At 55.9% G+C, this 163,932-nt stretch carries 147 protein-coding genes, 3 pseudogenes, 1 CRISPR repeat array and 1 riboswitch (1 of these 152 running past the window's edge); of the genes and pseudogenes, 71 read left to right on the top strand and 79 right to left on the bottom strand.

The genetic code is table 11. The features are described from left to right. Window positions 1–462 carry the beginning of a DNA translocase FtsK gene (locus ACOTX3_RS01435; protein WP_127869018.1) on the bottom strand. It extends 3,234 nt beyond the left edge of the window, so 462 of the gene's 3,696 nt are visible here — the first part of the coding sequence; the start codon lies at window positions 460–462; the stop codon falls past the left edge of the window. Between the two features lie 135 nt (window positions 463–597). Next, complete coding sequence (lrp, locus tag ACOTX3_RS01440; RefSeq protein ID WP_000228469.1) at window positions 598–1,092, bottom strand: leucine-responsive transcriptional regulator Lrp; 495 nt, start codon at window positions 1,090–1,092, stop codon at window positions 598–600. Between the two features lie 544 nt (window positions 1,093–1,636). Between lrp and trxB the strand changes: the two genes are divergently transcribed. The 7 genes from trxB to ACOTX3_RS01475 all read left to right on the top strand — a co-directional run bounded on the left by trxB (window position 1,637) and on the right by ACOTX3_RS01475 (window position 8,678). Further along, a complete protein-coding gene (gene trxB, locus ACOTX3_RS01445; RefSeq protein WP_013097321.1) occupies window positions 1,637–2,605 on the top strand; it encodes a thioredoxin-disulfide reductase in 969 nt (322 codons plus the stop codon). Window positions 2,606–2,719: 114 nt separating this feature from the next. Next, window positions 2,720–4,486 carry a heme ABC transporter permease/ATP-binding protein CydD gene (cydD, locus tag ACOTX3_RS01450; RefSeq protein ID WP_013097322.1) on the top strand — a complete coding sequence of 589 codons (1,767 nt, stop codon included), beginning with the start codon at window positions 2,720–2,722 and terminating at the stop codon, window positions 4,484–4,486. Further along, window positions 4,486–6,207, top strand: coding sequence for a heme ABC transporter ATP-binding protein/permease CydC (gene cydC, locus ACOTX3_RS01455; protein WP_058679275.1), 1,722 nt, complete (start codon window positions 4,486–4,488; stop codon window positions 6,205–6,207). Before cydD ends, cydC begins: the two co-directional genes overlap by 1 nt. A 45-nt stretch (window positions 6,208–6,252) precedes the next feature. Continuing rightward, complete coding sequence (gene aat / locus ACOTX3_RS01460) at window positions 6,253–6,957, top strand: leucyl/phenylalanyl-tRNA--protein transferase (protein WP_013097324.1); 705 nt, start codon at window positions 6,253–6,255, stop codon at window positions 6,955–6,957. Between the two features lie 284 nt (window positions 6,958–7,241). Beyond that, the gene (gene infA / locus ACOTX3_RS01465; RefSeq protein WP_002211347.1) at window positions 7,242–7,460 is read left to right on the top strand and encodes a translation initiation factor IF-1; all 219 of its coding nucleotides are present in this window, start codon (window positions 7,242–7,244) and stop codon (window positions 7,458–7,460) included. A 304-nt stretch (window positions 7,461–7,764) separates the two neighbouring features. Beyond that, window positions 7,765–8,208 (top strand): type II toxin-antitoxin system Xre/ParS family antitoxin, encoded by a 444-nt coding sequence (gene parS / locus ACOTX3_RS01470; protein ID WP_038981400.1) that lies wholly within the window; start codon window positions 7,765–7,767, stop codon window positions 8,206–8,208. Continuing rightward, window positions 8,205–8,678 carry an RES family NAD+ phosphorylase gene (locus ACOTX3_RS01475; protein WP_058679276.1) on the top strand — a complete coding sequence of 158 codons (474 nt, stop codon included), beginning with the start codon at window positions 8,205–8,207 and terminating at the stop codon, window positions 8,676–8,678. The genes parS and ACOTX3_RS01475 overlap by 4 nt, the downstream gene beginning before the upstream one ends. Before the next feature lie 22 nt (window positions 8,679–8,700). Here ACOTX3_RS01475 and cas6f read toward each other — a convergent pair whose 3' ends face one another. The 9 genes and pseudogenes from cas6f to clpS form a co-directional block, all read right to left on the bottom strand. Continuing rightward, window positions 8,701–9,255 carry a type I-F CRISPR-associated endoribonuclease Cas6/Csy4 gene (cas6f, locus tag ACOTX3_RS01480; protein WP_058679277.1) on the bottom strand — a complete coding sequence of 185 codons (555 nt, stop codon included), beginning with the start codon at window positions 9,253–9,255 and terminating at the stop codon, window positions 8,701–8,703. Between the two features lie 10 nt (window positions 9,256–9,265). Further along, complete coding sequence (csy3, locus tag ACOTX3_RS01485) at window positions 9,266–10,264, bottom strand: type I-F CRISPR-associated protein Csy3 (RefSeq protein WP_058679278.1); 999 nt, start codon at window positions 10,262–10,264, stop codon at window positions 9,266–9,268. Between the two features lie 13 nt (window positions 10,265–10,277). Further along, window positions 10,278–11,213, bottom strand: a complete 936-nt coding sequence (gene csy2 / locus ACOTX3_RS01490; RefSeq protein WP_127869017.1) for a type I-F CRISPR-associated protein Csy2 — start codon at window positions 11,211–11,213, stop codon at window positions 10,278–10,280. Then, a complete protein-coding gene (gene csy1, locus ACOTX3_RS01495) occupies window positions 11,210–12,520 on the bottom strand; it encodes a type I-F CRISPR-associated protein Csy1 (RefSeq protein ID WP_127869016.1) in 1,311 nt (436 codons plus the stop codon). The genes csy2 and csy1 overlap by 4 nt, the downstream gene beginning before the upstream one ends. Before the next feature lie 395 nt (window positions 12,521–12,915). After that, window positions 12,916–16,131, bottom strand: a complete 3,216-nt coding sequence (cas3f, locus tag ACOTX3_RS01500; RefSeq protein WP_127869015.1) for a type I-F CRISPR-associated helicase Cas3f — start codon at window positions 16,129–16,131, stop codon at window positions 12,916–12,918. Then, window positions 16,128–17,111, bottom strand: coding sequence for a type I-F CRISPR-associated endonuclease Cas1f (gene cas1f, locus ACOTX3_RS01505; RefSeq protein WP_058679281.1), 984 nt, complete (start codon window positions 17,109–17,111; stop codon window positions 16,128–16,130). The genes cas3f and cas1f overlap by 4 nt, the downstream gene beginning before the upstream one ends. A gap of 334 nt (window positions 17,112–17,445) precedes the next feature. Then, window positions 17,446–19,155: direct repeats of the CRISPR family, unit length 28 nt; unit sequence TTTCTAAGCTGCCTGTACGGCAGTGAAC. A gap of 175 nt (window positions 19,156–19,330) precedes the next feature. Further along, window positions 19,331–19,758: pseudogene (locus ACOTX3_RS01510) on the bottom strand (hypothetical protein). Between the two features lie 478 nt (window positions 19,759–20,236). Next, window positions 20,237–22,516, bottom strand: a complete 2,280-nt coding sequence (clpA, locus tag ACOTX3_RS01515; RefSeq protein WP_023622164.1) for an ATP-dependent Clp protease ATP-binding subunit ClpA — start codon at window positions 22,514–22,516, stop codon at window positions 20,237–20,239. Between the two features lie 27 nt (window positions 22,517–22,543). Further along, window positions 22,544–22,864 (bottom strand): ATP-dependent Clp protease adapter ClpS, encoded by a 321-nt coding sequence (gene clpS, locus ACOTX3_RS01520; RefSeq protein WP_006174393.1) that lies wholly within the window; start codon window positions 22,862–22,864, stop codon window positions 22,544–22,546. A 267-nt stretch (window positions 22,865–23,131) separates the two neighbouring features. Here clpS and cspD point away from each other — a divergent pair, with 267 nt between their 5' ends. Further along, window positions 23,132–23,353 carry a cold shock-like protein CspD gene (gene cspD, locus ACOTX3_RS01525; protein WP_008499993.1) on the top strand — a complete coding sequence of 74 codons (222 nt, stop codon included), beginning with the start codon at window positions 23,132–23,134 and terminating at the stop codon, window positions 23,351–23,353. A gap of 70 nt (window positions 23,354–23,423) precedes the next feature. On the opposite strand, the gene macB is transcribed toward cspD, so the two are convergent. Further along, entirely contained in the window at window positions 23,424–25,364 is a 1,941-nt protein-coding gene (gene macB / locus ACOTX3_RS01530) for a macrolide ABC transporter ATP-binding protein/permease MacB (protein WP_020689930.1), read from the bottom strand. Further along, complete coding sequence (macA, locus tag ACOTX3_RS01535) at window positions 25,361–26,476, bottom strand: macrolide transporter subunit MacA (protein ID WP_058679282.1); 1,116 nt, start codon at window positions 26,474–26,476, stop codon at window positions 25,361–25,363. The genes macB and macA overlap by 4 nt, the downstream gene beginning before the upstream one ends. Window positions 26,477–26,635: 159 nt before the next feature. Here macA and ACOTX3_RS01540 point away from each other — a divergent pair, with 159 nt between their 5' ends. Next, on the top strand, window positions 26,636–27,592 hold the full coding sequence (locus tag ACOTX3_RS01540; RefSeq protein WP_048971423.1) for a VirK/YbjX family protein: 957 nt from the start codon (window positions 26,636–26,638) through the stop codon (window positions 27,590–27,592). Here the strand turns inward: ACOTX3_RS01540 and ACOTX3_RS01545 are convergent. After that, the gene (locus ACOTX3_RS01545) at window positions 27,589–29,247 is read right to left on the bottom strand and encodes an ATP-dependent endonuclease (RefSeq protein ID WP_013097329.1); all 1,659 of its coding nucleotides are present in this window, start codon (window positions 29,245–29,247) and stop codon (window positions 27,589–27,591) included. The genes ACOTX3_RS01540 and ACOTX3_RS01545 overlap by 4 nt on opposite strands. 371 nt (window positions 29,248–29,618) lie before the next feature. Here ACOTX3_RS01545 and aqpZ point away from each other — a divergent pair, with 371 nt between their 5' ends. The 4 genes from aqpZ (at window position 29,619) to hcr (ending at window position 34,147) form a co-directional block, all read left to right on the top strand. After that, complete coding sequence (gene aqpZ, locus ACOTX3_RS01550) at window positions 29,619–30,314, top strand: aquaporin Z (protein ID WP_013097330.1); 696 nt, start codon at window positions 29,619–29,621, stop codon at window positions 30,312–30,314. A gap of 157 nt (window positions 30,315–30,471) precedes the next feature. Further along, window positions 30,472–31,371 carry a lysine exporter LysO family protein gene (locus ACOTX3_RS01555; protein WP_013097331.1) on the top strand — a complete coding sequence of 300 codons (900 nt, stop codon included), beginning with the start codon at window positions 30,472–30,474 and terminating at the stop codon, window positions 31,369–31,371. 144 nt (window positions 31,372–31,515) lie between these two features. Next, a complete protein-coding gene (gene hcp / locus ACOTX3_RS01560; protein WP_023622157.1) occupies window positions 31,516–33,168 on the top strand; it encodes a hydroxylamine reductase in 1,653 nt (550 codons plus the stop codon). A 10-nt stretch (window positions 33,169–33,178) separates the two neighbouring features. After that, complete coding sequence (hcr, locus tag ACOTX3_RS01565) at window positions 33,179–34,147, top strand: NADH oxidoreductase (protein ID WP_058679284.1); 969 nt, start codon at window positions 33,179–33,181, stop codon at window positions 34,145–34,147. A 58-nt stretch (window positions 34,148–34,205) separates the two neighbouring features. Here the strand turns inward: hcr and ACOTX3_RS01570 are convergent, their stop codons facing one another. Beyond that, complete coding sequence (locus ACOTX3_RS01570; RefSeq protein ID WP_058679285.1) at window positions 34,206–34,640, bottom strand: DoxX family protein; 435 nt, start codon at window positions 34,638–34,640, stop codon at window positions 34,206–34,208. Window positions 34,641–34,792: 152 nt separating this feature from the next. Here ACOTX3_RS01570 and poxB point away from each other — a divergent pair, with 152 nt between their 5' ends. From poxB to ACOTX3_RS01590, 4 genes are all read left to right on the top strand, one after another. Further along, window positions 34,793–36,511, top strand: coding sequence for a ubiquinone-dependent pyruvate dehydrogenase (gene poxB, locus ACOTX3_RS01575; protein ID WP_058679286.1), 1,719 nt, complete (start codon window positions 34,793–34,795; stop codon window positions 36,509–36,511). Between the two features lie 38 nt (window positions 36,512–36,549). Next, window positions 36,550–37,551 (top strand): low-specificity L-threonine aldolase, encoded by a 1,002-nt coding sequence (ltaE, locus tag ACOTX3_RS01580; protein WP_058679287.1) that lies wholly within the window; start codon window positions 36,550–36,552, stop codon window positions 37,549–37,551. A gap of 10 nt (window positions 37,552–37,561) precedes the next feature. After that, window positions 37,562–38,998, top strand: a complete 1,437-nt coding sequence (locus ACOTX3_RS01585; RefSeq protein ID WP_058679288.1) for an SDR family oxidoreductase — start codon at window positions 37,562–37,564, stop codon at window positions 38,996–38,998. A 92-nt stretch (window positions 38,999–39,090) separates the two neighbouring features. Then, on the top strand, window positions 39,091–40,104 hold the full coding sequence (locus ACOTX3_RS01590) for an NAD-dependent epimerase/dehydratase family protein (RefSeq protein WP_013097338.1): 1,014 nt from the start codon (window positions 39,091–39,093) through the stop codon (window positions 40,102–40,104). A 96-nt stretch (window positions 40,105–40,200) separates the two neighbouring features. Here the strand turns inward: ACOTX3_RS01590 and ACOTX3_RS01595 are convergent, their stop codons facing one another. The 15 genes from ACOTX3_RS01595 to gspC all read right to left on the bottom strand — a co-directional run bounded on the left by ACOTX3_RS01595 (window position 40,201) and on the right by gspC (window position 56,509). Then, a complete protein-coding gene (locus ACOTX3_RS01595; protein ID WP_013097339.1) occupies window positions 40,201–42,042 on the bottom strand; it encodes a glycoside hydrolase family 19 protein in 1,842 nt (613 codons plus the stop codon). 136 nt (window positions 42,043–42,178) lie between these two features. Next, on the bottom strand, window positions 42,179–42,631 hold the full coding sequence (gene iagB, locus ACOTX3_RS01600) for a type III secretion system invasion protein IagB (protein WP_058679289.1): 453 nt from the start codon (window positions 42,629–42,631) through the stop codon (window positions 42,179–42,181). 138 nt (window positions 42,632–42,769) lie between these two features. After that, window positions 42,770–45,472, bottom strand: coding sequence for a glycosyl hydrolase family 18 protein (locus tag ACOTX3_RS01605; RefSeq protein ID WP_127869014.1), 2,703 nt, complete (start codon window positions 45,470–45,472; stop codon window positions 42,770–42,772). Window positions 45,473–45,735: 263 nt separating this feature from the next. Further along, window positions 45,736–46,533: a prepilin peptidase gene (locus ACOTX3_RS01610; protein ID WP_013097342.1), complete on the bottom strand. Its 798-nt coding sequence runs from the start codon at window positions 46,531–46,533 to the stop codon at window positions 45,736–45,738. Further along, window positions 46,530–47,015 carry a type II secretion system protein M gene (locus ACOTX3_RS01615; RefSeq protein ID WP_023621352.1) on the bottom strand — a complete coding sequence of 162 codons (486 nt, stop codon included), beginning with the start codon at window positions 47,013–47,015 and terminating at the stop codon, window positions 46,530–46,532. The genes ACOTX3_RS01610 and ACOTX3_RS01615 overlap by 4 nt, the downstream gene beginning before the upstream one ends. Beyond that, a complete protein-coding gene (gspL, locus tag ACOTX3_RS01620) occupies window positions 47,012–48,142 on the bottom strand; it encodes a type II secretion system protein GspL (protein ID WP_127869013.1) in 1,131 nt (376 codons plus the stop codon). The genes ACOTX3_RS01615 and gspL overlap by 4 nt, the downstream gene beginning before the upstream one ends. A 15-nt stretch (window positions 48,143–48,157) precedes the next feature. Beyond that, window positions 48,158–49,174 (bottom strand): type II secretion system minor pseudopilin GspK, encoded by a 1,017-nt coding sequence (gene gspK, locus ACOTX3_RS01625; RefSeq protein WP_020689914.1) that lies wholly within the window; start codon window positions 49,172–49,174, stop codon window positions 48,158–48,160. After that, window positions 49,171–49,836, bottom strand: a complete 666-nt coding sequence (gene gspJ, locus ACOTX3_RS01630; RefSeq protein ID WP_058679290.1) for a type II secretion system minor pseudopilin GspJ — start codon at window positions 49,834–49,836, stop codon at window positions 49,171–49,173. The genes gspK and gspJ overlap by 4 nt, the downstream gene beginning before the upstream one ends. Next, window positions 49,833–50,207 (bottom strand): type II secretion system minor pseudopilin GspI, encoded by a 375-nt coding sequence (gene gspI, locus ACOTX3_RS01635; RefSeq protein WP_029883205.1) that lies wholly within the window; start codon window positions 50,205–50,207, stop codon window positions 49,833–49,835. The genes gspJ and gspI overlap by 4 nt, the downstream gene beginning before the upstream one ends. Then, window positions 50,200–50,685, bottom strand: a complete 486-nt coding sequence (gene gspH / locus ACOTX3_RS01640) for a type II secretion system minor pseudopilin GspH (protein ID WP_020689911.1) — start codon at window positions 50,683–50,685, stop codon at window positions 50,200–50,202. The genes gspI and gspH overlap by 8 nt, the downstream gene beginning before the upstream one ends. Further along, complete coding sequence (gspG, locus tag ACOTX3_RS01645) at window positions 50,685–51,134, bottom strand: type II secretion system major pseudopilin GspG (RefSeq protein ID WP_013097349.1); 450 nt, start codon at window positions 51,132–51,134, stop codon at window positions 50,685–50,687. Before gspG ends, gspH begins: the two co-directional genes overlap by 1 nt. 2 nt (window positions 51,135–51,136) lie before the next feature. Further along, on the bottom strand, window positions 51,137–52,345 hold the full coding sequence (gene gspF / locus ACOTX3_RS01650) for a type II secretion system inner membrane protein GspF (RefSeq protein ID WP_020689910.1): 1,209 nt from the start codon (window positions 52,343–52,345) through the stop codon (window positions 51,137–51,139). Then, on the bottom strand, window positions 52,345–53,823 hold the full coding sequence (gene gspE / locus ACOTX3_RS01655) for a type II secretion system ATPase GspE (RefSeq protein WP_013097351.1): 1,479 nt from the start codon (window positions 53,821–53,823) through the stop codon (window positions 52,345–52,347). Before gspE ends, gspF begins: the two co-directional genes overlap by 1 nt. A 13-nt stretch (window positions 53,824–53,836) precedes the next feature. Next, window positions 53,837–55,765, bottom strand: a complete 1,929-nt coding sequence (gene gspD / locus ACOTX3_RS01660) for a type II secretion system secretin GspD (protein WP_013097352.1) — start codon at window positions 55,763–55,765, stop codon at window positions 53,837–53,839. Between the two features lie 12 nt (window positions 55,766–55,777). Further along, the gene (gspC, locus tag ACOTX3_RS01665; RefSeq protein ID WP_058679292.1) at window positions 55,778–56,509 is read right to left on the bottom strand and encodes a type II secretion system protein GspC; all 732 of its coding nucleotides are present in this window, start codon (window positions 56,507–56,509) and stop codon (window positions 55,778–55,780) included. 299 nt (window positions 56,510–56,808) lie between these two features. Here gspC and ACOTX3_RS01670 point away from each other — a divergent pair, with 299 nt between their 5' ends. Both ACOTX3_RS01670 and ACOTX3_RS01675 read left to right on the top strand, forming a co-directional pair. After that, window positions 56,809–58,362, top strand: coding sequence for an ExeA family protein (locus ACOTX3_RS01670; RefSeq protein ID WP_058679293.1), 1,554 nt, complete (start codon window positions 56,809–56,811; stop codon window positions 58,360–58,362). Continuing rightward, a complete protein-coding gene (locus ACOTX3_RS01675) occupies window positions 58,362–58,988 on the top strand; it encodes a hypothetical protein (protein ID WP_013097356.1) in 627 nt (208 codons plus the stop codon). The genes ACOTX3_RS01670 and ACOTX3_RS01675 overlap by 1 nt, the downstream gene beginning before the upstream one ends. On the opposite strand, the gene ACOTX3_RS01680 is transcribed toward ACOTX3_RS01675, so the two are convergent. The 3 genes from ACOTX3_RS01680 to ACOTX3_RS01690 form a co-directional block, all read right to left on the bottom strand. After that, window positions 58,985–59,608 (bottom strand): helix-turn-helix domain-containing protein, encoded by a 624-nt coding sequence (locus ACOTX3_RS01680; protein ID WP_013097357.1) that lies wholly within the window; start codon window positions 59,606–59,608, stop codon window positions 58,985–58,987. The genes ACOTX3_RS01675 and ACOTX3_RS01680 overlap by 4 nt on opposite strands. A gap of 263 nt (window positions 59,609–59,871) precedes the next feature. After that, the gene (locus ACOTX3_RS01685; RefSeq protein WP_013097358.1) at window positions 59,872–60,702 is read right to left on the bottom strand and encodes an N-acetylmuramoyl-L-alanine amidase; all 831 of its coding nucleotides are present in this window, start codon (window positions 60,700–60,702) and stop codon (window positions 59,872–59,874) included. Then, window positions 60,699–61,022, bottom strand: coding sequence for a heavy metal-binding domain-containing protein (locus tag ACOTX3_RS01690; RefSeq protein ID WP_006174327.1), 324 nt, complete (start codon window positions 61,020–61,022; stop codon window positions 60,699–60,701). The genes ACOTX3_RS01685 and ACOTX3_RS01690 overlap by 4 nt, the downstream gene beginning before the upstream one ends. A 107-nt stretch (window positions 61,023–61,129) precedes the next feature. Between ACOTX3_RS01690 and ACOTX3_RS01695 the strand changes: the two genes are divergently transcribed. The 6 genes from ACOTX3_RS01695 (at window position 61,130) to artJ (ending at window position 65,633) form a co-directional block, all read left to right on the top strand. Further along, complete coding sequence (locus ACOTX3_RS01695; RefSeq protein WP_013097359.1) at window positions 61,130–61,648, top strand: lipoprotein; 519 nt, start codon at window positions 61,130–61,132, stop codon at window positions 61,646–61,648. Between the two features lie 226 nt (window positions 61,649–61,874). Continuing rightward, window positions 61,875–62,603: an arginine ABC transporter ATP-binding protein ArtP gene (gene artP, locus ACOTX3_RS01700; protein ID WP_013097360.1), complete on the top strand. Its 729-nt coding sequence runs from the start codon at window positions 61,875–61,877 to the stop codon at window positions 62,601–62,603. A 20-nt stretch (window positions 62,604–62,623) separates the two neighbouring features. After that, window positions 62,624–63,355 carry an arginine ABC transporter substrate-binding protein ArtI gene (gene artI / locus ACOTX3_RS01705; RefSeq protein ID WP_020689903.1) on the top strand — a complete coding sequence of 244 codons (732 nt, stop codon included), beginning with the start codon at window positions 62,624–62,626 and terminating at the stop codon, window positions 63,353–63,355. Between the two features lie 6 nt (window positions 63,356–63,361). Further along, window positions 63,362–64,078: an arginine ABC transporter permease ArtQ gene (artQ, locus tag ACOTX3_RS01710; RefSeq protein ID WP_013097362.1), complete on the top strand. Its 717-nt coding sequence runs from the start codon at window positions 63,362–63,364 to the stop codon at window positions 64,076–64,078. After that, window positions 64,078–64,746: an arginine ABC transporter permease ArtM gene (gene artM, locus ACOTX3_RS01715; protein WP_013097363.1), complete on the top strand. Its 669-nt coding sequence runs from the start codon at window positions 64,078–64,080 to the stop codon at window positions 64,744–64,746. The genes artQ and artM overlap by 1 nt, the downstream gene beginning before the upstream one ends. Window positions 64,747–64,901: 155 nt before the next feature. Further along, on the top strand, window positions 64,902–65,633 hold the full coding sequence (artJ, locus tag ACOTX3_RS01720; RefSeq protein ID WP_421631597.1) for an arginine ABC transporter substrate-binding protein ArtJ: 732 nt from the start codon (window positions 64,902–64,904) through the stop codon (window positions 65,631–65,633). Window positions 65,634–65,719: 86 nt separating this feature from the next. Here the strand turns inward: artJ and ACOTX3_RS01725 are convergent, their stop codons facing one another. From ACOTX3_RS01725 to nfsA, 11 genes are all read right to left on the bottom strand, one after another. Next, window positions 65,720–67,189, bottom strand: coding sequence for a sensor histidine kinase (locus tag ACOTX3_RS01725; RefSeq protein WP_058679294.1), 1,470 nt, complete (start codon window positions 67,187–67,189; stop codon window positions 65,720–65,722). After that, the gene (locus ACOTX3_RS01730; RefSeq protein WP_029883196.1) at window positions 67,173–67,880 is read right to left on the bottom strand and encodes a response regulator transcription factor; all 708 of its coding nucleotides are present in this window, start codon (window positions 67,878–67,880) and stop codon (window positions 67,173–67,175) included. Before ACOTX3_RS01730 ends, ACOTX3_RS01725 begins: the two co-directional genes overlap by 17 nt. Window positions 67,881–67,985: 105 nt before the next feature. Continuing rightward, window positions 67,986–69,125: a 23S rRNA (uracil(747)-C(5))-methyltransferase RlmC gene (rlmC, locus tag ACOTX3_RS01735; protein ID WP_058679295.1), complete on the bottom strand. Its 1,140-nt coding sequence runs from the start codon at window positions 69,123–69,125 to the stop codon at window positions 67,986–67,988. A 40-nt stretch (window positions 69,126–69,165) separates the two neighbouring features. Beyond that, complete coding sequence (locus tag ACOTX3_RS01740; RefSeq protein ID WP_020689898.1) at window positions 69,166–69,639, bottom strand: YbjO family protein; 474 nt, start codon at window positions 69,637–69,639, stop codon at window positions 69,166–69,168. Window positions 69,640–69,704: 65 nt separating this feature from the next. Further along, window positions 69,705–70,550, bottom strand: a complete 846-nt coding sequence (potI, locus tag ACOTX3_RS01745; protein WP_013097369.1) for a putrescine ABC transporter permease PotI — start codon at window positions 70,548–70,550, stop codon at window positions 69,705–69,707. Next, entirely contained in the window at window positions 70,547–71,500 is a 954-nt protein-coding gene (gene potH / locus ACOTX3_RS01750) for a putrescine ABC transporter permease PotH (protein WP_020689896.1), read from the bottom strand. The genes potI and potH overlap by 4 nt, the downstream gene beginning before the upstream one ends. A gap of 10 nt (window positions 71,501–71,510) precedes the next feature. Continuing rightward, window positions 71,511–72,644 (bottom strand): putrescine ABC transporter ATP-binding subunit PotG, encoded by a 1,134-nt coding sequence (potG, locus tag ACOTX3_RS01755; RefSeq protein ID WP_013097371.1) that lies wholly within the window; start codon window positions 72,642–72,644, stop codon window positions 71,511–71,513. A gap of 143 nt (window positions 72,645–72,787) precedes the next feature. Then, window positions 72,788–73,900 (bottom strand): spermidine/putrescine ABC transporter substrate-binding protein PotF, encoded by a 1,113-nt coding sequence (gene potF, locus ACOTX3_RS01760; RefSeq protein WP_013097372.1) that lies wholly within the window; start codon window positions 73,898–73,900, stop codon window positions 72,788–72,790. Between the two features lie 351 nt (window positions 73,901–74,251). Next, window positions 74,252–74,728, bottom strand: coding sequence for a YbjN domain-containing protein (locus ACOTX3_RS01765; protein ID WP_003858385.1), 477 nt, complete (start codon window positions 74,726–74,728; stop codon window positions 74,252–74,254). A 63-nt stretch (window positions 74,729–74,791) separates the two neighbouring features. Beyond that, entirely contained in the window at window positions 74,792–75,694 is a 903-nt protein-coding gene (gene rimK / locus ACOTX3_RS01770; protein ID WP_013097373.1) for a 30S ribosomal protein S6--L-glutamate ligase, read from the bottom strand. A 51-nt stretch (window positions 75,695–75,745) separates the two neighbouring features. Next, window positions 75,746–76,468, bottom strand: a complete 723-nt coding sequence (nfsA, locus tag ACOTX3_RS01775; RefSeq protein ID WP_127869012.1) for a nitroreductase NfsA — start codon at window positions 76,466–76,468, stop codon at window positions 75,746–75,748. Window positions 76,469–76,652: 184 nt separating this feature from the next. Here nfsA and ACOTX3_RS01780 point away from each other — a divergent pair, with 184 nt between their 5' ends. After that, window positions 76,653–76,922, top strand: a complete 270-nt coding sequence (locus ACOTX3_RS01780; protein WP_006809455.1) for a GrxA family glutaredoxin — start codon at window positions 76,653–76,655, stop codon at window positions 76,920–76,922. Between the two features lie 346 nt (window positions 76,923–77,268). On the opposite strand, the gene ACOTX3_RS01785 is transcribed toward ACOTX3_RS01780, so the two are convergent. Beyond that, the gene (locus ACOTX3_RS01785; RefSeq protein WP_013097375.1) at window positions 77,269–77,652 is read right to left on the bottom strand and encodes an inner membrane protein YbjM; all 384 of its coding nucleotides are present in this window, start codon (window positions 77,650–77,652) and stop codon (window positions 77,269–77,271) included. A gap of 270 nt (window positions 77,653–77,922) precedes the next feature. On the opposite strand from ACOTX3_RS01785, the gene ACOTX3_RS01790 reads away from it, so the two are divergent. The 4 genes from ACOTX3_RS01790 to arsC all read left to right on the top strand — a co-directional run bounded on the left by ACOTX3_RS01790 (window position 77,923) and on the right by arsC (window position 81,953). Beyond that, window positions 77,923–79,608, top strand: a complete 1,686-nt coding sequence (locus tag ACOTX3_RS01790; protein ID WP_014169303.1) for an aspartate:alanine antiporter — start codon at window positions 77,923–77,925, stop codon at window positions 79,606–79,608. Window positions 79,609–79,863: 255 nt separating this feature from the next. Beyond that, window positions 79,864–80,184: a metalloregulator ArsR/SmtB family transcription factor gene (locus ACOTX3_RS01795; RefSeq protein ID WP_038418999.1), complete on the top strand. Its 321-nt coding sequence runs from the start codon at window positions 79,864–79,866 to the stop codon at window positions 80,182–80,184. 35 nt (window positions 80,185–80,219) lie between these two features. Continuing rightward, complete coding sequence (locus tag ACOTX3_RS01800; RefSeq protein ID WP_058679296.1) at window positions 80,220–81,509, top strand: arsenic transporter; 1,290 nt, start codon at window positions 80,220–80,222, stop codon at window positions 81,507–81,509. Window positions 81,510–81,521: 12 nt separating this feature from the next. Beyond that, window positions 81,522–81,953 (top strand): glutaredoxin-dependent arsenate reductase, encoded by a 432-nt coding sequence (arsC, locus tag ACOTX3_RS01805; protein WP_058679297.1) that lies wholly within the window; start codon window positions 81,522–81,524, stop codon window positions 81,951–81,953. A gap of 15 nt (window positions 81,954–81,968) precedes the next feature. Here the strand turns inward: arsC and ACOTX3_RS01810 are convergent, their stop codons facing one another. Next, window positions 81,969–82,520 (bottom strand): TetR/AcrR family transcriptional regulator, encoded by a 552-nt coding sequence (locus ACOTX3_RS01810; RefSeq protein ID WP_014831216.1) that lies wholly within the window; start codon window positions 82,518–82,520, stop codon window positions 81,969–81,971. A gap of 82 nt (window positions 82,521–82,602) precedes the next feature. Here ACOTX3_RS01810 and ACOTX3_RS01815 point away from each other — a divergent pair, with 82 nt between their 5' ends. Together ACOTX3_RS01815 and ACOTX3_RS01820 are read left to right on the top strand one after the other, a co-directional pair. Continuing rightward, window positions 82,603–83,817 (top strand): MFS transporter, encoded by a 1,215-nt coding sequence (locus tag ACOTX3_RS01815; protein ID WP_023620242.1) that lies wholly within the window; start codon window positions 82,603–82,605, stop codon window positions 83,815–83,817. Further along, entirely contained in the window at window positions 83,807–84,619 is an 813-nt protein-coding gene (locus ACOTX3_RS01820) for a Cof-type HAD-IIB family hydrolase (RefSeq protein ID WP_023620241.1), read from the top strand. Before ACOTX3_RS01815 ends, ACOTX3_RS01820 begins: the two co-directional genes overlap by 11 nt. Window positions 84,620–84,676: 57 nt before the next feature. On the opposite strand, the gene ACOTX3_RS01825 is transcribed toward ACOTX3_RS01820, so the two are convergent. Further along, on the bottom strand, window positions 84,677–85,909 hold the full coding sequence (locus tag ACOTX3_RS01825; RefSeq protein WP_014831213.1) for an MFS transporter: 1,233 nt from the start codon (window positions 85,907–85,909) through the stop codon (window positions 84,677–84,679). Between the two features lie 167 nt (window positions 85,910–86,076). Between ACOTX3_RS01825 and ACOTX3_RS01830 the strand changes: the two genes are divergently transcribed. The 3 genes from ACOTX3_RS01830 (at window position 86,077) to deoR (ending at window position 88,247) form a co-directional block, all read left to right on the top strand. Next, window positions 86,077–86,805: a phosphatase PAP2 family protein gene (locus ACOTX3_RS01830; protein ID WP_029882876.1), complete on the top strand. Its 729-nt coding sequence runs from the start codon at window positions 86,077–86,079 to the stop codon at window positions 86,803–86,805. Window positions 86,806–86,812: 7 nt separating this feature from the next. Continuing rightward, the gene (gene ybjG, locus ACOTX3_RS01835; RefSeq protein ID WP_020689884.1) at window positions 86,813–87,421 is read left to right on the top strand and encodes an undecaprenyl-diphosphate phosphatase; all 609 of its coding nucleotides are present in this window, start codon (window positions 86,813–86,815) and stop codon (window positions 87,419–87,421) included. A gap of 67 nt (window positions 87,422–87,488) precedes the next feature. Then, a complete protein-coding gene (gene deoR / locus ACOTX3_RS01840; RefSeq protein WP_013097425.1) occupies window positions 87,489–88,247 on the top strand; it encodes a DNA-binding transcriptional repressor DeoR in 759 nt (252 codons plus the stop codon). A gap of 66 nt (window positions 88,248–88,313) precedes the next feature. Here deoR and dacC read toward each other — a convergent pair whose 3' ends face one another. Further along, window positions 88,314–89,519: a serine-type D-Ala-D-Ala carboxypeptidase gene (gene dacC, locus ACOTX3_RS01845; RefSeq protein ID WP_040020720.1), complete on the bottom strand. Its 1,206-nt coding sequence runs from the start codon at window positions 89,517–89,519 to the stop codon at window positions 88,314–88,316. 241 nt (window positions 89,520–89,760) lie between these two features. On the opposite strand from dacC, the gene ACOTX3_RS01850 reads away from it, so the two are divergent. Beyond that, on the top strand, window positions 89,761–90,387 hold the full coding sequence (locus tag ACOTX3_RS01850; protein WP_040020713.1) for a glutathione S-transferase family protein: 627 nt from the start codon (window positions 89,761–89,763) through the stop codon (window positions 90,385–90,387). Here ACOTX3_RS01850 and ACOTX3_RS01855 read toward each other — a convergent pair whose 3' ends face one another. Then, window positions 90,388–91,506, bottom strand: coding sequence for a PQQ-dependent sugar dehydrogenase (locus ACOTX3_RS01855; RefSeq protein WP_040020711.1), 1,119 nt, complete (start codon window positions 91,504–91,506; stop codon window positions 90,388–90,390). 106 nt (window positions 91,507–91,612) lie between these two features. Further along, window positions 91,613–91,996 carry a biofilm formation regulator BssR gene (gene bssR, locus ACOTX3_RS01860; RefSeq protein ID WP_013097430.1) on the bottom strand — a complete coding sequence of 128 codons (384 nt, stop codon included), beginning with the start codon at window positions 91,994–91,996 and terminating at the stop codon, window positions 91,613–91,615. 216 nt (window positions 91,997–92,212) lie between these two features. Between bssR and rimO the strand changes: the two genes are divergently transcribed. Beyond that, a complete protein-coding gene (gene rimO / locus ACOTX3_RS01865) occupies window positions 92,213–93,538 on the top strand; it encodes a 30S ribosomal protein S12 methylthiotransferase RimO (RefSeq protein WP_013097432.1) in 1,326 nt (441 codons plus the stop codon). A 63-nt stretch (window positions 93,539–93,601) separates the two neighbouring features. Here the strand turns inward: rimO and gsiD are convergent. From gsiD to iaaA, 5 genes and pseudogenes are all read right to left on the bottom strand, one after another. Further along, window positions 93,602–94,512 (bottom strand): annotated as a pseudogene (gene gsiD, locus ACOTX3_RS01870) (glutathione ABC transporter permease GsiD). Between the two features lies 1 nt (window position 94,513). Continuing rightward, entirely contained in the window at window positions 94,514–95,434 is a 921-nt protein-coding gene (gene gsiC, locus ACOTX3_RS01875) for a glutathione ABC transporter permease GsiC (RefSeq protein WP_038984941.1), read from the bottom strand. A gap of 5 nt (window positions 95,435–95,439) precedes the next feature. Next, window positions 95,440–96,978: a glutathione ABC transporter substrate-binding protein GsiB gene (gene gsiB, locus ACOTX3_RS01880; RefSeq protein ID WP_013097435.1), complete on the bottom strand. Its 1,539-nt coding sequence runs from the start codon at window positions 96,976–96,978 to the stop codon at window positions 95,440–95,442. Between the two features lie 23 nt (window positions 96,979–97,001). After that, the gene (gene gsiA, locus ACOTX3_RS01885; protein ID WP_040020707.1) at window positions 97,002–98,873 is read right to left on the bottom strand and encodes a glutathione ABC transporter ATP-binding protein GsiA; all 1,872 of its coding nucleotides are present in this window, start codon (window positions 98,871–98,873) and stop codon (window positions 97,002–97,004) included. Further along, a pseudogene (iaaA, locus tag ACOTX3_RS01890) lies at window positions 98,860–99,823 on the bottom strand (beta-aspartyl-peptidase). The gene gsiA and the pseudogene iaaA overlap by 14 nt, the downstream one beginning before the upstream one ends. A gap of 189 nt (window positions 99,824–100,012) precedes the next feature. Between iaaA and moeA the strand changes: the two are divergent. Continuing rightward, window positions 100,013–101,245, top strand: a complete 1,233-nt coding sequence (gene moeA, locus ACOTX3_RS01895) for a molybdopterin molybdotransferase MoeA (RefSeq protein WP_058679299.1) — start codon at window positions 100,013–100,015, stop codon at window positions 101,243–101,245. A 1-nt stretch (window position 101,246) separates the two neighbouring features. Further along, the gene (gene moeB / locus ACOTX3_RS01900; RefSeq protein ID WP_040020704.1) at window positions 101,247–101,999 is read left to right on the top strand and encodes a molybdopterin-synthase adenylyltransferase MoeB; all 753 of its coding nucleotides are present in this window, start codon (window positions 101,247–101,249) and stop codon (window positions 101,997–101,999) included. 62 nt (window positions 102,000–102,061) lie between these two features. On the opposite strand, the gene fsa is transcribed toward moeB, so the two are convergent. Continuing rightward, window positions 102,062–102,724, bottom strand: a complete 663-nt coding sequence (gene fsa / locus ACOTX3_RS01905) for a fructose-6-phosphate aldolase (RefSeq protein ID WP_040020717.1) — start codon at window positions 102,722–102,724, stop codon at window positions 102,062–102,064. Window positions 102,725–102,852: 128 nt separating this feature from the next. Between fsa and ACOTX3_RS01910 the strand changes: the two genes are divergently transcribed. The 4 genes from ACOTX3_RS01910 to ACOTX3_RS01925 all read left to right on the top strand — a co-directional run bounded on the left by ACOTX3_RS01910 (window position 102,853) and on the right by ACOTX3_RS01925 (window position 108,579). After that, window positions 102,853–103,752: a glycyl-radical enzyme activating protein gene (locus tag ACOTX3_RS01910; RefSeq protein WP_045295694.1), complete on the top strand. Its 900-nt coding sequence runs from the start codon at window positions 102,853–102,855 to the stop codon at window positions 103,750–103,752. A 4-nt stretch (window positions 103,753–103,756) separates the two neighbouring features. Next, complete coding sequence (locus tag ACOTX3_RS01915) at window positions 103,757–106,189, top strand: formate C-acetyltransferase/glycerol dehydratase family glycyl radical enzyme (protein ID WP_045901360.1); 2,433 nt, start codon at window positions 103,757–103,759, stop codon at window positions 106,187–106,189. A gap of 166 nt (window positions 106,190–106,355) precedes the next feature. Next, window positions 106,356–107,171 (top strand): Cof-type HAD-IIB family hydrolase, encoded by an 816-nt coding sequence (locus ACOTX3_RS01920; protein WP_058679300.1) that lies wholly within the window; start codon window positions 106,356–106,358, stop codon window positions 107,169–107,171. 151 nt (window positions 107,172–107,322) lie between these two features. Then, entirely contained in the window at window positions 107,323–108,579 is a 1,257-nt protein-coding gene (locus ACOTX3_RS01925; protein WP_013097444.1) for a DUF1479 domain-containing protein, read from the top strand. Here the strand turns inward: ACOTX3_RS01925 and ACOTX3_RS01930 are convergent. Beyond that, window positions 108,576–109,649: a LacI family DNA-binding transcriptional regulator gene (locus ACOTX3_RS01930; RefSeq protein WP_127869219.1), complete on the bottom strand. Its 1,074-nt coding sequence runs from the start codon at window positions 109,647–109,649 to the stop codon at window positions 108,576–108,578. The two genes, ACOTX3_RS01925 and ACOTX3_RS01930, sit on opposite strands and share 4 nt — an antisense overlap. Window positions 109,650–109,935: 286 nt before the next feature. Between ACOTX3_RS01930 and ACOTX3_RS01935 the strand changes: the two genes are divergently transcribed. Together ACOTX3_RS01935 and ACOTX3_RS01940 are read left to right on the top strand one after the other, a co-directional pair. Next, entirely contained in the window at window positions 109,936–111,237 is a 1,302-nt protein-coding gene (locus ACOTX3_RS01935) for an MFS transporter (RefSeq protein ID WP_023621974.1), read from the top strand. 17 nt (window positions 111,238–111,254) lie between these two features. Next, entirely contained in the window at window positions 111,255–113,618 is a 2,364-nt protein-coding gene (locus ACOTX3_RS01940; RefSeq protein WP_058679302.1) for a TIM-barrel domain-containing protein, read from the top strand. Window positions 113,619–113,710: 92 nt separating this feature from the next. Here the strand turns inward: ACOTX3_RS01940 and ACOTX3_RS01945 are convergent, their stop codons facing one another. Beyond that, window positions 113,711–115,306 (bottom strand): ABC-F family ATPase, encoded by a 1,596-nt coding sequence (locus tag ACOTX3_RS01945; protein ID WP_013097447.1) that lies wholly within the window; start codon window positions 115,304–115,306, stop codon window positions 113,711–113,713. 221 nt (window positions 115,307–115,527) lie between these two features. Here ACOTX3_RS01945 and ldtB point away from each other — a divergent pair, with 221 nt between their 5' ends. Beyond that, window positions 115,528–116,448, top strand: a complete 921-nt coding sequence (gene ldtB, locus ACOTX3_RS01950; protein ID WP_020689864.1) for a L,D-transpeptidase — start codon at window positions 115,528–115,530, stop codon at window positions 116,446–116,448. A 43-nt stretch (window positions 116,449–116,491) separates the two neighbouring features. Here the strand turns inward: ldtB and ACOTX3_RS01955 are convergent, their stop codons facing one another. From ACOTX3_RS01955 to mntR, 9 genes are all read right to left on the bottom strand, one after another. Beyond that, window positions 116,492–117,208 (bottom strand): GntR family transcriptional regulator, encoded by a 717-nt coding sequence (locus tag ACOTX3_RS01955; RefSeq protein ID WP_013097449.1) that lies wholly within the window; start codon window positions 117,206–117,208, stop codon window positions 116,492–116,494. 15 nt (window positions 117,209–117,223) lie between these two features. Then, on the bottom strand, window positions 117,224–118,546 hold the full coding sequence (locus tag ACOTX3_RS01960; protein WP_058679303.1) for a PTS sugar transporter subunit IIC: 1,323 nt from the start codon (window positions 118,544–118,546) through the stop codon (window positions 117,224–117,226). A 51-nt stretch (window positions 118,547–118,597) separates the two neighbouring features. Then, a complete protein-coding gene (locus ACOTX3_RS01965) occupies window positions 118,598–119,974 on the bottom strand; it encodes a glycoside hydrolase family 1 protein (RefSeq protein WP_058679304.1) in 1,377 nt (458 codons plus the stop codon). 147 nt (window positions 119,975–120,121) lie between these two features. Further along, a complete protein-coding gene (locus ACOTX3_RS01970) occupies window positions 120,122–121,162 on the bottom strand; it encodes an aldo/keto reductase (protein ID WP_013097452.1) in 1,041 nt (346 codons plus the stop codon). Window positions 121,163–121,268: 106 nt separating this feature from the next. After that, entirely contained in the window at window positions 121,269–122,792 is a 1,524-nt protein-coding gene (locus ACOTX3_RS01975; protein ID WP_038984969.1) for an efflux transporter outer membrane subunit, read from the bottom strand. Continuing rightward, window positions 122,792–124,363 carry a DHA2 family efflux MFS transporter permease subunit gene (locus ACOTX3_RS01980; RefSeq protein ID WP_029882858.1) on the bottom strand — a complete coding sequence of 524 codons (1,572 nt, stop codon included), beginning with the start codon at window positions 124,361–124,363 and terminating at the stop codon, window positions 122,792–122,794. Before ACOTX3_RS01980 ends, ACOTX3_RS01975 begins: the two co-directional genes overlap by 1 nt. Continuing rightward, window positions 124,360–125,454: an HlyD family secretion protein gene (locus tag ACOTX3_RS01985; RefSeq protein ID WP_038418967.1), complete on the bottom strand. Its 1,095-nt coding sequence runs from the start codon at window positions 125,452–125,454 to the stop codon at window positions 124,360–124,362. Before ACOTX3_RS01985 ends, ACOTX3_RS01980 begins: the two co-directional genes overlap by 4 nt. 101 nt (window positions 125,455–125,555) lie before the next feature. Then, entirely contained in the window at window positions 125,556–126,665 is a 1,110-nt protein-coding gene (locus ACOTX3_RS01990) for an anion transporter (RefSeq protein WP_038984972.1), read from the bottom strand. Then, window positions 126,662–127,135, bottom strand: a complete 474-nt coding sequence (gene mntR / locus ACOTX3_RS01995; protein WP_013097457.1) for a manganese-binding transcriptional regulator MntR — start codon at window positions 127,133–127,135, stop codon at window positions 126,662–126,664. Before mntR ends, ACOTX3_RS01990 begins: the two co-directional genes overlap by 4 nt. Before the next feature lie 183 nt (window positions 127,136–127,318). On the opposite strand from mntR, the gene mntS reads away from it, so the two are divergent. Both mntS and ACOTX3_RS02005 read left to right on the top strand, forming a co-directional pair. Continuing rightward, entirely contained in the window at window positions 127,319–127,447 is a 129-nt protein-coding gene (gene mntS / locus ACOTX3_RS02000; protein WP_058679305.1) for a manganase accumulation protein MntS, read from the top strand. Between the two features lie 283 nt (window positions 127,448–127,730). Continuing rightward, window positions 127,731–129,314 (top strand): phosphoethanolamine transferase, encoded by a 1,584-nt coding sequence (locus ACOTX3_RS02005; protein ID WP_038984974.1) that lies wholly within the window; start codon window positions 127,731–127,733, stop codon window positions 129,312–129,314. Window positions 129,315–129,464: 150 nt separating this feature from the next. Here ACOTX3_RS02005 and ompX read toward each other — a convergent pair whose 3' ends face one another. Next, a complete protein-coding gene (gene ompX, locus ACOTX3_RS02010) occupies window positions 129,465–129,983 on the bottom strand; it encodes an outer membrane protein OmpX (RefSeq protein WP_013097460.1) in 519 nt (172 codons plus the stop codon). Between the two features lie 354 nt (window positions 129,984–130,337). On the opposite strand from ompX, the gene rhtA reads away from it, so the two are divergent. The 6 genes from rhtA to ybiO all read left to right on the top strand — a co-directional run bounded on the left by rhtA (window position 130,338) and on the right by ybiO (window position 136,948). Beyond that, window positions 130,338–131,225, top strand: coding sequence for a threonine/homoserine exporter RhtA (rhtA, locus tag ACOTX3_RS02015; protein WP_013097462.1), 888 nt, complete (start codon window positions 130,338–130,340; stop codon window positions 131,223–131,225). Between the two features lie 299 nt (window positions 131,226–131,524). Beyond that, window positions 131,525–132,028: a DNA starvation/stationary phase protection protein Dps gene (gene dps, locus ACOTX3_RS02020; RefSeq protein WP_013097463.1), complete on the top strand. Its 504-nt coding sequence runs from the start codon at window positions 131,525–131,527 to the stop codon at window positions 132,026–132,028. Between the two features lie 361 nt (window positions 132,029–132,389). After that, window positions 132,390–133,133 (top strand): glutamine ABC transporter substrate-binding protein GlnH, encoded by a 744-nt coding sequence (glnH, locus tag ACOTX3_RS02025; protein WP_013097464.1) that lies wholly within the window; start codon window positions 132,390–132,392, stop codon window positions 133,131–133,133. Window positions 133,134–133,226: 93 nt separating this feature from the next. Further along, window positions 133,227–133,886: a glutamine ABC transporter permease GlnP gene (gene glnP, locus ACOTX3_RS02030; RefSeq protein ID WP_003858462.1), complete on the top strand. Its 660-nt coding sequence runs from the start codon at window positions 133,227–133,229 to the stop codon at window positions 133,884–133,886. Continuing rightward, entirely contained in the window at window positions 133,883–134,605 is a 723-nt protein-coding gene (gene glnQ, locus ACOTX3_RS02035) for a glutamine ABC transporter ATP-binding protein GlnQ (protein ID WP_013097465.1), read from the top strand. Before glnP ends, glnQ begins: the two co-directional genes overlap by 4 nt. Before the next feature lie 129 nt (window positions 134,606–134,734). Next, entirely contained in the window at window positions 134,735–136,948 is a 2,214-nt protein-coding gene (gene ybiO / locus ACOTX3_RS02040; RefSeq protein WP_058679306.1) for a mechanosensitive channel protein, read from the top strand. Between the two features lie 45 nt (window positions 136,949–136,993). On the opposite strand, the gene rlmF is transcribed toward ybiO, so the two are convergent. Further along, window positions 136,994–137,902, bottom strand: coding sequence for a 23S rRNA (adenine(1618)-N(6))-methyltransferase RlmF (gene rlmF / locus ACOTX3_RS02045; RefSeq protein ID WP_013097467.1), 909 nt, complete (start codon window positions 137,900–137,902; stop codon window positions 136,994–136,996). 243 nt (window positions 137,903–138,145) lie between these two features. On the opposite strand from rlmF, the gene mcbA reads away from it, so the two are divergent. From mcbA to ybiJ, 3 genes are all read left to right on the top strand, one after another. Next, a complete protein-coding gene (mcbA, locus tag ACOTX3_RS02050; protein ID WP_013097469.1) occupies window positions 138,146–138,412 on the top strand; it encodes a DUF1471 family periplasmic protein McbA in 267 nt (88 codons plus the stop codon). Between the two features lie 117 nt (window positions 138,413–138,529). Next, the gene (locus tag ACOTX3_RS02055) at window positions 138,530–138,796 is read left to right on the top strand and encodes a DksA/TraR family C4-type zinc finger protein (protein WP_058679307.1); all 267 of its coding nucleotides are present in this window, start codon (window positions 138,530–138,532) and stop codon (window positions 138,794–138,796) included. 285 nt (window positions 138,797–139,081) lie between these two features. After that, window positions 139,082–139,342 (top strand): DUF1471 family protein YbiJ, encoded by a 261-nt coding sequence (gene ybiJ / locus ACOTX3_RS02060; protein ID WP_013097471.1) that lies wholly within the window; start codon window positions 139,082–139,084, stop codon window positions 139,340–139,342. A 114-nt stretch (window positions 139,343–139,456) separates the two neighbouring features. On the opposite strand, the gene ybiB is transcribed toward ybiJ, so the two are convergent. After that, window positions 139,457–140,419 carry a DNA-binding protein YbiB gene (gene ybiB, locus ACOTX3_RS02065; RefSeq protein WP_058679308.1) on the bottom strand — a complete coding sequence of 321 codons (963 nt, stop codon included), beginning with the start codon at window positions 140,417–140,419 and terminating at the stop codon, window positions 139,457–139,459. A 225-nt stretch (window positions 140,420–140,644) separates the two neighbouring features. Here ybiB and ACOTX3_RS02070 point away from each other — a divergent pair, with 225 nt between their 5' ends. The 5 genes from ACOTX3_RS02070 (at window position 140,645) to ACOTX3_RS02090 (ending at window position 145,999) form a co-directional block, all read left to right on the top strand. Beyond that, window positions 140,645–141,178: a fimbrial protein gene (locus ACOTX3_RS02070; protein WP_029882477.1), complete on the top strand. Its 534-nt coding sequence runs from the start codon at window positions 140,645–140,647 to the stop codon at window positions 141,176–141,178. A gap of 61 nt (window positions 141,179–141,239) precedes the next feature. Next, on the top strand, window positions 141,240–141,914 hold the full coding sequence (locus ACOTX3_RS02075) for a fimbrial biogenesis chaperone (RefSeq protein ID WP_058679309.1): 675 nt from the start codon (window positions 141,240–141,242) through the stop codon (window positions 141,912–141,914). 71 nt (window positions 141,915–141,985) lie between these two features. After that, complete coding sequence (locus ACOTX3_RS02080) at window positions 141,986–144,481, top strand: fimbria/pilus outer membrane usher protein (RefSeq protein ID WP_058679346.1); 2,496 nt, start codon at window positions 141,986–141,988, stop codon at window positions 144,479–144,481. A gap of 17 nt (window positions 144,482–144,498) precedes the next feature. After that, the gene (locus tag ACOTX3_RS02085; protein ID WP_038420895.1) at window positions 144,499–145,488 is read left to right on the top strand and encodes a fimbrial protein; all 990 of its coding nucleotides are present in this window, start codon (window positions 144,499–144,501) and stop codon (window positions 145,486–145,488) included. Window positions 145,489–145,498: 10 nt separating this feature from the next. Continuing rightward, window positions 145,499–145,999: a fimbrial protein gene (locus ACOTX3_RS02090; RefSeq protein WP_038984985.1), complete on the top strand. Its 501-nt coding sequence runs from the start codon at window positions 145,499–145,501 to the stop codon at window positions 145,997–145,999. On the opposite strand, the gene dinG is transcribed toward ACOTX3_RS02090, so the two are convergent. Together dinG and rhlE are read right to left on the bottom strand one after the other, a co-directional pair. Further along, on the bottom strand, window positions 145,986–148,163 hold the full coding sequence (gene dinG, locus ACOTX3_RS02095; RefSeq protein WP_029882481.1) for an ATP-dependent DNA helicase DinG: 2,178 nt from the start codon (window positions 148,161–148,163) through the stop codon (window positions 145,986–145,988). The genes ACOTX3_RS02090 and dinG overlap by 14 nt on opposite strands. Window positions 148,164–148,260: 97 nt before the next feature. Further along, the gene (gene rhlE, locus ACOTX3_RS02100) at window positions 148,261–149,613 is read right to left on the bottom strand and encodes an ATP-dependent RNA helicase RhlE (RefSeq protein WP_058679310.1); all 1,353 of its coding nucleotides are present in this window, start codon (window positions 149,611–149,613) and stop codon (window positions 148,261–148,263) included. A 207-nt stretch (window positions 149,614–149,820) separates the two neighbouring features. On the opposite strand from rhlE, the gene cecR reads away from it, so the two are divergent. Genes cecR through ACOTX3_RS02125 form a run of 5 tightly spaced genes read left to right on the top strand, consistent with a single transcriptional unit; the run spans window position 149,821 to window position 155,461 of the window. Beyond that, window positions 149,821–150,498, top strand: coding sequence for a transcriptional regulator CecR (cecR, locus tag ACOTX3_RS02105; RefSeq protein ID WP_127869244.1), 678 nt, complete (start codon window positions 149,821–149,823; stop codon window positions 150,496–150,498). Next, window positions 150,495–151,490, top strand: a complete 996-nt coding sequence (gene hlyD / locus ACOTX3_RS02110) for a secretion protein HlyD (protein ID WP_013097481.1) — start codon at window positions 150,495–150,497, stop codon at window positions 151,488–151,490. The genes cecR and hlyD overlap by 4 nt, the downstream gene beginning before the upstream one ends. Further along, window positions 151,483–153,222 carry an ATP-binding cassette domain-containing protein gene (locus ACOTX3_RS02115; protein ID WP_013097482.1) on the top strand — a complete coding sequence of 580 codons (1,740 nt, stop codon included), beginning with the start codon at window positions 151,483–151,485 and terminating at the stop codon, window positions 153,220–153,222. Before hlyD ends, ACOTX3_RS02115 begins: the two co-directional genes overlap by 8 nt. After that, window positions 153,212–154,345, top strand: coding sequence for an ABC transporter permease (locus tag ACOTX3_RS02120; protein WP_038984990.1), 1,134 nt, complete (start codon window positions 153,212–153,214; stop codon window positions 154,343–154,345). The genes ACOTX3_RS02115 and ACOTX3_RS02120 overlap by 11 nt, the downstream gene beginning before the upstream one ends. 9 nt (window positions 154,346–154,354) lie before the next feature. Next, entirely contained in the window at window positions 154,355–155,461 is a 1,107-nt protein-coding gene (locus ACOTX3_RS02125) for an ABC transporter permease (protein ID WP_038984991.1), read from the top strand. Here ACOTX3_RS02125 and ACOTX3_RS02130 read toward each other — a convergent pair. Further along, window positions 155,423–155,833: a YbhQ family protein gene (locus ACOTX3_RS02130; RefSeq protein WP_014831155.1), complete on the bottom strand. Its 411-nt coding sequence runs from the start codon at window positions 155,831–155,833 to the stop codon at window positions 155,423–155,425. The genes ACOTX3_RS02125 and ACOTX3_RS02130 overlap by 39 nt on opposite strands. Window positions 155,834–155,966: 133 nt before the next feature. Here ACOTX3_RS02130 and ACOTX3_RS02135 point away from each other — a divergent pair, with 133 nt between their 5' ends. Genes ACOTX3_RS02135 through ACOTX3_RS02145 form a run of 3 tightly spaced genes read left to right on the top strand, consistent with a single transcriptional unit; the run spans window position 155,967 to window position 158,925 of the window. Further along, complete coding sequence (locus ACOTX3_RS02135) at window positions 155,967–156,728, top strand: endonuclease/exonuclease/phosphatase family protein (protein ID WP_013097486.1); 762 nt, start codon at window positions 155,967–155,969, stop codon at window positions 156,726–156,728. Beyond that, complete coding sequence (gene clsB / locus ACOTX3_RS02140) at window positions 156,725–157,963, top strand: cardiolipin synthase ClsB (RefSeq protein WP_013097487.1); 1,239 nt, start codon at window positions 156,725–156,727, stop codon at window positions 157,961–157,963. Before ACOTX3_RS02135 ends, clsB begins: the two co-directional genes overlap by 4 nt. Continuing rightward, complete coding sequence (locus tag ACOTX3_RS02145) at window positions 157,963–158,925, top strand: lysylphosphatidylglycerol synthase domain-containing protein (RefSeq protein WP_013097488.1); 963 nt, start codon at window positions 157,963–157,965, stop codon at window positions 158,923–158,925. The genes clsB and ACOTX3_RS02145 overlap by 1 nt, the downstream gene beginning before the upstream one ends. An 83-nt stretch (window positions 158,926–159,008) precedes the next feature. Here ACOTX3_RS02145 and ACOTX3_RS02150 read toward each other — a convergent pair whose 3' ends face one another. The 6 genes from ACOTX3_RS02150 to moaA all read right to left on the bottom strand — a co-directional run bounded on the left by ACOTX3_RS02150 (window position 159,009) and on the right by moaA (window position 162,482). Further along, window positions 159,009–159,716, bottom strand: coding sequence for a Bax inhibitor-1/YccA family protein (locus ACOTX3_RS02150; RefSeq protein WP_014831151.1), 708 nt, complete (start codon window positions 159,714–159,716; stop codon window positions 159,009–159,011). A gap of 58 nt (window positions 159,717–159,774) precedes the next feature. Then, window positions 159,775–160,227 (bottom strand): molybdopterin synthase catalytic subunit MoaE, encoded by a 453-nt coding sequence (gene moaE / locus ACOTX3_RS02155; RefSeq protein ID WP_013097490.1) that lies wholly within the window; start codon window positions 160,225–160,227, stop codon window positions 159,775–159,777. Window position 160,228: 1 nt separating this feature from the next. Beyond that, entirely contained in the window at window positions 160,229–160,474 is a 246-nt protein-coding gene (gene moaD, locus ACOTX3_RS02160; RefSeq protein ID WP_013097491.1) for a molybdopterin synthase sulfur carrier subunit, read from the bottom strand. After that, window positions 160,467–160,952: a cyclic pyranopterin monophosphate synthase MoaC gene (moaC, locus tag ACOTX3_RS02165; protein WP_013097492.1), complete on the bottom strand. Its 486-nt coding sequence runs from the start codon at window positions 160,950–160,952 to the stop codon at window positions 160,467–160,469. The genes moaD and moaC overlap by 8 nt, the downstream gene beginning before the upstream one ends. 3 nt (window positions 160,953–160,955) lie before the next feature. Then, window positions 160,956–161,468 carry a molybdenum cofactor biosynthesis protein B gene (moaB, locus tag ACOTX3_RS02170; protein WP_013097493.1) on the bottom strand — a complete coding sequence of 171 codons (513 nt, stop codon included), beginning with the start codon at window positions 161,466–161,468 and terminating at the stop codon, window positions 160,956–160,958. Window positions 161,469–161,492: 24 nt separating this feature from the next. Then, a complete protein-coding gene (gene moaA, locus ACOTX3_RS02175; protein WP_058679312.1) occupies window positions 161,493–162,482 on the bottom strand; it encodes a GTP 3',8-cyclase MoaA in 990 nt (329 codons plus the stop codon). Continuing rightward, window positions 162,470–162,604, bottom strand: a riboswitch (molybdenum cofactor riboswitch). It overlaps the preceding gene by 13 nt. A gap of 226 nt (window positions 162,605–162,830) precedes the next feature. On the opposite strand from moaA, the gene yvcK reads away from it, so the two are divergent. After that, window positions 162,831–163,739, top strand: a complete 909-nt coding sequence (gene yvcK, locus ACOTX3_RS02180) for a uridine diphosphate-N-acetylglucosamine-binding protein YvcK (protein WP_013097495.1) — start codon at window positions 162,831–162,833, stop codon at window positions 163,737–163,739. The last annotated feature ends 193 nt before the right edge of the window (window positions 163,740–163,932 follow it).

The following is a 163,932-nucleotide window of genomic DNA, read 5'->3' on the forward strand; positions in this document are numbered from 1 at the left end:
CAACGCAGAGCTCAGCAGGCTACCGATGACCCCGCCAGAGGCGAAATACCAGATGTCATCGGCGTTGATGGCTGCCAGCCCGCAGGAGGTGAGGATCAACGCCAGCGCGCCTATCAGGCGCAGCGAAACCGCGAAATAGTCGATGTAGTCGTCGTTCTGACGATGGCGCCAGGCAAACCAGCATCCGCCAATAATAATGACGGGAATGGTATAGGCCATCACACCGAAAATGAAAAACAGGGTGTCCGCAAGCCAGGCACCGGGAACGCCGCCTAAATTATGGATAGGCTCATGCCATGCAGTTTGTGACCAGCTGGGATCTGAGGGGTTGAAACTGAGTAAGGCTGCCATCAGCCAGACGGCAAAAAGGGCAATAACAATCAGCAACGCCTCAAGGAGCCGACGTCCGCTGCTTAGCTTCGATAATGTGACTTCTTTGTCTTCAGTGTATTCCTGGCTCAAGAAAGGCTCTCCAGGTATCAGGCATATCCTGCCTGTTTGCTAAAACGGACAACAGCGCCGGGACACCCCGGCACTGTTGCTGTATGGATTAACAGGAGTGTAATCAAACTACACTGATTTTGCACCTGTTCCGTGTTAGCGCGTCTTAATAACCAGACGATTGCTCTGTTTGACCTCTTCCATCACCACATAGGTACGGGTGTCGTTCACGCCTGGCAGACGCAGCAGGGTTTCACCCAGCAGCTTACGGTAGGCGGACATATCTGGTACGCGGGTTTTCAACAGGTAGTCGAAATCGCCAGAAACCAGATGACACTCTTGAATTTCTTCAAGTTTTTGTACAGCGGCGTTAAATTGCTCAAACACATCCGGTGCACCACGATTCAGAGTAATCTCAACAAATACCAGAAGTGAGGCATCCAGATAATGCGGGTTCAGCAGAGCCGTATAGCCCTGAATAAAACCCTGTCTTTCCAGTCGGCGCACACGCTCAAGGCACGGCGTCGGGGAAAGTCCCACACGTTTTGAAAGCTCGACGTTGGAAATACGCCCATCCTTTTGCAATTCATTAAGAATGTTACGATCGATACGGTCGAGATCTTTGCCAGGGCGCTTCTTGCTATCTACCATTATTATTGTCTCTCTGTATTCCTTCCCTACTCCTGCCTGGACCCTGTGCACATCACTGTTCAGAGCCTGTACCCGTTAGTCATCACATCGCCTGGTTATCTATTAGACGCGATGCGGATTCGGGTTCTGTTGGTAAGAAGACCGTTGCCCGAAGGCAGTCACCGACATCACGTATGGCGTCTGTCCACGCCATGCGTAGATTTCACTGACCCGGTAAAAATGGCATTTACATGCATGCCTATGCGGCACACGGTTAACGCGGTTTTTTTTCTTCCTTGAATGTTTTCGCAAAAGCGCAGGGGATTGTCAAAGCAAAACATCGATTTTTAGTACAACATGCCGGATATTCATTTCGGTGGGGTATTAATCCTCATTTTATTGCCTTATAAACAAGCGAATTTAAGAAGTAAGCCTGATGTTATAGCGCTCAATTTATCGTCATCGCCTATCGTACAGATTGAGATCAACATTGCTGTGCTCTTTTTTTACGGCAACAAATTCCCTACAATCCAGCCAACTGTCTGCCAACAACAATGGGGATCTCATGGGCACGGCCAAACACAGTAAGCTGCTAATTCTTGGTTCTGGACCTGCGGGATATACCGCGGCGGTCTATGCTGCACGCGCTAACCTGCAACCGGTTTTGATTACCGGTATGGAAAAAGGCGGTCAGCTGACCACCACCACTGAAGTGGAAAACTGGCCAGGCGACCCTAACGACCTGACCGGGCCGCTGCTGATGGAGCGTATGCACGAGCATGCGGCTAAATTCGAAACCGAAATTCTGTTCGACCATATTAACAAGGTCGATTTGCAGAACCGTCCGTTCCGCCTGACGGGCGACAGCGGCGAGTACACCTGCGATGCGCTGATCATCGCAACGGGCGCTTCTGCCCGCTACCTTGGCCTGCCGTCAGAAGAGGCGTTCAAAGGTCGCGGTGTTTCTGCCTGCGCAACCTGCGACGGTTTCTTCTATCGCAACCAGAAAGTCGCGGTCATCGGCGGCGGCAACACTGCCGTAGAAGAGGCGCTCTATCTGGCGAACATCGCTTCTGAAGTGCACCTGATCCACCGTCGCGACACCTTCCGCGCCGAGAAGATCCTGATCAAACGTCTGATGGATAAAGTGGCGAGCGGCAACATTGTGCTGCACACCAACCGTACGCTGGAAGAAGTGACGGGCGATCAGATGGGCGTTGCCGGTCTGCGTATTCGTGATACCCAGAACACCGATAACGTCGAAACGCTGGAAGTGGCGGGCCTGTTTGTGGCTATCGGTCACAGCCCGAACACGGCAATCTTCGAGGGGCAACTGGAGCTGGAAAACGGCTACATCAAAGTGCAGTCCGGTATTCACGGCAACGCGACCCAGACCAGCATCCCGGGTGTGTTCGCTGCTGGTGACGTCATGGACCACATTTACCGTCAGGCGATCACCTCCGCAGGCACCGGTTGCATGGCCGCGCTGGACGCTGAACGCTACCTTGATGGGCTGGCTGAACAAGGTAAATAATCTTTACAAGTCAGTAACAAACGTAAATAAAGGCGGCGATAAGTCGCCTTTATTGTCTCCTCGTTGTAACATTGCGCTGCCCACTTTCTAATAACATCACCTGCAAAGCACGCAATGGAAAAAACCCGTCAACAAGAGTTAACACGCTGGCTAAAACAGCAGAGCGTTCTTTCCCGCCGCTGGCTCATGATTTCCCGTCTTCTGGGACTGATCAGTGGTCTGTTGATTGTTGCCCAGGCATGGCTGCTGGCCCGCATTCTCAATCATATGATCATGGAGAACATTCCGCGTGAAGCGCTTCTGCTGCCCTTCATCGTCCTGATCCTGGTTTTCATTCTGCGCGCCTGGGTCGTCTGGCTGCGCGAACGCGTTGGTTTTCATGCGGGGCAGCATATTCGCTACGAAATTCGCCGACAGGTGCTTGATCGTCTTCAGGAAGCCGGGCCCGCATGGATCCAGGGAAAACCAGCCGGAAGCTGGGCAACGTTAATTCTTGAACAGATTGACGATATGCACGACTACTACGCCCGCTACCTTCCGCAGATGGCGCTGGCCGTCTGCGTCCCGCTGCTGATTGTGATAACCATTTTCCCTGTCAACTGGGTGGCAGCGCTGATCCTGCTGGGTACCGCCCCGCTGATCCCCCTGTTTATGGCGATGGTGGGGATGGGAGCAGCCGATGCTAACCGCCGTAACTTCCTTGCGTTGGGTCGCCTGAGTGGCCATTTCCTTGATCGTCTGCGCGGGATGGAGACGTTACGCATTTTTGGCCGGGGTGAAGCCGAAACGGAAAACATTCGCCTGGCGTCGCAGGATTTCCGTCAGCGCACGATGGAAGTGTTACGTCTGGCGTTTCTGTCGTCTGGCGTACTGGAATTCTTTACCTCGCTCTCTATCGCCCTCGTGGCGGTCTATTTTGGTTTCTCGTATCTCGGCGCGCTGGATTTTGGTCACTACGGCACGGCGGTAACGCTGTCGGCCGGTTTCCTGGCGCTTATTCTGGCTCCGGAATTTTTCCAGCCGCTTCGCGATCTTGGCACCTTCTACCATGCCAAAGCGCAGGCCGTTGGCGCGGCTGACAGCCTGAAAACGTTCCTGGAGACGCCGCTGGCGCATCCGGAGCGGGGAGAGGTAACGCTGAACGCCAATGAACCCGTGACCATTGAAGCACGTGATTTCTCTATCCTGTCACCGGAAGGGAAAGTGCTGGCTGGCCCACTGAACTTTACCTTACCCGCCGGGCAACGGGTGGTGCTGGTAGGGACCAGTGGTTCAGGGAAAAGCTCGCTGATTAATGCGTTATCCGGTTTTATGGCTTATACCGGCTCACTGCGCATCAACAAAACCGAACTGCGCGATCTCGATCCGAACGCCTGGCGAAAACAGCTCAGTTGGGTGGGGCAAAACCCGCAGCTGCCAGCCCCGACGCTGCGGGAAAACGTCCTGCTGGCTCGCCCGGATGCACGTGAAGACGAGTTGCAATCTGTTCTCGACCGCGCCTGGGTCAGCGAGTTTCTGCCGCTGCTTCCGCATGGCGTCGATACCGTTGTCGGCGATCAGTCTGCCGGGTTATCTGTGGGCCAGGCGCAACGCGTGGCGGTCGCCCGCGCGTTGCTTAATCCATGCCAGTTAATGCTGCTGGACGAGCCGGCGGCCAGCCTGGATGCGCACAGTGAACAGCGCGTGATGGCGGCCCTGAACGCCGCCTCGCGGCAGCAAACCACCCTGATGGTCACTCATCAGCTGGAAGGCATTGCCGACTGGGACCAGATCTGGGTCATGGAAAACGGTCGTATTGTTGAGCAAGGCGATTACGCCTCTCTCGTTACCGCGCAGGGCCCCTTCGCTGCCCTGCTGGCGAATCGTCAGGAGGACATCTGATGCGTGCCCTGCTTCCCTATCTCGCGCTCTATAAACGCCACAAATGGATGCTGACGCTGGGCATCGTGCTGGCCATTGTGACCCTGCTCGCCAGCATCGGCCTGCTTACGCTTTCCGGCTGGTTCTTGTCTGCCTCTGCCGTGGCGGGGGTTGCCGGGCTCTACAACTTCAACTACATGCTTCCGGCGGCGGGCGTCCGCGGCACTGCCATTACCCGTACGGCAGGAAGGTACTTCGAGCGACTGGTCAGCCATGACGCGACATTCCGCGTGCTGCAACATCTGCGCATTTACACCTTCAGTAAACTGCTGCCCCTCTCCCCTGCCGGACTGGCGCGTTTTCGTCAGGGGGAATTGCTCAACCGTGTGGTTGCGGATGTCGACACCCTGGATCACCTCTACCTGCGCGTGATTTCCCCGATAGTCGGCGCGTTTGTGGTGATTGTGGTGGTCACGCTGGGTCTGTCGGTGCTGGATGTCGCTGTTGCGCTGACGCTGGGCGGGATCATGCTTTTGACGCTCATTATCCTGCCGCCGCTATTTTACCGCGCGGGTAAATCCACCGGAGAGAACCTGACGCGTCTGCGCGGGGAGTACCGCCAGCAGCTCACCTCCTGGTTACAGGGGCAGGCCGAACTGACGATATTTGGCGCCAGCGAGCGCTACCGTGCGCGAATGGAGAATACAGAACTGAACTGGCATGAAGCCCAGCGCCGTCAGTCTGAGCTTACCGCGTTCTCTCAGGCGCTTATGATGTTAATCGGGGGTGTCGCAGTCATCGCCATGCTCTGGATGGCGTCCGGTGGCGTTGGCAATAACGCACAGCCGGGCCCTCTGATTGCCTTGTTCGTATTCTGTGCTCTGGCGGCCTTTGAAGCGCTGGCGCCGGTGACGGGTGCCTTCCAGCATCTCGGCCAGGTCATCGCCTCCGCCCTGCGCATCACGGAGATTGCGGAGCAGGATCCAGAGGTGAAGTTCACCGCAGAGCAAACGGCCACGCCTGAGCAGGTTGCCCTGACGCTCAATAACGTCACCTTCGCCTATGACAAGCAGGCACAGAATGCGCTGGAAGGCATCAGCCTCACTGTGGATGCGGGTCAGCGGATTGCGATCCTCGGCCGTACCGGCTGCGGCAAATCCACGCTTTTGCAGTTGTTAACGCGAGCCTGGGATCCACAGCAAGGTCAGATTCAGTTTAACGGAACTCCGCTGGCAGACTTCAGCGAACAGGCGCTGCGCAAAACCGTCAGCGTGGTTCCACAGCGCGTTCATCTCTTCAGCGCCACGCTGCGCGATAACCTGCTGCTGGCTGCACCGGAGGCCACTGATGACGTACTCCGCGCCATGCTGGAGCAGGTCGGGCTGCATAAGCTGCTTGAAGACGATGGCCTGAACAGCTGGCTGGGTGAAGGCGGTCGTCAACTCTCTGGCGGTGAGCTGCGTCGTCTGGCGATTGCGCGCGCGCTGCTGCATGATGCGCCGCTGATGTTGCTCGACGAGCCCACAGAAGGGCTTGATGCGACAACTGAAAGCCAGATCCTTGATTTACTTGCGAATGTTATGGCCGGTAAAACCGTCCTGATGGTGACACACCGCCTGCGTGGACTGGCAAATTTTGATCGGATAATTGTGATGGACAACGGACACATTATTGAGCAAGGTAGTCACGCAGAGCTGTTGACGAAACAGGGTCGCTACTACCAGTTTAAACAGCGTCTGTAGACTATATTTGTAGCGTCCTCACTCGCGTACTGGAGTTTTGCTGTCATGCGCCTGGTCCAGCTTTCTCGTCATAACATTGCGTTCCCGTCGCCAGAGGGAGCGCTGCGTGAACCCAATGGGCTGCTGGCACTTGGCGGCGATCTCAGCCCTGCCCGGCTGCTGATGGCCTACCAGCGCGGCATATTCCCGTGGTTTTCACCTGGCGACCCTATTTTATGGTGGTCTCCCGATCCGCGCGCCGTGCTCTGGCCCACGCAGTTTCACCTGAGCCGCAGCATGAAGCGTTTCCATGCAAAATCACCGTACCGGGTCACATTGAATCACGCCTTCGGTCAGGTGATAGAAGGGTGTGCGGAAGACCGTCATGAGGGGACATGGATCACCCGGGATATCATCACTGCCTATCATCAACTGCACGAGCTTGGCTACGCCCACTCCATTGAGGTGTGGGAGGGTGGCGAGCTTGTTGGCGGTATGTACGGCGTCGCGCAGGGGACGTTGTTCTGCGGTGAGTCGATGTTCTCCCGGGCGGTAAACGCCTCGAAAACGGCCCTGCTGGTTTTCTGCCAGGAGTTTGCTCAGCGCGGCGGGCAGCTGCTGGATTGTCAGGTTCTGAACGAGCATACCGCCTCCCTCGGTGCGGTTGAAATCTCCCGCCGCCACTACATTGAGCACCTGGATAACTGCCGTCAGGAGAAGCTGCCGCGCGATTTTTGGGTACCGCGGACACTCTTTATGCCCAATGTCTAAATGTTTTCCGCATATTTTTTATGAGGGTGTTATAATTATGCCGCAGAGTAGCTTCTGCCTGTTGCCCCGCCGCCGTTTGGGACCTTCGCTTCAGATAACGTCCTGACGTTTATCCTGTTGTATCCCCTTTACGAATGCGCTTTCCGTTCGGTTGTACCGTGACGCTTGGGCAATGCGCCGAAACTGTTTTGCTGCGTTTTAAACGCGCAATTCTTTACTTAATTGATGAATTTCGGCATTATCTTGCCGGTTCAAAACTTGGTAGTGATACCCCAGAGGATTAGATGGCCAAAGAAGACAATATTGAAATGCAGGGTACCGTACTTGATACGTTGCCTAACACCATGTTTCGCGTAGAGCTGGAAAACGGTCACGTGGTAACTGCGCACATCTCCGGTAAAATGCGCAAAAACTATATCCGCATTTTGACGGGCGACAAAGTGACTGTTGAACTGACCCCGTACGACCTGAGCAAAGGCCGCATTGTCTTCCGTAGTCGCTAATTGTTTTCGCCTGTAATGGCAGATGAATATTTAATAAGGCCGGGAGATTCCCGGCCTTAAATTTATGAAAAACCCTACCCTCTTTTATACAACCGCCTTTCCTGCCGGGTGGCGCTGCGCTTACCCAGCCTACGTCGATGTCAATAAATTACCTAACTCATTGTAGGCCTGTGCAAGCGTAGCGCCGCCAGTTAAGGTCAGAATCTGGCTGACCCTATCTTTCTTTGTGCAGAACATATTCATTTCGCATTACCAGACAACTGACTATACTAGATCATGACAAATGACATATCAGGAGGTCAAAATGAGAACATGGGTTCCTGCGCAGAAGCCTGCTGATAACGCACTTTGGCGCTATGCCGGTTTACCTGCAAATCGAGGTATGCAGCTGATTGAGCTTCTTAGTCAGGGTCTACCCGTTAGCGTACTCGACAACATTCATGAATGGACGGCGATGTCAAAAGCAGACATTTTGCGCGTCACCGGGATAAACGAGCGCAATGTCGCGCGTCGTAAAAGTGCGGGTCGTACATTGACCCCCGATGAAAGTGAGCGCGTGGCGCGCTTCGTACGCGTTCTGGATGCTGCCGTTGATTATTTTGGCAGTAAAGATGATGCATGGAACTGGCTACAATCACCAGTCCGTGGACTCGGAAATGTTGCGCCTGTCGATTTGATTGCAACAGAAACCGGTGCACTGGAAGTGACCGATTTGATTGGTCGCCTGGAACATGGAGTATTCGCATGATTTTTTATCGTCTGGTGACAGGACGATATGCCAGCGAAGCGTGGAGTGGAGGCGGCGCAAACCAGTATGGCGGCCGCTGGAATCACAAAGGACACCCGGCGGTATACGTCTCTACATCCATCTCGCTGGCATCACTTGAAATTCTGGTTCACGTTAAAAAAGATACCGTGTTAAACCAATACCAGCTTTTCAGCATTGATATCCCGGAAGAGCAAATTGAGTATCTGGATAAAGCATGGCTACCCGAAGACTGGCAGGAGGATCCTGCACCGATGTCGACAATGGATCTGGGAACCGGTTGGCTCCAGTCCAGCAGCGCGCTGGCGCTTATTCTACCGTCCTGCATCATTCCTTATGAAAATAACGCCATACTTAATCCACTGCATCCCGATTTTCATCAGAGACTGGAGACCGTCCAGCAACTCCCTTTTAGCTTTGATAACCGGCTAGCAGAAAAAACCGCATCCTGAGAACGAATGCGGTGGTCACGTTTCAAAACCAGGGGATCGTGGCTGTAGCGCTTAGCCCGTAGGTGGAAAATACTCCCGTAACGGGTGCGGAGAGCAAATCACCATGACGGATAAACAGCCTGAACGATTGACCCGTAGAGAGACTACGCAAATTAAGCCACGGCAAATCAGTCCTTGCCTCTGCCATCGTCAACATACGCTGCTGCGCTTCCTCTTCAGTTAACCATCCCTTCTTCACCGAACGTCGCATGAGCCGCTGCGCACTACTTTTGACCTGTACCCGGCTGACGCAACGCCAGTGATTTACCTCTGGCACATTCTTAATCTCCGTACAGTCGCAGTAATCACTCAGCCCTTTTCTCCAGGCCAGTCGCTCAAGCTCATTGAGTGCCTGCCGGTGGCCATGCAAACGCAGAATAGCGCCAGGTTTTACAGCATACGCAGGGAAACTAATACCAATATCGCCCTGCCCTCTCTGACCCAATGCGCGATGCAGTTTTGCCACCAGCGCGGCCATTAGCATCTCTTCACTGAATTCGGGATCTGGCAACACACGGATCTCAAGATAGTGATCCATAAACAGCTCCTTACTCGCTCTTCTCGCCGAAGACACCACCACGGATCAATACGGCCATCACGTAATGTTGCTGATCCACATCCGGCTTCTGGCCTTTGGTGACCCAATTATCGAGAAGCGTGTAGAAATCCATTTTCTCTTTCGGCTGACGACACGCCACCCCGCGGCTGGTGACAGATCCATAGGGTTCAACGGCTATCGCACCAAGTTCGTCCACTTTAGGATGCCAGGTATCGATAGTTCGAATCGCATTACCGATTTTCTGCGAGTGGATGCCAGCGACTTCATCCACCTGATAAAGCAGACGGCTCTTGCTGTTGTTGCTGTCCAGTACTAACTCCTGCGACGGGAAGATCTCCTGCCCTGCGCCAAGCAAAACCTGCGCCTCTACGTTGAGCAGAACAAATCCTTTTCCACTGAGCCCCTTTTCTATTTCCTGAGCGAGTTCTGTGAGGCTCTTGTCACGGGCGGTAAAATCACGCAGCGCATAACTGTACGCATCAAACGTCCACGACTGGCTGCCTGTCACTTTCACAACGATTTTTTCTGCACCAACGCGGTTACGCCATAAAAAACGACCATTCGCCAGGTTATTGGCGTAACGACGCGCCAGTTCGGCAAAACCATGTTCATGTATGTAGCCGTCGATAGCCTGCTGGAGTTCTTCCTGATAAGCGCGGTCATTACATACAGAAGGAGTCGATAAGTTTCCCAACACGCGCAGGGTAAATTTAACCTGTAAGGTATCCGCGTCCGCAGGCAGTGCCGCCACATCTACCCGCTGGAGATTGGCTTTCTGGATCTCAGCATCCAGTTTTGCCGGATCGTTGGTGAGCGCGTTTTTTAGACGGTTAGAGATAGTGCCGCGTACTGCTTTTTCCTGAATCCGAATCGGTTGCCAGGTTTCTCCTTCCCAGCATCCTGAATACATCACCGCATCCGAGGTCGCCAGTTTACGTTCAAATGCCAGTACAGATGCCGTTTTAACGGCAGTTGGAGCCTTTGCCATAAATAAGTCCTTTTTAATTTAGAGGTTCAGATGTCACCGGCGCGCTCGTACCCTGACAGTAGTAGCCTGTTTCCGTCGTGCGATAGCGCCAGAAGATGTCTTCTAATGACCGAATCCGGTGAAGACCGCACCACTCGCCCACGCCATATACGGCTTCGGTAAACGCGAACGGTGTTTCTGCATCCCGCGCATTTGCCACGACGCCGGGTGCGTAGAGTTCAGAGATGCGCTGGTAACCGGTCATTAATGGCACCAGATACCCGGGTTTAGGTTTGGGAACGTAATGCCAACTGGCCGGATCGCCTTCCTGGATATCGCCCTCGTCCGGCATTTCGGCCTGCATTTTCAGCGAAGCAAAATCGAGCCAGGCATCAAGTAGCGTGGCATCAGGATTGTTTTCAAGAAGCGTTTGATGATGTTCGCCCAGCCAGCTGCTGCGGTCGCGCAGGGCAAAGCCCGGCATCAATTGCCACTGTAATCGGCCCATTTCCCGAACGCTGGCAGGCATCGCCATAACCGAAATATTCTGGATATCGACGATGATTCCCCCCGCCAGTCGAAGCGTCGGGCATATCTGAGACAGAAACTCGGCGAGGTCGCGCTGCCCGTATTCACCGTTTGGGATTTCCCCATGACACTCCAGCAGCAATGAAACCGTCAAATGCATACGCCCCTCTTCATTAAAGGAGGCGGTTTTCGCTTCACGGGTAAGAGGATTGCGGGTCAGGGCGAACTGATAATCGCGGCCAGACGTATGCGCGTGGATCTGGTGTCCGTGGCTCACGACAGCACAGCCATCAATGTGCAGCCCATGCTTTTCTGTCAACCTGCGCGATAAAGCATGAGAAAATCCCATGAAATGGGTGATCGCTGGAAAACCCCATGTCAGGCCAGCAACCGCGTTGGCGTTTTCAACTCTCACACGGCGAAGCAAAATCAATGAACTCATTTCAGCGCCTCCTGGATAATTTTTTCCATCTCACGGAGGTTGGCCCGTAAGCGCTCGCGGGTTTCCCATTCACGTTTTTCCACAGCACCTAAATCCGGCATCGACTTGCGCAGACGTGCGTTCAGCCAAAGGGAAAAATCTTCTGCCACAGCGTCCTGCCAGTCGTCTTTTTCTCGCTCAAGACGAAAGGCTTCATCTGTTTTTGTACGCCAGGGATCGAGCCAGAGCTGTTGATGGGGTTTCAGATCGGGACAGTTGCGCGTCCAGTTCTGCGCGGTTTCACGTTGAAAGTCAGATGCGATCTCGAACAAGAGATCGATAATCATATTGATGTAGCCATCGCGGGCTTCGCGAATACGAAAATTGGTGTAATCACCCGCTTTCGTCAACAAGGAAACAAGCAGCTGAATGTGGCTCTTCGCACGACGATCAAATTCCCCACCCCAGGCGAAAACAGAACGTAAACTTGTTGGCGGCTTTTCTGCCCTTTTCCACTGCGGCGGCTGGCAGGAAAGTAGCCAGCTACGTCCGCCACGCACGCTGTTGAGATAGGAAATGTTTTGTGGTTTAGTGCCTCCGAAGTGTATTTCCGCTGAATCCGGGAATAACATCAGCGGAGTGGGATGCCAGGTTTTCTCGCGCCTGGCTTTCCAGATGGCTTTAACATCGTCTCCAAAACGGAAGGCAATCATTTTCTGATGCAGGGCGTGAACAAGTGAGGTGGCAAACAGCGGGCTTAACAGATGATAATCATCATCAACCGGAAAATAATTCTGTTTCGCCAGCTTGTGCGAAGCGGGTTCACCGGGCGTCAACGCACGGGAAAATCCGGCAATCCATTCGCTCAATTGACTGGCGTCATCGGTAAAAGCAGCCAACGCGGCGTGGTCGCCACGTTTCAGGCTTGCCAGTAGGGAGTCTCCGCCTTCAGCCCTTGTTTGCAGCAGTTTCGCGACATCCAGTGCAGCTGCGTTACCCACCGCATCCGTTTCCAGAACTGACAGCGTCGCTGTGCAGAGATACCCTTCCTTGGCCACTGCCTCGCTGTAGATACTGCTACTTTTTGAATCCCCGTGGGTAAACTTCGCCGCATGGGTCACGAGGTTAATTTGTCCGGCTCGCTTCGCGGCATCTGTCAGCCATGCTTTCGGCTCATAGCGAAGCTCCAGTTCCCGGCGTTCTGCCGCAAGCGTTGCGCTATCAATATCGCTGCGTTTTGCGGCCTCTTTATCAAATGCTTCCAGCTTGGTTTGCCGTCGTTCGGCAATGTACTCACTAATGAAAGCAGTAACAACGCTTCTTGACATAACACCTTCCTGACCTTGTTAATTTTCCATTTATCCGTTGTTAATAATGTTTTTGGATCGTTGGGGACATGGTAGTTGCGCTCCACATCAAAACAACGAGCCAGAGTAAGTAACTGCTGCAAAAACCCCGACCAGAAGCAAAAAACGCATCAGTTTGATAAGCATCACATTATTCCCTTGCAAATTGTATGGGTAGTGTATGCTTGGTTTTTAGTACTAACAATACAAAAAGTAAACCTACTTATATAAAGTTTCTCTTTAAATTTAACGAAGTTTATTTTTTCTAAATTCTTCTTTAAGCTTGTTGATATAACTGTCGTACTGACAGCTTAGAAGTACTTATAAAACGATTCGCTTCAAATGTTTACTGCTGTACAAGCAGTCCGCGCCCTCTTTCAGAGGGCGCGAAACACACCTAACACTGGGCGGTACAGCCATTTTTCTTCCTTTCCTGTTCTCAATGTGATCTCTCCATAACGACATGACACCGTCTCCAACTCCATCTGCTTTTCATCCGCCAGCGCCTGTAATACCTCGGCATAATCAATTGCTATCCACGGCTCTACGCCGTCTGCCATGTATAACGCCTGTTCGCAAAATCCTCCCGCAGGTTTTAACACCCCGTTTTCCTGCATCAGGCAAAACTCTGGTTCATCGCCTTCCTCTTCCATACTCAAAAAGAAAGTTTCCTGTGGTGAAGCACGGCGAAACGGCGTCCGCCGCTGTAATTCACCGTTCCACGTCAGCGGCAGCCGCCACCACGACGCGGCCACCACATCTGATTTATCGCCGTCGTCCAGCAGCGCGGCGCGCAACCGGGCATGCTCCAGCGTCGCCAGTGCATTGCCGGGCAGATTTTCAACGATGCGCGGTATTGCATTTAGTGTGCGATAGCCCTCTTCACTGAGCAGCTCATGGAGATCGTGATGAGGCAGAAGATGGTGTTCGGTTTCAAATCCTGGCTTACAATAAGCCACCTTTTCTCCACGGAGCGCGCGTACGTTGCGTTCCAGAATCACCAGGTTTTCAGTATCCGGAACGATCTGGCGATGGCGCTGAATACGCCCCGCAAACTGTATAAGAGAACGCATCGAACTCGGCTCGATAATTCCCCAGTCGGCATCAAAATCGCGCCCAACCTCCAGAACGGATGTGCCGAGCACGACAAAAAGATGGTGCTGTTCCGGTGACGTCAGCGCCTGCTTAACTTCCGGCAACTGCCAGACCAGCGCCGGTTTGTGCCGCGTGAACGCGGCATCGAGTCGTTTTTCAATTGCCGCACGCACAGCCAGCGGGTGCTGGCTGTGGTACACGCAATAATGAATGCGGTAATTGTCCGGAGAAGGTAATGCCATCAGCGCCTGCGCGACGGCAACCAGTGGGTTGATGTTCGCCATCCTCACCAGACCAAATGACACGGTTTTGCCGCTTTTATGCGTGCTGTGATGATCGCCGTGTAGCGCGATTGTTTGCTGGTGCAACGTCTGCGCCAGCGCAGAGACAACGTCGGCAGTACAGGACGAGTGAGGCTTCACGACGGCCAGTTTCCCCAGGCGAAGCCTGGGCTGGTCTGGCAGACGTTTAATCCGCTGCCTGACAAAATCGCCATGTGCCTGACGGAATTGAGCATCGTCGGCCACATCCTGCGGCTGCGCGCCATACTCATCAAACCAGGCGCAGCAGATACTCATCGGTCTGTCCGACTGACCGCACGCGGCCTGCCAGACTCTCCGCCCTTCCCGATAGGCTTCAAACAGCGCTTCCGTTAATGAAGGGGGCAGCGTTGCAGAGGAAAGCAGCACGCGGGAGCCGAGCATTCCCGCCCAGTTCACCAGCCGACAAAGGGCGTGCAAATCGTCAATCTCAAAATCATCAGGCTCATCAAGCACCAGATCGCTGGTAAGCAGGCGCAGCATAGCGGGGATCTGCTTGCCACCGCGCACCCCTTCCGTTGCAGGCATCAGGTGATCGAGGGTTGTCACCAGCACCGGAGCACTGACCAGGCGATTGAGCGCCGGTTCTTTCGCCAGCCACTGCTGAGCGATCCCGCTACTGGTTGCCCCTTCGTAATGCACGTAGTGATGGCTGGCGAAGAACGTTTCGTCGCTGGCACTACTGGTATCTTCGGCGTCATTCCCCTGATAGAGCTCCTTCACTGCTGCGGCACCGGTCACCACGGCCAGCGTGTCGTCATCCAGCCTCAGGCGCGACTGCAAAGCCTGACCCGTCTGCAGCGTCAGCGTGCGTAACCCCAGCGCCACGCTGAAACGACACCCTGCCTGCTCATCTGCCAGAGCGTACATAATTCGGGTATTGGCAAAGGTTTTACCGCATCCGGTCGAGGCCATATTGATGCCGAAAAAGCCCTGCTCAGCACTCTTCTCGCGTAGAGAAGAGGCAACGTCCCACGCGTCGTTTTGCCAGGAAAAGCGTTTTTCTTTCGCCCTTTCCCGAAACGTTTTATGCCGGGCGATGGCGGGTAATGAGCGTCGCAACGCCGGAAGAGAGCGCCCCATCAACAGCGCATGATGGGCGACACCAACATTGTGCTCATCAAGTTTTTGGTTAAGTTCGGTTCCGTGGTGAGTGTTAGCCCACGCCTGTATGGCATCATCCTGCCATCCGGAATAAGCTGGTTGAGAGGAGTAAACGTGATCGGCCAGCATTAGCGACAGGCGGGCGAGATGGAGGGTGAAGATATTATCCATCGTTCCCGCGTGAAGCAGCGCAGGCAGATTCCGGATACGTTTACCAATCTGTCGGGCCTTCTCGCGCCAGGTTTTACTTTTTAGCGGCGTACCGTAGGGGAATTTCCAGACATTATTAAAATCACGCTCTTTCCACTGATGTTGTTCGGTAGATTTATGATTAAGCGAGTTCCAGTCTGCGTTCAACTGTTTCTCAAACCAGCCTTCGCAGTAGATCATCTGAGGACGTGTCGAATATGACTGCGGCATACGGTGATGCGACAAAATCAACCATACCACCACTTTAGCCAGAGGCGGGAGCTCCCCCAAAAGGCTGCAGTTCTTGTCTGTGTCCATCTTCAACGCTTTCAACATGGCCTTTTCGTCAGCGGCTTTTAGCTGAGTGATGGAAGCCAGCCACTGTTCATCGGTTTGTTTTCCTACAAACGCCTCGAACAGACGAACCGAGATCCACTCATGACGATACGGCTGGCAAATGTGCTTACTTTCACCCTTAAGCGTCTGCTGGAAGCACATCCCCGCTTTACCAAAATCATGAAACAGCCCGGCAATCGCTGCCAGCAAGGCGATGCTTTCCGCGCTGTGCCAGCGGTGTTCACTGTCGTTCCGGATAATTTGCAGGGTTGTGCGGTTTGTTGGCACGCGCCCTTGCGCGTTAAAACGACGCAAATTCCCGACAATCCACAACAGTTCACTTTGACCGTTTTTTTTCAGCCAGTGGCAGGCCACGGCGGTGTTACGACGTGCCGTTTTACGCAGCAGCTTGCGCAGCGTAATGGCGCCTTCCATCGTCATCGTCGTCTGCCACGCCGCGTCACCCGTACGCTCAGCGAACTGATCGATAATCTGGCAGCTTTGCTCGCGCGCACGTTTGGTACACCGAGAGATAATCAGCACATTCATTTTGCGACGCCCGCCAGCGAGTGCGAGGTTTCCTGCAAGGTGGCGATCATCACATCCAACGCATCGGACTGCTGAAACGCGTTAATGCAGCGCTGACGAAACTGTTGATTATCCTCACCTTCCATAGCCGCAATAAATGCCTGCGGCATAACGAGGGCATCTTTTATTAAATCGGCAATATCAAAAACCAGCCCACCGCGACGGGTTTTACCGTGCATAACCGCCAGACCATGAGGAATGCCCGTCACCCATGCCGCAACCGCAGCCAGTCCGTATGCCAGATAATTGCCCTGATCGAGAAAACGGTTCGCCATATCTGCACCACCGCCCCGTTTGGCGCGGGTAAAACAGCCATAGCCCACCGTCTGGTTTACCAGTTTGTAGAGCGATTTTGTGAGCTGTGCTTCCTGGAGCATCAGCGACGTATGATCCTGCGCGTTTTCCATACCCCGCCTTGCACGCTCCAGAATAGTGTCCAGCGCGTCCCGACCGGGCTGAAATGACGTTTCTCGCTGCATCCGCAGCCCTGCCCACTGTTTTTCTATTTGCTGTAAACGAATAAACTGAAACTGCTTTGCCGCCAGCAGACGTTTTTCCTCATCAAACCAGAATGAGACCCAGTTTTGTAAATAGCCCGTCGGGCGGTATTCGCTTTGCGGGCTGAGCCATGAGACGTCAATATCCACCTCGTTCGCGGAATAAAGCGGCGTGCCGTCCGTTCCACAAAAACCAACCATCACGCCTGCTCGCGCGAACTCCCGCATTGCCATTTGCGTAACGGATGTTCCCATACCCAGCATCACTGCCGTGGTATTGGCGATGGGAATATTCCAGTAAAACGATTCTTTGCCTTCCTGAGTGACATATTCAACGCGCCCACCATTCACCTGAATACGACATTTTTCCAGGTAATAGATATTGGCGCGCTTAGAATGGAGAATAGTTTTTAAATCTGTTGGAGTAATGCTGTTGACGGACATGGCGAGGGCTTTTATTTCAATGTGTTGAATGTGCGGTATGTTATCGAAAATAAGCCACAAGCAAATGTGATGGATATCAAACGAATAGTAATTGCAGTGATAATTTAGCGAAGAATTACTTTTTTGCATTGAAATATTATTTTTACAAATAATATATTCGCCAGAATATAATTTGTTCGTGAATTATTTTTTATTTATTGTAAAAAAATAGAGAGTGTGGTGTTGATAGTATTAACTTTTTATAGGTGGGATGAATCTTTCAGAGGATTGGTTTTAATTGTACTGCCTGTGCGGCAGTGAACCGTGTAGCGCCTGTTTGTCGATGTTGTTCATTTTTCTAAGCTACTTGCACAGCAGTGAACTCCGCACAGAGCTAGCGCAGCTGTCTTTGCCCTTTCTAAGCTGCCTGTACGGCAGTGAACGCTGCGGCGCGTAAGCTTCGCTCTGCAATTAATTTCTAAGCTGCCTGTACGGCAGTGAACAGCTTGATTGCCAAAGTCTTGATAGTCCCTGATTTCTAAGCTGCCTGTACGGCAGTGAACAAGTGAACGTGGTATATGACTGGAACGAATCATTTCTAAGCTGCCTGTACGGCAGTGAACCCAATTATCGACTATCCCGACTGGCTTCCGCTTTTCTAAGCTGCCTGTACTGCAGTGAACACCGTCAGGCGCTGCACTCGCGCGGCGAGAACTTTCTAAGCTGCCTGTACGGCAGTGAACGTGAATCCGTACTTCGTGTCAGCGCGGGCGGTTTTCTAAGCTGCCTGTACGGCAGTGAACGCCACTCTTCCAGGCGGTTATGACGGCGTACATTTCTAAGCTGCCTGTACGGCAGTGAACGTCGGGTACCGCGGCGCGCAACCGGCGCATGTTTTCTAAGCTGCCTGTACGGCAGTGAACGCAACATGTAACCCCTCGCCGAATCCGCTAACTTTCTAAGCTGCCTGTACGGCAGTGAACCTCGTCGCGCAGCGGCTCGAAGCGGCGGCGATTTTCTAAGCTGCCTGTACGGCAGTGAACACCTTGAGCAGGTCGGTGCAATGTCAGGGCAGTTTCTAAGCTGCCTGTACGGCAGTGAACCGTAGGTGCTGGCAAGCATCTGGATATTGTCATTTCTAAGCTGCCTGTACGGCAGTGAACCTGCGCACACTTCCAGCGGTGCTTGTATTTGCTTTCTAAGCTGCCTGTACGGCAGTGAACTGTCGCTAAATCAAACTGGTGAGTGCGCTTCCTTTCTAAGCTGCCTGTACGGCAGTGAACGATGGCGCGGCGCCCGGTTGCCGGAGCTGCGCTTTCTAAGCTGCCTGTACGGCAGTGAACGGCACACAGCCACTTTCCGCCCAGGCTGACACTTTCTAAGCTGCCTGTACGGCAGTGAACAGCGGCGGTATTACTGACTCACCTCGCCGCGTGTTTCTAAGCTGCCTGTACGGCAGTGAACGTAGCCTCATAAGCAAGCTCTCCGGCATTGTTTTTCTAAGCTGCCTGTACGGCAGTGAACTCACCCGGCTACCGGTGCTCCATCTGTTTATCTTTCTAAGCTGCCTGTACGGCAGTGAACCAGCGTGCATACGCCAACGTGAACACCTCGCTTTTCTAAGCTGCCTGTACGGCAGTGAACTCATGTTCTCCCGAGAACTGAATCGCGACTCATTTCTAAGCTGCCTGTACGGCAGTGAACACTGCATTTCTGCCAGCCTTCCTTTCCAGCATTTTCTAAGCTGCCTGTACGGCAGTGAACTTTGGTGGGGGCTGAGGTAGATACGGTGCAGCTTTCTAAGCTGCCTGTACGGCAGTGAACGTTCTCCCGCCAGACGAAATATGATTTTTACTTTTCTAAGCTGCCTGTACGGCAGTGAACGGAGGGTCAAGGAGCGGCGCAGCGTGCGGGGTTTTCTAAGCTGCCTGTACGGCAGTGAACGCCTGGTCGTTCCCTGACGGGGTGAGGCTGTATTTCTAAGCTGCCTGTACGGCAGTGAACTCTCGGTGCCAAATCGCCTTGTTTGGGATAACTTTTCTAAGCTGCCTGTACGGCAGTGAACTGAAAGGAAACAACGCCATCTTATTGTTAGAAAAGAAAATAATCAACTTTTGCGCATAAAACCTTTTTTTCAGAAACGTAAATCCGAACCATATAAATCAATGAATTACGTGCACATCAAAAAAAGGGTTAAACCATTGGCGTCAGAGGAGCTTCCCCGATGCCTCAGAGCGCACTCAGGAAATAATGTGCATTATCTTTTCTGAATGTTGAGGTGCAAAGACATCTGCCGCCATTGAATGCGTAATGTCATGAAGCAGTCCCGTCAGGTGCGGCAACATATCGCGGTCAACATGCGACACCAGCAACACATGGTTTAACGCCCGGCAGTAGTCGCATTTCGTTTCGGTATCCTCCAGCAACCACTCTTTTTGTCGCGGTTGCTCCGCGTCGTCCTCAAATTCCACTACCTGAAAATCACGCATTGATTCTGTGAGGCCGGTTTTCACTTCCTCCAGATATGGCATACGGGCTGCGTTTGTGGGAGGGATTTGCAATCGAGGAGGATTTCGGTGAGCAGTTTGCAGCGTTTGGCGAGGGTTGGGAGATCGGGGCTGAGGGAGAGTTCACTGTATAAATGGGCGAAATTGTTTTCTGTATTCATTGGGTAATTCCTTCACACACTTTGAATTTACCACCGCAGGAAACGCCAATTCGCTGGCGGCGGACGAAAAGGAATTGGCGTACCAGTGTGTGTGCTACTGGCGCTTCAAAAGAAGCTTCCGATTCGCCCGCCAGATGCAGAATTATACCCTTTTCCTTAGGGCGAACGAAGCCTGCAGCATTACTGCTGCTCACACACTTTCAGGACGCCAATCCTGACACCTGATTTTGCAGGTGCGCCGCCATTTTATTACTGTGGATTTATCCAGCAACTGACTTCGAAAGAATCTGGAAAGCGCCTCGCAAAATTCCTCTGCGGCATGATGCCCTCACCCCAGCCCTCTCCCACAGGGAGAGGGAGAAAACACTAAAAACGACAACCCTGTTACCCTCACCCCGCCCCTCTCCCACTGGGAGAGGCAGAAAAGCAGGCATAAAAAAACCGGGCTATTGCCCGGTTTTTAGACCTACGTAAGAAATCAGTGAGCCGCTTCCGGCTTGTGCTTCGCCGCACTCTGGAAATCGTACGTCAGTTCGTTCTTCGCCTGATCCAGCGCCACTGTCACCTGGCCGCCGTCCACCAGCGAGCCAAACAGCAGTTCGTTCGCCAGCGGTTTCTTCAGGTTATCCTGAATCACACGCGCCATCGGACGGGCACCCATCGCACGGTCGTAGCCTTTCTCAGCCAGCCAGTTGCGGGCCTCCTGGCTCACTTCCAGCGACACGCCTTTCTGATCAAGCTGAACCTGCAGTTCGACGATGAACTTGTCTACCACCTGATGGATCACCTCGGTAGACAGGTGATCGAACCAGATAATGTTGTCCAGACGGTTGCGGAACTCCGGCGTAAAGATCTTCTTGATCTCTTCCATCGCATCGGTGCTGTTATCCTGGTGGATCAGGCCGATGGATTTGCGCTCGGTTTCACGGACACCGGCGTTAGTGGTCATCACCAGCACCACGTTACGGAAGTCCGCCTTGCGCCCGTTGTTGTCGGTCAGCGTCCCGTTGTCCATCACCTGCAGCAGGATGTTGAACACGTCCGGGTGTGCTTTCTCGATTTCATCGAGCAGCAGTACCGCATGTGGATGCTTGATCACCGCGTCGGTGAGCAGACCGCCCTGGTCAAAGCCCACGTATCCCGGAGGCGCACCAATCAGACGGCTGACGGTGTGACGCTCCATATACTCGGACATATCAAAGCGCAGCAGTTCAATGCCCAGCGCTTTGGAGAGCTGCACCGTTACTTCGGTTTTCCCGACACCGGTTGGACCGGCGAACAGGAACGAACCGACAGGCTTATGCTCATGCCCCAGTCCGGCACGGGCCATCTTGATCGCTTCGGTTAAGGCCTCAATGGCTTTATCCTGACCAAAGACCAGCATCTTCAGACGATTGCCAAGGGTACGCAGCGTGTCGCGATCGCTCTGAGAAACGCTCTTCTCAGGAATGCGCGCGATACGAGCCACTACGGACTCAATATCCGCCACGTTGACGGTTTTCTTACGCTTGCTGGCTGGCATCAGACGCGCACGCGCCCCTGCCTCGTCAATCACGTCAATCGCCTTATCCGGCAGATGACGATCGTTGATGTATTTCACCGCCAGCTCCACCGCCGCACGCACCGCTTTCGCGGTGTAACGCACGTCGTGGTGCGCTTCATACTTCGGTTTCAGGCCGTTGATGATCTGCACCGTTTCCTCGACGGACGGTTCAGTGACATCGATTTTCTGGAAGCGACGTGCCAGGGCACGATCCTTCTCAAAAATGTTGCTGAACTCCTGGTAAGTGGTCGAGCCAATCACCCGGATCTTGCCGCTGGAGAGCAGCGGTTTGATCAGGTTAGCGGCGTCCACCTGCCCACCCGAAGCGGCACCCGCACCGATGATGGTATGAATTTCATCGATAAACAGGATGCTGTTGGTATCCTGCTCCAGCTGTTTTAACAGCGCCTTGAAGCGTTTTTCAAAATCACCACGGTATTTGGTGCCCGCCAGCAAAGAGCCGATATCCAACGAGTAGATGGTGCAATCGGCAATCACTTCCGGTACGTCGCCCTGCACAATGCGCCAGGCGAGACCTTCGGCAATCGCGGTTTTACCCACGCCCGATTCCCCCACCAGCAGCGGGTTATTTTTGCGGCGACGGCACAGCACCTGAATCGCGCGCTCCAGCTCTTTATCGCGACCAATCAGCGGGTCGATACCGCCAACGCGAGCAAGCTGATTAAGGTTGGTGGTGAAGTTTTCCATACGATCCTCCCCGCCTGCTTGCTCTTCATTGTTATTGACCTGATTGCTGGGATCCGATGCCTGGTTAGGCTCGTCTTTGCGCGTGCCGTGGGAAATAAAGTTAACCACATCAAGTCGGCTGACTTCATGTTTGCGCAGCAGGTAGGCCGCCTGCGACTCCTGCTCGCTGAAGATGGCGACCAGGACATTTGCGCCCGTCACTTCGCTACGTCCGGAAGACTGGACGTGGAATACCGCGCGCTGCAGCACACGCTGGAAGCTGAGCGTCGGCTGTGTGTCGCGCTCTTCTTCACTGGCTGGCAGCACCGGTGTCGTTTGTTCGATGAAGGCTTCGAGTTCCTGACGTAGCGCCACCAGATCCACGGAGCAGGCTTCCAGCGCTTCGCGGGCAGATGGGTTGCTAAGCAGTGCGAGCAGTAAATGCTCGACGGTCATAAACTCATGTCGGTGCTCACGCGCTCTGGCGAAAGCCATATTTAAACTGAGTTCCAGTTCTTGATTGAGCATAGGCACCTCCCCCAATTTTATGCCTTATCAGGCCTTTTCCAGCGTACACAGCAACGGATGCTCGTTCTCCCTCGCATAGTCGTTCACCATCGCCACTTTGGTTTCTGCCACCTCGGCGGTAAAGATGCCGCAGATAGCTTTGCCACGATAATGAACGGTAAGCATCAGTTGCGTTGCACGTTCTACATCATAAGAAAAGAACTTTTGTAGCACGTCAATAACAAATTCCATCGGCGTGTAATCATCGTTCATTAACATAACTTTATACATAGATGGCGGTTTTAGCGCGTCACGCACTTTGTCTTCCGCCAGCTGGTCAAAATCCAGCCAGTCGTTGGTCTTACCCATTTTGCATAACCACTTTGAATCTACCTCAGATGTTAGATAACAATCATCTATTACTGTCATCCGCGATGTCTGTCACAAACTGTTGCAATAGCGTTAACTGCTTCAAACTTTGGTTGATTATTGTCCCATCTCCAGCGCCAAACGCTTGACGATGTCTTTCGATTCTCTAAATTGTACAAGCGTGAGATGGCGAGGTTTTGAACAGCCCCCACTCCACCACCGGTTCATTCCATCTTAACTTATAAGATTTACGAAGGATGTCGAAGCATGGAAATGGGTACTGTTAAGTGGTTCAACAACGCCAAAGGGTTTGGCTTCATCTGCCCCGAAGGCGGCGGCGAGGATATATTCGCTCACTATTCCACCATTCAGATGGATGGTTACAGAACGCTCAAAGCCGGGCAGTCCGTCCGGTTCGATGTACATCAGGGACCCAAAGGCAATCACGCAAGCCTTATCGTACCGATTGAAGCAGAAACGGTTGCTTAGCTCTCTGTTTTATTGTGTACATCCTGCAGTCAAAATGCCAGCCCGATCGGCTGGCATTTTTATTTTCGGGTTATTCCCGAGCCAGCGCATCCACCGGATCCAGCCGCGCCGCGTTGCGGGCCGGCAGCCAACCAAACAAGATGCCGGTAAAGGTCGAGCATAAAAATGCGGTAAGAATGGCCACCGGTGAAAACCCAATCTCCCAGCCGGGTAAGAAAATCTGCAGGGCAAAGGCGATCATCATCGACAGCGCAATCCCCATGGCGCCGCCCACCAGACACACCAGCACCGCTTCAATCAAAAATTGCTGCAGCACGTCGCTGGCTCTGGCCCCAACCGCCATGCGAATACCAATTTCCCGGGTACGTTCCGTCACCGAGACCAGCATGATATTCATTACCCCGATACCGCCAACGACCAGCGAAATCACCGCCACCAGCGTGAGGAACAGCTGAAGAGTACGTGTGGTCTTTTCCGCCGTTTTCAAGAGGCCGTCCATATTCCAGGTGAAGAAATCCTTCTTCCCGTGACGCAGGGTTAAGAGCCGCTCAAGCTGCTGTTCGGCCAGCGCGCTGTCGTAGCCCTCCTTCACGCGCACGGTGATGGAATTCAGCCACGACTGCCCCATAATCCGCCCGGAAATGGTGCTGTACGGTAGCCAGACCCGCAGGATCTTGCTGCTACCAAACATGGACTGCTTCTCTTCCGCCACGCCAATCACGGTGGCTGGCATGTTCCCTACAAGGATCACTTCGCCCACGACGTTGGTTTTATTGGGGAAGAGCTGTCTGCGCGAGTTCGCGTCCAGTACCACCACCTGCGCCCTGCCCGCCAGCTGTTCGGCGTTGAAGGTCGCCCCTTCGCTGAAGGTCATGCCGTAGACGTTAAAATAATCTCCGCTGACGCCGTTCGCGCTGGCGGCAACGTCCACGTTACCCACGCGCAGGCGAAGGTTTTGCGACACGGCAGGCGTCGCCGAATTGACCCACGGCTGTTTCTGAATGGCCGCCAGGTCGTCGTATTTCAACGCCTGCTGATACTGCGGTTCGTCATCACCAAAGTCTTTCCCGGGATAGACGTCAATGGTGTTGGTCCCGATAGCGCGGATATCCGCCAGCACCAGCTGTTTGGCTGCATCGCCCACCACCACAATCGACACCACCGATGCAATACCGATGATGATCCCAAGCATGGTCAGCAGGGTGCGCATTTTATTGGCCGCCATCGCCAGCCAGGCCATGGTCAGCGCCTCGCGAAAACCGCTGGAAAACTGTCCCCAGCCGGTTGCAGCAGGCAAGGCTTCTTTTGGCGCGGCCGCTCTGGACGCACGCGGCGGCGGGTTGCTCACCAGCTCGCCGTCGTGGATCTCGATAATGCGCTCAGCCTGCGCCGCCACCTGCGGATCGTGAGTCACGATAATGACCGTGTGCCCCTGATCGCGAAGCTGATGGAGGATCGCCATCACCTCTTCACCGGAATGGCTGTCGAGCGCTCCGGTGGGTTCATCGGCCAGGATCACCTGCCCGCCGTTCATCAGCGCACGGGCAATACTCACGCGCTGCTGCTGACCGCCAGAAAGCTGCGAGGGCTGATAATCTACCCGCTCCGCCAGGCCAAGACGCGTTAACAGCGCCTGCGCCCGCGCAAGGCGTTTCTTGCGCTCCACGCCTGCATAGACCGCCGGGACCTCCACGTTCTGCGCCGCACTCAGGTGAGAGAGCAGATGGTAACGCTGAAAGATAAAGCCGAAGTGTTCCCGACGCAGCTTTGCCAGCGCGTCGCCGTCCAGAGTGGAAACGTCCGTTCCGGCCACGCGGTAGGTACCGCTGGTCGGTTTATCCAGACAGCCAAGAATGTTCATCAGCGTCGATTTACCGGAACCCGACGCGCCAACAATCGCCACCATCTCGCCCGCTTCCACGCGCAGGGATATGCCCTTCAGCACCTCCACCGGACCATCGCCCGACGGATAGCTGCGACGAATATCAGTCAGCTCAAGCAACGCCGTCATTTCGCCGCTCCGGGCAGGGTTTCGCTGGTGACTACCTCGTCACCCTCTTCCAGCCCTTTCACCACCACCACGTCGGTATCGTTGCGTGCGCCAATCACCACTTCACGCTCGCGCGTTTCGCCATTGCGTAGCACCTTCACCTTATAGCGGTTATCCCCGGCGGATTCCCCCAGCGCAGAGAGCGGAACGGTCAGCACGTTTTTGACGCCGGTCAGCTGAATATGGACCTGCGCGGTCATATCCAGACGCAGCACGCCCTGCGGGTTGGGGACTTCAAAACGGGCATAGTAGAAGATCGCATCGTTCACTTTTTCCGGCGTGGGCAGAATGTCCTTCAGCACGCCTTCATAGCGCGTCTGCGGATCGCCCAGTACGGTAAACCAGGCGTTCTGCCCCGGCTTAAGATGGATAACATCCGCCTCGGAAACCTGCGCTTTCACCAGCATAGTGCTCATGTCCGCCAGCGTCAGAATGTTCGGCGCCTGTTGGGCGGCAATCACCGTCTGACCCTGAAGCGTGGTGATCTGGGTCACTTCCCCGGCCATGGGCGCCACAATCTTCGTATAATCGAGGTTGGTTTTCGCCGTATCCAGCGAGGCCTGGTTGCGCTTGATTTGCGCGTCAATGGTGCCAATCTGCGCCTGTTTCACCGCCAGTTCGGTGGCGGCCGTGTCGAGATCCTGTTTCGAGATCGCCTGCGTTTTGGCCAGCGCCTGCTGACGCGTCAGGGTCACCTGGGCAAGATTACGTTCCGCCAGCGCCTGCGCACGCTGCGCGCGCAGCTCCATCAGCGTGGCTTCCACTTCCCGGATCTGGTTTTCAGCCTGTTCCGGGTCGATAACGCCGAGCAGCTGCCCCTTTTTCACCTTATCGCCAATCTCAACGGACAGCGTTTTTAACTGCCCGCTAACCTGTGCGCCCACGTCAACCTTGCGCAGCGCATCAAGTTTGCCGGTCGCCAGCACGTTTTGCTGCAATTCACCCGGACGGACGATCAGCGTTTGATACTGCGGAACCGGCGCGTTGAGCACTTGCCATAACCAGTATGCGGCCGCTACCACCACTATCGCCAGCAGCAGAAACCACTTTCTGCGTTTTCCCTTAAGGTTCATAAATATTCCAAATAATTATTCTGGCTTACATCAACGTCGATTCTATCTAAACCACTCCTCAACGAAACCCCTGAATTCAGGAAATGCCTGGATTTGTTGACACAACGTTGACAAAGGGCCTGCTGAAATAACGCCATTCCATAAGAAGCAGGATCTCACATGTCTTCCATCGTCGATACACCGTATTCCACTCTGTCGCAGCCTAAATCCGGCTGGCAGCTGTTTAAAAGCCTGGTCACTGGCGCCATTACGCCGGGCCTGGCATGGCAAAATCCCGCCTATCGACGTAAGTTTGCGCTTCGCACGCTGGCGACGCCGCTCAGCACCGCACGTCTGCTCTCAAGCCTGGCAAAGCAGCCCCGTTTGATGCAAATGCTGCAGGTCCAGCCTGGCCTGCCCTGTCGCCTGCATCGCCCTTGGCTGACCGTGAATATGGATCGCCCGCATGCGCTGGAAGCCCTGAACTGGCACTACCAGACCATGAGTCACCACCTGCCGGCCGCGCTGCTCAAAGGCTATCTTTCTAAGCAGGGCGTGACGCTCCTGACCTTAACCGGTAAGGATGAACAGCAGTTTACCGTTCGGTTGTGCGCCGATGCGTTCCTGGATAAAGAGGGAGAAGCTACCCTCTTTTTCAGTGACCATCAGGATACCGTGCTGGCGGAAATAACGTTTACGCTGTGCCCGTTTGAAGGCAAAAGCACACTCTTTATCGGCGGTCTGCAGGGGGCGAAAGCCCACGTTCCGCATGAGCTGATCCAGAAGGCAACCAAGGCGTGCCATGGCCTTTTCCCGAAACGACTGCTGGTTGAAGCTGTCATGACGCTTGGCAGCGCCTTCCCGGTGGAGCAGATTGTGGCGGTGAGTAATGCCACCCACATCTATCGCAGCTGGCGATATCGCAAGAAAAAAGAGGGGAAACTGCTGGCGGATTACGACAGCTTCTGGATCTCCCTCGGCGGACACAAACAGGATAACGGTAACTTTGAACTGCCGCTTGCCATGCCGCGTAAGTCCATGGAAGAGATTGCCAGTAAAAAACGCGCGGAATATCGTCGCCGCTATGAGCTGCTGGATAGCCTGACGGAGCAGGTCACCCAGGCAACCCGGCGTTAATCGGCTTTCCCGCGTGCCAGCCACAGGACGCGGGAGAACATTTTACGCAGCAGCGTAGGCACCGATTCGATCCCTCTCCGCCCTGCTTCTGTTGCCACTTCAATGGCTAAATCCGGTTTTGAAGAGCGGTGGATCGCTTTGGCGATCACGCGCCGCATGTTCATCGGCACATCAACCGGCACCATCGCTATCCTGTGGAACACGTCATCGAACCCCTGGCGGTACATAAAGTGCTCCATGTCCATGGCGGGCAGCATGGTTAAATGATCCCGCTCTTCTTCTCGCTCATCGTTCAACAGGCTGCGCACGGTGGATGCGTATTTTTTACCCGCCTCATCGCCGTCGACCAGCACGTGCCATTCTATGCCCATCCGCCGGGCGAATTTGATCAGCGGCTTTAACCCTGACTGCGCAAACTCGATGACCTTAATCCCCTCCGCATCAAAATGGTGGCCGCACTGGCGCGCCAGCTCGTTGATGACCCAGGTCTCGGTTTCCCCCTCCACCAGAAGCCAGCAGCGGGCAAAAAGCGACGAGGCGCGATTAAAGCGGATATGAAACGCAATACGGCGACCATCCTCGGCATTCATCCCTCCCGGCCCCAGCCGGTAAGCAGAAACGCGCGATGATTCACGCACCAGGCGGCAAACATACTCGACCGGCGTCAGCGACAACAACTCGCCGGAATTGGTGGTGGTAATGCGCTGAAGCGGCAGCAGATTCAGCAGGTGCCAGGCAACGGAGAGCATGATGGGGTGCAGACGTGTTTCCGGATCTTCCACCAGCAGCAGCGGACGCGCATCGCGATCCAGACGGACGGTTCCCTTGGCCTGCAGAAGGGTGGAAAATAGCCCCAGCAAAATCACCCGATGAGTGCGTCCGCCGGGCCGGTCGATCATCCGGTTAATGATATCGAGATAGCGCCAGCTTCGTTGCTCATCATGGGACCGACGGCGCATCAGACGATGGCGCGACTGCGAGGTTCCCTGCTCGGAAAAATAGTGCTCCAGCAGTTGTACCATGGCAGAGAGCCCCTGGCGGATTTGCCCATCGGTGAGATTTTGCGGACGCGAAACCAGCTCGCGTGCCAGGAAATCAAGCTCGCGGGCGGTGACTTCTACTTCCGGCATATGCGGCACGGTACCGTTACGGATACGCCGCATAAAACGCGCATCGCGCAAGCGTAGCACCGGCATCAAACGAATCAGATGCCGGGCCAGCTCGTCGATATTGTCCAGCGGGATGGGGTTGCCTTTCTGGTCGAGAAATTCACGCAGGGTCAGCACCCCTTCATTCTCTGACATCTCGCCTTCCAGACGATAAAAAATACGGTGGAAGCCATCGTCGCTCTGAACCCAGCACGGTGACATCGGGCGGAAGCGACGCACCCGGTGACGCCCCGGCTCGGATTCGCGGAACGTCAGAATGATATGGAGATGCTTCTCGCGGCCGTTGACATCGCCGGGCGGAAACCAGAAATCATCATGAACGAAGTGATACAAATCGCCTTCGGGCGAAAGCAGCAGCGTCAGCGCGTCCAGCAGGCTGGACTTACCCCAGGCGTTCTCGCCGATGAGGACGTTATTCTGCTCCAGCTGGAGTGACAGACGGTTTATACCGCGAAACCCGACAATTTCCACACGTTCGAGAAGCATACATCCCCCGAGAAATGATCACTTTTTCCTTTAAGTTATCAGCAGTATAGCGGGAGGATGCCGCACAGAACACTGTCAGGCCTCCTGATTATTTTGTCTCAGCACGAAAAATTCAGAATTTACGTGCAAGGTTTCATTTGAAATAGTCTCAATAGCACCACAAACTATCGCCCGCAAATTGGACTATGATCTATTCACCTCCAGTTTGAACAAGGATTGACATCACATTGCCTTAAATCAAATTATCCGAATTTATTTAAGTGGCGAAGGGGTGTTGTTGGTTTCTAAAATAATGGCTCTTTGAGTCGTCATCCCTTTATGACGATATATCCCGCGCGCGGGAAAGCGTGCGGTAGTTAATTGAGGTGGTTATGTTCAGAAAATTAGCAGCAGAATGCTTTGGTACATTCTGGCTGGTGTTTGGTGGCTGCGGTAGTGCCGTTCTGGCAGCAGCATTTCCGGAACTCGGCATTGGTTTTGTCGGCGTCGCGCTGGCATTTGGTTTAACGGTATTAACCATGGCCTTCGCCGTAGGACATATTTCCGGTGGTCATTTTAACCCGGCCGTGACATTAGGCTTATGGGCTGGTGGTCGCTTCCCGGCCAAAGAGGTCATTGGCTATATTGTCGCTCAGGTTGTGGGCGGTATTATTGCTGCCGCGGTGCTGTACGTGATTGCCAGCGGTAAAGCCGGCTTTGACGCCGCAGCCAGCGGTTTTGCTTCCAACGGCTTCGGTGAGCACTCGCCTGGCGGCTACTCTATGCTCTCTGCCATTGTGATTGAAATTGTGCTGACCGCCGGCTTCCTGCTGGTGATCCACGGCGCGACCGACAAATACGCCCCTGCGGGCTTCGCGCCTATCGCCATTGGTCTGGCACTGACGCTTATTCACCTGATCTCCATTCCGGTGACCAACACCTCGGTGAACCCGGCGCGCAGCACCGCCGTCGCCATCTTCCAGGGCGGTTGGGCACTTGAGCAGCTGTGGCTGTTCTGGGTAATGCCGATCGTCGGCGGTATTCTGGGCGGCGTGCTGTATCGCACCCTGCTGGAAAAACGCGATTAATCTTTCCCTCCCTCTCCCTGTGGGAGAGGGCCACGGTGAGGGCAACAGGCCGGGTAAGGCGCAGCCGCCACCCGGCTTTCTTTTGCCGCTTTACTGAACAGCCTTTATTGGGTAGTGTCTCTGGCGCTCAACAGCTACTCACAAGGACCGGTTGTTCATGTTCTCAGGACTCCTCATTATTCTGCTGCCCCTGATTGTGGGCTATCTTATCCCGCTGCATCAGGCATCGGCATTACGGCTTATCAACCGTTTTCTCAGCTGGATTGTTTACGTCATTCTGTTCTTTATGGGGATTAGCCTGGCCTTTCTGGATAACCTGGCGACCAATCTGCTTTCCATCCTGCATTATTCTGCGGTCACTGTTGTGGTTATTTTGCTCTGCAATATCGCCGCCTTATTCTGGCTTGAACGCACTATTCCGTGGAAAAACCATCACCATCAGGAAAAACTGCCTTCCCGAATTGCGATGGCGCTGGAATCATTAAAACTGTGCGGCGTCGTGGTGCTCGGTTTTGTCCTTGGGCTCACCGGATGGCCTTTTTTGCAGCACGCCACAGAAGCCAGCGAATATACCCTGATCTTCCTGCTGTTCCTTATTGGTATCCAGTTACGCAATAATGGCATGACCCTGAAACAGATTGTCCTGAATCGTCGGGGAATGATTGTTGCCGTTATTGTGGTCGCCAGTTCAATGGTAGCAGGCGTCATTAACGCCTTGATTCTCGACCTGCCGCTCAAAACCGGCCTGGCCATGGCCTCCGGATTTGGCTGGTATTCCCTCTCCGGTATTCTGCTAACCGAGTCGTTTGGCCCTGTTATTGGCAGCGCCGCCTTCTTTAACGACCTGGCGCGGGAGTTAATCGCCATCATGCTGATCCCGGGTCTGGTTCGCCGCAGCCGCTCTACCGCGCTGGGTCTGAGCGGGGCGACGTCGATGGACTTTACCCTGCCGGTATTACAACGCTCTGGCGGGCTGGAAATGGTGCCCGCCGCCATCGTACACGGCTTTATTCTGAGCCTGCTGGTGCCTGTTCTGATGGCCTTTTTCTCCGCCTGATACCTCTCTGGCGGTAGGGTTCCTGCCGCCAAAATTGCGCTAAATCAATCTCCCTCTACTTTGTCAAAAAAAGCCCTTTTCACCGCCCGGACACAGGCATAACCTTAAACATGTATATCAAATATAACTTTAACAGGTGTGATTATGTTTTGTGTGCAATGTGAACAAACTATCCGTACCCCGGCAGGCAATGGCTGTTCTTACGCGCAGGGTATGTGCGGTAAAACCGCAGAAACATCAGACCTGCAGGATCTGCTGATTGCTGCCCTGCAGGGGCTTTCCGCCTGGGCATTCAAAGCCCGCGAGTACGGTATTGTCGACCACTACGTAGACAGCTTTGCGCCGCGCGCCTTTTTCTCCACGCTGACTAACGTTAACTTTGATTCGCCGCGCATTGTCGGGTACGCCCGTGAAGCGATTGCCCTGCGCGAAGCGCTGAAAGCGCAGTGCCTGAATGCCGATGCCAGCGCCCGCGTGGACAACCCGATGTCAGAACTGCAGCTGGTGAGTGACGACCTGGGCGAATTACAGCGTCAGGCCGCAGAATTTACCCCGAACAAAGACAAAGCGGCGATTGGCGAGAACATTCTCGGCCTGCGCCTGCTGTGCCTGTACGGCCTGAAAGGTGCCGCAGCCTATATGGAGCACGCGCACGTGCTTGGCCAGTACGATAACGACATCTACGCGCAGTACCACAAAATCATGGCGTGGCTGGGCACCTGGCCTGCCGATATGAATGCGCTGCTTGAGTGCTCCATGGAAATCGGCCAGATGAACTTCAAAGTGATGAGCATTCTGGATGCCGGTGAAACCAGCACCTACGGTCATCCAACGCCCACGCAGGTCAATGTAAAAGCGACCGAAGGCAAATGTATTCTCATCTCCGGCCACGACCTGAAAGATCTCTACAACCTGCTGAAGCAGACCGAAGGCACCGGCGTTAACGTCTATACCCACGGCGAAATGCTGCCCGCACACGGCTACCCGGAACTGCGTAAATTCAAACATCTGATCGGGAACTACGGCAGCGGCTGGCAGAATCAGCAGGTTGAGTTCGCCCGCTTCCCGGGCCCAATTGTGATGACCTCTAACTGCATCATCGACCCGACCGTCGGCGCGTATGATGACCGCATCTGGACCCGCAGCATCGTCGGCTGGCCGGGCGTGAGCCACCTTGAAGGTGACGATTTCGGTCCGGTGATCGCCCAGGCGCAGCAGATGGCAGGCTTCCCGTACAGCGAAATTCCGCACCTCATCACCGTTGGCTTTGGCCGCGAAACGCTGCTCGGCGCCGCAGATTCGCTGATTGACCTCGTCAGCCGTGAAAAACTGCGCCACATCTTCCTGATTGGCGGCTGTGACGGCGCGCGCGGTGAGCGTAACTACTTCACCGATTTCGCCACCCGCGTGCCGGAAGATTGCCTGATCCTGACGCTGGCCTGCGGTAAATACCGTTTCAACAAGCTGGACTTCGGTAACATTGAAGGGCTGCCGCGTCTGGTGGATGCTGGTCAGTGTAACGATGCCTATTCAGCCATCATTCTGGCGGTCACGCTGGCGGAGAAACTGGGCTGCGGCGTGAACGATCTGCCGCTGTCGCTGGTGCTCTCCTGGTTCGAGCAGAAAGCGATTGTGATCCTGCTGACCCTGCTCTCTCTGGGCGTAACCAATATCGTCACCGGCCCGACCGCGCCAGGCTTCCTGACGCCGGACCTGCTGGCCGTGCTGAACGAGAAATTCGGTCTGCGTTCCGTGACCACCGTAGAAGAAGATATGCAGCAACTGCTGAGCGCGTAAGGAGTATTTCATGACCATGCCAACCTCTCAGTGCCCGTGGCGGATGCAGGTTCATCACATCCAGCAGGAGACGCCGGATGTGTGGACGCTGTCGCTGCTGTGCCATGACTACTACCCGTACCGTGCCGGTCAGTATGCGCTGGTCAGCGTCCGCAACTCCGCGGACACATTGCGCGCCTATACGATCTCCTCGACGCCGGGCGTGAGCGAATACATTACGCTCACTATCCGCCGCATCGATGACGGTGCAGGCTCGCAGTGGCTCACGCGTGACGTCAAGCGCGGGGATTACATCTGGCTGTCTGACGCTCAGGGGGAATTTACCTGTGACGACAAAAGCGAAGATAAATTCCTGCTGCTGGCCGCAGGCTGTGGCGTCACGCCGATCATGTCAATGCGTCGCTGGCTGGCCAAAAACCGCCCGCAGGCTGACGTGCAGGTGATCTACAGCGTGCGCTCGCCGGACGATGTGATCTTTGCCGATGAGTGGCACAACTATCCGGTGACGCTGGTGGCAGAGCACAACGCGACTCACGGTTTTGTCGAGGGACGTCTGAGCCGCGAGCTGCTGCAACGCGTGCCCGATATAGCGAACCGTACGGTGATGACCTGCGGCCCGGCACCGTATATGGAGATTGTGGAACAGGAAGCGAAAGCCCTGGGCGTAACCCGCTTCTTCAAAGAGCAGTTCTTCACGCCGGTGGCAGAGGCGGCAACCAGCGGGATTCAGTTCACCAAACTGCAACCGGCACAAACCTTCTTTGGCCGCGTGGGCACCACACTGCTGGAGGCGCTGGAAAGCAATAAGGTGCCGGTGGTAGCTGCCTGCCGTGCGGGCGTATGCGGTTGCTGTAAAACGAAGGTAGTCTCCGGGGAGTACAGCGTGACCAGCACCATGACGCTGACCGATGCAGAAATTGCTGAAGGTTATGTGCTGGCGTGCTCATGTCATCCGCAGGGCGATCTTGTGCTCGCGTAATCGTTAAACGTGTCATTGTAGGCCCGGTAAGCGCCAGCGCCACCGGGCTTTTTTTGCCCTATCGCCACGCAGGACCTTTCCCTACCGCGTACCGCCCTGCCCCTAAAAACGCCACCGCCAGCGAGCCGATAAAGAAGTACACCAGGCTCTCAATGGCCCACGCACCGACGGCATCGAGTGCAAAGGTTTTGCCCGTGCCCACCATCAGCCATGCCACAATCATGGTAAACGCCAGTACCAGCGCCGCCGGGCGCGTAAAGAGGCCGACAATAATCAGGATCGGAGCCACCACTTCGCCAATCAATACGCCGTAAGCAATAAACCCCGGCAGCCCTTTTTCCACCAGCAGGCCGCTGATGAAGCCCACACCGCCAAATAACTTGTGTAATCCGTGAAACAACATCAGCCCACCGACGGCAAGTCGTAACAAGAGTTTGCCGAGATCGTCGCACGTTAGCTTTTCGTTTACAACAATTAACAATGATTTAACCATCTGAAATGATTCCCGTTTTCACCCAATCTGTCGCCAGATTATGCCGAATCATTGCCGGTGAAAACCACCCTGAAATGAGGGGTATTGTGCAGGCAATACAGTGACTTTCTTCTAAGCTTGTAAGCGATATCACAAAAAGGAGACGGACAACCATGAAACAAACCGTGGCTGCATACATAGCGAAGACCCTTGAACAGGCAGGTGTAAAACGTATCTGGGGCGTAACCGGCGATTCACTGAACGGGCTGAGCGACAGCCTCAACAAGATGAAAACCATTGAATGGATGCCGACCCGTCATGAGGAGGTCGCCGCCTTTGCCGCCGGGGCCGAAGCACAGCTCACCGGGGAGCTGGCCGTCTGCGCCGGGTCGTGTGGCCCAGGGAACCTGCACCTGATTAACGGGCTGTTCGACTGTCACCGCAATCACGTGCCGGTGCTGGCAATTGCCGCCCATATTCCCTCATCTGAAATCGGCAGTGGCTATTTTCAGGAGACGCATCCGCAGGAGCTGTTCCGTGAATGCAGCCACTATTGCGAGCTGGTGTCCTCGCCGGAGCAGATCCCGCAGGTTCTGGCGATAGCCATGCGCAAGGCGGTGCTGAACCGCGGTGTTTCTGTGGTCGTGATCCCGGGGGATGTGGCGCTCAAGGCTGCGCCCGAAGGGGCCAGCACCCACTGGTATCACGCCCCCCAGCCGGTCGTTACCCCAGCTGAAGAGGAGCTGAAAAAACTGGCGCAACTGCTGCGTTACGCCAGCAATATCGCCCTGATGTGCGGCAGCGGCTGTGCTGGCGCGCACAAGGAACTCCTTGAATTTGCAGGTAAGCTAAAAGCCCCAATTGTTCATGCCCTGCGCGGCAAAGAGCACGTTGAGTACGATAACCCTTACGACGTGGGCATGACCGGGCTGATCGGTTTTTCGTCCGGCTTCCATACCATGATGAATGCCGACACGCTGATCCTGCTCGGTACCCAGTTCCCCTATCGCGCGTTCTACCCGACGGATGCCAAAATCATTCAGATCGATATTAACCCGGCCAGCATCGGTGCACACAGCAAGGTCGATATGGCGCTGGTGGGCGACATTAAATCCACCCTTGCCGCCCTGCTGCCGCTGCTGGAAGAGAAAACGGATCGTAAATTCCTCGACAAAGCCCTGAGCGATTACCGCGATGCGCGTAAGGGGCTGGACGAACTCGCCAAACCGAGCGACAAAGCGATCCACCCGCAGTATCTTGCGCAGCAGATCAGCCACTTCGCGGACGACGATGCCATCTTTACCTGTGACGTCGGCACGCCAGCCGTCTGGGCGGCACGCTACCTGAAGATGAACGGCAAACGCCGCCTGCTCGGCTCGTTCAACCATGGCTCAATGGCCAACGCCATGCCGCAGGCGCTGGGCGCCAAAGCCACCGCCCCGGAGCGTCAGGTGGTGGCGATGTGCGGTGACGGCGGATTCAGCATGCTGATGGGCGATTTCCTGTCGGTGGTGCAGATGAAGTTGCCGCTGAAAATCGTGGTCTTCAATAACAGCGTGCTGGGCTTTGTGGCGATGGAGATGAAGGCCGGGGGCTATCTGACGGACGGCACCGAGCTGCACGACACCAACTTCGCCCGCATTGCCGAAGCCTGCGGCATAACCGGTATCCGCGTGGAGAAAGCCTCCGAGGTGGATGAAGCTCTGCAACGGGCGTTTTCCATCGACGGCCCGGTGCTGGTGGATGTGGTGGTCGCCAAAGAGGAGCTGGCCATCCCGCCGCAGATCAAGCTGGAGCAGGCCAAAGGCTTTAGCCTCTACATGCTGCGGGCGATCATCAGCGGCCGCGGCGATGAAGTGATCGAACTGGCAAAAACTAACTGGCTCAGGTAAAACATTTCGCATGACCTCTTAAAATAAAGGGATGTGAAATGATTGATTTACGCAGTGATACCGTTACCCGTCCGAGTCGCGCCATGCTCGAAGAGATGATGGCCGCCCCGGTCGGGGACGACGTCTACGGTGACGATCCAACGGTCAACGAACTGCAGCGCTATGCCGCAGAACTCAGCGGTAAAGAGGCCGCCCTGTTCCTGCCCACCGGAACGCAGGCCAACCTGGTGGCGCTGCTCAGCCACTGCGAACGCGGTGAAGAGTACATCGTCGGCCAGGGAGCGCATAACTACCTGTACGAAGCGGGCGGCGCGGCGGTGCTCGGCAGCATTCAGCCGCAGCCGATCGACGCCGCACCGGACGGCACTCTCCCGCTCGACAAGGTCGCCGCAACAATCAAAGCCGACGACATCCACTTCGCCCGCACCAAATTACTCAGCCTTGAAAACACCCACAACGGTAAAGTCCTGCCGCGCGAGTACCTTAAAGCGGCGTGGGAATTTACCCGCGAGCGCAGGCTCGGCCTGCACGTGGACGGCGCACGAATCTTTAACGCCGTGGTGGCCTACGGCTGCGAGCTGAACGAGATTACGCAGTATTGTGACTCGTTCACCATCTGCCTCTCAAAAGGGCTGGGCACCCCCGTGGGTTCTCTGCTGGTGGGCGATGCGGACTACATCAAACGCGCCAACCGCTGGCGCAAGATGACCGGCGGCGGCATGCGCCAGGCCGGTATTCTGGCCGCAGCGGGTCTGTATGCCCTTAAAAACAACGTGGCACGTCTGCAGGACGATCACGACAACGCCGCGTGGATGGCCGGGCAACTGCGTGAAATTGGCGCCGACGTGATGCGACACGACACCAACATGCTGTTTGTTCGCGTGGGTGATGAGCACGCCGCTGCGCTTGGGGAGTTCATGAAAGCGCGTGGCGTACTGATCAACGCGTCACCCGTTGTGCGTCTGGTGATGCATCTCGACGTCAGCCGCGAGCAGCTGTTGGACGTCGTGAAACACTGGCAGGCGTTTTTACAGCGTTAAGGAGCAGAACGTGCCGCAACGTATTCTGGTGCTCGGTGCCAGCGGGTATATCGGTCAGCATCTGACCACGGCGTTAAGCCAGCAGGGGCATCAGGTGCTGGCGGCGGCACGCAACACGGAACGCCTGCAAAAACTAAACCTGCCAGGCGTCACCTGCCACAACGTCGACCTTAACTGGCCAGAGTCGCTGCCCGCGCTGCTGGAAGAGGTCGACACGCTGTATTACCTGGTGCACAGCATGGGCGAAGGCGGCGATTTTATCGCCCACGAACGTCAGGTGGCCCTGAACGTCCGCGATGCCCTGCGGCAAACGCCGGTTAAGCAGGTGATTTTTTTAAGCTCGCTCCAGGTGCCCGAAAATGAGCAGTCAGACCACCTGCGCGCCCGTCAGCTTACCGCGGACACCTTGCGCAGTGCGGATATCCCCGTCACCGAACTGCGGGCGGGGATCATCGTCGGCGCGGGCTCTGCCGCCTTCGAAGTGATGCGCGATATGGTGTACAACTTGCCGGTGCTCACCCCACCGCGCTGGGTGCGGTCGCGCACCACGCCGATTGCCCTGGAAAACCTGCTGCATTACCTGGTGGCGCTGCTGGACCATCCCGCCGAACGGCACCGCGTGCTTGAGGCCGCGGGGCCGGAGGTGTTGAGCTATCAGGAACAGTTCGAGCATTTTATGCGCGTCAGCGGCCGCCGACGCTGGCTCATCCCCGTTCCCTTCCCGACCCGCTGGATCTCCGTGTGGTTTTTAAACGTTATTACCTCGGTGCCGCCGACGACAGCGAAAGCGCTGATCCAGGGGCTGAAGCACGATCTGCTGGCGGACGATGGCGAACTGCGCGCATTAATTCCGCAAACGCTGATCCGTTTTGACGACGCGGTACGCCATACCCTGAAAGAAGAAGAGAAGCTGGTGAACTCCAGCGACTGGGGCTACGACGCGCAGGCGTTTGCCCGCTGGCGGCCGGAGTACGGTTATTACCCGAAACAGGCGGGCTGCACGGTGAAAACCTCGGCCAGCCTGGCATCGCTGTGGGAGGTGGTGAACCAGATCGGCGGCAAAGAGCGTTATTTCTTCGGCAATATTCTCTGGCAGACACGCGGAGCGATGGATCTGCTGGTGGGCCACCGGCTGGCGAAAGGCCGCCCTGCGCAGCCGTACCTCAAAGTGGGTGATACGGTCGACAGCTGGAAAGTCATCATCGTCGAACCGGAAAAACAGCTGGCGCTGCTGTTCGGCATGAAAGCGCCAGGGCTGGGACGGCTCTGCTTCACGCTGAAAGACAAAGGCGATTGCCGTGAACTGGACGTCCGCGCCTGGTGGCACCCACATGGGATGCCCGGTCTGTTCTACTGGTTACTGATGATCCCCGCACATCTGTTTATCTTCCGCGGGATGGCAAAACGGATTGCGCAACTGGCAGAACAAAAAACGGAAAAGAACTAAATAAAACTCGCTTTCTTTCACCTTTCCCATTGCAACCCGCCGTAATTCACGAAAGAATGCGCACGAAATTCTTTTCAACTCAGTGGATTGTTATGAAGGTACTGGTTACCGGGGCGACCAGCGGCTTAGGCCGAAATGCGGTCGAATTTCTGCGCAACAAAGGCATTAGCGTCAGGGCTACCGGTCGCAACGAGGCGATGGGTAAGCTGCTGCAAAAAATGGGCGCAGAGTTTGTCCATGCCGACCTGACGGAGCTGGTCTCCTCTCAGGCGAAAGTGATGCTCGCCGGAATCGACACCCTGTGGCACTGCTCCAGTTTTACCTCTCCGTGGGGAACCCAGGAAGCCTTCGATCTCGCCAACGTGCGCGCCACGCGCCGTCTGGGCGAGTGGGCCGTTGCCTGGGGCGTGCGTAACTTTATTCATATCTCATCCCCGTCGCTCTACTTCGACTATCACCACCACCGGGATATCCAGGAAACGTTCCGTCCGGCCCGTTTTGCCTGTGAGTTTGCCCGCAGCAAGGCGGCCAGCGAAGAGGTGATCGACCTGCTGGCGCAGTCGAACCCGCATACGCGCTTTACGATCCTGCGTCCGCAAAGTCTTTTCGGACCGCACGATAAAGTGTTTATTCCACGCCTGGCGCAGATGATGCACCACTACGGCAGCGTGCTGCTGCCGCGCGGCGGTGATGCGCTGGTGGACATGACTTATTACGAAAATGCCGTGTACGCCATGTGGCTGGCGAGCCAGCCAGACAGCGATAAGCTGGCGTCCGGTCGCGCGTATAACATTACCAACGGCGAACCCTGCCGCCTTCGCACCATTGTGCAGCGCCTGATCGACGAGCTGCACATCGACTGCCGCATTCGCTCGGTGCCTTATCCCATGCTGGATATGATTGCCCGCAGCATGGAGCGTTTTGGCAGCAAAACCGCCAAAGAGCCTGCGCTGACGCATTACGGCGTGTCGAAGCTGAATTTTGATTTCACGCTGGATATTTCGCGCGCGGAGAATGAGCTGGGGTATAAGCCGATTGTGACGCTGGATGAAGGGATTGTGCGCACCGCGGCGTGGCTGCGGGACCATGGGAAGTTGCATCGGTAGTTAATTGGGTGCGGCCTGATGCCCTCACCCCGGCCCTCTCCCACAGGGAGAGGGAGTAAAGATTAAAACGGCAACCTTTCGGTTGCCGTTTGCTGTTTATAATGCCGTCCAGGCCTCAGACCATGCCAGACCTGCGCCTGGTTCATAGTACATTGGTGCGTTGTTACACCAGCCGCTATACGGGAACGGTTTGCACTGGAACAGTTTACCGTGGTTGTTCACGATATCGCCTGCGCTGTACTTGCTGTTCGCGCTCCACGCCGGGTAAGAGCCGGAAGTGCCTTCGTCCTGAGACGGGGTGGCTGCTTTGGCTTTTACGTTCAGCAGGTATGTGGTGGTGCTGCTCAGCTCGCCGTCGCTGACGGTCAGGCTGATTTCATACTGCTGCGCCGTCGCGGCTTCAGGCGCGTTGAAGGTCACCACCGCTTTATCGTCGCCGGTAACGGTCTGGCCGTCCTGGGAACGCCAGGTGTAGGTCAGCTTGTTGCCGTCTTCGTCGGTAGAGCCTTCTGCGCTCAGGGAGACCTGCGCACCGGCTTCAACCGCACCGATCGGACCAGCAATCTGCGCTACTGGCGCATGATTTACCACCGCCGGGATGTCGTCTGGCACAGGTGCCGGGGTTTCATCCGGTGTTGGTGTCGGCGCTGGCGTCTCATCTTCAGACGGGGCTGGAGCAGGAGCCGGTGTTTCATCCGGCACGACCGCGGAACCGTCGTCGTTAACGATGTTCACGTTAAAGAACTTCTGTACACACTTGGTGTAGTCGCCGTCTTTGAACGCGCTAAATGGCGTCTGGTAACCCACCAGCTGGCAAGCGTAGGTCTTGCCATCAGGGGTATCCGCGCTCCATCCCCAGTCCTGTTCCCAGTAGATCTTCAGGGCGCCTGCGCCACCTTCATCGAACTGCTTCATGTTGGCACAGCCAAGCACTTCGTCAGCCGGTACAGGGACTTTCAGGTAGTTAGCGAACTCTTTGTAGTATTTGATACGGTTCTGAGACTGGGCAATTTCAGTCGGGCCACCGCACTCTACGCCGCCGTTGATGATCTGGGTGGTCACGCCAAAGCCAGGGACAAGACCATTGGCTTTATCGTGGTCGTTCGGCTGCCAGGTGCCGTCGATAACCTGAAGCATGCTTGGTTTTGGCGGCTGTGGATAGGCGAAGAAGAAAATGGCGCTCGCCAGGTTCAGCCAGGTGTCGGCCACCAGCTCAGGTTTGTCTAGCAGCGTGCGGACATCGCCGTACATTGCTTCAGAGAATGGACCGTAGTTGTAGTTGTAAGACAACTGCTTAGCGCCGCGGCCAAAGTAGCTCAGGAAGTCGCCATCTTTGTCTTTACCGCACGGCCAGGTCTGACCCTGCCAGACGTCCGGGTTACACTCCCCGTTATAGCCGCCCTTCTGGCCTTCGCTCCAGCCCATCTCACGCACATAGACCAGTGCCTGACGCCATTCCGGCTCCGGACGCCAGCTTTCGTGGCCGCCGGTTTCCTGTGCGAAGTGAGCAAACATGGTTGCCAGCTCTTTACGGCAGATAGCTTCGCTGTCGCGGCCATCGTTGTAGGTATCACACAGCGCCGGGAATTTACCCACGGCTTTCAGGAAGTTACTGTAGCTGTAATCCTTCGCGCGCAGCGGGAACAGGTATTCCCAGTCGCTCTCTTTAAGGATCCCTTCAACGCGTTTCACGTTTACCGGGTTGGCTGCACGGCCTGGCTCAATCTGCTCGACCTGAGCATTGTCCAGCGTACGGATGGTATCCTTCACGGATTTCATCAGTGGGAAATCGGTGAGCTCTTTTTCCTTTTTAGCCAGATCGCTGGCTTTCATGGTGTAAGGCACACTGCTTTCCGCCTTCAGCATGGTGGCCTGAGCAATCACCGGCGCTACGCAGGCACCGGCAATAAGCACGCTCAGTAATGTCCTTTTATTCATCTCGGTTATTCCTGTTAATTTCGATAAAGTTAAATAAATCTAAATTCATTTATTAATCCGTTAATAAATAAACTTCAGACAGCTGCTTTTCATTTTCTGAAGAATACGGGTGGGTACTCTTCAAAAAACAAAAAACTCACCAGTTGGTTCTGTCGCGGGCGGCTAATTTTAACTGCTGATACTTTTTCCAGACCTTATGGGCATAGACCATGCGCTTAGGGTAATTTTCTTTTTTAAGCCCGGCGTTATACGCACCTACTGCTTCCCAGTTGTATCCATAAACCTTAATCATGCCTGACAATATAGAGGCGCCGACCATAATGGAGGTGCAGGGCTCTGTCATCAGACGGTTTTCATTAATGCCTTTGCGTTCAAGTTCAGGAAAGTGCGAGCTGTTGATTTGCATTAATCCGACATCGCGCGTTCCGTCATGATTGATGCCAATGGCGTACGGGTTCATTCCCGATTCCACATTCGCGATGGCATAAAGTAAAAACGGATCAATATGATAATAATGCGCCGCTTTATTCCAGCAATTTGCAAATGTGCTATGACTTAATATCAATAACAAAAACAGAAACCTTTTCATTCTTCACCTGCGTGGCCGTTTTTTTATTCTCCTCAAACACGTCCTGTTAAATTAGTGGAAGGTACTGGCCACACCCGAAGCGGGGTGTGACCAGTGATTGTGGGCTGATATCACACCCACAATTTCAAGCTCAGAAGATTATTTGCAGTCTGCTGACGCGCCTTCTTTCACCCATACATCGCTGTTGCCTGGTTTGTCACCTTTTGTCCACCATTTCGCGCGGTACTCGAAACCTTGATAGGTTGTCTTGTCACCACCGTTGTAGACCATGTCGGAGCGCCAGTTCATTTTCACCTGGCTGACCAGTTCCCATGCATCGGCGTTAAAGCCAGGTTTGTTGCCCTGAGTCCAGTACTTCGCTTTCCATACCAGATTATCGGAGCTGACCATGTCGCCGTTGTTGTAGATTTTGCTGGATTCCCATGCCGCGTATTTGCTGGCATTGGCATCTACCGGGTTATCGCAGCTGCCGGTTGCAGTGCCTTCATCAGATGGAGTGTTACCTTCATCAGATGGCGTGTTGCCTTCGTCAGACGGGGTATTGTCTTCATCAGGCACAACCGGGGTGGCTTTCGGCGTTACGGTAACCTGTACGTTAGACTGTACGCTGGTTTTACCGTCGCTTACGACAACGCTCAGGGTGTAGGTTGAGTCAGTTGTAACGTCCGGCGCGGTGATCTGTACGCTGGAGGTATCAGTACCGGTCGCGTGCATATCAGATGGTACGCTCCAGGCGTAGGTCAGTGCATCACCGTCTGGATCCGCTGCCTGCACGTTCAGGGCGTAGGTCTGACCGGCTTCCAGAGTGACGTTCTGCATCTGGTTAACCACAGGGGCCTGGTTGGCTTTCGGCGCTTTGTTCACAACCTGTACGTCAGCGGTGCTGCTCAGACCTTTTGGATCGGTCACGGTCAGACGGAATGCCAGGGTCTGGTTGCTGGTCACAGCGCCAACGGAGAAGGTCGCCTTCGCTTTGGTGCTGTTGGTCAGGGTAACGCTTGGGCCAGAGATCTGGGTCCATTTGTAGGTCAGCGCATCGCCATCAGGATCGGTGGAGGCAGAGCCATCCAGAGTCACGGTCGCAGGGCCGGTCACGGTTTGATCCGCCGCAGAAGCAACCGGCGCATGGTTGGTCACTACCGGATCTGGCGTGGAGCTGCCCAGCAGGCTTTCGTTCATCGCGTTCAGGATATCGCCGTTATCGGAGTCGATAGACCACGCGAACAGGCCGCCCAGGTTTTTCGCCAGAACGTACTTACCTTTTGCGGTTGCGGAACGGGCATCTTCATAAGAGATCAGCTCGCCGGTGGATTTGTTGAAGACGTATGGCGCTTCAGCGTCTGCGTCATAGCCATATTCCCAGCCTGGCTTGCCTTTGTACTCGTTCACAATCTGACGATAGTCAACAACGCCTGGTTCCCAGGTGCCTTTCACGCCGTCAGTCGCGGTACCGGTGAACGGGTTGTTGCCGGTATAGCCGTGAACGCCAGTCCAGCCACGACCGTACATGCCGGTACCCACCACGATTTTGCCTGGCTGTACGCCCTGCTCCAGCAGCGCGTTAACGCCATTTTCGGTGATGTAGTTGGTGTCCGGACGCCATGCTGGTGCATGCAGCGCAGCCTGGTGGCCCAGATCGGTCATGCTCCACGCGCCGTAGAAGTCGTAGCTCATCAGGAAGATGTGATCGAGGTACTGCTGCGCCGTGGTGTAATCCACGTCTTCAATCTTATCTTTACCGGCACCGATGGCGCTGGTCAGTTCATAGGTGCGTCCGGTTTCAGCGGACAGTTCGTTCAGCATGGTACGCAGATCGCGAATCACGGCAGTATAGGTTGCCTTATCCTGCTGCGGGTTACCCAGTGATTCGTTCACACCGCCGCCGCCCGGGAATTCCCAGTCGATATCCACGCCGTCGAAGAATTTCCAGGTTTTCAGGAAGTCTTTAACAGAGGCCACGAAACGTGCACGGATCGCGGAATCATTCATGTGATAGAACGGATCGGACATGGTCCAGCCGCCAATGGATGGCAGAATTTTCAGGTCAGGATGGGCTTTTTTCAGCGCCATCAGCTGGCCGAAGTTACCTTTGTACGGGTCGTCCCAGTTAGATACGCCGGACTGTGGTTTCTGCAGCGCAGCCCACGGGTCGTGGATCGCCACGGTGTAGTCAGGACGGCCAGCACAGGCTTTCTGCAGGTTGGCGAAGCTGTTGCCGTTTTCAACGGTTTTCAGGCCGTCGTTGATGCCGTCGCCGCCACAGATTGGAATGAAGCCGTACAGGATGTGGTTCAGGTTAGCGGCAGGGATTTTATCGACCGGGAAGTTACGGCCATAAACGCCCCACTCAGGGAAGTAGGCGGCAACCACTTTATCGGTATGTTTTGCGAAGGTTTTGTTGTTTTCCTGCAGAGGCGCATTCAGCGGCAGGAGGTGGCTACCGTCAGTATCCGCCACGATGATCAGCTTGCTTGCGCTTTTGGTACAGCCGCTGTTGTTACAGAGTTCAACCTGCTCCTGGTAGCGACCGCCTTTTTTCACTTTAAAGGTGGCAGAACCGGATGCACCGGCAGCACCGGACCAGACGGTCTTGCCATCCAGCAGCACTTTACCGGAGGTCGGCGCGTCGCCGCTCCAGACGTTCCACTCGACTTTTACGTCGACACCGTCGTTATGAACCTTAACAAGGTTACCGTAGTCCACTACGGCCTGGTCCACTTCAACGATGGCAAATTTATCGTTACCGCTGCTGATTGAAGGCGTACCTGGCGCTGCGGCGAACGCAGAGCCGGAAACGGCTGCGACAAAGAGTGCCAGATAGGTTGGCTTCATAAATTTCATTATTAATTCCTGATAATCTTATTTTTGATAAATGAAAAGGACCATGTATTCCATATAACATGGGCGAGTACTGAATAAGCTATTTAATTAAAACCACAAACCCAATTTAATTTTACTAACCATGTATAGTGCTAATATACCCTCCATAAAAAGACATGAGCGGCAATCCTTACAGCTTATGTTTCTTACAATACTCCGGGAATTAGTTGACGTCCTTTCATTCCCTCAGCGAAAAAATTTCAAAAAAAACTTGACCGCGTAAATCAGAATGTGAATTGCAAGGTCTGCAGAATAAAAATAACCAAACCGGCGAGTGACAACAGAGGGCCAAACGGAATAACGCTATTTTCTTTAACCGCTTTATAAAAAACAAAATACAGTGCGATACCGCTTAATGCCGCCGCGAGCAATAACGAAGGTAACGCCTGCCAGCCGCACCACGCGCCCAGCGCAGCCAGCAGCTTAAAATCACCGTAGCCCAATCCCTCGCGTCCTGTTGTCAGGCGAAAGGCCCAGTAGAGAAGCCACAGCGACAGGTAGCCCGCCGCTGCGCCAAACAGGGCATCCGACAACGGTAAGGTATGAAAAAGCGCATGATTCAGCAGGCCCGCCCACAGCAGCGGCTGCGTCAGGCAGTCCGGCAGCAGCATGTGTTTTGCGTCTATCGCCGCCAGCGGCAGCAGTCCACACCAGAGCACCCATAGCGACATCAATGCAGCCGCAGACGGGGCGTACGCCGCCGTCAGGGCAAAAAACAGGGCACTGGAAAGTTCAAGCAACAGCAGACGCAGCGGGATCGCGGTCTGGCAGCAGCGGCAGCGCCCACGCAGGCAACACCAGCTCAGAACCGGGATATTTTCCCACCAGGCGAGCGTGTGGGAGCATGCGGGACAGTGGGAGGCCGGAAACAGCAGGTTTCCGGCACCCTCCTCCTCTTTAATGAGCGGGGGAATGCGTTCGACCACCACCCCCAGAAAGCTGCCGATAATGCCGCCAAGCGTGCCGCTGAGCAGGCAAAGGGCGGGCATCTGGCTGCCCTGAAGCAGCGTCAGCGAGTTCATGCCACTTTCGCCCAGGAGAGCTTAATCTGGGCCTTTACATCGCTAAGGTGATCAACCGGCGTGAGATCCATTTTCTCCAGACGAACCCCGGTGGTTAAATTCACCTCCCGAAGCCAGTTTTTCAGTTCATAGACGTTGACCCGATCAATATTAAACGTCAGGGTTTGCCCGTCCTGCTGGATATTACTCAGCGCAACGTGGATCTCTTTGGCGCTCTCTTCCACCACGCTTCTCGGGTTACTGGTTTTTAATACTTTCGCCTGAAGGTGATTTTTATTAATTTCTGCACGCATCCAGTTCAGGGTCTGTTTCTGTTTTTGCAGCGTGCTTTTCTCATTTTTAATAATATTATCCAGCGGGGTCATTACACCGTACCAGATAATGGCGCAACAGAGCGCGGAGCCACAGAGTTTAATCAGCGTTCGTTCGCGCGGGCTGTAACGCAAATAGCGTGCTTTTAATTGTCCAATTTTCTCTTTCATTTATATTTCCCTGTGATGATAGCGGTATAAGGCGCTTCACTGGAGACCGGCTGCAGCGTAAAGTCGAAGGTATCACTCGCCTTATTGACGAACGCCTGCAACGCCGTGGGATCCATCGAACGGATGTTCAGCGTGAGCTGATTCTGGGTGTCGTCGTATCCCACTTCACTCAGTTCGACCGCCGGGAGCGATTGCTTGACCTGCTCCAGTGCGTCCAGTTGAAGAAAGATCCCTTTCTTCTCTTTCTTGATGTTCTGCCCGAAGTGGTACTTCAGGTTGGTGGTCTGGCGCAGCGTGGGGAAATAGTGCTGGGCCAATTCCACCATCTGCTGCTGGGCCAGGTTTTCCTGGTTAGAGAGCATCCAGGCCATGCCGATACGAGGGCCAACCAGCAGCCCGAGACTCAGCATCGCCATGGCGGCAAGGGCCGGTTTCGCATAACGGAAACCGGTCTGTGCACCCGTGGCGCTAAAAACGCCGTGCAGCAGGTTTGCTTTGCAGCTTTTCCACTGCGGCTGGATCAGCACCAGCGGATGCTGCCAGGCCCGTTGCTCATCCACCTGCACGTCCGCTGGCGCATCGCCGTAACAGACGAGGTTACCGGCGCACTGCTGGCTCAACAGCAGCGGCAACAGGGCGGCGTCGGTTTCACAGGCGCCAAACGGCGAATAGCGCATCCAGTAGCCGCTGTCGGTGGAGACCAGCGTGCTGCCGCCTTCGGTTACCGGCAGAAGGATCGCATCGGGCAGCACCTGCACCACCGTCAGCCCGGCATCGGCACAGCGGTCCAGCCAGTACTGCAAACGCGCCGCATCAATGGCCACCGCGTCCACTTCCCGCCCCTTCTTGTTGAGCACCGTCCAGTGAAGCGTGTCCACATCGCCAATCAGCGTCTCTTCTGCCAGCCAGGAGAACTCAACGCTGCCTTTTTTGGGCAACGTGAAGCGACGGAAGATCATTTCGCTGGCCGGCAGTAGCAGGCAGACGCGTGCGGCTAACGCGTGACCGGCAAGCGCCGCCAGTGACGCCCCGCCCTGACGCTGTTCCACCTGGTCGCTACCGGACTCGCACCACATTATGTTCCCGTCCTCATGCGTGTCGGGACGAATAAAAAGCACCTGTTTCATAGAATTCGTCTTGTGTTATTCAACCATTCGGTAGCGACGTTGCCAGGTAATCACCTTCCCGGCTTCATTATCAACATGAAGCTGGCTGACGACGCGCAGCGTTAAATCATCGGTATTGCCGGTACTGTTGACCCGGAAATAGTGACTGTTTACCGCAAGAAACGCCTGAACCTGCTTGAGGGCGTCTTTGGTCTGCGGATAATTTGTCTCAAGCTCTTTCTGGAATGCCTCCATCGACTCCCAGCCCTCTTCCGGGCGGGAGGCGATCAGACGGGCGGCTTCGTCCTCGCTCAGCGAGCCGATAAACAGGGCTGCCAATAGCGGTGCCTGTTCTTCGGTCAGGGTGTTGACATCCACCTTGCTGGCGGTGTCGGGTAAGGCGCACAGCACTTTACTGACCTTGCCGTAGGCCGCCACCGGAAACGCGGGCAGCAGCTTTAGCTCGCCCGGGGTGCGCATCATCTGATTCGCAGGCAGCCGCGCAGGCTCTACGCCCGCCCAGGCATCCGACTCCAGCCCCTCTTTGGCCGTTGTGGTATCACCGTCGAGATAGTCCATCAGCTGCTGGTAAATCTCTTCTGCGTCACCGGCAGAAATGCCGCTGTCGGTCAGAAGCTGCTCAACGATGCGCGCTTTGACCGGTTTTTCCGGCAACGCCCCTGCGGTCTGTACCGCGGGGGTCGGATCGGCCGCCAGCAGGTTATTGACGTTAAAGCAGGTCTGGGCATCCTCAATCTGGCTCACCACGGTGTAGTGTTCACCCTCTGTCTCCACCGGCTCTGTCCACTCCCCTTTGGGCGACAGACCCTGGCTGTCACCGCTGGCGTAGGTCTGAAGCAGACCTTCAATGGTTTTTTGCTGGCTCTGAATGGCCCAGCGCAGCTGCTGCTGGCTTACCTGATAACGGGTTTTCTGCAGATTGCGGCAGAACTGCTGGCTGATTTTGGCCGCCAGCGCCGACATCATGACCAGCAAAATTAGCACCACCAGCAGCGCGACACCGCGCTGTTTTCGAACCGATTTTCCGCTCATTTGTTCTCTCCTGACGGAGCGGGCACCGGCTGCGGCTGCGCTGGCGTGGCCGCATCCCGCGATGGCGCAGGCGTTTGTTCTGTTGGTGCCGCCGGGGCGACCGGCATATCACCCGGCGTGGTAAATACCCAGCGCCAGGTATCGCCATTCTCCATGGTCAGCAGAAGCTCTACGCCGTCCGGCTGATGCGCCGTGTCGGTCCATTTGTTCTGCCAGCCCTCTTTCCAGAAGCGCCATGTCATCTCTTTTACATCGCTGAGGATCGGCACCTCTTCTGGCTTCACATCGGCAGGGCTGTCGATAACCGGCCAGATATCGCGCCACAGTTTTTTGTCCTCAAGCCGCCAGCGCACGCGCTCCAGCTGGACCTGACCGCTCACGCCGTTCAGCGTGGTCAGCTCCAGCGCATCGTCGTGCTGGATAAATACGTCAGGCTCGTTGCGTGGCGCGCGTGCCTGAAGCTGAAAGAAATCCCGCTCCAGCAGGTTATAGGCGCGCTGAAGCTGGTTGAGTTGAGTCGCCGCCACGTCGGTGGCGTTCGAGGTGCGCATCGCCCCGTCCAGAATTTGCCAGGCAAGCGTGCTGATAACCGCGAAGATGGTCAGCGCAATCATAATCTCCAGCAGCGTAAAGCCCTGCTGACGCTGAATGTGCTTACTCATTTCACCTCTCCGGGTTCCGGTATCTGCAGGCTCAACACCGGTTTGTCTTCATCATCCTCGGCGTACACCTGCACTTCATCGGCAAAGCGATTTTCGGCGGTTTTCACCCGCTGCTTGCGCCAGATCCAGCTTCGCCCCCCCATGATTTCTGTCCCTGTCTGCAGGGCATCCGGGAACGGCGTGTTGCTCAGCTTTGCTTCCGCCAGCTGGTTTTCCGCCACCCAGCTCGCCTGCAGCGAATCGGCCAGGCCATGGGTAAAGCGCACGTTCAGCGAGACGGAGTTCATCAGCGCCAGCGCGGCGGTGGAGAAGATGACCAGAGCGACCATCACTTCCAGCAGGGTCATCCCCTGTTCTTTGCGTTTAGTCATCGTTCTCTACCGAAACCGGTGATGCCCCCTGCGACACCACGCGAAAGCGCTGTTTTTTATCGAAACTCTGCAGGGACAGCGTGAAGCGGCTTATCTCCCCGTCCGGCAAAAAGACAATCTGCGGCGTGGCGTCGGTTGTGGCAGCAATGCGCTGCGGTGACAGCGACACGTGCATCTCTTCCGGGAACTGGCCGTGGGTGACAATGCGCCCGGCGGTTAAGGGTTCCCAGTGTCGTTCGCCCTCTTTTTCGGCCCAGGTCACCAGCTGATATTCTGAGGTGGTGATCACCAGCCCAACGATATTTCCGTCCATTACCGCACGGTCTGAACCATATTCAACGAGGGCTTTTAACTGCTGACCGAAAATATCCGCGCCGCTGCGCGAGGGGATTGTCGACACCACCATCATGGCGCAGGAGGCAAATATCACCAGCGCCAGAATAATTTCCAGTAAGGTAAACCCACGTTGCTTATTCATTACTTCTCTTTTTTATCTAAAGACCAGTTGGTAATATCATCCGCGGTATTCGCTTCAGCATCCGGGCCCGCAGAGAAAACATCCACTGCGCCATGTTCACCCGGGCTGACCAGAATATAATCATTGCCCCACGGATCTTCCGGCAGGCGGCGAATATAGCCATCATCACGGTAGTTTTTCGGGATTGGCGCGATATCAGGTTTGGTGACCAGCGCCTGCAACCCCTGCTCCGTCGTGGGGTAACGGTGGTTATCCAGCTTGTACATATCCAGCGAACCTTCCAGCGCCACAATATCGCTGGTTGCTTTCTGGGCATCGGCTTTTTCTTTATTCCCCATTAAATTTGGTACCACCATACTGGCGAGCACACCGAGAATAACGATCACCACCATTAATTCGAGCAAGGTAAAACCGGCCTGACCTTTCAGGCTATTTCGTTTTAAAGACATATTTAACCCACCATATTATTGAGCTGAAGAAGCGGTTGTAATATTGACAGCACGATAAATAAAACCACTGTCGCCATTGTCACCACCAGTGCCGGTTCAAATACCGACAGCGTTAACGTAATTCGATGCTGTAATGCCGATTCCTGGTTTTCCGCGGCGCGATCCATTAATGAACCTAATTCCCCGCTCTCTTCGCCGGAGGCAATCATGTACAGCATGGTCGGCGGAAAGAGCTTCGCCTGGTCCAGCGCGTTATACAGAGAAGCGCCCTGACGTACGGTATCCGCCGCCTGCTCCAGCACCTGCCGGGCATAGAGGTTTTCGATCCCGTCCATCGCGATATACATCCCCTCCAGCAGCGGGACGCTACTGGCCTGCAGGATGCTGAGCGTGCGGATATAGCGGGCGCTGTTGATGGCGCAAACCAGCTTTTTGATCGGCGAGCCATTCACCAGCCAGCTGTGCCAGCGAAAGCGGTTCGTGGTTTTCTTCACCCACGTCTTAAAGCCCACGATTGCACCGAACAGCCCCCCGGCAATGTAGATCCCGTACGCCTGCAGAAAATCGCTCACCGCAATCAGCGTGCGGGTGGTGATCGGCAGCTGCTGTTTCATGTGCACGAACTGCTCGATGACCTGCGGCACCACCGCCACCAGCAGGATGCTGATCACCGCCACGGCAACCACCGTCAGGGTGATCGGGTAGACCATCGCCTGCGTCAGCTTGCTTTTCATCTTCTGGCGCTGCTCGTTGTACTCTGCCAGCTTCTCCAGCACATCGCCGAGGTGGCCGGTTTTTTCCCCGGCCATCACCAGCGTGCAGTACAGCTTGTCGAAGGTGCGCGGGAACTGGCTGAAGGCATCAAACAGCGTATGCCCTTCCACCACTTTCTCGCGGATCTCCGTCACCATAGCCGCCAGCTTTTTGTCTTCCGTCTGCTTTGAAATGGCCTTCAGGGCGCTTTCCAGCGGCAGCGACGCGTTAACCAGCGTTGACAGCTGACGGGTGAACATCGACAGCACCGGCACAGAGAGTCTGGCGCCGGTTTTGGCTTTAGCGCTGGCCGCATTTTCACGGGTTTCGGTGATGGTGAGCGGCATCAGCTTCTGCTCACGCAGCGACTGGCGCACCTGCTTAGGTCCCTCCGCCTGCAGCGTGCCGCGCTGGGTTTTTCCGGCGGCATCGGTCGCAGTCCACGCGTAGAAAGCCATTATTCATCGCCTCCACGCTCGGCGGTCACGCGCATCACCTCTTCAAGGGACGTGATACCGCTGATGACCTTCATCAGCCCGTTTTCGCGCAGGCTGTAGGCCTGTTTGAACAGCTCGGTCTCAATGGACATCTCATCTTTGTCTTCATGAATGGCGCGACGCATGGCGCTGTCGACCACCAGAAACTCGTGAATGCCCGCGCGTCCCTGATACCCGCTCTGGCGGCACTGGTCGCAACCAACGGCGCGATAGATGGCCTTTGGTGGCTTATCCATAAAGCTAAACAGCGCTTTTTCATTGTCATCCAGCGGACTGGTGGTACGGCAGTGCGGACACAGCCGACGCACCAGACGCTGGGCAATGACGCCGAGTAGCGACGAACCAATTAAAAAGGACTCCAGCCCCATATCCCGCAGACGGGTGATGGCCCCCGCCGCACTGTTGGTGTGCAGCGTAGACATGACCAGGTGACCGGTGAGCGACGCCTGCACCGCGATTTGCGCGGTTTCACCGTCACGAATTTCCCCGATCATCACCACGTCCGGATCCTGACGCAAAATGGCGCGCAGGCCGCGGGCAAAGGTCATGTCCACACGCGGGTTGACCTGCGTCTGCCCCACCCCTTCCAGCTCGTACTCAATCGGATCTTCGACGGTCAGAATGTTGCGTTCATGTCCGTTCAGGGCCGACAGAATGGCATACAGGGTGGTACTTTTACCGGAGCCTGTCGGCCCGGTGACCAGGATGATGCCGTGCGGGCGGTTAATCAGCCCTTTCAGTTTTTCCAGCTCTTCATCAATGAGTCCGAGCTTGTTGATATCCGGTTTCAGGTTGCTCTTGTCGAGCAGACGCATGACCACGCGCTCGCCGTACTGCGACGGAATGGTCGAGACACGCACGTCAATCGCCTTGCGGCCAATGCGCAGGGAGATACGGCCATCCTGCGGCAGACGTTTTTCGGCAATGTCGAGTTTCGACATGACCTTAATACGCGAGACCAGCAGCGGGGCCAGTTTACGTGCGGGCTGGAGCACCGGGCGCAGCACGCCGTCAACGCGAAAACGGATGCTCAGCGTGCGCTCAAAGGTTTCGATATGGATATCCGATGCACCGTCTTTCACCGCTTCGCCGAGAATGGCGTTGATCAGGCGGATCACCGGCGAGTTTTCGTCGTTATCCAGTAGATCTTCGTTGTCCGGGATCTCCTCGGTTAACGCCATCAGATCGATATCCGCATCCATATCGTCCACCAGTTGCTGCGAAACGCCGCTGTTCTGCTGCCAGATTTTGGCCAGCATCTCATCAAACGCCTCCGCGCTCAGCGTCTGGGGCACAAAGGCGCGCCCCAGTACCCGGCGCATCTCCAGTAGCGCAAACGCGGGGACGTCATCACGGATATAGACCGTGTCGTTCCAGAAAAGGATGCCGTTCTCCTTCGCAAAGCCGCTGGTGCAAAGCTGTTTCGTCAGTTCATCCACGCGTCACCCCCCCTTACTCTTTGAAGGGGTTGCGCGTGGTGGCAGGTGCGCTCACGCCGACCGGCATGGAGTGATCCTGCTTTGGATAGGCAGGCAGGACGGCGTTATCGGTGTTCTCAACAATGCCGAGCTTTTTCTCCTCCAGACGCTGCTGTTGACGGGCGCGGATCTGGTCGTATTTCTCCTTCGTCGCCGCGCTGTAGTTGTCGTCATCACGCAGGACGGTGGTATGGATAAAGACCATCAGATTGCGCTTCGACGTATCCTCCGAGGTATAGCGGAACAACTGTCCCACCAGCGGCAGATCGCCGAGCAGCGGCACTTTCGACACGTTCTGTTTGCTGACGTTTTCCATCAGACCGCCCAGCACCACCGTCTGGCCACTGTGGACCATCACTTCGTTGTTGATGGTACGGGTGTTGAAGGTTGGGCCGAGGCTGGCGTCTTCGGTGGCGCTGGCGTCAACGCTGGAGACCTCCTGCTCGATCTTCAGGTGGATCATGTCCCCGTCGTTGATCTGCGGAACAATCTTCAGCTTGGTACCGACGGTTTTACGCTCAACCGAGTTAAAGACGTTGTCGCCGCTGGTGGTCTGAGAACCCGACAGCACCGGCACATCCTGACCCACGTTGAACGACGCTTCTTTGTTATCCAGCGTCACCACGCTTGGCGTGGAGAGAATATCGTTCTTGCCGCTGGTGGAGAGCGCGGTCAGCAGTGCACCATAGTCACCGTTGAAGAAACCGGTCGCCAGGCCAGTAAAGGAGGCCCCTTTGATCGTGCCGTTTTTGACCTGGCTAATGGGCAGACCGGTTGAACCGAACTGCACGCCGCCGTGTTTGCCGGTCCACTGCACGCCGAGATCCATGCCGTTACCGTCCTGCACTTCCGCAATGATGGCTTCCACCAGTACCTGCGGACGACGAATATCCAGCTTGTCGATCACCTTCTCCAGCGAGTTCATGACGTTTGGCTGAGCGGTGATCACCAGCGAGTTGGTGGACTCATCGGCGGTGATATTCAGCTCGCTATTGGTTGTGGCGGTTTTGCTTTTCGCGGTACCGGCTTTGTCTTTCAGCTGCTCACCAATACCGGTCAGCACCGGCACCACTTTCGAGGCGTTGGCGTATTTCAGGTAGAAGACGCGGGTATTGCCCTCGTTGTTCTGTTCGCGGTCGAGCTGGCCAATCAGCGAGCGGGTACGCGCGCGGGCATCTTCGGTACCGCTGATCACCAGGCTGTTGGTTTCATCATCGGCCACCACTTTAGTCGCCAGCTGCGGGGCGTTCTGCCCTTTCTGCTCTTCATTGTTGAGGTTGTTCAACATATCGGAGAGCTCTTTCGCCGAGGCATAGCGCAACGGTACGATTTCACGACGCTGCATACCGGAACGGTCCACGCGCTCAACCAGATCCACCAGGCGGTTCACCACCGAGGCTTTCCCGGTTAACAGCAGCACGTTAGAGGGTTCAAAATGGACCACGTTGCCGATCCCCGAGGCATCGTTCAGCTGGCGCAGCAGCGGGGCCAGCTCGCGCACGGGGACGTTCTCCATGCGCACTACGCGGGTGATGATCTCATCCCCTTTGCCCGGGTTTTTACTGTCGGCCACCGGCACCCCGGCGGTACGCGCCACGCTGGAACGCACCACTTTGATCATGCCGTTATCCATTGGGATCACCGACAGACCGTAGAGATCCAGCACGCTCAGGAAGAACTGATAATATTCCTCTTCCGACAGCACGTTATAGGTTCTCACCGACACCGTGCCCTGAACGGACGGATCGACGAGAATCGTTTTATTCAGATTGCGACTTACCGTATCGATAAATTCGCGAATATCGGTATTTTTAAAACTGGCGCTAAAGTTGGCTGCAAACAGCGAACCGGAATATAACGACAATGCGGTCAGCGCCACGCACGCCCATGGAAATTTCTTCATGATTTACACTTGTTAATTGTTTAGAACATTAACCCGAATATTTTCAAGGTGAGCGTGCCGTCTGACGACGACCTCCGCTTCTTTCATTTTCGACCAGTTGGCGATAATATTTTTCGCCTGCGCTTCTTTCGTCATATCGACGTCATTCACTTTCACCACCACATCACCCTGTTTCAGTCCTGTTTCACTGTAAAAAGGCGAAGCATTGCGTGGATTAATGTTAAAGCCTTCCAGTTGGCCTTTATCGATTAACGGTTTTAACACCAGATAATCATCGAGATGCAGACTGTCCGCGCCGGCATCTTTTTTCGATTTCGTCACCGGGCTATTGCCTGCATCGCCCTTAAAATAAGGCGGCTGTTTGAGGGCGAGCGTTTGCTTCGTGCCTTCATACTGAACAACCACGTTATCTTTATTAATTTCATCCACATACGCGTCGTCGAACCCCACCAGCGGTTCCCCTTCCCGGTAGCTCTGCTGCCCGGCGGGGGTCTTAATCACGGCGAACGACAGCCACGACTCATCGCTGCGGATGATGCCTTCAATTTCTGCAGACAGCGGCACTTTTACTGCCGCCGGAACGTCGGCCTGACGGACCGCAGCCGTAAAAAGACCAAACGTTTTGTCACTGTTACGCGGTTTTAGCGGCGCTTTATCAGCATTCGCTAACTTATTCGTAACCTTTTTATAATCTTTAAAAACGACATAACCCTGCTGGCTGCAAAAAATTAGCATGACTAGCATTATGCAGGGCGTCATTAGCCTGGAAAGGAATGCGTTCCTCATTATTATCGGGCCTTTTAGCAAAGCAGGAATTCGCAGCGGTATGCTGCATAACTTAGTGAGCAAATAGTAATAAGCGTGACCAGTGCAAACCACCGGCTTCGCTATTAACTTTAATGAAGAAAATGATTGACCGGAAAAAAAGGGAATGTTAGATGCGGCCTGACAGGTTATTTTTACTCTGGTGTTAAATTGACCACGACAGGGGCTTACCGTACTTTTCGCCCATTGCTATTAAAGAGAAGAGACGGTAAGTCGTTATGTATCAGAGCCATTTTAAATTCAGTACCCCGCCGTTCAGAAATATCACCCGCAAGTCGGGCGATTTTCTGGTGCCTTATCATCAGGATGTGTTTAATCTTCTGAAAGAGAAAAGCCAGCAGGCAGGGATCACCGGGCTCTTTTACCACGACAGCGAACTGCTGGGGCAGTTCAGCGATGCCCTCAAAGCCAACAGCAAATCGGTGCTCTGCATTAATGCCTTTCCGAAGCTGAGCGCCAGTAGCCTGCTGTTCAAACTCAACCCGGTAGCGAAAGAGAAGAACAAGCTCCAGGCGGTTGACGCCATTATTCGCCAGTGGCGCGATGCGAAGTCGACCCACAAGGTGCTGGTCATTTCCCAGGCGCAGGCGATGAAGGCCAGCGGCTATGACGTGCTGGGCATACTGCTTACCCGTGCGCAAGAGCTGGATGTTCGCCTGTCGATTGTGCTGATGGGCACGGCCGACCAGGAAGTGATGCTGAAAGCCTCTGCCCTGCAGGAATATGTGCTGACCTGCCACACCCTGCGTAACCTGACCTGCCGCGAGTTCCTGAGCTACGTTGACGCCCAGTGCCACGAGCACGGCGCGGATGTCTCTCCGCTGACGCCCGCTCGCGTGAAAAAAATCCACGCCCTGACCAAAGGCAACATCAGCAAGCTGAACGAACTGGCTCATCTTTCCATGCTGGCCGCCTGGACCGAACGGGCGCCAAACGTTGGACCGCGTCATTTGCGTCTCGCCACCGGTGAAGCCCTGCCAGCGCCTAAGCGTGGTAAAACGCTGGCCTCCATCGGGTTGTTCGCGTCCGTCCTGTTCGCCGCCTGCGGCTGGATGATGACCTCGTCCATTACGGCAAAACTGCCGGTGGCGCTGCCGGTACCGACCAGCTGGAAACAGCAGGTAAAAACGCCAGACGCGCCGGTACTGCCGGTTATCGAACAGGAGGTGGTGAATCAGCCCGATGCCATGCACCAGCTTTATGCCATGTGGGGCTATGACGCCTCTGCCGACGATGCCCTGTGCCAGAATGCCGCAAAAGTGAACCTGATGTGTAAACAGGGTAATGCCTCCCTGGACACGCTGGCTAATGACGGTTACCCGTGGGTGAGCGAGATTAAAACAGGCGATCACATTAATTACGCCGTCGTGGCGCGTGCCGGGAAAAATTCCCTCGATCTGCTGATGAACAACCGCACCTGGCAGGTGAGCCGCACGTGGTATAACCAGCACGCAACGGGCAATTACACCCTTCTGCACCGCCTGACCCCGTCAGGTAAAGACGAAATCACCGCCGCCAGCGACAGTAAAGATCTTGAGTGGCTGGATCAGCAGCTGAGCGTGGCGCTGGGCGAAAACGAAACGCACGATAAAAACTGGACGGCGGAACTGATGAAGCGCACCCGCGAATTCCAGGAAAAAATGCACCTCCGCGTCGACGGTATTCCGGGTGAAGACACTCTGATGCAGCTGATGCGCGAAACCCATACCACGCCGAGCGTGTTGATCCAGACAACCCAGGCTAACCCGACTACGCAAGAGAAGCACGCATAATGTCTACCATCTGCCTCGCTGCCCAGCGCAGCTATACCACCGGGGAACCGGTCTGGTTCTCATGGCGTTTGCCGTCATTCAGTAAAATTATCAGCGTGCTGACGCTCTGGTGTCTGGGGCTGTGCGCGCTGATCGTCGCAGGCCTGTATGCGCACGTGTACTGGAACCTGCGCCACCCGGCGCCGGTGATAAAAAAGGTGAGCGTCGCGAAGCCAGACACCACCCTTTCTGATATGCATTACGTGTATGTCACCAAACCGTTCCCGCACCCGCAGCCAAAGCCGCAGTCTGTAAAAGTGCAGGAAGATTTACCGCCGATGGACAATATGCCCATTAATAGTGACGAAAATGAGTGGCAGCAGGCACCTGATGGCGCATTGCCGGACAGCCCCGTCACGCATGATACTTCGCGCGATACCTTACCCGGCACCGAAGCGCACGAACAGGCGATGAAACACGCGCAGGCAACGCAGCCGGATGAAGACAATTCATTAAAAACGTTATTTATGCAGGCGCTAAAACAGCAGCAGGATGATATGGCGAAGGGAAAAATGCCCGCACCACCGGTTGACGAAACGCAAAATGCGTCTCCTTCGATAATAAAAGGAGACGCAGGAGGGGATTAATATTTTTCCGGCAGGGTGGTCAGGCTAATCAGTCGCCCTTTCTCGACCACAATATATTGACCTTTTTTCAGGTCTGAGAGAATTTTAATAATGGTGCTGCGTGCCAGGTTGGTGTATTCCTGAATATAATCATAAATATTAATATCTCGCTGATGATCAACAATCAGCTCGTTAATTTCTATCAGGAATTCACGGACGACGGAGTACGCGCTGCGGGCAACTAAAACATCATCCCGCTTGCTGAGCAAACAGATATACCATGCCAGCACTTTGGTCAGTTCAGGCCACAGCCCGTGCTGAGTCATTAACTGCTGGAATTGATCTTTATGTATGGTACGAACCACGGTATTACTGCGCACCACGCCCTGCATATGCGTAGAGTTGTAGAAAATAGCGGAGAGACCAAAGATACATTGTCCCTGTAGCGTAAACATACATAAGTCATCAGAACTGCGGCGGAACTCGACTTCTCCGCTGACGATAATGTGAATATTATCGGAGTTACAGGTTGATATTTTTTGCCATTTTCTTAACGTTTTTTCTTCATACCCGGCCGTTGCAGAAATAATGGCTTCCATTTCATGATGGGGACGTGTTTTTTTACCAAAAATGCTTAACATTATTATACCCAATTAAGATGTTTAAATAAGAAAATTGTCCGGCAAGGTGTTACGTTGCCGTAAAATGTGTTGGTATTCTTTTTGAAATTAAAAAAACCAAAAGAGGACTGTTTCTTTAATTTGATTCATGCTGTGAATCGATGAATCAATCTTAGATGAGGGCGATTTTAAATCAATTTACTTAAAATGAATTGAGAATGTACTTAAGATTAATCTTATGATCATGCTCACAAAAACGAGGCATTCGGGTTAATCCCGAAGGATTACCCCTGCCCGTATTTCTCTAAAAGTGCTTCGGCAATGGCCAGCGTTTCCACATCTGCCACGCCGTTCCACAGCTGCGGCCTGAAGTGCATCTGGAAGACCATAATGATGCGCTTCTGCTGAGCGGGGGTGCTGTTGTCGGGAACCTCGTAACCGTAACGCGCGAGCAAATCAAGTAACGCTGCGGTCTCCACGGCCTGATACCGTGGCCGCCCGTTCATATAGAACGCCACCCGGGACGCGTCGGGCCAGGCGCCAATCCCCTGCTCTGCAAGCTCGCGCCACGGGAACAGCGGACCGGGATCGTCCTTGCGCTGAGGCGCGATATCCGCATGGGCCACCACGTTCTCGGGTTTAATGTGATAGCGGGCAATAATGTCTTTTGCGAGCGGTACCAGGGCCGCAATTTGCGCGGGTTCGAACGGCGAAAAGTGTTTTACTCCGGCCGTTTTTTGCCAGCCGCGATTCTCAAGCTCAATGCCAACCGACGTATCATTAATACGGTTGGTGCCGCGCCAGAAGCTGATACCCGCATGCCAGGCCAGTTCGTTCTCGGGAACCAGCTGCCAGATGCGCGGTTTACCGTCCGGCGCGGGCGGCTTCGCCGGGATCAAATAGTGGGAGCTGACGTTCTTGTCCGTCAGCGTGGCCAGCGAACTGTCAAAGTCATCCGCCGTATAGTGGATAACCAGCACCTTGATGCGCGGATAGGCCGCCTGCGCCTGGTGGCGGGTATCCAGTTCATAGGCGCCTTTATCCACAATGCCTTTTTCCGTGGCGCACCCTGCCAGCAACAGCGCCAGCAGGAGTGTTGAAAACGCGCGTTTCATCGACGGGTTTTCACCGCCGTACCGCTTACGCTCACCATCAGCATGCTGGCATCTTTACCGACGGTTTCGTAGTCGATATCAATCCCCACAACCGCATCCGCCCCCAGTGCTTTGGCCTGTTCGCCCAGCTCCTTAAAGGCGATTTCCCGGGCTTTACGCAGCTCTTTTTCATACGCGCCAGAGCGGCCGCCGACGATATCGCGGATACCGGCAAAGAAATCGCGAAAAATGTTGGCCCCCAGAATGGCTTCGCCCGTGACCACACCGCAATACTCGGTAATCGGCTGCCCTTCCAGGGTTGGCGTTGTTGAAAACTGCATGGTTTCTCTCCTTCTTTAGCGTTCAATGCCTTAGCCCATAACTTCACCAGCATTATCGGTTCGTTACGCTATGATTGAAAGGATAGTTAATAAATAAGGAAATCAACATGCGCTACTCTGCTTTAACGCTTTTGGTGCCCTGCGCGCTGGTGCTCAGCGCGTGTACCACCACGGTCACGCCAGCCTTTAAGGATATCGGTACCCGCAGCGGCCCCTGTATAGAGGGCGGCCCGGATACCGTGGCGCAACAGTTCTATGATTATCGCATTCAACACCGCAGCAACGATCTCACCGGCCTGCGTCCGTATCTGAGCGATGGGCTGGCAAAACTGCTGAACGATGCCACGCGCGATCCGCAGCACAACGCGCTGCTGAAATCCGATCCGTTCTCCAGTCGCACGACGTTGCCGGACAGCGCCGAGGTGGCCAGCGCCTCGACCATCCCGAACACCGATGCGCGTAACATCCCCCTGCGCGTGAAGCTGACCCAGGGCACCCAAACCTGGCAGGATGAAGTGCTGATGATCCGCGAAGGCCAGTGCTGGGCGGTGGATGACGTACGCTATATCGGCGGGAGCGTACATGCCCCGGCAGGCACGCTTCGCCAGTCGATTGAGAATCGCTAAACCCACTGTTTCAGAATTGTAAACCCCGAAAAATGTGCGGCATTTCATGCGGAATGCCTACATTTATACTCGCCGACCTTGGGCTTCGCTATTTTGTGCTATGTTTAAGGGGTATTACGGGTTATATTTAACTTTTAACGCAGAAATATTGCATAACTATTCTGTCAACGGTACTATCTGCGGCCTCAATTGCTATAGATTGCCTGGATGAGTAAAGACTGCCCCGATGAGTATTAAACTAAACGGCATTAACTGCTTCTACGGCGCACACCAGGCGCTGTTCGACATCACGCTGGAGTGCCCGGAAGGCGAAACGCTGGTTTTGCTTGGCCCAAGTGGCGCGGGTAAAAGTTCTCTTTTGCGTGTCCTTAATCTGCTTGAAATGCCCCGTTCAGGAACGCTGGCTATCGCCGGTAACCACTTTGATTTTGCGAAAACGCCGTCCGATAAAGCGATTCGTGAACTGCGTCAAAACGTTGGCATGGTCTTCCAGCAATACAACCTCTGGCCGCACCTGACCGTCCTGCAAAACCTGATTGAAGCGCCCTGCCGCGTTCTCGGTTTGAGCAAGGATCAGGCGATGGCGCGTGCTGAAAAGCTGCTGGAGCGTCTGCGCCTTAAGCCCTACAGCGATCGTTATCCGCTGCACCTCTCCGGGGGTCAACAACAGCGTGTGGCGATTGCCCGTGCGCTGATGATGGAGCCAGCGGTACTGCTGTTTGATGAGCCGACCGCTGCGCTGGACCCGGAAATCACCGCCCAGATCGTGAGCATCATTCGTGAGCTGGCGGAAACCAACATTACTCAGGTCATCGTCACCCATGAAGTGGAAGTGGCGCGTAAAACCGCCAGCCGTGTGGTCTACATGGAAAACGGGTATATCGTTGAGCAAGGTGATGCGAGTTGCTTTACCAACCCGCAAACCGATGCCTTCAAAAACTACTTATCTCACTGAGAGTGCCAGGGAAAATGATAATGAAAAAAGTATTGATTGCCGCGCTGCTCGCTAGCGTCAGCCTTTCCGCTACCGCAGCCCAGACCATCCGTTTCGCCACCGAAGCGTCCTATCCTCCGTTTGAATCTATCGACGCCAACAACAAGATTGTGGGCTTCGATGTCGATCTGGCTAACGCGCTGTGTAAAGAGATCGACGCGACCTGTACCTTCAGCAACCAGGCGTTTGACAGCCTGATCCCAAGCCTGAAGTTCCGCCGTATCGACGCCGTGATGGCCGGTATGGACATCACCCCAGAGCGTGAAAAGCAGGTGCTGTTCACCACGCCGTACTATGACAACTCCGCCCTGTTTATTGGTCAGAAAGGGAAATTTACCTCTGTTGACCAGCTGAAAGGCAAAAAAGTGGGCGTACAGAACGGCACCACGCACCAGAAATTCATCATGGATAAACATCCGGAAATCACCACCGTGCCTTACGACAGCTACCAGAACGCGAAGCTGGATCTGCAGAACGGCCGTATCGATGGCGTGTTTGGTGACACCGCGGTAGTAACCGAATGGCTGAAAGCCAACGATAAACTCGCGCCAGTGGGCGACAAAGTGACCGACAAGGACTACTTCGGCACAGGTCTGGGGATTGCCGTTCGTCAGGGCAACACTGAGCTGCAGCAGAAATTCAACGCTGCGCTGGAAAAAGTGAAGAAAGACGGCACCTACGAAACCATCTATAAAAAATGGTTCCAGAAGTAATTCCTGATGAATGAAATTCTTCCTTTAGCAAGCGCCGCCGGGATGACCGTCGGCCTTGCCGTTTGCGCACTGATTATCGGCCTGGTGCTGGCGATGTTCTTTGCGGTATGGGAATCTGCAAAATGGTTCCCTGTCGCCTGGACCGGCTCCGCGCTGGTCACCGTGCTGCGTGGGCTACCGGAGATTCTGGTGGTCCTGTTTATCTATTTCGGTTCCTCACAGCTGCTGCTCACGCTGTCGGACGGCTTTACCCTCAATCTTGGTGTCGTGCAGATCCCGGTGCAGATGCAGATTGAAAACTTCGACGTCAGCCCGTTCCTCTGTGGCGTCATTGCCCTTTCCCTGCTCTATTCTGCGTACGCGTCGCAAACCCTGCGCGGTGCGCTGAAAGCGGTACCGCAAGGACAATGGGAATCTGGCCAGGCGCTGGGAATGTCGAAAGCGGCGATCTTCTTCCGCCTGGTGATGCCGCAGATGTGGCGTCATGCCCTGCCGGGTTTAGGGAACCAGTGGCTGGTGCTGCTGAAAGATACGGCGCTGGTGAGCCTGATAAGCGTTAACGATTTAATGTTGCAGACCAAAAGCATCGCTACCCGCACCCAGGAGCCGTTTACCTGGTACATTGTGGCGGCGGCTATCTACCTGGTGATCACGTTGCTGAGTCAGTACATCCTTAAGCGTATTGACCTGCGTGCGACGCGCTTTGAACGGAGACCAGGCTGATGCTGGACTATTTACCCGAGCTGATGAAAGGGCTGCACACCAGCCTGACGTTGACCGTGGCGTCCATCATCGTGGCGCTGATCCTGGCGCTGATCTTTACCATCATCCTGACGCTGAAAACGCCGGTGCTGGTGTGGATTGTGCGCGGCTATATCACCCTCTTTACCGGTACGCCGCTGCTGGTGCAGATCTTCCTGATTTACTACGGCCCGGGCCAGTTCCCGTCGCTACAGGAGTATCCGGTTATCTGGCATCTGCTCTCTGAGCCGTGGCTGTGTGCCCTGATCGCCCTTTCACTGAACAGCGCCGCCTACACCACTCAGCTGTTCTACGGAGCGATCCGCGCCATTCCGGAAGGACAATGGCAGTCCTGCGGCGCGCTCGGCATGAGCAAAAAAGATACGCTGGCCATTTTGCTGCCGTACGCCTTTAAGCGTGCCCTCTCCTCTTACTCCAACGAAGTGGTGCTGGTGTTCAAGAGTACCTCGCTGGCCTACACCATCACCCTGATGGAAGTGATGGGCCACGGGCAACTGCTGTATGGACGCACCTACGATGTGATGGTGTTTGGCGCGGCAGGCGTGGTGTATCTGGTGGTTAACGGACTGTTGACGTTGATGATGCGCCTGATCGAGCGTAAAGCGCTGGCATTTGAGCGCAGAAATTAATCACATAAATGCATAAAACGGTATTGATAAAGCGGGTAACCTGATGGGTTATCCGCTTTTTTTTATTCCACAATAAATATTTAATCATTTATATTGAATATAAATTCATTAAGTGGCATTGTACTTTCATAAGACCTACAGACGGGAGTATTACAATGAAAAAGTTACTTCTGGCCGCATTACTGGCAACGTTTGCCGCAGGCGCAACGGCTGCCGATAAAATCAATTTCGGCGTTTCTGCCACGTATCCACCATTTGAATCGCTGGATGCCAGCAACCAGATCGTGGGTTTTGATATCGATCTGGCAAAAGCGCTGTGCAAACAGATGCAGGCCGACTGCACCTTTACCAACCATGCCTTTGACAGCCTGATCCCGTCCCTGAAATTTAAAAAATACGACGCGGTGATCTCCGGTATGGACATCACGCCAGAGCGTAGCAAGCAGGTGGCCTTCACCGACCCGTACTACGCCAACTCGGCGGTGGTCATCGCGAAGAAAGGGGCTTATAAATCCTTTGATGAGCTGAAAGGCAAGCGCATCGGGATGGAAAACGGCACCACGCACCAGAAGTACCTGCAGGACAAACATCCTGAAGTGAAAACCGTGGCCTATGACAGCTACCAGAACGCGATTATCGACCTGAAAAACGGCCGTATCGATGGCGTATTTGGTGACACCGCGGTCGTCAACGAATGGCTGAAAACCAACCCGCAGCTCGGTACGGCAACCGAAAAAGTGACCGATCCGCAGTACTTCGGTACGGGTCTGGGCATTGCGGTGCGTCCGGATAACAAAGCGTTGCTGGCCAAACTGAACGGCGCGCTGAAGGCGATTAAAGCTGACGGTACGTATCAGAAAATCAGCGACCAGTGGTTCCCGCAGTAACTTTTTTTGCCGGGTGACGGCTTCGCCTTACCCGGCCTACGGGGGGAGTTGTAGGCCGGGTAAGCGCAGCGCCACCCGGCACTCTCTCACAACGGCACGAAGAACCTGAACCGCGCCCCGCTCACCGACTCCATCAGCCTGATCCCTCCCCCGTGTAGTTCCAGCATCCGTTTGACAATCAACAGCCCTAACCCACCGCGATTCTCCCGCGTTGCCTGCGGATTCAACGCTGAAGGCCGCTGGAACAGATCGTCGCGCAGCGCGGCATCCACACCGGTTCCTGAATCGGCCACCTCAACCTGTAGCTTTTCATTCTCCTGCCATACGGCGAGACGGATCTTGCCGCCGGTGGGGGTATGGCGGATGGCGTTATCCAGCAGATTGGTCACCACGCGCTCTATCATCGAGACATCGGCATACACCAGCGGCAGCGGCCCGGGAACGTCTATCTGGAGCTGAAGCTCGCGCGTGCGCGCCGTGAGCTCAAACTTTTGCGCCACGTCGGAAATAAGCTCTCCCATCGCAAAACGCTCGCGCTGGGGCTTGATGCCGCCGTGCTCAAGACGCGCAAGCTCAAACAGCTGCTGTGACAGGTGACGCACCTTTTGCCCCTGACGCAACGCCGTGGCGAGGTATTGCTGATGCTCCTGCTGCGTCAGGGTGGCGGATTTCAGCGACAGCGTTTCCAGATAGCCCAGCAGCGAGGTCAGCGGCGTGCGTAAGTCGTGGGAAATATTGGCGATAAACTCCCGGCGCTGGCGGTCGCTGTCGGCCAGTTGATCCCACTGGTGGGTGATTTTGCGTGCCAGCTCGATAAAACTGTTACGCAGGAGCGCCACTTCATCTTTTGCTGCCGCATCCGGCTGTTGGACCGCCAGCGCGCGTATCGCGCTCATGCTGTCATGCTCCAGCCCGGCCACTTCACGCGTCAATCGTTTAACCGGACGCGTGACCCAGTACCAGATCAGTAAGCCCGCCAGCAGGCCAAACAGCGCCACCCACAGCATTGACCAGAGCACCGTACTCCACAGCGCCTTGTGCCAGGCCATGTCCGCCAGCGCGTTCGACTCCTCGCCCTGTAAAATAATATACAGATAGCCTTTAAGCTCGCCGTCCTGACGTAACGGCGTCGCGCTGAACACTTTCTTGTTCTGGCTACGCGGATCGTCGCCAAAAACCGGCATGGCCGCACCGCTGAGGAACTCCTGTACCGGCGCGAGATTGATGCTTTGTCGCTGAATATGGCCAGGCGGGGCGGCATCGGCCAGGATATCGCCATCCGGGGAGACGACGTACAGTTCCACGCTCGGGTTGAAGGTCATCAGCCTGTCAAAGAGCGGTTTCAGCGCGGTACGGTCGACCCTGCCCTGGGCGTTCAGAATTGGTTCGCGCTGCACGATCTGTTGCGCCAGGCCGCCAGAGAGACGCTGAACCATGGCGTTACCATACTGCATGCTGCTGTAGAGCTGGACGGCGCAGGCGACGGCGGCACAGAGCATCATCAATAAAATAAACAGCAGCGTCAGGCGCTGGCTCAGGCTAAAGCGGCGCATCATGGTGCGGCTCCGCAAATTTATAGCCTTTGCCCCAGACGGTGCGAATGATCTCCGGCTCGGCAGCGTCTTTTTCAATCTTGATGCGCAGGCGGTTGATATGGGTGTTAACGGTATGCTCGTAACCTTCGTGCTGATAGCCCCACACCTGCTCCAGCAGCGCCAGACGCGAGAAGACCTCGCCAGGATGGCGGGCAAAGAAGTACAGCAGTTCAAACTCGCGCGGGGTGAGATCCACTATCTGGCCGTGAAGCAGCACGCTGCGGGCCAGCGGGTCGATCGTCAGGCCATGCGCCTGAATATTCCCGGCACTCTGCGCCTGCCCCATCGCCTGCTGGCGGCGGAACAACGCCTTAATGCGCGCAATCAGCTCCTGCACCGAGAACGGTTTTGCCAGATAATCATCCGCGCCGGTTTCCAGGCCGGTGATCCGATCGGTTTCGCTGCTGCGGGCGCTGATAATGATTACCGGCAGGTAGCGGGTCATCTGGCGAATACGACGGCAAATCTCCAGGCCGTCGACGTTGGGGAGCATGAGATCGAGGATCACCGCGTCCCACGGCTGTTTTTCAAGGCACTGTAACGCGTTGCCGCCGTCGGGCTCGTGGGTGATGATGTAGCCTTCATCTTCTAAATTGAGTCGCAGAAGTGCCGCGATATCGTGGTCATCTTCCACCAGCAGGATCTGCTTCATGGGTAAGCCTTATTTCATCTCTTATGACGTAAGCTTACCTGATTTCGCAGGGTTGAAGAGTTCACATTTTGTTGAAGATTTTGCGGATGTCATGCCGGGTGGCGGCTACGCCTTACCCGGGATGCGGGTTAACAACGTCAACACTTCATAATGCGCGGTATGCGGGAACATATCGAAAAGCTGAACGCGTTCAACGCGGTAGCCCGGCAGATGAGCGATATCTGTCGCCATGGTACGGGCGTTGCAGCTGGAGTAAATAATGTAATCCGGCGCCATCTGGCTCAGATAGTCGCACAGCGCCTTGCCAATGCCCCGGCGCGGCGGGTTGACCAGCACCAGCTCCGGCACGTTGCCCTGGCCGGTCGCGAACTGCGTGGAGTCCAGCGCCTGGAAGTGCAGATTGGTTAATCCGAGCTCAGCGGCAGACTGTTTCGCGCAGGCAATCGCTTCGGCGGCGATCTCAATCCCGGTCAGCTGCATCTCAGGCGTGGCGCAGTGCAGACCAAATCCCCCGACACCGCAGAACAGATCCCACATATGATGGATGTTTAACGCCCTTACCCAGTCGCGGGCGGTGGCATATAATGCACTCGCCACCGTCGGGTTGGTCTGGAAGAAACTTTGCGGGCGGATCCACAGCGGCACGTCGTTGAACGTTTCCGCCAGCGCATGCTGCCCGGTGAAGAAGATCTCTGTCTCACCCTCCATAATCGCCATATGCACCGGCTGAATATTGGCGGTAATGACCTTCAGCTGCGGAAGTTGCTCCTGCAGCCACGGCAGCGCCGCGCGCAGTTGTTCCAGCTTGGCTTGCGAGCGCAGCACGAAACGCAGCATCATACCGCCGTCCATCTGGCTCTCGGTCAGGAGGAGATATTTCAGCTCGCCGCGCTTACGGGCGACGTTATAAGGCGTTAACCCCGCGCGGGCAATAAACGGTTTGAGTGCCGCGAAGACCGGCTCAAACGAGACAGGATAAAGCGGGCAGCCGGTGAGATCTTCCGGCGTGCCGTCGCGATGCAGCATGCCCAGCAGCGGTTTTTCTACGCTGCCGCTGACCACCATTTTGGCTTTATTACGAAAACCCTGCTCCGGGCCGCTGACGGGGGCGCACCACTCGCCCACCGCATGTTCAGCCAGCAGCTGTTGCAGGTCGGCCATTTTGGCGGTGAGTTGTTGAGAGACCGGCTGTTCTATCCACTGACAGGAGCGGCAGCGTCCGGCGTCATAGAGTGCGCACTGCATAGGAAAACCTTAAGAATAACGAGGGGTGCGATTATACACATTATTGCAGGCGGAAGAACCGCCGGCTTGAGGCTGGAGCAAAGAGCAGCAGGAGCACCAGCATATCGGGTAATTTCTGCATGACCAGCGCATGGAAGATCTCACGTTTGGATCCACCGGCAATGCTGAACAGCTCCGGATAACCATAGCCCAGCGAGGCGGCCCACAGATAGCTGGCGGCGGTCACCTGCGTCAGCAGATAGACCCAGCGCGCCCAGTTGCGCCCTTTAACCAGCGAAAACGCGCAGTAGATTTCGATAAACACCAGCACAAGGCTGCTGAGGAATACCAGCGTGAGGTTCCAGGTTTGCACGCTGCGGTGAATGAACTCACCGATGCCGCGCGCCCCCAGGGTGTTGAGGATCATCAGTACATCAAGACAGCGGATCATAATAATAGCGAGCGCCGCCACCTGCACCAGCGCAGGTACGTTTGGACGAGCGTGCGTAAGACGTGATTTTTTTAATAATCCCAATGTTTTACTTCCCTGAAAAACAGTGCCGCGTCATGCGCGGCACATCACTGGAAATAATAATTCCTTCAGCCGCGTCTTGCACGCTGGATATCGCGCACGCGCTGCTTTTCCGCGCGCGCCATCAAATACCAGGCGATAAATCCGACAATTCCGACCACGCCGAGGATTATCGACGCCAGGGCGTTGATCTCCGGGTTCACCCCCATGCGCACGCTGGAGAAGACCAGCATTGGCAGCGTCGTCGCCCCTGGCCCGGAAACAAAGCTGGCGATCACCAGATCGTCGAGCGACAGGGTAAAGGCCAGCAGCCAGCCGGAGATCACCGCAGGCATAATCATCGGCAGCGTGATGATGAAAAAGACCTTCACCGGCGTGGCACCGAGATCCATCGCCGCCTCTTCAATGGAGCGATCCAGCTCGCGCAGACGCGAGGAGATGACCACCGCCACGTACGCGGTACAGAAGGTCACATGCGCCAGCCAGATGGTGAGCATGCCGCGATCCGCCGGCCAGCCAATGGCATGCGCCAGCGCCACAAACAGCAGCAGCAGCGACAGGCCGGTGATCACGTCCGGCATCACCAGCGGCGCGGTGATCATAAAGGCAAAGCCGTTCGAGCCGCGAAAACGCCCGAAGCGCACCATCACCAGCGCGGCAATCGTGCCCAGCACGCAGGCCATTGTGGCCGCCAGCGCCGCGATGGTCAGGCTCAGCCCCACCGCGCTCATCATCGCATCGTCGTGGAACAGTTCGCTGTACCAGCGCGTCGACCAGCCTGCCCATACGGTGACCAGTTTGGAGCTGTTGAACGAGTAGATCACCAGCATCAGCATCGGCGCATACAGGAAGGTAAAGCCGATCACCAGGATCGCAATTCGCCACGGAGAGCGCACTACCGGTAAGTTGTTCATCCGTGATCTCCCATCTGTTTCTGCTGATGCTTGTGGAACCACATGATCGGCACGATCAGCAGCAGCAACATCACGATCGCCACCGCGGAGGCTACCGGCCAGTCGCGGTTATTGAAGAACTCCTGCCACAACACGCGGCCAATCATGATGCTGTCCGGGCCGCCGAGCAGTTCCGGGATCACAAACTCCCCAACCGCCGGAATGAACACCAGCATCGACCCGGCGATAATCCCGCCTTTGGTCAGCGGCACAATCACGCTGAAGAAAGTCTTCAGCGGACGGGCGCCCAGATCCAGCGAGGCTTCCACCAGCGAGTAATCGATACGCGTCAGTGCCGTATAGATCGGCAGCACCATAAACGGCAGGTAGGCGTACACAATCCCGATATAGACCGCGAGATTGGTGTGCAGAATAGTCAGCGGCTGATCGATAACCCCTAACCACATCAGGAAGTTATTCAGCACTCCGTTATTTTTCAGGATCCCCATCCACGCGTAGACGCGGATCAGGAACGAGGTCCACGACGGCAGGATCACCAGCAGCAGCAGAATGTTGCGCGTCGAGGGCTTACTGTGCGCCACCGCCCATGCCAGCGGGTAGCCCATCAGCAGACAGCAGAGCGTGGAGATCGCCGCCACCTGCAGTGACTGCAGATAGGCTTCGACATAAAGCGGATCTTCCGTCAGCTGCAGGAAGTTGCCAAGGTTAAGCGTCAGCGTCAGCTGTCCGTCTGCCCAGTCCAGCAGATTGGTGTAGGGCGGGATCGCCCGCGCCATTTCCGCCAGGCTTATCTTGAAAACGATCAGGAACGGCAGCATGAACAGCAGGATCAGCCACACGTAAGGCATGGCAATCACCAGCTTGCGGCCGTGGTTCATCTGCATGCGCGCCAGCCAGTGCGCAAAGCCGCCCGGTTTTTCGACGCGGGCTGGCGGTTCAAGTGTACTCATTGGCCGCTCCTTATACCGTCAGCACGACACAACTGTCCGCATCCCAGCACAGACGCACTTCGTCGCCCCAGGTCGGCAGTCCTTTACGGTAGCGATGTTCGTTTTGCAGCTGGGCGCTGAGCATCTGCCCGCTCTTCAGACGGACGTGGTAGATAGAGAGATCGCCCAGATAGGCAATGTGCACCACTTCGCCCACGGCAAAGTTAAAGCCATCGGCCGGAGGATCTTCACAGAGCATGATTTTCTCCGGTCGCAGGGCGATATAGACCGGCACGTTGTCTACCACGGAGTTATCCGGGTCGACCTTCAGCGGATGCTGCAGCCCCGGCGATTCGATGATCAGCCCGTCTTCTTCACGCGCTTTCAGCAGACCTTCAAAAACATTCACCGAGCCGATGAACTCCGCGCTGTAACGGGTAGTCGGGTGTTCATAAATCTCTTCCGGCTCGCCAATCTGCACGAACTTACCGCGGTTCATGATCGCGATACGCCCGGCCATGGTCATGGCCTCTTCCTGGTCGTGGGTGACCATCACGCAGGTCACGCCTACGCGTTCGAGGATATCCACCACTTCGAGCTGCATACGGTCGCGCAGTTTTTTATCCAGCGCACCCATCGGCTCATCAAGCAGCAGCAGTTTCGGGCGTTTCGCCAGGCTTCGGGCCAGTGCCACGCGCTGACGCTGACCACCAGAGAGCTGGTGCGGTTTACGCTTCGCGAACTCCTGCATGTGCACCAGGCTCAGCATCTCCGCCACACGCGCGGTGATTTCGGCTTTTGGCAGCTTGTCCTGCTTCAGGCCAAACGCGATGTTCTGCTCCACCGTCATATGCGGGAACAGCGCGTAAGACTGGAACATCATGTTAATCGGACGCTGATACGGCGGTACGCTGGAGAGATCCACGCCATCCAGCACAATCTGCCCGGCGGTAGGTTGTTCAAACCCGGCCAGCATGCGCAGCAAGGTTGATTTACCGCAGCCAGACGCCCCGAGAAGGGCAAATATTTCGCCTTTGTAGATAGTCAGGCTGACGTCGTCCACGGCATGCTGGCCATCGAAAGATTTGGTGAGGTTACGAATTTCAAGTAGCGGGGTCAGCGCTTTACGGACTTTCGCCTGCGGGCGGGGGATCGCGTCATTCACGGGGTGTTCTCCGGCATAGATCAAAACTGGTGCAAACGCACCGTCAGGGTGCGCATCGCCGGGCGGCGCGAACGCTTGCCCGGCCTACGGGTTGTGTCGGCCCGGTAAGCGATAGCGCCACCGGGCAACGTTACCAAACGCCGTTATTTCCCGCTTTTCACCTTGGTCCACGCACGGGTACGTACGCGGTCAATTTTTGGATCCTGAACTTTCAGGGTGAAGAGCTTGGCAAACACATCCGCTGGCGGATAGATAGCCGGATTATTACGGATCTCTTCGCTAATCAGTGGCAAGGAGGCCTTGTTACCGTTGGCGTAGTAGACATGGTCGCTGATATGGGCAATCACTTCCGGACGCATCAGATAGTTAAGGAACTGATACGCTTCATCTTTGTTTTTCGCATCGGCCGGCATGGCGAAGACATCAAAGAAGGCCAGCGCCCCCTCTTTCGGAATGAAGTAGGAGACATTCACGCCGTTTTTCGCCTCTTTCGCACGGTTAGCCGCCTGCCAGACGTCCCCTGCCCAGCCAATTGCCACGCAGATATCGCCGTTAGCCAGGTCGTTAATGTACTGTGAAGAGTGGAAGTAACGGATATTCGGACGCAGCTTCAGCAGCAGATCGGTCGCCGGGCCGGTGTAATCATCCGCCTTGTTGCTGTTCGGATCTTTGCCAAGATAGTTCAGCACGGTGGCGAAAATCTCTTCCGGGGCATCCAGGAAGGAGACGCCGCAGCTTTTCAGCTTCGCAAGGTTCTCCGGCTTCAGCACCACGTCCCAGCTGTCCAGCTTGACGTCCGGGCCCAGCGCCGCTTTGACTTTATCCACGTTGTAGCCAATACCGGTGGTCGCCCACAGATACGGCATGGCGTATTTATTCTCCGGGTCATGCTTAGAGACCAGTTTCAGCACTTCCGGGTCGAGGTTTTTCCAGTTTGGTAACTTGCTCTTGTCCAGCGGCTGGAAAACGCCTGCGGTCAGTTGACGCTCCAGGAAACTTGCGGACGGTACCACCAGGTCAAAACCGGTGCTGCCTGCCATCAGTTTGCCTTCCAGCACTTCGTTGGAATCAAACACGTCGTAGACCACTTTAATGCCGGTCTCTTTTTCAAAATTAGCCACCGTGTCCGGGGCAATATAGTCAGACCAGTTATAAACATGCAGCGTTTTTTGTTCCGCAGCGAGCGTGCCGGCAGAGACGGCCATCAGAGCACCCGCAACCAGACCCGATAACCATTTTTTATTCAAGGCGATCATAGTGTTATTCCTTCTGAAAGCTCGTTAACAAACGAACTAAAACTGTGCAATCTGGATATATGCAAAAATCATGCATAGTTTGTCGCTCTGCTCAAAATAAAAAGAAACCTCTTTACCCGGCAGGATCCGCTCGCTTTTTTAAGCATCGCAAGAATAACTGTAGCCCGTGTCTCCGGCTATAGCCCAGACGAAAAAACGCCTTTTATCAATTTTTTATGCAGGTTATGTCTACGTGATAAGCCGAAATGGCCTTTGGGGAGGTGAAAAATTCTTTAAAGAAAGGTTAAAAGCAGCAGAATAAATGGCGTTATGCAGCCGCTCTGGCAGCGACTGCGCAAAAGTCAGACAGGCTTAGTGAAGAAAATTGGGAGATGCATCATTATTCTCTGCATCGTCTTCCGCGCTGTACAGCAGATGGTGTGCATTGGCTTCCATCATAACCATTGAAATTTGCTCTTCACTCAAACGCATAAACCAGGCGAACTGCTTGAAGGAGAGCCCCGCGCCGGAGAACAAAGACTGGCAAACGACCAGTTTTGGCAGATTATCATCCTGTATATCGAGGAATGCTTTCACCGTCAAAGAACTGGCGTTGATCGCAGAGAGGTCAGAGGCCAGCGCCAGCAGCGCAGACGGCTTAACTTCTGCCAGCGCAGAGAATAGGATCACGTCGTTAATGAGATCGATTTTGGCATCAAAAATGCCGTCGAAATTCTGCATGTGAGGCAGATGCAGCGCCTGGCAGGAATCACATTCAAAGAAGGTGATTCCTGCATCATCAAGCCATTGACGTAACGTATCCAGTGTTGGAACGACCTGTAAATCCATCGCGGTGGAGCCTCTTTAGTAAAAACTTCGCATAGGGTACTCAAAAAGTGCGCGGTAATCCATTTAACCACCCGTTTTAAGACAGTAGCCCGGCGTGGCATGACGCTCAATCCATGCAATCATTTTACCTGCAATATCGACACCGGTGGTTTTTTCTACCCCTTCCAGCCCGGGCGAGGCATTCACTTCCATCACCAGCGGCCCACGCGTTGCGCGCAGAAGGTCTACGCCTGCCACGTCCAGCCCCAGCGTTTGCGCCGCTTTCACGGCAATCTCCCGCTCGCGCTCGCTGATATCAGCAACCCGCGCAACGCCGCCCCGGTGGAGGTTGGAGCGAAAATCGCCCTCTTTCGCCTGACGCTCAATGGCCGCCACCACCTCATTGCCCACCACGAAACAGCGGATATCGCGCCCTTTGGCCTCTTCGATGTACTCCTGCACCAGAATGTGCGCATTCAAGCCGCGGAAGGCGTCAATCACGCTCTCTGCTGCCTGTCGCGTCTCTGCCAGCACCACGCCAATACCCTGTGTGCCTTCCACCAGCTTGATGACCAGCGGCGCACCGCCCACCATGTCGATCAGATCGCTGGTGTCGTCCGGGGAGTGAGCGATGCCGGTGACCGGAAGATCGATACCCTGGCGGGCGAGCAGCTGCAGCGAGCGCAGCTTATCCCGGGCGCGGGAAATGGCGACAGATTCGTTGAGAGGATAGCTGCCCAGCATTTCAAACTGGCGCAGCGCGGCCGTACCGTAATAGGTGATCTGCGAGCCGATGCGGGGGATCACCGCATCAAAATGCGGTAGCTTGCGGCCTTTGTAATGAATCGAGGAAGCTGCAGGGTCAATGTTCATATAGCAGGACATCGGATCGAGGATCTCAATCTGATGTCCGCGTTTTGCCGCCGCTTCTCGCAGGCGTTTGCATGAATAGAGCGTTCCATCCCGGGACAAAATGGCAATTTTCACCCTGCACCTCTCTAAAGACATGGGAAAAGCCTGCGTATCATACCGAATGGACTAGCGCGTCGCCCAGCCCTGTTTATGCAGATAATCGAGAATAAACGGGCGATTTTCTTTAATGATGGTACGGCGGATGTGGTCGCTCCAGGTATCGCGGCGGTTATTGCTGCCGCACGTCATGTAGTAGTGCGCCAGTTCCTCGTCATACTGCGCCAGCACGTCGTTGTCGACCGGCTGGTAGTGGTTTTCATGGACCAGCATCGCTGCAGGCAGGCGCGGCTTGAGATCCGGGTTGTCAGCAGGCCAGCCGAGGCAGAGACCGAACAGGGGCAGGACGTGCTTCGGCAGCTTCAGCAGTTCGGTTACGCTTTCAATATTGTTACGCAGCCCGCCGATATACACGCCGCCTAATCCCAGCGATTCCGCCGCCGTGAAGGCGTTTTGCGCCATCAGCGCGGTATCGACCACGCCCAGCAGCAGCTGTTCTGCCAGCCCCAGCTCGGCTTCAGGGCAAATTTGCAGGTGGCGGTTAAAGTCAGCGCAGAATACCCAGAACTCGGCGGCCTGGGCTACATGCTTCTGCCCGCCCGTGAGCGTCACCAGCTGCTCGCGCATGGCCTTGTCGGTAATACGAATAATCGAACTGCACTGCAGAAAGCTGGAGCTCGAGGTGGCTCTGGCGCTGTCGATGATGGCCTCACGCTGCGCCTCGGTAATGGGCTCATCGGTGAAGTGGCGGATAGAACGGTGGGAACGGAGCAGGTCAATTGTTGGCGTCATCGTCTCTCTCTTTGTCTTGCTTAATACGTGTGGCAGCCAGTATAGGCAATGATGCGCGGCATGTAATTGGCGAAACATAGCTCAAGGGTATTAAAGCGACAGGCGAAACCTACTTTAATGACGGCAGGTTATCGTGCACTATACGTGTCATTCGCCGTCAGGCTTGTTTTTTGAGGAGAGAGAAATGTTTGCAGTAATTTTTGGTCGTCCAGGATGCCCTTACTGTGTGCGCGCAAAAGAGCTGGCTGAAAAACTGACTGAAGAGCGTGATGACTTTAACTTCCGCTATGTGGATATCCACGCAGAAGGCATCACCAAAGCCGATCTGGAAAAAACCGTGGGTAAACCGGTTGAAACCGTACCGCAGATCTTCCTCGATCAGAAACACATTGGCGGCTGCACCGATTTTGAAGCTTACGCTAAAGAACATCTGGGTCTGTTTGCCGCTCAGTAATCACTAAGCAAACCCCGCGCCCTGACGTGGGGTTTTATCTATTTGCCAGTTATTGCTTTTTCGCTTCACCCAATAGAATTGAACCATATGAAGCATGGATTAGCCTGTTAATCCAGCGCGCGTCTTGCGTTTTGCCCTACGTTAAATAATGCAATTCATTGATATTAATGCCGATTGTAGGCCGGGTAAGCGCAGCGCCACCCGGCAAGAAAGACGGCTTAAGGGCATTGGGCGCACTACGCGGGATGCTGTCAGTCACGACTGGAAAAGGTAGGTATGGACTGGAATACCGGGCAATCCGTACACAGTACCGTATTTGACGACAATATCTGCGGCAACGGCGTTCTCATTCTTTTTTATTATGTAACCGTTGATGCCGTATCAGAGTGCGAAGAAACAGGAAAAACAGCGCACCGAGCGCGCACCAGAATACGCCGCTCAGCAGCCAGGCCAGCTCCTGCCAGAGGCTTCGCGTGGACACAAAAAGCAACCGCATCAGCACAAGGCACAGCGGTGCCGCCAGCATTGCCCCTAACAGCGGCTTAACAACCTCGCCTTCACGCGAGAGAAAACTCGCGGCCACGCCAGGCAGAATGAAAAAGAGCAGTCCCAGTTCCGGATGCCCGGAGGCTCTGAATGCCCCCTTAACATTAAACGCTAATGACATACAGACAACGGTGAACAGTAAGAAACAGCTTATCGCCCCTGCCCATTTTCCTTTAATGTTCAAATTATCCTCCTGACTTCTCTATCAAATAAAGTTTCGTCGCGTGGACACCCGATCGGATAAAGTTATGCGGCAATCCTTGCCAAAACCCGCATACGGTTATGCGATAATGAGTAGCCGTTGGTAGCTAATGCGATTAAACTATCCAGCTGCTATTGTCTTAGGGAATTTTTTTGGCCGCAGGGAGTGTAGAAGTATTCCCTGGCACTGAAAACAGTAGCCCAAAATGTCCTTTCATTCAACAACTTACTGGTAAACAAGAAGTTAGCCTCCGTGAATATAAACGTCGCAGACTTGTTAAATGGGAATTACATCCTGTTATTATTTGTGGTACTGGCGCTGGGCCTTTGCCTGGGTAAATTGCGCCTGGGTTCAGTACAACTTGGTAATTCCATTGGCGTTTTAGTCGTCTCCTTATTATTAGGTCAGCAGCATTTCAGCATTAACACAGACGCGCTTAACTTAGGTTTTATGCTGTTTATTTTTTGTGTTGGTGTGGAAGCGGGTCCTAACTTTTTTTCCATTTTCTTCCGCGACGGCAAAAATTATCTGATGCTGGCGCTGGTGATGGTCGGCAGTGCGCTGCTGATCGCGTTAGGGCTGGGTAAACTGTTTGGCTGGGATATCGGGTTAACGGCCGGTATGCTGGCAGGCTCCATGACCTCGACGCCGGTTCTGGTGGGTGCAGGCGATACCCTGCGCCATTCCGGTATGGCCGGGGCACAGCTTTCTACCGCACTCGATCACCTGAGCCTGGGCTATGCCCTGACCTATCTGATTGGTCTGGTGAGCCTGATTGTAGGCGCACGCTATCTGCCGAAACTGCAGCATCAGGATCTGCAGACCAGCGCCCAGCAAATCGCCCGCGAGCGTGGTCTGGACACGGACTCCAAACGTAAAGTCTATCTGCCGGTGATCCGCGCCTATCGTGTTGGGCCAGAGCTGGTCGCCTGGGCGGACGGTAAAAATCTGCGCGAGTTAGGGATTTACCGCCAGACAGGTTGCTATATCGAACGTATCCGCCGTAACGGCATCCTGGCGAACCCGGACGGCGACGCGGTACTGCAGATGGGCGACGACATCGCCCTGGTGGGTTACCCGGATGCCCACGCGCGGCTGGACCCAAGCTTCCGTAACGGTAAAGAGGTATTCGACCGCGACCTGCTCGACATGCGTATTGTCACCGAAGAGATTGTGGTAAAAAACCACAACGCCGTCGGCCGTCGTCTGGCACAACTGAAGCTGACCGACCACGGATGCTTCCTGAACCGCGTGATCCGCAGCCAGATTGAGATGCCTATCGACGATAATGTCGTCCTGAATAAAGGCGACGTGTTGCAGGTCAGCGGCGACGCACGCCGCGTGAAAACCGTCGCCGACCGCATCGGCTTTATCTCCATTCACAGCCAGGTCACCGACCTGCTGGCCTTCTGCGCCTTCTTTATTGTTGGCCTGATGATTGGGATGATCACTTTCCAGTTCAGCAACTTTAGCTTTGGCATCGGTAACGCCGCCGGGCTGCTGTTTGCCGGGATTATGCTGGGCTTCCTGCGAGCGAACCACCCAACCTTCGGCTACATTCCGCAGGGCGCGCTGAACATGGTGAAAGAGTTCGGTCTGATGGTCTTTATGGCGGGTGTCGGCTTAAGCGCCGGTAGCGGCATTGGCCACAGCCTCGGCGCCGTCGGCTGGCAAATGTTGGTTTCCGGACTTATCGTCAGCCTGGTGCCGGTGGTGATCTGTTTCCTGTTCGGCGCCTACGTGCTGCGCATGAACCGCGCCCTGCTCTTCGGAGCCATGATGGGTGCGCGTACCTGTGCGCCAGCAATGGAAATCATCAGCGATACCGCCCGCAGCAACATCCCGGCGCTGGGCTATGCAGGAACCTACGCTATCGCTAACGTACTGCTTACGCTGGCAGGTACGCTCATCATCATCATCTGGCCTGGACTCGGATAACTCTTAACTTTGCGCGTAACGAAAAAATTTTCGTTACGCGCAGAACTTTTTTATCAGGGGGTAGTCATAACTAGTGCCACTGCTTTTCTTTGATGTCCCCAATTTGTGGAGCCCATCAACCCCGCCGTTTTGGTTCAAGGTTGATGGGTTTTTTGTTGCCTGAAATTCTCTGCTCCATCATCCCCCCTCTTCCCTCCCACGCCTCAAACATATATGATTAAACAAATATGTATAAACTATCCGCAGGGTTCAACCATGCTCCACCCGCTCCAGCTTTTCAAAACCCTCTCCGACGAAACGCGGCTCTCCATCGTCATGCTTCTGCGTGAAGCCGGTGAGCTATGCGTCTGCGATCTCTGCTCCGCAACCACGGAGTCACAGCCGAAAGTCTCGCGCCATATGGCCTTACTTCGCGAGTCCGGGCTGGTTATCGACCGTCGTGAGGGGAAGTGGGTCTATTACCGTTTGTCTCCGAACATGCCTGCGTGGGCAGCTACCGTCATCGATAACAGCTGGAACTGCCTGCGGGATGAAACGCGTGCAAGGCTAAAGAATAGCCTTCCTGGGTCATGTTAAACACATTCATAAAAACAGATATAACGGAGTAAACGATGTTTCTGGCAGAGGCAATTTTTCTGTTGACGCTGGTACTGGTCATCTGGCAGCCCAAAGGGCTCAGTATCGGCTGGAGCGCGACGATTGGCGCCGTGCTGGCGCTGGCCAGCGGCGTGATCCACCTTAACGATATTCCGGTGGTGTGGAATATCGTCTGGAATGCCACGGCGACGTTTATCGCCGTTATTATCATCAGCCTGCTGCTGGATGAGTCCGGCTTTTTCGAGTGGGCGGCGCTGCATGTCGCCCGCTGGGGAAACGGTCGGGGGCGTTTGCTGTTTACTTATATCGTGCTGCTGGGTGCGGCCGTTGCGGCGCTGTTTGCCAATGACGGTGCAGCGTTGATCCTGACACCTATCGTCATTGCCATGCTGCTGGCGCTGGGGTTCAGCAAGCAGACCACGCTGGCGTTTGTGATGGCGGCAGGTTTTATCGCCGATACCGCCAGCCTGCCGCTGATTGTCTCGAACCTGGTTAACATTGTGTCGGCAGACTTCTTTAAGCTCGGGTTCAGGGAATACGCCTCGGTGATGATCCCGGTTGATATCGCCGCGATTGCTGCCACGCTAGTGATGCTGCATCTGTTCTTTCGCAAGGAAATTCCACCGGAATATGATCTTGCGAAACTCCGGGAGCCCGCCCGGGCCATTCACGATCTCCCGACCTTCAGAACAGGCTGGATAGTGCTACTGCTTCTTCTCGTCGGCTTCTTTGTGCTTGAGCCTCTCGGCATTCCGGTCAGCGCCATTGCAACAGCTGGCGCGCTGATTTTATTCGCCGTTGCAAAACGCGGACACGCGATTAATACCGGAAAAGTGCTGCGCGGCGCACCGTGGCAGATCGTCATCTTCTCACTGGGGATGTATCTGGTGGTCTACGGTTTGCGTAACGCCGGGTTAACCGAATACCTTTCAGGCGTGCTGAATGCGCTGTCCACCCACGGTTTATGGGTGACTACTCTGGGAACCGGGTTCATCACCGCCTTCCTGTCATCCATAATGAACAATATGCCCACGGTGCTGATTGGCGCGCTCTCTATTGATGGCAGCACGGCAACAGGATTGATTAAAGAAGCGATGATTTACGCCAACGTGATTGGCTGCGATCTGGGGCCAAAAATCACGCCTATCGGTAGTCTCGCCACCCTGCTCTGGCTCCACGTGCTGGCGCAAAAAAACATGACCATTACCTGGGGCTACTATTTCCGGACGGGCATCATCATGACGCTGCCGGTTCTGTTTGTGACGCTCGCCGCGCTGGCGTTATGTCTCTCCTTCACACTGTAATGAGCCACTGATATGACCAACATCACCATTTACCACAACCCCGCCTGCGGCACCTCGCGCAACACGCTGGAGATGATCCGCAACAGCGGCACCGAGCCAGAGATCATTCTGTATCTGGAGAATCCGCCGTCACGCGATGAACTGATCAAACTGATTGCCGACATGGGCATTTCGGTGCGGGCGCTGCTGCGTACAAACGTGGAGCCCTATGAGCAACTGGGCCTGGCAGAAGATACATTCACTGACGACCAGCTTATCGGTTTTATGCTGCAACACCCGATCCTGATTAACCGTCCGATTGTGGTGACGCCGCTGGGCACCCGTCTGTGCCGCCCGTCTGAAGTGGTCCTTGATATTCTGCCGGATGCGCAGAAAGGGGCATTTACGAAAGAGGACGGTGAAGCCGTCGTGGATGCCAGCGGGAAAAAAATCACTCAGAAATAGAGTCGGGCCTGCAGGCTAGCGGTCCCCCTCGCCTGCAATCCTTCCCACCATCGCCCGGATCTCCTCGCGCGTCAGCGGCGCTCTGTCGGTGACAAAGTGTAGCGTCATTCCTTCGATAAAGGCGTCCAGCGCGCGGGTGGTGACCGGGTCAAACCACTGTTCAAGCGTCGTCTGGCTCATCTGCATCCAGTCCTGCATTACCGTTTTCAGCGCCGCGCTGCGGTGCATAAAAGTGTAGAGCTGGTACATCAGCGCCATGTTGTGCGGCGTCGTCACCTGCGAGCTGTGGATCAGCGTGGTGATGGATTCACACGCCATCTCCGGGCTGGTTACCCCCGCGAAGAAATCACGGTACTGCTGCGACATCTGCCGGGTAAACCACGTGAAAGCCTCTTCCAGCAGCGACTCCATGCCGTCGAAATAGTAGGTCATCGACCCCAGCGGAACCCCGGCACAGCTGGCGATTTTACGGTGCGTGACGGCATGGATACCGTGCTCAGCAATGGTGTCCAGCGTCGCCTGCAGGATCTTCTCCCGGCGATGCGGGTCGTTTGGTGGTCTGCTCATACATGCCTCATCTGATTTGTGTACAAATGTACACAAACTTGCTAGTGTTGTCGCTATTGTTGTGCTTCTGGTGCTTATCTCAATGACTCTGACCTCATCCCGTAAGGCCCTGCGGTTGCGCATGTGGGCGCTTTTTATGTTCTTCTTTATTCCGGGTCTGCTGATGGCGTCCTGGGCCACGCGTACCCCGGCGATCCGCGACATTTTGTCGGTCTCCACCGCGGAGATGGGCATTGTGCTGTTTGGCCTGTCGATAGGCTCAATGAGCGGTATTCTCTGCTCGGCGTGGCTGGTGAAGCGCTTTGGTACCCGGGCGGTGATCCGCACCACCATGTGCTGCGCAATACTGGGGATGCTGGTGCTCAGCGTGGCGCTGTGGTATGCCTCGCCGGTCATGTTTGCCCTGGGTCTGCTGATCTTTGGCGGCAGCTTTGGCGCGGCGGAAGTGGCCATTAACGTTGAAGGGGCTGCGGTCGAGCGCGAGATGAATAAAACCGTGCTGCCAATGATGCATGGCTTTTACAGCCTTGGCACGCTGGCCGGTGCGGGCGTGGGCATGGCGCTGACGGCCTCCGGCGTAAGCGCGAATCTGCATATCCTGCTGGCCGCGCTGATCTCTGTTGTGCCGGTGCTGACCGGCATCCGCGCCATTCCGGACGGCACGGGCAAAAACACCTCTGATGAACACAAAACGGCGGAAAAAGGGCTGCCGTTCTACCGTGATTTCCAGCTGATGCTGATCGGCGTGGTGGTGCTGGCGATGGCGTTTGCCGAAGGCTCCGCCAACGACTGGCTGCCGCTGCTGATGGTGGACGGCCACGGCTTTAGCCCGACCTCTGGCTCGCTGATCTACGCCGGGTTTACGCTGGGGATGACCGTCGGACGCTTTACCGGCGGCTGGTTTATTGACCGCTACAGCCGCGTGGCGGTGGTGCGCGCCAGCGCCCTGCTCGGCGGGCTGGGCATTGCGATGATCATCTTCGTGGATGTGGACTGGATTGCCGGCGTATCGGTGATCCTCTGGGGCCTGGGTGCCTCACTTGGCTTCCCGTTGACCATCTCCGCCGCCAGCGATACCGGCCCGGATGCCCCGACGCGCGTCAGCGTGGTGGCGACCACAGGCTATCTGGCCTTCCTGGTCGGGCCGCCGCTGCTGGGCTTCCTGGGTGAGCACTACGGGCTGCGCAGCGCCATGCTGGTGGTGTTAGGGTTGGTCATGATTGCGGCGCTGGTGGCGCGCGCCGTGGCGAAGCCGGAAAAAGAACAAACGACACTGGAGAAGGGATATGAGCGTTAAACTGATTGCAGTCGACATGGATGGCACCTTCCTGAGCGACGCGAAAACCTACAATCGCGAACGTTTTCTGGCGCAGTATGCGCGCATGAAGGAGCAAGGTATTCGCTTTGTGGTGGCCAGCGGTAACCAGTATTACCAGCTGATCTCCTTCTTCCCGGAGATTGCGCATGAGATTGCGTTTGTCGCCGAAAACGGCGGCTGGGTGGTCAGCGCCGGAGAAGATGTTTTTAACGGTGAACTGTCGAAAACGCACTTCGACACCGTTGCTGCCGTGCTAAACGACGTTCCCGGCATTGAGATTATCGCCTGCGGCAAAGGAAGTGCCTATACGCTCAAAGCCTATGACGATGAGTTCAAAGCTATCGCCGCGAAGTACTATCATCGCCTCGAAATGGTAAGTGATTTCGACAACCTGAACGATATTTTCTTCAAGTTCGGACTCAACGTTTCTGATGATGAAATCCCGCGCATACAGGCCATGCTGCACGAAAAACTCAACGACATTATGGTGCCCGTCACGACCGGCCATGGAAGTATCGATCTGATTATCCCCGGCGTGCATAAAGCCAACGGCCTGCGGATCCTGCAACAGCGCTGGGGCATTGACGACAGCGAGGTGGTGGCTTTCGGTGACAGCGGGAACGATGTGGAGATGCTGCGCCAGTCAGGCTTCAGCTTTGCGATGGCGAATGCCAGGCCGCATATTAAAGCAGCGGCCCGCTTTGAAGCGCCGCATAATAACGAGGAAGGCGTACTGGATGTGATTGATAAGGTGCTTAACAGGGAAGCACCGTTTAATTAACATGTGCGGTCTGGTGCCCTCACCCTGACCCTCTCCCACCGGGAGAGGGAATAAGAATTATGGCTGCAGAGCGTTCCCGACGCGTTTGTCCTTCAGGAACATCACCATCAGCACAACCCACAGCACGCCGTTGGCGAGGTTAAACAGGCTGAACAGACCGTTGCCGCCGAGCGCATAAGCGTGCTTGCTCACCTCGATCCCGACGGTAAAAATCAGCATCTGCAGCATCCCCATCGCCGCCGAAACGGTGCCTTTGCTCATCTCGCTGGCAAACAGCGTCAGACGCACCAGCCCGGCATTCGCCACGCCAATACCGAAGGCATAAATACTCAACCCCGCCGTCATCCACAGATAGGCATGAGATGATACCACCGTCGCCACCGCGGCCACGGTAAGGCCCGCCGCAATCGGCCAGCCGCCCATGATGATGAGCGAGCGCACCGTGCGTCGTGATGTCAGACGCGCCAGCACCAGGTTACCGATAATCAGTGCGCCAAAAATCGGCACCTGCAGCAGCCCGTACTCGTAGCTGCTGAGCTGTTCACCGCTGATGATAATGACCGGTGACTGGGCGATCCACGCCAGCAGCGGCAGGCTAACAAAGCCCGTCGCCAGCGCGCCTGCCACAAAGCGGCCGTTTTTCAGCACCGCTTTATAATCCCGTCCCAGCTCTTTCAGCGACAGCGTCTCACCCAGTCGGGTGGCCGTTTCCGGCATTGCGCGGTGCAGGCCGAAGAATGCGATGGCGGCCAGCACGGCGAAGAGCACAAACATGCCTTCCCACGGTGCCACATGCACCCACGCGGCGCCCACCAGCGGCCCCAGCAACGGAGCAATCAGCGCCACGTTCGCCATCAGCGCGGTGATTTTAATACACACCGCCTCCTCAAAGGACTCCTGAATGGCGGCATACCCCACGGCACCGATAAAGCACAGGCTTACCCCCTGCAGGAAACGCAGCAGGGTGAACTGTTCAATGTTTTGCGCCAGCAGCGTGGCGAGACAGGTCACGATAAACCACACCACGCCCGTCAGCATCACCGGACGGCGGCCAATACGATCCGACAGCGGCCCTAACAGCCACTGTAAAAACATGCCGCCAGCCAGATAGGCGGTCATAGAGGTCGGCACCCATTCAATACCTGCGTTGTATTGCGCCACCACGGCCAGCATACCGGGCTGAATCATATCGTTGCCGATATAGGTAGAGAACTCGTAAAGCACCAGACACAGAGGGAAAAGTAACGCCTGACGACCCAGACGCGTACCCGAAGAAGAACGGTTTAACATGCAATCTCTTTATGATGAAAAAATCGCGATGAGTGTAATGAATTGCCGCTGTCTGAGATAGCAAATTATCCAGAAGAAACAGAAATAAAGCATTTATCGTCGTTGTTTAAGGTTTCCTTAAGTTGACACCAATATGATAGCCATATTTCACGCTGCCAACCAACTCTATGACCCGCATATCCCCTCGTTCAGAATTGTCTAAGTTACAGACAAATAAGACAAAACAACTTTACCGCCTGCCTGTGCGCTTTTATGGTTATCAGCTTTTAGTGCTGATCGCCCTTGCCGTGGTATTTACCTGGCTTTCTCGCGGCGAAACGCTTGATAAATGGATCACTGGCTTTTGGTATGACGCGGCAACACACCGTTTCCCGCTGCAGAAAAACCCGCTGCTGGATCTGCTGAACCACCGGCTGGCGAAGTACATCGCCATTGCCATGGCGGTGGGTGCGTTGTTTTACGGTGCCTGGAAGCGCAATGCGAGACTGGTCACTGCCGCACTGCTGATGGGGCTTGGCACGCTGGTGGTTGGCGTGCTGAAAAGCCTGAGCCATCACAGCTGCCCGTGGGATCTGGTGGAGTATGGCGGTAAAGCCGTCTCTTACCCCCTGTTCAGTTCCGCTCCGGCAGACAGCGGTCCTGGCCGCTGCTTCCCCGGCGGCCATGCGTCCAGCGGCTTTATGGTGATGGGTCTGTTCTTTGCCTTCTGGCGCGAGCGTCCGCGTCTCGCCTGGAGCTTTGTGGCCTTCGGCGTGGTGTTAGGTCTGGCGATGGGCTTTGGTCAGGTCATGCGCGGGGCGCATTTTTTCTCTCACAACCTGTGGGCTGGGTGGTGGGTCTGGTTTTCCCAGGTAGCGGTCTACGGCCTCGTTTCTGCCTGGTTTGCTAAAGAGTAAAAACGCTATGTTAGAGAATCTGAATTACCAGCTGTTTTATCTGATCAACGCCACCCCGGCCTCGCCTGAGTGGATGATCGATTTGGCCACTTTCCTGGCAAAAGATCTGATCAGTATTGTGCCTGTGCTGGCGGCCATCCTCTGGCTGTGGGGACCGCGCAGCCAGGTCAACGCGCAGCGTCAGCTGGTGATCAAAGTGGCGATGACGCTGGGGGTCAGCGTGCTGGTCAGCTATGTTCTGGGTCTCGCCTTCCCGCACGATCGTCCTTTTGTCGAACACGTCGGCTATACCTTCCTGCACCACGCGCCGGATGACTCGTTCCCAAGCGATCACGGTACGGTGATCTTTGCTTTTGCGCTGGCCTTCCTGTTCTGGCATCGCCTGTGGTCAGGTGCGCTGCTGATGGCCATTGCGGTCGCCATTGCCTGGTCTCGCGTGTATCTGGGCGTACACTGGCCGCTGGATATGGTAGGCGGCTTCCTGGTGGGGCTGATCGGCTGCGTCAGCGCGGCGATCCTGTGGAACCTCTTCGGGCTGGCGCTGTATCGCGGACTCTCGTCTCTCTATCGCACCCTTTTCGCTATCCCGATCCGCAAAGGCTGGATACGTGACTAACCCCGGTATGACAGGTTACACTTGAGCCCCCGCCCTGCGGGGGCTCACTTTTTCATCCTGAGGATCTATGGAAACACGCCGCGATGACCGCATAGCTCAGTTGATACAGGCGCTGAAGCGCAGTGATAAGCTTCATCTTAAGGAAGCCGCTACCCTCCTCGGCGTTTCAGAGATGACCATTCGCCGTGACCTGAACAGCGAGAGCGCGCCCGTCGTGCTGCTGGGCGGCTATATTGTGCTGGAGCCACGTAGCGCCAGTCATTATCTGATCAGCGATCAAAAGACACGCCTGGTTGAAGAGAAACGCAAAGCCGCCCGTCTGGCGGCCTCTCTGGTGCAACCGCACCAGACGCTGTTTTTTGACTGCGGCACTACCACGCCGTGGATAATCGAAGCCATCGACAGCAGCATCCCCTTTACCGCCGTGTGCTACTCGCTGAACACCTTCCTGGCCCTTCAGGAGAAACCCGAGTGTCGGGTGATCCTCTGCGGCGGTGAGTTCCACGCCAGCAACGCCATTTTTAAACCGCTCAATCTTCAGGACACGCTCAGCAATTTGTGCCCGGATATCGCGTTTTACTCCGCGGCGGGCGTGAGTACCCGTCAGGGGGCGACCTGTTTTAACCTGGAAGAGCTGCCGGTAAAACACTGGGCGTTAAGCGCCGCGCAGTACCATGTGCTGGTGGTGGATCACAGCAAGTTCGGCAAGGTGCGTCCGGCACGGATGGGCGAGCTGGCACAGTTCAATGCCATCGTCAGCGATTGCCGCCCGGATGAAGAATACGTGACCTACGCGAAGGCGCAGCAGGTGAAGTTGATGTATTGAGAGGGGGGCGGTCTGATGCCTCACCCCGGCCCTCTCCCACTGGGAGAGGGTGAAAAGCTGGAAGACTTAACTAAACCAGCTGCCAAACCAGCTATGGAATTTCATCATCACGAAGTCCCACATCCGGCTGAAGAAGCCGCCCTCTTCGACCGCTTCCATCACAATCAGCGGACGCTGTTCAATCGACTTACCGTTTAACTGGAAATCAATCGTCCCGACCACCTGGCCTTTTTTCAGCGGCGCGGTGAGCTGCGGATCGGTCAGGGTATAGCTCGCTTTCAGGTTTTTCAGCTGACCACGTGGAATGGTCACCGACCCGGCTTCACCGGCCCCCAGGTTCACTTCACTCTTGTCACCAAACCAGACGCGCTGGCTGACGAACGTGGCATCCGGTTTAATCGGCGTCACGGTTTCAAAGAAGCGGAAGCCCCAGGTCAGCAGTTTTTCTGACTCGTTAAAACGAATACGGTCGGTTTTGGTGCCCAACACCACCGAGATCAGACGCATGTCACCCTGGGTCGCGGAGGCCACCAGGTTATAACCCGCCCCGGCCGTGGTGCCGGTTTTCATCCCGTCAACGTTGACGTTGCTGCTCCACAGCAGACGGTTGCGGTTCGGCTGGCGGATTTTATTAAAGGTAAACTCTTTCTCTTTGTGGATGGCATATTCGTCCGGCACATCGTGGATGAGCGCCTTGCCGAGCAGCGCCATATCGCGCGCGGTACTGAACTGGCCCGGCGCATCCAGACCGTGGACGGTTTTAAAGGTGGTGTTGGTCAGACCCAGCTTTTGCGCATAGCCGTTCATCAGGCCAATAAACGAGTCCTGGCTTCCCGCAACATAATCTGCCAGGGCGATACAGGCATCGTTGCCGGACTGGATAATCACCCCTTTATTCAGATCGGAAACGGAAACCTGATCGCCCGGTTTCAGGAACATTACCGATGACCCGCGCAGCGCCGGGTTGCCGGTCGCCCAGGCATCCTTCCCGATAGTGACCATATCGTCGAGCTTGATCTTACCCGCCTTCAACGCCTGGCCAACCACGTAGCTGGTCATGATTTTGGTCAGGCTGGCCGGGTCGAGTTTCTCATCCGCATTGCCTTCCGCCAGCACTTTACCGCTGGAGTAATCCATCAGGATCCAGGCACGCGCATCTACCGGCGGCGCTTCGGGCGCAGCCTGCTCAGCCGCATAGAGAGTTGGTACAAACAGGAAAAGGAGCGCGGAGCCTGCCGCCAGGCTGCGCAGAGAAGTCATTTTTCGCGTCATAAATGCCACCCGAGTGTCCATTCAAAAATTACGTCACATCACCGTGTCGCAAGAAGCGATGAGTAATAGCGCACTAAAACGGTTAATGAAACCCAACGAGGGTAAAGTTATTAAAGTTTATGCAATAACATTCAGATACGCTTTGATTAAGGCGATTTTTTTCTCTTCTGTTGCGTAATTGTTAGGTTTATCTCACCATGGCGAAAAGCTGACTCGGATTCACATCTTATCGGGAGTAATTATGATTACGCTGTGGGGAAGGAATAATTCGACCAACGTCAAAAAAGTGCTCTGGACGCTGGAGGAGCTGGATTTACCGTTTAACCAGATAATGGCGGGTTTGCAGTATGGGGTTAATAAAGACGCCGACTACCTGGCGATGAACCCGAACGGCCTGGTGCCGCTGCTGCGCGATGATGAGACGGACGCCACGCTGTGGGAATCCAACACCATTGTCCGCTACCTGGCCGCCCAGTATGGACAAGGCCGTCTGTGGGTAGAAAATCCGGCCCGCCGCGCGCAGGGAGAAAAATGGATGGACTGGGCCAACCAGACGCTCACCCCCACGCACCGCGTGATCCTGATGGGGCTGGTCAGAACCCCCGAAGCCGAGCGCGACTATCCCGCCATTCATGCGGCGCAGGACGCCTGTGAAAATCTGTTTGCGATGATGGACGATGAGCTGGCGAAACACGCCTGGTTCTCGGGTGCGGACTTCGGCGTGGGCGATATTGCCGTTGCGCCATTTGTCTGGAACCTGACCAACCTCGGTCTGACGTGGACGCCGCGCCCTCACCTGGCGCGCTGGCTTAAACAGCTGAGCGAACGCCCGGCCTACCGTAACGTGGTGATGATTCCGGTAAGCTGATCACCTCCCGGACGGGCTGACTTTCAGCAACTGCCCGTCCGTTTCATCGGTCAGAACATACAGATAGCCGTCCGGACCGACGCGCACATCGCGGATGCGCTGTTTCCGGTCGCCCAGGATCCGTCCGTCCTCGGTCACCGTGTTGCCGTTCACGCTCAGCACGATCACATCCTTCTCTTTCAGCGCCCCGATAAACAGCTTGTTTTTCCACTGCGGGAACACGTCACTGTTATAAAACGCCATTCCGCTCACGGCGGGCGAGACTTTCCAGACAAACAGCGGTTTTTCGGTTCCTTCAACGTGTTCACCTTTCGCCTCAGGAATTTTCAATCCGCTGTAGTTGATACCGTGGGTCGCCAGCGGCCAGCCATAGTTTTTCCCTTTCTCCGGGATGTTGATCTCATCCCCGCCACGCGGGCCGTGTTCGTTAAGCCACAGCGTGTCGCTCCACGGGTTCATCGCCATCCCTTGCGGGTTACGAATGCCATAAGACCAGATTTCCGGCCGCGCACCGGCGGTGTTCACAAAGGGGTTATCCGGCGGGACTTTGCCATCCTCCGTCAGGCGCACCACTTTCCCCTGGAGTTTATCCAGATCCTGCGCCGTCGGGCGCTGGTTGTTTTCGCCCAGCGCAATAAACAGATAGCCTTTGCCATCAAATACCAGCCTTCCGCCAAAGTGGTGACCGGTGGAGAGTTTCGGCATCTGACGGAACACCACCTGGAACGCCTCAAGGCGGGAAAGATCGTCGCTTAAGCGCCCGTAACCCACCGCCGTTCCGGCTTTGCCGTCAGCGCCTGCCTCGGCGTAGCTCAGCCAGACGCGGCGCGAGGTGGCAAAATCCGGCGCCAGCACCACGTCCAGCAGTCCTCCCTGTCCGTTGTCCCAGACTTTGGGCACCCCTGTTATCGGGTCTGACAGCCCTTTCCCGGCCTGCCAGTGTTTCAACTGGCCGCCCTTCAACGTCACGAGCAGCCCTTTGTTATCCGGCAGGAACGCCAGCGACCAGGGGTGTTCGAGTTTGTTCTGCAATACCTCAACCTTAACCGCATCAGGTGCAGCAAGGAGCGAAAACGGAAATAACAACGCAGGCAGGAAAATCAGCGAGGATCGGTGCATAACACGCTCCTTTATCGGCATATGGCATAAAGATTAGCCACTACGTCCGGGCGCGTTATCACTTTTACAAAAGCTTAATCAGAAGGGGGAGTTGCCTCCCCCGGAATCAGTGCTGTTCAAGCTTCGCGTGCTCGTTCAGACACATGATGCATAGAGAGAGCGTTGTCAGGCAGTTTTCAAGCTTCTCCGCGTTTACAGCGATAAAAGTCGGGCAGTCATGGCGTCCGTTCATCAGACAAACCCCGGCAATGGAGAGCACCTCGGCGGCGCGGCGCAGCGCAATACATTCGCTTTCGGCGTATTCCGCTTTCAGGATGGGTGCTTTTTCACGCATGAAATTGCAAAGTTCAAAGAAATTATCACGCAGATGTTCGCTTTCGCTGACTGACATATACCCTTTCGCCTTCCTCAGCTGCAGATATGCGGCAAGGTCGATTCGGGCGTTGATCAGCTTGTTCAGCAGATCGCGTTTCAGTCTGTCAACGGACATACTCATTCCTCCTCTGTCAGCCCCTGTGCACAGTCAGAATAAGGTTATTTTTTGTACAGTTTAATGCCTGAGATCAATTATTCTTAACTGATTAACATTCTTTACAATGTTACAACCTGCGCGGGCATCATCTGCACTGCAAAGAGTGTATAAATCCCCCGCGATACGCTGTAAAATCCCGCCCTGATAACTCCATAATTGATGAATTTTTAACCTATGAGCAATGTTACGCACCCGCCGAAAATCGGCTTTGTCTCCCTGGGCTGCCCGAAAAACCTGGTGGATTCTGAACGCATCCTGACCGAACTTCGCACCGAGGGCTACGACGTGGTGCCAAGCTACGACAACGCCGACATGGTGATTGTGAACACCTGCGGGTTTATCGACAGCGCGGTTCAGGAATCCCTGGAAGCCATTGGTGAAGCCCTGACGGAAAACGGCAAAGTGATTGTGACCGGCTGCCTGGGCGCAAAAGAGGACCAGATCCGTGAAGTGCACCCGAAGGTGCTGGAGATCACCGGTCCACACAGCTACGAGCAGGTGCTGGAACATGTTCATCACTACGTACCCAAGCCTAAGCACAACCCGTTCCTGAGCCTGGTGCCGGAACAGGGGGTGAAGCTGACGCCGCGTCACTACGCTTACCTGAAAATTTCCGAAGGCTGCAACCATCGCTGCACCTTCTGCATTATCCCGTCCATGCGTGGCGATCTGGTGAGCCGCCCGATTGGCGAAGTGCTGGCAGAAGCCAAACGTCTGGCCGATGCGGGCGTGAAGGAGCTGCTGGTGATCTCCCAGGATACCTCCGCCTACGGCGTGGATGTGAAGCACCGTTCCGGTTTCCACAACGGCGAGCCGGTGAAAACCAGCATGGTCGGCCTGTGCGAACAGCTCGCTAAACTGGGCATCTGGACGCGTCTGCACTACGTTTACCCTTATCCGCACGTTGACGACGTCATCCCGCTGATGGCCGAAGGCAAAATCCTGCCGTACCTGGATATCCCGCTGCAGCACGCCAGCCCGCGTATCCTGAAGCTGATGAAACGCCCAGGCTCCGTTGACCGCCAGCTGGCGCGCATCAAGCAGTGGCGCGAAATCTGCCCGGATCTGACCCTGCGTTCGACCTTCATCGTTGGCTTCCCGGGTGAAACCGAAGAAGACTTCCAGATGCTGCTCGACTTCCTGAAAGAGGCCCGTCTGGACCGCGTAGGCTGCTTCAAGTACAGCCCGGTTGAAGGCGCAACCGCTAACGAACTGGCGGATCAGGTGCCGGAAGAGGTAAAAGAAGAGCGCTGGAACCGCTTCATGCAGCTGCAACAGCAGATCTCTGCTGAACGTCTGCAGGAGAAAGTGGGCCGCGAAATTATGGTCATCATCGACGAAGTTGACGAAGAAGGCGCGATTGGCCGCAGCATGGCGGATGCCCCTGAAATCGACGGCGCGGTGTACCTGAACGGGGAAACCAACGTCAAGCCGGGTGACATCATTCGCGTGAAAGTGGAAAACGCCGACGAGTATGACCTGTGGGGTAGCCGGGTTTAAACACCCAGCGCCTGTTTTGTAGGCCGGGTAAGGCGTAGCCGCCACCCGGCACATTCCACTGCCCTACCCCTTAATCCTCGGATCCAGCGCATCGCGCAGCCCACCCCCAGCAGGTTGAACGCCAGCACGGTCAGGAAAATCGCCAGACTCGGGAATATCGCCACGTGTGGCGCAATCACCATATCTGCCCTCGCCTCGTTGAGCATCGCGCCCCACTCCGGCGTCGGTGGCTGGGCCCCTAATCCCAGAAACGACAGGCTGGCGGCGGAAATTATCGACACGCCGATACGCATCGTAAAATAGACCACAATCGACGACACCGTACCCGGCAGAATATGGCTGAACAGGATGTTGGCGTCGCTGGCCCCCATACTGCGGGCGGATTCAATAAAGGTCTGCTGCTTCAGTACCAGCGTATTGCCGCGCACCAGACGGGCAAACGCCGGGATCGAAAAGACCGCGACGGCGATGATGACGTTTGCCATGCCGCTGCCCATAATGGCGACAACCGCAATTGCCAGCAAAATGCCGGGGAAGGCAAACAGCACGTCGCAAATGCGCATTATGATCCGGTCCCACCAGCCCTCGTAATACCCTGCCACCAGGCCCAGAACGGTACCGATGACCGCACCGATAAGCACCGCAAACACCCCGGCGGCGAGCGATATCTGCGCGCCCATCAGCACGCGGCTAAAAATATCGCGTCCCAGAGAGTCCACGCCGAACCAGTGCATCATCGACGGTCCGTCATTCAGGCGGTCGTAATCAAAGTAGTTTTCCGCATCATACGGTGCCACCCACGGCGCAATGGCGGCCACCACAATCAGCAGCAGTACAAACAGCCCCGCCGTCATGGCAACAGGCTGGCGACGAAAGCGCCGCCAGAATTCAAACCATGGGGTGCGGATATGGTCCGGCTTCAGCCCCGGCATAGCGTTTACAATGGCCTGACGACGCCAGTTCAACAATCGCATCTTACTTATACCTGATGGCCGGATTAATGGCGGCGTACAGCACATCCACCACTAAATTGATAAGAATAAATTCCAGCGAGAAGAGCAGAACTTCCGCCTGAATGACCGGATAGTCGCGCATCTCGACCGAATCCACCAGCAGGCGCCCCAGCCCCGGCCAGTTGAAGACCTTTTCCACCACGATAGAGCCCCCCAGCAGGAAGCCGAACTGCAGCCCCATCATGGTCACCACCGGGATCATCGCGTTGCGAAAACCGTGCTTGAGGATGACCCACTTCTCGCTCACCCCTTTCGCCCGTGCGGTACGGATGTAATCTTCACTCAACACGTCAACGAACGACGCGCGTGTGAAGCGCGCCATCACCGCAGATACGGCCGCGCCCAGCGTCATGGACGGCAGGATGTAGTGCTTCCAGGTATCGGCCCCGACGGTGGGCAACCAGCCCAGCTCCACGGAGAAAATCTGCATCAGGAGCATCCCCAGCGCAAAAGCCGGGAAAGAGATCCCGGTCACCGCCAGCGCCATGCCGAGCTTGTCCGGCCAGCGGTTGCGCCAGACGGCAGCGACAATCCCGGCGCCAAGCCCAAACACCATCGCCCAGCACATGCTGGCAATCGTTAACCAGAACGTAGGCATAAAGCGGCTGGCAATCTCTTCCGATACCGGGCGACGCGACACCATCGAGATACCAAAATCGCCCTGCAGCACGTTGCAAATATAATGGAGAAACTGCATGTACAGAGGCTGGTCGAGACCAAGCTGTTTGCGCACCAGTTCAATGACGGTGGCATCCGCCTCTGGCCCGGCCACCAGACGCGCCGGATCGCCCGGCAGCAGATGGACAAACAAAAACACCAGTACCGCCACAATCAGCAGCGTCGGGATAAGCCCCAGCAGGCGTTTACAAACATAATTGAGCATGAGTGTTATTTTAAATCCGCATCGTCAAAGCTAAAGCCCGTATCCGGCATGATGTAAAACCCGGTCAACGCTTTGTTATGCGCCGAAACCAGTTTTTCCACCACCAGCGGTACCCACGGCGACTCTTTCCAGATGATATCCTGTGCGTCTTTGTAGAGGCGCGCTTTCTCATCCGGTTTGGTGGTTTTCAGCGCATCGGCAAGATCTTTATCCACCTGTGGGTTGCTGTAGAACGCCGTGTTGAACAGGGTCGGCGGCCAGTTCTGTGAGGCGAACAGCGGCGACAGCGCCCAGTCAGCCTCACCGGTAGAGGCCGACCAGCCGGTGTAGAACATCCGCACGCCGCTCTCTTTCTGCCCTTTCCCTTCCACTTCTGCCGCACGCTGTCCGGCATCCATCGCGGTGACCTGCACCTTAATACCGACCTGCGCCAGCTGCTGCTGGGTAAACTGCAGCACCTTCTGCGCGGTACTGTGATTATGGGATGACCATAGCGTGGTGCTAAAGCCGTTCGGGAAGCCCGCCTCTTTTAACAGTTCACGGGCTTTCGCCGGATCGTATGGCCACGGCTGATAGCTTTGCGCATAGGCAATAGCCGGTGGCAGCACGCCGGTGGCCGGGGTGGCGAAGCCCGCGAAGGCCACTTTCACCAGCGCCTGACGGTTAATCGCGTAGTTGATGGCCTCGCGCACTTTGGGATTATCAAACGGCTTTTGCGTCACGTTCATGCTGATGTAACGCTGCATAATGGACGGACTGGCCACCAGCTCCAGCTTGCTGTTCTTCTGCAGGATCGCCGCCTGCTCGTACGGGATCGGGAAGGCAAACTGCGCTTCGCCGGTTTGCAGCATCGCCGCGCGGGTGTTGTTATCCACCACCGGACGCCAGGTGATGGTGTCGAGCTTCGGCAGCCCCTGCTGCCAGTAGCCGGCGAATTTCTTCACCTTTACAAAGTCCGTCTGGTTCCAGGTCACCAGCTCATACGGGCCGGTACCGACCGGATGGAACCCAATCTCTTTCCCGTATTTTTTCAGGGCCGCAGGCGAGATCATCGCCGTCGCCGGATGCGCCAGAATATTAATAAAGGCCGAGAACGGCTCTTTCAGGGTAATTTTTACCGTTGTCGGATCGACGGCCTCGGTGCTGGCAATATTTTTATAGAGGTTATAGCGCTTGAGGCTGTTTTCCGGGTTGCTGGCGCGGTCGAGGTTAACCTTCACCGCCTCCGCGTTGAAATCGGTGCCATCCTGGAACTTCACGCCGGTTCTGAGCTTAATGGTATAGACCAGGCCGTCATCCGAGACGGTGTACCCCTCCGCCAGCACATTTTTCAGCTTCATCTCTCTGTCCAGGCCAAACAGCCCCTGGTAGAACGATTTGGCGACCGCCTGCGACAGCGTATCGTTGGCGTCATAGGGATCAAGGGTGGTGAAATTGGAGCCGACGGCAACCACCACATCTTTGGCAGCGAACGCGGGAGAGGCGGCCAGGGCTGCCGTCACGCTCGCGGCTAACAGCCATGTACGAGCAACAAATTTAACCATTGTGTTCTCCTGCCTGTTGTACGTTATAACCGCGAAAATGCATTGTCCTGACGCGGAGGGGCAACAAAATGTCCGGGGCCCACTTCACGCAGCGTGACCCGCTCCATGACCTCACCCCGTTTACGAATATTGCTCGGCATCTCATCCTGCAGCAGCACGCGCTGCCCGTGACGGTGTTCGGGATCGGCAACCGGTACTGCAGACATCAGCTTACGGGTGTACGGGTGCTGCGGGTTCTCAAACACCGCCCGTCGCGGACCAATCTCGACGATTTGCCCCAGATACATCACCGCCACGCGATGGCTGATGCGCTCCACCACCGCCATGTCGTGGGAAATAAAGAGAAAGGCAATCCCCAGATCCCGCTGTAAGTCGAGCAATAAATTGATGATTTGCGCGCGGATAGAGACATCCAGCGCCGAGACAGATTCGTCTGCGATCACCACTTTTGGGTTGAGGGCCAGCGCGCGGGCAATACAAATTCGCTGCCGCTGACCGCCGGAAAACTCATGCGGGTAACGCCAGGCATGTTCCGGCTTCAGACCCACGCGTTCCAGCAGCCACGCTACCCGACGCTGTGCGGCTTCGCCGTCGAGCAGGTTATGCACCCGCAGCGGCTCCATAATCGAATACCCCACCGTATGGCGCGGGTCCAGAGACGCATACGGATCCTGAAAAATAAACTGGATATTCCGCCTCACCGCCTGAAGCTTACTGTCAGGAAGGGTGTCGATACGTTCGCCGTTAAAGGTAATGCTCCCTTCCTGCGACTCCACCAGCCGAAGTAACGCGCGTCCGGTGGTGGATTTGCCGCAGCCCGACTCCCCCACCAGCGCCAGCGTTTCGCCTGGCCATAAATCAAAACTGACATTTTCAACCGCGTGCACTTCACGCTTTACGCGGTTGAAAATGCCGCTGCGCAGAGGAAAACGGGTCACCAGATCCCGCACCTCAAGAATGGGCTTGCCGGGGACCACGGTGTCCTGCTCGGTTTCCTCTTCCTGGCGGCCCGCCGCCTCAAGGGAAATCAGCGGGAAACGGCGCGGAAGATCGCTGCCGTTCATCGCTCCCAGACGCGGAACCGCCGCCAGCAGCGCTTTGGTGTAAGGGTGGGCGGGCGCATGGAAAATCTGCTCTACCGTGCCGGTTTCTACCGCCCTGCCCTGGTGCATCACCAGCACGCGATCGGCAATATCCGCGACCACGCCCATATCGTGGGTGATAAACATCACCCCCATCTCCATCTCCTGCTGCAGCACTTTGATAAGCTGCAGGATCTGCGCCTGAATGGTGACATCCAGCGCTGTCGTCGGCTCGTCCGCAATCAATACCGCCGGACGGCACGAGAGCGCCATGGCAATCATCACCCGCTGACGCATCCCGCCGGAAAGCTGATGCGGATAGCGGCCGAGTATGGACTGCGACTCCGGGATACGTACCAGCTCCAGCATCCGTTTGGCTTCCAGAAGGGCTTCATCGCCGCTCAGCCCCTGATGCAGGCGGATGGATTCGGCAATTTGCTCTCCAACCGGGAAGACCGGGTTCAGCGAGGTCATCGGCTCCTGGAAGATCATCGCGATATCCGCCCCGCGCACGCCCTGCATCTGTGCTGCGCTCAGCTCGTTTAAATCAATGACCTGACGATTGCGACGGCGCAGAAGCATCTTCTCGCTGCTAATTTGCCCGCCCGTCTGTTCCAGCAGGCGCATCAGCGCCAGCGCGGTGACCGATTTCCCGGAGCCGGACTCCCCCACAATCGCCAGCGTTTCGCCGCGGTTGAGTGAGAACGATAAATTCTCTACTGCGGGGATGAACTGCCGCTCCTCCTGAAACGCAATATTCAGCTGATGGACAGCCAGCACTTCGCGGTTATCCAGCTCTTCACTGTGCGGCACGCGTTGCCCCCTTATTCACGATAGATCCCGGTGCTGGGTTCATCACCGGCATAGCCCCAGGCGCGGTACATCCCTTCGCTGTTGAACGGCAGGGCTACGTTACCCTCACGGTCCACCGCAATGAGTCCACCCTCACCGCCCAGCGCGGGCAACTTTTCCATAACCACACGCTCGCAGGCCTCACTCAGGCTGAGCCCGCCGTAATCCATCAGGGCGGTAATGTCATATGCGGCGAGCGCGCGAATAAACACTTCGCCGGTTCCGGTGCAGGAGACCGCCGCCGTGGCGTTATTGGCATAGCACCCGGCGCCCGGCAGCGGACTGTCGCCAACCCGGCCAGGTAGCTTGTTGGTCATACCGCCGGTTGAGGTGGCCGCCGCCAGATTACCGGCCTTATCAAGCGCCACTGCGCCAACCGTGCCCATTTTGGTGGTTTCATTGAGCGGTGAGGAGTGGTCCAGCTGGGTCATGCCCGCCGTACGGGCTGCCAGCAGCTGCTGGTAGCGCTCGTCAGTGGAAAAAAGATCCGGCGATACCCGCTCCATCCCGTGAGCGAAGGCAAAGTTCTCCGCCCCAACGCCCGTCAGCAGCACATGAGGACTCTCTTCCATCACCAGTCGCGCCGCCAGAATCGGGTTGCGCAGATGGCTCACGCCCGCCACTGCCCCTGCTTTCAGGGTGACGCCATCCATCACGCAGGCATCCAGCTCGTGCGTCTCGTCACGCGTATACACGGAACCTATCCCCGCATTGAACAGCGGACACTCTTCCAGCAGACGTACCGCTTCGGTCACCACATCCAGCGCGCTTTCGCCCGCCTCCAGCATTCGCTGTCCCGTTTCGACAATGGCGTAGAGCGCATCAATGTAGCGCTTCTCCTGCTCAGGACTGAGCTGTGCACGGGTAATAGCCCCGGCGCCGCCATGAATTGCGATTACCGCATTAACCATTTCGCCTCACCTGTCAGCCTGCATGGCGGCTTTTTCTATAAATATCATTATCGTTGATGATTCTTCAGATAATTTTTGAATATAGAAAGACGCAACTGCGATGTAAAGGGTACTCATGGTGGGTCATACAGTTAGCCGCACTTTTCTGCCATAATGAGCGCTTTCGTTGTTACTGTGCTGGAGCCCACCATGGATTTTACCGCCGGACTGATGCCGCTTGAGACGGCACTCACGCAGATGCTTGACCGACTTTCCCCGCTGCACGACGTAGAGACGCTGCCGCTGGCGCGCTGTTTTGGTCGTATTGCCGCACGCGACATCATTTCCCCGCTTAACGTGCCGGGGTTTGATAACTCAGCGATGGACGGTTACGCGGTACGCCTGGCGGATCTCCAGACGGGTCAGGCGCTGCCTGTCGCAGGAAAAGCCTTCGCCGGTCAACCGTTTGACGGAGAATGGCCTGTGGGCACTTGCGTGCGCATCATGACCGGCGCGCCGGTTCCCGCAGGCTGCGATGCGGTAGTGATGCAGGAAGAGACCGAACAGACCGCTGACGGCGTGCGCTTTACCGCCAGCGTCAAAGCAGGCCAGAACATCCGCCGCACCGGCGAAGATATTGCTCTTGGCGCAACGGTATTCGCTGCGGGGCAAAAGCTGACGGTGGGCGAACTGCCGGTGCTGGCCTCGCTCGGTATCGCGGACATTGAGGTGATCCGTCAGGTGCGCGTCGCGCTCTTTTCTACCGGTGACGAATTGCAGCTTCCGGGCCAGCCGCTGCAGGACGGGCAGATTTACGACACCAACCGTCTGGCGGTACACCTGATGCTGGAACAGCTGGGCTGTGAGGTGATCAACCTTGGCATTATTCCTGATGACCCGGAAAAACTGCGCGCCGCCTTTATTGAGGCAGACAACGCGGCCGACGTGGTGATCAGCTCCGGCGGTGTTTCGGTGGGTGAGGCGGATTACACCAAAACCATCCTGGAAGAGCTGGGTGAAATCGCCTTCTGGAAGCTGGCCATCAAGCCGGGCAAACCGTTCGCTTTTGGCAAGCTTCAGCACAGCTGGTTCTGCGGCCTGCCGGGTAACCCGGTCTCTGCCGCCCTGACCTTCTACCAGCTGGTGATCCCGCTGCTGGCGAAGCTTTCGGGCAACCGTGCCAATCCGCTGCCGGTACGCCAGCGCGTGCGTGCCGCTACGCGCCTTAAGAAATCCCCCGGTCGTCTTGATTTCCAGCGCGGTATTCTGACGCGCAACGCGGAGGGCGAGCTGGAGGTGAGCACCACCGGCCATCAGGGCTCGCACATTTTCAGCTCCTTCAGCCAGGGCAACTGCTTTATCGTGCTGGAGCGCGAGCGTGGCAATGTGGAAGCAGGCGAATGGGTTGAGGTGGAGCGCTTTAACCACCTGTTCGGAGGCTGAGATGGCGGCGGAACTGAGCGATGAAGAGATGATGCGCTATAACCGCCAGATTGTGCTGCGCGGTTTTGATTTTGATGGCCAGGAAGCGCTCAAGGCGGCCAGCGTGTTGGTCGTCGGCCTGGGCGGACTGGGCTGCGCCGCCGCGCAATACCTCGCCGCGGCGGGTGTGGGCAAGATGACGCTGCTGGACTTTGATACCGTGTCGGTGTCAAATCTGCAGCGCCAGACGCTGCACAGCGATGCGACACTCGGCCAGCCGAAGGTAGACTCTGCCCGCGCAGCGTTAACGCGCATCAACCCTCACGTTCAGTTCACCCCGATTAACACGATGCTGGATGACGAGGCGTTATACGCGCAAATCGCAAAGCACGATCTGGTGCTGGACTGTACTGATAATGTCGCCATCCGCAACCAGCTAAACGCCGGCTGTTTTACCCACAAAACGCCGCTGGTTTCTGGCGCGGCAATCCGCATGGAAGGACAGATCAGCGTCTTTACCTATGCTGAAGGCGAACCGTGTTATCGCTGTCTGAGCCGCCTGTTTGGTGAGAATGCGCTCACCTGCGTCGAGGCGGGCGTGATGGCGCCGTTAGTCGGCGTGATCGGGTCACTGCAGGCGATGGAAGCGATCAAAGTGCTGACCCGTTACGGTACGCCAGCGGCGGGGAAAATTGTGATGTATGACGCAATGACCTGCCAGTTCCGCGAGATGAAGCTGATGCGTAATCCGGGGTGTGAGGTGTGCAGCGGTTAAACCTCGTTGCGGCCTGATGCCCTCACCCCGGCCCTCTCCCACCGGGAGAGGGAGATAACGCGTCAGAGAGTTGTCCGTCCAAACGCCCCCTGCCAGTCCTGCTCAAACTTCACGATCGCCGCATCCACCGCCGGAGAGGTAATAAACTGCTGCGCCACGTCCAGCGGCAGCGTGATGGACTCACAGCCGGCCAGCAGGCAATCCAGCGCCTGACGCGGGGTTTTGAAGCTCGCCGCCAGCACTTTTGATTGCGGGGCATGCAGCGTCAGCAACTGCTGTAATTCCACAACGGTCTGGATCCCGTCTCCGCCCTGCGCATCCACGCGGTTAACGTAAGGCGCGACATACTCTGCCCCCGCCAGCGCGGACAACATCCCCTGTGCGGCACCATATACCGCGGTCCCCAGCGTCGGGATCCCTTCTGCTTTAAGCATTTTGATCGCCGCCAGCCCTTCCGCCGTCACCGGCACTTTCACCACCAGGTCGTTAATGATGGAACGTAGCTTACGCGCATCGTCCACCATGCCTTCGGCGGTCGTGGCCATCACCTGCGCGAACAGACGGCCTTTGCCACCCAGCGCGTCGTGCAGTTCTGGCAGCAGAACCTCAAGCGGCGTTTTGCCTGCCGCCACAATGCTGGGGTTGGTGGTTACGCCCGCCAGCGGGAAGATACGTGCGAGCTTTTTCACTGCCGCAACGTCAGAAGTGTCGAGATAAAGTTCCATGATGTCGCCCTCAATTTTAGCCTGCACTTACCCTATCACGACAAAACCTGCTCAGGAGTTGACCTGCATCAAGATAACTTTCATTCGAAAGTAATCTAATCTTCATATGCAAGATGAGAGGCAAAATCATGATCTTCAATATTCAGCGTTACTCTACCCACGATGGCCCCGGGATCCGTACCGTGGTGTTCCTGAAAGGCTGCTCGCTGGGCTGTCGCTGGTGCCAGAACCCGGAAAGCCGGGCCCGCACGCGGGACGTGCTGTTTGATGCACGTCTTTGCCTGGACGGCTGCGATCTGTGCCAGCAGGCGGCACCGGGCTGTATCGAACGTGCGCTGAACGGGCTGGTCATCCACCGTGAGAAACTAGACGAACAGACGCTTAACGCCCTTACCGACTGCTGCCCGACACAGGCGCTCACCGTATGTGGTGAAGAACGTCAGGTGGAGGAGATCATGGCGACCGTCCTGCGCGATAAGCCGTTTTACGACCGCAGCGGCGGCGGAATCACCCTCTCCGGCGGCGAGCCGTTTATGAACCCCGATCTGGCACTGGCGCTGTTTAAAGCCAGCCATGAACAGGGTATTCATACCGCCGTCGAAACCTGCCTTCACGTGCCGTGGCACTATATCGCGCCTTCACTACCGTATGTCGATCTGTTCCTCGCCGACCTGAAGCATGTGGATGCAGAGGTGTTCAAACAGTGGACGGACGGCTCGGCAAAACGCATCCTGGACAACCTGAAACGCCTGGCGGCGGCCGGGAAAAAAATCATCATTCGCGTGCCGCTGATCCCGGGCTTTAACGCCGATGAAGCCTCTGTTACCGCCATTACCAATTTCGCCGCCGACGAACTGAACGTTCGCGACATTCACTTTCTGCCGTATCACACGCTGGGCATGAACAAATACACCCTGCTCGGCCAACCCTACTCTGCCCCTGACAAACCGCTGGATAACCCTGCGCTACTGGACTTTGCACAGCAGTATGCCTGCCAGAAAGGGTTAACCGCGACCTTACGAGGATAAAACGATGACTACCCTGAATCTCAACACCCTCAGCGAGCGCATTAAAGCGCACAAAATGGCCCTGGTGCATATCGTGAAGCCGCCGGTCTGTACCGAGCGCGCGCAGCACTACACTGAAATGTACCAGCAGCATATGGATAAACCGATCCCGGTGCGTCGCGCGCTGGCGCTGGCGCATCATCTCGCGCAGCGCACCATCTGGATCAAACACGATGAGCTGATCGTCGGTAACCAGGCAAGCGAAGTGCGCGCCGCGCCGATCTTCCCGGAATATACCGTCTCCTGGATTGAGAAAGAGATTGACGATCTGGCGGACCGTCCCGGCGCGGGCTTTGCGGTCAGCGAAGAGAATAAGCGCGTTCTGCATGAGATCTGCCCGTGGTGGCGCGGCCAGACGGTACAGGATCGCTGTTACGGCATGTTCACCGACGAGCAGAAAAGCCTGCTGGAAACCGGCATTATCAAAGCCGAAGGCAACATGACCTCCGGCGATGCCCACCTGGCGGTGAACTTCCCGCTGGTGCTGGAAAAAGGGCTCGACGGCCTGCGCGCTAAAGTGGCCGAGCGCCGCTCGCGCATCAACCTGACGGTGCTGGACGACCTGCACGGCGATCAGTTCCTGAAAGCGATTGATATCGTGCTGGAGGCGGTAAGTCTGCATATCGAACGTTTCGCTGCCCTGGCACGTGAAATGGCGGCTACCGAATCCCGTGTCAGCCGCCGCGACGAGCTGCTGGCGATAGCGGAAAACTGTGACGCAATTGCCCATGAACCGCCAAAAACCTTCTGGCAGGCGCTGCAGCTGTGCTACTTCATTCAGCTTATCCTGCAGATTGAGTCCAACGGCCACTCCGTTTCGTTCGCCCGCATGGATCAGTATCTCTACCCGTACTACCGTCGCGACGTAGAGCTGAACCAGAGCCTCGACCGCGAGCACGCCATCGAGCTGCTCCACAGCTGCTGGCTGAAGTTGCTGGAAGTGAACAAGATCCGCTCCGGCTCGCACTCCAAAGCCTCCGCAGGCAGCCCGCTGTACCAGAACGTCACCATCGGCGGTCAGAAGCTGGTCAACGGTGAGCCAATGGACGCCGTCAACCCGCTCTCTTACGCGATTCTGGAGTCCTGCGGTCGTCTGCGCTCCACCCAGCCAAACCTGAGCGTGCGTTATCACGCAGGGATGAGCAACGACTTCCTCGACGCCTGCGTGCAGGTCATACGCTGCGGCTTCGGCATGCCAGCGTTCAACAACGATGAAATCGTGATCCCGGAATTCATCAAGCTCGGCGTAGAAAAAGAAGATGCGTACGACTATGCCGCCATCGGCTGCATCGAAACCGCCGTTGGCGGCAAATGGGGCTACCGCTGCACCGGCATGAGCTTTATTAACTTCGCCCGCGTGATGCTCGCCGCGCTGGAAGGCGGCCGCGACGCCACCAGCGGGAAAGTATTCCTGCCGCAGGAGAAAGCGCTCTCTGCCGGTAACTTCGGCAATTTTGACGAGGTGATGACGGCCTGGGATACCCAGATCCGCTATTACACCCGTAAATCCATCGAGATTGAGTATGTCGTGGACACCATGCTGGAAGAGAATGTCCACGATATCCTCTGCTCGGCGCTGGTGGATGACTGCATCGAGCGGGCGAAAAGCATCAAGCAGGGCGGCGCGAAGTATGACTGGGTCTCCGGCCTGCAGGTGGGGATTGCCAACCTCGGTAACAGCCTGGCGGCGGTGAAGAAACTGGTGTTCGAGCAGGGCGTCATCGGTCAGCAGCAGCTGGCGGCGGCGCTGGCGGATGACTTCGACGGGCTGACGCACGAGCAGCTGCGTCAGCGTCTTATCAACGGTGCGCCGAAGTACGGCAACGATGACGACAGTGTGGACATGCTGCTGACCCGTGCTTATCAGACCTACATTGACGAGCTGAAGCAGTATCACAACCCGCGTTACGGCCGTGGCCCCATTGGCGGTAACTACTACGCGGGCACATCCTCCATCTCCGCAAACGTGCCGTTTGGTGCAGCGACAATGGCGACTCCGGACGGACGCAAAGCGCACACCCCGCTGGCGGAAGGCGCCAGTCCGGCCTCCGGTACCGATCACCTCGGTCCAACGGCGGTAATCGGCTCCGTGGGTAAATTGCCGACCGAAGCGATTCTTGGCGGCGTGCTGTTAAACCAGAAGCTGAACCCGTCGACGCTGGAAAACGACAGCGACCGTCAAAAGCTGATGGTGCTGCTGCGTACCTTCTTCGAGGTGCATAAAGGCTGGCATATTCAGTACAACATCGTTTCACGCGAAACACTGCTGGACGCGAAGAAACACCCGGACCAGTACCGTGACCTGGTGGTACGCGTCGCAGGCTACTCGGCGTTCTTCACCGCCCTGTCGCCGGATGCACAGGACGATATCATTGCGCGTACGGAGCATACGCTGTAAAAAAAACGCCCGGTGGCGCTGCGCTTACCGGGCCTACAATTCTCCCCGTAGGCCGGGTAAGGCGAAGCCGCCACCCGGCTTTTCTACTTTCATTCGAAATTAAATTTGTGCTCTCCGTCACCTTGTTATTAGAATGTTTCAAAACGCAGTGACCCAGGAGCACAGTATGACCGTTAAAGTTATCGTCACCGATATGGACGGAACTTTCCTTGATGATGCCAAGCAGTACGATCGTGACCGCTTTCAGGCACAGTTTGAGCAGCTTAAAGCCCGTAATATTGAATTTGTTGTCGCCAGCGGTAACCAGTATTACCAGCTCATCTCCTTCTTCCCGGAACTGAAAGATCAGATCTCCTTCGTGGCGGAAAACGGTGCGCTGGTCTTCGATCACGGTGAACAAATTTTCCACGGCGAGCTGACGCGTCATGAGTCGCAAATCGTTATTGGCGAACTGCTGAAAGACAAAGGGCTGAACTTTGTGGCCTGCGGTCTCGACAGCGCTTACGTCAGCGACCAGGCCCCGGAGGCGTTCGTGGCGCTGATGTCAAAGCACTATCACCGCTTAAAGCGTATCAGCGACTACCGCGACATTAACGACGTGTTGTTTAAGTTCTCCCTGAACCTGCCGGACAGCGATATCCCGAATCTGGTCGATAAACTGCATGTCTCCCTGGACGGCATTATGAAGCCTGTCACCAGCGGCTTTGGTTTTGTCGATTTGATTATCCCCGGCCTGCACAAAGCCAATGGCATCAGCCGTCTGCTGAAACGCTGGAAAGTCTCCCCGCAGGAGTGCGTGGGTATTGGCGACAGCGGCAATGACGCGGAGATGCTGAAGCTGGTGAAATACTCCTTTGCAATGGGCAACGCGGCCGAAAGCATCAGAGACGTAAGCCGCCACAGCACCGACGACAACAACCACCAGGGCGCGCTGAACGTTATTCAGGCGGTGCTGGATCACCACTCCCCGTTCGACGCCTGATTCCCTTCCTGCCGGAGCCGCGCTCCGGCCCCCCTTACTCTTTTTCCATCCTGTGCTACCCGTCAACTTTTTAAACTTGCATTAACCAATTTTTAACTTAAAGTATCACTTGTAGACATTTTTACTTTCGAATGAAAGATGCGAGGCAGTTATGACGTTTACCAGTGAAACTTTGCCGGCGGATCACAAAGCCGCAATCCGTGAGATGAAGCGCGAGCTACGGGCGCAAATCGGCGATGTGCAGGCGGTGTTCGATAAGCTCAGCGATACCATCGCGACCCGCGTGGCGGAAATTAACGCCCTGAAAAACAAAGGCGAGCCCGTCTGGCCGGTGATCCCGTTTGCGGATGTGAAAGATGGCACCATCACATCCGCGCAGCGCGAGGCGATCAAACGCCGGGGTTGCGCGGTAATAAAAGGTCATTTCCCGCGCGAGCAGGCGCTGGCATGGGATCAGTCGATGCTCGACTACCTCGATCTCAACCAGTTTGATGAAGTCTATAAAGGGCCCGGCGATAACTTCTTTGGTACCTTAACGGCGTCTCGCCCGGAGATTTACCCTATCTACTGGTCACAGGCGCAAATGCAGGCGCGCCAGAGTGAAGAGATGGCGCAGGTGCAGTCGTTTCTGAACCGTCTGTGGACATTCGAGAGCAACGGCAAACAGTGGTTCGACCCGGACGTCAGCGTGATTTACCCGGATCGCATCCGCCGTCGTCCACCGGGCACCACCTCGAAAGGGCTGGGCGCGCATACCGATTCCGGTGCGCTGGAGCGCTGGCTGCTGCCCGCCTATCAGCAGGTTTTCGCCCGCGTCTTTGATGGCAACGTAGAGAAATACGATCCGTGGAATGCTGCGCACCGTACTGAAGTGGAAGAGTACACCGTGGATAACACCACCAAATGTTCGGTGTTCCGCACCTTCCAGGGCTGGACGGCGCTGTCGGACATGATCCCGGGCCAGGGGCTGCTGCACGTGGTGCCAATCCCGGAAGCGATGGCTTATATTCTGCTGCGTCCGCTGCTGGATGACGTGCCGGAGGACGAACTGTGCGGCGTCGCGCCGGGGCGCGTTCTGCCGGTGTCAGAGAAATGGCACCCGCTGCTTATCGAAGCGCTCACCAGCATTCCGGCACTAGAGGCGGGCGATTCGGTGTGGTGGCACTGCGATGTGATCCACTCCGTCGCGCCGGTTGAGGATCAACAGGGCTGGGGCAACGTGATGTACATTCCTGCCGCGCCGATGTGCGAGAAGAACCTCGCCTACGCGAAGAAGGTGAAAGCGGCGCTGGAAACCGGGGCATCACCGGGTGATTTCCCGCGCGAGGATTATGAAAAAACCTGGCAGGATCGCTTTACCGTGGCCGATCTCAATATCCACGGCAAGCGTGCGCTGGGCATGGCTTAACTGTCGTACAGCCCTTCCCGCTCAACGGCGGTGCGTCGTTTCCCCTGACGTATCCGCCGGACCGATTCCCGTACGGTCAGGGTGCCGTTAAGCAATAGCGTGCCTGACGGCGCCTCCGGGCGCATCAGCCGCTGCTGGAGCATATGTACCGCTTCGGTGCCCAGCTCATCACGCGGGACATGTACCGCGGTTAACGGTACATCCTGAATGGCCGCCAGATTGAAGCCGTCAATGCTCATCACCGAAATATCCTGCGGCACGCGTAACCCCTGTTTTTGCAGGGCGCTGATGGTGCCCGCCGCCATAAAGTCACCACCCACCAGAAATGCAGTCGGCAAGTCTTTCCCCTGCATGCGGCTCAGCCAGTCGGTGACCAGCTGCTCTGTTTCGCGAGCGCTGAAGCTCGGCGCCACCAGCAAATCGCGTTTATCGTTGAACTTCAGGTTGTGCGACTGCCATGCGTCGCGGATCCCCGCAAGACGCAGCTCCATGGTGTAACGCCGCAGGCACAACACATTCATCACCTCACGGTGTCCCATTTCAAACAGATAGTCCGCCGCCCGCTCGCCAATGGCCCGATGGTCCGGCGCGACGGCAGGCAGGCGCATATGCCGGTCGCGGCAGTTAATCAGCATGCAGGGTTTACCGACATCCACTGCCAGGTCGTGGATATGCGGATCGTCAATGCCGAGGAGGATGGCGGCCTGGGTGTCCGGCTCGTTCATTCGCGCCAGAAACTGCTGGGCGTCGCTGTCGTTCTCCTCCAGCGCGCAGTAACGCAGGCGAACATCGTACGAGGCCAGGCCTTTGCTTACGCTCTGGATCACACGGTAGTAAAAGATGTCAGACCGCTCGTCAAAGGCGCGCTGTGGGGCGAAGACAACGAGACTGTTGAGCAGCAAACGGCCCGCAGCCATTCCGTCCAGCCCCCCCAGCTCGCGTGCGCATGCCAGCACCTTCGCACGTGCTTTTTCACTGGTATTCGCCTTCCCGGCAAGGACCCGCGAAACGGTGCTGATGGAGAGCTGAGTCCGGGCCGCGATTTCGGTGATTTTTAGCCTTTTGTCCATTTTGTGATCTGGCTCCATTTGCGAAATGACAAAATTTTCATAGCGTGGATATCAGGCAATAGCTGATGTCAAAGCCATGATGCCAAATGATGTCGCTCAGTTATGAGAAATTTTGCACAAAATCCACTATTGCCCTCTCATTTTCTCCCTTAAGGTGAACTTGTCACACAACTTCCATACTAGTTGTATAGCAACTTGAAGCGGTAAAACAGATAACAATCAACGTCATAAACCTGTGTGACACCTGAACCTCCGTCCCCTTACCGTCCGTCTTGTGGAGAGTAAAATGAGTCAGGACATTAATAACACCGTTGCGGCAAGCAAAACCCGTCGCGTCATTAAAAACCTGCGCTGGTATGTGCTGGTGCTGTTCTTACTTGGCGTCACCGTTAACTACATCACCCGAAACTCACTCGGGATCCTCGCCCCGGAACTGAAAGAGAGCCTCGGGATCACCACCGAGCAGTACTCCTGGATCGTCGGGGCATTCCAGATCGCCTACACCATTTTCCAGCCTCTGTGCGGCTGGCTGATCGACGTGATCGGCCTGAAGATTGGCTTTATGATTTGCGCCGGGATCTGGGCGCTGATGTGTATTTTCCACGCGGGTGCCGGGAGCTGGCTGCACCTTGCCATCCTGCGCTTCTTTATGGGGGCTTCTGAAGCCGCCGCCACGCCCGCAAACGCCAAAACCATTGGTGAATGGTTCCCGAAATCGGAACGTCCTGTGGCAGCCGGCTGGGCCGGTGTGGGCTTCTCCATTGGCGCGATGCTGGCTCCGCCTATCATCTACTTCGCGCACGCCTCGTTTGGCTGGCAGGGCGCGTTTATGTTCACCGGCGTGCTGGCGCTGCTGTGGGTGATCCTGTGGTGGGCGTTCTACCACAATCCTGAGCAGCACCCGAACCTGAGCAAAGACGAGCTGGCGTTTATCAAGCAGGATAACGAACCGCCTGCGGTAAAACTGCCCTTCCTGACCGCACTGAAAACCGTCTCAAAAAACAAACGCTTCTACGGTATCGCCATCCCGGCCTTTATGGCGGAACCGGCCTGGGCGGTACTGAGTTTCTGGGTGCCGCTGTATCTCGCCAAAGAGCACGGCATGGATCTGAAGCAGATCGCGATGTTTGCCTGGCTGCCGTTCCTGGCCGCCGATCTCGGCAGCGTGGCGAGCGGTTACCTCACCCGTCTGTATACCCGCCTGTTTGGCTGCTCCCGCGTCAACTCCGTGGTGGCAAGCTCCGTCACCGGCGCGTTCCTGATGATCTCTCTGGCCGTCGTCGCCATTACCCGCGACCCGTACATCACCATCGTGCTGATCTCCATCGGCGGTTTCGGGCATCAGATCATCTCCTGCATGCTCAGCGCCCTGGTGGTGGAGTCGTTCGATAAAGGCCAGATGGCGACCGTTAACGGTATGCGCGGCTCGGCGGCGTGGATCGCCAGCTTCCTGTTCTCGCTGTTGATTGGTGTGACCGCCGACAAAATCGGCTTCAACCCGCTCTTTATTGCCATGGGTTTCTTTGACCTGATTGGCGCTGTTTTCCTGGTGGCATTTATTGCTGAACGTCGCGCCAAGCGCGCCTGATAGTGGATGTATTGCATATGAAAACCCTGAAAAACTGGACCGTCGATAAGCAGTCGGCCAACCATCTGGAACTGCTGGTGGATAACCAGCACCGCCTGTGCCTGTATGTGCTGGAAGAGAACCTGTTCCGCGTACTGATCAAACGTAAAGGTGAACTGGCGCTGGACCGCACCTGGAGCATCGCTCCGGAAGAAGATGTGCCGTGGGAAGGCCGTCGTCGCGACGATCTGAGCGGCTTCACCTGCCCTGCCTGGACGCTAAGCCAGCAGGATGAGGGGCTGACAATTGCTACCGAACAGCTGCGTGTGACCGTTCATCAGCCGCTGTGGCTGGAGTGGCATTATCGCAATGACGCTGGTGAGTGGCAGCCGCTGGTCAATGACCGTCCGACCAGCGCCTATCTGCTGAACGCTCACGGCGACGGGGTGGCACACTACCTGAGCCGTCGCAAGGACGAGCGTTTTTACGGCCTGGGTGAGAAAGCGGGCGACCTGCAGCGCAACGGTAAGCGCTTCGAGATGCGCAACCTCGACGCCATGGGCTACAACGCGGCCAGCACCGACCCGCTGTACAAACACATCCCGTTTACCCTTACCCGCCGCGATGACGTGAGTTACGGCCTGTTCTACGACAACCTGAGCAGCTGCTGGCTGGATCTGGGCAACGAGATTGATAACTACCACACCGCCTACCGTCGCTGGCAGGCGGAAGCGGGTGATATCGATTACTACCTCTTTACCGGCAAACGGGTGCTGGATGTCACCAAAGCCTTTGTGCGCCTGACCGGGAAAACGCTGTTCGGGCCGAAATGGAGCCTGGGCTACAGCGGGTCGACCATGCACTACACCGACGCGCCGGACGCACAAAACCAACTGATGAACTTTATTCGCCTGTGCGAAGAGCATGCGATCCCGTGCGACTCGTTCCAGCTCTCATCGGGTTATACCTCGATCAACGGCAAGCGCTATGTCTTTAACTGGAACTACGACAAAGTGCCGCAACCGAAGGTGATGACCCAGGCATTCCACGACGCGGGGCTGCGGCTGGCGGCAAATATCAAGCCGTGCCTGCTGCAGGACCACCCGCGCTATAGCGAAGTGGCGGAAAACGGCCTGTTCATTCGTGATTCAGAAACCGACGCACCAGAACGCTCCAGCTTCTGGGATGACGAAGGTTCCCACCTCGACTTTACCAACCCGCAGACGGTGAAATGGTGGCAGGAAGGAGTCACCACGCAGCTGCTGGAGATGGGGATCGACTCCACCTGGAACGATAACAACGAATACGAAGTGTGGGACGGCGAAGCGCGCTGCCATGGTTTTGGCAAGGAGATCGCCATCAAACACATCCGCCCGGTGATGCCGCTGCTGATGATGCGCGCCTCGCTGGAAGCGCAGCAGCGGTTTGCCCCGGAAAAGCGCCCGTATCTGATCTCCCGTTCCGGCTGCGCCGGGATGCAACGTTACGTTCAGACCTGGAGCGGCGATAACCGCACCAACTGGGAAACCCTGCGCTATAACATCCGCATGGGGCTGGGTATGAGCCTGTCCGGGCTGTTTAACGTTGGTCATGACGTGGGCGGTTTTTCTGGCGACAAACCCGACGCCGAGCTGTTTGTCCGCTGGGTGCAGAACGGCGTGATGCACCCGCGCTTTACCATTCACTCGTGGAACGATGACCACACGGTGAACGAGCCGTGGATGTATCCGGGCGTCACCCCCGCTATTCGCGGTGCCATTGAGCTGCGCTATCGTCTGCTGCCGTATCTCTACACCCTGCTCTGGCAGGCGCATGCCGATGACGAACCGATGCTGCGCCCAACCTTCCTCGACCACGAACACGATGCGCAGACCTTTGAAGAGTGCGACGAGTTCCTGCTGGGCCGGGACCTGCTGGTGGCAAGCGTGGTGGAGGCCGGACAGCGAGAGCGCCGTCTCTGGCTGCCGGATAACGAAACCGGCTGGTACGATTTTTACACACACGCGTGGTACGCGGGCGGGCAGTGGATCGCTCTGGATGCACCGCTGGAAAAACTGCCGCTGCTGGTGCGCGCCGGTGCCGGTCTGCCGCTCAGCGAACGCATCACTCACGTCAGCGCGGAAAAAGACGACACCCGCGAGCTGAAGCTGTTCCCGGTCAAAGGCGTGGGCACCAGCACCGGTCTGCTGTTTGAAGATGACGGTGAAAGCTGGGGCTATCAGAACGGCAATGCGCTGTGGGTAGAGTGGGAAATGGTGTGCGATGGGGCAACCATCAATTTGAAGATCACTGCGCGCGGAGATTATCGTCCGGCGTGGAAAGCACTGAAGGTGTCATTACCGGCGGGGGAAAAACGCAGGCTGCTTGTGAATGGGATTGAAGGGAGTGAGTGGGTGATGTAGTGCGGCCTGATGCCCTCACCCTAACCCTCTTCCACGGGGAGAGGGAACAGAACGTAGGCCGGGTAAGGCGAAGCCGCCACCCGGCTTTTTTTTTAGTTCTCGATACCTTTGCTGCGCAGATAATCTTCGTAGTTACCGGTGAAGTCCACCACGCGCTCTGGCGTAATTTCAATCACGCGGGTTGCCAGCGAGCTGACGAACTCACGGTCGTGAGAAACGAAGATCAGGGTGCCCTGATACATCTCCAGCGCCATGTTCAGCGATTCAATAGATTCCATATCCAGGTGGTTGGTCGGTTCGTCCATCACCAGAATGTTCGGTTTTTCCATCATCAGCTTGCCGAACAGCATACGGCCCTTCTCTCCACCGGAGAGCACTTTGGCAGGCTTCTTGATGTCGTCCTGGCTGAACAGCAGACGCCCCAGAATACTGCGCACCGCCTGCTCATCGTCCCCTTCCTGCTTCCACTGGCTCATCCAGTCGAAGACGGTCAGGTCGTTTTCAAATTCATACTCGTGATCCTGCGCGTAATAACCAATTTGCGCGTTTTCGGACCATTTCACGCTCCCGTTGTCCGGCTGCAGTTCGCCGACCAGGGTTTTCAGCATGGTGGATTTACCCACGCCGTTGGCACCCAGAATGGCGATCTTCTCGCCCACTTCCAGCAGCAGGTTGAAGTTTTTAAACAGCGGGCCTTCATCAAAACCTTTGGTAAGGGCTTCCACTTCCAGCGCGTTACGGAACAGTTTCTTGTCCTGCTCGAAACGGATGAACGGGTTCTGACGGCTGGAAGCTTTAACCTCTTCCAGTTTGATTTTGTCAATCTGGCGGGCACGCGATGTTGCCTGACGGGATTTAGAGGCGTTGGCGCTAAAGCGACTGACAAAGGATTGCAGGTCCGCAATCTGCGCTTTCTTCTTGGCGTTATCCGCCAGCAGACGTTCACGCGCCTGGGTGGCCGCCGTCATGTATTCGTCGTAGTTGCCCGGGTAAACACGCAGCTCACCGTAGTCCAGATCCGCCATGTGCGTACACACCATGTTCAGGAAGTGACGGTCGTGCGAGATGATGATCATGGTGCTGTCACGGTCGTTGAGCGTCTGCTCCAGCCAGCGGATGGTGTCGATGTCCAGGTTGTTCGTTGGTTCATCGAGCAGCAGAATGTCCGGGTTAGAGAACAGTGCCTGCGCCAGCAGCACACGCAGCTTCCAGCCGGGTGCCACTTCGCTCATTGGGCCGTAATGCTGTTCGACCGGAATGCCCACGCCCAGCAGCAGCTCGCCCGCACGCGCTTCTGCAGAATAACCGTCCATTTCGCCGTATTGCGTCTCCAGATCGGCCACTTTGTAGCCATCTTCTTCGCTCATTTCGGCCAGCGCATAGATACGGTCGCGCTCCTGCTTCACTTCCCACAGCTCCGCGTGCCCCATGATCACGGTGTCGAGCACGGTGAACTCTTCAAAGGCGAACTGATCCTGACGCAGTTTACCGATGCGCTCGTTGGGATCGAGCGACACGTTGCCGAGCGTCGGCTCCAGGTCACCGCCGAGGATCTTCATAAAGGTGGATTTACCGCTACCGTTGGCACCAATCAGGCCGTAACGGTTGCCGCCGCCAAATTTGACGGAAATGTTTTCGAACAGCGGCTTACTGCCAAACTGCATAGTGACGTTGCTGGTAACTAACACGGGGAGATTCCTGCGAAAAGTGTGATAAACACGGCATTATGCCACAATTCCGAATTGAGATCCTGTGTTGCGACGCTCCGCTAAACTTTAACAAAATCGAAAAAAATGTGATTTCGTACACATCTGAATTCCCTGTTAGCGGGAATGCACATATAATGCGCTCCCATCACAGATTCAGACTTATCAACTCACGCCTGAATGGCTTAGATACCTCGCACAACATGAACATGAAATTAACAACGCTTTTTGCGGCGGCGTTAGCCGTAGTAGGTTTTTGCAAAACCGCTTCTGCGGTGACTTATCCGCTGCCGACAGACGGTAGCCGTCTGGTGGGTCAAAACCAGGTGGTGACGGTGCCTGAGGGTAACACTCAGCCGCTGGAGTATTTCGCAGCACAGTATCAGCTGGGCCTGTCTAACATGCTGGAAGCGAACCCGGGCGTTGACCCATACCTGCCAAAAGCAGGTACCGTTCTCAACATCCCTCAGCAGCTGATCCTGCCGGATACCGTTCATGAAGGTATCGTGATTAACAGCGCGGAGATGCGTCTGTATTACTACCCGAAAGGCACTAACACGGTAATCGTGCTGCCAATCGGTATCGGTCAGTTGGGTAAAGATACCCCGCTGAACTGGACCACCAAAGTCGAACGTAAGAAAGCAGGCCCAACCTGGACCCCAACGGCGAAAATGCACGCGGAATACATCGCGGCAGGTGAACCGCTGCCAGCCGTGGTTCCGGCAGGCCCGGATAACCCAATGGGTCTGTACGCCCTGTACATCGGCCGCCTGTACGCCATCCACGGTACCAACGCTAACTTCGGTATCGGCCTGCGCGTAAGCCACGGCTGCGTGCGTCTGCGTAACGACGACATCAAATTCCTGTTCGAAAACGTGCCGGTAGGTACCCGCGTCCAGTTCATCAACGAACCGGTTAAAGCGACCTCTGAGCCGGATGGCAGCCGTTACATTGAAGTGCACAACCCGCTGTCCACCAGCGAAGACCAGATCAACAATAACGAAATCGTGCCGATTACGCTGACCAGCGCGGTGCAGTCCGTGACCTCTCAGCCGGACGTGGAAACGACTATCGTTGACCAGGCTGTGCAGAACCGTTCCGGTATGCCGGTGCGTTTGAACTAATCGCGATACAGCGAAAAAAGCGGGCTTCGATGCCCGCTTTTTTTTATCCGTTATTCACGATCACAATCCCGCCGTGGTCGTAACGATAATGACAGTGCGCATACTCCAGCGGTGTGCCATCTTCCAGATAGATCACCTGCTCCACCTCCAGCACCGGGTCGCTCTCCTCGCAGACCAGATGCTGCATATCCAGCGCATTCGGCTTTAGCGCCCGCACCACGCGGTACGATCCCATAATTTTCAGCCCCAGCGTCTCCTGCACATAGCGAAACACCGAGCTTTCAAGATGACTTTTGTTCAGGCCGGGCACCAGGTTGAGCGGCATTACGGTCGCGTCCAGCGACATGGGCTCACCATTAAGCAAACGCAGACGAATGAAGTCATAGACCGGCGTATCGGCATTGATCATCAGCGAGGCCTGCTCTTTTTCGTTCGGGAAGCGCAGTTCAAAATGCACCACCTGGCTCGTTACCGTGCCCAGATGCTCCCAGGTTTTGGTCGCGCCAAAGTAGTCGCTGCCGGAGAGATCCCACTGCGACAGCTGAAGGAAGTTTTTGCGGATGAACGTCCCCTGCCCCTGACGGGTATATACCAGCCCTTCAACGATCAGCTGACGCATGGCCTGCTGAATGGTCATCCGGCTGGTATTGAACTCCGCCGCCAGCGCAAACTGGTCCGGCAGGGGTTCATTGGCGGCATACTGCTGGCTGATGATGCGTTTTTTGATTTCACGCGCTATGGTGATGTACTTCGCCGCCATCGTCCTTCCTTCTGTTTAATGTTCTATCCCGCTGTTTTTCAACGCCACTCGCTCGGCAATTTTGAGGAAAGGCAGGTAGAAGAATACACCAAATATGATGATTGCCAACTGCACCACCACCGCCCGCCAGTCCCCCGCCGTTGCCAGCCAGGCGCTCAGAATTGGCGGCGTGGTCCACGGGATCATCACCACGCAGCGCGACATTAATCCCAGCGTGGTGCAGAGCCAGGCGAAGTAAATGCCAATGGCGGGCAACAGGACAAACGGGATCATTAAAGGCAGGTTAAACACAATCGGCAGGCCGAAAATCACCGGCTCGTTGATGTTGAACAGACCCGGCGCCAGCGACAGACGTGCCACCTGTTTCGCCGATTGTTGCCGCGAGAAGATAAAGATGGCGATCAGCAGTGAAATGGTGCTACCGGTACCGCCCACCATGCCAAAGGTCGGCACGAAGATGTTGTTGATGATGTGCGGGATCGGCTGGCCGTTGGCAAAGGCCAGCATGTTCTCATTGGTATTAATCAACAGGAACGGCTCCAGCACCACGCTGTTGACTACCGACTGATGAATACCTAGCGTGAAGAGGAAGTTACCAAAGCTGTAGATAAAAATCGTCCCCGGCAGGCTGGTATTGATGAGCCGCAGCGGCTGCTGGATAAAGGTGGTGATCAGGTGAATCAGATCCGTGTGCAATACGTTCGCCAGCAGCGCGGCCAGAACGGCAAACAGTGAGAGCGTCAGGATGGTTGGGATCAGGGCGCTAAAAGATTTACTGACCGCCGGCGGCACGTTTTCCCCCAGTGATATTTGCAGCGCCTTGAGCCGCGAGATGGCGATAAACAGCTCCGTCGAGAGCAAGCCAATCAGCACCCCGGCGAAAATCCCGGTCGAACCAATGTTGGCGAAGGTCAGCACCTGGGTGACATTCACCGTGGTGTCGCTGCCGACGGGCGTGAGCTGCAGACGCATCGGCATCATGATAATAAAGCTGCTGACAGCGATAACCACTGCCGAGACCGGATTGTCGAAATCCTTGTTGCGCGCCAGCGACCAGGCAATCATCGGCGCCAGCAGCAACGCGGCGATATTCAGCGTGCCATTGATGATCACCTCGCCCCATACCTTGAAGTGCGTGAGCGTGTCGCCGTCAAAAATCCAAGGAAACACCACATTGTTCACCAGTACCGCCAGTCCGGCGAGGATGAAAATCGGCATCACCGTGGCGAAGGCATCGCGCAGGGAGCGAAGATGCACCTGGTTTGCCAGGCGCGCTGAGAACTCAACAAATTTATCGACAAAGGACTGCATATGCGGTGTGATTTTTGTTTCAGACATAGCGGATAGTTCCCATCAATCAGTCACAAAAACGGCCCGGCAGCGTACGGCTTACATCTCGCGTCCGTTGGTATGGATAACCTGTTTTAACCACGCGTAGCTCTTCTTCGGCACGCGTTTCAGGTCTTTAAGGTCGTGGTTTTCACGGTTGACGTAGACCACGCCGTAGCGCTTACGCATGTCGCCCTGGGAGCTCAGAATGTCGATCAGACCCCAGCCGAGATACCCCATCACCTCAGCGCCATCCTCGAACATGGAGGCTTTCATCGCCTCGATATGCGCCCGGTGATAGTCGATGCGGTAGGTATCCTCAATCGGGTTCACGCCATCCCAGGATTCAATCACGCCAATGCCGTTTTCAATCGGGAACACCGGCATGCGCCAGTCGTTGGCGTAGCGGGTGATGATGGTGCGAAAACCGAGCGGATCGATCTGCCAGTTCCATTCGGTGGCTTTCAGGTACGGGTTATTTTTATCGCCGTACAGCAGATAATTGTTCACCGGGGTTCCCTGCGGAATGGCATCGCTGTCCAGCGTTTTACTGGCGTAGTAGCTGAAGGCCATAAAGTCGTTTTGGGTTCTTGCGAACAGCGCCAGATCCTCGGCACGGTAGATATCGCCAAACCCTTCCTGCTCCACCACCGCCATCACCGCCGGGCTATAGCCCTGACCAGCAAAGACGCGCAGCAGGTTCTGGTTGAGAAATTCGTCGTACTGCTGGGCGCAGAAGATATCGCGCGGTTTGCAGGTGGCCGGGTAAACCAGCTGGTGTGCCAGCATACCGCCCATCAGCTGACCCGGTTTTGTCTGGTGCAGGTATTCGGTCAGCGTCATGTGCGCCACCATGGTGTGATGCTGCAACTCGTAGAGCTCGCGCAGGGTTTTCTCACCTTTCATGTAGCCGGAAATACGAAACGCTTCCGGCATATGGAAGATGTTCTGTTCGTTGAAGGTCAGCCAGTACTTCACACGGTCGCCGAAGCAGTCGATCATCTTTTTGCCATAGCGGATAAAGGCCTCCATGACGCGACGATCGTTAAAGCCGTTGTAATCCTGCGCCAGCGCCAGCGGCATATCGAAGTGATAGAGGCAGATCATCGGCTCGATACCGCGGGCGATGAGATCGTTAATAAAGCGGTCGTAAAAGGCGATGCCCTCATCGTTGAACTCGCCGTCGCCCTGCGGACAGACCCGGCTCCAGGAGATTTGAAAGCGGTAGCAGTTCATGCCCAGATCCTGCATCAGGTCGAAATCTTCCCGGTAGCGGTGGTAGGAATCGGTCGCCACTTTCCAGTCGGAGATGTTTTCCCCCGCTTCGCGAATGTCGTACACCGACATCCCCTTCCCGCCCTCATTCCATGCCCCTTCCGTCTGCATGCTGGATACCGAGTTGCCCCATAAAAAGTTGGCTGGCAGTGATTGATTCATGGTCTCTCCCTATATGACTAGTCATTTAAATTTCATGACTAGTCATATAGGCGAAGATGTAAAAGCGATCAAAGAGGAGGATCGAATTTTGTGAGCAGAGCGGGAAAAAAAGCCCCGGTGAGCGGTGCGCCACCGGGGAAAGGAGGGTTATTGCTGTGCGAGCTGATTACGACGATATTCCCCCTGCCGCTCCAGCATCCAGCCCGGATATTCGCGCGGCAGTGCGCTGACGGCATCAAGCTGTTTCAGCTCGTCTTCACTTAAACGGATCCCCGTTGCGGCGATGTTGTCATCCAGTTGATCGACGCGTTTGGCACCAATAATGACGCTGGTCACCACCTTCTGATGCAGCAGCCACGCCAGGGCGATTTGCGCGACGGAGACACCTTTGCTTTCGGCGATAGTGCGCATCACATCCACACAGTCGAAGGCGCGCTCTTTTTCCACCGGCGGGAAGTCAAACTCCAGACGACGGCCACCGGTTTCACTCTGCCCGTCGCGGCCATATTTCCCGCTCAGCAGGCCACCCGCCAGCGGGCTCCAGACCATCAGCCCGACGCCTTCGCTCTGCATCATTGGTACCAGTTCGCGCTCCAGATCACGTCCGGCGATGGTGTAATAGGCCTGCAGCGACGCGAAACGGGCCAGACCCAGTCGCTCGGAAATGCCCAGCGCTTTGGCAATCTGCCATGCGGCCCAGTTAGAGACACCGATGTAGCGCACGTGGCCGTGCTGCACCAGGTTATCCAGGGCATAAAGCATCTCTTCCATCGGCGTTGCGGGGTCGAAACCGTGAAGCTGGTAGAGATCGATATGGTCGAGCTGCATACGGCGCAGGCTCTCTTTCACGCTGCTGATAATGTGATAGCGTGAGCTGCCGCGTGAGTTCACCCCCGCCGTGCCCGTTTCGCCAAACACTTTGGTGGCCACCACCACGTTTTCGCGCGGAATTTTCAGGTTCTTGAGTGCCTGGCCGGTGATCTCCTCCGAGCGGCCTTCGGAATAGACGTTCGCGGTGTCGATGAAGTTGATCCCGGCATCCAGCGCACGGCCCACCAGCTGCTCGGCTTCACTTTGCTGCAGCTGGCCAATCTTGCCCCACATGCCACCTTCACCGCCGAAGGTCATGGTGCCAAGGCACAGTTCAGAAACAAACAGACCGGTATTGCCCAGTTTTTGATAACGCATAAGATAGTCCTCACATGTCGTTTGATGGGTGCCTGATAGTTATACCCGCCCCCTGGCCAACGCGAATGTGGCGTTCCTGTCCGTTTCTTGCCCAATCCTCTGAATATTATCCGCGCGGGGCATCGCCAAAGACGGCGTAATCCGGTAACTGCACCTGCTGATAGGGCTCCCAGCCGCCGCCAAGCGCCTTATAGAGCGCCACCAGATCGAGCGCGCTTTGCACCTGCGCCTGGGCACGTTGCTGCTCGGCCTGTGCCAGCTGCCGTTGGGCGTCGAGCACGTCGATAAAGCTGGCAATCCCCTGCCGGTAGCTATCGCTGGCCAGATCGAAGGCGTTTTGCAGCGCATCGATGGTCTTCGCCAGACCCGCTTCACGCTGCTGATCGGTGCGGTAACTCACCAGCGCATTCTCAACATCCCCCAGCGCGGTCAGTACCGTCTGGCGATAATCCAGCACCGCCGCCCCCTGTTGCGCACGCGCCACTTTCACGCTGGAGACCAGTCTTCCGCCCTGGAAGATGGGAATGGAGACCTGCGGACCAAAACTGTAGAAGTGGCTGCTCCAGTCGGTGAGCCAGTTGGATTCGCTGTTACGCAGGCCAAACTGCCCGGAAAGAGTAAAGCTCGGGAACAGCTCGGCCACCGACACGCCAATTTGCGCTGTGGCGGCATGGAGATTCGCTTCCGCTTCTCGCACGTCCGGACGACGTCGCGCCAGCGTGGATGGAATACCCGTTTGCACGATATCCGGCAGCGCAGGCATCGGCTGGGCGGACTGCAGTTCCGCATCCAACGCCCCCGGCGGCTTGCCGAGCAGGATCGCCAGGCCGTTCATCGCCTGCCGCTCCTGCGCCTGATATTGCGGCAGTTGTGCTTCAAGGTTGCCCAGTTGCGCCCGCGCATTTTCTACGTCCATCTGCGGAGACAGCCCGCCCCGCTGGCGACTTTCGGTCAGATCCAGCGTTTGCTGCGCACTTTTAATCTGGGTGTTCAGCGTGGCAATAATGCTCTGCGCCCCGCGCAGCTGGAGCCAGGCGCGCGCCACTTCGGCTTCAAGGGAGACCAGCGCGTCGTTACGCTGCTCAATAGCGGCTTTCTGCTGCGCTTCAGCAGCTTCAACCTGACGGCGAACTTTACCCCAGAGGTCAATCTCCCACTGGGCGTCGAAGCTGCCCTGGTAGAGGTTGATCGGCTGCGTCAGCGGTCCTAACGCACCCCTGAGTTCCGGATCGACGTTATCAAGCTGGTCGTAGACCCCATGAGACTTCAACTCACCTTCCAGGCCGAGCTGCTGGCGCGTCGCCTGCAGATTGCCGTTGACCGACGGATAAAACGCCCCGCCTGCCTGGTTAATCTGTTCGCGCGCGCCAGCGATGCGCAGCACCGTTTGCTGCAGGGACAAATTCCCGGCGATGGCGCGTTCAATCAGACTGTCGAGTTGCGGCGAGCCGAACGTTTTCCACCAGCGCGGGTTAGTCGCAGCGGAGGTGGTTTGTGATTTCACCGTGCTGTCGCCTTTATCGTTCCAGTGCGTGACGGCAGGCGGTGCAGGCGGCTGGTAATCCGGCCCCACGGCGCAACCTGCCAGCAGCATCATTATCATCAGGGGGTGTAAACGTCTGTGTATCATCAATGTGCTCCTGCACTCCCCTCGCTCTTAACCGGCGAGAGCAACAAACAAAACGGAATCAGGACCAGCGCCACCACGCTCAGAATGGTGAACACGTCGATATAGGCCAGGAAGCGCGACTGCTCAATCATGGTCTGGTACATGCGCCCGGTGGCAATGCCGGTCGGGTCGCCGACCTGAGTGGTAAAGTTCTGGATCGCCTGCGCGCTTTCGCGGATCGCCTGCTGGAACTGCTCGTTAAACGGCGAGGCGTGGTACGCAAGGTGCGCGCTGTGGGCCTGCGAGCGCTCGGTGATAGCCGCCGTGGAAAGCGATATGCCAATCGAGCCCGCAACGTTACGGAACATGGTGAACAGCGCTGCGGCATCCGCGTTCAGCCGCCTCGGGATAGAAATAAACGCAATGGTGGTCAGCGGGACAAACAGGAACCCCAGCCCAATCGACTGGGCGCTGCGGAACAGCACCAGCGTTTCGAAGTCGATATCCGGGGTGAGCGTGCGCGACCAGAAGAACGACACAGCCAGACAGGTAAAGCCAAAGGCGATGATCCAGCGCGTCTGCACCACCGGCATCAGCTTCAGGACCAGCGGGATGGTCAATACAATCAACACTGCGCCGGGCGACAGCACCAGCCCGGACCAGGTGGCGGTATAGCCCAGATCCTGCTGCGCCAGCTGCGGGATCACCACCGAGCTGCCGTAAAGGATCATCGCCATCCCCGCCATCAGCAGGCTGGAGATGGTAAAGTTGCGGTCCTTCATGCAGTGCAGATCGACAACCGGTTTTTTGGCATACATCAGCCAGTAAATGGCGCCAATGATGCCGACCAGCGTTAACACCGCAAAGGTGCGAATAAAGTTCGAGTAGAACCAGTCATCATCCTCGCCCCGGTCGAGCATCACCTGCAGACAGCCGAGGCCAAGCGCGATCAGGCCGATCCCCGTCCAGTCGATAGTCAGCTTCTCTTTGGCTTTACTCTCCCATGGGGGATCTTCCAGCAGCTGGTAGATCGCCAGCACCGTCACTATCCCCACCGGGATGTTGATAAAGAACACCCAGCGCCAGGAGTAGTTGTCGGTGATCCAGCCCCCGAGCGTCGGGCCGAGTACCGGCGCAACGATAATGGCGATGGAGGAGAGACCAAACGCTTTACCCCTGTCTTCCGGTTTAAAGTAGTCAAGCAGCACCGACTGCTGCGTGGGCTGCAGGCCGCCGCCAAAAAAGCCCTGCATCACACGGAACAAGATGATTTGCCACAGCTCGGTCGCGATCCCGCACAGGAACGAGCAGACGGTGAACATCACGATGCAAATCAGGAAGAACTGCTTGCGGCCAAACACCCGGCTGAGAAACGCCGAGATGGGCAGGACGATGCCGTTAGCCACCAGGTAGCTGGTTAATACCCAGGTGGACTCGTCATAGCTGGACGAGAGCGAGCCCGCCACGTGCGGCAGCGCCACGTTGACGATGGTGGTGTCGAGGATCTCCATAAACACCGCCAGCGTAACGACAATCGCCACCGCCCACGGATTGCTGGCAGGCTTCCAGTTGTCGTGGCTGTGATCCGTCATTCCACGGTGACCTTCGGTTCTACCGACAGCCCCAGCGGCAGCGGTTTGTTCGGATCCAGCCCTTTATCAATCACAATTTTCACCGGCACGCGCTGGACAATTTTAACAAAGTTGCCGGTGGCGTTTTCCGACGGGAACGCCGAGAAACGCGAGCCGCTGCCCTGCTGGATACTGTCGACATGGCCTTCAAGCGCCATATCTGGCCAGGCATCGACGGAAACCTCCACCTTATCGCCCGGCTTCATGCGCTCAAGCTGAGACTCTTTAAAGTTGGCCACCACCCAGACGTTGGGTGAGACCAGCGAGAACAGCGCCGTGCCCGCCTGCACCAGCGTACCCGGCTGCACGTTGCGCTTAGTGACAAACCCGTCGAACGGGGCGCGAACTTCGGTGTAAGAGAGGTTGAGGTTAGCGGTTTCCAGCTGCGCTTTAGCCTGATCGACCTGGCGCTCACGCGCTTCGACGTTGGTCTCCTGCTGGCGGATTTGCAGCTGTACCTGCTCCGCCACTTCCAGCTGGGCCTGCGCGCTTGCCAGAGCGGCCTGTGCACTACGCAGCTGGGCGTTGGCGGAATCAATGCTTTGTTGGGTGGTGGCACGCGGATCGACCCCGCGCTGGCGGCGATACTCCGCCTGCGCGTTGGCGAGGTCTGCCTGCGCTTTCAGCACCTGCGCTTTGGCTTCGTCGCGCTGGGCGGGGTATTGCACTTTTGAGAGCGCCAGCTGTGCCTGGGCCTGATGCAGCTGCGCAATAGCCAGGCCAAGCTGGGCCTGAGCCTGATCGCGCTGGGCGGTGGTATCACGCGGATCGATAACCACCAGCAGATCGCCCTTTTTCACGCGCTGGTTATCACGCACATGTAGCGCCGTGACATAACCCGCCGTTTTAGGGGCAATCGTCACCACATCGCCGTCGGTAAAGGCGTCGTCAGTTGTCTCTTCGTTACGGGTTAAAAACCACCAGACCAGCGCCACGATGACCATCACCACCACGACAATGCCGAGGATAATTAACGGTTTTTTGCCCGGACGCTTACGCTCATTATTGTTTTTGTCCTGCTCGTCAGCAGGCGTGTTTTGATCTTCAGCCATAGTTCAGCAACGGTCCTGTCAGTGAGCGGCATCACACTATGCCGTTCACTAAAGCTAGGACGTTGCTATACGTTTGCCAGGAAAAACTGACAAATTGCGCACTATATGAGAAGGAATAATCCGAAACCGATCGCCGCAGCCCAGAGCAGCATGGGGATCGACCAGAGATGGAAACGCCACCAGATGCGGCGATCGTTCGCCATCCGCAGGGCAATCAGGTTGGCCAGCGAGCCGGGCAGCAGACCAAACCCGCCGATGTTAACCGCCCAGGCCAGAAGCGTGTCCGGCGGAACATAGTTGAGCAGTAAAATGGTAGAAGGCACGTTGCTGATGACCTGCGAGAGGCCGATCGCCGTCAGCCACAGCCCCGGTTGCGACAGACCGCTGACGCTGTGCAGCACGTGTTGCAGCACCGGGAGCTGGATAAGCAGATGCACGTCGATGAACATCACCATAAAGACCAGCAACAGCGTCCAGTCCACGCTCACCAGCACGCGTCGCGCCAGCACGACAAAACCAGCCGCCACGAGCAGCACGCCCGCCAGTTCATACCGCAGCTCCAGCGCAAACAGAAAGACGATATACAGCCCCAGGCAACTCCAGACCAGACGAGGCTGCCACTGCGGGCCGGTTGTGCCGCTGTGGTATTGCAGTTTTTTATCCGGGAAGGCAAACCAGCAGACCGCCAGCAGCGACGCCATCATCACCAGCGCCAGCGGCGCCATCTGCCAGGTAAAGGCGGCGAACGATAACCCTGAACGTCCCCAGAGCAGAATGTTTTGCGGGTTGCCAATAGGGGTTAACAGCGAGCCCGCGTTGACGGCCAGCGCTTCAAAGATGATCAGCCGGCTCACCGGGATCTCGCACAGCTTACGCAGGGTGAGCGTCAGCGGCACGATGATAAACAGCGCCACATCGTTGGTGAGAAAGGTCGACAGCACCGCGGCGGAGAACACCATAAACAGCGACAGCCTGCGTTCGGTGGCAAACCGGCGCACCATTTTGCGCCCCAGCACGTCGAAGTAGCCGCTCAGCTCCACCCCTTTGGTGAGCATCATTAACCCGCTCAGGGTAATGATGGTGCGCCAGTCAATCGCCGCAGGCCAGGCCTGGGGCGCAAACGGCACAAAAAGGCTTAAACCTGCACCAATAATCAATAAGAGATGAAAGAAGCGATCGCGCGTGAGGGCCTGCAGTCCAGGGATTTTCATTCAGCGGAGGAACCATATTTAAGCGTAAACTCACGAAACTTCACCAGCGTCTCTTCGCTGACGTGGTGTTCCATTCCTTCCGCATCCCGACGGGCAATCTCCGGGCTTACGCCCAGCACCAGCAAAAAGTTCTCCACCAGCTGGTGGCGCTCGCGGCTCTCCTGCGCCAGCTTCTCCCCTTCCGGCGTCAGAAAGACGCCGCGCCACGGGATCATTTCGATTAAGCCGACGGAGGCCAGACGTTTTAACATCTTCGCAACGGTTGGCTGCGAAACCCCCAGCCTGGCCGCCATATCAACCTGACGTGCTTCCCCGACCTCGCGAATCAGATCGGAAATCAGCTCAACATAATCATCAATCAGTTCACGTCGGTGGGCTTCACGCACCTGACGAAAACCTTCGACGTGCTCTTCCACATTCACCAGTTGCGTCGTTTTTCTGATTGTTGGCTTACCTGCGCGACGGTTCATTGTACTTCCTCAGTGGGGTGACGCTTCCAGCGCCCGGTATCGAGAGCGCACATTGTAAACCATACCTCTACAAGCACAAAAAATTAACGAAATAGCCATAGCTATACAATATAGCCTGTGCTATATCTGTATGTAATGCAGTCACCCTTCACGGATCGAAGGGATCAAAAATCAGGAGGTCTTATGAACGAATTCAAGAGGTGTATGACCGTGTTTACTCACTCCCCCTTCAGGGTGCGCTTAATGCTGTTGAACATGCTGTGGGATATGTTTAACAACAAGCCGCATCAGGACGACAAACCTTCCCACTAAGCGGCGTTGCGGTACGCCGCTTCATTTTGCCGTCATATTCCCGCTGTAAACTGGCCTCCGGCCGCCCTATTCCCGGTTTTTTTTACGGATTTGCAATCCTCTTCGCAAAACATCTGCTTAGCAACGGTTGATATTATTTAGCGCTCGCACTATCTTCTTGCAGCCCTGCACAATTTGCGGCTCGCTGAAGCGGACCCTCATTCCCTCTCCACGCACTGTCAGGCAGGTTATGACCCTTGACGCCAGGGTGAGCACATGGCGTTTTTATGCATGATAGTGACCTATGAATTTAACCCTGATAGACACCGTTGTTACCCGCAGTCGGGCCTTAAGTCCGTGGACGGCATTCTACTTTTTACAATCCTTGCTGATTAACTTTGCGCTGGGTTACCCCTTCAGCCTGCTGTATGCCGTTGCGTTTACCTGCATTCTGCATTTGCTGTGGCGTACCGCGCCGCGCGCGCAAAAAACGTTAGTGGGCATCTGCTCCCTGATTGCTGCGCTCTATTTCCCGTTTGGTCAGGCTTACGGTTCGCCAAACTTTAATACCCTGCTGGCGCTGCACTCGACCAATATGGAAGAGTCGACCGAGATCCTGACGATCTTCCCGTGGTACAGCTACGTGGTCGGCCTCTTTATTTTTGCGCTTGGCGTTATAGCGGTGCGTCGTAAACCCGAAGAGAAAAAAGCGTGGGGAAAAATAGAGACGCTGTGTCTGGCATTCAGCGTGGTGACCTTCTTTGTCACCCCCGTGCAAAACCTGGCCTGGGGCGGCGTGTTCAAGCTGAAGGATACCGGCTATCCGGTGTTCCGCTTTGTAAAAGACGTTGTCGTCAATAACCAGGAAGTTCTCGACGAGCAGGCGCGCATGGCTGAGCTCTCCAATATGAAAGACACCTGGAACGTGCTGGCGGTGAAGCCGAAGTACCATACCTATGTGGTCGTCATCGGCGAAAGCGCACGCCGCGATGCGATGGGCGCGTTCGGCGGACACTGGGATAACACGCCGTTCGCCAGCGCCGTCAACGGTACCCTGTTTACCGATTATATTGCGGCCAGCGGCTCGACGCAGAAATCGCTCGGCCTGACCCTGAACCGCGTTGTCGACGGCAAACCACAGTATCAGGATAACTTTGTCACGCTGGCAAACCGTGCCGGTTTTCAGACGTGGTGGTTCTCTAATCAGGGGCAAATTGGCGAATACGATACCGCCATTGCCAGCATCGCGAAGCGTGCCGATGAAGTGCAGTTCCTGAAAAACGGTGATTTTGAAGCCGATAAAAATACCAAAGACGAAGCATTGCTCAAGATGACGGCGCAGGTTTTTGCCACGCAGCGCACGCAGCCACAACTGATCGTCCTGCACCTGATGGGTTCGCACCCTCAGGCCTGTGACCGCACGCAGGGGAAATACGCCGAGTTTGTGCAATCTAAAGAGACCTCTTGCTATCTGTACACCATGACGCAAACCGACGAACTGCTCAGCAAGCTGTACGATCAGCTACGTAATACGGGTGAGAGTTTCTCGATGGTTTATTTCTCGGATCACGGGCTGGCGTTTAAAGAGCGCGGTAAAGAGGTGCAGTATCTGGCGCACGACGATAAATTCCAGCAAAACTTCCAGGTACCGTTTATGGTGTTATCGAGTGATGACAAGAAGCATCGTATTATCACCGCGCGCCGCTCGGCCAATGATTTCCTGACGTTCTTCTCGCAGTGGACGGGGATTTCAGCAGAGCAGATCAAAAATGCTTACCCGTTTATGTCAAACAAGAAAGCTCCCCCAGTGTACGTTACCAACTTCAAGTTACAGAAAGTTGACTATAACCATTTGGGTACGGATATTTTCGATATAAAGAGTAAGTAAGCTGTGCGGTCTGATGCCCTCACCCTGGCCCTCTCCCACAGGGAGAGGGAAAAAACATTAAAAACGGCAACCCATGGTTGCCGTTTTGCTTTTACCTTGCAAAAAAAAATCCGCCACGTGGGCGGATTTTTTACTGGCTCACCGAAGTGATTAGAAGCGGTAACCTACGCCCGCGATCCAGGTGCCAACGTCAACGTTGCGGATACGGCTCTGCTCATAGGAGAAGTCCAGAGCAACGTCTTCGATTGGGTTGAACTGCAGACCCGCGCCATAGGAGAAGCCGTAGTCGCTGTTGCTTGCAGTGCGGTTCAGACCCTGGTTTTCGGTCTGCTGGAATTTACCGTAGCCAACACCTACAACACCGTAGATGCTTGCCCAGTCGTTGATACGGTAAGCTGGACCAGCGGTGATGCCGTAGTACTGGCCTTTGTTGTATGCGCCGTTTTCAGAACGATCTTTCTCGGTGTAGGTGAAAGAACCGATCACGCCCAGTGGGTTGTTATCCTGCTCGTAACGATACTTCAGGTTGAAACCGTTAGCTTTGTTCATTACGCCCTGCATATCGCTCTGAGCGTAACCACCGGTAACAGTGGAAGTAGCAGCTACAGCGGTACCTGCGGAAACAGCCAGTACAGCGGCCAGTGCTGAAAGACATGCAATTTTTTTCATAACCACCTCAAATGTGCTTCAAGTAAATCCGTAAGTTTTAAATATATCAAAAAAATTTGCGAAACTCTTTGTGATTCGTGATGTCTAACGGGACCTTTCCTGTAACAGAACGTTTCCAGCATCAGTTATCTTGTTCAAATCACAAAGGATTTCTGTTGCTAAATACTCATACTGCGCGTCAACGCCGTTACATTCATCCAGATTATTCCTAATCTGACAGGTGATAAAACCAGCAACGCTTATCCATTTTACGGATTTTCCCTGGTTTTTTTTCAACAGTAGCTCAACCGTTGCGCCATATTTCAATTACACTGCGGCTTTTACCCTATTTGACAAAAATTGACAGGAGAAAGGATGCCAGGGATATCCCGCACGTCATCGGTCTGGATGCCGGTTGCTGTAATTCTGATTGCAATGCTGTCTATACAGAGTGGCGCGTCCCTCGCGAAATCGCTCTTTCCACTTGTAGGCGCACCGGGCGTCACTGCCCTGCGTATCGCTTTGGGTACCCTGATCCTCGTGGTCATTTTTAAACCCTGGCGGTTGCGCGTCAAAAAAGAGCAGCGCCTCCCGCTGCTTTTCTACGGGCTGGCGCTGGGGGCCATGAACTATATGTTCTATCTCTCTATCCAGACCATTCCGCTGGGGATTGCCGTCGCGCTGGAATTTACCGGCCCGCTGGCGGTGGCCCTTTTCTCCTCCCGACGGCCTGTCGATTTTATCTGGGTGGTGCTAGCGGTTCTGGGGTTGTGGTTCCTCTTGCCACTGGGCCAGAGCGTCTCTGAAATCGACCTGACGGGTGCCGCGCTGGCTCTGGGCGCCGGAGCCTGCTGGGCGGTGTATATCCTCACGGGTCAGCGCGCTGGCGAAGAGCACGGCCCGGCGACCGTCGCGCTGGGCTCGCTCATTGCCGCCATCATCTTTGTTCCGCTGGGTATGGCTCAGGCGACAGACTCTATCTGGCAGTGGTCAGTGATGCCGGTGGGTTTTGCTGTCGCCATCCTCTCAACGGCTCTGCCTTATTCACTGGAGATGATTGCCCTCACGCGGCTGCCGACGCGCATCTTCGGCACCCTGATGAGCATGGAGCCTGCACTGGCCGCCATCTCCGGTATGGTATTCCTTGGGGAAACCCTCACATTTACCCAGACGCTGGCGCTGTGCTCCATTATTGCGGCGTCGATGGGGTCAACGCTCACCATGCGCCCTGAGCCAAAAGTTGAGAAAGTGGACATCCGCTAATACCGTATATTCTGCATGGCCTCGGTGCCATGCAGAATAAAGGCCAGTTCTTTATTATTTATAATTTCTTACATTCTTCGTCATCGAAAAGTCATATTTCTCTCGCCCTTAATGGAAAATAGAGAATTAAGATTGATCTGTGTCAATTTTAAAAAATACCATACAGTTCAATCAGTTAATAATTCAACTCCCTTCTTGCTATTAAACCAATAGGCACAGCCAAACCGCAGGTAAAAAATCCGGTGCTATACTTAGTTCCGTAATTACCTGGGACATAAACATCAAGAGGATATGAGATTATGAGTACCGCTAAACTGGTGAAAACGAAAGCGTCTAATCTGCTTTATACCCGTAACGATGTATCGGACAGCGACAAAAAAGCAACGATTGAGTTGCTGAATCGCCAGGTGATCCAGTTCATCGATCTTTCGCTGATCACCAAACAGGCCCACTGGAATATGCGCGGTGCAAACTTTATTGCCGTTCATGAAATGCTGGATGGCTTCCGCACAGCACTGGTCACCCATCTGGACACCATGGCCGAACGCGCCGTGCAGTTAGGCGGTGTGGCGTTGGGTACCACGCAGGTGATTAACAGCAAAACGCCACTGAAAAGCTATCCGCTGGATATTCACACTGTTCAGGATCACCTGAAAGAGCTGGCAGACCGTTATGCGATTGTGGCTAACGACGTGCGTAAAGCGATTAGCCAGGCAAAAGACGAAGATACTGCGGACATCTTCACCGCCGCGTCTCGCGACCTGGATCAATTCCTGTGGTTTATCGAATCTAACATCGAATAATCCATACGAATTTTCTATCAAACCCTCGCCTCTGGTGAGGGTTTTGCACATTTATGGTGCACACTTTTCCACTGAGACGCTGCAAAAGTGAAAGAAATGTAATAATCACCTCACACAACCGTTAACGGAAGATTGTTTTTTCATCATTATTTGCGCTAAATATCTCCCCGTCAGTTGAGCCAAACGACACGCACCAAAACGGTGCTCCACCTTGGTGCAATCAGACATCATTGCCACGTTTATTGTGCAATGCATGACATCCTCCCCTTTACAAAACAATAGCTTGTAAAGTTGGCACGATTTTTTCATTGTGCCTGTCGTTCTCGCAGGGGATCGCCCCGTGGATATAAAAGGAAATGCTATGAAGTCTGTATTAAAAGTTTCACTGGCTGCACTTACCCTGGCTTTTGCGGTCTCTTCTCAGGCCGCCGATAAACTGGTTGTAGCCACCGACACGGCGTTTGTTCCGTTTGAATTCAAACAGGGTGATAAATACGTTGGTTTTGATGTGGATCTGTGGGCCGCAATCGCAAAAGAACTCAAACTGGATTACACCCTGAAGCCAATGGACTTCAGCGGTATCATCCCGGCACTGCAAACCAAAAACGTAGACCTGGCCCTGGCAGGCATCACCATTACTGATGAGCGTAAAAAAGCGATCGACTTCTCTGACGGCTACTACAAAAGCGGCCTGCTGGTGATGGTCAAAGCTGACAATAACGACGTTAAAAGCGTGAAAGATCTCGACGGTAAAGTGGTGGCGGTGAAGAGCGGCACCGGCTCCGTTGATTACGCGAAAGCGAACATCAAAACCAAAGATCTGCGCCAGTTCCCGAACATCGATAACGCCTATATGGAACTTGGCACCAACCGTGCTGACGCGGTTCTGCACGATACGCCTAACATCCTCTATTTCATCAAAACCGCAGGTAACGGTAAGTTCAAAGCGGTCGGTGAGTCTCTGGAAGCACAGCAGTACGGTATTGCCTTCCCGAAAGGCAGCGACGACCTGCGTACGAAAGTTAACGGCGCGCTGAAAACCCTGAAAGAGAACGGCACGTATAACGAAATCTACAAAAAATGGTTCGGTACCGAGCCTAAATAATTTTACCTGAATTCAGGTTTGTAACGCCCGGTGACGCTCACGCTTACCGGGCCTACGTTTTTCGTTTTTCACCACGGTATACAGGAATACATCATGCAGTTTGACTGGAGCGCCATCTGGCCTGCCATTCCTCTCTTGCTTGAAGGCGCTAAAATGACCCTGTGGATTTCGGTCCTCGGTCTGGTTGGCGGGTTGATTATCGGTCTTGTCGCCGGTTTCGCCCGCACCTACGGTGGCTGGATTGCAAACCACATCGCACTGGTTTTCATCGAAGTGATCCGCGGCACGCCTATTGTCGTACAGGTCATGTTCATCTACTTCGCCCTGCCAATGGCCTTCACCGACCTGCGCATCGACCCGTTCAGCGCCGCCGTCGTGACCATTATGATCAACTCAGGTGCCTACATCGCGGAAATTACGCGCGGTGCGGTGCTGTCGATTCATAAAGGTTTCAGTGAAGCGGGTCTGGCGTTAGGCCTTTCGCGTCGCGAAACCATCCGTCATGTGATTCTGCCTCTGGCGCTGCGCCGCATGCTGCCACCGCTGGGCAACCAGTGGATCATCAGTATCAAAGACACGTCGCTGTTCATCGTTATTGGCGTTGCTGAACTGACCCGCCAGGGCCAGGAGATCATTGCTGGCAACTTCCGTGCGCTGGAAATCTGGAGTGCGGTAGCCGTTGTCTACCTGATTATCACTCTGGTTCTGAGCTTCGTTCTGCGTCGTCTTGAAAGAAGGATGAAAATCCTGTGATTGAATTTAAAAACGTATCCAAGCACTTTGGTCCAACCCAGGTGCTGCACAATATCGATCTGAGCATCAAACAGGGTGAAGTGGTTGTCATTATCGGGCCCTCTGGCTCCGGTAAATCCACGCTGCTGCGCTGCATCAATAAGCTGGAAGAGATCACCAGTGGCGATCTGATCGTCGATGGTCTGAAGGTAAATGATCCAAAAGTGGATGACCGTCTGATTCGTCAGGAAGCGGGCATGGTGTTCCAGCAGTTTTACCTGTTCCCGCACCTGACGGCGCTGGAAAACGTGATGTTTGGCCCGCTGCGCGTACGCGGTGCCAACAAAGCGGCGGCGGAAGCGCTGGCTAAAGATCTGCTGGCGAAAGTGGGCCTCGCAGAACGTGCTCACCACTACCCTTCTGAACTTTCCGGTGGACAACAGCAGCGTGTGGCTATCGCCCGCGCGCTGGCGGTTAAACCGAAAATGATGTTGTTTGATGAGCCGACCTCAGCACTCGACCCGGAGCTGCGCCACGAGGTGCTGAAAGTCATGCAGGATCTGGCCGAAGAAGGCATGACGATGGTGATCGTGACCCACGAAATCGGCTTCGCCGAGAAAGTGGCGTCCCGCCTTATCTTCATCGATAAAGGCCGTATCGCAGAAGACGGTAACCCGCAGGCGCTGATTGCAAACCCGCCAAGCCAGCGTTTGCAGGAGTTTCTGCAGCACGTCTCCTGATTGCCAGACCTCTGAAATGCAAAGCCGGGCATGCCCGGCTTTTTTACGCCAGATTGTTCCCAAAACACGCCCTTCGCTCCCTGCCCTCTATACTTATCATTTTGTTCGACATTTTCACCGGAGGGCACCGTGCCGTGGATCCTGCTGTTGTTGCTTAGCTTGTTTAGTGCGCCATCGATAGCCGTTGCTATCCCCGGCGTCACCACCGGAACGTCCACTGCGCAGCAAAAAACGCCTCCACCGGAACCGGATGCAGAAGAGAAAAAAGCCGCCTACAGTGCGCTTGCCGATGTGCTGGAAAACGACACCTCCCGGCAAGAGTTAGTCGATCAGCTGAGAAAAATTGCCGCCACACCGCCCCAGCAGCCCGTTCCAACCATCACCCCGCCGCCGGTAGAAGAGCAAAAAACGGTGCTGGAAAATGTGACTGAGGTTAGCCGCCACTATGCCGATGCCCTCTCCTCGCGCTTTGCCCAGCTCTATCGCAACCTGATGGGCTCTTCGCACAAGCCCTTTAACCCCCGGACGTTTACCGCGGCTGCCACGCAATTTTTACTGCTGGCGGCCGCCGTCTTCATTTTTTACTGGCTGGTGCGCCTGTGCGCGTGGCCCCTGTACCGAAAAATGGGGCAATGGGGTCGCAAGAAGAATCAGCAGAAAAGCAGCTGGTTGCATCTGCCGCTGATGATCGCCGCCGCGTTTATCATTGATTTACTGCTGCTGGCGCTGACGTTGTTTACAGGGCAATTGCTGGCCGACAGGCTGAATACCGGCAACAAAACTATCGCCTTCCAGCAGGCGCTGTTTCTGAATGCCTTCGCCGTAATTGAGTTCTTTAAGGCGCTGCTGCGGCTGATATTTTGCCCACGCGTGCCGGATCTTCGCCCTTTCACTATTCGGGATAGCAGCGCCAGATACTGGGCGCTGCGTCTGAGCGTGCTCAGCGGGTTGATTGGTTATGGTCTGCTGGTGGCCGTGCCAATTATCTCCAACCAGGTGAACGTCCAGTCTGGTGCGCTGGCGAATGTGCTGATTATGATCTGCATTACCGTCTGGGCGCTCTACCTCATCTTCCATAACAAAAAGACGATCACCGAGAGCTTGCTGCACCTGGCCGACCGTTCCCTTTCGTTCTTTAGCCTCTTTATTCGCGCTTTTGCCCTGGTGTGGCACTGGCTGGCCAGCGCTTACTTCATTGTGCTGTGCTTCTTCTCGCTGTTCGATCCCGGCAACAGCCTGAAATTTATGATGGGTGCCACGTTTAAAAGCCTGGCCATTATTGGCGTCGCGGCCTTTGTTTCTGGCCTGCTCTCTCGCTGGCTATCGAAAACCATTACCTTGTCTGCGCAGGTCCAGCGCAATTACCCGGAGCTGCAAAAACGGGTGAACGGCTGGCTTTCGGTTTCACTGAAGGTGGCGCGCATTCTCACCGTCTGTGTGGCGATTATGCTGCTGCTCAATGCCTGGGGACTGTTCGATTTCTGGAACTGGCTGCACAACGGCGCGGGGGAAAAGACCGTTGATATTTTAATTCGCATCGCGCTGATCCTGTTCTTCTCTGCCGTAGGCTGGACGCTGCTGGCCAGCCTGATTGAGAACCGCCTGGTCTCTGACATTCACGGCAGGCCGCTGCCAAGCGCGCGTGCCCGCACCTTGCTCACCCTGTTCCGCAACGCGCTGGCGGTTATCATCAGTACCATCACGATTATGATTGTGCTTTCGGAAATCGGCGTGAATATCGCGCCACTGCTGGCCGGTGCGGGTGCGCTGGGTCTGGCTATCTCCTTCGGCTCGCAGACGCTGGTGAAGGACATTATCACCGGTATCTTTATTCAGTTTGAAAACGGCATGAACACCGGGGATCTGGTGACCATCGGGCCGCTGACCGGCACCGTTGAGCGAATGTCGATTCGATCCGTCGGCGTGCGCCAGGACACCGGGGCGTACCACATTATTCCGTGGTCATCGATTACCACCTTCGCCAACTTCGTCCGGGGTATTGGCTCGGTGGTGGCAAATTACGATGTCGATCGTCATGAAGATGCCGATAAAGCCAAACAGGCGCTGCGGGATGCGGTAGATGAGATGATGACCATGGAGGATATTCGCAGCCTGGTGATTGGCGAGCCGTCGTTTGCCGGTATTGTCGGGCTGACCAACACCGCCTTTACCCTGCGCGTGTCGTTCACCACCCAGCCGCTCAAACAGTGGACGGTACGTTTTGCCCTCGACAGCATGGTGAAAAAACACTTTGATCTGGCGGATGTGCGTATGCCGGTGCAGACGTATCAGGTGCTGCCGCCGCCCGCCTCGCCGCTCCCTCCGCAGGAGCCGACGCTGTAACCGAGCCGGGTGGCGGCTTCGCCTTACCCGGCTTACGACGGCGTGCTATTTGCGACGTTTGTTATCGTCCATAAACGTCCAGGCGATAAAGCGGCTCTGTTTTTGTCCCTGCGCCATCTCTTTTTTCACCACCTTCACGGCACCGGCTTCGGTCAGCGCGCGGTAGAGCGGCGGCAGGTTATCGCCGCGCGAAACCAGGGTGGTAAACCATTTCACCTGGCGGGCAAACTGTTTACTTTCCGCGATCATGCGCAGGATAAACGCCACCTCGCCCCCTTCGCACCACAGCTCCTGCTGCTGGCCGCCGAAGTTGAGCGCGCCATCTTCAGCCTGACCCAGATTGCGACGCTTACGTTCGCTCCCGGCGCGGGCGGCAGCCGCTGAATCATGGAATGGCGGGTTGCAGAGGGTGGCGTCGTAGTGCTCGTTCTTGTGGATAATGCCGTTGAAAATAGAGGCGGCATCTTTCTGACGGCGTAAGCGAATAGACCGACTTAAGCCAGGATTGGCATTAATGATCGCCTGCGCGCTGGCAAACGCCTCAGCGCCAATTTCGCTCCCGGTAAAGCGCCAGTGATATTCATGCACGCCGATGAGCGGATAAATCAGGTTCGCGCCGGTCCCAATATCCAGAACCGTGGCCTGCTGAGGAATAACGCCGCCACGATCGTCAGCCAGAAGATCGGCAAGATAGTGGAGATAATCGGCACGCCCCGGCACGGGCGGGCAGAGAAAGCCTTCCGGGATATCCCAGTGCGTAACGCCGTAAAAATGCGCCAGCAGGGCTTTATTCAGCATTTTTACCGCCTGCGGGTCGGCAAAGTTGACCGAAGGCTCACCGGCTGGGGTCTGCACGATGTAGTCCTGCAGCGGAGGGCAGCTCTGGCATAACGCCTTCATGTCATAGCGGCTGCGGTGGCGATTTCGCGGGTGTAATCCCGGCTTGGAAGTCATGGCATTCTCCTTTAAACAGCGGCGTAAGATACCCTGTGCGGGAGCAACGGTAAATATCTCTCTGCTGTGCGCAAAAAAACGCCATAAATCAGTGACCTTTATGTCGCTGATCTGTCAGCGAATTGTCAATTTATATCGTTCAAAAAATAAGCAGATCATCATCAAATTTTTGCGCTAAATCACACTCGTCAGGCTTCTAAACTTAAAGGGAATCACCTGTTGTTTCCCCCTGAGGATGTGATTATGAAAAAATACCTGACTCTTGTTGTTATCGCTGGCGCGCTGGCGAGTGCGTCATTTTCTGCCATGGCCGTTCAGTCACTGACCGAAAGTACCGATACCAGCCAGCTGCGCCCCGCAGGCACCGTCTCGGTAAGCCGTGCAAGTAACCTTGACGATCTGCAAAACAAGCTGGCCGAAAAAGCGCGCGAAGAAGGTGCGAAAGGCTTCGTGGTGAATTCCGCCGGCGGCGATAACCATATGTATGGCACAGCAACCATCTATAAATAAGTTCCCCTTCCGAGAACCACTGCATCTGGCTGACAGATGCAGTTCTCACCCCCCGTCTTGACTGTACGTTTTTTGACCCCATATGAATAAGATACACACCGAACGTGAGGATAAGCCATGGCTTCCGGATGGGCGAATGATGACGCCGTTAACGAACAGATCAACAGTACCATTGAAGATGCCGTTGCCCGTGCTCGCGGTGAAATTCCGCGCGGGGAAAGTTTAACGGAATGTGAAGAGTGCGGAGAAACGATTCCGGAAGCGCGCCGTAAAGCCATGCCCGGCGTACGGTTATGCGTCGCCTGCCAGCAGAATAAAGATTCAAAAAATAAATCACATTCAGGATATAATCGCAGAGGATCGAAAGACAGCCAGTTACGTTGACTTTCCTTTACCGAAGTTCACCGCGCAAGCGATTTCCTTTACGCTCACGATTTTTTAACAGGCGCGTAGCAAAATGTGCCATGAATCATGCGTCTGTAAACCGGAGCGACAAGAACTGTAAATTGCCCTTCTGAATTTATTAATATTCAATAAGTTATTTGTCATTCAATTTTTTTGAGCAACCACGTCAATTCTCTTCGATTTTATCTGCCGAAAAAAAACGTGATACTTATCACATCGACGGAACATCGTCCCCTTAACAGAAAAACCTGCGAGAGATTAATTATGAAAACCATCAAATATGCTGTTGCTGCTGTTGCCCTGTCCGCTCTGTCTTTTGGCGCTTTCGCTGTAGAGCCCGTTTCTTCTGCTCAGGCACAGAACATGAATAAAGTGGGTGTGGTGAGTGCTGATGGCGCAACCACGCTGGACGGTCTGGAAGCCAAACTGGCTGAGAAAGCCGCAGCGGCCGGTGCAAGCGGATACACCATTACCTCCGCTAACGGCAATAACAAGCTGAGCGGCACTGCGGTTATCTACAAATAATCGACTGAATTAATGCTCCACCCTCACCATACCCTCTGGTGAGCTGCTCCAACCCTCATTGACCCTGTTGTTACCCTTGCTTGCCCGTCCGCCACTGGACGGGCTTTTTTTTGCCTAAAACGCCTGTTCCACACGGGCTAACCCCGCCTGGACAGACTCCACTTCTCCGGTTGCCAGCAGGCAGCAGGCCATCTGCAGCTTAAGGGTGTGCGGAACAGGGACATTGCCGGCAAGGCACTGCTCAATCCAGTGCGCAGTCGTGTGCGGATCTTTTGCCTCCGGCAACACCACATCCACATTCTCTTCACCCCGCTCCAGCACGGGTCGCGTGCCGGCGGCATCAATCAGCACCAGCTGCGGGCAGCGCTGCGGATTGGCATAAACTTCCCCTTCGGTGCCGTGCATCAGCAGCGCCCTGCCGCCGATATCTTCAAAGAACTTGCCCACCCGCGTGACATACTCCGGGTGCGATACGCTGGAGAGGCGCAGGGCATCCGCTTCACCAAACGGCGTCGCCAGTTTCGCCAGGGTGTGCGCACTGTTGCGCACGCCCATGCGCCAGCGCATATCCAGCTGTTTTTCCAGCGGTGGACAGAGCGCCTTAACCGGAATAAAGACCGGCTGATGACCATCCAGCTTTGCCTGTGCCTGTCCGGCGTGCAGGGTCGGCTCGATACCTAACATGCCGAAAATGGTCTCCGTCAGGACGCGAGTCGGATCTTCGCTAACGCCATGAACAACCACCGGGAACCCGAGCTTATGCAGCAGAATAGCCAGCAGTGGCGTCAGATTCGCCTGTTTGCGCGCGCCGTTGTAGGTAGGGATGACAATCGGCATCGGTCTGGCTACCGGTGGCGTTAAGCGCAGCGTTTGCGCCTGCATCGCGTCATAGAAACCGCGCATCTCCGCTTCGCCTTCACCTTTAATGCGTAGCGCAATCAGGATACCGCCCATCTCCAGATCGGGAACGTCGCCGTTAAGCATATGGGTGTACAGCGCACGGGCCGTTTCCTGATCCAGGTCGCGGGCATGGTTTTTCCCCCGCCCTACCTCTTTGATAATTTTACGATAGTCCACGACATCTCTCCTTGCGGCTCTTTGCAGATACTATAGCCCTGATAAATGCCTGGCGGGTAATCATTTTCCTTTCTCTCCCGACACCCGAACAAACGCCCTTCGAGGGTAAAAATGGTCTGAAGATAAATTGAACGAAAAATAGTTCTCAGCGATAGTTCATGCCGAATTAATCAGCCACGTGATGATTAATACCTGAAGTGCCATACTTTCATTCAGAGGATTTAAATGAAAAAAATGATTATTGCGGGGATCGCCGCCGGGATGGCGTGTGCTTCCGTTTCTGTATTTGCGTCCAGTGGTGAAGGTCAAATTAATTTCACAGGTGAGATTATTGATTCTGCATGTACTGTGGTAAACGGTTTAAGCAATCCGCTTAATGTTTCATTAGGTAAGGTGTCTAAATCTGCATTTACCGGAAGTGGTTCGACGACCTCGACAACCCGCTTTAGTATTCAGTTAAAAGATTGTCCTGAAACGGTTACCAGCGCCTCGGTGACGTTCGGCGGGACGCCTGACAGTAACAACAAAGATATTCTTGCTGTGACATCAGGAACCGGTTCGGCGTCAGGAGTGGGTGTTCAGTTGCTGGATAAAACGGAAAATCCACTGAGCTTATATACGGCCTCTGCTGCGTATACGCTCACGCCAGGTACCACAACAAACGATCTGCAGTTTGGCGCACGTTATATCCAGACCGGAGGAACGGTGTCTGCCGGACTGGCGAATGCCGCTTCTACCTTCACTATCGTTTACAACTAATAAAACAGATATTAGCTACCCCAGTGGCTAATATCTGTTATTGCTTTATTACGGTGTCACTATGCGAAAATATCTTCTGGCCTCCTCTTTTTTATTGATTGCCTCCGTTGCCCATGCGGGTATTACCATTGGCGGCACGCGCGTGGTCTACCCAGAAAGTAAAAAAGAATCCTCTATTGGGATCACCAACCCGGACAATCTCGATTATCTGGTGCAGTCATGGGTCGAAACGGAAGATAACGCACGTGAGAAAGCGCCGTTCCTGATCACGCCGCCGCTGTTTCGCCTTGATGCGAAGCAAGAGAACGTTCTGCGCATCATCAGAACCGGGGGAAACTTACCTGCCGATCGCGAATCGCTGTTCTGGTTGAATATTAAATCCATCCCCTCTTCTGCGCGCAATGAGAGCGTTAATACGCTGCAGATTGCGATTAAAACCCGCATTAAGCTGCTTTATCGCCCGTCAGGTATTACCGGAAAACCGGAAGATGTCGCCACGCAATTATCCTGGCACACCCGGGGAAACCAGCTGATTGTCGAAAACCCCACGCCGTTTTATATGAATTTCCAGGAAATAACGCTCGACGGTAAAAAGGTCGATAAAGCCACCTATGCCGGCCCAAAAAGTGAAACCCATTTCGCGATACCAGGAAATATTACAGCACACACCGTGACCTGGAAAATCATCAATGATTACGGCGGTATTAGCCAGTCCTATAGCGCACAGATTAAATAACGTCTGGAATAGCGAATATTATTATGAGCTGGGACTACTCCACCGAACCACCCAAACAGCACGGACGCTCAATGCTTATTGCATTGGGCTGCACGTTGTTGGGTGTGTGCGTGCAAAAAGTGCTGGCCGATGATTATTTCAACCCGGCGCTACTGGATATTGATAACCCAGGCCAGGGTAAAACCGACCTCAGTATTTATGAGATTGGTCCCGGTCAGGCTCCCGGTAAATATCACGTTGACGTTTATGTCAACAATAATAAAGTGGCAAGCAAAGAGATTGAGTTCACGCTGAAGAAAGACGCCAGCGGTAAATCAACCCTGCAGCCGTGCCTTAGCGCCGCCCAGTTAAAAAGCTTCGGTATTAATACCGAAAAATTCGGGCAGGACGATAAGGCGCAGTGCATTGACCTGAGCGTGATCCCCTCCGCCAGCGCAACGTTTCATGTTAATCCGCAGCAGCTGCTGTTAAGCATTCCCCAGACCGCAATTACTCATGTACCGCGTGATTACGTCGACCCGCAGGAGTATGACGAGGGAATTAACGCCCTGCTGCTCAATTACAGCTTCACCGCCGGGGAAAACCGCGGCAAAGGTGAGAACGGTAGCGATCAGCGCAGCGAGTTTCTTAACCTGCGTCCGGGTCTTAACCTCGGGGCGTGGCGTTTTCGTAACTACTCCACCTGGAGCAAAACCAGCGGTGACGGTGACGCAGAGAGCCAGTTTTCTTCGGTCTATACCTACGCCCAGCGCGATATTATCGCCCTTGGCGGGAACGTCACATTCGGCCAAAGCTCTTCCCCTTCCGACGTGTTTGACAGCATCTCTTACACCGGGGCGCAGATCGCCTCGGATGACGACATGCTCCCGGACAGCATGAAGGGCTTTGCGCCGGTAATACGCGGTACGGCGCACAGTAACGCCCAGGTTATCGTTCGCCAGAATGGTTACGTCATTTACCAGAACTATGTCGCTCCCGGCGCGTTCGAGATTAACGATCTCTACCCCACCGGCGGAAGCGGCGATTTGAACGTCACCGTGAAAGAGACGGACGGCAGCGAACAGCATTTTGTGGTGCCTTATGCGTCGGTGCCGGTGTTGCAGCGTGAAGGCCGCTTTAAATACAGCCTCACCGCGGGGCGCTATCGCAGCTATGACAACGACGTCGAAAAAACCCCGTTTATGCAGGGTACGGCAATCTACGGATTGCCTTACGGCTTTACGGTCTACGGCGGCGTGCAGGCAAGCCAGTATTACGATGCGCTGGCGCTGGGGGTCGGCAAGAATATCGGCGATCTCGGGGCCTTTTCGGTGGATGTCACCGACGCCAAATCAGAGATGCAGGATCAGGACCCCACTCGCGGGCGCTCCTGGCGCATCCGCTACAGCAAAGATTTCGCCACCACCGGTACCCATTTTTCCATTGCTGGCTATCGCTATAACAGCAAGGGGTACTACACCCTGCAGGACACGCTGGATTCCCATACCCGTAATGACGACTGGGAAACGTCGGACACGCGCCGCAGCCGCGAGGAGGCGACTGTCGACCAGTCCCTGGGCGGGGCGTTTGGTTCCCTGACGTTAAGCCTGGTCAAAGAGAACTACTGGAATTCAAGCCAGGGGATGACCTCACTGAACCTCGGCTACAACAACTCCTGGCACGGCATCAGCTACGGTCTCAGTTACGGACTGGATAAAAACACGCGTGACAGCGGGGATGATAATAATGAGAAAACCAGCGAGCAGACGATCGCGTTTAACGTCTCCGTTCCGCTCGATCGCTGGCTCAGCAACACCTGGGTGAACTACAACCTGAACAGCACGAAGCACGAAACAACCCAAAGCGTGGGTCTGAACGGCACGGCGCTGGCCGGTAATAACCTCAGTTGGGGGGTTCAGCAGGGCCATAGTCAGAGCAGCGGGGACAGCACCAGTCTGAATGCCGATTATAAAGGCACCTACGGCGAAGTGAGTGCCGGGTATTCCCAGGATAACCAGCAACAACAGCTCAATGTCGGTCTTCAGGGCAGCATGATCGCCCATGCGCACGGCATCACCCTTGGTCAGCCGATGGGTGAGACCGCTGCGCTGATCGAAGCGCCGGGCGCAGACGACACCAATGTCACCAATCAGACAGGCATCAACACCGATTATCGCGGCTATGCCATTGTGCCGTACGTTTCGCCATACCGTCACAACACCCTCGCGCTGAACACCGAAACCTTGCCGGAAAATGCCGATATCGACCAGGCCGCCAAAACGGTGACGCCAACGCGCGGCGCCATCGTGCGAGCACATTATGAAACGCACGTAGGCAGTCGGGTGTTGATGACACTAAAACACGCGGATGGTCGCCCGATCCCCTTTGGCGCAACGGCATCTCAGGCCCATCAGGACGGTGAATTTATCGTAGGCGACGGCGGGCAGGTGTACCTCACCGGTATGCACGAGGCAGGTACGGTTAACGTCAGCTGGGGGAAAACCGCCGACAGCCATTGCACGGCAACTTATCACCTGCCCACCAAAGCCGACGGCCCTGTTCTTAACGTTACGGCGCAGTGTGTATGACCCTTCCCGAGGAAAAAATGAACATGTGTAGATATGTCTTCGCACTGCTGGTTTTACTCACGAGCGCGTGTCTGGTGCCGCATGCCCAGGCGGCAACCTCCTGTGACAGCGCCGATCTGCCTTATACCCTTGATGCGGGCACGCTTTCTGTTCCCACAACACTCGATATTGGCGGCGTCATCCCGGGTTCGGCAAAGACCCATACCGTTAACGGCAGCTGTACCGGCACGATGACGAATCACACCCTAATTTCCTGCTATTACGGAACGGGAACGGAAGTGCCTGGCATGCCGGGCGTGTACACCACCAATGTTGACGGCATCGGCATTGAGCTTCTGAACAGCAGCGGGCAGATCGTTCGCGGCAAAGGGTACTCATGCGATACAACCGCCACGCCCATTGGGACGGTCAGCAGCGACAGCGGACAAACATTTTCTTTCAGCTACACCCAGCGGTTAATCAAAACGGCATCACATATCGGTAGCGGTACCCTTTCGCTCGCGCAGGATCCCTATGGATTCGGGGTTTATAACTCTGTGGGGATTTCTGGTGCACGTAATACCAGCCACTATTCCGCCACGGTCAGCGAAAGAACGGCGACCTGTTCTATTGATCCGCTAAATCTGACGGTGACCCTCGGCAATTTCCCGGTGTCGCAATTTACCCACGTGGGCAGCTATACCGCCTGGAAGTATTTCAACATCACCGCTACCTGTACCGAAGAGGTTAATCTTACGGCCTCGGTAACCAGCGCAAATGGCATCAACAGCCAGTATGCAGATGTCCTGAACCTGACGCCCGGCAGCGACAGCGCCACGGGCGTGGGGGTGAGAATGCTGCTTGACGGTGTCGATCTTAAATACGACTACCCAATCCCGGTGGGTGGAAGAGCCGAGCCAGGCGTTCCGGATGTGATCCCCTTCGCGGTGCAGTATTACCAGACGGATGCCAGCGTCACGGCGGGGAAAGCCAATACGATTGCCACCATCGATCTTGAATACCAGTAACGGAGCGAAGATGAAAACGTTATCCCTTTTGCTCGCTCTGACGAGCCTCTCTGCGGGCGCGACCGACGTCACGCTCAATATCGAAGGGAATATTTACGACACCACCTGCCAGGTAGACAGCGCCAGCCAGAACATGGTGGTGGATCTGGGACAGGCCGTCGCCAGTGATTTTAAGGATATCGGCGACACCGGCCCGTGGAAAAACTTCGATTTAAAGCTCACCAATTGTCCGCCCACCCTGACGGTTGCCACCATCAGCGTTGACGGCCCCCGCGATACGGACCACCCCTTTAAATTCGCCAATAGTGGCACCGCCAAAGGGGTGGCATTAGAGCTGGCCGATCGTCTGGATTACATCGTGCTTGCCCCCGAAGCCCGCTTTAGCGTGGTGATTGACGCCGGTACCCACACCGCCGATTTTCCCATGGCGGCACGCTATTACGCTACCGCCCTGCCTGTGACGGCGGGTACCTTCAACAGCGTTGTTCAGGCCACCTTTACTTACCAGTAGGACCGCGCCCCTTAGCACGGATGCTTTTCCGACGCCCGGCAGTCTGTTTTGCCGGGCGTTTTTTTATTTCAGGCACCTCCGGCTGTTCTATCGGGAACACCGGCAGGGCATTCAGCAAGCGCTGACCGTAGTTTTTAGTGAGCAGACGCTTGTCGTAGATCACCACTTCGCCCCAGCAGCCGTGGCTACGAATCAGACGACCCACCTGCTGAATCAGGTTAAACGACGCCGCCGGGAGACTTTGAACCTCAAACGGATAGCGGTTGAGACTTTTCAGCCATTCTCCTTCGGTGATCACCACCGGGCTGTCGATGGGGGGGAAGGCGATTTTATGAATATGCACCTGGGTCAGATAGTCGCCTTTCAGATCCAGACCTTCCGCAAAAGACTGTAACCCCACCAGCACGCTGCGCTCGCCGTTATCGATGCGCTGGCGGTGGAGCTCTACCAGCCGGTAGCGCGGCTGATCGCCCTGCACCAGCAGCAGTAAACGCAGATCGGTAACATGTTCCAGAAAGCGCTGCATGGCGCGTCCGCTGGCAAACAGCACCAGCATGCCGGGGTATTTTTTACTCTCCAGCTGTTCGCGGAAATAGGCGGCCATTTCGGCAATATGCTGCTCTTCGTTATCGATAAGCGGCTCGTAGCGCATGCGCGGGATCACCAGCTTGCCCTGCTCGCAGTGATTAAATGGCGAGTCCAGCGCCACGAAACGGTCCCCCGCTTTTTCTTTCAGGCCGCTCATTTCCTGCAGCCGCGAGAAGCTGTTCAGGGACCGCAAGGTTGCTGACGTTACCACCACGTGCGGCACGCTGCGCCAGATCAGCTTTTCCAGCTGATCGGCCACGCGGATGCCCACGCAGTGGAAAAAGAGGTGCACCTGCCCGTCTCTCACTTCGCGGGTGGCCCATTTGGTCACCGGCGCGCCGGACGCCTGCGCCATTGAGGCCAGCCGCCAGAGTTTGCTTTGCGCTTCAAACATGCCCAGCGCACGGTTCATTTGCAGCAGAATACGGTGCAACCGCACCACGTCATGGGTGCCGGTCTTTTCACTGAGATCGTTTAAGAACATCTCTGCCAGGCCGCGCAGCTTTTCCAGATGCTTCGCCAGCTGCTGGCAAATCTCCATCACTTCGTCCGGCAGCTCCCCCATGGCAAAACGGTGCTCTGCCTCCTGAGTCGCCGGGAGATACAGATTCAGAATGTTGTTCAGGGATGCGATAAGGCCGTAGACCTCTTCACAGTGTTCACTCAGACGCTCGGGCACCGCCAGCGGCGGCGTGGTTTTAGGACGGAACTGCTCCATGCAGGTGGCCACCAGCTTGCAGAACAGATCGAGCTGCAGGCGGAACCACGGGGCCGTGATTTCAGCACTCATCTCCAGCGCATCCCGAGCTACGTCAGGCAAATGGTGGCCTTCATCAAGCACCAGCAGCAGGTTTTTCGGCTCCGGCAGCACCGCTTCGCTCTCCAGCGCCGCCATCACCAGCGCATGATTGGCGACCACCACTTCCGCTTCCTGGATCTCCCGCCGGGCGACAAAAAACGGGCACTCGCGGTAGTAGTGACAGTTACGGTTGAGGCAGCTGGCTTTATCGGTGCTGAGCCTGCGCCATAAATCATCGCCGATGGCCTGGCTGGTGTGATCGCGCAAACCGTCCCATCTGTAGCTGTCGAGATCGGCTTTCAGCTTCGCGCACTGTTCCTGCTCCGCCTTGTTGTTTGGCGTCAGTTCGTCATCAAGAAACGCCAGCAGATCCTGCTGGGTGGGCTCACTGCTGGCGAGCGCCGCCAGGTTACGCGGGCAGACATAACGTCCGCGGCCAAAGGCGGCGGTAAAACGCAGCTCGGGGATAATTTTGCGCAGCAGCGGCAGGTCTTTGCTGAAGATCTGATCCTGTAGCGCCACGTTAGCGGTGCTGACCACCAGCGTCTTTTGTTCTTCCCGCGCAATAGCGATGCCCGGGATTAAATAAGAGAGGGTTTTACCGACCCCGGTTGGCGCTTCAATCGCCAGATGTCGCCCGTCGTCACCGGCGAGCGTTTTTGCCACATCGGCAATCATCTGCCGCTGTGGTGCCCGGGGGATAAAGTCGGGGATCTGCTGCTGGAGTGCCTTATACCAGGCACCAATCTGCGCTTTCAGCGCCGCGGTTAAAGCCATCGGAAAACCTGAAACACTGTATAAACAGCCACTATTGTGGCACTTTATTTTCGTCGCCGCAAAAAGAAAAGCCCGGCTTTACGGCCGGGCTTCCAGATTACTGTGGGTTAGCCGGTTTACGCGGACGGCGACGGCGCTGCCCTTCGCCTGCCGGTTTCCCTTCGCCGTCGCGGCGAGGCGGTTTATTGCCCGACTTCGGCGCACCGCCTTCGGCACGGCGTGGCTGCTGCTGACCACGGCCGCCGCCCTGACCGCGTCCACCGCCGCCACGCTGCTGGCGACCATTCTGAATTGGCTCCGCTTTAATGGACGGATCCACTTCGTATCCCGGCGTTTCAATACGCGGGATCTCTTTCTTCAGCAGACGTTCGATATCGCGCAGCAGTTTGTGTTCATCCACGCAGACCAGCGAGAGCGCTTCGCCAGTAGCCGCCGCACGACCGGTACGGCCGATACGGTGAACATAGTCTTCCGGCACGTTTGGCAGCTCGTAGTTCACCACGTGCGGCAGCTCTTCAATGTCCAGACCACGGGCAGCGATGTCGGTTGCCACCAGCACGCGGATATCACCGGATTTAAAGTCCGCCAGCGCACGGGTACGCGCCCCCTGGCTCTTGTTACCGTGGATAGCCGCACTGCGAATACCGTCTTTGTTCAGCTGTTCCGCCAGGTGGTTTGCACCGTGCTTGGTACGGGTAAAGACCAGCACCTGCTGCCAGTTACCCTGACCAATCATCTGGGAGAGCAGTTCCCGCTTACGCTTTTTATCAACGAAGTGCACGTGCTGGGTCACCTGCTCAGAGGCGGTGTTGCGGCGCGCCACTTCAACTTCCAGCGGGTTATGCAGCAGCTTTTCAGCCAGCGCTTTGATATCGTCGGAGAAGGTCGCGGAGAACAGCAGGTTCTGACGGCGCGGCGGGAGCTTAGCCAGCACGCGGCGAATATCGTGGATAAAGCCCATGTCGAGCATGCGGTCGGCTTCGTCCAGCACCAGAATTTCGACGTTATCTAGCTTCACGGCGTTTTGATGTTCCAGATCCAGCAGACGGCCCGGCGTTGCCACCAGCACGTCCACGCCGCCGCGCAGTTTCATCATCTGTGGGTTAATGCTCACACCGCCAAAAACCACCAGCGAACGAATGTTGAGATAGCGGCTGTAATCACGCACGTTCTCGCCAATCTGCGCCGCCAGCTCGCGGGTTGGGGTGAGGATCAGCGCACGAACCGGGCGACGCCCCTTCGCGTGCGGCTGATTTTTTACCAGCAGCTCTAACAGTGGCAGGGTGAAGCCTGCGGTTTTACCGGTCCCGGTCTGGGCACTGGCCATCAGGTCACGGCCCTGCAGAACGGCAGGGATCGCCTGCTGCTGGATTGGGGTTGGCTCAACGTAGCCCTGCTCTGCGATCGCGCGCAGAATTTCCGGGTTCAGGCCAAGGGAATCAAAAGACATAAAAACTCCGAACCGCCCCGACCATCACAGGTGTAGTTTTCAGGGAGATATAACGAATAGGGGAGGACAAAAACCACAATGTCGCGAAGGGGCGGAGTGTAGCAGCTTTTGTGACGTGGCGCATAAAATATCCCTCCACCTTCCCTCGACGATTTCGCTAATCAGGCATAATCTTAATCAATCGATTGATTAATTTTTAATGCCGCTATGAATACAACCCCGACAACTTCTAAAGGCGAACAGGCCAAAAGCCAGCTTATTGCTGCCGCGCTGGCGCAGTTTGGTGAGTATGGCTTACACGCCACCACCCGGGATATCGCGGCGCAGACCGGGCAAAACATTGCGGCTATCCCCTACTATTTTGGCTCAAAAGAGGATTTATACCTCGCCTGTGCCCAGTGGATCGCCGATTTTATTGGCACGCAGTTTCACCCACACGTGGAGGAAGCCACCGCGCTGCTCAGCCAGCCGTCGCCCGATCGTAACGCTATCCGCCAGCTGATCCTCAACGCCTGCCACAACATGATCCGCCTGCTGACGCACGACGACACGCTGAACCTGAGTCGATTTATCTCCCGTGAACAGCTCTTCCCCACTGCCGCCTACCAGCTGGTGCATGACCAGGTGATTGCCCCGATGCACACGCACCTGACCCGGCTGATTGCGGCCTATACCGGGCAAGACGCCAACGATACCGCTACGATTTTGCATACCCACGCCCTGCTGGGTGAGATTCTGGCCTTCCGTCTGGGGCGAGAAACGATTCTGTTACGCACCGGCTGGACACAATTTGATGAGGATAAAGCCGCGCAGATTAGCCAGGTTATCACCTGTCATCTGGATCTGATCCTGCAAGGCTTAACGCAAAGGAGCCTGAAGTCATGAAAAAACCTGTCGCCATCATTCTGGTGGTTGTTGTTTTGCTTGCCGCAGGCGTCGGTGGCTGGCTGTGGTATCAAAGCCATCAGGATCGCGGCCTGACGCTGTACGGTAACGTTGATATTCGCACCGTGAACATGAGCTTCCGCGTCGGGGGGCGGCTGGCGTCGCTTAACGTGGATGAGGGCGACACCATCAAAACCGGGCAGACGCTGGGGATGCTTGATAAAGCGCCCTACGAGAACGCGTTAATGCAGGCAAAAGCCGGCGTTTCCGTCGCCCAGGCGCAATATGATCTGATGCTGGCCGGTTATCGTGACGAAGAGATTGCCCAGGCTGCTGCCGCAGTCAAACAGGCGCAGGCGGCCTATGACTATGCGCAGAATTTCTATGCCCGCCAGCAGGGGCTCTGGAAAAGCCGTACTATTTCGGCCAACGATCTGGAAAACGCCCGTTCATCACGCGATCAGGCTCAGGCAACGCTGAAATCCGCACAGGACAAACTGAGTCAGTACCACACCGGTAACCGCCCGCAGGATATCGCCCAGGCCAAAGCCAGCCTTGAACAGGCGCAGGCCCAGCTGGCCCAGGCGGAACTCGATCTGCACGACACCACGCTGGTGGCACCGTCTGACGGCACGCTGATGACCCGCGCCGTGGAGCCCGGCAGCATGCTCAACGCCGGAAGCACCGTTTTAACCCTGTCGCTCACCCGTCCGGTATGGGTGCGCGCCTACATTGATGAACCAAACCTCGGCCAGATGCAGCCGGGTCGCGAACTGTTGCTCTATACCGACGGCCGTCCCGATAAGCCGTATCACGGCAAAGTGGGCTTTGTTTCACCCACCGCTGAGTTCACGCCAAAAACGGTGGAAACGCCGGATCTGCGTACCGACCTGGTGTATCGCCTGCGCATTATCGTCACCGATGCGGACGACGCGCTGCGCCAGGGCATGCCAGTCACCGTAAAAGTGAACAGCGGGGAACGACATGAATGACGCGGTTATCCGGCTCGACAATCTGGTCAAACGCTTCGCGGGCATGGAAAAACCGGCCGTCGCGCCGCTGAACTGTACCATCCAGAAAGGCTATGTGACCGGGCTGGTTGGCCCGGACGGCGCAGGCAAAACCACGTTGATGCGGATGCTGGCAGGCCTGCTTAAGCCCGATGAAGGGGCGGCCAGCGTGCTCGGGCTCGATCCGATTAAAGATGACGGTGCACTCCACGCCATGCTCGGCTATATGCCGCAGAAGTTTGGTCTCTATGAAGACCTGACGGTGATGGAAAACCTTAATCTGTACGCCGATCTGCGTAGCGTGACCGGTGAAACCCGTCAGCAGACTTTCGCCCGTCTGCTGTCCTTCACCTCCCTCGGTCCCTTCACCGATCGTCTGGCGGGCAAGCTCTCCGGCGGGATGAAGCAAAAGCTGGGGCTGGCCTGTACCCTGGTCGGCGAGCCGAAAGTGCTGCTGCTGGATGAGCCCGGCGTGGGCGTGGATCCCATTTCACGCCGCGAGCTGTGGCAGATGGTGCACGAGCTGGCCGGTGACGGAATGCTGATCCTCTGGAGCACCTCCTATCTGGATGAAGCCGAGCAGTGTCGCGATGTGCTGCTGATGAACGAAGGCGAGCTGCTTTATCAGGGAGAACCGACGAAGCTGACCCAAAGCATGGCCGGACGCAGTTTCCTGATGCACAGCCCGCAGGAGTCGAACCGCAAACTGCTGCAACGGGTGCTGAAGCTGCCCCAGGTCAGCGACGGGATGATTCAGGGCCGTTCGGTGCGCGTGATCCTGACCAAAGAGGCGACCGAAGCGGATATTCGTCACGCGCCGGGCATGCCTGACATTGAGATGGAAGAGACGGCTCCCCGCTTTGAAGACGCGTTTATCGATCTGCTGGGCGGTGCGGGTACTTCGGAATCGCCGCTCGGGGCGATCCTGCACACGGTAGAAGGTACGCCGGGTGAGACGGTGATCGAAGCCAAATCCCTGACCAAAAAATTCGGTGATTTCGCCGCCACCGATAACGTCAATTTCGCGGTGAAGCGCGGTGAAATTTTTGGCCTGCTCGGGCCAAACGGCGCGGGGAAATCCACCACCTTTAAGATGATGTGTGGCCTGCTGGTGCCTACGTCCGGCAAAGCGCTGGTACTGGATATGGATTTGAAAGTCAGCTCCGGCAAGGCGCGCCAGCATCTGGGGTATATGGCGCAGAAGTTCTCGCTGTACGGCAACCTGACGGTCGAGCAGAACCTGCGCTTTTTCTCCGGAGTTTACGGCCTGCGAGGGCGCGCCCAGGACGAGAAAATCCACCGCATGAGCGAGGCGTTTGGCCTGACAGCTATCGCTTCCCACGCCACGGATGAGTTGCCCCTGGGCTTCAAACAGCGGCTGGCGCTGGCCTGCTCGCTGATGCACGAGCCCGATATTCTGTTTCTGGATGAACCCACGTCAGGTGTTGATCCCCTCACCCGCCGCGAGTTCTGGCTGCACATCAACAGTATGGTGGAGAAAGGGGTAACGGTGATGGTAACCACCCACTTTATGGACGAGGCGGAGTATTGCGATCGCATCGGGCTGGTCTATCGCGGCAAGCTGATTGCCCACGGCACGCCGGATGACCTGAAAGCCCAGGCCGCAGACGACGAGGTGCCGGACCCGACCATGGAGCAGGCGTTTATCACCCTCATCCACGACTGGGATAAGGAGAATGCCGATGCGCAATAACGCGATTTCCTGGCGCCGGGTGCGCGCGCTGTGCATCAAAGAGACGCGTCAGATCGTGCGTGACCCCAGCAGCTGGCTGATTGCGGTGGTTATCCCGCTTCTGCTGCTGTTTATCTTCGGCTATGGGATCAACCTCGACTCCAGCAAGCTGCGGGTTGGCATTTTACTGGAGCAGCAGAGCGAAGAGGCGCTGGATTTCACCCACGCCATGACCGGCTCACCCTACATTGACGCCACCATCAGCGACAACCGGCAAGCGCTTATTCAGAAGATGCAGGCCGGGAAAATCCGCGGTCTGGTGGTGATCCCGGTCGATTTTGCCGCCAACATGGCGCGGGCAGATACCGCTGCACCGATCCAGGTGATCACTGACGGCAGCGAGCCGAATACCGCCAACTTTGTCCAGGGCTACGTAGAGGGGATCTGGCAGCTCTGGCAGATGCAGCGCGCCGAAGACCGGGGCGAAACGTTCGAACCGCTGATCGACGTACAGATGCGGTACTGGTTTAACCCTGCCGCCATCAGCCAGCATTTTATTATCCCGGGTGCGGTCACCATCATTATGACGGTGATTGGCGCAATCCTGACCTCGCTGGTGATTGCCCGCGAGTGGGAGCGCGGCACCATGGAGGCGCTGCTTTCAACCGAAGTGACGCGCCTTGAGCTGCTGCTGTGTAAGCTTATCCCCTACTACTTCCTCGGCATGCTGGCGATGCTGCTCTGTATGCTGGTCTCGGTGTTTATCCTCGGGGTGCCGTACCGCGGCTCACTGGTGCTGCTCTTTTTCATTACCAGCCTCTTCCTGCTGAGCACGTTGGGCATGGGGCTGCTCATCTCCACCGTCACCCGCAACCAGTTTAACGCCGCGCAGGTGGCGCTGAACGCCGCCTTTTTACCGTCGATTATGCTGTCCGGGTTTATCTTCCAGATAGACAGCATGCCCGCGGTGATCCGTGCCGTGACCTACATAATTCCGGCGCGCTATTTCGTCAGCACGCTGCAAAGCCTGTTCCTGGCGGGGAATATTCCGGTAGTGCTGATTATCAATACCCTGTTTTTGCTGGCGTCGGCGGCGATGTTTATTGGGCTGACGTGGATGAAAACCAAACGGCGTCTGGATTAAGGAGCGAACATGTTTCACCGTTTATGGACGTTAATACGCAAAGAGCTGCAATCGCTGCTGCGCGAGCCGCAAACCCGCGCCATTCTGGTGTTGCCGGTGCTCATCCAGGTGTTTCTGTTCCCTTTTGCCGCCACGCTTGAGGTGACCAACGCCACCATCGCGATTTACAACGAAGACAACGGTAAACATTCCGTCGAGCTGACCCAGCGCTTTGCTCGGGCGAAGGCTTTTACTCATATCCTGCTGCTGAAAAGCCCACAGGCGATCCAGCCCACCATCGATACCCAGAAAGCGCTGCTGCTGGTGCGTTTTCCGGCTGATTTTTCCCGCAACCTGGACACCTTCCAGCCCGCGCCCATGCAGTTGATCCTCGACGGGCGTAACTCCAACAGCGCGCAGATTGCCGCGAATTATCTGCAACAGGTGGTGAAGGATTATCAGCAGGAGTTGATGGAGGGGAAACCGAAGCCCAACAACAGCGAGCTGGTGGTACGTAACTGGTACAACCCAAACCTGGACTACAAATGGTTTGTGGTGCCGTCGCTGATCGCCATGATTACCACCATTGGGGTGATGATCGTCACCTCCCTGTCCGTCGCCCGCGAACGCGAGCAAGGTACGCTCGATCAGCTGCTGGTCTCCCCGCTGGCGACCTGGCAAATCTTCGTCGGTAAAGCGGTTCCCGCCCTGATTGTTGCCACGTTCCAGGCCACCATCGTGCTGGGCGTGGGGATCTGGGCCTACCAGATCCCGTTCGCCGGGTCGCTGGCGCTGTTCTACTTCACGATGCTGATCTACGGGCTGTCGCTGGTCGGGTTTGGCCTGCTGATTTCCGCGCTCTGCTCCACGCAGCAGCAGGCGTTTATTGGCGTGTTTGTCTTTATGATGCCGGCCATCCTGCTCTCCGGGTATGTTTCGCCGGTTGAGAATATGCCGGTGTGGTTACAGGATCTGACGTGGATAAACCCGATTCGTCACTTTACGGATATCACCAAGCAAATTTATCTGAAGGATGCGAGTCTGGATATTATCTGGGGAAGTTTGTGGCCGCTACTGGTCATAGCGGCCACGACGGGGTCAGTGGCGTACGCGATGTTTAGACGCAACATTGCGTAGCTTTTTCTCTTTGGCCAGCAAAGAGACCACCGCAGGCCCTGCAAGAATGGCCAAACCGGCCAGCGCCAGCAGCAGGTTGTTTTGCAGCACGCGGGACAGCAGCCACAGCACAATCATTGCGGCACCAAAGTACCAGGTGGTGGTGAGCTCTTCGAGCACATCACCCACCTCGCGCCAGCGCGCTTCATGATGGCGCTGCAGGAACAACATCGACAGCACGGTGACGCCATAGAGGACGCATAGTCCTAGGCCAACACGCACCAGCGTGCCGCTCATCCAGCCCATCACCAGTACGGCCACGACCAGTAAATGCAACATTATCTGCCAGCAACTTAGACCCGTTGCGACACGAACACGTTGTTGCCACTTCATGGCTTCTCTCCTGAAGGATTTTTCTCTGCTTAATCAGACTACCGCACTTTACGGAAAATTCCGTAACACCGCATCTTTTTGTGACGACGACTACACTTTATTTTCATTGGGATAGTCACTCAGGAAGGAGCTTATGACCAAAAAAATGCAGCATTTCTCGCTTAAAGTGCTGACGATAAACATTCATAAAGGCTTCACAGCATTTAATCGCCGCTTCATTTTACCGGAGCTGCGCGACGCGGTTCGCACCGTCAGCGCGGACATTGTCTGCCTGCAGGAAGTGATGGGCGCGCACGAGGTCCATCCGATGCACTTCGAAAACTGGCCCGACACGCCCCACTATGAATTTCTGGCCGACACCATGTGGAGTGATTACGCTTACGGCCGCAATGCGGTCTATCCTGAAGGGCATCACGGAAATGCGGTGTTGTCGCGTTATCCCATTGAACATTACGAGAACCGGGACGTCTCCGTCGGCGAAAGCGAAAAGCGTGGGCTGCTGTATTGCCGTATCGCCCCGCCGGATCTCGATTTTCCGGTGCACGTTGGCTGTGTGCATCTCGGTCTGCGGGAAGCGCATCGCCAGGCACAGCTGCAGATGCTGGCCGAGTGGACTAACGCCCTGCCCGAAGGAGAGCCGGTGGTCATTGCCGGAGATTTTAATGACTGGCGGCAGCGGGCTAACCACCCTCTGAAGGTGGAGGCCGGGCTGGAGGAGATTTTCACCCGCGCGCACGGCAGACCTGCGCGCACGTTTCCGGTGCGCTTCCCGTTGCTGAGGCTTGACCGCATTTATGTGAAAAACGCCCATGCCAGCAGCCCGACCGCGCTGGCGTTGCTTAACTGGCGCCACCTTTCCGACCATGCCCCGCTGAGCGCGGAGATCCACTTATGAAATGTACCTGGCAGGAAGGCAACCGGATCACGCTGCTGGTCAACGGGGACGAATATTACCCCGCCGTTTTTGATGCGATAGACCGCGCGCAGCATAAAGTGATCCTCGAGACCTTTATCTGGTTTGAAGATGATGTGGGCAAACAGTTGCACAGCGTGCTGCTGCGCGCCGCCCAGCGCGGCGTCAAAATTGAAGCGCTGCTGGATGGCTATGGCTCGCCCGATCTTAGCGATGCGTTCGTGAATGAACTCACTGCCGCAGGCGTTGTGTTCCGCTACTACGATCCCGGCCCTCGCCTGTTCGGCATGCGTACCAATCTCTTTCGCCGGATGCACCGCAAAATCGTCGTCGTTGATGAGACGGTGGCGTTTGTCGGTGGCATTAACTACTCCGCCGAGCATATGTCTGACTACGGCCCGGAGGCCAAGCAGGATTACGCCATCCGCATCGAAGGGCCTGTGGTTCAGGACATTTTGCTGTTTGAACTGGAAAACTTACCCGGCAAAGAGGCCGCCCGGCGCTGGTGGAAGCGACGCCATCGTCCGGAAGAGAACCGGAAGCCCGGCGAAGCGCAGGCGCTGTTCGTCTGGCGGGATAACGGCGAGCACCGGGACGATATTGAGCGCCACTACCTGAAAATGCTGGCGAACGCCAAACGCGAAGTGATCATCGCCAACGCCTACTTCTTCCCGGGCTACCGGCTGCTGCACGCCATGCGCAGTGCTGCCCGACGCGGCGTCCGCGTGAAGCTGATTGTGCAGGGCGAGCCGGATATGCCCATCGTCAAAGTCGGCGCGCGGCTGCTCTATAACTACCTGCTCAAAGGCGGAGTGCAGATCTACGAATACCGTCGCCGACCGCTGCACGGCAAAGTCGCGCTGATGGACGATCACTGGGCGACCGTCGGCTCCAGTAACCTCGATCCGCTGAGCCTGTCGCTCAACCTGGAAGCGAACCTGATCATTCACGATCGTCAGTTTAACCAGACCCTGCGGGATAACCTGCAGGGTCTGATCGTCAACGACTGCGTGCGCGTGGACGAGTCCATGGTGCCAAAACGCACCTGGTGGAATCTGGGGATCAGCGTAGTGGTGTTCCACTTCCTGCGCCATTTCCCGGCGATGGTGGGCTGGCTGCCGGCGCATACCCCAAAACTTGCGCTGGTGGATCCGCCTGTTCAACCCGAGATGGAAACCCAGGACCGCATTGAGGCGGAAGATGGAGGGAAAACCTGATGTCTAAATCGCATCCACGCTGGCGAATGGCGAAAAAGATCCTGACCTGGCTGTTTTTTATTGCCGTTGCGGTGCTGCTGGTGGTTTACGCGCAAAAGGTGGACTGGGAAGAGGTGTGGAAAGTCATCCGCAACTACAACCGGATGGTGCTGCTGGGAGCGGTTGGGCTGGTGATTGTCAGCTATCTGATGTACGGCTGCTATGACCTGCTGGGCCGCGCCTACTGCGGCCACAAGCTGGCAAAACGCCAGGTCATGCTGGTGTCGTTTATCTGCTACGCCTTTAACCTGACGCTCAGCACCTGGGTCGGGGGGATTGGCATGCGCTATCGCCTGTACTCGCGCCTGGGACTGCCCGGTGGGACCATCACGCGTATATTTTCGCTGAGCATTACCACCAACTGGCTGGGTTATATTCTGCTGGGTGGGGTGATCTTTACCATCGGCGTGGTGCAGTTGCCCGCACACTGGTATATCGATGAAGCCACGCTGCGGATTTTGGGTTTCGCGCTCCTGCTCATTATCGCCCTGTATCTCTGGGCCTGCGCCTTTGCCAGACGCCGCCATATGACCATCAAAGGGCAAAAGCTGGTTTTACCCTCATGGAAATTTGCCGTGCTGCAGATGGCGGTCTCCAGCGCCAACTGGATGGCGATGGGGGCAATTATCTGGCTGCTTATTGGCGAAGATGTGAATTATTTCTTCGTGCTGGGGGTGCTGCTGGTGAGCAGTATTGCCGGGGTGATCGTACATATTCCGGCCGGGATTGGGGTGCTGGAAGCGGTATTTATCGCCCTGCTTGCCGGAGAACATGTTTCTCATGGGACGATTATCGCCGCCCTGCTCGCCTACCGCATGCTCTATTACTTCCTGCCGCTGGCGCTGGCCACGGTCTGTTATCTGGTGCTTGAGAGCCGGGCGAAGAAGCTGAGAGCGAAGAACGAGAAGGCGATGGCAAAATAGGCGCAGCGGTCTGATGCCCTCACCCCGGCCCTCTCCCACAGGGAGAGGGAGAAAAACCGCACCGTTAGGGTGAGGGGCAGTATTTAACGACGGTTGCCGAAAATACGCAGCAGCATCAGGAACAGGTTGATGAAGTCCAGATACAGCGTCAGGGCGCCCAGAATTGAGTATTTACGCAGGTTGGAACTGTCACGCACGTCAATCTGCTCACCGATGTTTTTCAGCTTCTGGGTGTCGTAGGCGGTTAAGCCAACGAAAATCACCACCCCGATATAGGTCACCGCCCACATCAGCGCGTCGCTCTTCAGCCACAGGTTTACCAGCGACGCCAGCACAATCCCGATCAACCCCATGAATAGCATGTTGCCAAGACCGCTGAGGTCACGTTTGGTGGTGTAACCGTACAGGCTCATCACACCAAACATCCCGCCGGTGACCACAAAGGTGCTGGCGATGGAGGAGTAGGTATAGACGATGAAAATGCTGGAAAGCGTCAGTCCCGTCAGTGCCGAATAGAGCATAAACAGGGTGGTCGCCATCCCGGCACTCAGCTTCTGTACCAGACCGGAGAGCACAAACACCAGTGCCAGTTGCGCAATGATCAGCCCAAAGAAGGTGATTTTGCTGGAAAAGATAAACATCATCAGTTCAGGGGTATTGGCCGCATACCACGCGATAAATGCGGTAAGCAGTAAGCCCACCGTCATCCAGCCATAAACCTGAGCCATATACGTCTGCAGGCCACTACGGGTCTGCTGTACTATCGAATCGGAACGCGGAAATCGGTCCATGATTCACTCCTGATTAAGTAGACACACACGTTAAGACTAACACATCCACATAAACCTGTTACCAACGGCTGGCGGCCTGTTTGTCGCTGTCGCGCGATTCAACCCACCGCTCCCCCTCCGGCGTCGCTTCACGTTTCCAGAACGGGGCTTTGGTTTTCAGATAATCCATGATGAACTCCCCGGCGGCAAACGCGCTGCCGCGATGGGCACTGGTCACCCCCACGAAAACGATCTCCTCGCCCGGCCACATCTCACCGATGCGGTGGATAACCGTCACACGCCCGAGCGGCCAGCGGCCTCGCGCCTCTTCGACGATCGCAGCCAGAGATTTCTCGGTCATGCCCGGATAGTGTTCCAGCGTAAGCGCTTTTACGCTGTCGCCAAGGTTATGGTTACGCACTTTACCGGTGAAGGTCACAACAGCACCGTCTTCATCGCGCTCTGCCAGCCAGTGATATTCCGTACCGACATTAAAGCGCTCAGGGCTAACCAGAATTCGCGTATCAGCCATCTTAACCCCCCGTCACCGGTGGGAAGAAGGCCACTTCATCACCTGCCGCCAGCGGATGGGTAAACTCCACCAGCGTCTGGTTGACGGCGGCCAGCAGCTTCCCTTCATCCAGCGCCAGCGCCCAACGGTCGCTTTGCGCCGCCAGATGCGCACGCAGTGCGGCAACGTCTTTAAACGTCGCTTCCAGCGTCAGGCTGTCGGTATTCACCAGTTCACGCACCTGGGCAAAAAAGAGCACCTTAATCATGGCTGTCCACCTTAAAATCACCGGATTTGCCGCCGCTTTTCGCCAGCAGACGAACCGGGCCAATCACCATATCTTTCTGCACCGCTTTGCACATATCGTAGATAGTCAGCGCGGCAACGGACGCCGCCGTCAGCGCTTCCATCTCCACGCCCGTTTTACCGGTTAAACGACACAGCGATTCGATGCGCACGCGGTTGTGCTCTGGCTGGGCCTGAAGATTGACCTCCACCTTGCTGAGCATCAGCGGGTGGCAGAGCGGAATTAAGTCCCAGGTGCGTTTCGCCGCCTGGATCCCGGCGATGCGGGCAGTGGCAAAGACATCACCCTTATGGTGGCTACCGTCGATAATCATCGCCAGGGTGTCTGGCAGCATGGTAACGAACGCTTCGGCACGCGCCTCGCGGACCGTTTCGGCCTTGGCAGAAACGTCCACCATATGCGCTTCGCCAGCGGCGTTAATGTGGGTCAGTTGCGACATAGCTTATTTCTTTAAATGGGGATGAAAATTACACGGACGGGTACGGGCATCCAGCTGCGGGGCGATAATGTTGTCCCACGCGGTGCGGCAGGCTTTGGTCGAGCCCGGCATGGCGAATATCAGGGTGTTGTTCGCCATGCCCGCCACCGCACGTGACTGCAGCGTCGAGGTACCAATCTCTTCAAACGACAGCATGCGAAACACTTCGCCGAAGCCTTCTACCTCGCGGTCGAACAGCGGGATAAGCGCCTCTGGCGCCTGGTCGCCTGCGGTAAAACCGGTGCCGCCGGTGATCAACACCACCTGCACTTCATCGCTGGCAATCCACTGGGAGACCTGTGCGCGTATGGCATAGCGGTTCTCTTTGACGATCGCTTTATCGACGATCTTATGCCCGGCGTCATGGGCGGCTTCGCGCAGCCAGTGGCCGGAGGTGTCATCCTCTTCGCCACGACGGTCGGAAACGGTAAGGATGGCAATACGTGTCGGGATAAATTCCGCGCTGACCTGACTCATCTTCTGGTTCCTTCTTAAGCCTGATTACCCGCCAATGTATGACAGGTTCTGAGTAATGCCGGTGTTGCCCTGATGCAGGAAGTGGGTCTGTTTTTTATGCGTCAGCGCCTCAGAAATACGCGCTTCCAACGCGGTCTGTTGCGCATCGTCTTCCAGCAGATCGCGAAGGTTAACGCCGCCATCCCCGAACAGACAGAGATGCAGTTTGCCCACCGAGGAGACGCGCAGGCGGTTACAGCTGGCGCAGAAATCTTTCTCGTAAGGCATGATAAGCCCAATCTCCCCTTCGTAATCCGGGTGACAAAAGACCTGCGCCGGGCCGTCGCTGCGCTGGCGGATCTGGTGGATCCAGCCGCGTTTAAGCAGCTCATCGCGCAACACCATGCCGGAGATATGGTGGCGGCGGAACAGCTCGCTGCCCTCGCCCGTCTCCATGAGTTCAATAAACCGCAGTTGAATGGGGCGGGATTTGATCCACGCCAGGAAGGTGTCCAGTTGATGATGGTTTACATCACGCATCAGCACGGTGTTGACTTTGACCTTATCGAACCCGGCGGTAAACGCAGCATCAATACCGTCCATCACCTGCTGGAATTTATCCTGGCCGGTAATGGCATGAAACTGACGGGCGTCCAGGCTATCCACGCTGACGTTAATGGCCGTTAAGCCCGCATTACGCCAGGTTGCGACATCGCGCGCCATGCGGTAGCCATTGGTGGTCACCGCAATCTGACGGATGCGTTCGTTTTCACGCACGGCGGCAATAATGTCGGGGAAGTCACGGCGCAGCGAAGGTTCTCCGCCGGTCAGACGCACTTTTTCCGTGCCGAGTGCCGAGAACGCGCGCGTAACGCGGCGAACTTCATCCACGGAAAGAAAGCCGTTATTGGTGACACTGCCCGGTTTGTAGCCGTCGGGCAGACAGTAGGTGCAACGGAAGTTGCACACATCGGTAATCGACAGACGTAAGTAGTAAAACTTACGCGCGAAAGCATCAGTAAGTTGTGAAGCCATGTACACCTTTCCAGATACGGGAGGCACAGTCATTTCTTTCTGTACCCTGGTGGCATAGTTGCCACGGCCAGGGCGCCATATCTTTCGACACAGGCACCAGGGCTAGAGTGTATGTTTTCAAATTTGAAAACGTGGTTATGGCGATAGTAGCGCGTAAATCACCCTTTCGCCATTATCGCTTAACGCTATATAAACATGTATATAGCGACCTGATCATGCATTTTCGTTACAGAATACGCCAAAACAGCAGATTCGCATTGATATACGTCATTTTGCCCTGGCTGAGGCATCGTCTTTTAGGGGTAGTTAGGTTACTGTTACGCAGATCGAACGTGATAAGGAATATGTATGCGCAATCGCACTTTTGCGGATCTTGACCGGGTGGTGGCACTGGGTGGAGGCCATGGTCTGGGCCGGGTGATGTCCTCTTTGTCATCCCTTGGCTCAAGACTGACAGGGATAGTAACAACAACGGATAACGGCGGATCGACGGGGCGGATCCGACGCGCAGAAGGCGGCATTGCCTGGGGCGATATGCGTAATTGCCTGAATCAGTTAATTACCGAACCGAGCGTCGCCTCGGCGATGTTTGAGTACCGTTTTGGCGGTAACGGGGAACTTTCCGGGCATAACCTTGGAAATTTGATGCTTAAAGCGCTGGATCACCTGAGCGTGCGCCCGCTGGAAGCGATCAATCTCATCCGCAATCTGCTCAAAGTGGATGCGTTCCTGATCCCGATGTCTGAACAACCGGTCGATTTGATGGCCATCGACGTGGAAGGCCATGAAGTGTACGGCGAAGTGAATATTGATCAGCTTACGCTGCCGCCGAAAGAGCTGATGACTTACCCGGCCGTTCCCGCCACGCGCGAAGCGGTTGAGGCCATCGCCGAGGCGGATTTGATCCTGATTGGCCCGGGCAGTTTTTACACCAGCCTGATGCCGATTTTACTGGTGAAAGAGCTGGCGCAGGCCCTGCGCAGAACGCCCGCCCCGATGGTGTACATCGGTAATTTAGGTCGCGAATTGAGTCCAGCAGCGGCCAGCCTGTCGCTGGCGGATAAACTGGAGCTGATGGAGCAGTACGTCGGTAAAAAAATCATCGACGGTGTTGTGGTCGGGCCGAAAGTGGATGTAACGGGCATTGGCGATCGCGTGGTGGTGCAGGAGCCGCTGGAGGCCAGCGATATCAAATACCGTCATGACCGTCACTTGTTGCGTGACGCGCTGGAGAAGGCGATTCAGGAGTTGGGTTAGGCTCGTTTTGTGCGGCCTGATGCCCTCATCCTGGCCCTCTCCCACAGGGCTGAAGGTTCCCCACAAAATAATGCCTGCACGGAGGGCCCCCTCTCCCTTGAGGGTGTACAGTCCGGGGACATGGTTGACAGGTGTTCGGGGACATGGTGAACACTTTTTAACATCCTTTACCCATGGTGATCGACTTTTTCTT

Source organism: Enterobacter cloacae complex sp. IR5384, assembly GCF_049237265.1.
Taxonomy (GTDB): Bacteria; Pseudomonadota; Gammaproteobacteria; order Enterobacterales; family Enterobacteriaceae; genus Enterobacter; species Enterobacter cloacae.

Coding starts and splice junctions, on each gene's coding strand:
- ACOTX3_RS01985 (WP_038418967.1), bottom strand. CDS start 125,454: ATGGCTGAAGATCAAAACACGCCTGCTGACGAGCAGGACAAAAACAAT.
- ACOTX3_RS01570 (WP_058679285.1), bottom strand. CDS start 34,640: ATGGTTAAATCATTGTTAATTGTTGTAAACGAAAAGCTAACGTGCGAC.
- rimO (WP_013097432.1), top strand. CDS start 92,213: ATGAGCAATGTTACGCACCCGCCGAAAATCGGCTTTGTCTCCCTGGGC.
- rhlE (WP_058679310.1), bottom strand. CDS start 149,613: ATGTCTTTTGATTCCCTTGGCCTGAACCCGGAAATTCTGCGCGCGATC.
- moaC (WP_013097492.1), bottom strand. CDS start 160,952: ATGTCGCAACTGACCCACATTAACGCCGCTGGCGAAGCGCATATGGTG.
- ACOTX3_RS01540 (WP_048971423.1), top strand. CDS start 26,636: ATGTCTTCCATCGTCGATACACCGTATTCCACTCTGTCGCAGCCTAAA.
- ACOTX3_RS01780 (WP_006809455.1), top strand. CDS start 76,653: ATGTTTGCAGTAATTTTTGGTCGTCCAGGATGCCCTTACTGTGTGCGC.
- dps (WP_013097463.1), top strand. CDS start 131,525: ATGAGTACCGCTAAACTGGTGAAAACGAAAGCGTCTAATCTGCTTTAT.
- mntR (WP_013097457.1), bottom strand. CDS start 127,135: ATGAACCGTCGCGCAGGTAAGCCAACAATCAGAAAAACGACGCAACTG.
- gspL (WP_127869013.1), bottom strand. CDS start 48,142: ATGAAACAGGTGCTTTTTATTCGTCCCGACACGCATGAGGACGGGAAC.
- macA (WP_058679282.1), bottom strand. CDS start 26,476: ATGAACCTTAAGGGAAAACGCAGAAAGTGGTTTCTGCTGCTGGCGATA.
- gspK (WP_020689914.1), bottom strand. CDS start 49,174: ATGAGCGGAAAATCGGTTCGAAAACAGCGCGGTGTCGCGCTGCTGGTG.
- aqpZ (WP_013097330.1), top strand. CDS start 29,619: ATGTTCAGAAAATTAGCAGCAGAATGCTTTGGTACATTCTGGCTGGTG.
- ACOTX3_RS02130 (WP_014831155.1), bottom strand. CDS start 155,833: ATGAAGTGGCAACAACGTGTTCGTGTCGCAACGGGTCTAAGTTGCTGG.
- nfsA (WP_127869012.1), bottom strand. CDS start 76,468: ATGACGCCAACAATTGACCTGCTCCGTTCCCACCGTTCTATCCGCCAC.
- lrp (WP_000228469.1), bottom strand. CDS start 1,092: ATGGTAGATAGCAAGAAGCGCCCTGGCAAAGATCTCGACCGTATCGAT.
- csy1 (WP_127869016.1), bottom strand. CDS start 12,520: ATGTCAAGAAGCGTTGTTACTGCTTTCATTAGTGAGTACATTGCCGAA.
- gspI (WP_029883205.1), bottom strand. CDS start 50,207: ATGACTAAACGCAAAGAACAGGGGATGACCCTGCTGGAAGTGATGGTC.
- ACOTX3_RS01925 (WP_013097444.1), top strand. CDS start 107,323: ATGACGTTTACCAGTGAAACTTTGCCGGCGGATCACAAAGCCGCAATC.
- ACOTX3_RS01990 (WP_038984972.1), bottom strand. CDS start 126,665: ATGAAAATCCCTGGACTGCAGGCCCTCACGCGCGATCGCTTCTTTCAT.
- cydD (WP_013097322.1), top strand. CDS start 2,720: ATGGAAAAAACCCGTCAACAAGAGTTAACACGCTGGCTAAAACAGCAG.
- yvcK (WP_013097495.1), top strand. CDS start 162,831: ATGCGCAATCGCACTTTTGCGGATCTTGACCGGGTGGTGGCACTGGGT.
- artI (WP_020689903.1), top strand. CDS start 62,624: ATGAAAAAAGTATTGATTGCCGCGCTGCTCGCTAGCGTCAGCCTTTCC.
- ACOTX3_RS02005 (WP_038984974.1), top strand. CDS start 127,731: ATGAATTTAACCCTGATAGACACCGTTGTTACCCGCAGTCGGGCCTTA.
- ACOTX3_RS01820 (WP_023620241.1), top strand. CDS start 83,807: ATGAGCGTTAAACTGATTGCAGTCGACATGGATGGCACCTTCCTGAGC.
- gspD (WP_013097352.1), bottom strand. CDS start 55,765: ATGAAGAAATTTCCATGGGCGTGCGTGGCGCTGACCGCATTGTCGTTA.
- ACOTX3_RS01810 (WP_014831216.1), bottom strand. CDS start 82,520: ATGAGCAGACCACCAAACGACCCGCATCGCCGGGAGAAGATCCTGCAG.
- cydC (WP_058679275.1), top strand. CDS start 4,486: ATGCGTGCCCTGCTTCCCTATCTCGCGCTCTATAAACGCCACAAATGG.
- poxB (WP_058679286.1), top strand. CDS start 34,793: ATGAAACAAACCGTGGCTGCATACATAGCGAAGACCCTTGAACAGGCA.
- ACOTX3_RS02070 (WP_029882477.1), top strand. CDS start 140,645: ATGAAAAAAATGATTATTGCGGGGATCGCCGCCGGGATGGCGTGTGCT.
- ldtB (WP_020689864.1), top strand. CDS start 115,528: ATGAACATGAAATTAACAACGCTTTTTGCGGCGGCGTTAGCCGTAGTA.
- parS (WP_038981400.1), top strand. CDS start 7,765: ATGAGAACATGGGTTCCTGCGCAGAAGCCTGCTGATAACGCACTTTGG.
- ACOTX3_RS01680 (WP_013097357.1), bottom strand. CDS start 59,608: ATGTTAAGCATTTTTGGTAAAAAAACACGTCCCCATCATGAAATGGAA.
- ACOTX3_RS01615 (WP_023621352.1), bottom strand. CDS start 47,015: ATGAAAGAGAAAATTGGACAATTAAAAGCACGCTATTTGCGTTACAGC.
- ACOTX3_RS01910 (WP_045295694.1), top strand. CDS start 102,853: ATGATCTTCAATATTCAGCGTTACTCTACCCACGATGGCCCCGGGATC.
- ACOTX3_RS01610 (WP_013097342.1), bottom strand. CDS start 46,533: ATGAACTCGCTGACGCTGCTTCAGGGCAGCCAGATGCCCGCCCTTTGC.
- ACOTX3_RS01695 (WP_013097359.1), top strand. CDS start 61,130: ATGCGCTACTCTGCTTTAACGCTTTTGGTGCCCTGCGCGCTGGTGCTC.
- ACOTX3_RS01915 (WP_045901360.1), top strand. CDS start 103,757: ATGACTACCCTGAATCTCAACACCCTCAGCGAGCGCATTAAAGCGCAC.
- ACOTX3_RS01545 (WP_013097329.1), bottom strand. CDS start 29,247: ATGCTTCTCGAACGTGTGGAAATTGTCGGGTTTCGCGGTATAAACCGT.
- hcr (WP_058679284.1), top strand. CDS start 33,179: ATGACCATGCCAACCTCTCAGTGCCCGTGGCGGATGCAGGTTCATCAC.
- iagB (WP_058679289.1), bottom strand. CDS start 42,631: ATGAAAAGGTTTCTGTTTTTGTTATTGATATTAAGTCATAGCACATTT.
- ACOTX3_RS01670 (WP_058679293.1), top strand. CDS start 56,809: ATGTATCAGAGCCATTTTAAATTCAGTACCCCGCCGTTCAGAAATATC.
- ybjG (WP_020689884.1), top strand. CDS start 86,813: ATGTTAGAGAATCTGAATTACCAGCTGTTTTATCTGATCAACGCCACC.
- ACOTX3_RS01825 (WP_014831213.1), bottom strand. CDS start 85,909: ATGTTAAACCGTTCTTCTTCGGGTACGCGTCTGGGTCGTCAGGCGTTA.
- ACOTX3_RS01800 (WP_058679296.1), top strand. CDS start 80,220: ATGTTTCTGGCAGAGGCAATTTTTCTGTTGACGCTGGTACTGGTCATC.
- hlyD (WP_013097481.1), top strand. CDS start 150,495: ATGAAAAAACCTGTCGCCATCATTCTGGTGGTTGTTGTTTTGCTTGCC.
- ACOTX3_RS01730 (WP_029883196.1), bottom strand. CDS start 67,880: ATGAAGCAGATCCTGCTGGTGGAAGATGACCACGATATCGCGGCACTT.
- infA (WP_002211347.1), top strand. CDS start 7,242: ATGGCCAAAGAAGACAATATTGAAATGCAGGGTACCGTACTTGATACG.
- ACOTX3_RS01685 (WP_013097358.1), bottom strand. CDS start 60,702: ATGAAACGCGCGTTTTCAACACTCCTGCTGGCGCTGTTGCTGGCAGGG.
- clpS (WP_006174393.1), bottom strand. CDS start 22,864: ATGGGTAAGACCAACGACTGGCTGGATTTTGACCAGCTGGCGGAAGAC.
- cecR (WP_127869244.1), top strand. CDS start 149,821: ATGAATACAACCCCGACAACTTCTAAAGGCGAACAGGCCAAAAGCCAG.
- ACOTX3_RS01475 (WP_058679276.1), top strand. CDS start 8,205: ATGATTTTTTATCGTCTGGTGACAGGACGATATGCCAGCGAAGCGTGG.
- macB (WP_020689930.1), bottom strand. CDS start 25,364: ATGACGGCGTTGCTTGAGCTGACTGATATTCGTCGCAGCTATCCGTCG.
- deoR (WP_013097425.1), top strand. CDS start 87,489: ATGGAAACACGCCGCGATGACCGCATAGCTCAGTTGATACAGGCGCTG.
- ACOTX3_RS01765 (WP_003858385.1), bottom strand. CDS start 74,728: ATGGATTTACAGGTCGTTCCAACACTGGATACGTTACGTCAATGGCTT.
- ACOTX3_RS01955 (WP_013097449.1), bottom strand. CDS start 117,208: ATGGCGGCGAAGTACATCACCATAGCGCGTGAAATCAAAAAACGCATC.
- csy2 (WP_127869017.1), bottom strand. CDS start 11,213: ATGAGTTCATTGATTTTGCTTCGCCGTGTGAGAGTTGAAAACGCCAAC.
- rhtA (WP_013097462.1), top strand. CDS start 130,338: ATGCCAGGGATATCCCGCACGTCATCGGTCTGGATGCCGGTTGCTGTA.
- ACOTX3_RS02120 (WP_038984990.1), top strand. CDS start 153,212: ATGCGCAATAACGCGATTTCCTGGCGCCGGGTGCGCGCGCTGTGCATC.
- ACOTX3_RS01980 (WP_029882858.1), bottom strand. CDS start 124,363: ATGACGGATCACAGCCACGACAACTGGAAGCCTGCCAGCAATCCGTGG.
- ACOTX3_RS01970 (WP_013097452.1), bottom strand. CDS start 121,162: ATGCGTTATCAAAAACTGGGCAATACCGGTCTGTTTGTTTCTGAACTG.
- mcbA (WP_013097469.1), top strand. CDS start 138,146: ATGAAAAAATACCTGACTCTTGTTGTTATCGCTGGCGCGCTGGCGAGT.
- ACOTX3_RS01605 (WP_127869014.1), bottom strand. CDS start 45,472: ATGAAATTTATGAAGCCAACCTATCTGGCACTCTTTGTCGCAGCCGTT.
- moeB (WP_040020704.1), top strand. CDS start 101,247: ATGGCGGCGGAACTGAGCGATGAAGAGATGATGCGCTATAACCGCCAG.
- gsiC (WP_038984941.1), bottom strand. CDS start 95,434: ATGCTCAATTATGTTTGTAAACGCCTGCTGGGGCTTATCCCGACGCTG.
- ACOTX3_RS02090 (WP_038984985.1), top strand. CDS start 145,499: ATGAAAACGTTATCCCTTTTGCTCGCTCTGACGAGCCTCTCTGCGGGC.
- ACOTX3_RS01815 (WP_023620242.1), top strand. CDS start 82,603: ATGACTCTGACCTCATCCCGTAAGGCCCTGCGGTTGCGCATGTGGGCG.
- moaD (WP_013097491.1), bottom strand. CDS start 160,474: ATGATTAAGGTGCTCTTTTTTGCCCAGGTGCGTGAACTGGTGAATACC.
- ACOTX3_RS01830 (WP_029882876.1), top strand. CDS start 86,077: ATGACCCGCATATCCCCTCGTTCAGAATTGTCTAAGTTACAGACAAAT.
- ACOTX3_RS02125 (WP_038984991.1), top strand. CDS start 154,355: ATGTTTCACCGTTTATGGACGTTAATACGCAAAGAGCTGCAATCGCTG.
- potH (WP_020689896.1), bottom strand. CDS start 71,500: ATGAGTACACTTGAACCGCCAGCCCGCGTCGAAAAACCGGGCGGCTTT.
- ACOTX3_RS01920 (WP_058679300.1), top strand. CDS start 106,356: ATGACCGTTAAAGTTATCGTCACCGATATGGACGGAACTTTCCTTGAT.
- moaB (WP_013097493.1), bottom strand. CDS start 161,468: ATGAGTCAGGTCAGCGCGGAATTTATCCCGACACGTATTGCCATCCTT.
- ltaE (WP_058679287.1), top strand. CDS start 36,550: ATGATTGATTTACGCAGTGATACCGTTACCCGTCCGAGTCGCGCCATG.
- gspJ (WP_058679290.1), bottom strand. CDS start 49,836: ATGAGTAAGCACATTCAGCGTCAGCAGGGCTTTACGCTGCTGGAGATT.
- clpA (WP_023622164.1), bottom strand. CDS start 22,516: ATGCTCAATCAAGAACTGGAACTCAGTTTAAATATGGCTTTCGCCAGA.
- ACOTX3_RS01855 (WP_040020711.1), bottom strand. CDS start 91,506: ATGCACCGATCCTCGCTGATTTTCCTGCCTGCGTTGTTATTTCCGTTT.
- ACOTX3_RS02075 (WP_058679309.1), top strand. CDS start 141,240: ATGCGAAAATATCTTCTGGCCTCCTCTTTTTTATTGATTGCCTCCGTT.
- moeA (WP_058679299.1), top strand. CDS start 100,013: ATGGATTTTACCGCCGGACTGATGCCGCTTGAGACGGCACTCACGCAG.
- hcp (WP_023622157.1), top strand. CDS start 31,516: ATGTTTTGTGTGCAATGTGAACAAACTATCCGTACCCCGGCAGGCAAT.
- ACOTX3_RS01965 (WP_058679304.1), bottom strand. CDS start 119,974: ATGAATCAATCACTGCCAGCCAACTTTTTATGGGGCAACTCGGTATCC.
- rlmC (WP_058679295.1), bottom strand. CDS start 69,125: ATGCAGTGCGCACTCTATGACGCCGGACGCTGCCGCTCCTGTCAGTGG.
- artJ (WP_421631597.1), top strand. CDS start 64,902: ATGAAAAAGTTACTTCTGGCCGCATTACTGGCAACGTTTGCCGCAGGC.
- dacC (WP_040020720.1), bottom strand. CDS start 89,519: ATGACGCGAAAAATGACTTCTCTGCGCAGCCTGGCGGCAGGCTCCGCG.
- artP (WP_013097360.1), top strand. CDS start 61,875: ATGAGTATTAAACTAAACGGCATTAACTGCTTCTACGGCGCACACCAG.
- aat (WP_013097324.1), top strand. CDS start 6,253: ATGCGCCTGGTCCAGCTTTCTCGTCATAACATTGCGTTCCCGTCGCCA.
- trxB (WP_013097321.1), top strand. CDS start 1,637: ATGGGCACGGCCAAACACAGTAAGCTGCTAATTCTTGGTTCTGGACCT.
- glnP (WP_003858462.1), top strand. CDS start 133,227: ATGCAGTTTGACTGGAGCGCCATCTGGCCTGCCATTCCTCTCTTGCTT.
- ybiJ (WP_013097471.1), top strand. CDS start 139,082: ATGAAAACCATCAAATATGCTGTTGCTGCTGTTGCCCTGTCCGCTCTG.
- ACOTX3_RS01555 (WP_013097331.1), top strand. CDS start 30,472: ATGTTCTCAGGACTCCTCATTATTCTGCTGCCCCTGATTGTGGGCTAT.
- cspD (WP_008499993.1), top strand. CDS start 23,132: ATGGAAATGGGTACTGTTAAGTGGTTCAACAACGCCAAAGGGTTTGGC.
- ACOTX3_RS02115 (WP_013097482.1), top strand. CDS start 151,483: ATGAATGACGCGGTTATCCGGCTCGACAATCTGGTCAAACGCTTCGCG.
- moaA (WP_058679312.1), bottom strand. CDS start 162,482: ATGGCTTCACAACTTACTGATGCTTTCGCGCGTAAGTTTTACTACTTA.
- artM (WP_013097363.1), top strand. CDS start 64,078: ATGCTGGACTATTTACCCGAGCTGATGAAAGGGCTGCACACCAGCCTG.
- cas3f (WP_127869015.1), bottom strand. CDS start 16,131: ATGAATGTGCTGATTATCTCTCGGTGTACCAAACGTGCGCGCGAGCAA.
- bssR (WP_013097430.1), bottom strand. CDS start 91,996: ATGTCCGTTGACAGACTGAAACGCGATCTGCTGAACAAGCTGATCAAC.
- ACOTX3_RS01940 (WP_058679302.1), top strand. CDS start 111,255: ATGAAAACCCTGAAAAACTGGACCGTCGATAAGCAGTCGGCCAACCAT.
- ACOTX3_RS02150 (WP_014831151.1), bottom strand. CDS start 159,716: ATGGACCGATTTCCGCGTTCCGATTCGATAGTACAGCAGACCCGTAGT.
- potI (WP_013097369.1), bottom strand. CDS start 70,550: ATGAACAACTTACCGGTAGTGCGCTCTCCGTGGCGAATTGCGATCCTG.
- ACOTX3_RS02135 (WP_013097486.1), top strand. CDS start 155,967: ATGACCAAAAAAATGCAGCATTTCTCGCTTAAAGTGCTGACGATAAAC.
- gsiB (WP_013097435.1), bottom strand. CDS start 96,978: ATGGTTAAATTTGTTGCTCGTACATGGCTGTTAGCCGCGAGCGTGACG.
- glnH (WP_013097464.1), top strand. CDS start 132,390: ATGAAGTCTGTATTAAAAGTTTCACTGGCTGCACTTACCCTGGCTTTT.
- ompX (WP_013097460.1), bottom strand. CDS start 129,983: ATGAAAAAAATTGCATGTCTTTCAGCACTGGCCGCTGTACTGGCTGTT.
- artQ (WP_013097362.1), top strand. CDS start 63,362: ATGAATGAAATTCTTCCTTTAGCAAGCGCCGCCGGGATGACCGTCGGC.
- clsB (WP_013097487.1), top strand. CDS start 156,725: ATGAAATGTACCTGGCAGGAAGGCAACCGGATCACGCTGCTGGTCAAC.
- ACOTX3_RS01690 (WP_006174327.1), bottom strand. CDS start 61,022: ATGCAGTTTTCAACAACGCCAACCCTGGAAGGGCAGCCGATTACCGAG.
- ACOTX3_RS01975 (WP_038984969.1), bottom strand. CDS start 122,792: ATGATACACAGACGTTTACACCCCCTGATGATAATGATGCTGCTGGCA.
- ACOTX3_RS02085 (WP_038420895.1), top strand. CDS start 144,499: ATGAACATGTGTAGATATGTCTTCGCACTGCTGGTTTTACTCACGAGC.
- dinG (WP_029882481.1), bottom strand. CDS start 148,163: ATGGCTTTAACCGCGGCGCTGAAAGCGCAGATTGGTGCCTGGTATAAG.
- arsC (WP_058679297.1), top strand. CDS start 81,522: ATGACCAACATCACCATTTACCACAACCCCGCCTGCGGCACCTCGCGC.
- ACOTX3_RS01850 (WP_040020713.1), top strand. CDS start 89,761: ATGATTACGCTGTGGGGAAGGAATAATTCGACCAACGTCAAAAAAGTG.
- ACOTX3_RS02055 (WP_058679307.1), top strand. CDS start 138,530: ATGGCTTCCGGATGGGCGAATGATGACGCCGTTAACGAACAGATCAAC.
- ACOTX3_RS01725 (WP_058679294.1), bottom strand. CDS start 67,189: ATGATGCGCCGCTTTAGCCTGAGCCAGCGCCTGACGCTGCTGTTTATT.
- potF (WP_013097372.1), bottom strand. CDS start 73,900: ATGATCGCCTTGAATAAAAAATGGTTATCGGGTCTGGTTGCGGGTGCT.
- ACOTX3_RS01675 (WP_013097356.1), top strand. CDS start 58,362: ATGTCTACCATCTGCCTCGCTGCCCAGCGCAGCTATACCACCGGGGAA.
- ACOTX3_RS01795 (WP_038418999.1), top strand. CDS start 79,864: ATGCTCCACCCGCTCCAGCTTTTCAAAACCCTCTCCGACGAAACGCGG.
- moaE (WP_013097490.1), bottom strand. CDS start 160,227: ATGGCTGATACGCGAATTCTGGTTAGCCCTGAGCGCTTTAATGTCGGT.
- gspF (WP_020689910.1), bottom strand. CDS start 52,345: ATGGCTTTCTACGCGTGGACTGCGACCGATGCCGCCGGAAAAACCCAG.
- csy3 (WP_058679278.1), bottom strand. CDS start 10,264: ATGGCAAAGGCTCCAACTGCCGTTAAAACGGCATCTGTACTGGCATTT.
- ACOTX3_RS01930 (WP_127869219.1), bottom strand. CDS start 109,649: ATGGACAAAAGGCTAAAAATCACCGAAATCGCGGCCCGGACTCAGCTC.
- gspG (WP_013097349.1), bottom strand. CDS start 51,134: ATGTCTTTAAAACGAAATAGCCTGAAAGGTCAGGCCGGTTTTACCTTG.
- ACOTX3_RS01960 (WP_058679303.1), bottom strand. CDS start 118,546: ATGTCTGAAACAAAAATCACACCGCATATGCAGTCCTTTGTCGATAAA.
- mntS (WP_058679305.1), top strand. CDS start 127,319: ATGAACGAATTCAAGAGGTGTATGACCGTGTTTACTCACTCCCCCTTC.
- cas1f (WP_058679281.1), bottom strand. CDS start 17,111: ATGTCCGTCAACAGCATTACTCCAACAGATTTAAAAACTATTCTCCAT.
- cas6f (WP_058679277.1), bottom strand. CDS start 9,255: ATGGATCACTATCTTGAGATCCGTGTGTTGCCAGATCCCGAATTCAGT.
- fsa (WP_040020717.1), bottom strand. CDS start 102,724: ATGGAACTTTATCTCGACACTTCTGACGTTGCGGCAGTGAAAAAGCTC.
- ACOTX3_RS02080 (WP_058679346.1), top strand. CDS start 141,986: ATGCTTATTGCATTGGGCTGCACGTTGTTGGGTGTGTGCGTGCAAAAA.
- gspC (WP_058679292.1), bottom strand. CDS start 56,509: ATGCTAGTCATGCTAATTTTTTGCAGCCAGCAGGGTTATGTCGTTTTT.
- ACOTX3_RS01935 (WP_023621974.1), top strand. CDS start 109,936: ATGAGTCAGGACATTAATAACACCGTTGCGGCAAGCAAAACCCGTCGC.
- rlmF (WP_013097467.1), bottom strand. CDS start 137,902: ATGACTTCCAAGCCGGGATTACACCCGCGAAATCGCCACCGCAGCCGC.
- ACOTX3_RS01590 (WP_013097338.1), top strand. CDS start 39,091: ATGAAGGTACTGGTTACCGGGGCGACCAGCGGCTTAGGCCGAAATGCG.
- ACOTX3_RS02145 (WP_013097488.1), top strand. CDS start 157,963: ATGTCTAAATCGCATCCACGCTGGCGAATGGCGAAAAAGATCCTGACC.
- gspH (WP_020689911.1), bottom strand. CDS start 50,685: ATGAATAAGCAACGTGGGTTTACCTTACTGGAAATTATTCTGGCGCTG.
- ACOTX3_RS01595 (WP_013097339.1), bottom strand. CDS start 42,042: ATGAATAAAAGGACATTACTGAGCGTGCTTATTGCCGGTGCCTGCGTA.